Source organism: Actinomadura rudentiformis, assembly GCF_008923185.1.
In the GTDB taxonomy this organism is placed as follows: domain Bacteria; phylum Actinomycetota; class Actinomycetes; order Streptosporangiales; family Streptosporangiaceae; genus Spirillospora; species Spirillospora rudentiformis.
Window position 1 is genome coordinate 55,871 of the sequence record NZ_WBMT01000006.1, and the last position, 226,469, is coordinate 282,339.

Below are 226,469 nucleotides of genomic sequence, written 5' to 3' on the forward strand. Positions count from 1 at the left end.
GTCGGCGTGGTCATCGGCCGTCCGCCTGCTCCGGCGGGGCCGCCTTGGAGGCCGCCTTGGCACTGGACAGGTCCTTGGCGAACCGCGCCGCGGCCTCGTGGTAGGGCTCGTCCGGATCGAGCCGCCGCAGCTCCTCGGCCAGCAGCTCGGCCATCGGGCGGCGCATCAGCGACACCTGCCGGTCTGGCTGGTCGGGGCGCGACAGCGTGGCCACCCGCCCGTCGCAGCGCGACACCTCGAGGTCGCCGCTCGTCGTGGTCAGCCGGACGCCGGTGATGCCGGGGCCGTCGGAGACGACCCGGCTCACCGGCACCCCGAGCCGGATCGACAACCACGCCGCGAGCAGCTCGGCGCTGGGGCTGTCGGGCTCCGCGGACACCTCGCCGGAGACGATCTCGTCGTGGTCCTGGTCGAGCGCGGCGGCGAGCAGCGACCGCCACGAGGTGAGCCGCGTCCAGGTGAAGTCGGTGTCGCCCGGCCGGTAACCCTCGGCCAGCTTGGCCAGGGTGCCGAGCCGGTCACGGGCCGCATAGGAATCGGTCACCCGGCGCTGGGCCAGCGCGCCCAGCGGGTCCTCGCTGGGGACCTTGGGGACCTTGCCGCCGGGCCACCACGTCACCACCGGCGTGTCCGGCATGAGCAGCGGCACCACGACCGAGTCGGCGTGCTCGGCGAGCGGCCCGTACATCCGGAGCAGCACGGTCTCGCCCGGGCCGGTCTCGCCCATCCGGATCTCCGCGTCCAGGCGCGAGGTGTTGCCGCGCGCCTCCCGGGAGATGACCGTCAGGACGCGGCACGGGTGCTCGCGGGACGCCTCGGTGCCGGCCCGGACGGCGTCGTACTGCGCCGACTCGTCGGTCACGATGATCAGTGTCAGCACCATGCCGACCGCGGGCCCGCCCATCAGGTGCCGTGCCTGGGTGAGCGCCTCCTGGATCCGGCGCGTGCTGGTGTCGGTGAGATCGATGTTCATCTCAGATTCGCCTCCAAGCGCGTCCGTCGCGGGCCATGAGCTCGTCGGCGCCGGCGGGGCCGTAGCCGCCGGACTTGTACTGCTCGACCTTGGGCTTGGACGCCCAGTACTCGGTCACGGGGTCGAGGATGTTCCAGGACAGCTCGACCTCCTCCTGGCGGGGGAACAGCGGCGGGTCGCCGATCAGCACGTCGAGCAGCAGGCGCTCGTAGGCCTCGGGGGAGGACTCGGTGAACGACTCGCCGTAGGCGAAGTCCATGTTCACGTCGCGGATCTCCATCGAGGTGCCGGGCACCTTGGAGCCGAACCGGACCGTGATGCCCTCGTCCGGCTGCACCCGCATCACCAGCGCGTTCTCACCGAGTTCCTCGGTGTCGGTCAGCGAGAAGGGCAGGTGCGGGGCCTGCTGGAAGATCATCGCGACCTCGGTGACGCGGCGGCTGAGCCGCTTGCCGGTCCGCAGGTAGAACGGCACGCCCGCCCACCGGCGGGTGTCGATCTCCATCTTGATGGCCGCGTACGTCTCGGTCCTGGAGTCGGGCGGGATGCCCTCCTCGTCCAGATAGCCGCCCACCTTGACGCCGCCCTGCCAGCCCGCCGAGTACTGCCCGCGGGCCGTGGCCAGGCCCAGGTCCTCGGGCAGCCGGACCGAGGAGAGGATCTTGGCCTTCTCGGCGCGGACCGCCTCGGCGCTGAAGGAGGTCGGCTCCTCCATGGCGGTGAGCGCGAGCAGCTGGAGCAGGTGGTTCTGGATGACGTCGCGGGCGGCGCCTATGCCGTCGTAGTAGCCCGCGCGGCCGCCGATGCCGATGTCCTCGGCCATGGTGATCTGCACGTGGTCGACGTAGGAGCGGTTCCAGATGGGCTCGAACATCGTGTTGGCGAACCGCAGCGCCAGGATGTTCTGCACCGTCTCCTTGCCGAGGTAGTGGTCGATCCGGAAGATCGACTCCTCGGGGAAGACACGGTGCACGGTGTCGTTCAGCTCGACCGCGCTGGTCAGGTCGTGCCCGAACGGCTTCTCCACGACCACCCGGCGCCAGGACTTCTCGTCGTGCTCGGCCAGCCCGCTGCGCTGCAGCTGCTCGACCACCTGGGGGAAGAACTTCGGGGGGATCGAGAGGTAGAACGCGTAGTTGCCACCCGTGCCGCGGGTGGTGTCCAGCTCCTTGACCGCCATGGCCAGGGCGTCGAAGGCGCCGGGGTCGCTGAACTCCCCGGGCACGAAGTGCATGCCCTCGGACAGGTGCTGCCAGACGTCCTCGCGGAACGGGGTCCGCGCGTGCTCCTTGACCGACTCGTAGGCGATCTGGCGGAAGTCCTGGTGGTCCCAGTCGCGGCGGGCGAAACCCACCAGCGAGAAGCCGGGGGGCAGGAGCCCGCGGTTGGCCAGGTCGTAGATGGCCGGCAGCAGCTTCTTGCGTGACAGGTCCCCCGTGACGCCGAACAGCACCAGCACGCAGGGCCCCGCCACCCGTGGCAGCCGCTTGTCCCGCGGATCCCGGAGCGGATTGTCTTTCGTGCTCACGTGGCGGCCCCCTCTGTCGGTGTATCTCCGGCTGTCACCGTGGTTCTCGCTGTCACTGTGGTTCTCGCTGTCATTGTCACTCTCGCCGTCACCGTGACTCTGACTGTGACTATCTCTCTGGCTGTCGCAGGTCTTGCCGACCTCATGCCTCTCCTCGGGCGGATTCGAGCAGCCGGGCGAGTCCCGCCCAGCGGTTCTGCAGGTGCAGCCGGACCACCGGGCAGCCGCCGGACCGAGCCGCGCGGGCCTCGCTGAGGGCCTGCGCCAGCTGGAGCCGGCTCAACCGGTAGTGCCGGTCGGGGACCGGCACGTCGTGAACGACGTTCCCGGTCAACACCAGGTATACGCCCCTCTCCCGGCGATCATTCCCGATTGCCGGGTAACGGTGACCCCAGCTGATCGTCACAGGGCGGGCGCACCGGGCGGCCAGCAGCGCGCCGAGCCGGCGCACCTGCGTGCCCTGCCCGCGGGCCCGGTCGGGATCCAGATGGGCGACGATCGCCAGGTGGCCGTCGGCGCCGACGCGTTCGGCCAGGGCGTCGAACAGCCCGGCCAGATCGGTGGCGCCGGCGAGCACCGGATCGTGGGTGTGCACTTCGACGGCCTGCCCAGGCTCGCCCTCGGTCAACACGGCGGACGCCATGGATTCCTCCGCGGGGGAGGGGGACGGCGCGGAGCCGGCGGGCGGGTCGTGCGGCGCGGGAGCGCCGGGCAGGGGTGCCAGGGGGTCCATGCCGAGCAGCTGAGCGGCCACGGCGGCGGCGTACTCCCAGACCACCAGCTGCGCAGACGGGGGAGCGGTGACGGTGGCGTCGTCCTGCCGCGGCCGTCCGTCCAGCGTCACGAGGAAGACGTCGTCGGACGGGACGACCGGCTGGCCGCCGTGCTGGACGAGCGGGAGCATCCGCCCGCCGGTCGCCTCGGCGAGCAGGACCGCCACCCAGTCGGCGAGCCCCGGCAGGGACGCGGGGTAGTCGCCGAGGACGACGGTCGTGCGGCCCGCCCGGGCGGCGCCGCCGAGGATGGCTCCCAGCACCAGGCCCGGGTTGTTCTCCGGGCGGGTGAGTGCGGGCAGGACCGTGGTCGCGTGGTCGAGGAGCCTGGCCACGTCGGTCCCGGCGAGCGCGGCCGGGACGAGCGCGTACGGGGAGAGCGCTCCGAACGGGGTGCGTCCCGGTGCCTCGATCAGCGGATGGCCCGCCTCGTCCGCCCGCTTCGCCGCGGGGCCACCGGGTTCGGCGACGGTGACGAAGCGCCGGGCGATCTGCGCCGGGGACAGGTCCAGGTCCTGGAACATCCGGACGAAGACGCGGCGCAGCGTCTCCGTGGCGGCGTCGTCCCCCGTCACCACGACCATCGTCTGGCGCAGCCGTTCGTGGTCGGCGCCGGTGCGCACCACCGGGCCCGGCTCGGCGCTCTCCAGCAGTGTCAGCGGCCGTGCCGCGGCGGAGTTGCGGACGATGAGGCCGGCGGCGCGGGCCGGAGCGCCCCGCCCGAGCAGCGCCAGCTCCGTCAGCCCCTCCGCGCGGGCCTTCGCACGCAGCTCACCGATCTGCGGGAGGATCGCGCGTGAGAAACCGGGCTGTCCCGGCCAGCACAACGCGCGGCCGTCATCGGCGGCCGTGGCGGCCGACGGCCACAGCGCCGGGTCCTCCGACGCCAGCCGGACCGGCACCTGGTCGATCCAGAGCCTGCCCAGCATGCGTTCGGCGGCGTCCCTGACAGGGCCGCGTGCGGTGACGGTCGTGTTGCCGGAGACGACCGCGGTGAAGCTCGGCACGGTCACGTCGAGCGGGCCGCCTCGGCGAGACGGCCGGCGGCCTCGACGGGGTTCCGCAGGTGCAGTCGCAGAACGGGCAGGCCGCGCTGACGCAGCGCCCGCACCTCGGCCAGGGCGCGGGCCAGCTGGAGCTTGCCGAGCGAGTACGGGCGGCCCGGGACCGGGTGGTCCTCGACCGCGTCACCGGTGATGATGAGGAACGCGCCGTTGCCCGGCCCCTCCTTGTGCACGGGCCCCGTCGCGTGCAGGTAGCCGGGGCCGGGGCCGTACGACACCGGGCGCCCGGTGCGTCGGGACAGGGCGGGTGCCAGATACCGGCCGGAGAAGTCACCCGACAGGTAGGTGACCACCGACAGGTATCCGTTGGCCGGGACGCGGCTCAGCAGGTCGCCGAGCGCGGCGTCCAGGCCGGTGCCGCCGGTGTGGGCCAGGTCGGTGTGGACCTCGATGTCGCCGTCGACGAACGCGGGCTCGCCGGACATCAGCGGGCCCTCACCCGCGGCCCGCAGGATGGTCGCCGCGTCGTCCTCGGCGTCCTGCACGACCGGGCCGCCGGGCTCGAACGGGTTGACGCCGAGGAGCCAGCCCGCCACCGTCGTCGCGTACTCCCAGACGAGGAACTGGCCGCCCAGCGGCGCCCACAGCGAGGTGTCGGCGTCGGCGCCGGTCGCCGCGGTGGGGTTGAGCGCCACGGCGTGCATGTCGGGGCGCGGGCCGGGACTGCCGGGTGGTTCGAACGCCAGCACGCCGCGGCCGCGCTTGCCGGTGCCGACGGCGAGGAGCTGGGAGATCCACGCGCTCAGGGCGCTGGGCCCGCCCGGCTCCCGCAGCACCACCTTGTCGCGGGCGGAGCCGCCCGGCCCCTGCTGCGCGCAGCCGCCGAGGACCGCGCCGAGCAGCAGCCCGGGGTTCTCGTCCTCCCGGGCCAGGGAGGGCACCAGCGCGGCGGCCTCGTCGAGCAGCTGGTAGACGTCGCCTCCCGCCAGCAACGCGGGGACCAGGCCGTACGCGGAGAGCGCACCGAAGTGCCCCGGCAGGTAGGGGTCGGTCAGCCCCACCCGGTAACCGCACTGGCGCGCGAAGTCGTGCAGCGGGCTGCCGTGGTCGGTGATGACGAGGAAACGTCCGGCGATCTCGCGTTCGGACAGCCCGTGCTCACGGAACGCCGCCGAGAAGATGCGCCGGTAGGCGTCGCCCTCCAGCGAGACGCCCGCCTTGCTGGAGAGCACGACGAGCGTCCGGTCGAGGCGTTCGAGGGCGGACCTGAGGGCGGCGATGTCCGCGCCGTCCAGCACCGTGAGCTCGCCGGGCCGTTCGGCGCCCCGGTCGTCGCCGGCACCCGGGTCATCGCCGGCGCCCAGGCCGGCGGCACCGCCCGCCGTCTGGACGGCGAGTGGGCGGGCCGCGGGCGAGTGGGCTTCGACGATCGCCTGCGCCGCCAGGGTCTCGGCGCCGATGCCGATGAGCACGATGTGGTCCAGGCCGGAGTAGCGGGCTTCGGCGACCAGGCCCTCGATCTGGTTGAGCAGACCATGGGAGGCGAACGGCAGGTCCAGCCAGCCGAGCCGGCTGTGGTCCACCGTGCGCCGCCCCCAGAGCCGGGGGTCCTTCGCGGCGAGCGCGCCGGGGACGCCGCAGCTCACGAGGTAGTCGCGAGCCTGCAGCGCCGCGTCGAGCGCGTCACCGCGGGTCAGTACGTCGAATCCGGACACCGTCCTCCAGCCCCCACCCACCACCATCAATCGTCAAGCGGTGCTTGGCAGTCTTTCTGCCAGCCCCCACCCACCACCATCAATCGTCAAGCGGTCCTTGGCAGTCCTCCCGCGTCCCATCGTTTCAGGAGAGAACGGGCAACAGCCACCAAATCGGCGATCTTCTGGATGACGATTTCGTGCAATCCGCACGACCGAAAGGTCAACGGGTCGGCACTCTGGTCAACCGGTCAGCACTTTGGTCAGCTGCGCGATGCCCTCGTCGCGGTCCCGCAGGTGGAGCCGGAACGCGGGACGGCCCAGCGACCGCAGCACCCGCTGGTCGCCGAACGCCTGGGCGAGCTGCAGCTGCCCCAGCGTGTAGGGCCGGTCCGGCACCTCGACGTCCTCCCGGACGGCACCTGTGATCTGCAGGAACGACCCGTTCGGCGGACCGCCCTTGTGGTATTGCCCGGTGGTGTGCAGCAGTTGCGGACCCCAGCCGAACGTGACCGGGACGGCGTGCTTGCGGAGCCGTTCGCCGCGTTCGGCCAGCAGGGACCGGAGCCCGGACGCCGAGGCGTCGCCGAACCGGTCCAGATAGGCCATCACGGCGAGATAGCCGCGATCGGGGGCCGCCGTCACGGCCGCCTCCAGCACCCCGGCGAGATCCTTGGCGCCCTTCAGGGACTCCGGCCGGGCGTGCACCTCCACGGCGCCCTCGACCAGCGCGGGAGCCGTGTGGACGACGGTCGGGGCGATGCCCTCCTCGGCCCGCAGCAGCGCCGCGGTGTTGTCCCTGGACTCCTGCACATCCGGCTCGTCGAACGGATCGACCCCGAGGACGCGGCACGCCACCGCGGTGGCGTATTCCCAGAGAAGGAACTGCGCGCCCAGCGGGCCCGCGACACCCAGCTCCGCGTCACGGCCGGCAACGGGCTCGTCGGGGCGGCTGCCCAACACGATCCGGCGCGTGTCGCCGGCCGGGTCGAAGCCGGGCGCGTCCACGCTCTCGACGACGACCGGCAGCAGGCCCCTGCCGTCCTTGCCGGTGGACTCGGCGACGAGGTGCTCGACCCATCCGTCGAGGCCCGGCAGGCCGGAGCCGTTGTCGGCGACCACCAGCTTGTCGCGGCCGCCGAGGGCCGAACTGCCGAGGACGGCGCCCAGTGCCAGCGCCGGGTTGTCGTACGGCTGCTGGAGCGCGGGGACCAGCGCCGCCGCCTCATCCAGGAGCCGCACCACGTCCACGCCCGCCACCGCGCAGGGGACCAGGCCGGACGCGGACAGCGCGCCGTAGCGGCCCCCCACGTTCGGATCGGCGAGCACGAGCCGGTAGCCGGCCGCGTCGGCGACGGCCTCCAGCGGCGAGCCGGGGTCGGTGACGATCACGAAACGGCGCCTCAGGTCGGCCCCGCCGATCCCGGCCTCGGCGAACGCCCGCTCGAAGACGCGGCGGTGCGCGTCGGCCTCGACCGTGTCGCCGCTCTTGCTGGACAGCACCACCAGGGTGCGGTCCAGACGGTCGGCCAGCACGTCGGCCACCTGGTGCGGATCGGTGGTGTCGAGGACGGTCAGCTCCGCGCCGCCGGCCCGGGCGATGACGTCGGGCGCGAGGGACGAGCCGCCCATGCCGGCGAGCACGATCCGGTCGAGCCCCGCGCCGCGCGCCTCGCCCACGAGCTCGGCGAGCCGGCCGAGCAGCCCTCGCGAGCGCTCCGGCAGGTCGAGCCAGCCCAGCCGCCGGGCGGCCGCACGCGCCGCGTCCGGCCCCCAGAGCCCGGCGTGCCCGGACGTCAGAGAGCCCGGGACGCCGTCGGAGACGAGCCGGTCCAGGACCGTCTCGGTCTCGTCCACGACGGCGCCCCGGATGGTGACCGACACCCCGCCGGCGGTCACCACCGAGGTCACGCGCCGGCCCCCTGCTTGTCGTCGAGCTCGCCGGAGATGGTGGCGAGGAGCTCGTTCCAGGAGACCTCGAACTTGTCGACGCCCTCGTCCTCCAGGACCTTGACGACGTCGTCGTAGTCGACGCCGGCCGTCTTGAGGGCCTCCATGTGGGCGCGGGCGTCGTCGTAGTTGCCCGTGACGGTGTCGCCCACGACGTCGCTGTGGTCGGCCGCGGCCTCCAGCGTGGCCTCGGGCATGGTGTTGACCGTGCCGGGGGCGACGAGCTGGTCGACGTAGAGCGTGTCGGGGAGGTCGGGGTCCTTCACACCGGTCGACGCCCACAGCGGCCGCTGGGGCCGCGCCCCGGCGTCCTTGAGCGCCTTCCACCGGTCGGTGCCGAACTTGTTCTCGTAGAGGGCGTACGCGAGCCGGGCGTTGGCGACGCCCGCCTGGGACCGCAGCGCCTTGGCCTCGTCCGTGCCGATCTTGTCGAGGCGCTTGTCGATCTCGGTGTCGACCCGGCTGACGAAGAACGACGCCACCGAGGCGATCTTGGACAGGTCGTGGCCGTTCTCGCGGGCCTTCTCCAGCCCCTCGAAGAACGCGTCGATGACCTTGCCGTACCGCTCCAGCGAGAAGATCAGCGTGACGTTCACGCTGATGCCCTCGGCCAGCGCCGCGGTGATCGCGGGCAGGCCCGGCTCGGTCGCCGGGATCTTGATGAACAGGTTGGGCCGGTCCACCAGCCACCACAGGGCCCGCGCCTCGGCGATCGTCTCGCCGGTCTTGCGGGCCAGCCGCGGGTCGACCTCGATCGAGACCCGGCCGTCGAGGCCGTCGGTGCGGTCGTAGACCGGCCGCAGCACGTCGCACCCCCAGCGGATGTCGTACGTGGTGATCGCGCGCGACGCCTCGTCGACGTTCACACCCCGCAGCACCAGGTCCTTGACCTGCTCGTCGTACGCCGAGCCCTTGCTCAGCGCCTTGGCGAAGATCGTGGGGTTGGAGGTCACGCCCACGACGTGCTTCTCCTTCACGAGCTTCTCGAGGTTGCCCGTGCGGAGCCGCTCCCGGCTGATGTCGTCGAGCCAGATCGACACACCCTGGTCGGAGAGCTTCTTCAGATTGTCACTCATCGATTCCTCCTGTTCGAGCCGTCGGCCGTCCTAGGCCAGGGCGGGTCAGTTGCCGGTGGTGTGGCCGCGGCCCGCGTGGTCGGTGCCGGCCTTGATCAGGCTGGAGTGGGCGGCGGCCACGACGCGCTCCGCCGTGATGCCGAACTGCTCGTACAGCGTCTTGTAGTCGGCCGAGGCACCGAAGTGCTCCAGGCCCACCGATTCCCCGGTGTCCCCGACATAGCCGCGCCAGCCGAAGGTGACTCCGGCCTCGACCGAGACGCGGGCCTTCACCGACGGCGGCAGGACCTGCTGCTTGTAGGCCTCGTCCTGCTCCTCGAACCACTCGACGCACGGCATCGAGACCACCCGCGTCGGGGTGCCCTCGGCCTCCAGCGTCTCGCGGGCCTGGAGGCCCAGCTGCACCTCGCTGCCGGTGGCGATGATGATCACTTCGGGCGAGCCGTTGGAGGCGTCGGCCAGGACGTAACCGCCCTTGGCCACGCCGTCGGCCGGGGCGATGCCGTTGCCGCGCTCGAAGGTCGGGATCTTCTGCCGGGTGAGCGCCAGGCCCGCCGGGCGGTCGGTGTGCTCCAGGATGGTGCGCCAGGCGACCGCGGTCTCGTTGGGGTCGCCGGGCCGGACCACGTCCAGGCCGGGGATGGCGCGCAGCGCCCACAGGTGCTCGACCGGCTGGTGGGTCGGGCCGTCCTCACCCAGGCCGATGGAGTCGTGCGTCCACACGTACGTCACCGGCAGCCCCATCAGGGCGGCGAGGCGCACGGCCGGGCGCATGTAGTCGCTGAAGACCAGGAACGTGCCGCCGTAGGGCCGGGTGCCGCCGTGCAGCGCGATGCCGTTGAGGATCGCGCCCATGGCGTGCTCGCGGATGCCGAAGTGCAGCGTGCGGCCGTACGGGCCGCCGGGGAACTCCTTGGTCTGGAACTCCTCGGGGATGAAGGACGGCTCGCCCTTCATCGTGGTGTTGTTGCTCTCGGCGAGGTCGGCGGACCCGCCCCACAGCTCGGGCAGCACCCCGGCCAGAGCGCCGAGCACCTCACCGGAGGCGGCGCGGGTGGCCAGGTCCTTGCCGGGCTCGAACTCGGGCAGCTTGGCCGTCCAGCCTTCGGGCAGGCGGCGCGCCGAGATGCGGTCGAACTCGGCGGCGCGCTCGGCGTCGCGCTCGCGCCAGGCGGCGAACGACGTGTCCCACTCGGCGCGCAGCTCGCGGCCGCGGTCGATGACACGGCGGGCGTGGGCCAGCACGTCCTCGGGCACGTCGAAGGACAGCTCCGGGTCGAGGCCCAGGATCTTCTTGGTGGCCGCGACCTCGTCTGCGCCGAGCGCGGAGCCGTGGATCTTGCCGGTGTTCTTCTTGTTCGGCGCGGGCCAGCCGATGATCGTGCGCAGCGAGATGAACGACGGGCGCGAGGTCTCGGCGCGCGCGGCGGCGTAGGCCTCGGCGAGCTTCTGGACGTTCTCCTCGTACTTGCCGTCGACGGCCCAGTCGACGCGCTGGACGTGCCAGCCGTACGCCTCGTAGCGGGCGCGGACGTCCTCGGAGAGGGCGATCCGGGTGTCGTCCTCGATGGAGATGTTGTTGTCGTCGTACAGCACCACCAGGTTGCCCAGCCGCTGGTGGGCGGCCAGGGCACTGGCCTCGTGGCTGATGCCCTCCTCGATGTCACCGTCGGACACGAAGGTCCAGATGGTGTGGTCGAAGGGGGACTCGCCCTGGTCGGTGTCCGGGTCGAACAGGCCGCGCTCGCGGCGCGCCGCCATCGCCATGCCGACCGCGTTGGCGAGCCCCTGGCCCAGCGGGCCGGTCGTCGTCTCCACACCCGCGGTGTGCCCGTGCTCGGGGTGACCCGGGGTGAGGCTGTCCCACTTGCGCAGCGACTTGATGTCGTCCAGCGTCAGCGGGTAACCCGACAGGTAGAGCTGGATGTAGAGGGTCAGGCTGGAGTGCCCGCAAGAGAGGACGAACCGGTCTCGGCCCGGCCAGGCGGGGTCGGTCGGGTCGTGCTTCAGGAACCGCTGGAAGAGCAGGTAGGCCGCCGGGGCCAGGCTCATCGCCGTGCCCGGGTGCCCTGAGCCCGCTTCCTCCACCGCGTCCATGGCGAGGGCGCGGATCGTGTCCACCGCCCGTCGGTCCAAGTCGGACCATTCAAACGTGCTGCTGTCCCTGCTCACGGAACGCCAGGCTCCTCTCGAACCGCTGTGCCGGATTCACACCACAGCTTCGACATCAATGTTTCGGATCGTCGTCAATCTGTACGTCCGCACGGCGCGCCGTCGTTCGCCGTCGCTCACCGAAACGTGGAACGTCCCGCAGATCTTCCCCAGGTGGACCGCATGGAGCGGCCGACTCGACGATCCGCACGGCGATGATCACGCCTTGCCCTCCGACCCTATCGAACCGTCGGACCGCAGCTCCTGACGTCGCGGTGAACGGCGGGCCACGGGGGGCTCGCGCCGCACTCACGACCCTTGCCCGATGGTCCTGCGGACTAACCACCCGCGGGAGTGAACCCGCGAGGGAGCCTCGGCCCCCACGAGCCGTGGCGGCCGAGGCCTCGCGAGCCGTGGTGGCCGAGGCCTCCCGAGCTGTGGTCCGGCCCGCCCGCCCGGCGCGTTCGGTGCCCCGGTGCTCGACCCTGGGAGGGGGCGCACTACAGTGATTGCGCGGTTGACGACAGCGGCCGCGGCAGTTTCATCAAGCCTTCATCAAAGCCGAGGTGCGGCCCATCACGGGGGGCACCGCCGAGGTCGTGAACGGCCTCTCATGCCTAAATGGACGTGGATCCGATTGTGACGGTGCTCAGTAACAAACCCGGCGTCGAGCTGACCGAGGAGATGCCGGCGGAGCTTCCGGCGCCGCCGCCGGAGCCGTGCCGCTCTGACCTGGCAGGCCGCAGGCCGGTGGGCGCGCTGGTGCGCGCCTATGTCGCGCTGACCAAGCCGCGCGTCATCGAGCTGCTCTTGATCACGACGCTGCCGGTGATGTTCCTGGCCGCCCGGGGGGTGCCGCCGCTCGGCGTCGCGCTGGCGACGCTGGTGTTCGGCACGATGTCGGCCGGCGCGGCCAACGCGATCAACTGCTACATCGACCGCGACATCGACGCCAAGATGCGCAGGACGCGGCGCCGGCCGCTGGCCCGGGCCCAGGTCTCGCCCGCCGAGGCGCTGATCTTCGGTGTGGTGCTGGGCGTGGGCTCCACGGCCGGGTTCGCGCTGACGGTGAACGTCCTCGCCGCCGCCCTCTCGGTCTTCGCGATCCTGTTCTACATCTTCGTGTACTCGCTGCTGCTCAAGCGCCGCACCTCGCAGAACGTCGTGTGGGGCGGCATCGCGGGCTGCATGCCGGTGCTGATCGGCTGGGCCGCGATCACCGAGAGCCTGAGCTGGACCCCGTTCGTGATGTTCGGCGTGGTCTTCCTGTGGACCCCGCCGCACACCTGGACGCTGGCGATGCGCTACCGCGAGGACTACAAGCTCGCCAACGTGCCGATGCTGCCCGTGGTCGCCACCGAGCGCCGGGTCGTCGTCGAGAGCCTGCTCTACACCTGGGCGACGGTGGCCTGCTCGCTGCTGCTGTGGCCGGTGGCCGGGATGGGACCGGTGTACGGGGCGGTCGCGCTCGTGCTCGGCGCGGTGTTCCTGCTCGAAGGGCACCGGCTGCTGCGGGCCGTAAGGGCGGGCGTGACCGGTGTCCACCTCCGGCCGATGCGGTTCTTCCACCTTTCGAACGTCTACCTGGCCCTGCTGTTCACCGCCGTGGCGATCGACCCGATGCTCTTCTGAGCACTGATCGGAACAACGATGTGAGGCTCCCGCCTCTACTCCGCGCTGACGGGCCGGTTACGCTCGCGACATGGCGCGCGTAGATCCCAAAGCGGTCCTCGAAGGGCGTGTTCCCGGACGGCCGTCGGTCGGCCTGATCATCGGCCTGGTGGTGTCCTCGTTGTGCGCCGTGATCGCCCTGGGCGTCGACGCCCTCTGGGGCGGCGCGGGCTTCTGGGTCGGCGTGATCCTCGCGATCATCCCGATCCCGCTGCTCATCGCGCTGGCGCTGATGCTCGACCGGCTGGAGCCCGAGCCGCCGCGCGCGCTGGCGTTCGCGTTCATGTGGGGCGCGGGGGTGGCGGTGCTGGGCGCGCTCATCCTCAACACGCTCGGCCTGCTGTACGTGACCGTGCCGATCTTCGGTGAGACCGAGGGGCACTTCGTCAGCGCGACCTTCGGGGCGCCGCTGGTCGAGGAGACGCTCAAGGGCGCGGTGCTGTTCGTGCTGCTATGGATCCGCCGCAACGAGATCGACGGCTTCGCCGACGGGATCATTTACGCGACCATGGTGGGCCTCGGGTTCGCCATGATGGAGAACATCACCTACTACATGCGGGCGTACGACGAGGGCGGCGCGCAGCAGCTCCAGGCCGTCTTCATCCTGCGCGGCCTCGTGGCCCCGCTGAGCCACCCGCTCTTCACCTCGATGATCGGGCTGGGCGTCGCGTACGCCGCCACCCATCGCGGCAGGCAGGTCCTGGCGCCGCTGCTGGGGCTCGCCGGCGCCATGGTCCTGCACGGCCTCTGGAACGGCGCCACCGCGTTCGGCCTGGGCGGTCTCGGCATCGTCTACCTGCTGGACTTCTGCGTCCTCATCACCCTGGTGGTCATCGTGGTGGTGGAGCGCCGGCGCACGGTCCGCCGGATCGAGGCGTACCTGCCCATGTACGCGGGCACCGGCCTCGTCACGCCCCAGGACGTCCGGATGTTGCGCACCATCCCGTCCCGCCGCGCCGCCCGCCGCTGGGCCCGCACGGTCGGCGGCCCGTCCGCCGCGCGTGCCATGCAGGACTACCAGCTGGCGGCGACCGAGCTCGCCCTCCTCCACAAACGGGCTGAACGAGGCGTCGCCGAACCCGTGTGGTTCGCCACTCGCCGCGACGCGCTGCTGGGCCTGATGGGGACCGCCCGGCAGGCCTTCCTCCGGACTCCGCCGCGGGTGCCGGCGCCCGCCGCCCCGCCCTGGGCTCCGCAAGGTCCCTCCGGCTTCATGCCGCCCCCGCCCGGACCCTATTGATCGCCCGAACCCTGTTGATCGCCGGTCCCCTGCGGCTGACCCGGGGCCGGGTCACGGTCACCGGAGGGCGGCCATACGATGAATGCCGTGGCTGAGCGATCCGATGTCGTCCCTTCCCCGCGCAATCCGCTGACCCGGGCGTGGGCCGCCGTATGGCACCCCACCCCCGCGTCGATGCGCTTCCTGGCGCTGCTCGGAGTGATCGGCAACGCGGGCATCATCGCGACCGGCGGTGCGGTCCGGGTCACCAAGTCCGGCCTGGGCTGCCCCGACTGGCCCAAGTGCACCGGCGACAGCCTCGTGCCGACCGCGCATCCCGACCACGCGGCGGTCAACATGGCGATCGAGTTCGGCAACCGGATGCTGACGTTCCTGGTGCTGGCGATCGGCGTCGCGGTCTTCGTCGCCGCGCTGCGGCTGCGGCCCCGCCGCCGCGACCTGGTGCTCCTCGCCACCGCCCAGCCGGCGAGCGTCTTCGCGCAGGCCATCATCGGCGGCATCGTGGTGCTCACCGAGCTCCACCCGGCCTCGGTCGGGCTGCACTTCCTGATCTCGCCCGCGCTCCTGATCTTCTGTGTGGCGCTCTGGGTGCGTGCCGGGGAGGGCGACGAGCCCGTCCGCCCCCTGGTGGCCGACGGCGTCCGGCGGCTCATCCTGGCCCTGATCGGCGTCACGGCGCTGCTCATGGTGGCCGGAGTCGTCGTCACCGGCACCGGCCCGCACGCGGGCGACGCGAAGTCGCAACGCTGGGGGTTCAACATCGAGGACGTCGCCCGGATCCACAGCGCCGTCGCCTGGCTCACCGTGGCGCTCACGGTCGTGCTCCTGGTGGTCCTGCGCCGGACCGGCCCTCCTCTGGGGGGGCGACCCCCCAGACCCCCCGGCAAAGGCCGCCTGACCGGCGGCCTGCACTCCGCTGCGCTCCGTTCCGGTCACCGGTCCGGCCCCACTCTGGAGGGGCGACCCCCCAGACCCCCCGGCAAAGGCCGCCTGACCGGCGGCCTGCACTCCGCTGCGCTCCGTTCCGGTCACCGGTCAGGCGCCCCCTCGGCCCTCCAGCGCCGCGCCGTCGAGCTGTTCGTCATCGAGATGGCCCAAGGCGTGATCGGCTACGTCCAGTACTTCACCGGCGTGCCCGCCGTCCTGGTGGTCCTGCACATGCTGGGCTCGGCGATCATGTGGATCGCCGTGCTGCGCCTGATCTTCGCCGCCCGCGACCGCGGCCCCCTGGCTCAGGACCCCGCCGTCCAGGAGACCCGCAAGACCCCTCAGCCCGCCTGAGCTCCCGTCGCCCTGTCTGATCTCTCGTCACACTGTCGGTGTCTCGTCACGCTGTCTGATCTCTCGTCACGCTGCCGAGCCCCACCGCCGGGTCAGGATGTGCCCAGGAAGGCGCGGAGGCGGTCCAGAGGCCAGGTGTTGATCACGTCGTCGGGGGTGAGCCAGCCGCGCTGGGCGGTGCCGACGCCGAAGCGGATGTTGCGGTGGTGGCCGAGCGCGTGGGCGTCGGTGTCGATGGAGAACTTGACGCCGAGGCGGACGGCGCGGCGGATCAGGTCGGCCGGCAGGTCCAGCCGGTCGGGGAACGAGTCGATCTCCAGCGCCGTGCCGGTGCGGGCGGCGGCGCGGAAGACCTCGTCCCAGTCGGCGTCCACGGGCGGGCGCTTGCCGATGAGGCGGGCGGTGGGGTGGCCGATCACGTGGACGTGGGGGTTTTCGCAGGCGCGGACGAAGCGGCGGGTCATCTCCGCCTTGTCCTGGGTGAACGCGGAGTGGACCGAGGCGACGCAGACGTCGAAGCCGGCGAGGAAGTCGGCGTCCCAGTCGACCTCGCCGTCGGGGTTGATGTTGAGCTCGGTGCCGTGCAGGAGGGTCAGGTCGGGGTATTTCGCCTGGAGGGCTCGGACCTGCTCGCGCTGGGCCAGCATCTTCTCGTCGGTCATGCGCTGCATGAACAGGTTGGGCGCGTGGTCGGTGATCGCGTAGTACTCCAGGCCGCGGGCCGCGGCGGCCTCGACCATCTCCTCCAGGGTGGCCAGGCCGTCGGTGAGGTCGGTGTGGCTGTGCAGGTCACCCTTGAGATCGTCGACGGTGACGAGGCGGGGAAGCTCGCCTCTGAGGGCCGCTTCGATCTCGCCGCCGTCCTCGCGCAGGGTCGGCGGGATCCAGGGGAGGCCCAGCCGGGCGTAGACCTCTTCTTCCGTCTCGGAGACGATCAGGGCACCCGACTCGGCGTCGAAGAGGCCGTATTCGGAGAGCTTGAGGCCCGCGCGGACCGCGATCTCACGGGTGCGGATGTTGTGCGCCTGCGAGCCGGTGAAGTATTGCAGGGCGGCGCCCCACGACTCCGGGGGGACGACGCGGAGGTCCACCTGGAGGCCCCTGGTGGTGCGGACCGAGGTCTTCTTGTCGCCGCTCGCGATCACGTCGGTGACGTAGGGGAGGGCGGTGAACGCCTCCATGATCGGATGGGGATCGGTGGAGGCTGCGAGGATGTCGATGTCGCCGATGGTCTCGCGCATGCGGCGCAGGGATCCGGCGTGGGCGCAGCGCTGCACGGCGGGGTGGGCGGTGAGCGCGGCCACGATCTCGTCGGCGAGGTCGGCGGCGGCGTCGATCAGGACCCGCTCGCCGGACTGCTGCATGAGCTCGATGCCGCGCAGGATGTTGTCCTCGGTCTTGGCGCCGAAGCCCTTGAGGTCGCGCAGGCGGCCCTCCTGGATGGCCTGCGCCAGCTCGGGAACGGACGAGATGCCCAGCTCCTCGTAGACGGCGAGCGCCTTCTTGGGGCCGAGGGTCGGGATCGTGGTCAGCGCGCGGACGCCCGCCGGGATCTGGGCGCGCAGCTCCTCCACTTGGCGGATCGTGCCGGTGATGGTGTAGTCGAGCACCTTCTTGGCGATCGCCTCGCCGACGGTCGGGATCTTCTTCAGCCCGGCCAGGTCGAGGCCCGAGACGTCCTCGGGATAGCCCGCGATCGCGCGGGCCGCCTTCTCGTACGCCCGGATCTTGAAGGCGTCGCCGCCGGTGATGGAGAGGAGGTCGGCGAGCTCCTGGATGAGCTCGGCGGCCTCGTCGTTCGCGCGTGCCATGGGCTCATCCTAGGGATCGGCACCGACAGTGATCGGCCGGCCGGTGACAGCCGGCCGGCGGTCACCGCAGCGGTGCCACCGGGCCGTCGGGGCGCTCGTGGCGGGCCTGGACGACCTGGTCGACGATGGCGGCCACCTGGTCCTCGGGGAGCCGGCGGTAGCCGTCGGCGGTGACCGACGCGATCACCGGATAGAGGCGGCGCGTCTGGTCGGGGCCGCCGGTGGCGGAGTCGTCGTCGGCGGCGTCGTAGAGGGCCTCGACGCAGACCCTGGCGGCATCGTCCTCCGACAGGTCGCGGCTGTAGAGCTTCTTGAGCGCGCCGTGCGCGTAGGGGGAGCCCGAGCCTTCGGCGTGGAAGTCGCGAGTCTCCTGCGGCGAGCCGATGATGTCGTAGGTGAAGATCCGGCCCGTGTCGGAGTCGAGGTCGTAGCCGGCGAAGAGCGGGACCACGGCCAGCCCCTGGAGTGCCTGCGCGAGGTTGGCCTGGATGACGGCGCCGAGGCGGCGGGCCTGGCCCGGCAGCGACAGCGTGACCGTCTCCATCTTCTCGTAGTGCTCCAGCTCGACCTGGAACAGCCGGACCATGTCGAGCGCCAGCCCGACCGTCCCGGCGAACGCGACCACCGAGTGCTCACCGGCCTTCTGGACCTTGTCCAGCTCGCGGTAGGCGATCTCGTTGCCCCGGGTGGCGCGCCGGTCGCCGGCCATCATCACGCCGCCGGGGAACGTCAGCGCCAGGATCGTGGTGCCGTGCGGGAGGTCCAGGACGTCCTTGCGCTCGCGGTTGACAGGCAGGAGCTCGGGCGCGCGGGTGCGCAGGAAGTCGACGAACGACGGTGAGCCCACCTCGAAGAACTCGGGCGGCAGCCCCTCTTCTTCTCGCCAGGCGGTCACGGCGGCCTCTTTTCTGTCGGGGTTCTCTGTCGGGGGGTGCTGTCGTGGCGTCCTCTCCGATGATCCTAGTCAGGCTTCGGGCGCCTCTGGCGGGTCCTTCTGGCCACGGGTGGCGCCGACGCAGGCCACGACGACGCAGCCGATCGCCAGCCACTGGCGGCCGGAGAGGATCTCACCGAGCAGGAGCACGCCGATCAGTGCGGCGACGGCGGGTTCGAGGCTCATCAGGATGCCGAAGACCCCGGCGGGCATGCGCCGCAGGGCCTCCAGCTCCAGGGAGTAGGGGATCAACGACGAGAGCAGGCCCACGCCGAGGCCGATGAGCAGGAGCTCCGGGCTGAGCAGGGCGGAGCCGCCCGAGGTGACTCCGATGGGCAGCATGGCGAACGTGCCGACGATGCTGGCCAGCGCCAGCCCGGTGGATCCCGCGAAACGTTTGCCGGTGGCGGCGCTGAGAAGGATGTAACCGGCCCAGCAGACGCCCGCCAGCAGTCCGAACGCGACGCCCACCATGTCCAGCTCGCCGCCGCGCGCGAGCATCACCACGCCGCCGAACGCCAGGAGCGCCCACACCACGTCGCGCAGGCGCCGGGAGGCCACGATGGCGACCGTCAGCGGGCCAAGGAACTCGATCGTCACGGCGACGCCAAGGGGGATCCGCGCGAACGACTGGTAGATCGAGAAGTTCATCAGGGCGAGTGTCAGCCCGAAGCCGGCGGCCACGGCGAGATCGCCCCTGGTGTGGTCGCGGAGCACGGTCCGCAGCACCTTGCGGCCGATGAAGCCCAGCACGATCGCCGACGTCGCCAGCCGCATGAGCACCACGGCGTCCGGCGAGATCCGGTCGAACATGTGCTTGGCCATTCCGGCACCGACCTGCACCGAGAGGATGCCGAGCAGGATCAGCGCGGGCGGCGGCACCGCCCCGAGCGACAACATCCGCACAGGGTGGGGGAACCCGCCGGTCGCACCGTCCGAGCCGGGGGCCTCAGCGAGTGCCACGGATCACTCCCATTTGAAGAAACGTGCGGCCAGCGCGAGGCCGGCCACGGCCCACGCCGCGAGAACGAGCAGCGGCTCGCCGGGCAGCGCGGCGCCGTGCTGCAGCACCTGCCGCAGCCCGTCGGCCAACGCCGAGATCGGCAGCAGCTCCAGGGCCGAGCGGACGCCGGAGGGGAACTCGTCGAGCGGGAAGACCACACCGCCGACCGCCAGGAGCAGGATGTAGACGAAGTTGGCCGCCGCCAGCGTGGCCTCGGCGCGCAACGTCCCGGCCATCAGGAGGCCGAAGCCGCTGAACGCGGCCGTGCCCAGCAGGATCAGCGCCACCACCGCCAGCGGGTTGCCGTGCGGCTGCCAGCCCAGTGCCAGCGCCACCGCGGAGATCACGACGGCCTGCAGCGCCTCCACCGCGATGACGGTGAGCGTCTTGGCGGCGATGAGGCCGGTGCGCGGCAGCGGGGTGGCCCCCAGCCGCTTGAGCACGCCGTACCGCCGTTCGAAGCCCGTGCCGATCGCCTGGCCGGTGAACGCGGTGGACATCACCGCCAGCGCCAGGATGCCGGGCGCGATGAAGTCGACCCGGCGGCCCGGCCCGAGGTCCAGCAGCGAGGTGGCGCTGAACAGCGTGAGCAGCACCACCGGGATGATCATCGTCAGCAGCAACTGCTCGCCGTTGCGGAGCATGGTCCGCAGCTCGTAGCCGGTCTGGGCCAGGATCATCCGCGGCAGCGGCACCGCCCCGGGCGCGGGCGTGAGGTCGAGCCTGGCCGCCGAGTCGGTGGTCATGAGCGCAGCTCCCGTCCGGTCAGCTCCAGGAAGACGTCCTCGAGCGTGCGCCGCTCGATCCGCAGATCTTCGGTGAGGACGCCGTGCGAGGCGCACCAGGCGGTCACCGTGGCCAGGAGCTCGGGCCGCACGTCTCCCTCGACCAGGTAGTGCCCGGCGGGCGACTCCTTCGCGGCGCTCCCCGCCGGCAGGGCCGCGAGCAGCTCGTCCAGTCCGAGCCCCGGCCGGGCGCGGAAGCGCAGCTGCCGTTCTGCGCCGGTGAGCTCGGCCGGGCTGCCCTGCGCCACGACCTGGCCGCGGTCGACGATGACGACCTGGTCGGCGAGGCGCTCGGCCTCCTCCATGTGGTGCGTCGTGAGGACGACCGAGACCCCGGCGGCGCGCAGCCCCTCGATCAGCTCCCAGGTGGCGTGGCGGGCCTGCGGGTCGAGCCCGGTGGTCGGCTCGTCGAGGAAGACCAGCTCGGGCCGGCCGACGATCGCCACGGCGAGCGAGAGCCGCTGCTGCTGGCCGCCGGACAGGCGGCGGAACGGCGTGCGCGCGTGCTCGGTGAGGCCGAGGCGCGCCAGCAGCGCGGCGGGATCGAGCGGGCGGGCGTGGAACGCGGCGACCAGCCGCAGGAACTCGGCCGCCCGCGCCGTGCCGGGCACGCCGCCCGACTGCGGCATCACGCCCACCCGGGGCTTGAGAGCCCGCGCGTCACGGTGCGGATCGAGCCCGAGGACCCGCACGGTGCCCGCGTCCGCGCGGCGGAAGCCCTCGCAGATCTCGATCGTCGTGGTCTTGCCCGCGCCGTTGGGGCCGAGCAGGGCCGTCACTGCGCCGAGTCCGGCCCGGAACGAGAGCCCGTTGACCGCGGTGGCCGCGCCGTAGCGCTTGACCAGGCCGTCCAGCTCGACGGCGCTCTCTTCCGGGGGTGCCATGGAGATGATTTTAGGCAGTCCCAACGACGGATCTGTGCGCGGAGTCGCCGGTAGCGGCGGGTGTCGGAGACCATCGGCGCCGAGACCCAGGGTGTGATCGGCTATTGGATTCTCCAGGCGCTGGACGTGGAGCGCGTCAGGCGCCTGCCCGCCGACCAGGCTCGGAAGGGGCATAGAGTGACCCCCGCGCGGCGTGAAAGCCCAGGTTAGGTAAGGCTTACCTGCGTGAGCGACGACATCAGGATTCGTTTGTTCCGCGGGAAGGAATTACGGCACACTGATGTTGTGAAAAACGTGAGCGAGACGACGAGCGTCGCCCGGGCCGCCTCCGCGCGGCCTTCCGGCGTGCCGTCGGGCGCTGGCCACGGCGAGCGCGACACGCGCGCGCGGGTGGCCCGGCTCATCCTCGAGCACGGTCCCATCACGGCCTCCGCTCTGGGGGAACGGATGGGGCTCACACCGGCAGCCATCCGCCGCCACCTGGACGCCCTCCTCGCGGAGGAGATGATCAAGATCGAGACCCGCCGGTCCCGGTCGCAGGGGCAGCGCGGGCGGGGACGTCCGGCCAAGTGGTTCGTGATCACCGACGCCGGGCGCAACGCCTTCGTGCACGCCTATGACGACCTGGCGACCAGCGCGCTGCGGTTCCTCGCCGACAAGGCGGGGGAGCACGCGGTGGCCGAGTTCGCCCGGCGCCAGATCGCCGATCTCGAACGGCGCTACACCCCCGTCGTCCAGGCGGCCCCGCCGCACCAGCGGGTACGCAAGCTGGCCGAGGCCCTGTCGGCCGACGGCTACGCCGCCGCGGCGGCCAAGGCCCCCCAGACCGTGTCCGGGGAGCCCGGTGGAGAGCAGCTCTGCCAGCACCACTGTCCGGTCGCGCACGTGGCGGAGGAGTTCCCGCAGCTGTGCGAAGCCGAGACGGAGGCCTTCAGCAGACTGCTGGGGACCCCGGTCCAGCGCCTGGCGACGATCGCCCACGGCGACGGGATCTGCACGACCCACGTCAGCCCCCGATCCCTCTGCGGAGGGGCGGATGCCGACGGCACTGACAATGCGAACGAGGAGTCCGGAGGGACCCTATGACTACGGCAGCCCACCCCGAGCTGGAAGGGCTTGACAAGTACAAGTTCGGCTGGGCCGACTCGGATGTGGCCGGCGCCTCCGCGCGCCGCGGCCTCAACGAGGATGTCGTCCGCGACATCTCGGCCAAGAAGGGCGAGCCGGACTGGATGCTCGACCTGCGCCTCAAGGGGCTGCGGCTGTTCGACAAGAAGCCGATGCCCTCCTGGGGCTCGGACCTGTCGGACATCGACTTCGACAACATCAAGTACTTCGTCCGCTCCACCGAGAAGCAGGCCGCTTCCTGGGAGGAGCTCCCCGAGGACATCAAGAACACCTACGACAAGCTGGGCATCCCCGAGGCGGAGAAGCAGCGCCTCGTCGCGGGCGTCGCAGCCCAGTACGAGTCCGAGGTGGTCTACCACAAGATCCGTGAGGACCTCGAGGAGAAGGGCGTCATCTTCCTCGACACCGACACCGGCCTCAAGGAGCACCCGGAGATCTTCCAGGAGTACTTCGGCTCCGTGATCCCGGTCGGCGACAACAAGTTCGCCGCGCTCAACACCGCCGTGTGGTCGGGCGGGTCGTTCATCTACGTGCCGCCGGGCGTGCACGTCGAGATCCCGCTGCAGGCCTACTTCCGGATCAACACCGAGAACATGGGCCAGTTCGAGCGGACCCTGATCATCGCGGACGAGGGCTCGTACGTGCACTACGTCGAGGGCTGTACCGCGCCGATCTACAAGTCCGACTCGCTGCACTCGGCGGTCGTCGAGATCGTCGTGAAGAAGGACGCCCGCGTCCGCTACACGACCATCCAGAACTGGTCCAACAACGTCTACAACCTGGTGACCAAGCGCGCCGTCGCCTACGAGGGCGCCACCATGGAGTGGGTCGACGGCAACATCGGCTCCAAGGTCACCATGAAGTACCCGGCCGTCTACCTGCTGGGCGAGCACGCCAAGGGCGAGACGCTGTCGATCGCGTTCGCCGGCGAGGGCCAGCACCAGGACGCCGGCGCCAAGATGGTGCACGCGGCCCCGCACACCTCCAGCAGCGTCATCTCCAAGTCGGTGGCACGCGGGGGCGGGCGCACGTCCTACCGCGGCCTGGTCCAGGTCCAGGAGGGCGCCGCGCACTCCAAGTCCACGGTCAAGTGCGACGCGCTGCTCGTCGACCAGATCTCCAGGTCCGACACCTACCCTTACGTCGACGTCCGCGAGGACGACGTGGAGATGGGCCACGAGGCCACCGTCTCCAAGGTGTCGGAGGACCAGCTGTTCTACCTGATGAGCCGCGGCATGACCGAGGACGAGGCGATGGCGATGATCGTGCGCGGCTTCGTCGAGCCGATCGCGCGCGAGCTGCCCATGGAGTACGCGCTCGAGCTCAACCGGCTCATCGAGCTTCAGATGGAAGGAGCCGTCGGCTGATGGGCTTGGACTCCAGGCCTCTCTCGACGCTGCACGAGAAGGCCTCCTACGAGGTCGCCGATTTCGAGGTGCCGTCGGGCCGTGAGGAGGAGTGGCGGTTCACCCCGCTGCGCCGCCTGCGCGGCCTGCACAACGGCACCGCGGAGCCGATCGGCAAGGTGATCGTCGAGGTCCAGGCGGCCCCTGAGGTCACCGTCGAGATCGTCGGCCGCGACGACGAGCGGCTCGGCACGGCCTACGTGCCCGCCGACCGGGTGAGCGCGCAGGCGTACGCCTCGTTCACCCAGGCCACGGTCGTCACCGTGCCCAAGGAGGCCGTCGCCTCCGCGCCCACGGTGATCCGCACCCGCGGAGAGGACGGCGCCTCTGGTGCCAGCTATGGCCACACCACGGTCATCCTGGAGCCGTTCGCCGAGGCCACGGTCGTGCTCAGCCACCGCGGCAGCGCCACCTACGCCGACAACGTCGAGTTCGTCGTCGGCGACGGCGCGCGGCTCTCGGTGATCAGCCTGCAGGACTGGGCCGACGACGCCGTGCACGTCTCGCACCAGCACGCCAAGCTGGCCCGTGACGCCCGGTTCGTCAGCCACAACATCAGCCTCGGCGGCGACGTGGTGCGGATCTCCCCGTCGGTCGTCTACGACGCGCCCGGCGGCGACGCCGAGCTCTACGGCGTCTACTTCGCCGACGGCGGCCAGCACCTGGAGCACCGCCTCCTGGTCGACCACGTCGTCCCGCACTGCCGGAGCCGGGTGGACTACCGCGGCGCGCTCCAGGACGACGACGCGCACGCCGTCTGGATCGGCGACGTGATCATCCGCGCCGAGGCCGAGGGCACCGACACCTACGAGCTCAACCGCAACCTGGTGCTCACCGACGGCACCCGGGTCGACTCGGTGCCCAACCTGGAGATCCTCACCGGTGAGGTCGCGGGGGCGGGCCACGCCTCGGCGTCCGGCCGGCTGGACGACGAGCACCTGTTCTACCTGCAGGCCCGCGGCATCCCGTTCGACGAGGCCCGCCGCATGGTCGTGCGCGGCTTCCTCGGCCAGCTCATCGAGCGCATCGAGGTCGACGAGGTCCGCGAGAAGGTGCAGGAGGCGATCGAGGCAGAGCTGGACCAGGGAGCGGCGAAGCGATGACGTTCGTGAAGGTGTGCCCGCTGGGCGAGATCCCCGCTGACGGGGCGATGGCCGTCGAGGTCGGCGACACCCCGGTCGCGCTGGTGCGCAGCGGCGAGGGCGTGTTCGCGCTCAACGACATCTGCTCGCACGCCGAGGTCTCCCTCTCCGAGGGGGAGGTCTACGACGGCACGATCGAGTGCTGGCTGCACGGGTCCTGCTTCGACATCCGCACCGGCAAGCCCACCAACCCGCCGGCCACGCAGCCGGTCGCCACCTACAAGGTCAAGGTCGAGGACGGCGACGTCTACGTCTCGCTCGGCTCCGACGACTGAACCAACGAGAGAGCTCAGATAGATATGGCCACGCTTGAGATTCGCGACCTCCACGTCTCCGTCGCCGACGGCGCCGACGGGACCAAGGAGATCCTGCGCGGGGTCGACCTGACCGTGAAGGCCGGCGAGACCCACGCGATCATGGGGCCGAACGGCTCCGGCAAGTCCACCCTCGCCTACGCCGTCGCCGGCCACCCCAAGTACGACGTGACCAGCGGCTCGGTGACGCTCGACGGCGAGGACGTCCTGGAGATGAGCGTCGACGAGCGCGCCCGCGCCGGGCTGTTCCTCGCGATGCAGTACCCGGTCGAGGTGCCCGGTGTCTCCGTCTCCAACTTCCTGCGCTCCGCCGTCACCGCCGTGCGCGGTGAGGCGCCCAAGCTGCGGGAGTTCTCCAAGGAGATGAAGCAGGCGCTCGAAAACCTCGCCATCGACCCGGCCTTCGCCCAGCGCAGCCTGAACGAGGGCTTCTCCGGCGGCGAGAAGAAGCGGCACGAGATCCTCCAGCTGGAGATGCTCAAGCCGAAGATCGCGGTCCTGGACGAGACCGACTCCGGCCTCGACGTCGACGCGCTCAAGGTCGTCTCCGAGGGCGTCAACCGGTTCTCGGCGGCGGGCGACACCGGCGTGCTGCTCATCACCCACTACACGCGCATCCTGCGCTACGTGAAGCCCGACTTCGTGCACGTCTTCGCCGGCGGCCGGATCGTCGAAGAGGGTGGCCCGGAGCTGGCCAACGTGCTGGAGAACGAGGGCTACGAGAAGTACGTGAAGGCGGGCGTGTCCTGATGAGCCTGCTCCCCGAGGAGTTGAAGAAGGACTTCCCCCTTCTGTCCCGTACCGTCCGGGGCGGCCGTGACCTGGTCTACCTCGACTCGGGGGCGACCTCGCAGAAGCCGGTCCAGGTGCTGGACGCCGAGCGCGAGTTCTACGAGCGCCACAACGCCGCTCCGCACCGCGGCGCGCACCTGCTCGCCGAGGAGGCCACCGAGGCCTACGAGAGCGCGCGCACCCGGATCGCCACGTTCATCGGCGGCGTGCCCGGTGAGATCGTGTTCACCAAGAACGCGACCGAGGGCATCAACCTGGTGGCGTACGCGCTGAGCAACGCCGCCACGTTCGGCGCCGAGGCAGAGCGGTTCAAGGTCGGTCCCGGTGATGAGATCGTCGTGACCGAGATGGAGCACCACGCCAACCTGGTGCCCTGGCAGCAGCTGTGCCAGCGGACCGGCGCCACGCTGCGCTGGTTCGGCCTCACCGACGAGGGCCGCCTCGACCTGGACGAGCTCGACACGATCATCAACGAGCGCACGAGGCTGGTCGCGCTGACGCACCAGTCCAACGTGCTCGGCACGGTGCCGCCCGTCCAGCGGATCGCCGCGCGTGCCCGCGAGGTCGGCGCGCTGGTGTTGCTGGACGCCGCCCAGTCGGTGCCGCACCAGCCGGTCGACGTGCGCGAGCTCGGCGCCGACTTCCTGGTGTTCTCCGGCCACAAGATGCTCGGCCCGACCGGCATCGGTGTGCTCTGGGGCCGCCGCGAGCTGCTGGAGGCCATGCCCCCGTTCATCACCGGCGGTTCGATGATCGAGGTCGTGCGCATGGAGGGCTCCACCTTCATGCCGCCGCCGCAGCGGTTCGAGGCGGGCGTGCCGATGACCGCCCAGGCGATCGGCCTCGGCGCGGCCTGCGACTACCTGTCCGAGCTCGGGATGGACCGGGTCGCCGCCCATGAGGAGGCGCTCACCGCCTACTCGCTGGAGCGGCTCGGCGAGATTCCCGGGGTGCGGATCATCGGCCCGCGCAGCACCGAGGCGCGCGGCGGGGCCGTGTCGTTCACCGTGGACGACATCCACCCGCACGACGTGGGCCAGGTGCTCGACGAGCTCGGCGTCGCCATCCGCGTGGGGCACCACTGCGCCTGGCCGATCTGCCGCCGGTTCGGCATTCCGGCCACCACCCGCGCGACCTTCTACGTCTACAACGACCTCGCCGACGTGGATGCGCTCGCCGAGGGGGTACGCAAGGCCCAGAAGTTCTTCGGAACAGCCTGAGCCGGCCGCCTGTTGTAGGAGAGAAGCCCCCCGGACGAGGAAAAGGACGACATGCAGCTCGAGGCGATGTACCAGGAGGTCATCCTGGATCATTACCGCAACCCCCACAACAAGGGGCTGCGGGAGCCGTACGAGGGCGAGGCCCACCACGTCAACCCGACTTGCGGTGACGAGGTGACGCTGCGGGTGCACCTCGACGGCGCAGGCCAGGACGCCACCGTCGCGGACGTCTCGTACGACGCCATGGGCTGCTCGATCAGCCAGGCCAGCGCGTCGGTGATGACCGAGCTCATCATCGGCAAGCCGGTCAAGGAGGCGATGGCGATCGGCGACGAGTTCCTCGCGCTCATGCAGTCGCGCGGCGAGGGCGAGCCCAACGAGGACGTCCTGGAGGACGCCGTCGCCTTCACCGGGGTCTCCAAGTACCCCGCCCGGATCAAATGCGCCCTGCTCGCCTGGATGGCGTGGAAGGACGCGACCGCCCGTGCTCTCGGAGAGGCATCATGACTGACACCACCGCCGCCGCGGACGCCGCGACGCCGGACGCTGAGGCGCCGAACGCTGGGACGCCGGACGCTGAGGCGCCGAACGCTGGGACGCCGGACGCTGAGGCGCCGGAGACCGCGGCCCCCGCGGACGGCCCCATCGACGCCATCGCCCCCGGCTCCGCCGAGGAGGAGATCCTCGAGGCGCTCAAGGACGTGGTCGACCCCGAGCTCGGCATCAACGTCGTCGACCTGGGCCTGATCTATGGCATCAACCTCGCGGACGAGGTGGCCACCCTGGACATGACGCTGACCAGCGCGGCCTGCCCGCTCACCGACGTGATCGAGGACCAGGCGCACAGCGCGCTGGACGGCCTGGTCAAGGACGTCAAGATCAACTGGGTCTGGCTGCCCCCGTGGGGCCCCGACAAGATCACCGACGAGGGCCGCGACCAGCTCCGCGCCCTCGGCTTCAACGTCTGACGCTCCCACGTCCGACACAGCTCGTCCATGTTCCGACACAGCTCGCCCATGTGAGGCAGGCTCCTGAAGGGGTCTGCCTCACGTGTGTCTCTGGTCCTACGAACGATGTACGCACGACCCTCACCCAGGCGGAGCCGGTGGGCGCTCCTGGGATGCTGAGATAGGGGCATGCGATTCACCACGCGCCAGGACCTGCTTCTGGCCGTCGCCGCGTTCGCGGGGGGCGTGGTGTTGCTGCTGGCGCGTGGCTACGGCACCTGGCCGGCGATCGACATCGCACCGGGGTGGCGGCTGCTGCCGCTGGCCGGGCTGTGCGTCGCGATGGTGTTCCGGCGCACGCGTCCGATCGTGGGCTTGCTGCTCTCCACCCCGTTCAACTTCACGGACGTGGTGATCGGGCCGAGCATCGCCACCCTGATGATCTACAGCGACGCGTTGTACGCGGCGAGCCTGTACGGTCCCAGGCGCGCGGCCGAATGGCTGCTCGGCATCACGACGGCGGCCACGCTGGCCGTGGCGGCGGCCTTCGGGATCGCCCTCACCACGATCAGCAGTGGGGTGATAGCGGGCTCGCTGGCGGGTGTGGCATGGGTCGGGCCGGTGCTCACCGCGATGGTCGTCCGGGAGCACCGGGACCGGGCGGACGCGGAGCGGCAGCGCGCGGCGCAGATGGCGCGGCTCGCCGAGATGGACCGCCGGGCGGCCGTGAACACCGAACGGGCGCGGATGGCACGGGAACTGCACGACGTCATCGCCAACCATCTCAGCGCGGTGGCCCTGCACTCCTCGGCCGTGCTCAAAGTCTCGGATCTGGACCGGGAGAGCATCAACCGGTCCATGGAGGTGATCCGGGAGAACAGCGTCCAGGGCCTCGCCGAGATGCGACGGATGATCGGCTTGCTCCGGGAGGGCGACGGCGAGGCCGATCCCGCGGCCGCGCCGAAGCTGGACGGCCTTGAGCGGCTGGTGGCGCACACGGCGCGCAGCGACCTCACGGCGGGCCTGAAGGTCCTCGGGGACGCGCCCGGGCTGCCCGCGCCGGTGGAGCACGCGGCGTACCGCATCGTGCAGGAATCGCTGACCAACGCGCTCAAGCACGCCGCGGCGGGCAGGGTCGAGGTGCTCCTGGAGTACCGCCCCGGCTGTGTCGTGGTCACCGTCGACAGTCCCCTCGGGGCCGGAGGGTCGCGGCTGCCCGGATCGGGCAGCGGCCTGATCGGCATGCGCGAGCGTGTGACCATGCTGGACGGGACGTTCGAGGCCGGGCCCGGGGACGGCCGCTGGCGGGTGTACGCCGAGCTTCCGCTCACCGACAGGGAGAGACCTTGATCAATGTGCTGGTGGCAGACGACCAGGCGGCGGTCCGCGCCGGCCTGGTGCTGATCCTGGGCGCCGCGCCCGGCATCGCCGTGGTGGGTGAGGCGGCCGACGGCGAGGAGGCGGTCGCGCAGGCCCGGCGTCTGCGGCCGGACGTGGTCCTGATGGACATCCGCATGCCCAAGCTGGACGGGATCTCCGCCACCCAGGAGCTCGCGGGCGTGGCCGACGTCCTGGTGCTGACCACGTTCGACATGGACGAGTACGTGTTCGGGGCCATGCGGGCAGGAGCGGCAGGGTTCCTGCTCAAGGACGTGGACGCCGATCATCTGGTGGAGGCGGTGCGGACGGTCGCGGCGGGGGAGGGGATCCTGGCGCCCCAGGTGACCCGGCGCCTGATCAGCGCGTTCGCGGGCCGGCAGGTGCCCGCCCGCGGCGAGGCGTCCGGCCTGGCCGAGCTGACCCCGCGCGAGCGCGAGGTCTTCGCGTGCCTCGGGGAGGGGCTGTCGAACGGGGAGATCGCGGCGCGCCTGGAGATGGCCGAGACCACGACCAAGACCCATGTCAGCCGGATCCTCTCCAAGCTGAATCTGCGCAGCCGAGTCCAGGCAGCCATCCTCGCGCAGGAGACGGCCGCTGGCGGCCTTTCCGGGTCGATCAGTGACACGGGGTCACCTTCGGGCTTCTGACGTCCCAGAGGCGATCTCAGGGCCTTCGAGTGATCACGCGTCCAGGTGGGCGTTCAGGCGGAGAGGCTGCGGATGAGGTCGCCCACGCGGACGATGCCCAGGCACCGGCCGACCTCGTCGGTGACGACGAGATCGTCGTAGACGCGGTCGTTCTCCCGGCCCGCCGCGCGCAGCGCCGCGATCGCCGGAACGGTGCGGGGAACGAGACGCGGCGCGTCGGCCAGGCGGGCGGCGGGCTTGTGCGCGTGGAGGGCGTGACCGTACGCGCCCGACAGCTTCAGCAGGAACCGCGTCCGGTCCACCATGGCCCGCGGGCGCTGGTGCTCGTCCACCAGGACGACGCTGGTCGTGCCCGTCTCCGCGGTGAGCGCGCCGAGCACGTCGTCCGCGGTCGCCGTGTGGGGCATGGTCACCGCCGGCAGCGTGAACTCCGAGACGCGCGGCCCCAGGTCGATGCCGCGCGGGGCGGGGTCGCGATCCTCCCTCGCGATCACCGGCACCGTGACCCGCATGCCGGGTCGCCACTCCGGTGGCGCGAGCGCCGGACCTTGGACGAGCCGTACGCCGAGCTCACGGAGGTGCAGCACGTGGGCCTCGGTCTCCAGTCCCGGCGCCAGCACGTGGGTGCCGATGCGGTGCGCCAGGTCGACGAGCGCCGTCACCAGCGCCGAGCGGCGCGGGTCCGACGAGGTCCGCCGGGCCAGGTCGGGATCGAGCCGGATGAGATAGGGCGCGATGTCGAGCAGGAGGTCCAGAGGGGCGTGGGCGACGCCCAGGCCGCCGAGCCCGACCGGGTATCCCGCACGCCGGAGTCTGTGCAGCGCCGAGGTCACGGCCTGGCGCAGGGCGGGAGGAAAGCTGCCGGTGACGCAGATGATGATCTCGCTGGGACGGCGGCCGGCGTCGGCGAGACCCTGGTGCAGTTCGCCCAGGGCCGTCTCGCCGTGCGCCAGCGTCTCCGCGCGCAATCCGATGGTCAGCGGCAGGTGCGTGCCCAGATCGGCGGCGGCCCGCGCGGCGCCGACGGCCCGCCGCAGGTCGTCCGCCGCCGTGTCGGGCCGGGTGGCGGACTGGGGCTCCGCCGACGAAGAGGTGTGCGGCTCCACGGCGATCACGTTGCCGGTGTCGAGGTCGACCACCGGATGGAACACCGCACGCGCCGGAACGAGCAGTTCAAGAGCTGACACAACCGCATCATGCCGTTGTGATCATGACAAAACGGATATTGTTAGGAGAAGTTAACGCATTATTCGCATGTCTTCGCTGTTCAGAGCCCGCGTCCGCCGAAGAGCGCGGACAGTGTGTAGACGACCCCGGCGAGTGCGGCCAGCCAGGCGTACGGCGTGATGTCGGCGCCGCGCAGCCCCTGCACGACCACGGCGGCGACGATGGCCCCGGTGAGCACGTCGCCGGTCATGGCCGCCGACTTCAGATGCGCGCGGGCCCGGTGCCCGGTGCCGAACGCCTCGCTGATGGGGAGCGCCGGCTCGTTGCGGCGGTAGCCGAGGTGGGCGGCGTAGCCGGCCAGCACGCCCAGGGCGATGAGCGCCGTCTCGCCGCGCCCGTCGGCGGCGAGGACGGAGGCGACCACCACGCCGGCGGCGAGGGCGAGTCCGGGAGCGATCCAGCGGCCGAGACCGCGGCGTTCGGGGGCGATCCACATGGCCGCCATCTTTCCCGATCCGGCGCGCCGCCGTCGCCGGATGCGCGCACCCGATGCGCACACCGGATGCGCGCACCCGATGCGGACTCCGGATCGGCGCGCCGGACGGGACAGGGACCCGCCTTGACGGCGGGTGCCCGGTATGTTGTGGCCTCGTGGCGCAATTCAGACTGAACGGCTCGAAGATGCTGGCCGTCGATCTGGTCGGCGAGACCATCCGGGCGTTGAACGGGTCGATGGTCGCCTACGACGGGCAGATGACGTTCAAGCGGCAGGGGATGACCGGCGGGGAGGGCCTGCGCGGCGCGCTGAAACGCCGCATCGCCGGCGAGGGCATGACGCTCATGGAGATCACCGGCCAGGGCACGGTCTTCCTGGCCAGCGAGGCGACGGAGGTGACCCTCGTCCCGCTGAACGGCGAGACGCTGTTCGTGGAGTCGGAGAGCCTGCTGGCGCTCGACGGGCGGCTCCAGACGGGCGTGCAGTTCACCGGGCTGCGCGGGATGGGCACCGGTCAGGGCCTGGCCACCACCAAGGTGGAGGGCCAGGGCATGGTCGCGATCCTCTCGGACGGCCCGGCGATCGCCCTCGAGGTGACGCCGGGGACGCCGCTGTGCGTCGACCCGCACGCCTACGTCGGGCACCGCGGCCAGCTCCAGCAGGACGTCGTGACCGACGTCAACTGGCGCACCGTGCTCGGCCAGGGGTCGGGGGAGAGCGTCCAGTTCCGCTACCAGGGGCACGGCCTCGTCTACGTTCAGCCCGCCGAGCGCGGCGGCGGAATTCTGGAGATCTGATGCCGGGATACACCTCGATCAACTCCAAGATGCTCCAGGTGGCGGTCGGCCCCGGGCAAGAGGTCTACAGCAAGCGCGGCGCCATGCTCGCCTATACGGGCCGGGTGAACTTCGCGCCCACCGCCACGGCGGGGCAGGGACTCGGGCAGACCCTGGGCCGCGCCATGGCCGGCGAACGCACCGTGATGATGCACGTGACGGGCCAAGGCAGCGCGATGTTCGGGCACGGCGGGCTGCACGTCCAGGTCATCGACCTCGCGGGCGACACCCTCTACGTCGAGGCCGACCGGCTGCTGGTGTACGACGGGAGCCTGCAGGCGGGGACGATGTTCATGGGTGAGCAGGGCGGCGTCAGCGGCGTGATCCGCGGCGCGGTCAGCGGCCAGGGCCTGTTCACCACCACGCTCACCGGGCACGGCTCGTGCGCGGTGCTGTCGCACGGCGGCGTGATGGAGCTGCCGATCACCCCGCAGCGGCCGGTCCACGTCGACCCGCAGGCGTACGTCGCGCACCGCGGCCAGGTGCAGAACAAGCTCACCACGGCGATGGGGCTGCGCGACCTGGTCGGCCGCGGCTCGGGCGAGGGCTTCTAGCTGCAGCTGAGCGGCCAGGGCGTCGTCTACGTGCAGGCCAGCGAGAGGAAGATCTGAGCGGTGTCCATCCCGACTTTCAACCCGATGACGCTGCCGGCCAACGACAACGTCAACCCGTACGCCTTCAGCGTGGACCTCAACGGGCAGTGGTTCACCCAGAAGGGCAAGATGATCGCCTACTACGGGCAGATCAAGTTCGAGGCGCTGTCGGCGGGACCGCTGGACGCGCTGGTGGCCGCGCACTTCCACTCGCCCCTGTACGCCCAGGACTGGGTCGTCGCGCAGGGACAGGGCAAGCTGCTGCTGGCCGACCGGGGCTTCGACGTCAACTCCTTCGACCTCGACGACGGCAACCTCACCGTCCGCGCCGGCAATCTGCTGGCCTTCGAGCCGGGCCTGGAGCTCAAGCAGTCGATCATCCCCGGGTTCCTGACCCTGATCGGCACCGGCCGCTTCGTGGCCGCCTCCAACGGCCCCGTGCACTTCGTGGAGCCGCCGATCCGGGTCGACCCGCAGGCCCTGCTCGGCTGGGCCGACTGCCCGTCGCCCTGCCACCATTACGACCACTCGTACATGCGCGGCGTGATGGGGATGGCCCGGCAGGTGTTCGGCGTCGGCGGCACCTCCGGCGAGGAGCACCAGTTCGACTTCACCGGGCAGGGCACGGTGCTCATGCAGTCGTCGGAGGTCGTGGCCAACGAGGACACGCTGCTCCGCGACCTCGAAGGCCAGGTCGGCATGCTCGGCGCCAACGGCCTGCAGCGCCTCCACCACACCATCGGCCAGCGCCTCGCCGCCGAGCGCGAACGCTAGCCCGGATTCGACGTCGGCTGAAGCAAGCACGGCGGAAGCGCGGCTCCCGGCGATCGAGCGCCGGGAGCCCCCCGGACGCCGCCCGGGCCGCCCCATCCGGGGGCGACCGCCTCCCCCCCCCCCCCGCCCCGCCCCCCCCCCCCCCCCGGCCCGCCCCCCCCCCCCCCCCCCCCCCCGCGGCCGGTCAGGCGCCTTCCTGGGGCGAGCGCATCACGCGGAACGCGACGCCGAAGGGGTCCCTGACGGTCGCGATGCGGCCGTAGGGGGTTTCCTGCGGCTCGGTGACCACCGTGCCGCCGGTGTCACGGACACGCCGGACGGTCTCGTCGGGATCGGCGGTCTCGAAGTAGGGCACCCACGCCGCGACCGGCTCGTCGGGCCGCCCCTCGACACCGCCGACGGCCTGGCCGTCCGGCCGGTTGAGGACCGTGTAGTCGAAGTCGCCCGGCATCTCTTCGAGCGTGTAGTCGAAGACCGCGCGGTAGAAGCCGCACGCCGCCCTGGGGTCGGCGGTGATCAGCTCGCTCCACACCAGCGAGCCCGGCTCGTCGCGGAACTGCGTGCCGATATGGGCACGGCCCTGCCAGAGCCCGAACTGCGCCCCGACCGGGTCGCGCAGGATCGCCATCCGGCCCTGGTCCATGACGTCGTCCGGCGGCATCACCACCGTGGCCCCGGCGTCGGACGCCCGCTTGACGGTGCCGTCGCAGTCGTCGGTGGCGAAGTACGTCTGCCACCAGTACTCGGCCGGGGCATCGTCCGGGTTCTTCATGATCCCGGCGACCGGCTCCCCCCGGAGCAGGCAGGCGTGGTAGTGGCCCGCCTCGGCGCCGTAGTCCTGGAACTCCCAGCCGAAGACGGTTCCGTAGAACTCCTTGGCCCGGTCCAGGTCCGGGATGCCGAGATCCAGCCAGTTCGGTGTGCCGCTGGGTGCGTTGCTCGTTACGTGGACCATCGGGACTCACACTCCCTCGTGCCGGGTCGGAGCGCCCGGCATGGCTCGCGTCACGCCCGTACTGCGCATCCTGGACCGCCCCCTGCGAGTCCTCCCCCGGTTCCCACACATCGGTATGGCCAGGAGCGGCACTCTTCTAACGTGCCGCCTCCGCTGGGCGGGAACTGCTTCCCCGTCACGTACACTGATCCGATGGTTTCGCTCCCGAGCTGACAGGCCCCCAGCGCGCGCGTCGCGGTCGACCGGACCGCCGACGCGCGTTTGTGTGCGTCCGCCTGTTTTTCCGTTGAGCCCCGTTTTCCGTTGAGCCCTGTTGTCCATTGACCCCGAAGCCGTTGAACCCTCCGTCAGGGGAGCCCTGCCACAGTGATCATTGCGAACGACATCGAGCTGCGCGCCGGGTCCCGGCTGCTGATCGAACGCGCCACCTTCCGGGTCAACCCCGGTGACCGGGTCGGCTTTGTGGGCCGCAACGGCGCCGGCAAGACCACCCTCACCAAGGTGCTGGCCGGGGAGGCACAGCCCGCCCAGGGCACCGTCACCCGGTCGGGGACGCTCGGGTACCTCCCCCAGGACCCGCGCGGCGTGGATCTGAACGAGCTGGCCCGCGACCGCATCCTGTCCGCGCGCGGGCTGGACGAGGTGATCCGCAAGCTGCGGCTCGCCGAGGAGCAGATGGCCACCGCCAGCGGCGCCGAGCGCGACAAGGCCGTCCGGCGGTACGGGCGCCTGGAGGAGCGGCTGCACGTCCTCGGCGGCTACTCGGCGGAGGCCGAGGCGGCCTCGATCGCCTCCAGCCTGGGCCTGCCCGACCGCGTGATGACCCAGCCGCTGGGCACCCTCTCCGGCGGCCAGCGGCGGCGGGTGGAGCTGGCGCGGATCCTGTTCTCCGACGCCGACTCGCTGCTGCTGGACGAGCCCACCAACCACCTGGACGCCGACTCGATCGTGTGGCTGCGCGACTTCCTGAAGTCCCACCAGGGCGGCCTCGTGGTGATCAGCCACGACGTGGAGCTGCTCGACGCCGTCGTCAACCGGGTCTTCCACCTCGACGCCAACCGCAGCGTCATCGACATCTACAACGTCGGCTGGAAGAAGTACCTCGACCAGCGTGAGACCGACGAGCGGCGCCGCAAGCGGGAGACGGCCAACGCCCAGCGCCAGGCGTCCACCCTGCTCGCCCAGGCCGACAAGATGCGCGCCAAGGCCACCAAGGCCAAGGCGGCCCAGCAGATGGACCGGCGGGCCCGGCAGCTGCTCGCCGGGGCCGAGGGGCAGCGGCAGGCCGACAAGGTCGCCAAGATCCGCTTCCCGGACCCGGCGCCGTGCGGCAAGACCCCCCTGACCGCCGAGGGTTTGTCGAAATCGTACGGATCTTTGGAGATTTTCACCGACGTGGACCTCGCGGTCGACCGGGGGAGCAGGGTGGTCATCCTCGGCCTCAACGGCGCCGGCAAGACCACGCTGTTGCGCCTGATGGCGGGGGTCGACAAGCCCGACACCGGCCAGGTGATCCCCGGGCACGGGCTGCGGATCGGCTACTACGCCCAGGAGCACGAGACGCTGGACGTCGAACGGTCCGTCCTGGAGAACATGCAGTCCTCCGCGCCAGGGCTGGCGCCGGTCGAGGTCCGCAAGATCCTCGGCTCGTTCCTGTTCTCCGGCGACGACGTCGAGAAGCCCGCCGGCGTCCTGTCGGGCGGGGAGAAGACCCGGCTGGCGCTGGCCATGCTCGTGGTGTCGAGCGCGAACGTCCTGCTGCTGGACGAGCCCACCAACAACCTCGATCCGGCGAGCCGCGAGGAGATCCTCGGGGCGCTGCGGACCTTCGCCGGAGCCATCGTGATGGTGACCCACGACGAGGGTGCGGTGGAGGCGCTCCGGCCGGAAAGAGTGATTTTGCTGCCGGATGGTGTCGAAGACATCTGGAGTGACGAGTTTGCCGATCTGGTGGCACTTGCGTGACCTGCACGGCAGCTATCGCAGATCTTTTCTGGCGGAGTGGGTAGCCGAACTCGCGGGAATGACTGATCATGGCGGGGGATAACGCAGCGGTCACCACATCACTACGGGAGGTACTCGTGGCCGAGACCCTTAAGAAGGGCACCCGCGTGACCGGTGCCGAGCGCGACAAGCTGGCGGCGGAGCTCAAGAAGAGGTACGACTCCGGCGAGAGCATCCGCGCCTTGGCAGCCGCCACCGGCCGCTCGTACGGGTTCATCCACCGGATTCTGACCGAATCCGGCGTCAACCTGCGGGGACGCGGTGGCGCCACCCGTGGCAAGAAGTCCTGAACGGACGACGACCCCCGGATGAGCACACCGCCTGACCCGCCGCCGCGGCCGGCCGAGTAAGGTTCGGTCGCGGCGGCGGGATCAGGTGCCGGCATGGCGCCGGTATCGCACGACGCCGGCCCGGACATGAGTCAAACGACTTACGTCCGGGCCTGAGTCATCTGACTTACGTCACTGCGGAGGGAGCGTCATGTCGGACGCGAGGGTCAACGAGCCGCGGCCGGATCCGGCCACGGGCCCGAACGAGGCCGAACTGGCCGAGGCAGGGTTGCGGCTCGACGTGGACGGCGCGATCGCGACGATCACGCTGAACCGGCCCGAGCGTCGCAACGCCATGACGTTCGCCACCTGGCGGGGACTGGCCCGGATCGGCGAGTCCCTGCCGGACGGCGTCCGCGTGGTCGTGCTGCGCGGCGCGGGGCCGTCCTTCTCGGCCGGGATCGACCTGGGCATGTTCTCGGGCGGCGCGGGCCCGGAGGACGCGGGCGCGGGCGGCGGGTTCCCCGACGGCGCCGACGAGGCCGCGTCCGACCGGTTCATCGCCGGGCTCCAGGCGGGCTACACCTGGCTGCGGCGCCCCGAGATCGTCTCCATCGCGGCCGTGCACGGGCACGCCATCGGCGGCGGCTTCCAGCTGGCCCTGGCGTGCGACATCCGCGTGATCGCGGACGACACCAAGTTCTGCATGAAGGAGCCCGCGCTCGGGCTCGTCCCGGACCTGACCGGCACCAAGCCGCTGGTGGAGATCGTGGGCGTCAACCGCGCGCTGGAGCTGTGCCTCACCGCGCGTACCGTCCTCGCCGACGAGGCGGCGCGGCTGGGCCTCGCCGAGCTCGTCGTGCCGCGCGACGCCCTCGACAAGACCGTCGCCGAGATCGTCACGGCGCTCCTCGCGGTCAACCCGGGCGCGGCGGTGGCCACCAAGCGCCTGCTGCTGGAGGCGCCCCACAACACCCTCGACGAGCAGTGCGCCGCCGAGCGCCGCGAGCAGATCGGCCGCATGCGCGATCTCTTCGGCGCTGAGAGCGCCTGATCCGGTCAACGGGAGAGGCCCGGACCCCCAAGGCGGGTCCGGGCCTCTTCGCGGCTCTCCGCGGCTGCTGGAGGGCCTCAGGTTGATCTAGCGCTGTTGCCTAGCGTAGGGCCTCACGGCCGCCGCGGGCCAGCGGGAGGAACACCTTGCTGGTCCCCGGCTGCAGGGTCAGCTTGGTGCCCGCCGGATAGCGCAGCGTGTAGTCGTAGTCGGTGGACAGGACGATCACTCCGAGCCGGTGGCCGGGCTTGACGACGTAGTCGGTCGGCTCGAAGTCCCAGCGGAAGTCGTACGCCTTGCCGGGCGTGATCGGCTCGGTGCGGCTCGGGCTGTGCCGGTTGCGCGCGTCCAGCCAGCCCCGGGTGACGATCTTGAACGGGGCGGTCTCGACGCGGTGCGCCTGCCGGGTGGTGCAGCCGTCGTCGCCCGGCACGCCCTGGCCGAAGCAGACCCGTTCACCGGTGTCGAGGCGGGCGCCGGTGGGCCGGGTGTCGGTGCCGTAGTCGACCAGCAGGGCCGTCAGGTACGGCGAACGACCGTCGAGAGAGGCCCGGAACGCCGCCTTGGGGATGCCGTTGAGACGGACCGGTTCGGTGAGCGGCGGAGTGAGGAAGGCCAGCCGGTTCGGGTCGGCCTGGTTCTCGTTCACCAGCAGCTGCTCGGCGGTCCGGGTGCGGCCCGCGTCGATCATCGACTGGGCGGGGCCGCGGCGCGGGCGCAGCGACAGCGTGCCGGGCTGGCCGGCGGGACCCGCGTTCAGGCTCACCGGCACGGTGCGCGTGCCGGGCACGGGCCAGTCGCTCGCGGTCTCCCACTGTCCGGGTGCCCGCTCGATGTCGACCCGCGGCTCCCTGGTGACGCCGTTGTCGATGTTGTAGAGGAACCGGTCGAACCAGGCGCCGGTCTGCCGCAGCCACTCTTCGAGCCGCCACCGGAACGGGGTGGCGTGGCTGGCCTGGTGCAGCCAGAGCTTGCGCGGCACGCCGCTCTGCTTGAGGGCGTTCCACCACTGGACGGAGTTCTTGACCTTCACGTTCCAGTCGTTCAGGCCGTGCACCACCATCACGGCCGCGCGCACCTTGCGGGCCTGGCCCACGTAGTCGCGGTCGGCCCAGACCTTGCTGTAGTCACCGGTCTCGCGGTCCTGCGTCGCGGTGAGCTCGTCGATGACCTGCTTGCAGACCTCGGGGTTCTTGCGGGTCAGCACGACCTTGGCCAGGACGTCGAGGTCCTCGCCCTGGAATCCGCCGGGCGCGAGGACGCCGCCGTTCGCACGGTAGTAGTCGTACCAGCTGGAGATCGCCGCGACCGGCACGATGGCCTTCAGGCCGACCACGCCGCTGGCGGCGGCCATGTTGGGCAGCGTGCCGTTGTACGACTGGCCGATCATGCCGACGTTGCCGGTGGACCAGCGCGCCTTCACCTCGCTGCCGTCGGCCGCCCAGCCCTTGGCGCGGCCGTTCAGCCAGTCCACGGCGGCCTTGGCGCCCGCCGCCTCCTGGCGGTCGCCCGAGGTCGGGCAGCCGGTCGAGCCTCCGGTGCCGATGCTGTCGAGGTGGGCGACGGCGTAGCCGCGGGGGATGTAGTAGTTGTCGAGATAGCCGGGGAAGATCTCGGCGAGGTTGCGCGGCACGGCGGCGAGCGAGCGGGTCTTCGCGCCGTCGATGTCGACGGGATGCATCGGGACGTCGTCGTGGGTGCCGGCCCAGTACGGGCTGGCCTCGACGATGGTCGGCACCTTGAGACCGGAGTCGGTCTCCTTGGGCCGCATGATGCGCATCTGCACGCGGTCCCGCACGCCGTCGCGGTCGCTGTCGACGGTGGTCTCGATGCTCACCGTCTGGGTGACCGCGTCGGCCCGGGAGAAGACCGGCTGTGTCGCGCCGTTCTCCACCTTGATCTGCGGGCGGGCCGGCGCACCGGGCGCGGTGGCGCCGGCCGGCGGTGCGGTCGTGGCGAGCAGCGCGGCCGTGAGGGTGAGCACGCCGGCGCCGCCACGCGTCAGTCTTCGGGTCACGAGGGACTCCTGAGGGGAGTTGAGCCTGGGTTAGGTGGCTCACATCTACTACCGGACCGCCACAAAGTCCACAAGATCGCCCAGAGGTGGCCAGAGTGCCAGGAAGACCTCCAGGCGAGCCGGCGGCGAACGCCGGTTTTCGCCAGGAGCTGAGCCGGGAAGCGGGCAGAGGAAAGGCGCGTTGTCGTGAGCGCACACTGGGATGCTTACTTGATTACCAACGAGTTGCTTACCTGATTACACGGAGGCCGACGTGTCGATGCCGGGTATGCCGGGCAGCGGCTGGCAAGTGATGGCGTCGTTCCGCCGGGACGGCTCGGTGACCCAGCAGAAGCTCAAGCCCGGCACGGTCAAGCGGATCGCGGGCTACGCCCGGCCGTACATCCGCGAGCTGGTGCTGTTCCTGCTGCTGAACTCGCTCGCCGCGGTGATCGTGGTCGCCAACCCGCTGCTGCTCAAGGCGATCATCGACCGGGGCATCGTGCCCGGCCGGCAGGACCTGGTGATCTGGCTCGCCGTCGCGGTGGCCGGGCTCGCCCTGGTCGAGGCCGTGCTCGGGCTGGCGCAGCGGTGGTACTCCGCACGCATCGGCGAGGGCCTCATCTACGACCTGCGCACGCAGGTCTTCGGCCACGTCCAGCGCCAGCCGGTCGCCTTCTTCATGCGCGCCCAGACCGGCTCGCTGGTCAGCCGCCTGAACGGCGACGTGATCGGCGCCCAGCGCGCCCTGACCACCACCCTGTCCTCGGTGGTCTCCAACGTGATCAGCCTGGTGCTGGTGCTGATCACCATGCTGATCCTGTCCTGGCAGGTCACGCTGATCGCGCTGCTGCTGTTGCCGATCTTCATCCTGCCGGCCAAGTGGGTGGGAAAGCGGCTGTCGAGCATCAGCCGTGAGCAGATGCAGTTGGACGCCGAGATGAGCTCGCTGATGACCGAGCGGTTCAACGTGGCGGGCGCCATGCTCGCCAAGCTGTACGGGCGCCCCTCCGAGGAGGAGGAGAACTTCTCCGCCCGCGCCGCCCGGGTCCGCGACATCGGGGTGGTGGCCGCGATGTACGGGCGGGTGTTCTTCACCGCGCTGACGCTCGTCGCCGCGCTCGCCACGGCCATGGTCTACGGCGTCGGCGGCGTGCTCGTCGCGGACGGCGGCTTCCAGCTCGGCACGCTGGTCGCGCTCGCCACCCTGCTGACCCGGATGTACGGCCCGCTCACCGCCCTGTCGAACGTGCACGTGGACGTGATGACGGCGCTGGTGAGCTTCGACCGGGTCTTCGAGGTGCTCGACCTCAAGCCCCTGATCCGCGACCGGAAGGGTGCGGAGCCGCTGCGGCGGCACCGCGCGGATGGAGACGCGGATGGCGACGGGGCCGGAGCCGCGGCGCCCGCGGTCGAGTTCGACGGGGTGCATTTCGCCTACCCGGCGGCCGAAGAGATCTCCCTTGCGTCGCTGGAATCCATCGCGCGCAACGACAACGCTCCGGGACGGCCCGTCCTGCACGGCATCACGTTCACGGCCCATCCGGGCGAGCTGGTGGCCCTCGTGGGGCCGTCCGGGGCGGGCAAGTCGACGATCACGCATCTGGTGTCCCGGCTGTACGACGCCGACGCCGGGGCCGTGCGCGTCGGCGGCCGCGACGTCCGGGAGGTGACCCTGGAGTCGCTGCGCGCACAGATCGGCGTCGTCACCCAGGACGCCCACCTCTTCCACGACTCGATCCGCGAGAACATGCGGTACGCCCGGCCCGGCGCCGACGACGAGGAGATCCTCGCCGCTCTGGAGGCAGCCCAGATCGGCGATCTGGTCGCGGACATGCCCGAGGGGCTCGACACCGTCGTCGGCGACCGTGGCTACCGGCTGTCCGGCGGGGAGAAGCAGCGCCTGGCGATCGCGCGGCTGCTGCTGAAGGCCCCGTCGGTCGTCGTCCTGGACGAGGCCACCGCGCATCTGGACTCCGAGTCCGAGGCCGCCGTGCAGCGCGCGCTGAAGACGGCGCTGGCGGGCCGCACGTCGCTGGTGATCGCGCACCGGCTCTCGACCATCCGGGAGGCGGACCAGATCCTGGTGATCGACGGCGGCCGGGTCGTGGAGCGCGGCCGGCACGAGGAGCTCCTGCTCGCTGGCGGTCTCTACGCCGAGCTCTACCGGACCCAGTTCGCTCGTCAGAACGGGCAGGAGCCCCGCACGGCGGAGCCGCTCGGAGCAGAGTGACCAGACCGATACCACGAAAGCGCCGGATCACCGCGATGCAGCGGATCTTCAGCCTGACCGTTGGCAGCTGGGGACACGGTTCAGAGGGCGCTGACCGGAGGGATGTCGCTGGGCTCGTCCCAGTGTGGGGCTCCGTCAACGGTCCCGCACCGCACACATGTGGTGGATGTGACTTCGGCACGGCGGCCAGCTGTGAACGAAGAGCATAAATCGGTGGAGACGGCCGAGTAACAAGCTCGGTCGTTCATGGCCGAGAAGTTGACCCCCTGATACGCCCCCCCGGCGCCTGGACTTTCTTTGATTGCGCAACGGTGGCAACCCGGCGGCCACCTGCTGTCGTCACAGTGATTGGAGGCGCGTGACCGCCATCGGGTGACAGCGAGCGTCCACGGAGAGGGGACCAGACGTGCGACCGACCATCAACACCGCGACGATCAACCCCGTGCGGGTCGTGAAGAGCGGGCCGGGACGCTACACCGTCCTGCTCGTCGGCCTGGGGGCGGCGGGCGTCGCGCTCGGCTGGCGCGGCCCCGACGTCGCGGCGTCCGCGACCGCGATCATGAAGCGCCGCTGAGGTCGTAGCCCAGCCTGCGCAGCTCGGGACCCGCGACCTTCTCCACCTGGATCAGCTGCCGGGTGGTCAGCCGGTCGCGCCACCCGCCCACCTGCCGCTCCCCGGCCTCCCGGTCCCCGGGCCGTACCAGCCCGGACAGGGCGACCTTGGAGATCGGCGTCCCCAGATAGCGCGACACCGTGTCGGCGACCTTTCTCGGCCGGGAGATCAGGTCCTCGTACCGCACCGTCATGAGCTGCTCGCCGGGCGTCTGCGCCCGCAGCCGGGCGCTGAGCCGCACCGAGCCGCGCCACCGCAGCGCGCACCGGACCGCCATCGCCGCCCGGGGCCAGCGGTCCCGCTCCAGGACGTCCTCCACGCCGAAGAACGGGTTGGGGAAGACCTCGTCCAGGTTGGCGAGCCCCGGCCGGAACCAGGCCAGGCAGCGTTCGTCGTCGAGCATGTCGGCCACCACGTCCCGGCCGTCCCTGATCACCTGGAGGAGTTGGGCGTCGGGAAAGGCGTCCAGCAGGACGTCGGCACTGTAGAGCAGGTCGGGGGAGGCGTCGGCGAACCGGGAGACCCCGCGCGGCTCGGTGCACGGCCCGGGGAGATCATCGTCGCCCGGCCGGGACGGCCGCAGGCCGGACAGCTCCCGGCACTCGTTCGGGCACTCGGCGCAGCCGCGCGCGGAGATCTGCCACGCCTCGGCGAACGCGTCGCGCAGCACGCGGGCGGCCCCGCGGCCGCGCTCCTCGGCGATCGACGGCCGCCGGGCGAAGGCGTAGGTGACGCGGAGCACACCGGGACGGCCGACGGTCAGATGGAAGCCGGCGGACCGCTTCACTGCGCGCGCGACAAGATCCGCACCGGAGTGGGGAGCGCCCAGAACGAAGACGGGGCGGCGGACCTTGGTGCCGTTGATCACCAGAATGTGCGGCGTCGACCTCATACGAAGGCCCAGTTTCTCACTTCCCGGGTAATGCCGAGGACCACGACCCGCCACGTTCGCTCCCCTGCGATCCAGGTCATCGAGGTAGACCCCCGTTCAGCCGCCGTCTTCCGAGGAGATCCCCCCTTCGCTTCCGGATAATCGGAACAGAATGGGGCGTTCCGGCCCTAGCCTGGAACCATGGACGCCCCCCAGACGCTCGCCGGCTGGCTGCCCACGGCCCGGTCGATCACGGTGCTGTCCGGGGCCGGGATCAGCACCGACAGCGGAATCCCCGACTTCCGGGGCCCGCAGGGAGTCTGGACCAAGGACCCGGCGGCCGCGGCCATGTCCACGATCGGCAGCTACCTCGCCGACCCCGAGGTGCGCCGCCGCGCCTGGCGGTCACGGTGCGACCACCCGGCGTGGTCGGCCAAGCCCAACGCCGGGCACGCCGCCCTGGTGACGCTCGAGCGGGCGGGCCGGTTGCGCGCCATCGTCACCCAGAACATCGACGGCCTGCACCAGAGCGCCGGATCGAGCCCCGAGCTCGTGATCGAGATCCACGGCACGATGCGGGAGGCCGAGTGCCTGAGCTGCGGCCTGCGCACCCCGATGCCCGAAATCCTCGCGCGGGTGGACGCGGGGGAGGAGGACCCGCCGTGCGCCGCCTGCGGCGGGATCCAGAAGTCGGCGACGATCTCGTTCGGCCAGGCGCTCAAGGAGGACGTGCTGGAGGCCGCGATCGCCGCGGCCCGGTCCTGCGACCTGTTCGTGGCCGTCGGCACCTCGCTGACCGTGCAGCCCGCGGCCGGCCTGTGCCTGGAGGCCGTCGAGCACGGCGCCCGGTTCGTGATCATCAATGCCCAGCCCACGCCCTACGACGGCCTGGCCGACGCCGTCCTGCGCAAGCCGATCGGCGAGGCGCTCCCGCACCTCGTGGAACTGACCTGCGGAGCCCAAGAGTGACGCCGAGCGAAGCTCGTCCAATGTTGGCGGCGGGTGGGGGCTGGAGGACGGTGCCGAGCGAAGCTCGTCCATTGTTGGTGGCGGGTGGGGGCTGGAGGACGGTGCCGAGCGAAGCTCGTCCATTGTTGGTGGCGGTCGGGATCTGTTGGCGGGTCGTGACCGCTCTGCCCTTCCGCTCACGTACTTCTCCTGACAAGCTCTATCCGTTGCGGTGCGAGGAGGGATCGGGTTGAGAAGCGGGGGCGCCCGGGGGTTCGCCAGGCTGCGGCCCGGTGACCGGGTGGCCGTGATCGCGCCCAGTGGCCCGGTGGATCCGGGTCGTCTGGAGTCCGGCTGCGGGGTGCTGCGCGATCTCGGTCTGGACGTCGTCGTGGCCAAGCACGCCCTTGACCGGGTCAATCTCGGCGGGGCGGGACAGGTCCGGGACGACTGGCAGCGGCTCGCCGGGACGGACGCCGACCGGGCGGCCGACCTGCAGGCCGCGTGGTGCGATCCGGAAGTGCGGGCTGTGGTGTGCGCCCGCGGTGGTTACGGGGCGACCCGGGTTCTCGATCACCTTGACTGGGCGGCGCTGGCGGAGGCGGCGGTCACCGACCGTGGCCCCAAGCTCCTGCACGGCTCCAGCGACATCACCGCGCTCCACACGGCCTTCGGCGAACGGTTCGGCATCACCACCGCGTTCGGGCCCATGCCGGCGGGCGCCGTCCTCGCGGACGGCACCGGGGACGATCACCAGGCCTCGCTGGCGAGCCTGCGCGCGGCGTGGTTCGGGAGCGCTCCCGAGGCCGTCAGAGGCACGCACGCCCTCAGCCCGGGGCGGGCCGAGGGCCCGCTCACCGGAGGCACCCTGGCGCTCCTCACGGCGATGCTCGGCACGCCCTGCGCACCGGCTCCGGCGGCCGGGCGCGTCGTCTTCCTGGAGGACGTGACCGAGGCGCCTTACCGCATCGATCGCATGCTCACGCAGTTGCTCCAGGCGGGCTGGTTCGACGGCGCCGCGGGCGTCGTCCTCGGCCCCTGGACCGACTGCGGTGATCCCGCCGAGGCGGACGCCGTGGTGGCGAGCCGGCTCGGCCCGCTCGGCATACCGATCCTCGCGGGCGTCCCCGCCGGGCACGGACCCCGCCAGCTCACCCTGGAACTCGGCGCCCGGGTCCTGCTGGACGCCGACGCCGGGGTTCTGACCCTGCAAGCTCCCGCAGGAGGTGTCTGATGAGCGGCAGGCACGCGCGTCCCGGCGACTGGGACGACGGCGCCCTCGACTCCCTTCTGGTGCTGGTGGCGGAGAGCCTCGGCTACTCCTGCCGCCAGGTGCCGGGTGACGTCATGCTGCTCGAGGGCGCCAACCGCCTCCACGTCAGCCTGCGCAACCTGCGGCAGCTGGCCCGCCTCGTGCCGCGGAACGACTGGCCCGCGCTGGTCTCCGACCACGTCACCACGATCGTCACCGCGATCGAGGAGCCGCTGGACCTCAGCGACTTCGAGCTCGCCCAGAACCTGCTGCGCACCCGCATCTACCCGGCCGAGGCCGACAACGGCGTGCTCGCGGCGCGCCCCTTCGCCCCGGGGCTCATCGAGGCCGTGGTGGTCGACACCCCCACCACGGTGCGCACCGTGACCACCGAGGAGATGAACGGCTGGCCGGTCTCCGGCGACGCGCTGTTCATGCTGGGCCGCGCCAACGTGCGGGCCGACGGGCCGTTGCAGCTGGACGAGCAGGAGCTCGGCGGAGTGCGGGTCTCGGTGCTGCACGGCTGGACGTTCTATGCCGTGACCCACCTGGCCTGGCTGGAGGAGTACCTGCCGATCGGCCCGTACGGCGCGCTGGTCGTCGCGCCCAACCGGAGTTTGATCATCGCGCACCCGATCCAGCCCCCGGTCGGCGGTATCCGCGCCGGTTACCGGGCGGCGGTGGCGGCGGCGCGCGAGCTCCAGGGACAGGCACACCAGGCGTACGAGGACGGCCCGGGTTCTCTCAGCCCGCATCTCTACTGGTGGCGCAACGGCGAGCTGACGCTCCTGGAGACCCGCTATGACGGCGACACGCTCGTGCTGCCCGAGGACTTCCGCTCGGTGCTGACCACGCTGGCCGCCGAGCCCTGAACGGGACCGGGCGGCGGCCCGGCGTGAGCCGGGCCGCCCCTGCGGCGGATCTACTGCGAGGTCACTGACCGGCGCCCACCAGCGGCTCCGGGGAAGGCTGGGGACCGGCTGAAGGGCCGGCCGAAGGATCGGCCGACGGCTTCTTGGTCTCCAGCAGCGGGATGAAGACGTGCGCGAGCGGGCCGATGGCGACGGCGTACAGCAGGGTGCCGATCCCCACGGTGCCGCCGAGCAGCCAGCCGACCGCGAGCACGCTCAGCTCGATCACGGTGCGGACGACCCTGATCGAGTGGCCCCGCGCCGCCAGGCCGGTCGTCAGGCCGTCCCGGGGACCCGCCCCGAACCCGGCACCGATGTAGAGACCGGTGGCGAAGCCGCCGACGACGATCGCCGCGATCAGGTAGGCCCAGCGCGCCGCTGGGGCGGACGGGTCGGGCAGCAGGTGGAGGAAGAGGTCGGCGAAGACGCCGACCAGGATCACGTTGCTGATCGTGCCCAGGCCGGGCTTCTGCCGCAGCGGGATCCAGGCCAGCATGACGACCGCCCCGATGATGATGATCCAGACGCCGATCGACAGCCCGAACTGCCGCGACAGGCCTTGGTGGAACACGTCCCAGGGATCGTTGCCCAGGGCGGAGTCCACCTGCAGGGCTATGCCCAAGCCGTACAAGGCCAATCCGGCGTACAGCTGAACCAATCGACGCATCATCAAAGCCACTGTTCGATTCCCTTTTATAGTGCCGCCACCTGGGGGGAGTGCGGCCGGCGTGCCCGGACGTGGTCAGCTTGGCCTGAAGTGGACTGGCATTTAAAGGGCCAATATGGAAAAGTGGACTGCATGAGTACCCGGTACGTGAGCGGATCTCAGCTGGCCCGGCTGCTCGGCGAGGTGCCGCACGAGCGTCCCTTCTACGCCGCGCTCGCCCACGCGGTGCGCGGGCTCGTCCTGGACGGGCGGCTGGCGCTCCGCACACGGCTGCCCGCCGAACGGGACCTGGCGGCCGCCCTCGGCGTCAGCCGCACCACCGTGACGGCGGCGTACGACCGGCTGCGCGACGAAGGGTTCATCGAGAGCAGGCAGGGCGCGGGCAGCTGGACGGCGCTCCCCCCGACCACCATGACGGCTCCGTCGACGCGCGCGGTGCCGTCGGTGTCGGTGCCCTTCGGCGCCGGCAAGTTCGGCATGGCGCACGCTCCGGACGGGCCGGGTTTCATCGATCTCGGCTGCGCGACGCCGGGCGCCCCGGAGATCTTCGACGAGGCCGTCGCCGCCGCGGTCGCCGAGCTGGGCCGCTACAGCGCCGGTCCCGGCTACGAGCCCGCCGGCCTGGCCGAGCTCCGCGAGGAGATCGCCGCGATGTACGCGGCGCGGGGCGTGCCGACCCGGCCGGACCAGATCGTCGTCACCACGGGCGCGCAGCACGCCTTCACCGTGCTGACCCAGGTCATGATCGATCCTGGTGACGCCGTCCTGGTCGAGCGGCCGACCTACCCGCACGCCCTCAGCGCGCTGCGGCGGCGCGGGGCGCGGCTGGTGCCGGTGGGCGTCAACGAGGGCTGGGACATGGAGCTGATCGCCGGCAGCATGCGGCAGGCCGCCGTGCGGCTGGCCTACATGATCCCCGACTTCCACAACCCCACCGGCCGCCTCATGGACGAGCGCGACCGGGCCGCGCTGGTCGACGCCGCGCGGCGCGCCGACGCCTTCCTGCTCGTCGACGAGACGTTCGCCGAGCTGGGGCACGACCTGGCCGCCCCCCGGATGGCGCCGCTGTCCTCGTACGACACCGGCGGGCGCGTCATCACGATCGGCTCGGCCTCCAAGCTGCTGTGGGGCGGGCTGCGCATCGGCTGGATCCGCACCACCGCGCCGCTGGCGCGGCGCCTGGTGTTGTCACGCGAGGCCATGGACATGGCGAGCCCGGTGCTCGACCAGCTCATCGTCCGGGAGCTGCTGCTGCGGCTCGACGAGGTGCGCGCCGAGCGGGCGGCGACGCTGCTGCGCAACCGGGACGCGCTGGCCGCGGCGCTGCGCGATCATCTGCCGGACTGGGAGTTCCAGCTGCCCGAGGGCGGCATGTCGGTGTGGGCGCGGCTCGGCGCCCCGGTGGCGACGCTGCTGGCCGAGGTCGCCGGGCGGTACGGCGTGCGCGTGGTGCCCGGCCCGGTCTTCGGCGTCGACGGCGTGCTCGAAGACTGCGTCCGGCTGCCGTACGTGCTGCCGCCGGAGACGTTGCGCGTGGCCGTCGAACGGCTGGCCACCGCCTACGGCGAGGTCGAGGCCGCCCCCGTCGCCCGGCCGCTGCCCGCCTACGTCTGACGCCGGTCAGGGCGCGCGCTGGATGTAGTCGACGAGGTGCTCGCGCTCGCTCTCGAGCTCGCCGATCGCGCTCTTGACGACGTCGCCGATGCTGACCAGTCCGGCCAGCCGGCCGTCGACCACCACGGGGATGTGCCGGATCCGGTGCTCGGTCATCGTCAGGCGCAGGTCGTGCACGTCGGCGCCGGGCTCGCAGGTGCGCACCTCGGCCGTCATGATGTCCGACACGGGCCGGTCGAGCAGCCGCGCGCCGTGCTCGTGCAGATGGCGCACGACATCGCGTTCGGACGCGATGCCCGCGATCGTCTCACCGTCCGGCGAGACCACCGCCGCGCCGATGTTGTGTTCGGCCAGGGTGGCCAGCAGTTCCCGGACGGTGGCGTCGGGTCGCACCGTGGCCACCGCGTTCCCTTTTCTCCGCAGGATGTCGCGAATGCGCATGATCAGCACTCCGGCGTCGGTTCGGTCGGCTGTCGCGGGCCCCGCCGCGTTCTTTACCTGCCAAGGTCCCATGTTCCGCCGCCCGCCGAAACCCCGCCGCGGTAAACGGTTGGCTCCGGCGGCAGGTGATCGTCCCGGGCCGGGCATGCGGAGAGTGGATCACGGGTAGGCCTGACCTGCTTGGTCTCGTTGGTGAACTCCAGGGCCGTGCGATCAAGGAGAGCGACGTGCCGGGACGTATCGAGGACTACGCCCTGATCGGCGACTGCCAGAGCGCCGCGCTGGTCTGCGACGACGGGTCCATCGACTGGATGTGCCTGCCGCGGTTCGACTCGGGGGCCTGTTTCGCCGCGCTGCTCGGCGACGAGGAGAACGGCCGCTGGCAGCTCGCGCCCGCCGGTGCCGGACGGGCCACCCGCCGCCGCTACCGGGGCGACACGCTGATCCTGGAGACCGAGTGGGAGACCGCGGACGGCGCCGTCCGGGTCATCGACTTCATGCCGCACCGCGGGGAGGCGCCCGACGTCGTGCGGATCGTGGAGGGGCTCTCGGGCGAGGTCGGCATGATGCTGGACCTGCGGCTGCGGTTCGACTACGGCCACCGCGTGCCCTGGATGCACCAGTCCTGCGGCCAGCTCGCCGGGATCGCCGGTCCGGACTCGATCTGGCTGCGAAGCCCGATCAAGGTGGCGGGCCACGATTTCACGCACACCGCGGAGTTCACCGTGCGTTCGGGGGAGCGGGTCCCGTTCGTGCTCACCTGGCACCCGTCCCACCTTCCGGCGCCCAGGCCGGTCGACGCGCTGCACGCGCTGGAGGAGACCGAGGAGGAGTGGAACTCGTGGGTCGGCAAGTTCTCCTACGAGGGCACCTACCGGGACGCCGTCATCCGCTCCCTGATCACGCTCAAGGCGCTCACCTACGCGCCCACCGGCGGCATCGTCGCGGCGCCCACCACCTCGCTCCCGGAGGCGATCGGCGGCGTCCGCAACTGGGACTACCGCTTCTGCTGGCTGCGTGACGCGACCATGACGCTGGACGCGCTCCTGCGCAGCGGCTGCACCGAGGAGGCCGACGCCTGGCGGCAGTGGCTGCTGCGGGCCGTCGCCGGCGCCCCCGAGGACGTCCAGATCATGTACGGGGTGGCGGGGGAGCGGAGGCTCCCCGAGTGGGAGGTCGGCTGGCTCGGCGGGTACGAGGGCTCACAGCCGGTGCGCGTGGGCAACGCCGCCGCGGGGCAGCTCCAGCTGGACGTCCCCGGCGAGGTGATCAGCACGCTGTACCTGGCGCGCCGGGCGGGCCTGCCGCCGGCGCCCGAGATCGCGGCGATGAAGGACTCGCTGCTCGCGTACGTGGAGGCGCGGTGGGAGGAGCCCGACGAGGGGCTCTGGGAGATCAGGGGTGAGCGGCGGCACTTCGTGCATTCCAAGATGATGTGCTGGGTCGCGTTCGACCGCGCCGTCAAGCTCTCGGAGGAGTTCGGGCGGCCCGGGCCGGTCGACCACTGGCGGCGGCTGCGCGACCGTATCCACCGGGACGTGTGCGACAAGGGCTTCGATCCCGTCCGCGGCACGTTCACCCAGTCGTACGGCTCCCAGGAGGTCGACGCGGCCCTGCTCCTGATGCCCCAGCTGGGCTTCCTCCCGGCGGATGATCCGCGCGTCGTCGGCACGATCGAGGCCGTTCAGCGGGAGCTCGCCCCCGACGGCTTCGTCCGGCGGTACCCGACCCGGGAAGGCGAGTCGTCCGACGGCCTCACGGGCGAAGAGGGTGCGTTCCTGGCGTGCTCGTTCTGGCTCGCCGACGGCCTGCGGCTCATCGGCCGGGAGGACGAGGCGCGGGAGCTCTTCGAGCGGCTGCTGTCACTCCGCAACGACGTGGGCCTGCTGGCGGAGGAGTACGACCCCAGGACCGGCCGTCAGGTGGGCAACTTCCCGCAGGCGTTCAGCCATGTGCCGCTGATCCACACCGCCCACGAGCTCGACGGCCACCGGGTCGCGTGGTGGACCTGAGGTGACCATCCGACGTCCATGGTCAGTACAGCTAGCCGACGTCGAACCGGGCCAGCAGGCGCATCATCTGCGGCGAGATGCGGGACGTGAGATGGCTCAGCCGTGCCTCCGGGGTGACGGGAACGACGGCGCGGTTCTTCTGCACCGCCGCCACGATCTCCTTAGCGACGCGCTCGGGGCCGAAGTTGCGCAAAGCGTAGGCGCGTGCGGCCCGTTCCTGACTCTTGCCCTGCTCCTCTTCCGACCGGCCGACGAACCGCGACGTACGCGTGATGTTGGTGTTGACGATGCCCGGGCAGATGGCGCTGACCCCGATGCCTTTGCCCGCCAGTTCGGAACGCAGGCACTCGGAGAGCATGAGCACCGCCGCCTTGCTGGTGGCGTACGCGGGGAGGGTGCGCGAGGGCGTGAACGCAGCGGCGGAAGCGGTGTTGACGATGTGCCCGCCCTGGCCTTGCCCCACCATCTGCGCTCCGAACAGCCGCGAACCGTGGATGACGCCCCACAGGTTGACGTCCAGGACCCGCCGCCAGTCCTCCACCGAGTGGTCAAGGAACCCGCCCGCCATGCCGATCCCGGCGTTGTTGACCACCACCTCGGGCACACCGTGCTCGTGCAGCACCGACTTGGCGAAGTCCTCCATCGCGGCCGGGTCAGAGACGTCGACCTGGAAGGCGTGCGCGTGCGGGCCGAGCAGCCCGGCCAGCTCGGCGGTGTGCTGCGCAGTGGCAAGGTCGAGGTCCGCAGCCACCACCTCGGCGCCCTGCTGGGCGAACGCCAGGGCGGTCGCGCGGCCGATGCCGCTTCCCGCGCCGGTGACGACGACGAGCGACCCGTCGAACGGGCGCCGCTCGCGGCTCACCCGGGCCCGGTGCAGCGCGCGTGACTCGGTCGCGGTGAGCGGGCCGCCCGACACCGCGGTGATGTGCTCGCTGATCCACCGGGCGATGACCTCGGGGTGGCTGCGCGGCAGCCAGTGCCCCGCCGCGATGGTGCGCAGCGACAGGTTGGGCACGCGGTCCTGCAGTCCCCCGACCAGGTGCGGCGAGACGAACAGGTCCTTGGTCGGCACGATCACCTGCGTCGGCACCTCCGTGCGCCGGTCGCGCGGCCTGCGGAGCCGCTGCAGCATGTTGGCCCGGTAGAGGCCGACGCCTGCGGCGCCGTCGCGGGCGAACGTGCGCGCCGGGTGCCCCTCGCGCGGCGCGACGCCCTCGCCGATCTCCAGGGCGCGCGTGAACGGCATGGTCAGCCCGGCCCGCCACATCATCTCGGGCACGACCGGGGTCTGGAAGAAGTAGATGTACCAGGACCGCACGCCCTGTCCCGCCGCGTGCCTGAGGTTGCGCGGCGTGGGCCGGCTCAGCTTGCCGCGCATCCAGTGCCCCACGTGATCGAGGCAGGGGCCGGACATCGAGGTGAACGAGGCGAACCGCTCAGGCATCGTGCAGGCGGCCTCCCACGCCTGGATGGAGCCCCAGTCATGACCGGCGAGGTGCACGGGCCGGTCTGGGCACGTCGCGTCCAGCACCGCGCGCATATCGGCCATCAGGTGGTCGAACGTGTAGCGCTTGCGGCCGAACGGGCGTGACGAGGCGCCCGCGCCCCGGACGTCGTAGCGGACCACGTGATAGCGCGCCGCCAGCCGGTCGGCCACCTCGTCCCAGACGGCGTGGGTGTCGGGGTAGCCGTGCATGAGGAGCACGGTCGGCCGGGAGCGGTCGCCCTGCTCGAAGACGGCGAGGTCGACCCCGTCGCCGCGGACCCGTCGCGCCGTTGTGCACGGGCTCGGCTTGTGTGGGCTCGTCTCGTGCGCGGTGGTCATGCGGTCTCCCTACGTGCGGCCCAGCGGTGTACGTGCGGCAGGTCGTCGAGCCGGTACGCGTTGCCGGTGCGGGCGAGCGCCACTCTATTGGACACATCGTTAATTAACCGCTGTTCCCGGACCACGGTCAAGGCGAGACGGTGTGGTGCCTGTCACGCATGCCGAAGCCCCGGCCGGGGAGGCGGTGGCCCGGCCGGGGCTCTGGCGTCTGTCCCGCACGCGGCGGGGAAGGGTGTGGATCAGTACGGGTCGTAACCCGCTGCGCGGGCTGCCGGCGACTTCAGAAGGTATTCCAGCGCCTGTGGGGTTGAGCAGATCTGCGAGGGGTGGTGCGACGGTTTGAGATACACCGGTGCCTCGCCGAGCAGCAGCTTGAGGATCCCCGGCATGTGGCCCTTGCGCACGGACCTGCGGTACGAGCGGTAGACGCGCGGGAACGTCACCTTGCGCTTGATGGTGGGGTCCTGCTTCAGCAGGTAGAAGCCGCCGCCCATCACGGCCCAGGTGAGGAAGAACAGGGAGACCGCCCAGGCGGCCACGCGCATCGGGTACTTGCCGCCCATCTGCTGGTAGACGTCGAACACCACGGAGCGATGTTCGACCTCCTCCGCGCCGTGCCAGCGCAGCAGATCCAGCATCGTCGGGTCCACGCCGGCCTCGTCCAGCCGGTCGTTGTCCATGATCCACTGGCCGAGCACCGCGGTGTAGTGCTCGATGGCGGCGACGGCGGCCAGTTCGAACTGCAGGCGCAGCCGCCACAGGCGCGGCGACTTCTCCTTGAGCGCCGCCATCTGGACCGGGCGTTCGGCGTTTCCCTGGGCCGCCGGTTCAGTGATCTTGGAAACGTCGATCCCGTTGACCTCCAGAAGATGCGTCAGCACGCCCTGGTGGGATCGTGCGTGCACCATCTCCTGGCCGATGAATCCCTTGATCTCCGCGAGGAGTTTCGGGTCCTTGATATGCGGAGTCGCGTCCTTGACGCACTGGATGAACCACTTCTCGCCCTCGGGCAGCACGATGTGGAAGGAATTGATCATGTGGGTCGCGACCGGGTCGCCGGGGATCCAGTGGAGCGGTGTCTTCTCCCAGTCGAACGAGACGCGTCTGGGCTGGATACGGGGGTGACGCTCGTCGATCTCGACCATCGGTCCCGCTTCGGGAGGCCCTGCCATTTCCGCTCCTCATACCGGCGCGCCTGGTCACTGGAGCAGCACAAGAACACCGAATCGACGCCATTCAAGATCGTCTTTCGGTGTCCCGGCGAGGAGATCGCCGAATGGACTGCTGGCACGCCAGTGAACTAGTACGACCGATGCGCTTTCTTGCCTTGCGGCCCACAAGTTACCGACCAGTCTTCATCGGCGGATGACAAAAACACCTCGCGAGCGGCGAGGATCGCGGCTGATGATCAGACGGTCACGCGCTGTGCGCCCGTGTAGACGTTCATGGTCTCGCCGCGCAGGAAGCCGATCAGGGTCATCCCGGCGTCCTCGGCCAGCTCGACCGCGAGCGAGGACGGCGCCGAGACGGCCGCCAGCACCGGGATCCCGGCCAGCATCGCCTTCTGCGTGAGCTCGAACGAGGCGCGGCCGCTCACCATGAGGATCCGGCCGGTCAGCGGGAGCAGGCCCGCGCGCAGCGCCCAGCCCACGACCTTGTCCACCGCGTTGTGCCGCCCGACGTCCTCCCGGACGGCCAGCAGGCCGCCCGCCGGGTCGAAGAGCCCGGCCGCGTGCAGGCCGCCGGTGCGGTCGAACACCCGCTGCGCCTCGCGCAGCCGGTCCGGCAGCCCGGCGAGCACCTTGGGGGTGAGCTCGACGTCGTCGGCCGCGACGTCGTACGGGCGGTCCGCGCGCAGCGCCTCGATGCTGGCCTTGCCGCAGACCCCGCACGCGCTCGTCGTGGTGAAGGCGCGTTCCAGCAGCGCGCCCGGCGGCCGGACACCGGCCGCGAGCACCACGTCGAGGGTGTTCTGCTCGTGGGTGTCGGCGCAGTAGCGCATGCCCGCGAGGTCGCCGGCCCCCGCGATGATCCCCTCGGCGGCAAGGAAGCCCGCCACCAGATCGAAGTCGTCGCCCGGCGTCCGCATCGTGATGGTGAGCGGGCGGCCGCCGATCCGGATCTCCAGTGGCTCCTCCACCGCCAGCGTGTCGGGCCGCTGCCCGCGCACCCCGGCGGTGCTCAGCCGCAGTACCGGCTTACGCACCGTGATCCGACCCATGTCGTGACCGTACTCCCGATGTCCCCGCGGCGCGAAGGGCGGGCACCGTCATCCGTGCCGGTCGACGTTCCAGTTGGCGACGACGGCGGCGAAGGGCGGGATCACCATCGCGACGACGGACATCGCGATCGCCGCGGGCGGTGAGAACAGCCGGACGACCGACCAGGCCAGCACGAACAGCGTCAGGCACGTGCCCATCATGATCGCGTAAGCCAGCTTCCGGCCTCTCATGAGTCCACCGTACGCCGCCTACCTGTAGAGATCCTCAATGGCGTCGCCGTACTTGCCGTGCACGACGCGGCGCTTGAGCTTGAGGGTCGGCGTCAGCTCCTCGCTCTCGGCGGTCCATTCGGCCGGCAGCAGCCGCCACTTCTTGACCTGCTGGACGCGGGCCAGGCGGGCGTTGGCGTCCTCGACCGCCCGGGCGACCTCCGCGACGACCAGCGGATGCTCGGCGAGAGCCGCCAGATCAGCCGTGTCGACGCCGTGCGCCGCCGCCCAGACGGGCGCGACCTCGCCGTCCAGGGTCACCAGCGCGACCACGTAGGGCCGCCGGTCGCCGTACGCGAGCGCCTGGCCGACCAGCGGATGCTCCTTGAGCATGTTCTCGATCATCGACGGGGCGATGTTCTCGCCGCCCGCGGTGATGATGAGCTCCTTCTTGCGGTCGACCACCGTGAGGAAGCCGTCCTCGTCCAGCACGCCGACGTCGCCGGTGTGCACCCACCCGTCCCCGTCGAGCAGCTGGGCGGTCGCCTCCGGCCGGTTGAGGTAGCCGGGGGTGCAGGTGGCGCCGCGCACGAGGATCTCGCCGTCCTCGGCCAGCCGCAGTTCCACGCCGTCGAACGCGCGGCCGACCGTGCCGAGCTTGAACGAGTCGCTGAGGTTGGCCGTGACGGCCCCGGTCGTCTCGGTCATGCCGTACGCGTCGAAGATCTTGAGGCCGAGCCCGGCGAAGAACCGCGCGACCTCCTCGGGCAGCGGGGCGGCGGCGCTGGAGGCCTGGGCGACCCGGTCGAGACCGAGCAGCGCGCGCATCGGGGTGAGCACGGCGGCGTCGGCGCGCTCGAACGCGGCGGCGAGCTCCGGCGGGGTGGTGTTGCCGTACTCCAGGCTGCTCACGTACCGGCGGCCGACGTCCAGCGCACCCTGGACCGCGGCCTTCTTCGCCTCGTCCCGCTCGCCCGCCAGCACCGCCTGGACGCCCGCCATGATCTTCTCCCAGACCCGGGGCACGCCGAAGAACGAGTGCGGCCGGACCTCGCGGAGCACGGTGGTGAGCTGTGCGGGGTCCGGGCAGAAGTACACGTGCGAGCCGCGTGCGACCGGCAGGTAGTAGCTGAGCACCCGGTCGGCGATGTGCGCGAACGGCAGGTAGGAGATGCCGACGCTCCGCTCGGGCAGGACCGAGCTGCGCTCGACCATCACGCACTCGTGCAACGCCATCGAGTGCGTGATGATCACACCCTTGGGGTCGCCGGTCGTGCCCGAGGTGTAGAGCAGGGTCGCGGTGCCGGAGGGCGAGACCGCCTGCCAGCGGCGGTCGACGTCCCCGGGGTCGGCCGCCAGCCGCTCGCGGCCGAGCTCGGTGAACGCCTGCCAGCTCACGAATCGCTCGTCGTCCGGGCAGGCCGCCGCGTCCACCACGATGACCTTGCGGAGCGCGGGCAGCTCGTCCAGGACCGGCAGCCACCGGGCGAGCTGGTCCTGGCCGTCCAGGACGGCGTATTTGGCCGAGCAGTCACGCGCGACGAAGCCGATCTGGTCGGGTGCCAGGGTCGCGTAGACGGTCGCCGGCACGCCGCCGGCGTGCATCGCCCCCAGATCGGCGAGGACGTGCTCGGAGCGGTTGGGCATCATCAGCGCCACGACGTCGCCGGGCTCCAGGCCCAGCGCGGCGAATCCGGCGGCCGTCTCCAGTGCCCGCCGCCGCGTCTCGCCCCAGCTCAGCGTCCGCCATCCGGTGCCGTCGCGATCGGAGTAGGCGGGCAGATCGCAGTGCTCTCGCGCGGTGGCGGCCAGCCTGGTGCAGACCGTCTGTCCCTCGATGATCCCGGCCTCGTCCATGTGCGCGCCCCTTCGGTGGAAGTAACTGGTTACTTGCAGAGCAGGATCGCATCATGCCGAACGGGGTTCGGGCAAGGGTCCGCGCGGCGGTGACACCGGCCTCGCGTGGGGGGCGGCGGTGCTGGTCGCGGCCGGAAGTGGTCCGTCCGTAGCCGGACCGGCACGGTCCGCTTCTTGATCATTTAGGTGGGTGGTGGGATAGGTTCCCGCTGTGGACTCCGTGCCGGCCGGCCTTCGCCTGACCCAGTACGCCCGCGGCGGGGGATGCGCCTGCAAGATCCCGCCGGGAGAGCTCGAGGACGCCGTCGCCGGGCTCTCCGGGGCGGCCGTTCCGGACGCCCTCCTGATGGGCGCGGCGGACGGGGACGACGCCGCCGTGCTCCGGATCGAGGGCGGCCGCGCGGTCGTCTCCACCGCCGACTTCTTCACCCCGGTGGTCGACGACGCCTACGACTGGGGCCGCATCGCGGCGGCCAACGCGCTCTCGGACGTCTACGCCGTGGGCGGCGAGCCCGTCATGGCGATCAACCTCCTGGGCTGGCCGCGGGACGCGCTGCCGTGGGAGGTGGCCAAGGAGGTGCTGCGCGGCGGCCGCGACGTCGCGGCTTCGGCGGGCTGCCCGATCGCGGGCGGCCACAGCATCGACGACCCGGAGCCCAAGTACGGCCTCGCCGTCACCGGGACCGCCGATCCCAGCCGGTTGCTCCGGCTGGACGCGGGCCGCCCGGGGACGCCGCTGTCGCTGACCAAACCGCTCGGCATCGGGGTGCTGAACGCCCGCCACAAGGCCACCGGAGAGGTGTTCGGCCAGGCCGTCGATGTCATGACCACGCTGAACGTCGTGGCGAGCCGGCTCGCCCTGGAACGCGACATCCGCTGCGCCACCGACGTCACCGGCTTCGGCCTGCTCGGGCACCTCTACAAGCTGGCACGCGCGAGCGGTGTCACGGCCGTGGTGAACGCGGCGGCCGTGCCCTATCTGGACGGCGCCCGCGACGCGGTGCGCGACGGCTTCATCCCGGGAGGCTCCCGGCGCAACCTCGCCTGGGTCGCGCCGCATACCGACTTCGGCCGGATCGCCGAGGCCGAACGGCTGCTGCTGGCCGACGCGCAGACCTCCGGCGGCCTCCTGGTCGCGGGCGAGATCCCCGGTGCACCGGTGGTGGGTGAGCTGGTCGGGCGGGGCAGGCACACCCTCGTGGTGCGCTAGCCGTACCGGCCGGGCAGGTCCCGGTGCGCCCCGTTCGTGTCAATGATCCCCACCTTGGGTATTCACCCGGTGGCGCTCCGCAGTCGAGCGGGGCGGTCACCACACGACCGAGGGAGCGGAAATGACCATCGGGGGGATTATCACCGCCCTTGTCTTCGGGGCCATCATCGGCGCCATCGGGCGCCTGATCGTGCCGGGCAAGCAGAGCATGCCCGTCTGGCTCACCGTCGCCGTCGGCATCATCGCCGCGTTCGCCGGAACGGGCCTCGCGCACCTGTTCGACCTGAAGACCTCCGGCTGGAACTTCTGGGAGACGATCTTCCAGATCGCCTTCGCGGTGGTCGGCGTCTACCTGGTGGCGGCGTTCTGGCCCAGGAAGTCCGCGAACTACTGACCCGGCGGCCGTTACCGACCCCGGTGGCGGCCACCGCGACCCGGTGGCGGCTACCGACCCGGTGGCCGCAGGACGGGCCGGAGCTCGTCGAGCACGGCCGGGTCCTCGATCGTCGACGGCGCCGTCACGTCCTGGCCGTCGGCGATGCCGCGCATCGCGCCGCGCAGGATCTTGCCCGAGCGGGTCTTGGGCAGGGCCGGCACGACCGAGATCTCCTTGAGCGCGGCGACCGGTCCGACCTGCTCGCGGACCATCGCCACCAGTTCGCCGCGGAGGGTCTCACCGTCGACCTCGGCACCGCTCTTGAGCACGACCAGGCCGCGGGGCACCTGGCCCTTGAGCTCGTCGTGGACGCCGATCACGGCGCATTCGGCCACCGCCGGGTGGGCCGCGATGACCTCTTCCATCGTGCCGGTGGACAGCCGGTGCCCCGCCACGTTGATGACGTCGTCGGTGCGGCCCATGACCCAGACGTAGCCGTCCTCGTCCACGCGGCCGCCGTCGCCGGTCAGGTAGTGACCCGGGTAGCGGGTGAGGTAGGACTCGACGAAGCGCTCGTCGTCCTGCCACAACGTGGACAGGGTGCCCGGCGGCAGAGGCAGCCGGACCACGATGTCGCCGTCGGTGCCGGGGGCGGCGCCGGTGCCGTCCGGCGCCAGCACGCGGACGTCGTACCCGGGCACCGCCACGGTGGGGGAGCCGGGCTTCACCGGCATCGGCTCCAGGCCCCGCAGGTTCGCCACGATGGGCCAGCCGGTCTCGGTCTGCCACCAGTGGTCGATGACCGGCTTGTCCAGCACCCGTGCCGCCCAGTGGTAGGTGTCGGGGTCCAGCCGCTCTCCGGCCAGGAAGAGGGTGTCCATGGCCGACAGGTCGTACCCAGCGAGCAACGCCCCGTCCGGATCCTCCTTCTTGACGGCCCGGATGGCGGTGGGGGCGGTGAAGAGCGCCTTGACCCGGTGTTGCGAGGCGACCCGCCAGAAGGCCCCGGCGTCCGGCGTGCCCACGGGCTTGCCCTCGTACAGGACGGTCGCGCAGCCGGTGAGCAGCGGCGCGTACACGATGTAGGAGTGGCCGACGACCCAGCCGACGTCGGAGGCCGCCCAGAACACGTCCCCGGGGCCGACGCCGTAGATGTTCTCCATCGACCAGCGCAGCGCCACGGCGTGTCCGCCATTGTCACGGACCACGCCCTTCGGGCGGCCGGTGGTGCCCGACGTGTAGAGGATGTAGAGCGGGTCGGTGGCGGCGACCGGGACGCAGTCCGCGGGCACCGCCTGCGCGACCGCCTCGTCCCAGTCGATGTCGCGCGGCCGGACCAGATCGGCGTGCAGCTGCGGCCGCTGCCGGACGACGCACCGGTCGACCTTGTGCGTGGCCAGCTCCAGCGCCTTGTCCAGGAGCGGCTTGTACGCGACGATCCGGCCGCCCTCGATGCCGCAGGACGCCGACACCACGACCTTGGGCCGCGCATGGTCGATCCGTACCGCCAGCTCCTTGGCCGCGAACCCGCCGAACACCACTGAATGCACCGCGCCCAGCCGGGCGCAGGCGAGCATGGCGATGACCGCCTCCGGGATCATCGGCAGGTAGATGACCACTCGGTCGCCGCGGTCGACGCCGAGCTCGCGCAGGGCGCCGGCGAACCGCGCCACCAGGTCGGTCAGCTGGCGGAAGGTGTAGGTCGCGACGGTGCCGGTGACCGGGCTGTCGTAGATCAGCGCGGCCTGGTCGCCGCGGCCGTCCTCCACGTGCCGGTCCAGCGCGTTGTCGCAGGTGTTGAGCTCACCGCCGGTGAACCAGCGGTAGAACGGCGGCGCCCCGTCGTCGAGCACGCGGTCCGGCGGCACCAGCCACCGGATGTCGCGCGCGGCGAGCCCCCAGAACCGGGTGGGGTCGGCGATGCTGCGTTCGTACGCGGCCGCGTAGGCGCCCATGACAACCTCCGGTTCAGGTGCCCTGCTTCTCTTCTCCACAGAGTCCCGCAGCCCCAATTGCCCATTCGGGGCGTCCCCCTATTGGGTCGGGCCGGAGGCCGGTTCGTCAAGAGGTCCGAGGTCGGTGGCGGAGGCCGTGCACGACGGCGACCGCGGCGGCCAGGGCCGCGCCGGCGGCGACGATGAGGAAGCACAGCTCGTAGGCGCCGAGCGTCGGGACGGACGTTCCGGCGATCGTGCGGCCGCTGAGGACCGCCGCGGTCACGGCGCCCGCGACGCTGCCGCCGGCGGTGCGCACCAGCGAGTTGATCCCGCTGGCGATGCCGCTCTGGTCCATAGGCACGTGCTGGACGGCGAGCGTGCCGAGCGCCGCGTACGCGATGCCGAAACCGACGCCCTGCAGCGCGCTGAAGGCGAGCATGTCGTAGCCGTGCGCGTTCGACAGCGCCAGCCACAGGTAGCTGAGCCCGGCGAAGAACGAGCCGGTCGCCAGCGTGAACGCCGGGCCCACGCGGGCCGCGACGCGCCCGGCCAGCGCGGAGAAGACCAGCATCGTGACGGTGCTCGGCAGCATGTAGAGGCCGACGTCCAGGACCGAGCCGCTGAGGCCGTACCCGACCTCGTCCTTGGGGGACTGGACGAAGTTGGAGATCAGCGTGAACGCGGCGAACATCGAGAAGCCGAGCAGGATCGAGGCGAGGTTGGCCGACAGGGACTTGGGCCCGATGAGCAGGCCCAGCCGGACGAGCGGCTCCCGTACGCGGAGCTCGACCAGCACCCACAGCGCGCACAGGACCGCCGCGCCCCCGAACAGGCCCAGCACCCCGGCCGACGACCAGCCCCAGGCGTTGCCCTCGCTGATGCCCATCAGCAGGCAGACCAGCCAGCCCGCGAGCACCGCCGCGCCGAGCAGGTCGGGTCGTCCGCCGGTGCGCCCGCCGACGTCCGGCGCGCTGAACGCGATCAGCACCAGCCCGGCGCCGGCCAGGCCGGCCGCGATCCAGAACATCGGCTGGTGGCCGGTCACGCGGTCGGCGACGAGACCGGTGACGATCATCCCGATCGTCCCGCCCACGCCCATGGTGGCGCTGACGACCCCGATCGCGGTGGTCACCCGCTCCGGTGGGAAGGTGTCCCGGATCATCCCGATGGCCAGCGGGATCATCGCCGCCGAGGTGCCCTGCAGCGCCCGTCCCGCGACGAGGACGCCGAGCGAGCCCGACAGCGCGCAGATGACCGAGCCCGCCAGCAGCAGGCCCATCGCCACGAGGATCATCTTCTTCTTGCCGTACATGTCGCCGAAGCGCGACAGCAGCGGCGTGGCCACCGCCCCGGCGAGCAGGGAGGCGGTGAACACCCACGTGACCGAGGTGACCGACGCGTCGAACTGCGCCATGAGGCGCGGCAACAGCGGGATGACCAGGGTCTGCTGCACCGACACGACGGCCCCAGCCGTGGCCAGTGCGAGGAGGGTGAGCCCGGCGTGCGCGGTCTGGCCGGAGGGCCCGTTGAGCACGGAGGCCGCGGCAGGGGGAGCGGACGACATGATCGCGATTGTACTTACTTAAGTTAAGTAAATAGACAGTAGGCTTGATCACATGCCCTCACGCCAGGCGCGCGACGACGTTCCCGCGGACCTTCCCGCGGACCTTCCCGCGGACCTTCCCGCGGACCTTCCCGCAGACATCGCGGAGATCGAGCGAGCCCTCACCCGCATCTCCCATCTGCTCACCCGCGCCAAGCAGCACGACCGGACCGTCGCCGCCGCGGGCGTGCCGGTCGACCGTGCCGCGGTGCCGCTGCTGCGCCTGCTCGCGGACGCGGACGGGCCCATGCGCCCGGGAGAGCTGGCGACCCGGCTGGCGGTGGAGGCGCCGCACGTCACCCGCCAGCTGCAACGCCTGGAGAAGGCCGGCTACGTCGAGCGGGTGCCCGATCCCGACGACCGGCGCGCCCAGCGGATCCGTCTCCGCGATTCGGGCCGCGACGCCGTCGAGTGCCTGCGCGCCGTCGGGCGGCGCTGGATGGCCGAGGCGCTGTCGGAATGGTCGGGGGAGGAGCGCCGTCTGCTCGCCGCGCTGGTGCACCGGATGGTGGACGATTTCGTGGCGCACGCGGCCGAACAAGACCATTTCGGCATAGCCCCAAATAGTCCACCTAAGTAGTGCCTACGACGCTTACTGTGACACTTTCCGTGTTTCGGGCGCTGATCTCAGAGTGTGAGCACGATCGGCTTTCACCGGAGGCCCCGGCGTCCATAAGGTGGCTTGGCGTGGACCCACGGAGACAGGTTCCCCGTACCGACGTCGTCATGGCCGACCCCCGGCTGGCGGACGCCGCCGGACGGCTCGGCCGGGCGATCGTGAAGTCCGCGGTCGGTGCGGCCCAGCAGCGGGCCCGCGACGGCGAGATCCCGCCCGGCGCGGTCGCCGAGGCCGCGCTGGCGGAGCTGCCCGAGCACGCGACGACGCTGCGGCCGGTCATCAACGCCACCGGCGTCCTGCTGCACACCAACCTCGGCCGGGCTCCGCTCTCCGACGCGGCCCGCGCGGCCCTCACCGCCGCCGCAGGCTGCGCCGACGTCGAATACGACCTGGCCACCGGCCGGCGCGGCCCGCGCGGCAGCGGCACCCTGGCCGCCCTCCACGAGGCCTGCCCCGCGGCCGAGGCGGTCCAGGTCGTCAACAACAACGCCGGCGCGCTCGTCCTGGCCGCCACGGCCCTGGCAGCGGACCGCGAAATCATCATCAGCCGCGGCGAGATGGTCGAGATCGGTGATGGCTTCCGCCTGCCCGACCTTCTCACCGCGACCGGTGCCCGCCTCCGTGAGGTCGGCACCACCAACCGCACCACGGCCGGCGACTACGCCGCCGCGATCGGGCCCGCCACCGGCTTCATCCTCAAGGTCCACCCGTCGAACTTCCGGATCGAGGGCTTCACCGCGGCCGCCCCGATCGACGCCCTGGCCGCCCTCGACGTCCCCCTGGTCGTCGACATCGGCTCCGGCCTTCTAACGCCCGACCAGGCGCTGCCAGACGAACCCGACGCGACCACCATGCTCAACGCCGGAGCCGACCTGGTCACCGCCAGCGCCGACAAGCTGCTCGGCGGACCCCAAGGCGGCCTGATCCTCGGCAGACGCGACCTCGTCAACCACCTCCGCCGCCACCCGCTCTACCGCGCGCTCAGGGTCGACAAGCTGACGCTCGCCGCGCTCGAAGCCACCCTCCGCGGGCCGCGCCCACCCGCCTCCCGCATGCTCCACACCCCGGTACGGGCTCTGCGTGCCCGCGCCGAACGCCTCGCCAAGGACCTGGCCGGCCACGACATCGACGCCCTCGCAGCCGACACGACCGCCACGGTCGGCGGCGGAGGCGCGCCCGGCGTGGACCTGCCCAGCGCCGCCATCTCGCTCCCCGCCACGTTCGAAGCCCCGCTTCGCGCCCGGAGGGTCATCGGCCGTATCGAGAACGGCCGGCTCCTGCTCGACCTTCGTTCCACCGGCCCCGCCGACGACGGCCCCCTTCAGGCCGCCGTCCTCGCGTCCAAGGAAGCAGAGGTCTGATGCAGGTCGTCGCCACCGCCGGTCATGTCGACCACGGCAAGTCGACCCTCGTCCGCGCGCTCACCGGCATGGAGCCCGACCGGCTCGCCGAGGAACGCCGCCGCGGCCTGACCCTCGACCTGGGCTTCGCGTGGACGACCCTCCCCTCCGGGGAGCAACTCGCCTTCGTCGACGTCCCGGGCCACGAGAAGTTCGTCACCACCATGCTCGCCGGGGTCGGACCCGTCCCGGCGGTCCTCCTGGCCGTGGCCGCCGACGAGGGCTGGATGCCTCAAACAGAGGAGCATCTGGCGGCCATCGACGCCCTCGGCGTCAGCCACGGAGTGCTCGTCATCACCCGTTCAGACGTGGCGGATCCCAAGCTCGCACTGCGCCAAGCCCGCGAACGCCTGGCCAAGACGACCCTGCGGGCCTGTGAGGCGGTCACCGTCAGCGCCACCACCGGCGCCGGGCTGCCCGAGCTGACCTCCGCGCTCGACCGCCTCGCGACCCGCCTCCCGGTGCCCGACCCCGAAGCCCCCGTACGGCTCTGGATCGACCGGGCGTTCACCATCGCCGGCAGCGGCACCGTCGTCACCGGCACGCTCGCCGCAGGCACCGTCACCGTGGGAGACGAGCTCCTCCTCATGCCCGCCGGTGAACGTGTCCGCGTCCGTGCACTGGAATCGGCCAAGGAACCCCAGGACTCCGTCCACGGAGTCGCCCGCGTCGCCCTCAACCTCCGCGGGGTGGACCGCGACCGCGTCGAGCGTGGAATGGCCCTGGTCAGCCCCGGCAAGTGGACGTTCACCACCTGCATCGACGTGCGCGTCTCCTCCGAGGAACCCTCCGGCCGGCTCGCCCGCCAGATGATCCTTCACCTCGGCTCGTCCGCGACGCCCGTCCGCCTGCGCCCCCTCGGCCCCGACACCGCGCGCCTCACCCTGAACGCCCGCCTGCCCCTCCACGTCGGCGACGTCGCCCTCCTCCGCGACCCCGGCCGCCGCGCCGTCGCGGGGGTGGGCATCCTGGACGTCCGCCCGCCCACCCTCGTCCGCCGCGGCGCGGGGGCCGCGCGCGCCCGCGAGCTCGCGTCATGGCCCAACCGCCCCGGCGGCAAGCTCGTGTTGCGCCGCCACGGTGTCCTGCGCCGTGAGGACCTCAGCATCATGGGCTGCACCCCGCCCCCGGACGCCGTCCCCCTCGGCTCGGAGTGGCTGGCGGACCCGGCGTACTGGGAGGAGCTCCACCACAAGCTCACCGCGGAATTGGCCGAGCGCGCCGCCGCACACCCCCTGGCCCCGGGAATCCCCGTCGAAGCCCTCCGCCTCCGCCTGGGCCTCCCCTCCCGCCAGCTGGTCGCCTCCCTGGTCCGCCCACCCCTCCGCCTGGTCGAAGGCCGCGTCTACGGCCCCGATACAGGCCTCCCGCCCCAGGTCGCCGACGCCGTCAAACGCCTGACCGCCGACCTGGCCTCAGCGCCCTTCGACGCCCCCACCGCCGACCGCCTCACCGACCTGGGCCTCACCTCGCACGTCATGGCGGCGGCCGAACGAACCGGCGCCATCCTCCGCCTCCCCGACGGCATCGTCCTCCTCCCGGGCGCCGACGACGAGGCCCTCAGAATCCTCAAGACCCTCCCGCAGCCCTTCACCGTCAGCCAGGCCCGCCAAGCCCTCAACACCACCCGCCGCGTGGCCATGGCCCTCCTCCACCACCTGGACTCCCGAGGCCTCACCCACCGAACCGGCGAAACCCGCACCGTCCCCCCGGCCGAGGGAAAATGAGTTGAACCGAATATGCCGTTTCTGGCGTCATAGATCACGGTTCGGATCCCTCGTGCAACGGAGAGGAGCAGGTGATGCCGTACCAGACGCTCAAGGGCGGCCGTGTTCCAATCCGCCTCTGGACTGACCCGGCCACCGTTGAGGACCAGGCGCTCGACCAGCTCAAGAACGTGTCGAGCCTGCCCTGGATCGAAGGCCTCGCGGTCATGCCCGACGTGCACTACGGCAAGGGTGCGACCGTTGGGTCTGTCATCGCGATGCGTGACGCGGTCTCGCCAGCCGCGGTGGGCGTCGACATCGGCTGCGGCATGACCGCGGTCAAGTCGAGCCTCACGGTCGACGACATGCCCGACGACCTCGCGGGCCTGCGCAGCCGCCTCGAAAAGGCGATCCCGGTCGGCCGTTACTCCCACAAGGAGCCCGTGGACCCCTCGGTGCTCCCCGGCCTCAAGGAACGCGGCTGGTACGACTTCTGGAAGGATTTCGACGACCTTCACCCCGGAGTGCGTGCCCGTTTTGGCCGAGCACGTGCCCAGATGGGTAGTTTGGGGGGTGGAAATCACTTTGTTGAATTGTGTGCGGATAATTCGGGAGCGATCTGGCTCGTTCTGCATTCCGGGTCGCGGAACATCGGCAAGGAGCTCGCGGAGCACCACGTCGAGGCCGCTCGAAAGCTGCCGCACAACCAGGACCTGCCGGACAAGGACCTTGCGGTCTTCCTGACCGGCACGCGCAAGATGGACGAGTACCGCCGGGACCTGTTCTGGGCGCAGGAGTACGCGCGGCGCAACCGCGCGGTCATGATCGCGCTCGCGCAGAACGTGATCACGCGCCGCTTCGGCGAGAAGCACTGCCGGTGGGGCGAGGTCATCTCCTGCCACCACAACTACGTGGCGGAAGAGGTCTACGACGGCGTCGAACTCCTGGTCACCCGCAAGGGCGCGATCCGCGCGGGTAGGGGAGACCTCGGGATCATCCCGGGCTCGATGGCGACCGGTACCTACATCGTGCGTGGCCTGGGCAACGAGGATTCGTTCAACTCCGCGTCGCACGGTGCGGGCCGCAAGATGAGCCGCAACAAGGCGCGCAAGTCGTTCACCGTCGAGGACCTGGTGGAGCAGACCAAGGGCGTCGAGTGCCGCAAGGACGGCGGCGTGCTCGACGAGATCCCGGGTGCCTACAAGGACCTGGAAACGGTGATCGAAGCGCAGTCCGACCTCGTCGAGGTCGTGGCGCACCTGCGCCAGCTCATCTGCATCAAGGGCTGACAAGGGCCCCTGTGACCGGGAAGTCAGGACACTGACCGGCTCAGGGGCCTTTGTGGTCTATGAGCGGATTCCGATGAGTTTGGTGAGGAATCGTGCGATTTGATCTTCTAGCGGTGGCCAGGGATGGCCGGGCTGGTGGAGGCGCATCGAGACGGCTCCATGAACGGCCGCTCGCAGATCGAGTGCGACAGTGGCGGCCTCGTCGGCCGGGGCGAGGCCGGCATCCATGCATCGTTGGACCGCGGCGGTGGTGCGGTCGGCCAACTGCTGCTTGAACGGCATGTCCGTTCGGCGGTTGAGAGAGCTCTCGTGCAGCACCTTGTACAGGCCTGGGTGCTGGTACGCCCACTCTCCGAGAACGAGAGTCCGTGCGCGGAGCTGGGCCACTGGATCGTCCGATGCCGCTTCGGCGTCGTCGACGGCCTGCGTCAGCTGGTCATGACAGCGGTTGAGGACGGCGAGCACGAGGGCGTCACGGTCGGCGAAGTGGAGATAGACCGACGTTGCGGCGCTGCCCACCTCACGGGCTACGGCGCGCATCGACAGAGCCTGGTCGTCACCAAGCTCGTCGAGCAGCCTGGTGGCCGCCTCGATGATGTCCTCGCGCAGGCGTTCGCCCTGGCCTCGCCGGTTGCGGCCGCGCGGCCGGCGGTCGGTCGACGCAGCGGTGTCCATGAGCGCATTGTATCCCGACATTTGTAGCGCTACAGTCGTAGCGCTACAGCCGTTCAGTTAGGGAGGCCGCATGTCCGCCGACTCGACGATCGCGTCGAACAAGCAGACCGTCCTGGACTTCTACGAGGCCGCGTTCAACGCCAAGGACTTCGATGCCGTCTCCAGGGTCGTCGGCGATCGCTACATTCAGCACAATCCGCTGATCGCCGATGGCGTCGACGGTCTGCAGGCACGCCTGCGCGACCTCAAGGACGCGTACCCGGCACTGCGTGTCTCCGTCCAACGTCTCGTCGCCGAGGACGACCACGTTGTCGCGCATGTGCACGCAGTACGCGTGCCCGGACAGCGCGGCACAGCGATCATCGACATCTTCAAGCTCGAGGACGGAAAACTTGTCGAGCACTGGGACGTGCTGCAGGAGATCCCGGAGGAGGCGTTGAACCAGAACGGGATGTTCTGACCGGCGCTCCTCGTCTCCGGAGGCGGGCCCTGGTTCTGGTCGCCCGCCAGGGTCGCGCTGGCCCCGGCGGACGACGTGGAACGGATCGGGATTCTGCTGGGGCCTTATCTGGCGGACTTGTAGAGGATCTCTACTTCGGTGGGCGAGAGGGCGCGGTCGTAGAGGCGGATCTCGTCCAGGGTGCCGGGCCAGAAGTCGACCTCGTTTCCGCCGTACTGGGCGCGCCCGATCACGGTGTGGCCGGTGGACGGGTCGCCCAGGCAGGCGCTGGCCGTGGCGGTCTTCTGGCCGTCCACGTAGAGGGTGAGCGTGCCGTTGGCGGCGTCACGGACGCCGGTCAGGTGGTACCAGCGGTTGGGTTCGGGCGCGGTGGGTGCCAGGGCGCGGAGACCGGCGAAGCTGAACGCGAAGCGGTTGTCGGCCCCTGAGTATTGGAGGAAGAACGCGCTGTTGGTGCCGCCGTCCTGACTCACGGCGGTGGCGAACGAGCCCAGGCGGTCCAGCTTCACCCATGCGGCGACCGTGTAGTTGCCGGTGGTGTCGAGGATCGCCGCGCCTGTGTCGGCGTACTGGTTGGTGCCGTTGAACTGCAGGGCGGAGCCGGAGTGGCCGGTGGTCCAGGTCGGATCGTTGATGAGGGTGGCGTCGTGGTCGCCGGCTGTGTCTTCGGTCGTTGAGCCGGTGCCTTCGTTGAACGGGTAGACGCTGACGGCGTTCGGGCTGCCGGGTAGGAGGGGTGGGATCTCGCCGCCTGTGGAGGTGATGAGTTTCCGGTTGGCCGCGCGGACGGTGGCGGCGTCCATCTTGAGGACTCTGCGGTCGTAGGTGTAGAGGCCGTTGAGCTCGTTCTCGACGTCGCTGATCTGCGTGTAGACCGAGCCTGAGACGGCGCAGCGTTGCTTTACGGTGAGCATGCGGTCCTGGAGTTCGGTGAAGCGGCGGGTGAGGGTGGCCGAGTCGGGTGTCATCTCGTAGGCGAAGCCGCGTTCGGGGTCGTACATGTGACCGTCCACTCGGAGACCGAGGCCGCCGTACTCGCCGTCGACGACCGCGCGTTGGGTAGAGGGGGCGGGAGCGCCGGGGCCGACGTAGGTGTGATCGTCGTAGATGTCGCCCTCGCCGCCGTCGGGCAGCGAGTCGCAGCAGTTGACGCCGCTGTTGGCATTGACCAGGCGGCTGGGGTCCCACGACTTGACGGTGTCGGCGATGCGGCGGGGCTCGTATTCACCCCAGCCTTCGTTGAACGGCACCCACATGACGATCGAGGGATGGTTGCGCAGCTGGTCGACCATCGCGCGCATCTCGGTCTCGTACTGCGTTTTGACGGCGGCGGGCGGATCGTGCCCGGCGAACGTGGCGGGCATGTCCTGCCAGACCAGCAGGCCGAGCCGGTCGGCCCAGTAGTACCAGCGGTCGGGCTCGACTTTGATGTGCTTGCGCACCATGTTGAATCCGAGCCGCTTGTGCGCGTCGAGGTCGAAGCGCAGGGCGGCGTCGGTCGGGGCGGTGTGGAGGCCGTCGGGCCAGAAGCCCTGGTCGAGCGTGCCGACGTGCATCACAGGTTTGCCGTTGAGCAGCATGCGGACCTTGCCGTCCGTTCCCGGGCCCTTGGCGATCGAACGCATCCCGAAGTACGACCCGATCTCGTCGACGACGCGGGCGCCCTCGCGCAGCCGGACGCGCAGCGTGTAGAGGTACGGGTCGTCGGGCGTCCAGAGCCGGGCTCGGGGGACGGGCACGTGCAGTTGTTTCCCGGGGGCGCCGGAGACGCGGCCCACCTCGCGGCGTCCGGCGTAGGCGATCGCTTCGACCGAACTGCCGCCCGTGGCGCGGGCGGTGAGGCGGAGAGTGCCGGACGCCAGGTCGGGCGTTGTTTCCAGCCGCTGAACGTGGGCGGGGGCGACCGGCTCCATCCAGACCGTCTGCCAGATGCCGGACGAGGGGGTGTAGAAGATGCCGTCGCCGGGTTTGCGCTGTTTGCCCACCGCCTGGGAGTCGATGTCGGTGGTGTCGGTGACGCCGACGATGAGTTCCTGCGGACCGGTGCCGCGCAGCGCGCCGGTGATGTCGGCGCTGAACGCGTCGTAGCCGCCGGTGTGGGTGGCGACGCGCGTTCCGTTCACGTAGACGGCGGCCTGATAGTCGACGGCCTGGAAATGCAGGAGCAGGCGGTCGCCGCGCCAGGACGGTGGCACGGTGAACGTGCGGCGATACCACATGTGGTCGACGTGCCGCCGGATGCCGGACAGCAGGGATTCGACCGGGTAGGGGACGAGGACGCGTTCGCCGAGCTTGGTGCCGATGGGCGGCGCCTGGCCGGGAGTCGCCTCGGCGAACTGCCACGTCCCGTTGAGGTTGCGCCAGCGGTCGCGGGTGAGCTGGGGGCGGGGGTAGTCGGGGAGCGCGTTGGAGGGGGATACCTGGTCGGTCCACGGGGTGGTCAGCTGGGTCGGGGCTTGTGCGGCGCGCGCGGTGGGGGCGAGCGCCGCTGCGACCAGGGCCGCGAGGCCGACGGTCGCCAGGTGTGATCTGTGCACGGGGTGGGCTCCCTCCCGATGGGGATCGAGCCTCATGATGAGCGCCTCTGATCGACGACGCCATCGCGGATCTGACCGGCACCGCGACCGGTGCCGGTCAGATCGTTGACGGCGTTCTCGCCAGACCTGTAATCACGTAATCGTGGTTACGATCTTGGATCATGCCGGGGGCGAGGACGCCCTCCGCCGGTTCGTCGACGTCTTCTACGGCCACTGCCTGACGGATCCGGTGCTGAAGCCGCTCTTCGGCGAGGGCAAGGCAGAGCACGTCCCCCACCTGACGGCGTTCGAGGTCGAGGCCTTCGGCGGCGAGGACCGCTTCACCCGCGAGCACGGCGGCATGCCCGCGCTGATCGACGTGCACCGCGGGCTGAAGATCACAGAGGAGCAGCGGCAGCGGTTCGTGGACCTCTACATGGCGTCGGCGGACGAGGCGGGCCTGCCCTCGGACGCGCCGTTCCGCGAGGCCCTGCGCAGCCATGTCGAGTTCGGCACGCAGGTCGCCAGGCAGAACTCACACGCCGAGACGGATGAGGAACTGCATCCGCTGCGGACGGTCCCGGTGTGGGACTGGCCCTGACCTACTTGTGCACGCGGAGCAGGACTGGCCAGGTGGAGGGGCCGACGACGCCGTCGTCCAGGACGCCGCCCCAGCGCTGGACGGCGCGGACGGCCTTCTCGGTCGACGCGCCGAACACTCCGTCGATCTTCACCTCGGAGTGGCTGCGAGCGTGCAGGAGGCCCTGCAGCGACTGGACGTCCTCGCCCTTGGCGCCGCGCTTGAGGGTGGGGAGCTTCTTCACCATGGTCTCCGTCCAGTTGGGGGCTGTGCCGCCTGACGAGGGGCTGTAGGCGGGGCGGCCGTATCCGGCGATCGAGGAGGCGGAACGGACGCGGCGGCGGCAGGAGTCGCTGGTATTGCCTTCGATGGTCTGGACGCGTCCGCCGCCGAGGACCTTCTCGACGATGCCGACGTGGTCGATCGCGCCGACGCTGTTGGAGGAGCCCCAGTCGAAGAAGACGATGTCGCCCGGCTTGGCCTTGTCGATGTTGGCGGCGGTGCCGGTGTACCAGCGCTTGATCTTCTGGAAGTCCTGCGCGTGCCAGACCGTGTACGCGCGGTCTCCGGCGGGCAGCACCGCCTTCGCGTTGCCCGAGCGGCGGGCCCATTCGGTCACCGCGATGTCGCACCACGGCGCGCGGAGGAAGCCGTCGCCGTGGCGGGAGGCGTACGCGCGGGTGAGGGCGTTCGGGCGGCCCGAGGTGCCCAGCCATTTGCGGGCCTCGGCGATCATCGCGGCGGCCGTGGCCATCAGGCGTCCTCCCCGTCGGCGCGGAAGACCCCGTCCTCGTCCGGCTCCCCGTAGAGATCCCGGAGCACCTGCTCCTCGTCGGGCTCGGTCGCCCGGTGAACGTCGGGGTGGACGTCCACGAGGTCCATGTAGTCGACTTCCGCGACCCTGGCGGACTGGTTCGCTTCGTTCATCGTCGCTCCCGGTGGATGCTCGCGATATGGCGGGCAAATCAACACGAAGGGTGACAGTAACCGTACAAAGGATCTTCTGTCCCGTGTTTCGCAATGCCCGGAGCTATCCGAAATATCCGGAATGCAGCTGCCGCGTGCCTACCGGGCGGGCAGGGCGCGGTCGAGGAAGGCGGTCACCTCGCTGAGGATCTCGTCCCGGTTGGTCTCGTTGAAGACCTCGTGCCGGGCCCCGAAGAAGATCCGCTCGGTGAGGTCGGTGCCGCGGATCTGCTCGATGCCCGTACGGGTGCCGTCGAGGGGAACGAGCTGGTCGTCCTCGCCGTGGATCCAGAGGGTGGGCAGGTCGCCCAGCGAGCCGTGCTCACCGATCTGACGCATGCACGCGTCGGTCGCCAGCAACAGGGCGCGCTTGAACGGGCCGTGCCAGACGAGCGGATCTTCGGTGTAGGCCTTGCCGATCGCCGGGTCGCGGGACAGGGTGTCCGGGTCGATGGGGATGTCGGGGATCTCATCGAGGCCGAGCAGGGCGCTGAGGGCGTCCCAGCGGCCGAGCACCGGGCCGGAGAGGACCAGGGCGGTCAGGTCCCGCCCGTGGAGCTGGGCGTAGCGAGTGGCGATCATGCCGCCCATGGAGTGGCCGATCAGGACCACGGGCAGGTCCGGGTGGTCGGAGCGGGCCGATTCCACGACCGTGTGGAGGTCGGCGACGACGTCGGCGAAGTCCTCGATCAGGACCGGCTCCCCGGCGGAGCGGCCGTGGCCCAGATGATCCGGGCCGCAGACCACGGCGCCGTGCCGGACCAGGGTCTCGGCGACGTGCTCGTAGCGGCCGAGGTGCTCGCCGTATCCGTGGGTGAGAATCGCGATGTAGCGGGGGTCCTCGCGGTGCCAGGCATGGGCGGTGATCGCCCCTCGGACGCCGGCGAACTCCCACAGTCGTGCCGTAGCCACGTACGCCTCCCGTGTCCAGAGCAGTGAACGCTTGTACGATCCGCCAAAGGACGGAGCCGTTGGCGTGCCCGATACCGTCTCTCGCGATGCGACGGATCGTCAACTACCGGAATAGGCTGGGGAAATCCACCCACATCACCGGCGGTCCGATGACAGGCCGCCGTAGGCAGCAGGAAAGGGGCGCCCGTGCTGGTCGACACCTTCGGCCGTACCGCGACCGATCTGCGGGTCTCTCTCACAGACCGGTGCAACCTGCGGTGCACCTACTGCATGCCGCCTGAGGGGCTCGACTGGCTGCCCAAGCCCGAACTGCTCACCGACGACGAGGTGGTACGCCTGGTCCGGCTGGGCGTGGAGGAGCTGGGCATCACCGAGGTCCGCTACACGGGCGGGGAGCCCCTGCTGCGCCGCGGGATCGCCGACATCGTGCGGCGTACGGCCGAGTTGACGCCGCAGCCGCAGGTCTCGCTGACCACCAACGGGATCGGCCTGGACCGGCTTGCCGCGCCGTTGGCGGACGCCGGCCTGGACCGGGTGAACGTCTCGCTCGACACGCTGGACCGGGAGGTCTTCAAACGGCTGGCCCACCGTGACAGGCTCGACGACGTGCTCAAGGGGCTCGCGGCGGCCGCCGGCGCCGGGCTGACCCCGGTGAAGATCAACGCCGTGCTGATGCGCGGGATCAACGATCATGAGGCGGTCGACCTGCTGCGCTTCTGCCTGGAACACGGTTACCGGCTGCGGTTCATCGAGCAGATGCCGCTGGACGCCCAGCACGGCTGGACCCGCGACAACATGATCACCGCGGACGAGATCCTGGCGCTGCTGGGCGAGGCGTTCGAGCTGACCCCCGAGGGGGCGGAGGAGCGCGGCAGCGCCCCCGCCGAGTCGTTCCACGTCGACGGCGGGCCGGCCACGGTCGGCGTCATCGGCTCGGTCACCCGGCCGTTCTGCGGTGCCTGCGACCGTGTCCGGCTCACCGCGGACGGGCAGATCCGCAACTGCCTGTTCGCCACCGAGGAGTCCAACCTGCGCGACGCGATGCGGGCGGGCGCCTCCGACGACGAGCTCGCCGACCGCTGGCGCAAGGCGGTCTGGGCCAAGCGCGCGGGCCACGGCATCGACGACCCGTCGTTCCTCCAGCCCGCCCGGCCCATGTCGGCGATCGGCGGGTAACCCGCAAGTGATATTGCTGCCCGTTCCACATGGGACGATGGCAGGGTGACGGACCAGCCACTGGAACATCGCGTCGAGATCGCCGTACCGCCCGAGAACGAGGTCGGCGCCTACGCAGGGTTCGCCTCTGTGTGGCGCACGCAGGACTGTTTCGTGCTGGACTTCGCGACCGAGACCCGGCCGCCCGAGGTCTCGGAGGACCCGGCGTCCGGAGAGCGGTTCGTGCACGTGCCGGCCCGGGTCGTGGCGCGGGTGCGGATCCCGCCGGGCCAGATCTGGGAGCTGATGAAGGCCCTCGAGCAGAACCTCAGCGCCTACGAGCGCGAGACCGGTGGCACCCGGGGCAATGGCGACGGCTGAGCCCTTCGACGGGGAGCCTTTCGACGCGGTGGTGCTCGCGGGCGGGCAGGCCCGGCGCATGGGCGGCGCGGACAAGCCCGGCGAGCGGGTCGGCGGACGGGCCTTGATCGCCCGCGTCGCGGACGCGGCCGGGGCGGCCCGCCGGCTGGTGATCGTCGGCCCGCCGCGCCCGGAGCCCGAGCGCGCCGTGTTCGTACGGGAGGAGCCGCCCGGCGCCGGACCGGTCCCGGCGTTGCGGGCGGGCCTGTCCGAGGTCTCCGCGCCGTGGGTGGCGTTGCTCGCGGGTGATCTCCCGTTCCTGCGTACGGACGATGTGGCCTTGTTGCTGGCGGCCGCGCGGGACGCGAACGCGGACGGGGCCGTGCTGCTGGACGACGGCGGACGCGAGCAGTGGCTCGCCGGGTGCTGGCGGACCGAGGGCCTGCGCAGGGCGCTCGACGCCTACGAGGGGGCCTCGCTGCGCGGCCTGCTGGGCCCGCTCGGCCCCGTCAGGGTGACCGTCCGGGCGGGGGAGCGGCCGCCCTGGTACGACTGCGACACTCCCGGCGAGCTGGGACACGCCGACCGCCTTGCCGGACCCGCCGGCCCCTGATCGTGCGAGAGTGGAGATCGCACGTACGCCAAGGGGGAGGATGACGGTGCTGGAGGAATGGATCGATGCGGTCTGCCTCGAACTCGGGATCGACCGCGACGAGGTCGACCGGGATCTGATCCTTGACCTCGCCCGCGACGTCGCGCACGGGGTGGCGCGGCCGGGCGCCCCGCTCACCGCCTACCTGCTGGGCCTGGCGGTCGGGCGCGGCACTCCGGCGCGGGACGGCGCCGCCCGGCTCACCGCGATGGCCGAGGGCTGGAAGCCCGGCTCCGGCTCTGAGGGCGGCAGCGCCTAGGCAGGCGGCGTCAGGCAGGCAGGTCGCGTTCCGCCACCGGCACGACGTCGCGCAGGAAGTCGCGGCGGTCCAGGAACGCCGACAGGCTCTCGCGGTGGTCGTCGCAGGCCAGCCAGATCTTGCGCCGGTCCGGCGTATGGATCTTCGGGTTGTTCCAGCGCAGCGCCCACACGGCGTCCGCGCGGCATCCCTTGGCCGAGCACTGCAGTTCGTCGATGGATTCTTCGGTCACGCCCCAACCCTGGCACAGGGTCGGCGGGCCTCCCCGCAGGGGGCACGGGAAGGCCCGCCGACGTCACACCCTGCTCGTCAGGCTTTGAGCGTCATGCCCATGAGCGTCATGCCTTGGCCTGGCCGCGGTAGCCGACCGGTCCCTCACCCTTGAACTGCGCCGAGCCCGAGAACCGGGCGCCGTTGTCATAGAAGGTGACCTGGGCGTTGCCGCGCGGGCTCGCCCACGAGACCTGCGTCCCGGTCTCGGGCATCTGGTCGGCGGGCACGACCGCCTCGCGGTTCCTGATCGTGATGATCAGATCGGCGTCGTCGTGCCAGTCGGCGTTCGGGCCACCCCACTGGATCTGGGTCTTGTACGTGGCCATGTTCGCTCCTTCCAACTGCCGCGCCTTCGGGGCGGTTTCCCCTCCTGCCTACGCCCGCCTTCGCCCGCCGACAACAGTCCTGACCGTCTTCGGTCAAACACAGGCAGTGTTCCTGTCAAGGTCTATGGGCGTCGGCGGCGCAGCCGCCGGGTTGCGAGCCCGGCCAGCAGCGCGACAGCGAGCACACCGGCCGCGACCACCTGGTTCTGCCGCCGGATCCGCCGCGGGATCTGGGCGTACGGCATCGTGCTGAACGAGACGAGCTCGTACCGGGAGACGTAGCGGCCCGCCGAGCGTCGTTCGATAGCGTGCTGGGCGGCCTGTTTCAGCCGGTAGACCGGGGAGCTCACCCGGTCGCGCATCTCGATGAAGTTGTCGAGGGCCATCTCGGCGATCGCGTCGGTGTTGGCCTTGCGCCGCTCCTGGTAGAGCGAGAGAGCGCGCGCCCAGTCGCCCTCCGTCTCGCTCAGCAGCCGGTCGATCTCGATGCAGTCCTCGAACGCGCAGTTGGCGCCCTGCCCGAAGAACGGCACGATCGCGTGGGCTGCGTCGCCGAGCAGCGCGACGACGCTGCCCTGCCCGTACCGCACCCAGGGCCAGCAGCGGACGGTCACCAGCGAGCCCACCGGATTGTGCGCGAAGTCGTCGGTGAGCGCCGGCATCAGGCGGGCGGCGTCGGGATAGTGCGTCTCGAAGTGGGCCCGCACCTTGGCGGCCGTGTCGAGGGCCTCGAAGTCGGTCTTCGGCCAGAACAGCGTGCAGGTGAATGAGCGGTCGAGGTTCGGCAGCGCGATCATCATGGCGGTCCCGCGCGGCCAGATGTGCAGCGCGTCCGGGTCCAGCGCGAAGTCGCCGTCGCGCGGCGGGATGGTCAGCTCCTTGTAGCCGTGCTCGAGGAAGTCCTGGCGGTCGTCCAGAACACCGTCGGAGGCCAGAGACCGCCGCACGGCGCTGTACGCGCCGTCTCCGGCGAGCACGACGCCGGCGTGTTCGGTCACGGGCCCGTCCGGGCCCTGCATCTGGAGCAGGCCGGCATCGACGTCGACGCCCGTGACCCGCTGGGAGAACCGCACGGTCACGCCCGGCGTGGCCTCCGCCGCGTCCAGGAGCGCCTGGTTGAGCTCGGCACGGCTGATCGAGTTGATCGCCCGTTCGCCGTCGGCGCTGTAGGGCTGGAAGTTCTGCCCTGCCCCGAGCGGGTGGACCATCCGCCCGTGCATGGGGAGTGCCCGCTTGAGGGCCTGGTCGCGCAGCCCCACGGCGTCGAGGGCCGCCAGCCCGCGGGCCGAGATGGCGAGGTTGATGGACCGGCCGCGCTCCGGCCCGGCGACCCGCGGATCGGGCCGGCGCTCGTACAGCGTCACCTCGATGCCGCGCCGGCCCAGCAACGTCGCCAGCAGGCATCCGGCGAGGCCGCCGCCGACGATCGCGACCCGCTCGCCGTCACCTGCCTGGAAATCCCGGGCCACAGATTCACGCGCCATGGACGGGGGCCTCCTCGATCTGCGAGCGGACCTCCCAGAGATCCGGGAAGGCGGGTCTGAACAGGGTCGAGCGCAGGTAGTCGGCGCCCGCCGAGCCGCCCGTGCCCACCTTGGCCCCGATGGTGCGTTCCACCATCTTGACGTGCCGGTAGCGCCACTCCTGGATGCCCTCGTCCACGTCCACCAGGGCCTCGCACACCTCGGCGGCCGGCCCGTTCTCGTCGGCGTAGACCTTGAGCAGCGCGCGCTGCACGTCCTCGTCCGGCAGCCACGGCGCGCGCGGGTCCCGGCTGAGCGCGGCGTCCGGCACATCGAAGCCCTGGAGCCGCAGATAGCGCAGCAGCGAGTCGAACAGCGAACGCCGCGAAACGGCGGCCTGCAGCCGCTCGTCGCCCCGCAGATCCGACGCGGGGAACTCGCGGCGCCCCAGCACGGCCTCCAGCTCGCGGAACTGTGCGGACTGGAAGCCGCTGGAGGAGCCCAGCGCGTCCCGGAACGACGCGAACTGGCGGGGCGTCATCGTCTCGAGGACGTCCAGCTGACCGACGACCGTCTTGAGGATCTTGGCGATCCGCCGGGCCGTGTGCAGCGCACCCGCGCTGTTGTCCTCCTCCAGCCGCCGTTGCAGCAGCGCCGCCTCGTGCAGGAGCTGCTTGAACCACAGCTCGTAGACCTGATGGATGATCACGAACAGCAGCTCGTCGTGCGCGCCGGTGCGCGGCTCCTGACACGACAGCAAGCGGTCGAGCCGCAGATAACCGCCGTAGGTGACGTCCTCGGCCTGGTCGCCCATCGCCGTACCTCCCCGTCCCTGGCGCGGCCACGACACTGTGACCGAATCATCACCATAGGACCGGCACAAAGGTACATACCCGGGGCGGGGGAGGCTCAGCGAGGCCTGCTCCCGGGCCGTTCGACGCCGGGGAGTGTCGCTGCGGCCACTGAACGGGGGAAATACGGACCGGCTCACTCTTCCTCTGAAGTGGAAGACGGGCAGAATACGGAGAAGGGTCGGCTGTTCGTGGGAGGGGCGCGCGATGGCCTCACACTTGGATTTCACGGCCATCCGGAAGGACTTCGACGCTTTCTCGAGGCGCATCAACGCGTCCCGGACGGCGCCGACGCTCGAAATGGCGTTGATCGAGCTGGAGAACGCCGAAGAGGAGCTCCGGGTCTGCACGGAGGAGATCGAACGGCTGGCGTACTCCAAGGGCGACACCGACCTGCAGCGGGAGTTCATGAGCCGCGCGTTCCAGGAATTGCCGTCGCCCGCCTTCGTGCTCGACGACTCCGGTGTGATCCGCGGGCTCAACCGCCGGGGCGCCGAATTCCTCGGCGTCACCGCCGTCCACGCCGTGGGCAAGCCCTTCGCGGTCTTCGTCGAGTCGCCGTGGCGGGCGACGTTCCGCTGCGAGCTCGCCGACGTGCTGCGCGAGGGCCGCCCGGGGTCGCTCGTCGGCCGGGTGGGTCCGCGGAACTGCGGCACGCCGCCCCTCGAACTGCGGCTGGCGCGGATCTCCCTGGACGACGAGCGGCCGGTCGTCCTGATCACGCTGGACATCTTCGCGAGCCAGGCCAGCCACCATGACATCGTGGCGGAGGCGGCCCAGTTGCGCCGGCTCGACATCATGGGGCGGATGACCCGGCTCCTCCTCGGCGCGCCGGCGGTCTCCGGGCCGGCCCTGCTGGGCGACGCCGTGGCTCTGCTGGCCGACGAGTGCTGCGACTTCGCCGTGATCGACCTGGCCCGCGGAGGGGTGCTCCGCAGGGCCGTCGTGGCCGGTCCGGTGGGCACGCCGGATGAACCGGACGGCGTGGTGACCTGCCGCGCCCTGGAGCGGCTGGATCCCGACGGCTCCCCGGTCGCGCGGACCATCGTCGAGACCGGTGAGTCCATGCTGCACATCCCGGTGTGGGAGGAAGGGGTGCTCGGAGGGGGCCACAACGGTCACGCCGTGCCCAAGGAGCTGAACGCGGCGTTCGCAGCCGGCGTCGCGCTGCGCGACGAGACGGCCGGTCAGCTCGGCGTGCTTCTCCTGATCAGGAAGCCGGACCGGCCGGCCTTCACGCTCACCGACCTCGCCCTGTACGAGGAACTCGGCGTGCACATCGGACTGGCGCTCAAACGCTGAGCCCGGCGGGGCCGGCCACGGCGCCGGCGCTAGCCTTCGAACAGAATTCGGTTCGATGCTGGGAGGCCGGGATGACCGGAGTCGTCAGGGAGTTCGTGGGTTTGCCGTCGCCGCTCATCGGCAGGGCGGGCGCGGGCGGCCACCCGTGCCAGGGCGTCTATCACCGGCCTGCGGGGGCGCCCCCGCGGACCGCGTTCATCGCCACGCACTACAACATCGACTTCTCGGAGCATTACCTCGCTTCCTACCTGGCCGAACGCGGGCACGGCTTCCTCGGCTGGAACACCCGGTTCCGCGGCGCGGAGGCGTACTTCCTGCTCGATCACGCGCTGGCCGAGATCGGCGTCGGCGTGCGGTGGCTCCGGGAGCAGGCCGGCGCCGAACGCGTGGTGCTGCTCGGCAACTCCGGGGGCGGCTCGCTCATGGCCGCCTACCAGTCCCAGGCGGTCGAGCCGAACGTGACGCCGGTCGCCGGGATGCGGCCCGTACCCGCGATCGAGGACCTGCCCGCCGGGGACCTGTTCGTCGCCCTGGCCGCGCACTCGGGCCGGCCCGAGGTCCTCACCGCCTGGATGGACCCCTCGATCACCGATGAGACCGACGCGCTCTCAGTGGATCCGGCGCTCGACCCGTTCAATCCGGAGAACGGCCCGCCCTACAGTGCCGGGTTCCAGGAGCGCTACCGCGCCGCACAGCGCGCTCGCAACGAGCGGATCACCGACTGGGCACTCGAACGCCTTGCCGCGCTCAAGGGCACCCGCGCCCGCGACCAGCTCTTCAACCTCCACCGCACCTGGGCCGACCTGCGCATGATCGACCCCTCCATCGAGCCGTCGGACCGCAGGCCGAACTGGTGCTACCAGGGCGAACCTGTCAAGGCCAACTACGGTGTCTTCGGCATCGGCGCGCTGTGCACGCTGCGCACCTGGCTGTCGATGTGGAGCCTGCGCACGTCCCAGTGCGTCGCGGCGCCGCACCTCCGGCGCATCACCGTCCCGTCGCTGGTGATCCACGCGACCGCGGACGAGTGCGTGTACGGCAGCGACGCCCAGGCCGTCCACGGAGCCCTGGCGGCCCAGGACAAGAGCCTGGAGTTCATCAAGGACGAGCACTACTTCCGTGAGTCCCGTCCCCAGGTCGCCGATCTCATCGACGCCTGGGTGCGCGAACGCTGAGCCATCAGCCTCCTTAGCCTTGTCAGCCTCCTCAGGACCGCCAGGCTCGTCAGCCTCCTCAGGCAGGCGAATCCTCAGGCTGCGGCTCGACCTCGCCCACGGCGACGCGGACCGCGCGCAGGGCCGCGGTGAGGCCGGTGGCCTGCTCGGAGGTCACGTCCGGAAGCCCGAACGACGCCTCGTGGAGGGCCTCCGTCGCCTCCTCCGCGAGCTCGCGCCCGGCGGGGGTGATCTCGGCGAGCACGATCCGGCGGTCGTCGGGGGAGGGGCTGCGCCGCACGAGCCCGCGCTGCTCCAGCCGGCCGATCACGTTGGTCACCGAGGCCGGATGCACCATCAGGCGGACCCCCATCTTCCCCATGGGCAGGGCGCCCGACCGGGTGAAGGCGAGCAGCCGCAGGGCCTCGTACGCCGCGAAGGTGAGGCCGTGCGGCTTGAGGACCGCCTCGATCCGGCTCAGCAGCAGCTGCTGGACGCGCATGACCGAGGTGACGGCGGCCATGCGGTCGGCGTGCTCGGGCCAGCGGGCGCTCCACTGGTGGTGGGCTTCGGCGATGGGATCGAGGGAATTGACTGAGTCGGCCACGACGAATTACTTTAGCTTCCAAATATTGGAAGTCCAAGGGTGGGGTTCTGATGCATGTCCCGGTGAATCCGGTGCGGTTCGTGACGGCGGCCGCGCTGTTCGACGGCCACGACGCGGCCATCAACATCATGCGGCGCATCCTGCAGTCCCAGGGCGCCGAGGTGGTGCATCTGGGGCATGACCGCTCGGTCCAGGCCGTCGTCGACGCGGTCCTGGAGGAGGACGCCCAGGGTGTGGCGATCAGCTCCTACCAGGGCGGTCACGTCGAGTACTTCGAGTACCTGGCCAAGTCCCTGGCCGAGGCCGGGGCGGGGCAGGTCCAGATCTTCGGCGGGGGCGGCGGCGTGATCGTGGCCGAGGAGATCGCCCGGCTCGCGGCGGCCGGGGTCCGGATCTTCTCGCCGGAGGACGGCCAGCGGCTCGGCCTGCCCGGCATGATCAACGAACTGGTCCGCGACTGCGATGTCGATCTTGCGGCAGAGCCGGTCCCCTCCGACGCGGTGCTGGCGGGCGACCGGCGCGCGCTCGCCCGTGCCATCACCTGCCTCCAGGCGGGCAGGCTGCCCGAGGCCGACCGGCAGGCGATCGCCGAGGCGGCCGGGCGGCGGCGCATCCCGGTGCTCGGCATCACCGGCACCGGCGGTTCCGGCAAGTCGTCCCTCACCGACGAGCTGGTGCGGCGGCTGCGCGTGGACCAGCAGGACAAGCTGCGCGTCGCGGTGCTCGCGGTCGACCCGACCCGCCGCCGTGGCGGCGGCGCGCTGCTGGGCGACCGCATCCGCATGAACGCGCTTGACGGGGACCACGTCTTCTTCCGCTCGATGGCCACCCGCGGCGCCCGCGAGCTGCCCGACAACATCGAGTCGGTGATCGAGGCCTGCAAGGCCGCCGGCTACGACCTGGTGATCCTGGAGACGCCCGGGATCGGCCAGGGCGACGCGGCGATCGTCTCGCTCGCCGACGTCTCGCTGTACGTCATGACGCCCGAGTTCGGCGCCGCCTCCCAGCTCGAGAAGATCGACATGCTCGACTTCGCCGACGTGGTGGCGATCAACAAGTTCGAGCGGCGGGGCGCGGCGGACGCGCTGCGGGACGTGTCCAGGCAGCTCATCCGCAACCGCGAGGCGTTCGGCGCCAAGCCCGAGGACATGCCGGTCTTCGGCACGAGTGCCGCCACGTTCAACGACGACGGCGTGACCGCGCTCTACCAGCACCTGATCGGCCTGCTGGGCATCGAGCCGGGGGTGCTGCCCGAGACCACGACCAAGGTCTCCACCGGCGCGGCCCAGATCATCCCGCCCGCGCGCGTGCGCTACCTGTCCGGCATCGCCGAGACCGTGCGGGGCTACCACGCCGAGACGCAGAAGCAGATCGAGGCGGTCCGGCGCGTACAGCGCCTGGCCGAGGTCCGCGCCGAGCTGACCGAGACGGCCGAGGTCGACGGCCTGCTGGAGGCGGCACGCCGGGATGTGACCCCGGAGAACGCCGACCTGGTCGAGGGCTGGCCCGCCGTCGTCGAGTCCTACTCCGGTGACGAGCAGGTCGTGAAGATCCGCGACCGGGAGTTGCGCACCGCGCTCACCCGCGAGTCGCTGTCCGGCAGCCGCATCCCGCGCGTCGCGCTGCCCCGCTACACCGACCACGGCGAGCTGCTGCGCTTCCTGCGCGCGGAGAACCTGCCCGGCCGCTTCCCGTTCACCGCGGGCGTCTTCCCGTTCAAGCGCGACAACGAGGACCCGGCGCGCATGTTCGCGGGCGAGGGCGACCCGTTCCGCACCAACCGCCGCTTCAAGCTGCTGTCGGAGGGGCAGCCCGCGACCCGGCTGTCCACCGCGTTCGACTCGGTAACGCTCTACGGCCGCGACCCCGACGAGCGGCCCGACGTCTACGGCAAGGTCGGCACGTCGGGCGTCTCGATCGCGACGCTCGACGACATGAAGGCGCTGTACGACGGGTTCGACCTGGCGAGCCCCACCACCTCCGTGTCGATGACGATCAACGGCCCCGCGCCGACGATCCTGGCGTTCTTCCTCAACACCGCCATGGACCAGGGCCTCGACGCCTTCCGGGAGGACAAGGGCCGGGAGCCCACCGCCGAGGAGGCCGCCGAGATCCGTGCGCGCGTGCTCTCCACCGTGCGCGGCACCGTCCAGGCCGACATCCTCAAGGAGGACCAGGGGCAGAACACCTGCATCTTCTCCACCGAGTTCTCGCTGCGGATGATGGGCGACATCCAGGAGTGGTTCATCGCCAACAAGGTCCGCAACTTCTACTCGGTCTCGATCTCCGGCTACCACATCGCCGAGGCCGGGGCGAACCCCATCAGCCAGCTCGCGTTCACGCTGGCCAACGGGTTCACCTACGTCGAGTCCTACCTGGCCCGCGGCATGGACATCGACGACTTCGCGCCCAACCTCTCGTTCTTCTTCTCCAACGGCATGGACCCCGAATACAGCGTGCTCGGCCGCGTGGCCAGGCGCATCTGGGCCGTGGCGATGCGGGAGCGGTACGGGGCCAACGAGCGCAGCCAGAAGCTGAAGTACCACGTGCAGACGTCCGGGCGGTCGCTGCACGCGCAGGAGATGAACTTCAACGACATCCGCACCACGCTGCAGGCCCTGATCGCCATCTACGACAACTGCAACAGCCTGCACACCAACGCCTTCGACGAGGCGGTCACCACGCCCACCGCCGAGTCGGTTCGCCGCGCGCTGGCCATCCAGCTCATCATCAACCGCGAGTGGGGCCTCGCGATGAACGAGAACCCGCTGCAGGGGTCGTTCATCATCGACGAGCTGACCGACCTGGTCGAGGAGGCGGTGCTCACCGAGTTCGACCGGATCAGCGAGCGCGGGGGAGTGCTGGGCGCGATGGAGACCGGCTACCAGCGCGGCCGGATCCAGGACGAGTCGATGTTGTACGAGCAGCGCAAGCACGACGGGGCGCTGCCCATCATCGGCGTCAACACCTTCCGCAACCCGAACGGCGACGAGGAGGCGGGCAAACCGCTGGAGCTCGCCCGGGCCACCGAGGACGAGAAGCGCTCGCAGCTCGACCGGGTGCGAGGCTTCCAGCAGCGGCACCGCGACGACGCCGAGAGCGCCCTCGCCGCGCTGAAGGAGGCGGCGCGCTCGGGCGACAACGTGTTCGCCGTCCTGCTGGACGCGGCGCGGGTCTGCAGCCTCCAGCAGATCACCGACGCGTTCTTCGAGGTCGGCGGGCAGTACCGGCGGAACGTATGACGGGTGCCCGGCGGTGACGAGGGTGAGCAGGGTCGTCTCGATCGTGCCGTCCCTGACGGAGACGGTCGCCGAGACGGCCCCCGGCCTGCTGGTGGGGGCGACGGACTGGTGCACCCACCCGGCCGGTCTCGACGTGGAGCGGGTCCGCGGCACCAAGAACCCCGACATCGAACGGATCGTGGCGCTGAAGCCGGACGTCGTCCTCGGCAACACCGAGGAGAACCGCGCCGTCGACATCGAGGCCCTGCGTGCGGCGGGCATCCGGGTCTGGATGACCGAGATCCGGACCGTTGACGAGGCGCTGGTGTCGCTCCGCCGGATGCTCACCGAGGCCTGCGGGCTGGACGCCCCGGGCTGGCTGGACGACGCCGCCCGCGCCTGGGACTTCCCGCCGCCCGCCCGGCGGGTGCGAGCCGCCGTTCCGATCTGGCGGCGACCCTGGATGGTCGTGGGCCGCGACACGTTCACCGGGGACGTGCTCTCCCGCCTGGGTGTCGACAACGTCCACGCGGATCATCCGGAGCGGTACCCGAAGATCCCCCTGAACGAGATCGTGGCGTCGAAGCCCGACCTGGTCGTTCTGCCGGACGAGCCCTACCGGTTCACAGCGGACGACGGGCCGGAGTGTTTTCCCGGGACTCCGTGCGCCCTCGTCGACGGCCGCCTGCTCACCTGGTACGGGCCGTCACTGGTGGCGGCGCCGCGGGCGCTGGCCACCGCACTCGACGTGCTGTGATACCAAGGAGTACATGATCGGCTTCGCTCGCCCCCTCGCCCGGCGCTGGGAAGTGATCGTTCCGGTGCTGGCGATGGTGGCGCTGGTGCCGACCTGGGGCCGGGACCTGCCCGGGCCGGTGGTGGCCGTGGTGGCGCTGCTGCTGGCGGGCTCGGTCCTGGCGGCCGTGCACCACGCCGAGGTCGTGGCCCACCGGGTGGGCGAGCCCTTCGGCTCCCTCGTGCTCGCCGTGGCCGTCACCGTCATCGAGGTGGCGCTCATCGTCAGCCTCATGGTCTCGGCGGACGGCAAGTCCGCCACGCTGGCGCGCGACACCGTGTTCGCCGCGGTGATGATCACCTGTAACGGCATCGTCGGGCTGTCCTTGCTGGTGGCGACCCTGCGGCACCGGGTGGCGGTCTTCAACGCGGAGGGCACCGGCGGCGCGCTCGCCACCGTCGCCACGCTGGCCACGGTGTGCCTGGTCTTGCCGACCTTCACCACCAGCGCGGGCGGGCCGGTCTTCTCGCCCGGCCAGCTGGCGTTCGCGGCCGTCGCCTCACTCGCGCTCTACGGCCTGTTCGTGCTGTCGCAGACGGTCCGGCACCGCGACTACTTCCTGCCGGTCGACAAGGCGGGCGACGTCCTCCACCCCGCCGGCGCCGAGGAACACGCGGCGGCGCCGTCCAACCGCGAGACCGTCGTCAGCCTGTCCCTGCTCCTGCTGGCGCTGGTGACCGTGGTCGGGCTGGCCAAGGTGGAGTCCCCGGTCATCGAGCGCGGCGTCGCCGACGCCGGGCTCCCGCACGCCGTCGTCGGCGTCGTCATCGCCCTGCTGGTGCTGCTGCCCGAGACGCTCGCCGCCGTACGGGCCGCCCGCCGTGACCGCGTGCAGACCAGCCTCAACCTGGCGCTGGGCTCCTCGATGGCCAGCATCGGGCTCACCATCCCGTCCATCGCGGTCGCCTCGATCTGGCTGAGCGGCCCGCTGGAGCTCGGGCTCGGCGCCACGCACATGGTGCTGCTGGCCCTGACCGTCGTCGTGTCGACGCTGACCGTCGTCCCGGGCCGCGCCACGCTGCTCCAGGCGGGAGTGCACCTCGGCATCTTCGCCTCGTTCCTCTTCCTGGCGATCAGTCCTTAGCGGTGAACCCCTTAGTGGTGAACTCCTTGGTGGTGAACAGGGCCTGCACGCACCGGTCCACGCGGGCGTCGAGCTCGTCGACCGGCAGGCCGATCTCTCGGGCGAGCTGCTCGCGGAAGAGCGTGTAGCCGTAGATCGTCGAGGCCAGCGCGGCCTGGACCGCTTCGACGTCGCCGGTCGCCAGCTCGCCGCGGGCGGCGCTCTCGGCCAGCCGGGCCCGGCTCTCCCCGCGGTCGGGCAGGACGCGGGCCCGGTCGTCGCCGTCCAGCACCAGCAGCGTGGTGAGCACGATCGGCTCGGGACGGCGCAGGTTGGTCCAGAAGAGCCTCGACAGCCGTTCGCGCAGCGGCAGCCTGGCGGCCTCCCCGGCGTCGTCGGCGTTGGCCTTGGCGCGGTGGAACAGCGCCGACCGCAGCAGCCCGCGGCGCGAGCCGAAGTACTGGTAGACCAGCCCGCGGTTGACACCTGCCTTGTCGGCGACCTCACGCAGGTTGAGACCCGCCAGGATGCCCTCGCGGCGCAGCAGGCCGATCGCGGCGACGCGCAGCGCCTCCTCGGTCACCTCCCGGCCGCGCGGGGCACCCGGCTCGCGGGCCGGTTCGTGGGCGGGCCGGGTCACGCTCGCGGGCCGCCCGCCACATAGATCACCTGGCCGGTCACGAACGAGGCGTCGTCGCTCACCAGGAACGCGACCGTGCCGGCGATGTCCGCGGGAACGCCGACCCGGCGCACCGGGATCTGCTCGGCCGCGGCGCGCTTGAACTCCTCGAAGTCCACGCCCATCCGCGCCGCGGTCGCGGCCGTCATCTCGGTGGCGATGAAGCCGGGGGCGATCGCGTTGGCGGTCACCCCGAACTTCCCGAGCTCGATCGCGAGGGTCTTGGTGAACCCCTGCAGACCGGCCTTGGCCGCCGAATAGTTGGCCTGGCCGCGGTTGCCGAGCGCCGACACCGAGGACAGGTTGACGATGCGGCCCCAGCCCGCGTTCGTCATGTGGGCCTGGACCGCCCGGCTCATGAGGAACGCGCCGCGCAGGTGGACGGACATGACCGAGTCCCAGTCGTCGTCGGTCATCTTGAACAACATGTTGTCGCGGATGATCCCGGCGTTGTTCACCAGCACCAGCGGCGGACCGAGCTCGTCGGCGACACGGGCGACCGCCGCCTCGACGCGCGTCGAGTCCGCGACGTCCACGCCCACCGCGATGGCGCGCCCCCCGGCCGCCGCGATGTCTTCGAGGGTGCCCGCGCAGGCGGCCTCGTCGAGATCGCAGACGGCGACGGCGAAGCCTTCCCGCGCGAGCCGTACCGCCGTGGCGGCGCCGATCCCGCGCGCCGCTCCGGTGACGATGGCGACCTTGGACCCGGTCATGTCGGTTCCTCCCTGAGGGCTTCGCGACCGGCGTCAGACGCCGAGCTGCTTGGCGATGATGGTCTTCAGCACTTCGCTCGTGCCGCCGTAGATGCGGCTGACGCGGGCGTCGGTGTAGAGCCGGGCGATGGGGTACTCGAGGATGTAGCCGTAGCCGCCGTGCAGCTGCAGGCACTTGTCGACGACCCGGGCCTGGACCTCGGTGCAGAACAGCTTGGTCTTGGCCGCGTCGGCGGGGGTGAGCTCGCCGAGGTCGTGCGCGTCCATGGCGCGGTCGACCAGCGAACGGGCCGCCTCCACCTCGGTGTCGCACTCGGCCAGCACGAACTTGGTGTTCTGGAACGAGGCGACGGACTTGCCGAACACCGTGCGGTCCTTCACGTAGGCCATGGCGAACTCGACCGCGGCGGCCGCCGACGCGTACGACTGCACCGCGATGGCCAGCCGCTCCTCGGCCAGGTTGTGCGCGAGGTACTCGAAACCGCGGCCCTCCTCGCCGAGGAGGTTCTCCACCGGCACCCGCACGTCGGTGAACGACAGCTCGGCGGTGTCGGAGGTGCGCAGGCCGATCTTCTCGAGCTTGCGGCCGACCGAGTAACCCTCGCTCTTGGTGTCCACGCACAGGATCGACAGGCCGGCGCGGCGGTTCTCCGGGGTGGCGGGGGAGGTGCGCGCCACGACCAGGCACATGTCCGCGAGCACGCCGCCGGTGATGAAGGTCTTCGCGCCGTTGAGGATGTAGTGGTCGCCGTCGCGCTTGGCGGTGGTCTGCATGCCCGCGAGGTCGGAGCCGGTGCCGGGCTCGGTCATCGCGATCGCGGTCATCATGTCGCCGGAGACGAAGCCGGGCAGCCAGCGCTTCTTCTGCTCCTCGGTGCCGTACGCGAGCAGGTACGGCAGGACGAGGTTGACGTGCACGGTGGTGGCGCCGAAGTTCACGCCCTGGCGAGCGCACTCCTCGGAGATGACGGCGGCGTACTTGAAGCTGGTCTCGCCCGCGCCGCCGTACTCCTCGGGCACAGTGATGCCGAAGACGCCCAGCTCGCCCAGCTTGTTGTAGAACTCCCGGGGCGGGTGGCCGGCCTCCTCCCACTCGGGGAAGACGGGCACGACCTCGGCCTCGATGAAGTCCCGGATGGTCTCCCGGAACGCCTCATGGTCCTCGTTGAACACCGTACGGCGCATGGCGCGCCCCTTTCATCCACGTCATCGGCGATCTAGCGGAACGCTAAGTTTCCTCGAATCTGATTCTAGTTTCAACTCCGCCGATGAAGAACTCCGCCGATGAAGAACCGCTGACCGTGCTGAGTGGCCGGGTGCTCAGCAGTCCGGGGCGCAGACCCTCCGCGCGACGGCCTGGAGGAACTTCTGCTGGACCTCGTCGGGCGTATCGGCGATGAGGACGTCGCCCCGGGTCGCCTCGGCGATCTGCCGGAGCGCGCCCGCGTCCACACCCTTGCCGTACCCGTACATGAACACCAGGACCGGCCTCTCCGGATCGACCTCCCGGCGCAGCGCGTCCAGGGTCGCCCGCAGCGACGGGCCGCCCGGGTCGTCGTTCTTGCCGTCGGTCCAGAGCAGCACCGAGTTGACGAACTCGGGTTTGTAGGACCGCTTCATCGTCCGGTACGCCGCAAGGATCGTGTCGTACAGACCGGTGTCGCCGTTCTCCTTGGGGCGTATCTGGGCGAACGCGCTCAGGATGAGCTGGCGGCGGGTGGCCGAGCCGAGCCGTTCGCCGAGCGGGCCCACGCCGACCAGCTCGCGCCAGTCCTGGCCGTTCTGCAGGTCCGTGGAGAACACCCATTGGCCGAGTTCGGTGTCGTCTGGCAGCAGCGCCAGTCCCTGCTGCGCAGTCCGCACGGTCGACTGCAGGCGGGTGATGCCGGGTGCGACCTCGTCCTCCATCGAGCCGGAGACGTCGATGATGCTCAGCATGCGGATGCTGAGCGACAGCCGGGCCCAGGCCTGCATGGTCCTCTGCACCTCGGTGGGCGCCGGCGGCGGGAGCACGCGGGGCGGACGTGGATCGAGGCCGGTCTTCTCGCTGAACGAGCCGGGGGCCACGCCGCCGGGCGTGCGGAATCCGCGTTCACGGAGATCGTCTTGCGTGGGCCTGGCGGTGAGCGCCGAGGTGAGCAGGCGGCTCGCCCGCTCCCGCACGCCGTCCTGGCCGAGGACGAGAACCGGGTGGTCCATCGTGAGCGTGCCCTCGGACGGATAGAGCGCGACCGCGGGCTCGCCGGGACCGCGCACGTTGTACTCGTGCACGGCCTGCTCGGGCGCCAGGGCGACCGGATACCGGCCCTGCCGGTCACGGCGGAACGAGGCGAATCCGGCCTTGACCGACGGTGACACGCCCTCCCGGACCGCCCGGGCGACTCCGGTGAACGAGGCGGTCCCCTTGGGTGAGCGGGCCTGCAGTGCGTTGGCCAGCAGGAGGGTGGCCATTCCCGGACCCGTGCGGTTCGGATCAGGGACCTGGAGTTTCACCAGCCCTGCCGGGATCGCGGCATTGCCTGGGGCCGCCGCGCTTCCGGAAGCGGCCTTGAGGAGGTCGGCCCACGATGGCTGAGTGCCCTGGCCCTTGAGCTGCGCCGCGAGCGTGCGTGGCGCGGCCACGACGAGCGGGCTGGCGGCCAGCGAACCCAGCGGGGTGATCCGGGTCTGCCCGGTCGACCTGGACGCGGCCTGGGCCGGGCCGATCCACAGCGAGGAGTCGGGGATCCAGACGTCGGGGCGCCGGGTGACCCCGGCGACGCCCCGGCCGGACAGCAGCGTGGCGACCGCGACCGGCTCGGTGACCGTGACCTCCGCCCGGACGCACCTCCCGCTGACCGTGTCGTTCGCGTCGTTGAGGCGGCCCGCGGCGGCGGTGACGGCCGGGGCGACGCCGGGCTCCGCGGCCACGTTCAGCGTGACGGCGTCATCCCCGCCGCATCCGCTGCCGGAGGCGAACGCGTACACCCCGAAGGCCGCCAGGAGCGTGAGCCCGATCGCGCCTGCCAGCGGGCCGATCAGCAGGCCGCGTCCCCGCCGGGGCCTTGGCGGGAGAGCGTGGCTCCCGCCGCCGCTGTCACGCCCGTGCCGCGGTGATCTCGTCGCCTCCGGTGCTGGGGAATCCTGTGGACGCCAGGACGGCGGGGGCGGCTGGAGAGCCGGCCCTCTCGCCTGCCGTGGGGAGTCCCTGGGCAACCATTCGGGCACATCACCGCGTTCGCTCATGACCCCTTCTCCGATTCAGGCCGGCATGACAGCCGCCAATGCCGACGGTGAGACAGATCAACAATCTGTCTCAGGGATGCGTGCGTGTGATGTTCGCCTCACCCCCCGCAGCCGTCAAGCGGTATGTGGCAAATGACGTGAACCACCGGATCGGCCCCAGAAGAGGTGGATTTCGGTCCGTGGCCGGACCAGGCCAGCGCCGGGGACTTGCCATGAAGGTGCGAAAATGCGGGTCCCGTGGCGCCGCCCAGTGATCCGCGGATGGAAAGCCTGGTCCGCGAGTCATGCCGGGGTCTCGGGAGGGTCTGTCAGAGTCAAAGCCAAGCTCTGCGGTCAGTCATCACGGCAATGTGCCTGTACGACGGCTCAGCGGCGGTCAGAGGGCCTCAGGGGGCAGGAGAAGCCGGAGATGGACCACGGAGGGGAGCTCGCACAGCTGGCGTCAGAGGGACCAAGGCGCCCGTCGTCGGCGGGCCGGATTCCGCCTACCGGACGGCAATCATGCCTGGTCAGAGGCCAGATTGAAGGTCAGGGAAAATGAAAGCGACGCCGGGTGGATACGGGGGCAATCCACCCGGCGTCGCATCATCGGTGTTCCGACGGGGGCCCGGAACACCGGCACGGGCGCTCCGACGGGGGACCAGAGCGCCGGTACAAATCGTACACCGAAACCCCCTGCTGTTAGTCAAGAGAAAGTCACGACCCGATTTCTGGTCGTTGTCCGGAAATCTGCTTGTGGTGCGGGCTCTCCGGATCGGAATATCGTGCCGTCTCCGTGGGCTCGCGGCCGCCGTTGGCGAAGATCACGCTGATGTAGGGGAGGAACAGCGCGCCGATCACCATGAGTCCCACGACCCACAGCGGGGCACCGGCCATCGCCGCGATGACCGACCCCACGAAGCAGCCCGTGCGGATTCCCATGGAAATGAGGTAGCGGCGCTGGCGGTATCCGATGTCCTCCGACATCGGGCGCGGCGCGTTGGTGACCGTGTAGACCTCGGCCTGCCGGCGGGGAATGACCTTCACGATTCCACGGTAAGCCCACGGGGGCTGACAGGCGACACCAGGAGGGCACATGACCGATCGCACGTACCGGGTGACCGAGATCGTCGGCACGTCACCGGACTCCGTCGAGGCCGCGGTCCGCAACGGGATCAGGCGAGCCTCACAGACGCTGCGCCATCTGGACTGGTTCGAAGTGACCGAGGTCCGCGGCCAGATCGTGGACGGGGAGGTGGCCCATTTCCAGGTCGGCATGAAGGTCGGTTTCCGCCTGGAAGACGCCTAGAACGCGGCGGACACGTCCGGCCGGGGCTCCGGTGAGGGAGAGACCCGGCCGGACGTTCCGTTCCGCTCAGGACGCCCTGTCGCTCAGGACGCCTGGGAGACCGTCGACATGTTGAAGTCGGGCACGCGGACAGGCGCCATGGCGGCGCGCGTGAAGTAGTCCGACCATTCGCGGGGGAGCGTCGGCTCCGTGGCGCCGACCTCGGTCAGCCGGGACAGCAGGTCCACCGGGCTCTCGTTGAACCGGAAGTTGTTGACCTCGCCGACGACCTCGCCGTTCTCGACGAGGTAGACGCCGTCCCGGGTGAGGCCCGTGAGCAGCAGCCTCTGGGGATCCACCTCGCGGATGTACCAGAGGCAGGTCAGCAGCAGGCCGCGCTCGGTGCGCGCGACCATGTCCTCCAGCGACGCCGAGGAGCTCTCGGGCCCGGCGAGCATCAGGTTGTCGATGCCCGGCGTCACCGGCAGGCCGGTCACCTCGGCCGACCGGCGCGTCTGCGTGAGCGCCTTGAGCGTGCCGTCGGCGATCCAGTCGGTGGCGGTCAGCTCCAGTCCGTTGTCGAACACCGACGACTCCCGGCTGGAGGCGTGCGCGACGACGAACGGGGCGCTCTCCATCCCGGCGGCACGCGGGTCGCTCCACAGCCGGACCGGCAGGCTCGCCAGCTTGTCGCCGACGCGGGTGCCGCCGCCCGGCGCGCTGAAGACCGTCCGGCCGTCGTGCGCGTCCTGGGCGCCCGCCGACCAGTAGAGGTAGATCATCAGGTCGGCCACCGCGCTCGGCGGCAGGATGGTCTCGTACCGCCCGGCCGGCAGCTCCACGCGCCGCCGCCCCCAGTCGAGGCGGCGCGCCAGGTCGCCGGTCAGCCGCGGCACGTCCACGTCGGTGAAGTCGCGCGTGCCGACCCCCGCCCAGGCCGAGCTGCCGCCGCCCTTGGCGTTGACCTCCAGCAGCCCGGTCGGCTGGTCGTGGCGCAGTCGCAGCCCGGCCGACGTGCCGAGGAACGAGGAGGTGAGCATGTGGTTGGCGAACCCGTACAGCTTGCGGTCCGCGCTCTCGGCGGCGGCGAACGCCTCGCCGAGCGCGGGCGCGAAGCCGGCGAAGACGCCGATGCCGGTCTCGGTCGGCTCGTCGTCCCAGCCGCCGCCCGCCGCGCTCCGGGTGATGAGCGGCGCGGCGTCCTCGGCGGGCTCGTTGCCCTCGGCCACCTTCTCGGCGGCCCGGACGAGGTCCTCGATGGCGTCGGCGCCGACCGCCGCGCGCGAGACCACGCCCGTGGCGATCCCGCCCTCGGTGGCGCGCAACGCGATGACCGTCAGCCGGTTGGAGCGGGTGACGCCGTTGGTGGTCAGGGTGTTGCCGGCCCAGCGCAGGTTGGCGGTGCTGGACTCGTCGGCGATGACGATGCAGTCGTCGGTGCGGGACAGCGCCAGCGCCCGTTCGACGGCCTCCTGCGGCCTGATGACGCTCACTGGCCGGCCTCCTTCAGGGCGTTGAGGATGTTGACACCGCGGAACAGGGCCGACGGGCAGCCGTGGCTGACCGGGGCGACCTGGCCGGGCTGGCCCTTGCCGCAGTTGAACGCGCCGCCCAGCACGTAGGTCTGGGGCCCGCCGACGGCCTCCATCGAGTTCCAGAAGTCGGTGGTGGTGGCCTGGTAGGCCACGTCGCGCAGCTGGCCCGCCAGTCGGCCGTTCTCGATCTTGTAGAAGCGCTGGCCGGTGAACTGGAAGTTGTAGCGCTGCATGTCGATCGACCAGCTCTTGTCGCCGACGATGTAGACGCCGCGCTCGACGCCGGAGATGAGCTCGTCGGTGCTCGGCCCGTCCAGCGCCGGCTGCAGCGACACGTTCGCCATCCGCTGCAGGGGCATGCTGGAGGCGGCGTCGGCGAACGCGCAGCCGTTCGAGCGCTCCTGGCCGGTGAGGCGGGCGATGCGCCGGTCGAGCTGGTAGCCGGTGAACAGCCCGCCGGTGACGATGTCGAACGACTGCCCCTCGACGCCCTCGTCGTCGTAGCCGATCGTGGCCAGTCCGTGTTCGGCTGTCCGGTCGCCGGTCACGTTCATGACGGCCGAGCCGTACTGGAGCTTCCCGAGCTTGTCGGGCGTGGCGAACGAGGTGCCCGCGTAGGCGGCCTCGTAGCCCAGTGCCCGGTCGAGCTCGGTGGCGTGACCGATCGACTCGTGGATGGTCAGCCAGAGGTTCGACGGGTCGATGACCACGTCGTAGGCGCCCGCCTTCACCGACGGCGCCGCCAGCTTCTCGGCGAGCAGCTCGGGGATCGCGGCCAGCTCGCCGTCCCAGTCCCAGTGCGGTCCGTTCAGCCACTCCCAGCCGCGCCCGACCGGCGGGGCGAGCGTGCGCATGGTGTCGAACGTGCCGTCGGCGATGCCCACGGCCGTGACGGCCGGATGCAGCCGCACCCGCTGCTGGGTGGTGACCGTGCCCCTCAGGTCGGCGAAGAACTTGTTCTCCTTGACCTGGAGCAACGAGACGTCCACATGGTCCACGTGGTCGCTGGCCAGCAACCTGCGGGTCCAGTCGGTCAGCAGCGCGACCTTGTCGCCGGTCGGCACCTCGAACGGGTCGATCTCGTAGGAGGAGATCCAGGTCCGTTCCCCGTGGACGGGCTCGGCGGCCAGCTCGATCGGCTCGCGGTTGACCGGCTGGGCCACCGCGGCCACCTCGACGGCCTGGGAGGCCACCCGGGCGGCGCCCTCGGGGGTGAGGTCGATGCCTGCGGCGAAGCCCCAGGTGCCGTCCTTGACCACGCGTACCGACAGGCCGACGTCGTCGGCGTCGAGCGCGGTCTCGAGCGCGGCGTCGTGGAGCCGCAGGGTCTGGCTTCGGATGCGTTCCAGCCGGAAGTCGGCGTGCTCGGCGCCCAGCTCCCGGGCCCGGCTCAGGGCCGCGTCGGCGAGCGCGCGCAGCGGCAGCGCCGCGAATTCGGGATCGATGTCATGCACCCTGGAGAACCTATCGCGTCAAAAACATGTCGCGCGGGTCCGGGCGGACGGCCTGAACAAAGCCGGGAGACCGGATCTTGTCGGGAAGCCACATCTCCTCGCGAGGCCTCTCCCGATACGCTCACTTGCGTTGTGACGCAGCTAACGAGAGGTACGACATGAGTCGCTCTGTCCTCGTGACCGGCGGTAACCGGGGCATCGGCCTCGCGATCGCCCGCGAGCTCGCCGCCGGCGGTGACGCGGTCGCGGTCACCTACCGGTCCGGGGAGCCGCCCGAGGGCCTGTTCGGCGTCAAGTGCGACGTGACGAGCATGGAGGACGTGGACGCGGCGTTCGCCAAGGTCGAGGCGGAGCAGGGTCCGGTCGAGGTCGTGGTGGCGAACGCCGGGATCACCAAGGACACGCTCCTGGCGATCATGAGCGAGGAGGCCTTCACCTCCGTGCTGGACACCAACCTGACCGGCGCGTTCCGGGTCGCCAAGCGCGGCGTCAAGGGCATGATGCGCAAGCGCAACGGCAGGATCATCCTCGTCTCCTCCGTCGTCGGGCTGCTCGGCTCGGCCGGCCAGGCCAACTACGCCGCCTCCAAGGCGGGCATGGTGGGCTTCGCCCGGTCGCTGGCCCGGGAGCTCGGCTCCCGCAACATCACCGTCAACGTCGTCGCCCCCGGCTTCGTCGACACCGACATGACCGCGGTACTGAGCGAGGACCAGCACAAGGCGATCAAGAGCGTGATCCCGCTCGGCCGGGTGGCCGATCCGGTGGAGATCGCCAAGACCGTGCGGTTCCTGGCCAGCGAGGACGCCGCCTACATCACCGGGGCCGTGATCCCCGTCGACGGCGGCCTGGGAATGGGGCACTGAGCATGGGAATCCTCGAAGGCAAGCGCATCCTGGTCACCGGTGTCCTCACCGACGCCTCGATCGGCTTCCACGTCGCGCGGGTCGCGCAGGAGCAGGGCGCGGAGGTCGTCCTCACCGCCTACCCGCGCCCGACGCTGACCCAGCGCACCGCCAAGCGGCTGCCGTCCGGCCCGGACTCGCCGCCGCCGGTGATCGAGCTCGACGTGATGAACACCGAGCAGCTCGACGCCCTCGCCGGCAACCTCCAGGAGGTCGGCTTCGACCGCCTGGACGGTGTCGTGCACGCGATCGGGTTCGCCCCGCAGTCCGCCCTCGGCGGCAACTTCCTGGAGACGCCGTGGGAGGACGTGGCGACCGCGGTGCACGCCTCCACGTTCTCGCTCAAGGCGCTGACCATGGCCTGCCTGCCGCTGATGAAGGAGGGCGGCTCGGTGGTCGGCCTGGACTTCGACGCCACCAAGGCCTGGCCCGTGTACGACTGGATGGGCGTCGCCAAGGCGGGCCTGGAGTCGTGCGCCCGCTACCTCGCCAAGTACCTCGGGCCGCAGGGCGTCCGCGTCAACCTGGTCGCCGCCGGGCCGCTGGCCACGATGGCCGCCAAGAGCATCCCGGGCTTCGAGGGCATGGTCGAGATGTGGCCCCAGGCCGCGCCCCTCGGCTGGGACGTCAAGAACAGCGACCCCACGGCGCGCGCCTGCGTCGCGCTGCTGTCGGACTGGTTCCCGGCGACCACCGCCGAGATCGTGCACGTCGACGGCGGCCTGCACGCCATCGGCGCACCCGGCTAGGGCGGGCGGGTTACGCGAACGCATCGACGGGCCCCGTTCCTCTCCACAGGGAGGGAACGGGGCCCGTCGTCGTGTCCGGGTCCGCCCGGGGTCAGGCTCCTGACTCGGCGCGGCGCCGCAGGCGGCGGCCGAGGACACTGAGGTTGAGCGCGCCCACGGCGCCCGCGGCGCCGGCGGCCGCGGCGACCCACATCACCTCGCCGTCCTGGCGCTCCGAGGCCGCCACAGGCGAAATGAGCCGGGTCTGGGGAGTGCCGGGCTGCTGCATGTAGGCACGCGGGTCCGCGGCGACCTCAGGGGTCGGCAGCACGCCCGGCAGGTTGGGCGTGGTGTTCGCCGAGGGCGTGTAGGGCCGGACGCTGCCGGGCTGGCTGAGCGTCGCAGGGCCGGAGCCCTGCTGGCCCTGACCGCTGTTGCCGCTGTCGCCGCCCGACTTCCCCGGCGAGCCGGAGCCCTTGGAGGACTTGCCGCCCTTCCCGCTGGAGTCCGGCTTCAGCGGGGGCTTCTTCGAGGGCGAAGGCTTCGGCGTGGTCTGCGGCTTCTTGGGCGTGAGGCTCTCGCGCCAGTTTCCGAGCTGGCATTTCCAATTCTCGATGGTGCTCTTCGGGTCGGTGCCCTTCTTACAGGTCTTCGGCGCCGCCGCCGTGCCCGCGTACGCCGCCGGTGCCCCCAGGAACACCAGCACCAGAGCGCCCGCCGACACCGCGGTGGTGGTCGAGCCGAACCGTCTGAAGCGCCGCCGCCCCTGCGCCATGCCACTCCCCATGCCGCGTCACTCCCCATGCCGCCGGTGATGCAGTTGTTGACCCCGGCACTTGTTGACACATTGTCCAACGAGTGCGGGCCCCACGATAACGGGTCCGGGTGTTCCCGTCACGGGGGTGCCATTGGATGCGATCGTGCCCCAAACGGCCCCGGTAGTAAACACCGACTTATTCCACCCCGCTCAGTGCACCCGCCTCACTGCGTGAGGAGCTTCGCCAGCCTGGTGCGCCGGGCGGGAGCGCCCGTCTCGCGGACGGCACGGGCCAGCGCCGGGCCGGCGGCCTGGACGACCGAGAGATGCCGCCGCGCCAGTCCGAAGACGGTGGCCACGAGCGGACGCGAGAGCCCCGCGCCGTCGGACATGACGGCCACCACGGCGGGACGCCGCGTTCCCCGGCCCTGGGCCACCGTGACCGCCCAGCCGTGCCGCAGCCGCCCGGTCAGCGCGGCAGGGACGGCGGCGGTGCCTCCGGCGAAGGCGATCTGGAGGGCGCCGTCCGCGGCGCCGGTGACCGTCCCGGTCTCGCCCACGGCGGCCTGCGGGAGGGGCGCCACCACGACGACACGGTCACCCGGGTCGAAGCCTCCGTACGCGCCGGGCCCAGGGTTGACGCGCGCCTTCAGCGCGGCGTTGAGCGCGGTGGTGCCCGCCTCGCCGCCGGTCGCGGGCGCCACGACCTGCACGTCGTCGAGGGGGATGCCCAGAGCGCGAGGGATCGAGTCGGTGACGAGCTGGACCGTCCGGTGCACGGCCTCGGAGGCGCCGGCGGCCGGGACGATCACGACCTCCTTGCCAGGCGCGTCGACCGGCACGAGCTCTCCCGCGCGCACGGCCGCGGTGAGCGTGGCGAGCGGATCGGCGGCCTGCGCCGGTTCGAGGTCGATGACCGGCACGGTCTCCGACGCCGCCAGATCGCCGAGGACCTGCCCGGGCCCGCTGGGCGGCAGCGCTCCGGGCTCACCGCCCAAGACCAGGTGCGTCCCGTCCGCGCACGCCTCCACCAGCACGGCGGCCAGCTCGACATCCAGGCCCGCCGCGTCCGGCAGCACCACGAGGTCAAGCTCGAACGGCCGCTGCTCGCCGCGCCCGAACACCACGGCCCCGGGCGCCGCCGGAGCGTCCTCCACCGGCTCCAGCAGCCGGTGCAACCCCACGACCGCGAAGTCCTCGTCGCCGCCCTTCCTCCCTTCGCCGCGGAGGTAGGCGGCAGCGCTTTCGGTCGCGGTCACCACGGCCGCGCGCAGGCCGTTCGCCGTCGCCGCCCCGGCGAGGAGGAGCGCGGTCTCGGCGAGATCGTCCGGTGTGCCCCGCAGCAGGCAGACGCCCGTGCGCAGCGAAGCGGTGAGGGCGAGGGAACGGTCTTCGGGAAGGCCTGCGCGGGCCTCCTTGACGGCGACGTCGTCCATGAGCGGACTCGCGGTCGCGTTGAGCCGCTGGAAGCCCTCGGCCGCCGCCTCCTCGGGAAGCGCCCACCGGGCCAGCCCGAGCGTCTCCTCGGGCTCGGGCAGGTCCGCCTCGTCGTCGTCGAACGCGGCCTCGTCGAATTCGGGTTCCTCGGTGAGCGAGAGGACCTCGGCTTCGTCCAGTGCGTCGTCGATCGCCTTGCGGGAATCGGGAATGCGGAGCTTGGCCAGTACCGACTCGACGTCGGCGGCGGGCGTCACGGTGTGGCCCTGCCGCGCGGCCTCGGTGAGCAGATGCTCGACCAGCGCACGGCCCCGGCGCGGATCGTCGGGTCTGGCCGCGTCGCCGAGCACCTGGCGGGCGAAGTGGTCGGCCTGCTGCGGCCGGACGCCCGGCACGCGCAGCAGCCGCCAGGGGTCGTCGCGCAGGCGCGCGGCGGCGTCGCCACCGAGCCGCGCGGCGGCACGGGCGGCGAACGCGGCGGGCACGCCGGTGGCGGTGAAGAGTTCGGTGAGGTCGGAATCGGTCACGGGTTCCCCGTAGCGAGATCGGAAACGTCGTCCAGCGCGGACCGGATCGAGTGGGGGAGGGTGAGTCCCTCACTCTCCAGCGCCACCGCGAGTTGCGCCGCCGTCCGCGCGCCGACGATCGGCGCGATCACGCCGGGGCGGTCGCGGACCCAGCTGAGCGCCACGCTCAGCGGCGAGACGCCGAGCCCCTCGGCGGCGGTCACCACCGACTCCACGATCCGGGCGCACTCCTCGTCGAGGTACGGCTGCACGAACTCGGTGAAGTGCGGTGCGGCCGCCCGCGAATCGGCCGGGATGCCGGTGCGGTACTTGCCGGTGAGCACCCCGCGGCCCAGCGGGGACCACGGCAGCAGGCCGGTCCCGGCGTCGACGGCGGCCGGCACGACCTCGCGCTCGATGTCCCGGCGCAGCAGCGAGTACTCCAGCTGCGCGGACACGATGGGGGCGCGGCCGGGCCAGGCCTTCTGCCAGGCGGCGGCCTTGGCCAGCTGCCAGCCGGTGTAGTTCGACACCCCGACGTAGCGGGTCCGGCCGGAGACGATCGCCTCGTCGAGGGCCGACAGCGTCTCCTCGATCGGGGTCGCCGGGTCGTACACGTGCAGCTGCCACAGGTCCACGTACTCCAGGCCCAGCCGGTCCAGCGAGGCGTCCAGAGCGCCGAGCAGGTGGCGCCGGGAGGCGTCGTAGCGTCCGTTCGGGCGGATCGCGGCCTTGGTCGCGACGACCATCTCGTCGCGGTCCACCAGCTCGCGCAGGAGGTGCCCGAGGATCCGCTCGCTGTCGCCCTCGCTGTAGACGTCGGCGGTGTCCACGAGGGTGCCCCCGGCTTCGACGAACGCGGCGAGCTGCGCCGCCGCCTCGTCCGGGTCGGTGTCCTGGCCCCACGTCATGGTGCCCAGACCCAGCCGGGACACCAGCAGTCCGCTCCGGCCGAGGTGACGCTGTTCCATAGGGCGTCAATGTATCGGGGAACGGGAGCGGTCCACCGTGGGTGCGGCACGCGCGCCGCCTGGTGACCGCTACGCTTCCGTTCGGAACATGCGCCGGCGCCCGATTCGCGCTTGAGGGGAATCTCACCTAGTGAACGTCGTGGAAGCGACCGTGCTCGGAATCGTCCAGGGACTCACCGAGTTCCTGCCGATCTCCAGCTCGGGTCACCTGCTCTTCGTCCCCAAGTTCATGGGGTGGGACGATCCGGGAGCGCCCTTCACCGCTGTGATCCAGCTCGGCACGATGGCGGCCGTCATCATCTACTTCTGGCGCGACCTGGTGAAGATCGCCACCACCTGGACCAAGAGCCTGTGGACCCCGGACCTGCGGCGTCACCAGGACGCCCGGATGGGCTGGTACATCGGCCTCGGCACGATCCCGATCAGCGTCTGCGGCCTGGCGTTCAGCGACTTCATCGAGGGCCCGTCGCGGAATCTGTGGATCAACTCGACCACGCTGATCCTGATGGGCCTGCTGCTGATGGTGTCCGAATGGGCCGGGAACCGCAAGCGCGAGGTCGCCGATCTGAACCTGCGGGACGGCCTGATCATCGGCGCGTTCCAGTGCCTGTCGCTGATCCCCGGCTCCTCGCGCTCGGGCTCCACGATGACCGGTGCGCTCTTCCTCGGCTACACGCGTGAGGCCGCGGCGCGCTACTCGTTCCTGCTCTCGGTGCCCGCGGTGGTGCTGTCGGGCGCCTTCGAGATGCGGCACGCGTTCGAGGGCGGCCTGCAGCTCGTGCCGACGATCGTCGCCACGGTGGTGTCGTTCGTGGTCGGGTACGCCTGCATCGCCTGGCTGCTGAAATACCTCACCCGGCACTCGATGATGGTCTTCGTCTACTACCGGGTGGCGCTCGGCGGCATCATCATGGGCCTGCTGGCCGCCGGGACGATCACGGCGACCTGACCTCCGCAAGGCTCCCGATCAGCCCGGTATCGGGTTAGAGTTCGCCACCATGGCGCCCCCGCAGTTTCCGATGTACTCGCCATCGCCCTTCCCGGGCGACGGCGGGCGGATCGCCGAGCCGGTGTTCGGGGCGAGCCGTGCCGACGACCCGGGATTCGCCGCGTCGATGCGGTCGGGGACGCTGCTCGGGCGGTTGCGGACGATGATGCTCGTCCTGCTCGTCGCGCCGGTGCTGATCGCCGCCATCACCCCGCTGATCGTCCAGGACGGCAAGGGGAGGCTGGGCGACGCGCCATGGTGGTTCTACCTGCCGCTGGCCGCGGGCGTGCTGCTGGCCGTGCTGGTAGGGCCGCGCGTACCGCGCCCCATGGAGCCGGGGCAGGAGCGGATGGCGGCGGTGGAGACGGCCATGCTGCAGTTCCGCCAGGCCCTGCTCCTGCGTTTCGCGCTCACTGAGGGCATCATCCTGCTGGGCCTGCCGCTCGCCATGATCGGCCACAGCGAGCTGCTGTTCGCCGTCGGCTTCGTGCTCGGCTACCCCTTGATGATCTGGCTGGCGCTGCCCACCACCGGGACCATCGAGGGCATTCGCCGCCGCCTGGAGTCCGGGGGAGCCGAGGCCCACCTCTGGGCCGGTTTCCTGGCTCGTGCCTCTCGCGGCAAGCCCCCGCAGTCCTAGAGCCAGCCGTTCTTGCGCAGCTTGCGGTAGACGATGCGGCAGGCCACCGCCATCACGATGAGGGCCAGCGGGTATCCGATGATCCAGTTCAGCTCGGGCATGTGCTTGAAGTTCATGCCGTAGATCCCGGCGATGGCGGTCGGGACGGCGATGATGGCGGCCCACGAGGAGATCTTGCGCATGTCCTCGTTCTGCTGCCTGCCCAGCAGGGCCAGGTGCGCGGTGAGCGCGCTGTTGAGCAGCTCGTTGTGGGCGTCGACCATGCCGTCCACGCGCAGCAGGTGGTCCAGGACGTCGCGGAAGTACTCGCGGGTCGTGCCGCACTCGGCGACGCGGCCTCTGACGATGTCCTGGAGCACGGGGATCAGCGGGTCCTCCGCGCCGCGGAACTCCAGCACCTCGCGCTTGAGGGAGTAGATGTCCTCGGTGACGTCGGCGGCGTGCGGATCGAACACCGCACGTTCCAGGTTGATGATGTCCTGCTCCACCTCGTGCGCGACGACGCCGTAGTGGTCGACGACCTCGTCGCAGACGGCGTACAGGACGGCAGCGGCGCCGTGCCTGAGGAGCTCGGGGTCGTTCTCCAGCCGCTTGCGCACCTTGCCGAGCGGGTTGCCGGGGCCGTGCCGGACCGTCACCACGAAGTCCTTGCCGAGGAACATCTGGATCTCGCCGAGCTCGATGTCGGACGTCTCGTCGTGGTAGGCGAGTGACTTGAGCACGATGAAGAGCGTGTCGTCGTAGCGCTCCAGCTTGGGCCGCTGGTGGGCGGAGACCGCGTCCTCGGCGGCCAGCGGGTGGAGCTTGAGCTCCTCGCGGATGAGCTCGAACTCGTCCTCGGTCGGCTCGAACATGCCGATCCACGCGAAGCAGTCGCCCTTCGTCCTGGCGAGGTCGAAGGCGTCGCTGATGTCGCCGTCGATCTCCTGGCGTGCTCCGGCGGTGTAGATCGCCTTGTCCACAATCACCCTCGGCATTGTTCCTGATAAGTCAAAGAACGCGTAATGATCACTCCTGGACGGCGGGTCTCGTAGAGTGCGTGCTGTGACGACGCTCTTGCTGGTGCGGCACGGCCTCACCGCGCTGACGGGCCCCGTGCTCGCCGGCTGGACCCCCGACCTGCACCTCGACGAGCGCGGCCGTACCCAGGTCCGGGACCTGGGCGCGCGGATCGCCGGTCTGCCGCTGCGGGCGGTCGTGTCCAGCCCGCTCGACCGGTGCCTGGAGACCGCCGAGGCGATCGCCGCCGGGCACGGCGACCCGATCGAGAAGATCGAGGTGGACGAGCGGTTCGGCGAGGTGCGGTACGGCGACTGGACCGGGCGGCCCCTGGAGGAGCTGGCCAAGGAGCCGCTGTGGCGGGTCGTGCAGGCGCATCCGAGCGCCGCGCGCTTCCCGGGTGAGGACGGCGAGTCCCTGGCCGCCGCGCAGCATCGCGCCGTCGAGGGTGTCAGGGACTGGAACGAGCGCGTGGCGGCCGAGCACGGGCCGGACGCGATGTACGCGGTCTGCAGCCACGGCGACATCATCAAGGCGATCGTGGCCGACGCGCTCGGCCTGCACCTTGACCAGTTCCAGCGGATCCAGGCCGACCCCGCCTCGCTCACCGTGATCCGCTACACCGAGCTGCGGCCGTTCGTGGTCCGGCTGAACGACACCGGCGGCGGCGTGGCGGACCTGATCCCCAAGCCCGCCGCGAACGGCGGGAGCCCAGGCGGAGGGGACGGTGACGCGCCCGTCGGCGGCGGCGCGTAGGGTCGTGGTCATGCCGGTCATCTCCTATGAACTGCCGGACAGGTTCGTCGCCGGCGCCGTCGGGCAGCCGGGGGAGCGCGCCTTCTTCCTGCAGGCCCGCTCCGGTCCGCGGGTCACCAGCGTCGCCCTGGAGAAGTTCCAGGTGACGCTGCTCGCCGAACGCCTGGAGGAGCTGCTGGACGAGGTGCTGCGGCGCAGCGGCGGCAGCGCCGCGGTGCCCGCGGTCGCCCCGTCGGAGCTGCGCGACGACGAGCCGCTCGACCAGCCGGTGGAGGAGGAGTTCAAGGTCGGCACCATGGCGCTCGCCTGGGACCCGGAGGACGAGCGCGTCATCATCGAGGCCCAGGAGGTCACCGAGGAGGCCGAGGAGCCCGAGGTCGGCGAGGACGATCCGGCCATCGTCGTGCTGCGGGTCCGCATCACCGCCGCCCAGGCGCGCGCCTTTGCGGAGCGGGCCCTCAAGGTGGTGGCCGCGGGCCGTCCACCCTGTCCCCTGTGCGGCCTTCCGCTCGACGCGGCCGGCCACATCTGCCCACGCCAAAACGGGCATCTCGGTTGAGATGGCCCTGTGCTGGATCATGACCGTGGTGCCCTGGAGAATGAACGCATGACGCAGTCCTCCCGGGATCGCACCCCCACCGGGGGCAAGTCCGTCTCGCCGCACGACGTCGAGGGCGCCGAGCGGCTTCTGCTGCGGGGCCGGCTCAACGTCGAGGGCCGCCTCGTCCAGGCCTCCAACGCCACCCTCTACTGCTCGGTGGAATGGGACGGGACGCAGGCCGCCTGCGTCTACAAGCCGGTCGCCGGCGAGCGGCCGCTGTGGGACTTCCCCGACGGGACGCTGGCCGACCGCGAGGTCGCCGCCTACGCGGTGTCGGAGGCGATGGGCTGGCACCTGGTGCCGCCGACGGTCCACCGCGACGGCCCGTACGGGCCCGGGATGGTGCAGCTGTGGGTCGAGCCCGACCCCGACATCGACCTGGTCGGGCTGTCGCGGTCGAACGACGACACGATCCGCCGGATGTCGGTGTTCGACGCGGTCGTCAACAACGCCGACCGCAAGATAGGGCATCTCCTGCCGCCGGGCGACGGGCATGTCTACGGCTGCGACCACGGCGTCTGCTTCTCGGTGGAGTACAAGCTGCGCACGGTGCTGTGGCAGTGGCGCGGCAAGCCGCTGACCGCTGAGGCGCTGGAGGCGCTGGGCCGGGTCGAGTCGGCCCTCCGCACGGGCCCGCTGGGCGACAGGCTCGCCGAGCTGCTCACCGCGGAGGAGGTGGACGCGACGCGCCGCAGGGTGGAGCTGATGCTCAAGCACCGCATCCACCCCTACCCACCGGAGGACTGGCCTGCCATCCCCTGGCCGCCCCTGTAGACGCTCTGCCTCTGACGATTCGCGCCTGCCTCTGACAATTCGCGCCGCGCGGGACCCGCGCGCAGACGGGTTTGCCCGCAATGCTCCAATGGTCGCCATGTGCACGGCGATCGTCAGCGTTGACCCCTCATCCCCCGTCCCGGTGCTCCTGGTAGGTGTCCGGGACGAGTTCGTCGCCCGGCCCTGGGAGCCGCCCGGTCCGCACTGGCCCGGCCGGCCAGGCCTGATCGGCGGGCGTGATCTGCGCGCCGGCGGCACCTGGTGCGCCGTCGACCCTGACTCCCCACGTGCCTCCTGCGTGCTCAACGGCCGAGGCCGGATGGCCCCGGAGAACGTGCGCGCCTCCCGGGGCGAGCTGCCGCTGCTCGTCGCGGCCGGCGGCGGGCCGGGCGACCTCGACCTGCCGCGCTTCGACCCGTTCCACCTCATCGGGGCCGGGCCCGGCGCGGTGCGGATGTGGAGCTGGGACGGCGTCGAGCTCACCGAACGGCCCCTCGGCCCGGGCCTGCACCTGGTGGTGAACCGGGGTCTCGAAGGTGAGGGCCCCGAGACGGGCGACTCCGAGGACTCGTTCATGTCGGAACGCATCGCACACTTCCGGCCCAGGCTGGCGGCCGCGGCCCGGCCCGAGCCGGGCTTCGGCGGCGCCGCCGCCGAAGCGTGGGGCGAGTGGCTCCCCTTGGTGGACGGTGACGGCCTCCCGCGCAACGACAAGCGGGCGCTGCTGCCTCTCCTCGACCTCGGCGGCGGGAGGGTGTGGGGCACCACGTCGGTGAGCCTCGTCGCCCTGGCCCGGGACGGCCTCCGCTACGACTTCTCCGCCGCGCCGGGCGACCCGCGCGCTTGGAGCCGCGTGCGCTGAGAGATCCCGGCCGCTGCCCGAAGGCCCGGGAGCGCCATCGAGCAGCAGCCCCCCGTGCCGGTTTGTAACGTGTAGGACGCAGATAAGCTTTTCCGTATGCGATCGTGGCCTGCACCCGAAGTGCCCAGCCTTCCCGCCATCGGACTGCCGGCTCCGGCGCTCCAGCTGCACCTGCACGACACCGGGACAGGGTCGGTCAAGCCCACCCAGCCGGGCGAGACGGCACGGATGTACGTCTGCGGGATCACCCCCTACGACGCCACTCATCTCGGGCACGCCAACACCTACCTCGCGTTCGACCTGGTGAACCGCGTGTGGCGAGACCTTGGTCACACCGTGCACTACGTGCAGAACGCCACGGACGTGGACGACCCGCTGCTGGAGCGGGCACAGCAGACCGGCCAGGACTGGCGGGACCTGGCCGAGCGTGAGATCGAGCTGTTCCGCGAGGACATGACCGCGCTGCGCGTGCTGCCGCCGGACCAGTACGTCGGCGCCGTCGAGGCGATCCCGCTGATCGTGGAGATGATCGAGAAGCTGCGGGCCAAGGACGCCGCGTACGAGGTGGACGGCGACATCTACTTCCCGGTGGCGGCCGACCCGGACTTCGGCCAGGTCAGCCGGCTGGACCGCGCCGGGATGATGCCGCTGTTCGCCGAGCGCGGCGGCGACCCGGACCGGCCCGGCAAGAAGGACCCGCTGGACGCGCTGCTGTGGTTGGCGCAGCGGCCGGGTGAGCCCGGCTGGGAATCGCCGTTCGGCATGGGCCGCCCCGGCTGGCATGTCGAGTGCTCGGCGATCTCGATCGAGCAGCTGGGCATGGCGTTCGACGTCGAGGGCGGCGGGTCGGACCTGGCGTTCCCCCACCACGAGATGGGCGCCTCGCACGCGCAGGTCGCCACCGGCGAACGGCCGCACGCCAAGGCCTACGTGCACGCGGGGATGGTGGCCCTGGACGGCGAGAAGATGTCCAAGTCCAAGGGCAACCTGGTGTTCGTCTCCAAGCTGCGGCGCTCCGGGGCGGACCCGATGGCCATCCGGCTGGGCCTGCTCGCCCACCACTACCGTTCCGACTGGGAATGGACCGCCGGCCAGCTCGACGCCGCGCAGGGCCGCTTGGACCGGTGGCGCGAAGCCGTGCGGCTCCCCGCCGGACCGCCCGCGGCCGAGACGGCCGACGCGGTCCGCCGCCACCTGGCCGACGACCTGGACGCGCCCGCCGCGCTGCTCGCGGTGGACCGGTGGGCCGAGCGCGCCACGGCGGGGGAGGGCGCCGACGAGGCCGCGCCCGGGCAGATCACAGCCCTCGTGGACGCACTGCTCGGCGTCTCCCTCTGATCACGTCCCTCTGATCACTTGGCGGCCGCGTACGTGCGGGCCCGGCGGGCGACACGCCGCCGCGAGGCCCACACCATGAGCGGGATGCCCGCTCGGCGCAGCCGTCCCGGCACCAGGCGGTAGCAGAACGCGCCTGACCGCAGCAGCAACCACAGCACCCGGTCCCTGCGGTCGCTCCAGGGCAGGCCGTACTGCGCCCGGAACCGCTCTGGCAGCAGGCCGGTGGTGACGAACCGGTTGAACCACAGCGCGGGCCAGAGCCAGCGCAGCTTGCGCGACCACAGGACCGCCCGCATGACCTCCCGGCCGGTATCGGTCACCTCGAGCGACGTGGTCATCTCCTCCATGTAGCGGCGGAACGCGCCGATGTCGGCGGGTTGCGCGCCGGGCGGGCAGCCGAGCACGTCGGCGACGTAGCGCGCCTGGTCGATGTAGGCCGCGGCCAGGTCGCCGCTGGGCGAACGCAGGATGTCCTCGTACACGTAAAGGGCCGCGTCGATCAGCGTGGCGTTGACCCACACCTGCAGGTCGGGGTCGTTGCCGGAGTAGCCGGGACCGATGATCCGCTCGTGCATCCTGCGGATCGCCCGGCCCATCCTCTCGGCCTCCTCCTCGGTGCCGAACGCGACGATGGTCAGGAAGTCCAGGGTCCCGAAGAGCCGGTCAAGGGGACGGTTGCGCAGATCGCTGTGGTCGGCCACACCCTGGGCGATCTTGGGGTGCGCGACCTGGAGCAGCAGCGCCCGGCCCGCCGCGAGCATGACCGCCGGCTCAGCGGCCAGGAGCTGGAGAACGGAGCGGTCGCGGGTGGGTGAAGTCAACGGGATCCCTCACTCGATGACGTAGCACTCCCAGTCGCCGGGAGTGTCCGCGTCGCCCGCCAGCCTGGCCTCGGCGTACGGGCTCCACTGCGACCGGCAGACCTGGGTCATGGTGATCACCGTGTCGACCCCGATGCCCGTGTCGTGGACGCAGTACCACTGGCCGCTCCGGAAGACGGCGGACTTGTCCGGGTCTCCCGCCTTGCAGTACCGGTCCGGATCGGGGGAGCCGAGCCTGACCGGTCTCGGCTTGGGCATCGGCGGCTTGGAGGGGCCGCCGGACGGCTTGGGACGCCTGGTGGTCCTGGCCTTCGGCGTGCCGGACGGCGTCGTGGAGACCGTGCCCCGTGAATCGCTCTCTGCGTTCTGCTTCGCGCGTTTCCTGGCCTTCACCTCAGGCGAGACGGTCGGCGCGGCGACACCGCCACCCTGCGCCGCCACACCCGGCTCCCGCCTGCCCCGTTCCCTCTCCTCGGGCCAGGACGCGAACGTGAACCCGCCGGCTCCCACCAGCGCGGCGGCACCCACCACGGCCACCGTGCCCACCAGCCTGCCCCTCGGGCGGCGCGGGACGATGGGGGAGGTCTCCTGCGGATCGGCCGTGCGCTGCGGATCATCGATGCGGGGCGGTGGCACGAGCGGCCCGTCGTCGACCCGGACCCCGGCCGGCTGAAAAGCCTCATCGTGCCCGACCATGCGGAGCATGAGCTGCGCCGCGGTGGGCCTGGCCGCCGGCTCCTTGGCCATCGCCGCCGCCACCAGCTCGCGCAGGCGGCCGTCCAGCGCGCCGAGGTCCGGCTCGTTGTGCAGCACGCGATGGATCACCGCGTGGATCGAGTCCGCGCCGAACGGGGGACGCCCGGTCGCCGCGAACGTCATCGTGGCGCCCCACGCGAACACGTCCGCCGCCGCGCCCACGTCCTCGCCGGTGATCTGCTCCGGCGCCATGTACGCGGGCGTGCCGAAGGCCTTGCTGCTCGCCGCGGTCGCCACGTCCAGCATCCGGGAGAGGCCGAAGTCGATGACCCGCGGCCCGTCCGGGCCGAGCAGCACGTTGGGGGGCTTGAGGTCCCGGTGCACGATGCCGGCACGGTGGATCGCGGCCAGCGCGCTGGCGGTGCTGACCGCCAGCCGGTCCAGCGCCCCGCCGGACAGCGGGCCGGCGCGCTCCACCTGGGTGCTGAGCGCGGGCCCCGCCACGTACTCGCTGACCAGGTACGGGCTGTCGCCTATCGTGTCGGCGTCGAGGATCTGGGCGGTGCAGAAGCGGGCCACCTGCTTGGCGACCTCGGCCTCCCGGATGAACCGGGTCCGCGCGCTGCCGTCCTCGTCGAACTGCACGCGCAGCAGCTTGACCGCGACCAGCTGGCCGTCCGGGCCCCTGCCGAGGTAGACCGTGCCCTGGCCACCCGACCCCAGCCGGCCCACCAGCTCGTACGACCCCAGCCCCCTGGGATCGTGCGGCAGCAGCGGCTGAGCCTCCGGCACGACGCTCCCTCTCGGTCCGTTAATTGGACCTGTCGCATAATGCCACCTAAACCACCTGCATGGCGATCGATCACGGCAGACCGGCAAGCTCGGCCCGCGTCGACCGCGTCGCAGATGCGAAGCCGAGCGCCGAGGCCGGCGCCATGCCCGGTCCGGCGATCTAGTTCGCGTCGCGGCGGCGGAGGTAGCGTTCGAACTCTCGGGCGATGGCGTCGCCGCTGGCCTCGGGCAGCTCGGCGGCGTCCTTCTGCTCCTCCAGGGTCCGGACGTACTCGGCGACCTCGGAGTCCTCCTCGGCCAGCTCGTTGACGCCGTTCTCCCAGGCGCGAGCCTCTTCGGGCAGCTCGCCCAGGGGGATCGTGACGTCCAGGAGGTCCTCGACCCGGCGGAGCAGCGCGAGAGTGGCCTTGGGGGAGGGCGGCTGCGCGACGTAGTGCGGCACCGCCGCCCAGAGCGACACGGTGCTCAGATCGGCCTTGGCGCAGGCGTCCTGCAGCACGCCGAGGATGCCGGTCGGGCCCTCGTAGCGGGCGGGCTCCAGGTGCAGCGTGGTGACCAGTCCGGCCTCGGAGGCGGCCCCGGTGACGGGGACGGGACGGGTGTGCGGGGCGTCGGCGAGCAGCGCGCCCAGCAGGACGACGTTCTCCACGCCGAGCTGCATCATGAGGCCCACCAGCTCGCGGCAGAACGAGCGCCAGCGCATGTTGGGCTCGATGCCGTGCACGAGGACCACGTCCCGGCCGGTCGGGTGGCGGGCCCAGGAGATCCGGGTGGTCGGCCAGGTGATGCCGCGGCTCTCGCCGTCGCTCATCTCGATGATCGGCCGGGTCACCTGGAAGTCGTAGTAGTCGTCCGGATCGAGCTCGGCGATGGGGACCGCGTCCCAGATGTTCTCCAGATGCTGGATGACCCCGCTGGCCGCCTCCCCGGCGTCGTTCCACCCTTCAAAAGCGGCCACGAGCACCGGGTCGACGAGTTCCGGCACGCTTTCGAGCTCGACCACGCGCTGCCTCCTTCCGACGTCGGGTACAGCGTCACCGAGGGGGGCGGCATTCCCGGGGGGTTCCGGGGCCCGCTCATGATCGGTGGCTGTCAGCCTACGTCCTGAGGGGACCTACCCCACCGCCCCGCCGCCCAGACCTCCGGGGTCCCCGGTGGCCGGGCGGAACCGATTACAGTTCGGTCACTTGCCGTCCGTGGTGTGGACGATGAGGACGTCGCAGGGCGAACGGTGCGAAAGGTTCGCCGGGACCGAACCCAGGAGCCGTCCCGCCAGGCTGTTGAGGCCGCGGTTGCCGACGACCACGAGATCCGCCGCGCGGTCCTTGGCGATCTTGGCGATGACGTCGACGGCGTCGCCCTCGACCGCGAGCTCGTCGATGTCCTTGGCGCCGGCCGCGATCGCCCGCTCCCGGGCGGCGCGCAGGGCGTCCTCCGCCGGCGTGGAGCCCTGCACCTTGTAGGCGAGGTCGCCCAGACGGTCAGAGGCCGTGAGGCGCTCCCGCGTGGGCATGGGGTGGTAGGCGGAGGCGAGCAGCAGCGTGGCGCCGGTGGCGGCGGCAAGCTGGGCGGCCCTGTCGACCGCGCGGAACGAGGTGTCCGAGCCGTCGGTGCCGACGAGGATGGTGCGGTACGCGCTCATGCCGCTCCTTACCGGGGAGTAGTTTCAGGTGGGCACGTTATCGGTCTGATGACCCCCGCGTCACGGGTCAATCTCGTTCCGTGCGTGACCTGTGTCGCAGTGTTCCCAGCATGTGGACGCTGTCGAGAGAGACGCGAGCGGCCCCGGATAAGGTGGGGCACCATGAGCTCTCCCAACCCACAGTCCTTGCGTCAGGCCCTCCAGAAGCGCGTCGTCGTGGCCGACGGAGGCATGGGGACGATGCTCCAGGACCGCAACCCCACCCTGGACGACTTCGAGGGGCACGAGGGCTGCAACGAGATCCTGAACGTCACCCGGCCCGACATCGTCCGGTCGGTCCACGAGGCCTACTTCGACGCCGGCGTCGACTGCGTCGAGACCAACACCTTCGGCGCCAACCTCGGCAACCTCGGCGAGTACGACATCACCGAGCGGATCGAGGAGCTGTCGGAGGCCGGGGCGCGCATCGCCCGCGAGGTCGCCGACGCCTACTCCACGCCTGACCGCCCACGCTGGGTGATCGGGTCGGTCGGGCCCGGCACCAAGCTGCCCACCCTCGGGCACGTGCCGTTCGCCACGCTGCGCGACGCCTACCAGCGCAACGTCGAGGGACTGATCACCGGCGGCGCCGACGCCATCCTGGTGGAGACCTGCCAGGACCTCCTCCAGGCCAAGGCCGCGCTGATCGGGGCCAAGCGCGCGATCAAGGCGGCCGGCGCCGACACGGTGCTGATCGGCCAGGTCACGATCGAGCAGAACGGCGCCATGCTGATGGGTTCGGAGATCGGCGCCGCGCTGACCGCGCTGGAGCCGCTGGAGCTCGACCTGATGGGTCTCAACTGCGCCACGGGCCCGGCCGAGATGAGCGAGCACCTGCGTTACCTGGCCCGGCACGCCCGGATCGGCCTGTCCTGCATGCCCAACGCGGGCCTGCCCGAGCTGACCGCCGACGGCGCGTACTATCCGCTCACCCCGGGCGAGCTGGCCGACGCGCACGACATGTTCACCCGCGACTTCGGGCTGTCGCTGGTCGGCGGCTGCTGCGGCACCACCCCCGAGCACCTCCGCCAGGTCGTGGAGCGGGTGCGCGGCCGCGAGGTGGCCGACCGCCGGCCCCGTCCCGAGGCGGGCGCCGCCTCGCTCTACCAGCATGTCCCCTTCCGCCAGGACACCTCCTACCTGGCGATCGGCGAGCGGACCAACGCCAACGGCTCCAAGGCCTTCCGCGAGGCGATGCTGGAGCAGCGCTGGGACGACTGCGTCAGGATCGCTCGTGACCAGGCGCGCGACGGCGCGCACATGATCGACCTGTGCGTCGACTACGTCGGCCGTGACGGCGTCGCCGACATGAAGGAGCTGGCGTTCCGGTTCGCCACCGCGGCCACCCTGCCGATCGTCCTCGACTCCACCGAGACGCCGGTGCTGGAGGCCGGGCTGGAGATGCTCGGCGGCCGCGCCGTGGTCAACTCGGTCAGCCTGGAGGACGGCACCGGACCCGACTCCAAGATGGCGCGGCTGATGCCGGTGGTGCGCGAGCACGGCGCCGCGGTCGTGGTCATGTGCATCGACGAGCAGGGCCAGGCCCGCACCGCCGACTGGAAGGTCGACGTCGCCGCCCGCACCATCGAGGAGCTGACCGGCACCTGGGGCATGCGGGTCGAGGACATCATCGTCGACTGCCTCACGTTCACGATCGGCACCGGCCAGGAGGAGTCGCGCCGCGACGCCCTGGAGACCATCGACGCGATCCGCGAGCTCAAGCGCCGCTACCCGACGGTGCAGACGACGCTCGGCCTGTCGAACGTGTCGTTCGGCCTCAACCCGGCCGCCCGCATCGTGCTCAACTCGGTGTTCCTGGCCGAGTGCGTGGACGCCGGCCTGGACTCGGCGATCGTGCACGCCTCCAAGATCCTGCCGACGGCGCGGATCCCCGAGGAGCAGCGCAAGGTCGCGCTGGATCTCGTTTACGACAGACGTGCGGGCGACTACGACCCGCTGATCACGTTCATGGAGCTGTTCGAGGGCGTCGACACCGCGGCCATGAAGGGCGCACGCGCCGCCGAGCTGCTCTCGCTCCCGCTGTGGGAGCGGCTCAAGCGGCGCATCATCGACGGCGAGCTCGACGGGCTCAACGCCGACCTGGACGAGGCCCTGACCCAGCGGCCCGCCCTGGAGATCGTCAACGACGTGCTGCTGGACGGCATGAAGACCGTCGGTGAGCTGTTCGGCTCCGGCCAGATGCAGCTGCCGTTCGTGCTCCAGAGCGCCGAGGTCATGAAGACCGCGGTCGCCTACCTCGAGCCGCACATGGAGAAGACCGAGGACGGCGGCAAGGGCCGCATCGTGCTCGCCACCGTCAAGGGCGACGTCCACGACATCGGCAAGAACCTCGTCGACATCATCCTGTCCAACAACGGCTACGAGGTCGTCAACCTCGGCATCAAGCAGCCGATGTCGTCGATCCTGGAGGCCGCCAAGAACGAGCGCGCCGACGTGATCGGCATGTCCGGCCTGCTGGTGAAGTCGACCGTGATCATGAAGGAGAACCTGGAGGAGCTCAACTCCCGCGGGCTCGCCTCGGAGTGGCCGGTGCTGCTCGGCGGCGCGGCGCTGACGCGGGCGTACGTGGAGCAGGACCTCGCGGGACTCTACGACGGCGAGGTCCGCTACGCGCGCGACGCGTTCGAGGGGCTGCGGCTCATGGACGCGTTCATGGCCGTCAAGCGCGGCGAGGACGGCGCCTCACTGCCGCCGCTGCGCGAGCGGCGCGTCAAGAAGGGCGCCACCCTCAAGGTCACCGAGCCCGAGGACATGCCCGCGCGGTCCGACGTCGCGGCCGACAACAAGGTGCCGTCGCCGCCGTTCTGGGGCGACCGCATCGTCAAGGGCATCCCGCTGGCCGACTACACGTCCTTCCTCGACGAACGCGCCACGTTCATGGGGCAGTGGGGCCTCAAGCCCGCGCGCGGCGGCGAGGGCCCGTCCTACGAGGAGCTCGTCGAGACCGAGGGCCGCCCTCGGCTGCGCATGTGGCTGGATCGCGTCCAGACCGACGGCCTCATCGAGGCAGCGGTCGTCTACGGCTACTTCCCCGCCGTGAGCGAGGGCAATGACCTGGTGATCCTCAATGAGGACGGGTCGGACCGCGAGCGGTTCACCTTCCCGCGCCAGCGCCGCGACCGGCACCTGTGCCTCGCGGACTTCTTCCGCTCGCGCGAGTCGGGCGAGACCGACGTGGTCGCCTTCCAGCTGGTCACCGTCGGGTCGAAGGTCGCCGAGGCGACCGCCGAGCTGTTCGCCAAGGACGCCTACCGCGACTACCTGGAGCTGCACGGCCTGTCGGTCCAGCTCACCGAGGCGCTGATGGAGTACTGGCACGCGCGCGTCCGGTCGGAGATCGGCTTCGGCGCCGAGGACGCCGACGACGTCAACGACTTCTTCAAGCTCGGCTACCGCGGCGCCCGCTACTCCTTCGGCTACCCGGCCTGCCCCGACCTGGAGGACCGCGCCACCCTCGTGCGGCTGCTCAAGCCGGAGCGGATCGGCGTGTCGCTGTCGGAGGAGCTCCAGCTCGTCCCCGAGCAGTCCGCCGACGCGATGGTGGTCCACCACCCCGAGGCCAAGTACTTCAACACCTGAGCACGTCCCATCAAAGGAGAGGAGCTGCGTGAACCCGGCGGGGGGACTGCAGGCCGTACTGGCCGACATGGACGGGACACTGATCGACTCCGAACGGCTCTGGCTCGAGGTCGAGACCGACGTGGTGGCGCGCCTGGGCGGCACCTGGAGCGAGGCCGACCAGCGACATCTGGTCGGCGGCTCGCTCGCGGTCGCCGCCGCCTACATGGTCGCCAAGACCGGCACCGGCGTCTCCGAGGAGCAGGTGGGCCGGTGGATGCTGGACGGCATGATCGAGCTGCTCTCGACGCACGTCCCGCTGCTGCCCGGCGCCAAGGAGCTGCTGTGCGGTCTGCGGGAGGCCGACATCCCGGTCGCGCTGGTCACCTCCAGCCACCGGGCGCTGACCGAGCCGGTCCTCGACGCCATCGGCCGTGACCTCTTCGCGGTCACGGTGGTGGGCGACGAGGTGACGCACACCAAGCCGCATCCTGAGCCCTACCTGACGGCCGCGGAGCTGCTCGGCGCCGACCCCGTGCGGTGCGTGGCCATCGAGGACTCGCCCAACGGGCTGGCCTCGGCGCAGGCCGCCGGGTGCGCGACGGTGGCCGTTCCGGGAGTGCTGCCCCCGCCGCCCGCCCCGCGCCGCACGGTGGTGGGCTCGCTGCAGGAGGTCGACGTGCCGTTCCTGGCCTCGCTCGTCTCCGCCGGGCGCTGAGCGGCTCGTACCCGGCCGTCGCTGAGCGGCCTTCTGGCGGCTCCTGATACCTGCCGGGGTGATCATGCTGGTTGGCTCACGCCTGAGCCCTAGGGGACAGATCACGCTTCCGGATGACACCGCAGGTCCGACAACCGTCCGCTCGGAGGAGTGGCCTTGCGTTCCGGACGTGTGACGATGGGGGAGAGCACTATCGCACGGATTGAGGGGCCCGCATGATCGAGCTGATCAGTTATGGCGTCACCCTGCTGGGGCTGGTCATCAGCTGGGGTGTCTACAAGCGCCGGGGGGCGGCCTCGGGCATGCGCGGCGCCGCCCTGTCCCTGGTGCCCGCCGCGGCGGCGATGACCGGCGTGACCGAGTTCGTGACGGAGCTGGTCTTCAGCCCCGTGAAGTGGGCCGGCGTGGTCCTCGCGGGCCTCGCCGTCATGCTCTACCTGACCTCGGGCGTGATGCTGAGCCGCCGGGCCGAGGCCGGTGGCGCCGTGGACGAGGGCAAGGGGGCCAAGCGCAGCAAGGCACCCAAGGCCGCCAAGCAGCGCAAGCCGGACAAGGCCGTCGAGCAGTCCAGTGGCGGCGCACCCGCCGCCATGGATCCCGACCTCGCCGAGATCGAGGAGATCCTCCGCAACCGCGGCATCAAATGACGTCTCCGTGAATGACGTTCCGTAACCGCGGGACCGGATGAGCACCGGGCCGCCGAGACACCAGTGTCCCCGTGAGTCACACCTGTCCCGGCGGCCCGCTCACCCCTGCTCGCCCGAGCGACCCCGACGCGGGCCGTCCGGCCGCCCTCCATGCGGCCGGACGGCCTTTCTGCTGTGCGGATTCTGCGCCCACCGCCGTTGACCTGCGGACGATCGATCTCAGATCGGACTCAGAACGGTAAAGCTTCCCTGTGCCGACGGCGTTTCAACATCGCGCACGCCGCCCGGCTACGTAATATCTGGGCGGTTTGTCCTGCGTGTTGTCCAGGCCACGTGTGCCCAAGATGACGACGAGATCACAAGTCAGATACGGGTACTAGCAGAGGCCGCCGCACGCGATGGACAGTCGTGCCCGAAGGACTAGGTTTCCCTCCAGCAAACACGGCGTAACGGGCACGGGCAACGGATGATCTCCGCGGCCGCATGACGTTGGGTCGGCGGCGGAGTGGCCAACAGGCCGAACGGCAGGAGGTACGGAGCGTGACCGCACCGATCGAGACGACCGGGTCTGAGGCCGAGGCCCAGCCCGAGGCCGTCCTTGCGGGCGTCGAACGCAAGGCGATCCAGGGCCGCTCGCTCGGTCAGATCGCCTGGTTGCGGCTCAAGCGCGACAAGGTCGCGATGGCCGGCGGCATCCTGGTGGTGCTGCTGATCCTGATGGCGATCGTCGGACCGTTCCTGGTGGGCGACCCCAACGAGCCGCACAACAACCTGATCGACCCGACGCTGTCGCGCCCTAAGACGGGCATCATGCACTCGGGCATCAGCGCCGACCACTGGTTCGGCGTGGACCTGCCGGCCGGCCGGGACATGTTCAGCCGCATCGTCAACGGCGCCAAGTACTCGCTGCTGATCTCGTTCCTGGCGACGATGCTCGCGGTGGTGCTCGGTGTCTTCTTCGGCGTCATCGCCGGTTACTTCGGCGGCTGGGTCGACACCCTCATCGCCCGCGCCATGGACATCTTCCTGGCCTTCCCGCTGCTGCTCTTCGCGATCGCCCTCGTCGGCGTCTTCCCCAACAGCGCGTTCGGGCTGGAGGGCAACGGGCTGCGGGTGGCGTTCCTGATCTTCGTGATCGGGTTCTTCAGCTGGCCCTATATCGGCCGCATCATCCGCGGCCAGACCCTGTCGCTGCGGGAGCGCGAGTTCGTGGACGCCGCCCGCAGCATGGGAGCGCGCGCCCCGTACATCCTCTTCCGCGAACTGCTGCCCAACCTGTGGGCGCCGATCCTCGTCTACGCGACGCTGATGATCCCCACCAACATCATCTTCGAGGCGTCGCTGTCCTTCCTCGGCGTCGGCATCATCCCGCCCACTCCCAGCTGGGGCGGCATGCTGAACGAGGCCAAGGAGGTCTACGAGATCGCGCCGCACTTCATGTTCTTCCCGGGCATGGCGATCTTCATCACCGTGCTGGCCTTCAACCTCTTCGGCGACGGCCTCCGGGACGCGCTGGACCCGCGGTCCTCGCGCTGACCCTCATCCACTGTCCCTCGAGAAACCTCGACCGATCCCAAAGGGAGAGCGAACACAATGAGAAGAACGACACGGAGGGGCACCGCCGTTCTGGCGGTCGGCGTCAGCGCCGCCCTCGTGCTCGCCGCCTGCGGCGGCGGGGATGAGGAAGGCGGCGGCAGCGGCGTCTTCGACCAGGGCAGCAAGGCGATCGTCAACCCGAGCGACGCCAAGGGCGGCACCTTGCAGATGCTCCGGACGGGCGACTTCGACTCGACCGACCCGGGCAACATGTACTACGCCACGGCCTGGAACTTCAGCCGCCTCTACGCCCGCACGCTGGTGACCTTCAAGTCGGTCGGCGGCCAGGGCAACCTGGAGATCACGCCGGACCTCGCGACCGGCCTCGGCCAGCCGAGCGCCGACCTGAAGACCTGGACCTACAAGCTGCGTCCGGGCATCAAGTTCTCCGACGGCACGCCGGTCACGTCCAAGGACGTGAAGTACGCGGTCGCGCGGAGCAACTACTCGCCCGAGGTCATGGAGAAGGGCCCGGTCTACTTCCGGCAGTACCTGGCCAACCCCAACGGCTACAAGGGCCCGTACAAGGACCCGAACCTCGACAACTTCAAGGGCGTCGAGACCCCTGACGACCAGACCGTGGTCTTCAAGCTGGCCGCCCCGTTCGCCGAGTTCGACTACCTGGCCACGATCCCGCAGACCGCTCCGGTCCCCAAGGCCGCCGACGCCGGCGCCAAGGGCGGCGTCAACTACGCCAAGGGCGTCGTGTCCACCGGCCCGTACAAGCTCGACAGCTACGAGCCCGGTAAGTCGATCAAGCTGAGCAAGAACCCGAACTGGGACACCAGCGACCCCAACCGCAAGCAGCTCCTCGACAACATCGAGGTTCAGCTGGGCGTCGCGGCCGACGAGGTCGACAACCGCCAGATGGACGGCAGCGCCCACATGGACGTCCAGGGCAACGGCGTCAACGCCGCCGCCCGGTCGAAGATCCTCTCCGACCCGGAGCTGAAGAAGAACGCCGACAACCCGACCTCGGGCTTCCTCTGGTACACGGCCATCAGCCGCCAGGTCGAGCCGTTCACCAACAAGGACTGCCGCATCGCGGTCCAGTACGCCGTCGACAAGACCGGCTACCAGGCGGCCTACGGTGGCACCACCGGCGGTGACATCGCCTCCACGTTGATGCCGCCGAGCCTGAAGGCGCACCAGAAGTTCGACCTGTACCCGAACAACAACGGCAAGGGCGACCCGGTCAAGGCCAAGGAGCACCTGGCCAAGTGCGGTAAGCCCAACGGCTTCACCACCAACATCTCCTACCGCACCGAGCGGCCCAAGGAGAAGGCGGCAGCCGAGTCCGTGAAGGCCTCGCTGGCCAAGGTCGGCATCACCGTCAACATCAAGAACTACCCGGAGGACGGCTACACCGGCGGTGTGGTCGGCGACCCGAACTTCGTCAAGAAGAACCAGCTCGGCCTGATGGTCTACGGCTGGGCGGCCGACTTCCCGAGCGGTTTCGGCTTCCTGCAGCAGATCACCGACCCGGGCGCGCTCAAGGGCACCGGTAGCTCCAACATCTCGCACATCGACCTCCCTGCCATCGCGAAGCAGTTCAAGGACGTCGTGCAGCTGAAGGACGAGGCCGCGCGCAACAAGGTCTACCAGGAGATCGACAAGGCCGTCATGGAGGACGCGTCGATCATCCCGATGTTGTACGCGAAGAACCTCTACTACCGGAACCCGAAGGTGACGAACGTGTTCATCAACTACGGGTACTCCGGCATGATCGACTACGCCAACCTCGGGCTCGCCAAGTAATTCTGAGAGAGGTGAAGGCAGCGGTGACCGGCGCGGCGGCGTCCCACAGGACCCGCCGCGCCGGCCGCCACCGCCGCTCGAAGTGATCCGATACATCATCCGGCGTCTCTTGGTCGCCGTTCTTCTGCTGGCGATCATCAGCCTGGTGACGTTCGGCATCTTCTTCCTGCTGCCGAAGCTCGCGGGTCAGTCGACCGACGACCTCGCGGCGCGCTATCTGGGCCGGGAGGTCACCCCCGAAGGCCTGGCCGGCGTCAAGGCGAAGCTGGGGCTCGACGACCCCTTCCTGGTCCGCTACTGGGAGTTCGTCCAGGGAATGTTCGTCGGCCAGGAGTACAAGTTCGGCACGAGCATCACCGAGTGCCCCGCGCCCTGCCTCGGCTACTCCTACCGCACCAACGAGCCGGTCTTCGACCTGCTGCTCGACCGTGCGCCGGTGACCTTCTCCATCGCGCTCGGCGCCGCCGTGCTGTGGCTGCTGGCCGGCGTCACCATCGGCGTCATCTCGGCGCTGAAGCGGGGGAGCGTCTTCGACCGCGCGTCCATGTCGGCCGCGCTGGCGGGCGTGTCCCTCCCCATGTTCTTCACCGGCCTGGTCTCGATCTGGCTGATCTGCCGGCAGCTGAAGCTGCTGCCGACGCCGCGGTACCACGAGTTCCTCGACAACCCGGCGACCTGGGCGCAGGCGCTGATCCTGCCCTGGATCACGCTGGCGTTCCTGTACGCGGCGATGTACGCGCGGCTCACCCGGGCGGGCATGCTGGAGACGATGGGCGAGGACTACATCCGCACCGCCCGCGCCAAGGGCCTTCCGGAACGGACGGTCATCACCAGGCACGGGCTGCGGTCCGCGCTGACCCCCATCATCACGATCTTCGGCCTGGACATCGGCCTGCTGCTCGGCGGCGCCGTGATCACCGAGACCACGTTCTCGTTCGCCGGCCTCGGCCAGCTGATGCTGCAGGGCATCACGCGCAGCGACCTGCCCGTCGCCCTCGGCGTCACGATGGCCACCGGCCTGTTCGTGATCGTCGCCAACCTGGTGGTGGACATCCTGTACGCGGTCGCCGACCCGAGAGTGAGGCTGGCCTGATGGCGCGTAAGAACGACAAGCGGGACGACGAGATGCGCGACGGCACGTCCACGGCGCCCGCCGGGCCCGCGGACTCCCGGCCGCCGTCCTCCTTCCTCGAAGTGCGCGACCTGCGGATCCACTTCCCCACCGACGACGGGCTGGTCAAGTCCGTGGACGGGCTGAGCTTCCAGCTCGAACGCGGCAAGACGCTGGGCATCGTGGGCGAGTCGGGCTCCGGCAAGAGCGTGACCAGCCTCGGCATCCTCGGCCTGCACAACCGGCGCAACGCCAGGGTCTCGGGCGAGATCTGGCTGGACGGGCAGGAGCTCGTCGGCGCGAGCGAGGAGCAGGTGCGGCGGCTGCGCGGCCGCGACATGGCGATGATCTTCCAGGACCCGCTGTCCTCGATGCACCCCTTCTACACGGTGGGGCACCAGATCATCGAGGCCTACCGGATCCACAACGACGTCACCAGGAAGGTCGCCCGCAAGCACGCGATCGACATGCTCGGCCGGGTCGGCATCCCCAGGCCGGACCGGCGCGTGGACGACTACCCGCACCAGTTCTCCGGCGGCATGCGGCAGCGCGCGATGATCGCGATGGCGCTGTCCTGCGACCCGGAGCTGCTGATCGCCGACGAGCCGACCACCGCGCTGGACGTGACGGTGCAGGCGCAGATCCTGGACCTGCTCCGGGACCTGCAGCGCGAGTTCAACTCCGCCATCATCATGATCACCCACGATCTCGGGGTGGTCGCCGAGCTGTCGGACGACATCCTGGTGATGTACGGCGGCCGTTGCGTGGAGTACGGCACCGTGGACGATGTGTTCCACGCGCCCGAGCACCCCTACACGTGGGGGCTGCTGGGCTCGATGCCGCGGCTGGACCGGGAGCGCTCGGAGCGGCTGCTGCCCATCAAGGGCACGCCGCCGAGCCTCATCAACCTGCCGTCCGGTTGTGCCTTCAACCCGCGCTGCGCCTACGCTGAGCTGAACGGCGGCAAGAGCACCGAGGAGCGTCCCGACCTGCGGGACGCGGCCCCCGGCCACCGGGTCGCCTGCCACCTGCCCGCCGAGAAGCGCCGGCAGATCTGGAACGACGAGATCGCGCCCAAGCTGTGATGGGGGACAACGTGAGCACATCCGACAACCCGGCGCCGGGGCCCGAGGAGACCCCGCCGGACGCTGCCGCCTCAGAGAAAGCCGCGTCCGAGGGCGCCGCCGGAGCGGCCGCGGCCGCCGCGCCGGTCAAGGGCACCGGGCGCCGGGGGGAGACGCTGCTGGAGGTCGAGGACCTCGGCAAGCACTTCCCGGTCACGCAGGGCATCGTCTTCAAACGCCAGGTCGGCGCGGTGAAGGCCGTGGACGGCGTGTCCTTCTCCGTGCGCAAGGGCGAGACGCTCGGCCTGGTGGGCGAGTCCGGCTGCGGCAAGACCACCACCGGCCGCATGATCATGCGGCTGCTGGAACCCAGCTTCGGGAAGATCACCTTTGAGGGGCACGACATCACCCACATGTCCCAGCGGGACATGCGGCCGCTCCGCCGTGACATCCAGATGATCTTCCAGGACCCGTACTCGTCGCTGAACCCGCGGCAGACCGTCGGCAGCATCGTCGGCGCCGCGTTCCGGCTGCAGGGCGAGCAGCCGCGCCAGGGGGTCCGGGCGGCGGTGCAGGAGCTGCTGGAGATGGTCGGGCTCAGCCCCGAGCACTACAACCGCTACCCGCACGAGTTCTCCGGCGGCCAGCGGCAGCGCATCGGCATCGCCCGCACGCTCGCGCTGCGGCCCAAGCTGATCGTCGCCGACGAGCCGGTGTCGGCCCTGGACGTGTCGGTCCAGGCGCAGGTCGTCAACCTGCTGGAGGACCTGCAGGACGAGCTCGACCTCACCTACGTCGTGATCGCGCACGACCTGTCGGTGGTGCGGCACATCTCCGACCGGGTCGCGGTCATGTACCTCGGCAAGCTCGTCGAGATCGCCGACCGGGCGGACCTGTACGAGCGGCCGATGCACCCGTACACCAACGCGCTGCTGTCGGCGGTGCCGATCCCCGACCCGAGCAAGCGCGAGGGCCGGGACCGGATCCGGCTGCAGGGCGACGTGCCGAGCCCGCTCGACCCGCCGCCCGCCTGCCGCTTCCACACCCGTTGCTGGAAGGCGCAGGAGATCTGCAAGCAGGTCGAGCCGCCGCTGCAGGAGCTCAGCCCGGGCCACATGGCGGCGTGCCACTTCCCGGAGAACACCACGGTCAGCGCCACCGACCTGGTGGCCAAGGCCGCGGTCGCCCCGGGCCCGGCCCCCGGCCCGGCGGACTCACCCGTCGGCAAGGACTGACGGCCAGCACACCCGACGCCTCCCGGCGGCAGGTGACCGGCCCGTGCGGAGTCGCTCCGCACGGGCCGGTCTTGCTTTCCGGTATACCTTACGTCATGCTCCGGTCACAATCTGTACAGGACGGAGCGGCGCGGGGCCGAGCCCTGCAAGGTCGGCTGTGGGTACGACTCGCGGTCATACAGGAGGCGCGTGGTGCGGGGTTACGAGATGGCCGCGCGGGAATGTCCGGCAGCCGTGACGATCGTGCTGGCAACGCTGCTGGCGGGGGCGCTCGCCGCCTGTGACGGCGAGGCGGGCGGCGACGGGGCCGGCGGTGGCGGCACGCTGAGGATCGTGGGCGCCGCGGACCCGGACCATATCGATCCGGCGAGCGGCTACACCTTCGCCTCGCTCTCGCTGAGCCGGATGTTCGCCCGGCCGCTGTTCCACACCAGGTCGTCCAACACGTTCGAGGAGACGATCCCCCTCCAGCCCGACGTCGCGCGCGAGCTGCCGACGCGGCGGAACGGCGGGATCAGCCCCGACGGCAGGACCTACACCATCACCTTGCGCGACGGCGTCACATGGAACACGCGGCCGCCGCGCGAAGTGACCGCCGGCGACTACGTCCGTGGCCTGAAGCGGCTCTGCAACCCCGCGTCACCGTCGGGAGGGCAGGGGTACTACCGATCGACCATCACGGGCATGGCGGCCTACTGCGACGCCTACGCGAAGGTCGACGGCAGGAACGCCAAGGCGATGGCCGACTTCCAGAACAGACACGACATCGCGGGCCTGAAGGCCAAGGACGCCAAGACCCTCGTTGTCCGCCTCGACCGCCCGGCCGGCGACATGCTCGACCTGTTGGGCCTGCAGTTCGCGACGGCCGCGCCGCGGGAGTACGACCGCTACGTGCCCGACGGGGCCGAATTCCGCCGCAACACCATCTCGAACGGCCCGTACCAGATCACCCGGTACACGCCCAACACGACGATCGTCCTGGACCGCAACCCGGCCTGGCGGGCCGACTCCGACCCGCTCCGCCCCGCCCACGTGGACCGGATCCAGATCACCCTCGGGCAGGACACCCCGGACGGCGTGCAGCAGCAGCTCGAACAGGGCACCGCCGATCTGGCATGGGACTCGCCGGTGCCGGTCGCGGCGATCAACCGGCTCAAGGCGGCCGGCGACCCGCGCTTCGCCATCCGGCGTTCCCCGAGCCTCAGCCCGTTCCTCGTCTTCAACCTGCAAAGCCCCAACAACGACCGGGCCCTGGCGGACCGGCGGGTACGGCAGGCGATCGCGTACGCCGTCGACAAGTCGGCGCTGGTGAAGATCTACGGTGGCCCCGACGTGGCCGAGCCGTTGAACCAGGTGATCCCGCCGGGCAACGCCGGCCACCGCAGGCACGACTCGTACCCGACGCCCGGCAGCCGGGGAGATCCGGCCAGGTGCCGGAGCCTGCTCGCCGCCGCGGGCCACGCCGGCGGGCTGACTCTGCGCTTCCCCTACCGGGTGAGCGGCAACAACCCGAAGGTCGCCCAGTCGGTGCAGGCCAACCTGGCCGCGTGCGGCATCACCGCGCATCTCATCGCCGACGGCAACGGCACCTTCTACAGCAGCACCCTGGTGACACCGTCCGCGGCCCGCGAGGGGCGGTGGGACGTCGCCGTGCCGAACTGGAGCCCCGACTGGTACGGCAACAACGGCCGGTCGGTGATCCAGCCGCTCTTCGACGGCAGGACCTACGGGCCGAACTCCACCAACTACGGCGGCTACAACAACGCCGAGGTCAACGAGCTCATCGACGAGGCGCTCCAGACCGAGCAGCCGGCGAGGGCCGCGGAACTGTGGCACGACGCCGACCGGCTCATCATGGCCGACGCGGCGGTGGTGCCGTTCCTCAGCGCGAACTTCCCCATCTTCCGCTCCGACCGCGTTCGCAACGCGCACTTCATCCCGACCATCCAGGCCTATGATTACTCTAAGGTCCGACTAGCCTCCTGAGAGTCACGTCTCACCTGCCGATGGACACCTCACCCCCCGCCCGCGAGATCCAGGGCCGCAGCCCGTGGACACTGGCGTTCGCGCGGCTCCGCGCGGACCGGCTCGCCATGATCTCCCTCGGCGTCATCGTGCTGGTGACGCTGTTCGCGCTGACCGCGCCGTTGTGGGCGGCGTGGACCGGCCACACCCATCACTCCGCCCATCCGAGGACGGGACTGGACGAGAGCGGACTGCCCGCCGGGCCGTCGGGGGAGTTCTGGCTGGGGGCCGACTCGATCGGCCGGGACGTGCTGGTGCGGGCCGCCTACGGTGCTCGGATCTCGTTGCTGGTGGGGCTCGCCGCGACCGCGCTGGCGACCCTCTTCGGCGTGGTGATCGGAGTGCTGTCGGGATTCCTCGGCGGCTGGGCCGACGCCGTGCTCGCGCGCGGCATGGACGTGGTGCTGTCGTTCCCCTACCTCCTGGTCGCCATCGTGGTCGCGGTGACGTTCGGCGCGAGCGTGCCGCTGACCATCGTCGTGATCGCATTCTTCATGTTCGCCGCCATGGCGCGGGTCGTCCGCGGCCAGGTGCTGTCCATCAAGGAGAAGGAGTACATCGAGGCCGCCCGGGCGCTCGGCGCGAGCACGCCGCGGATCATGCTCGTGGAGGTCCTGCCCAACCTGGTCGCGCCGGTGACCGTGCTCGCCTCGCTCCTGGTCCCGCAGGCCATCACGTTCGAGGCGACGCTGTCGTTCCTGGGCGCCGGCGTCGACCCGTCCACACCCAGCTGGGGCAGCATGCTCAACGAGGCGCAGGAGTACTACCAGGCCGCCTGGTGGTACCTGTGCGTCCCGGCCGGGCTGCTGCTGGCGACCACGTTCGCGTTCAACATCCTCGGCGACGGCATCCGTGACGCGTTCGATCCGCGCACCGAACGGCTGGTGCGCGGGCGGGCACGGCGGCGGCGCGGGAAGGCGGCGAAACGATGATCCGGTTCGTCGTCCGGCGGCTGGCGTTCGGGGTCGTCGTGCTGTGGGTGGTGTCCACCGCCGTGTTCTTCCTCGTCTTCGTCGCGGCCGGCAAGCCCGAACGAGTGATCGGCGGCCCGCGCGCGACGACGGAGACGCTGCGGCTCATCCGCAGGAACCTCGGGCTCGACGAACCGCTCATCGTGCAGTACGCCAGGTTCCTCGGGCGGTTGCTGCAGGGCGACCTCGGCCAGTCCTACATCAACGGTGCTCCGGTCGCCTCGATGATCGGCGGCCGGCTGCAGACGACGGTCGTGCTCGTGCTGGGCGCGTCGGTGCTGTGGTTCGCGGGCGGCGTCCTCACCGGCGTGCTGAGCGCCACCCGGGCCCGGTCGTTCTTCGACCGGCTGGCCACCTTGTTCGTGCTGGCCGGGTTGTCGATGCCCGCGTTCGTGGTGGCACTGCTGATGTTGTACGTGCTGTTCAGCAAGGCGGGCGACGCGGGGATCCACCTGTTCGAGCCGGGACCGCCGCTGCAGGAGAACTTCTGGAAGCGGATGACCCTGCCCTGGCTCGCGCTGGCCTTCCTGCTGATGGCGGGCTACACGCGGCTGACCCGCGGCGCGATGCTGGACGTGCTCGGCGAGGACTACATCCGGACGGCCCGCTCCAAGGGCCTGCCGGAACGGCGGGTCGTCTACAGGCACGCCCTCCGGGCGGCGCTGACCCCGGTGGTGACGCAGTTCGGCGTCGACGTCGGCGTCCTCATCGGCTCGACCATCGTCACCGAGAAGGTGTTCGGCCTGCAGGGCGTCGGCCAGCTCGTCGTCCAGTCCATCACGGTGGGGGACGCGCCGGTCATCCTCGGGGTCGTGCTCGCCGTCGCGCTCTGCGTGGTGGTGGCGAACCTCCTGGTCGACATCGCCTACTCGTACCTGGATCCGCGTGTACGGCTCTCCTGAGTCCACCTGAAAGGAACAAGCGCCCCGCACGGCCGGGTCTGCCGTGCGGGGCGCTTCGTGCCCCCGGATGGGGCGTTCCGCAGTGCTGCGGTGTCATTCAGTGGAGTGCGGTGTTATTCGGTGGAGATGGCCTTCAGGACGTCCATCCGGCCGGCCCGCCACGCGGGCCACAGCGCGGCCAGCACCCCGATGATCGCGGCCACCACGACGTACACGCCGAGCGTGACCACCGGGATGGAGAGCACGGTGAGCCCCTGGTCCTCCAGTGCGCTCTGCAACGCGGCACCGAACGCGATGCCGATGCCGATGCCGAGCGCCGCGCCGAAGATGGCGATGACGATCGACTCGACCCGGATCATGCGGCGCAGCTGGCGGCGGCTGATGCCGATCGCCCGCAGCAGGCCGATCTCGCGGGTGCGTTCGATCACCGACAGGGCCAGCGTGTTGATGACCCCGACGGCCGCGATGATGACCGACATGACCAGCAGGATCGTGATGAGGGTGATGAACTGGTCGACCTGCTTGCGCGCGTCCTTCTTGAGGGCCGTCTGGTCGGAGACCTTCAGGTTCGGGTAGTCCTGTACCGACCGCTCGATGGCCTGCTTGGTCGCGGCGTCGGTGTTCTTGGTGTTGACGACGATGCCGTCGACGGCCGGCTTGGCCGTGTGGGCCATGTAGACCGGCTGGGCGATGACGCGCGGCCCGAGCATCTCGTTCTTCTCGTAGATGCCCGCGACGCGGAGCTGCTGCGTCTTGCCGTCGGGGAACGCCGTCGCGATCGTCGAGCCCACCGCCCACTTGTTGTCCTTGGCGGTGTCCTCGTCGATGAGCATGCCGTCCTGGCCGAGCGCGGTGCTGCCGGTCACCATCTTCAGCCGCACGCCTTCGGAGAGGGCCTTGATGTCACCCGCGACGTAGAACGCGCGCTTGCCCTTGATCTTGGCGTTGCCCGAGTAGAACGGCGAGGCGTTGTCGACGCCCGGGGCAGCGGCGATCTTGGCGACGGCGGAGGTGTCCGTGCCGCCCGCGCCGGTCGGCTCGACCACGTAGTCGGCGCCGAACTGCTTGTCGACCTGCGACTCCACCGAGGCGCTCATGGAGGCGCCCATGACGTTCACCGCGGTGATGAGGGCCAGGCCGATCATCAGCGCGGCGGCGGTCGCGGCGGTGCGGCGCGGGTTGCGCAGCGCGTTCTGCTGGGCGAGGCGGCCCGGCATGCCCATGACGCGGGCGAACGGCGCGCCGAGCACCCGCACCACCGGCTTGCTGATCACCGGAGCGAGCATCGCCACGCCGATGAACACCAGCAGGACGCCGGCCCCGACCGGGGCCACCGGGTTGCTCCCGCCGCCGAACAGGCCGAGCGCGATCAGCGCCGCGCCGAGCAGGGTCAGCGTGGAGCCCAGCGCGATCCGGATTCGCAGCGAGCGCTGCGGCAGCGCCACGTCGTCGCGCATAGCGGCGACCGGCGGGATCTTCGCCGCGCGGCGGGCCGGGAAGTACGCCGAGACGACCGTGACGACGATGCCCACGACGTACGACCAGAGGACCGGCCGCCAGGTGAACACCAGCCCGGACGCGCTGTCCTGCATCATGAAGCCCTGCAGCATCAGCGCCAGTCCGGCACCGGCCACCAGGCCGATCGTGGACCCGATGACGCCGACCGCGATCGCCTCGCCGATGACGGCCCGGGTCACCTGGGTCCGTGCCGCGCCGATGGCGCGCAGCAGCGCCAGTTCCCTGGTGCGCTGGGCGACCAGCATGGAGAAGGTGTTGAAGATGATGAACGCGCCGACGAAGATCGAGATGAAGGCGAACACGAGCAGGAACGTCCGGAAGAAGTTCATGATCGTGGCGACGTCGCTCTTGGCGTCCTCGCGGAGCTTGGTCCCGGTGATCGCCTCCAGGTTGGCAGGCAGGACCTTGGCGACGCTGTCGCGCAGCTCGGTCTCGCTCGGGCCCGACGAGGCCATCTGAATGTCGTTGTAGAACCCCGGCTTGAGCAGCAGCCGCTGCGCGGTCGCGGTGTCGAACGCGGTGACCGTGGCGCCCATCAGGTTGCCGGTGTCGATCAGGCCGACGACCGTCAGCTGCTGCGGCGGCCCCTGGACCACGACCTTGACGGAGTCACCGATCTTCAGCTTGCCCTTCTCGGCCGTCTTGGCGTCGATGGCGACCTCGGTCGGACCGCCCGGCGCGCGGCCCTCCTTCAGGTCGTAGTCGCCGCCCGGAGTCCAGTTGACGCCGAACTGCGGCGGCCCCTGCTGCTCCGTGCCGACGATCTTGCCGTTCTTCCCGACGACCGCCGCGTAGCCGGTGACGTTGCCCTTGACGTCCTTGACGCCGGGGATCGCGCGGATCCTCTCCATGACCGACGCCGGGACGGGCTGTGCCGACAGCCCGTCGTCCTCGATGTCGTCGGTGAGCTTCTTGGCGCGAACATCGACGGCCACGCCCTTGCCGACCTGGCTGAAGAGATCGTCGAACTGCTTGTTCATCGTGTCGGTGAAGATGAGCGTGCCCGACACGAACGCCACGCCGAGGATCACCGCGACCGCGGTGAGGACGAGGCGGATCTTGTGCGCCGCGAGATTGCGGAGCGTCACCTTGGCCATCATCAGGCCTTGACCCCCGGCTGATCGAAGCCCTTCATGCGCTCCAGCACGCGCTCGGCCGTCGGGTCGGCCATCGTGTCGACGATCTGGCCGTCGGTCAGGAACAGCACCTGGTCGGCGTAGGCGGCCGCGTTCGGGTCGTGCGTGACCATGACGATGGTCTGGCCCATCTTCCGCACCGAGTCGCGCAGGAAGCCCAGCACCTCGGCGCCCGAACGCGAGTCCAGGTTGCCGGTCGGCTCGTCGGCGAAGATGATCTCGGGACGCGAGGCGAGGGCGCGGGCGCAGGCGACGCGCTGCTGCTGGCCGCCCGACAGCTCGCTCGGGCGGTGCTTGAGGCGCGGCCGCAGGCCGACGGTGTCGATGACCGCGTCCAGCCACTGCTGGTCGGGCTTGCGGCCGGCGATGTCCATGGGCAGCGTGATGTTCTCCAGCGCCGTCAGCGTCGGCACCAGGTTGAACGCCTGGAAGATGAAGCCGATCTTGTCGCGGCGCAGCCGGGTCAGCTGCTTGTCGCGCAGCCGGGTCAGGTCGGTGTCGCCGATGAAGACCTGGCCCGAGTCCACCGAGTCCAGCCCCGCCATGCAGTGCATGAGCGTCGACTTGCCGGACCCCGAGGGGCCCATGATCGCGGTGAAGCGGCCGCGGGGGATGCCGACGGTCACGCTGTCGAGGGCGATGACCTGGGCGTCGCCGGAGCCGTACACCTTGGCGATCTGATGTGCCCGTGCGGCGAAATCGCCCGCCCCGGGCGCGGAGTGCGCGTCAGCGGTGGATGGGGCGGTGTTCGTCACGTGAACTCCCCTGTCTGCGGAATCTGAGTGCGGATGAAACCTGGAACGGAACGGTTCGCAGGACCGCGCTTCCCCCGGTGCGATCCATGACACAGAACAGTAGGGGCCTGCGAGGCTTCTGAGATGCACCCAGGGAAGGGACTTCGCACTCCACCCTTGGACGGAGGGGTACGCCCACCCTCGTCCTCGCGGGGGAGGGGTGGATCATCTTCCGTCAAGGGCCAAGGGCCACGCCGCACCCGGGCGGCCGGGCGGCCGCGAAGTCAGCTTTGGCGCGAAGTCAGCTCTGGCCGGGCCGGCTCATCCCCGTCTCGTAGGCGTACACCACGGCCTGCACCCGGTCGCGCAGCCCCAGCTTGGCCAGGACGTTGCCCACGTGCGTCTTCACCGTCGTCTCGCTGACCACCAGCTCCGCGGCGATCTCGGCGTTGGACAGCCCACGCGCGACGTGCGACAGCACCTCGCGCTCGCGTTCGGTCAGCGTGTCGAGACCGGGCGGGGGAGCGGAGTCACGGACCGCCGGGAGCCGGGTGGCGAACTTGTCCAGCAGCCGGCGGGTCACGCTCGGCGCCACGATGGCGTCGCCGGCCGCCACGATGCGGATGGCCTGCACCAGATCCTCCGGCGGCGAGTCCTTGAGCAGGAACCCGCTCGCCCCGGCCCGCACCGCCTCGATCACGTACTCGTCCAGGTCGAACGTGGTGAGGATCAGCACCTTCGGGTCGTGTGACGCGGCGCCCTCGCGGATGATCCGCCGGGTCGCCTCGATGCCGTCCACGCCCGGCATGCGGATGTCCATCAGCACCACGTCCGGCAGCAGCGACCGGGTCATCTCAACCGCCGCCGCGCCGTCGCCGGCCTCACCGACCACCGCGAGATCGGCCTCCGCCTCCAGGATGAGCCGGAATCCGGTCCGCAGCAGCGGCTGGTCGTCCACGAGCAGAACCCGCACCGTACTCATCTGTCTGCTCCGCTCGTTCTCAACTCATGCCTCCAGGGGGAACCGGGCCCGTACGCCGAAACCGCCGCCGACCCGTGGCCCGATCCGCAGCTCGCCGCCGTACAGCGCGACGCGCTCGTACATGCCGACCAGGCCATGCCCGGGATTGTCCCCGTTCTCGGCAATGATCGTCGCGGTGCCACGCCCGTCGTCCTCGATCTCCACGGTCAGGTCGTCGTCGGTGTAGTAGAGCCGGACCCAGGCGCGCGCCTGCGGACCGGCATGCTTGAGCGTATTGGTGAGCGCCTCCTGAATCAGCCGGAAGGCGGCGACGTCCACGCCGGGCGAGGGAGTGCGCGCCTCGCCCTCGATCCACAGCTGCACGGACAGGCCGGTCTCCCGGACGTGGTCGAGCAGCTCGCCGAGGTCGCCCAGACCCGGCTGGGGCGCGAGCTCACCGCCCGCCCGCTCGGGATCGCGGTCGGTCCGCAGCACGCCCACGATGCGGCGCATCTCGCTCAGCGCGGTGCGGCCGACCTCCTCGATGGTGGTCATGGCCTCACGGGCGCTGCCCGGGTTGCGGTCGAGGATGCGCCGCGCGGCACCCGCCTGGACCGTCATCACGCTGACATGGTGGGCGACGACGTCGTGCAGCTCGCGCGCGATCCTGGAGCGTTCCTCGACCCTGGCCGCCCGCGCGTCGGTGCCGCGCGCCCGTTCGAGCCGGGCGGCGCGGTCCTCCAACTCGGCGAAGTAGGCGCGCCGGAGCCGCAGGTTGCGGCCGAGCACCCAGACGCCCATGACCAGCGCGTTGTCCATCATGAAGGTGATGATGCCGACCTCGATCGGCATCATCACCAGCATCGTGTTGAACGAGACCAGGGCCAGAAGCCCGCCGAGGGCGCTGTGCGCCAGCCCCCGGTGCGCCGCCACGCTGTAGGTCGCCAGCAGGAACGCGACCACGTCCGGGATCGTCGCCGGATAGTGCTCGACCGAGATCCAGATCTCCCCGACCACGATGAAGCACAACACCGTCATCGGGTAGCGCTGCCGGAACGTGATCGACATCGTGATGGCGATGATCAGCGCCACGTGGGTGGCGTCCGAGACCCCGTAGTACCGCTTCAGCTCCGGTGGGACGTCCTCGATGTAGAGCTGGAGGAACCCCATGAGCACCAGGGCCACCGCCAGCACGGCGTCAGCCGCCTGCGGGCGTGACTGAAGCCAGGCGCGGAAGGCCGCGAGGCCGTGGATACGGGGTGACACGATTCTCACCCTAGGAGGTCGTTCCAGGTGGTGAGCCCTCCTGGACGCGGATCTCAGCTCATCCGCAAGGAGGAGTAGGACATCGGCGCAGCTCGAGCAGCAGGTGAAACGGCAGGTCGGGCAGCAGGCGACGTCACAGGTCGTCGCCGCGCCCGTACGCCGAAACCTCCAGATCGGCGGGGGAGGGGCGGTCGACCGGGGCCGCCGGCAGCGGCGGAGGCGTGCCGCCCCAGCCCGGGCAGCGCTCCTTGTGGTCGCACCAGTCGCAGAGGCGGCTGGTGCGGTGGCGCCACTCGCCCGTCTCCATCGCCCGCCGGATCGCCGCCCACAGCGCCTCGACCTTGCGCTCGGTCGCCCGCAGGTCGGCCTCGTCGGGCTCGTAGCGCAGGACCTCGCCGTTGCCGAGGTACATCAGCTGGAGGAGCCGCGGCACCTTGCCCTGCAACCGCCACAACACCAGCGCGTAGAACTTCATCTGGAACAGCGCCCGCGCCTCGAAGTCGGCGCGCGGCGCGGTGCCGGTCTTGTAGTCGACGATCCGTATCTCGCCGCTCGGGGCGACGTCGACCCGGTCGATGTAGCCGCGCAGCTTGAGCCCGGAGGCCAGCACGGTCTCCACGAACAGCTCCCGCTCGGCCGGCTCCAGGCGGCGCGGGTCTTCGAGCGTGAAGTAGCGCTCGACCATCTGCCGGGCCTGCTCGAACCACTCCCGCTCGACCGCCGCGCCGTCCAGGCCGCCGGTGTCACCCTGGGCACCCGCGTCACCTTCGCCTCGGTCGCCTGTGTCACCTTCGCCTGTGTGACCTTCGCCCTGGTCGCCTGTGTCACCGGCGCCGTCCTCGCCCGCCGCGGCGAAGAGGCGCGCCAGCTCCGGCTCCTCGGCCTGCAGGCGCTCCCACTGCGGGGCCAGCAGCTCCAGGGCGGCGGGCGGAGTGCGCTGCTCCCTGGGCAGGTCGTAGAGCCGTTCGAGCACCGCGTGCACCAGCGTGCCGCGCACCGCGGCCGGGCTCGGCTTCTCCGGGATCCGGTCGATCACCCGGAAGCGGTAGAGCAGCGGGCAGGTCATGAAATCGCCCGCCCGCGAAGGGGACAGGGAGCCGATCACCTGCGGGCCTTCGGTCGCCCCAGTCTCCGGTGCGGTGTCCGGCGAGCCTGCGGCCTCGGTGGTCGTCATGTCCAGCACCCTAGGGGACACCACCGACGAATTCCCGTAGCCGCGTAGCATCGGGGTCGTGGCAGAGAGCGCACCCCCGACCGAAGGCAAGACCGCACCCGGCGGGGATCCGGCCGGCGCCGGTCCCGGGCGGGCCGGGCAGGGCCTTTTCATGGGACGCCCGTTCGGCGTCCCCGTGTACGTGTCCCCCAGCTGGTTCCTGGTCGCGGTGGTCGTCACCGTCATGTTCGAGAACCAGGTGCTGAAGACCGAGGTGATCGGCCGTCCCGGGAGCTTCGTGGTCGCGTTCGCCTACGCGCTGCTGCTGTACGCGTCGGTGTTCGTCCACGAGCTGAGCCACGCCGTGACCGCCCGCGCGCTCGGCCTGCCCGTGCGTTCGGTCACCCTGCACATCCTCGGCGGCGAGACCTCCATCGAACGCGAGGCGCCCACGCCCGGCCGGGAGTTCCTGATCGCGTTCGCCGGGCCGCTGGTCAACCTCGTGCTCGCCGGGCTCGGTCTGCTGGCGCACCTGGTGCTGCCGCTCCCCGGCGTGGCCGTGCTGCTCGTCGACGCCCTCACGTTCGCCAACCTGCTGGTCGGCGTGTTCAACCTGCTGCCGGGCCTGCCGCTGGACGGCGGCCGGCTGGTACGGGCCGCGGTCTGGAAGGCCACCGGGCAGAGCCGCAACGGCGCGATCTTCGCCGGCTGGGTGGGGCGCGGGGTCGCGCTGTTCACCCTGCTCGTCGGCGCGGTCCTGGCCACCCGGCCCGCCTCGGGCGGCGGCGGCTTCGGCTGGCTGGCCCTGCTCTGGTCGGCCCTGGTCGCCTCGTTCATCTGGGTCGGCGCGACCCAGGCCATCCGGGCCGAGAAGGTCCGCGACCGCATCCCGCTGCTCGACGCCCGCCGCCTGGCCCGCCGCGCCACCCAGGTGACGGCGGACGTCCCGCTGGCGGAGGCGGTGCGCCGCGCCCAGGAGGACCGGTCCGGCGCCCTGGTGATCGTCGACCATGAGGGGCGGCCGCTCGGCCTGGTGAACGAGAAGGCCGTGACGGCCACGCCCGAGCACCGCCGTCCCTGGATCGAGGTGGGCGAGCTGTCGCGGGGACTGGACCCGGACCTGACCCTCTCCGCCGACCTCACCGGCGAGGAGCTGCTCGTCGCGCTCCGCCGCGCCCCCGCCTCGGAGTACCTGCTCGTCGAGCCGGACGGCCGGGTCTACGGGGTGCTCGCGGTGGCCGACGTCGACCGCGCCTTCGCCGGGATCTGAACCGCCCGGCCCGCCCGCCTGGGCGGCCGCTCCGGCCGCTCCGGGCGGTCTGAGCGGGGGCTTCCCGCCGATAGCCTTGAACGTTATGAGCGAACCCACGCCGACCCCCGACGCCGGCGGTCACGATCCCCACGCCCAGGACTCGTTCGTCCAGGACTCCCAGGCTCACGACTCCTACGGCCGCATCCCCCACGGCCCCTTCCGGGCCGGCGACCAGGTTCAGCTCACCGACCCCAAGGGCCGGATCAACACGATCACCCTCCAGCCCGGCAAGGTCTACCACTCCCACAAGGGCTCGATCCCGCACGAGGAGATCATCGGCAGCCCCGAGGGGTCGGTGTTCCGCTCCAGCGGCGGCACCGAATACCTCGCGTTCCGCCCCCTGCTGGCCGACTTCGCGGTCCGCATGCCGCGCGGCGCGGCCGTGGTCTATCCCAAGGACGCCGGCCAGATCGTCGCGATGGCCGACATCTTCCCCGGCGCCCGCGTCGTCGAGGCGGGCGCCGGATCGGGCGCGCTGACCTGCTTCCTGCTGCGCGCGGTGGGCGAGCGCGGCATGGTCTCGTCCTACGAGCGGCGCGCGGACTTCGCCGAGGTCGCCAAGGGCAACGTCGAGAAGTTCTTCGGCGGCCCCCACCCGGCGTGGAGGCTGACCGTCGGCTCCCTGGAGGACTCCCTCGCCGAGACCGAGGTCGACCGGGTCGTCCTGGACATGCTCGCCCCCTGGGAATGCCTGGACGCCGTCGCCAAGGCCCTGATCCCCGGCGGGATGATCTGTGTGTACGTCGCCACCACGACGCAGATGTCGCGGGTCGTGGAGGGGCTCCGCGAGCACGGCGCGTTCGCCGAGCCGTACGCGTTCGAGACGATGCTCCGCTCGTGGCACGTCGAGGGCCTGGCCGTGCGGCCCGACCACCGCATGGTGGGCCACACCGGCTTCCTGGTGACCGCCCGCAGGCTGGCCGACGGCGTCACCCCGCCGTTGCGCCGCCGCCGCCCCGCGAAGGGCGCCTACGCCGGGGCCGACGCGCCCGACGCCGCCGAGGCATAGATCACATTTTCGTGACGGCCGGATGGCCGGTCCGGCGGTCCCGGCGGAGGCCGGGGCCCATGTAACAGCGAATTCACAAACCGAGCCGTGGGGCCGAAGGGCCCCTTCCGGTGGGGCCGTAATCAGCAAACTTTGCTTGGCTGGGCCGGTGAAAGCCGGGAATTTCATGGTCTGCCGGACGTGTCGGTGGATTCTCTCCGGCGTTGGAACGGGCTATTCCGGGCCGCCCGCGGCGGGGGCGAAGGACAGGAGAACCGAAGCGGCAGGTTACGGATGCCCGCCAGATAGGTAGGGTCTCAGTAGGTCGTCGGCTCTCTTTTTGAGGAGGTGACGGGGCGTGGCCGCTCGTGACGATGCTGGGGCGCGCAGGGCGCAGCACGACAAGGAGGTTAGGGACCTCCAAACACAGGTGTCCTTCCTGGAGGAGGAGATCTCCGTGCTGCGCCGTAAGCTCGCGGAATCCCCGCGCCAAGTACGTGTTCTAGAGGAACGACTCCATGAGGCACAGGCCAACCTGGCTGCCGTAACGGGTCAGAACGAGCGTCTCGTAGCGACCCTCAAAGAGGCTCGCGAGCAGATCGTGGCGCTCAAGGAGGAGGTCGACAGGCTCGCGCAACCGCCATCGGGCTTCGGGGTCTTCCTGGAGGCCAGGGACGATGGCACGGTCGACATCTTCACCGGGGGCCGCAAACTGCGGGTCAACGTCAGCCCGGCCGTGGACGTCGACGAACTGCAGCGTGGCCAGGAGGTCATGCTCAACGAGGCGCTCAACGTCGTCGAGGCACTGGAGTTCGAGGAGCAGGGCGAGGTCGTCATGCTCAAGGAGCTCTTCGACGACGGCGAACGGGCCCTGGTGATCGCGCACGCCGACGAGGAGCGCGTGATCAAGCTGGCCGAGCCGCTGCGCGGCGTCCCCCTGCGGGCGGGCGACTCGCTGATGCTCGAGCCCAGGTCCGGATACGCCTACGAGAAGATCCACAAGGCCGAGGTCGAGGAGCTGGTCCTCGAAGAGGTCCCCGACATCTCCTACAACGAGATCGGCGGGCTCGGCTCGCAGATCGAGATGATCAGGGACGCGGTCGAGCTGCCGTACCTGCACGCGGACCTGTTCCGCGAGCACCAGCTGCGTCCCCCCAAGGGCGTGCTGCTGTACGGCCCGCCCGGCTGCGGCAAGACGCTCATCGCCAAGGCGGTCGCCAACTCGCTGGCCAAGCAGGTCGCCGAGAAGACCGGCCAGGAGGGCAAGAGCTTCTTCCTCAACATCAAGGGCCCCGAGCTGCTCAACAAGTACGTCGGTGAGACCGAGCGGCACATCCGCCTGGTCTTCCAGCGGGCCCGCGAGAAGGCCTCCGCAGGCACCCCGGTGATCGTGTTCTTCGACGAGATGGACTCGATCTTCCGGACCCGCGGCTCCGGCGTCTCCTCCGACGTCGAGAACACCATCGTCCCGCAGCTGCTGAGCGAGATCGACGGTGTCGAGGGCCTGGAGAACGTGATCGTCATCGGCGCCTCCAACCGGGAGGACATGATCGACCCGGCGATCCTGCGGCCCGGCCGGCTGGACGTCAAGATCAAGATCGAGCGTCCGGACGCCGAGGCGGCCAAGGACATCTTCTCCAAATACATCCTCGAAGGGCTGCCCCTGCACCCCGACGACGTGAAGGAGAACGGCGGTTCCGCGGACGCCACCGTGGACGCCATGATCCAGCGAGTGGTCGAGCGGATGTACACCGAGAGCGAGGAGAACCGCTTCCTGGAGGTCACCTACGCCAACGGTGACAAGGAGGTCCTGTACTTCAAGGACTTCAACTCCGGAGCGATGATCCAGAACATCGTCGACCGGGCCAAGAAGATGGCCATCAAACAGTTCCTCGACACGGGTCAGAAGGGCATGCGCGTGGCGCACCTGCTCGCCGCCTGCGTCGACGAGTTCAGCGAGAACGAGGACCTGCCCAACACCACCAACCCGGACGACTGGGCACGCATCTCCGGCAAGAAGGGCGAACGGATCGTCTACATCCGCACGCTCGTCTCCGGCACCAAGGGCGCCGAAGCCGGTCGTTCGATCGACACCGTGGCTAACACCGGCCAGTACCTGTAACGCCACCATCTGCAAGCAATCGCCCCACCATGGTTCGTGAGGAGCACGGCGGTCACCCCCGGGTGGCCGCCGTGTTCCGCTGCCCGGCTGCGTTGTGCTGGCGGTTTCGTTGCGCGACTGTGACGGTCATCATGGGTGACATTGGTCGCTGCGCGCGTACCGTTCAGGCACCTCGCCGGACGATCCAACGGGCCGACACGCCGTACACGAACGAATCGGAGGTACGGCCGCCACCGGCGACGACACCGCCGCAACGCGGAGTGGAGCCCCATGGCTCCACCCCCTCCGCCCCGATAGGCTCGACGATATGAGTGTTCGGCGGGTGATGGGCATCGAGACCGAGTACGGCATCTCCGTACCCGGTCAGCCAGGGGCCAACGCGATGGTGACCTCCTCCCAGGTCGTCAACGCCTACCTCGCGGCATCGGCGGCACGGGCGCGAAGGGCCCGCTGGGACTTCGAGGAGGAGAACCCGCTGCGCGACGCGCGCGGGTTCGACCTGGCCCGGGAGGTGGCGGACCCCACCCAGCTCACCGACGAAGACCTCGGCCTGGCCAACGTCATCCTCACCAACGGCGCCCGGCTCTACGTCGACCACGCGCATCCCGAGTACTCCGCGCCCGAGTGCACCAACCCCCTCGACGCGGTGATCTGGGACAAGGCGGGGGAACGGGTGATGGCCGACGCCGCCGCGCGCGCCGCGCTGGTGCCCGGCACGCACCCCATCCAGCTCTACAAGAACAACACCGACAACAAGGGCGCCTCGTACGGCTGCCACGAGAACTACCTCATGAAGCGGGAGACGCCGTTCGCCGACGTCGTCCGCCATCTGACCCCGTTCTTCGTGTCACGGCAGGTCGTCGCGGGCGCCGGACGGGTCGGCATCGGCGTGGACGGGCGCGGCGACGGGTTCCAGATCAGCCAGCGCGCCGACTTCTTCGAGGTCGAGGTCGGCCTGGAGACCACGCTCAAGCGCCCGATCATCAACACGCGCGACGAGCCGCACGCCGACCCCGAGAAGTACCGGCGGCTGCACGTGATCATCGGCGACGCCAACATGAGCGAGGTGTCGACCTACCTCAAGCTCGGCACCACCGCCCTGGTGCTGGCCATGATCGAGGACTCGTTCCTGACCGTGGACCTGTCGGTCGACATGCCGGTGGCCGGCCTCCGCGCGGTCTCGCACGACCCGACCTGCAAGCACCTTCTCACGCTGCGCGACGGCCGCAAGATGACCGCCGTCCAACTGCAGATGGAGTACCTGGAGCAGTCGCGCAAGTACGTCGAAGACCGCTTCGGCGCCGACGTCGACGAGATGACCAAGGACGTCCTCGACCGCTGGGAGTCGGTGCTGCACCGCCTCGGTGAGGACCCCATGCAGCTCTCCCGTGAGCTGGACTGGGTGGCCAAGCTGGAACTGCTGGAGGGCTACCGCAGCCGGGACGGCCTCGACTGGTCCCACCCGCGCCTGCAACTGGTCGACCTGCAGTACTCCGACGTCCGCGCCGACAAGGGGCTCTACAACCGCCTGGTGGCCCGCGACCGCATCGAGCGGATCGTCACCGAGCCACAGGTCGAGGCCGCCATCGAGGACCCGCCCGAGGACACCCGGGCCTACTTCCGCGGCCGGTGCCTGCGGCAGTACGCCGACTCGGTGGCCGCCGCCTCATGGGACTCAGTGATCTTCGACGTGCCCGGCCGGGAGTCGTTGCAGCGGGTGCCCACCCTGGAGCCCCTGCGCGGCACCAAGCAGCACGTGGGGCCGCTCCTGGACCGCTGCCGTACCGCCGCGGACCTCGTCGCCACTCTCACCGGCCAGAGCTGATTTCACCGACCAGAGTCGGCGCGGGGCGCCCGGGACGGGCGGGCGCGGGGCGCCCGCCCGTCCCGCGTTCGTGACTGGTTTGCCCGTTTCAGCGATTCCCGGACCGGCGATAACCCCAGCAGGCCCCCTCGCCGCACGTGCGGCGAAACGGACGGCGACATCCGCTCGCCGCCGGTGATCGGAGATAGGGTTGGGGGCACCGGCAGAGTGGAGGTACGGGATGGCCACGAAGGACAGCGGCGGTCAGAAGCAGACCACGCGGCGCACCGAAGAGACCGAGGAGACCCAGGCCGCGACCGAGAGCGAGGTCCAGGAACGCCAGGACAAGCTCACCGACGACGTAGACGCCATTCTGGACGAAATCGACGAAGTTCTCGAAGAGAACGCAGAGGAATTTGTCAGGTCGTATGTCCAAAAAGGCGGCCAATAATACGATAAATCGGACATGCGGTTCCCATGGTGAATGACCGGTGTCTCGTGACCACCTAACTTCATACGGTTAAACCAGATGAGGATGCACGGTAAAGTCACCGCCATGGCATCCAAGGAATGTCGGGACTGCGGCGAGGTCAAACCCGCCACGGAGTTCTGGAAGCGCAAGGCCTCTCCCGACGGCCTTGCGCTTTACTGCAGAGAATGTTTCGGGCGTCGTAACGCCGCCTCCTATCGAGGAGGCCAGGAGAAGCTGGGCAAGAAGACGAGGCCCTATCGCAGGTACTCGGCAGTGCCGGAGGGCATGAAGTACTGCCCCCAGTGCCGGGAGGTCAAGCCTCTCAAAGCATTCGGCCGCAATCGCGCGACCAAGTCGGGGCTCGCGGCCTACTGCCGACCATGCCACACGGCGACCATGGCAGAGATCAAACAGCGCACCCATGGCAGTGAGCGCAACTACCTGCTCAAGCTGCGCTACGGGATCACCGAACAGGAAGTGGCTCAGATGGCCGCCCGGCAGGGTGGTCTCTGTGCCATCTGCCTCAGTGGCGCCGCAAAGCATGTGGACCACGACCACAAGACGGGAAAGGTCCGTGGGCTTCTGTGTTTTAGCTGTAATGGCGCGCTCGGTCAATTCGGTGATGATCCACGCCGTATGCGTGCGGCCGCGGCCTATCTGGAACGGCACGCCAAGGGCTTCCAACGGGAGCCGGCCGATGAAGAATCGTTCCGTACTCTGCTGTTGTGGGGTTTCGGGGCTGATCGTCTCACGCCGCGAATGATCGCGCGGCATGGTCTCAGCCCCCGGGATGTGATCCGGCTCGTGCTGCAACGGGGGGATGAGTGCCCCCTCTGCCTGTCGGCACCTGCCGCTCACGTCGATCACTGTCATGAGACAGGGGCTGTGCGAGGGTTGCTCTGCCCGGAGTGCAACTCGGGGATGGGGCAGCTCAGGGATGATCCGGTCACGTTGCGCCGGGCTGCGGACTATCTGGAGGAACACGGGTCCGGCGGGGCGACGACGACGAGACATGTTCCCAATGCCACGCCCGACATCGGGGACACCGGGGACAGGCCTTTCGCCTGTTCGGACGGCTCTCTCAGCCCGCTCTCCAGGCCCGTCCTGTCATTCCGCCCGGTCAGTTCGTCGAGGCTTAAAGGCCGTCCAGGTGGGCGGCGAAGGCGTTCGCCACGGTGAATCCGTCCGGGGGCAGGGGGATGCCGCCGGCCAGCCGGGTCCACGCGATCGCGGTCGCGGCGGCGCCGCTCAGGGCCTCGATCGTGGCCGCCGTGCCGTCCGTGCTGTCCGTGCCGTCGGGCCCGAGAGCATCCGGGAGGCGGCCCTGCGCGGGCCATAGCCTGCGCAGTTCGTGGGCGGGGTCGTCGATGACCGCGCTGAGAAGCGCGCGCAGTTCCGGATCGAGCCAGCCGCCGACCGGGGTGGCGAGGTCCGGGCGGTAACCGGCCATGTCGGCGGCCAGGAGGGCCGTGGCGGCGTGGCGGGGTTCGAGGTGGGCAGGCTCCCCGGTGTCGCCGCACAGGGGCGTCAGGGCGGTCGCGAAGTCGTAGAAGGCCAGCTGGAAGCACTCCCCGGGGGCCGAGTCGGCGAAGAGCGACGCGGCCAGGGGCGCCGCGCACCGCCTGTGCCACTCGCGTTCCACGGCCTGGTCGCCGTACGGGAGGGCCCGATGGTCCAGGGCGGGATTGGCCTGGAGCGGTTCGATCATGGACAGCAGCGCGGCGGCCCTGATCCGGAAACGGGGATCGTCGCGGAGGGCCTGTGCCGTCATGACCATGCAGCGGACCAGTTGGTTCGCGGCGTCGGGGCGTCCGGCGCGGAGGCGTTCGGCGTACAGGCTCAGGATGGTGTGGAGCGGCGGGGGAGGGAGCCACCGGAGCCGTCCGGTGCCGAGCGGCTGGGCGAGGTGGGCTTCCCACAGTCCGAGCAGGCTGAGGTCGAGATCGGGGTCGAAGACCGGGACGGAGGCGCACCACAGCATGGAGCTCCAGGTGGCGGCGACCGTGCTGGGTGTGCCGTGCAGGAAGTGGCTCCAGCCCAGCGGGTAGTCGGCGGGCGGGGCCTGCGCGGCCTCGGCGACCACCGAGCGCAGCCGGAAGAGCAGCGCGCCGGAGACCGGGCTTCCGGTGACCGACAGCGGCAGCCCGTAGTCCTGGGCGAAGTCCGGCCCGGTGGGCAGGATCTCCGCCGCGATCATCGGCGCCGGCTGCCCCGGGCGCGCGGCCTCCCGGGTGGCGGCTGACCGCGGCGGGGGAGCGGGGAACCAGCGGCCGTCCGCCGGATGCCACCGGTACCAGCGGGCCCAGGCCCCGTAGAGCCACCAGCTGTGGTCGGGCAGCGACAGGAGCCGGGGGAGCAGCGCCTGCTGGCGCTGGACCGGCGTCGCCGCCCGCCACCAGGGCGCCGCGATCGTCGCCCGGACGGCGTGCTCGGCGCGTGTGAAGGGATCGGCGTCGGCGGGCGGCTCCGGCACCGCCGGCTCGGCGGGTGCCTGCGGCGGCACGTACGGGCGGCTCCAGGCGGTCTGTCCCGGGGCGCTCGGCCACGTCGGCTGCCCGAGCGGGCTCGGCCAGCCAGGCCGGCCGGGAGGCGGGCCCTGCGGGCCGTCATGGGGTCCCCACACCACGTCGTCATCGTAGTGCGGCGTCGTCGACATGGCGCGGGGGCGGGGTTCGCCCTCGGCTGACTACGGTAAGGATCACGAGGCATGCAGCGGCGGTCGTTGGAACAGTAGGGTCATAGGCGTCCGCGCCGGTGAGCTCGTCAGGGGGAGCCGGCGCCATGGTGGAGGGAAGGAGTCGCGTGGCGTCCCACGAATCGCACACCGGACGTCTGCCGGGGTTGTTCATGAATCCGGGCACGTCCTCGTTCACGGATTTCCTGGGGGCGTACTCCCCGGAGATGTTGCCCGGGCGGCGGACGCCTCCGGTGTCCCCGGTGGGGGACGATATCCCGCACGGCACGACGATCGTGGCCGTGAGCTTCCCCGGCGGGGTGGTGATGGCGGGAGACCGGCGCGCGACCGCGGGGAACGTGATCGCCCAGCGGGACATCGAGAAGGTGTTCCGGGCGGACGAGTTCTCGGCCATCGCGATCGCCGGCACGGCCGGGATCGGGATCGAGATCGTGCGGTTGTTCCAGGTCGAGCTGGAGCACTACGAGAAGATGGAGGGCCGGACGCTCTCCTTGGAAGGTAAGGCCAACCGGCTGGCCACCATGGTGCGGGGCAACCTGGCCATGGCGATGCAGGGCTTGGCGGTGGTGCCGCTGTTCGCCGGATATGACGAGGAGCGTGACACCGGGCGCATCTTCTCCTATGACCCGGCCGGGGGCCGGTACGAGGAGCGCGACTTCTACTCGATCGGATCGGGCTCGGTGTTCGCGCGCGGCGCGCTGAAGAAGCTCTACCGGCCCGAGCTGTCGCCGGAGGACGCGGCGCTGGCCTGTGTGCAGGCGTTGTACGACGCGGCCGATGACGACGCGGCGACCGGCGGGCCGGATCTGACGCGCCGGATCTTCCCGGTGGTCGCGACGGTGACGGCCGACGGGTACCGCAGGCTCGGTGAGGACGAGGTGGGCGCCATGGCGCAGGCCGTCGTCGACGGGCGTTACGACTCGCCGGGCGGGCCGACCGCCCCGCTGCGATAGAAGGGATCCAGACCGGTGTCCATGCCGTTCTACGTGTCGCCCGAACAGCAGATGAAGGACAAGGCGGACTATGCGCGCAAGGGGATCGCGCGTGGCCGCAGCGTGGTCGTGCTGCAGTACGACGACGGCATCCTGTTCGTGGCCGACAACCCGTCCCGGGCGCTGCACAAGATCAGCGAGATCTACGACCGCATCGCGTTCGCGGCGGTCGGCAAGTACAACGAGTTCGAGAACCTGCGGCTGGGCGGGGTGCGGTACGCCGACGTGAACGGCTACCAGTACGACCGGCGCGACGTGACGGCGCGGGGTCTGGCCAACGTGTACGCGCAGTCGCTGGGCACGATCTTCACCGAGACCAACAAGCCGTACGAGGTGGAGCTCGTGGTGGCCGAGGTGGGCGTGGAGGCGTCCTCCGACCAGATCTACCGGCTGACGTTCGACGGCTCGGTGGCCGACGAGCACGGCTATGTGGCGATGGGGGGCCAGGCCGAGGCCGTGGCGCAGGCGCTGAAGGATCGTTTCCAGGAGGGCATGTCGCTGGCGGAGGCGCTCAAGGCGGCGGTGCAGTCGCTGGAGGCGCAGGATTCCGACCGGCATCTGGAGGCCAAGTCCCTTGAGGTCGCGGTCCTGGACCGCAACCGCGAGCATCGGCTCTTCAGGCGGTTGCCGGCGGCCCGGATCGAGAGCCTGCTCGGCGAGGACGCCTCCTGACCTTGCCCTGATCCCGCGCGTGATCCGCGTGCCGGACCCGTCGTGACCCGCATCGTGCGCGGTCACGGCGGGTTCGCCGCGTCCCGCTAGTGATCTACATTGTAAAGGCGGCGGGCCGGGAAGCCGGATGGCCCTGCGAAACCAGGGGCTTCAGAGACTGCCAAGTCGGTGCCCGGCCGCATAGGGTCTGGGTGTGGACAGGCGCATCTTCGGGCTTGAGAACGAGTACGGCGTCACTTGTACCTTCCGCGGTCAGCGGCGGTTGTCACCCGATGAGGTGGCGCGCTATCTGTTCCGCAGGGTGGTTTCGTGGGGTCGCAGCAGCAATGTGTTCCTGCGCAACGGTGCGCGGCTGTACCTGGATGTGGGTAGCCATCCTGAGTACGCCACGCCCGAGTGTGACAGCGTCATCGATCTGGTGACGCATGACAAGGCGGGCGAGCGGATCCTGGAGGGGTTGCTGGTCGACGCCGAGCGCAGGCTGCGCGAGGAGGGCATCGCCGGCGACATCTACTTGTTCAAGAACAACACCGACTCGGCCGGCAACTCCTACGGCTGCCACGAGAACTACCTGGTCGGACGGCACGGCGAGTTCGGCCGGCTGGCCGACGTGCTGATCCCCTACCTCGTCACCCGGCAGATCATCTGCGGGGCCGGCAAGGTGCTGCAGACCCCCCGCGGCGCCGTCTACTGCGTGTCGCAGCGCGCCGAGCACATCTGGGAGGGCGTCTCCTCGGCCACCACCCGGTCCCGGCCGATCATCAACACCCGCGATGAGCCGCACGCCGACGCCGAGCGGTTCCGGCGGCTGCACGTGATCGTCGGCGACTCCAACATGAGCGAGACCACGATGTTGCTCAAGGTCGGCGCGACCGACCTGGTGCTGCGCATGATCGAGGCCGGCGTGGTCATGCGCGACCTGACGCTGGAGAACCCGATCCGCGCGATCCGTGAGGTGAGCCATGACATGACCGGGCGTCGCAAGGTGCGGCTGGCCAACGGCCGTGAGGCCAGCTCGCTGGATATCCAGAAGGAGTACTTCGGCAAGGCCAAGGACTTCGTCGACCGGCGCGGTGGCGACGAGGTCGCCATGCGGGTCCTGGACCTGTGGGAGCGGACGCTGCGCGCGGTGGAGACCGGCGACCTCGACCTGGTGTCCCGCGAGATCGACTGGGTGACCAAGTACCAGCTGATCGAGCGCTACCGGCGCAAGTACGATCTGCCGCTGTCCTCGCCGCGGGTGGCCCAGCTGGATCTGGCCTACCACGACGTGCACCGGGAGCGCGGCCTCTACTACCTGCTGGAGAAGCGCGGCTCGGTGGAGCGGGTGGCCAAGGATCTGGAGATCTTCGAGGCCAAGTCGGTGCCGCCGCAGACCACGCGGGCGCGGCTGCGCGGCGAGTTCATCCGCAAGGCGCAGGAGAAGCGCCGCGACTTCACCGTCGACTGGGTGCATCTCAAGCTCAACGACCAGGCCCAGCGCACCGTGCTGTGCAAGGACCCGTTCCGTTCCGTCGACGAGAGGGTGGACAAGCTCATCGCCGGGATGTGACGAGGCCGGGACATGACTGGGGCATGACAAGGCCGGGATGTAACAGAGCCGGGATGTGACCAGGGGGTAAGGTGAGCGCCTGTCGGGCTCACCACCCCCAGTCTCATCCTGAAGGACCCGTTACCTCCGAAGGACCTGCATGCGCCGTCGTCCCACCGGTCTCCGCCGCTCGGCGGCGGCCGTCCTGGTCATGCCCCTGCTGCTCACCGGCTGCTCGCTCTTCGGCGACGACGTCGGCGACCTCCAGGTCGCGGTCAAGGGCGACGTGGGGCAGCGGCCGGACGTCTCGTTCCCCAAGGACAAGCCGGGCGACGAGCTGGCGGTCAAGACCCTGGAGAAGGGCAAGGGCGCCGCTGCGCGCAAAGGCGACCTGGTGGTGGCCGACTACGTCGGCTACCGGTGGAGCGACGGCGGCTACAAGCTCCTCGCCAACACCTACATGGCCGGCCAGCCCGGGGCGTTCCCCGTGGGGCAGCTCGTGAAGGGCCTGGACAAGGCGCTGGAGGGCAGCCGGGCCGGCGGCCGCGTGGCGGCCAAGATCCCGCCGAAGGACGGCTACGGGACCAAGGGCGACGCCCAGCACCAGGTCGGCGCAGGGGACTCGCTGGTCTATGTTCTCGACGTCCGGGCGGTCTACCCCTCGACCGCCGGGGCGCAGGGCCGCGAGCAGCCGCTGAACGACCCGAAGCTGCCGAAGGTGCAGGGTGCGGCGGGCAAGGCCCCCACGGTGACCGTCCCGCGCGTCGCCGCGCCGAAGAAGCTGGCGATGAAGGTCCTCGTCGAAGGCACCGGGCCCGAGGTTCGCAAGGGACAGTTGCTGGCCCTGCAGTATGTGGGCCTGTTCTGGCGGGACGGCAAGGTCTTCGACTCCTCCTGGAGCGGCGGCCGCCCGTACGCCACCACCATCGGCACGGGCCAGGTCGTGAAGGGCTGGGACGACGGCCTGCTCGGCCGCAAGGTCGGCAGCCGGGTCCTGCTGGTCGTCCCGCCCGCGCTGGGGTACGGCGCGAAGGGCCTGCCGCAGGCCGGGATCAAGGGCGACGACACCCTGGTCTTCGTCGTCGACGTCCTCGGCGCCCACTAGCGGTTCTATCGCCTGGCGCGGTTGTTCTTAGAATGGCCGGGTGGAGGACATCGATGCGATCGCCGTGCTGCAGGACCCGGTCCGGCGGCGCCTGTACGAATACGTGGCAGCCCAGGACCACGAGGTGAGCCGTAACCAGGCGGCGGAGGGCACGGGGGTCCAGCGCACTCTCGCGGCGTTCCACCTGGACAAGCTCGCCGCCGCGGGCCTGCTGGAGACCGAGAGCAGGCGCCTGACCGGGCGGTCGGGGCCCGGGGCGGGGCGTCCGGCCAAGCTCTATCGCCGGGCCGCCGCCGAGCACGAGTTCTCGCTGCCCGCCCGGGACTACCGCACGGCCGCCGACCTCCTGGCCGAGGTCGCCGAGGCGGCCCGGCTGGACGCTGAGCTCCAGGAGGCCGCGCGCAGGCAGGGACGCGCCCTGCGCGGCGATGACCGGCCCGAGGGGGAGTTGGAGGGCGGTCTTGAGGCCGTCGCGGGACTGCTGGCAAGCCGCGGCTATGAGCCTCGGCTTGAGGAGGACGAGGGCGGCGCCGTGATCCGCATGCGCAACTGCCCGTTCCACGCCCTCTCTCAGCGCTTCCCGCCGCTGGTGTGCGGAATGAACCTGGCCCTGCTCGAAGGCCTTCTGGAGGGCGCTGAGGGCGTCCGGGTACGCATGGACGCCAGGCCGGGACTGTGCTGCACGGTGGTGGAAGAGTCTAAAAATAATGAAGATTGACATAGAAGCACGGGCATGGTGAGGTGAGCCGTATGACCGGACATCACCCTGCTCCCTTCGATGATCACGCGACCACCGTCGATGATCACGCAGCCCGGTTCCACCTGGCCCAGCTCAATCTCGCCAAACTCAAGTACCCCCTCGACGACCCCCGCGTCGCCGACTTCGTGGCCTGGCTCAAGCCGATCAACGAAATGGCCGAACGCTGGCCCGGCTTTGTCTGGCGCCTGGTCGACGAGTCAGGGGAGGACGCGACCTCGATCCAGCCGCTCGGTCCCGAAACGATCGTCAACATGACGGTGTGGGAGAGCCAGGACGCGCTGTGGGACTACACCTACCGCAGCGGCCACCTCGACGCGCTGCGGCGGCGCGGGGAGTGGTTCGAACGGCCCACGCGGCCGATGCAGGTGCTGTGGTGGATCCCCGCCGGGCACATCCCGACGGTCGACGAGGCACTGGAACGCCTGGAGCTGCTGCGGGCGGAGGGCCCCTCGCCGCGCGCCTTCACGTTCCGGGAGGCGTTCACCCCGGCGGACGTGGAGGTCCCGGCGGCCTGAAACCCCGCCGGGCAGGTCGGCGGCGGCCAGGCCTTTATCCATCGGCGGCGGCCAGGCCTTTATCCAGACGTCGATCCAGGCGTCTGTGCAGGCGTCTGTGTGCAGGCGTCAGGCCAGGCGGGCCGCGGTGTGGCGGCCCGCCGCCGCGGCGGTCAGGAAGTAGGCGAGATCCTCGTCGAGCCGCCGGCCCATCGTGGACATCCGTACGCCCCAGTCCTTCTCGGCGGTGCGCAGCACGTCCTCCAGGCCCTCCACGCCCACCGGGATCAGGTCGTGGCGCTCGCCCAGGGTCGCGGCCTGCGACGCGACCCTGGTGCCGAACTCGCCGCCGAGCTCCGGGACGACGATCTCGGCCCTGGCCAGCGCGACCCGCCCGTACGCGGTGAGGCTGTGGTGGGAGACGCCCTGGTGGCGTTCGCGCAGATCGCCCTCGCTGACCCGCAGTGACCCGACCGGGCGGCCCGACAGGACGGCCGCCGCGTTGACCGCCTCCCCGGCCGACACACCGGAGAATCCCCAGCGGGTGCCGGTGCCGAGGTTGCCCGGTCCCTGGGCCAGCACCACGGCGTCGGCGCCGAGGACCAGGCGGGCGCCCAGCAGGCCGGTGTGGACCGTGACGGCCTCCAGATCGCCGCCGAAGGCCTGGCCCGCGGTCACCACCCCGCTCAGGACCCCGGCGTCCCGGAGCCGCCCGATCGACATGGAGAACCAGGAGGGCAGCGCGCCGCCGTCGGGCATCACGTACACGACCTTGGCGCCCGGCCGGTCGGTCAGCAGGCCCGCCAGGATCGGCGGCAGCGCCGAATGCAGATCGGCGACGATCACGGGCATTCCGTCCAGCGAGTCGGCCTCGCGCAGCAGCTCGTGGTGCGGGGAGTCCTGCTCGTCGGCGCCGAGCACGGTGGCCTGGAGGGGCGTGTAGCGGGCCTTGACCAGGTGACCCGGCCCGGACGGGTCGGGCGGCAGCCGGTCGGGAATCGCGACGACCATGGCGTAGCCGCCGGTGCCCAATCCCATCGCCAAGGCCGTAGTGTTGAGCAGGACGGCGTCGCCCGGCTCCGGTCGTCCCACCAGCGCGGGATAGGCCAGCGCCCGGCGGATGCCGTCACCCTCGACAGTGACGTCAAGCTCGACCGCCCCGGGCCATTCGCGGCGGACGCCCTCTACTGTGCCTTTGCGCCATCGGATCACGCCGAAAACGGTAGCGTCCTGATCGGGAGAAGTGGCTCATTGCGGAGAGGGTGGTGGCGAAGTGTCGCGGCGCAAGACCGAGCGCCTGCTCAACCTGGTGGTCTGCCTGCTCGCCACCCGGCGCTTTCTGACAGCGGAGCAGATCCGCCGGGCGGTGCCCGGCTATCCCGATTCCGACGAGGCGTTCAAGCGAATGTTCGAACGCGACAAGGAGGAGCTGCGCGAGCTGGGAGTGCCCCTGGAGGTGGGCAGCGACCAGCAGGGCGGCGGCGGCGAGGAGATCGGCTACCGCATCCCCCCGCAGGCCTACGAGCTTCCCGACATCCATCTGACGCCGGACGAGGCCGCCGTGCTCGGCCTGGCCGCCCGGGTCTGGCAGCGGGCCAGCATGGCCGACGCCGCCTCGGGGGCGCTGCTGAAGCTGCGCGCGGCGGGCGTCGAGACCGACGGTTCGACCGGCCTCGGCATCGAGCCGCGGGTCGACACCGGCGATCCCGCCTTCCCGGCGCTGTGGGAGGCCGTCCGGGACGGCCGCCCCGTGGCGTTCGACTACCAGGGCATCGGCCGGACCTCGGTGGCGCGCCGGCACCTGGAGCCCTGGGGCGTGGTGAGCCGCCGCGGCCGCTGGTACGTCGTCGGCCATGACCGCGACCGCGAGGAGACGCGGGTGTTCAGGCTGAGCCGCATCACCGGCGAGGTCGCCGCCGACGGGCCCGCGGGCAGCGTCACCGTCCCCCCGGGTGTGGACGTGCGCAGCATCGCCTTCACCTGGGGCGACCCGGTGGCCGAGCCGCGCCCGGCCACCGTCCGGCTGCGGACCGGCGCCGCGCAGGGCCCCCGGCAGTGGGCCAAGAACGTGCACCCGGTGGGGAAGGGCTGGGACGAGGCCGTCCTCACGTTCCGGGACGTCGACCGGTTCGCGCCCTACCTGGCCCGGTTCGCCGACGACATCGTGGTCGTCGACCCGCCGGATCTGCGCGAGGCGGTCATCCAGCAGCTGAAGGCCGTCCTGGCGGGGAGCGACCAATGAGCAAGACGACGCAGAGCAAGACGACGCAGGGCAAAGGGAGCAGCACCACTTCCACCGACCGGCTGGGACGGCTGCTGGCCCTGGTGCCGTACGTGGTCAACCGCGATTCGGTGGCCCTCGACCAGGCCGCCGCCGCGTTCGGCGTCACCGAGAAGCAGCTGATCGACGATCTGAACCTGCTCTGGTGTGTGGAGTTGCGCGCGCCCGATCCGTACTGCCCGATCGACCTGTCCTACGAGGGCGGCGAGATCATCGTCACCGAGGCCGAGTCGATCGCCCGGCCGCTGCGGCTCAAGGTGGACGAGGCCAGCGCGCTGCTGGTGGCGCTGCGGATGCTGGCGGGCATCCCCGACCTGGAGGACCGCGACGCCCTCAGCCGCGTGATCGCCAAGCTGGAGAGCGCCGCCGGCGCCGCCGCCACGGTGAGCAGCCAGGTCTCGGTCGAGGTCGACGCCCGCGGCGACACGCTGGCCACCCTCCGTGAGGCCGTGTCACGCAAGCGCAGAGTGCACCTGAGCTACTACGTGCCCGCCCGCGACGAGAACACCGAGCGCGACGTCGACCCCATGCGGCTGCTGGTGGTGGAGGGCAACACCTACCTGGAGGGCTGGTGCCGTCGTGCCGAGGCGGTGCGGGTCTTCCGCCTCGACCGGATCCGCGATCTCACCGTGCTGGAGGTGCCCGCCCAGGTGCCCGACGACGCCGAGCCGATCGACGTCGACGCCGGGCTGTTCCGGCCGTCGCCGGGCGACGTGCGGGTCACGCTCGAGCTGACCCCGCAGGGCCGCTGGGTCGCCGACTACTACCCCTGCGAGAGCGTCGAGGAGCTGGGGGAGGGGCGGCTGCGCATCGTCCTCCGCACGCCCGACACGCGCTGGGTGCGGGGGCTCGCCCTGCGGCTGGGCGACCAGGGCAGGGTGGTGGCCCCGTCCGAGCTGGCCGCGGAGATCCGATCCGACGCGGTCCGCGCGCTCGCGCAGTACGACAAGGCGGCCCGGTACGACGCGGCCGTCCGATACGACAAGGCGTAGGGCCTTCCGCTACCGTGACGGACGTGGCGTGGGTTCCGGTGGCGGTGGCGATGGGCTTTGTCGGCATCGCCATCCTCGCCTACTGCAGTTTCAAGGTCTACCTGGGCGTTCGCCGGCTGGGACGTGAACTCGAACGGACCCGGCGGCGACTCGAGCCCAAACAGGCCACGCTGCAGGATGAACTTCACACACTCAGGGACGCACGAGAGACACAAGACCCCGAAGACGGCGTACGATCGACCTGAGTACCACCTGCTCTGAAAAGGATTGCGCATGCCGAACATCGGGACCCCCGAGCTGCTGATCATCTTGCTGGTCGTCGTTCTGATCTTCGGATCGGCGAAGTTGCCGCAGCTCGCGCGCTCCCTTGGCAAGTCGGCCCGGATTCTCAAGGCCGAGACCAAGGGCCTGCGTGAGGACGACGACGAGCAGTCCGAGGACAAGCAGGCCTCCCAGTCCAAGACCGCCGGCACGGCCGATGCCGCCGGGCAGGACGCCGCGCGCGACCGTGCCGCCCAGCTCCGCGCCGAGGCTGCCCGCCTGGAGCGCGAGGCCGCCGGGCAGGAGGCCGCGCCCCGGTCGCAGAGCGCCCTCCCCTCGGGTGAGCCGATCCAGGGCGTCCCCGTGGACCCGAGCCGCACGCGCAAGTCCTGACCTCACCCTCTAGCGCAAAGACGGGTCCGAGCCACCCCCCACGACGATGAAGACGATGAGCAATCAGGCCGCCAACCCCGAAGGCCGCATGCCGCTCATGGACCACCTCCGTGAGCTGCGCAACCGTCTGATCAAGGCGATCCTCGCCCTGCTCGTCGGCACGGTGATCGGGTGGATCTTCTTCACGCCGGTCTGGGACTTCCTCAAGGAGCCCTACTGCTCCCTGCCGCAGTCGAAGGACCTGAACGGCAGGACGTGCTCGCTGGTCGTCAACGGGATCTTCTCCTCGTTCTTCCTGCGGCTGAAGATCGCCTTCATCATCGGCATGGTGATCTCCTCGCCGGTCTGGCTGTTCCAGCTGTGGGCCTTCGTGGCGCCGGGCCTGTACCGGCGGGAGCGCCGGTGGACCTACGTGTTCATGGGCGTGGCGATCCCGCTGTTCTTCATCGGCACGGCGCTGGCCTACATCACCGTCGACAAGGGCCTGTCGATCTTCCTGGGCTTCGTGCCCGACGACGTCTCGGCGCTCATCACGGTCGACCACTACCTCGGCTACGTCCTGGCGATGTTGCTGGTCTTCGGCCTGACGTTCGAGCTGCCGCTGTTCGTGGTGATCCTCAACCTGGCCGGGGTGCTGAGCTCGTCGCGCATCCGCCGCTCACAGCGGATGATCATTTTTGGGATCTTCGTCTTCAGCGCGGTCGCCACGCCGAGCGCCGACCCGTTCACCATGCTGGCGCTGGCCCTGCCGACCGTGGTGCTGTTCGAGGTGTCGGCGGTCCTGGCGTTCCTCAACGACCGGCGCAAGGCCCGGCGGCCCGATCCCTACGAGGGCCTGTCGGACGACGAGATCTCCCCGCTCGAGCTGGAGGAGATCGACGCCGAGCTGGAACGGGAAGAGCAGGGCCGCGGAGACCGGCGGCGCTGAACGACGGGCCGGCGGCACCGAACGCACCCTGAATTGGGTATCGGGCCGGTCGAAACCGTAGGCTCGACATATGACCACCCCCGACGCGCCGTCGGCCGATGAAAGCCCCTCAGGACGGTACGCCGCCTTTCGCAAGCGCACCGAGGGCAACGGGCCGGCCCTCCTGGACTTCCAGACTCTCTACGACTTCGGGCTGGACCAGTTCCAGCTCGAGGCGTGCCGGGCCCTGGAGAGCGGCAGTGGGGTGCTGGTCGCGGCGCCCACCGGCTCGGGCAAGACCGTGGTCGGGGAGTTCGCCGTCCACCTCGCCCTGACCGGCAGGCAGAAGTGTTTCTACACCACCCCGATCAAGGCCCTGTCGAACCAGAAGTACGCCGACCTGGTCAAACGCTACGGCCCTGAGAAGGTGGGGCTCCTCACCGGCGACAACAGCGTCAACGGCGAGGCGCCGATCGTCGTGATGACGACCGAGGTGCTCCGCAACATGCTCTACGCCCAGTCGCCGACCCTGGCGGGGTTGGCGTTCGTGGTGATGGACGAGGTGCACTACCTCGCCGACCGCTTCCGCGGGGCCGTCTGGGAAGAAGTGATCATCCACGTGCCTGACTCGGTGCGGATCGTGGCCCTGTCGGCGACCGTCAGCAACGCCGAGGAGTTCGGCGAGTGGCTGCGCGAAGTGCGGGGCACGCAGACACCGGGCACGCAGACGCGGGACGGCAGGACGACGGGCGACACCGCGGTGATCGTCGACGAGCACCGGCCGGTGCCGCTGTTCCAGCACATGATGGTCGGCACCCGGCTCTACGACCTGTTCGTCGACACCGGCAAGGGCAAGGACCGGCAGGCCAAGGTCAACCCCGAGCTGCGCCGGATCTCGCTCGACGAGGTACGGCGGAACAAGGTCAACCAGGGCCGCCGGACGGGACGGCGCCGCACCGCCCGGCCGCAGCGGTACCGCCCGCCCGCGCGTCCCGACGTGATCGAACGGCTGGACCGCGCGGGGCTCCTGCCCGCCATCACGTTCATCTTCAGCCGGGCCGGGTGCGACGCCGCCGTCATGCAGTGCCTGTACGCGGGCACACGGCTGACCTCCAAGGAGGAGGCCGAGGAGATCCGCGCCCACGTCGAGCTGCGGACCGCCGACATCGCCCCCGACGACCTGGCCATCCTCGGCTACGACGACTTCCTCGCCGGCCTGGAACGCGGCATCGCCGCCCACCACGCCGGGATGCTCCCCACGTTCAAGGAGATCGTGGAGGAGCTGTTCACGCGCGGCCTGATCAGGGCGGTGTTCGCCACCGAGACGCTGGCGCTGGGCATCAACATGCCGGCCCGCACGGTGGTGATCGAGAAGCTCGACAAGTGGAACGGCGAGGCCCACGTCGACCTGACGCCGGGGGAGTACACGCAGCTCACCGGGCGCGCCGGCCGCCGCGGGATCGACGTCGAGGGCCACGCCGTGGTCCTGTGGAACCCCAGCGTCGAACCCGGCTCGGTGGCGGGCCTGGCCAGCACCCGTACCTACCCGCTCAACTCCAGCTTCCGGCCCTCGTACAACATGGCCGTCAACCTGGTCGGCGCGGTCGGCATCGAGCGTGCCCGCACGCTGCTGGAGGAGTCGTTCGCGCAGTTCCAGGCCGACCGCGCGGTCGTCGGGCTCGCCCGGCAGGTCCACAAGAACGAGGAGGCCTTGGAGGGCTACGCCAAGGCCGCCAAATGCCACCTGGGCGACTTCATGGAGTACGCGGCGCTGCGCCGCCGCCTGTCGGACCGCGAGGCCGAGCTCGCCCGCGAGCGGTCCTCAGAACGGCGGGCCGAGGCCGCCAGGTCCCTGGAGCACCTGCGGCCCGGCGACGTCGTCCTGGTGCCCAGCGGGCGCCGGTCGGGGATCGCGGTGGTCCTGGATCCCGGCGTCGGCAAACGGTCCGACGGCCCGGCGCCGCTGGTGCTGACCATCAGCGGGTCGGTTCAGCGGCTGTCGATCCTGGACTTCCCGCGCCCGGTCGAGCCGATCGAGCGCGTCCGCATCCCCAAGTCGTTCAGCCCGCGCAACCCGCAGGCCCGCCGCGACCTGGCGTCCACGCTGCGCAACAAGATCCCCGAGGACGCCCGGGAGCGCAGGCGCGGCGGCCGGGGCGAGTCCACGGCGGCCGACGACGCCGAGATCACGCGGCTGCGCGCCGAGCTGCGGCAGCACCCGGTGCACGGCTGCGACGAGCGCGAGGACCACGCGCGGTGGGCCGAGCGGTACTTCCGGCTGCAGCGCGAGACCGAGCAGCTGCGCCGCCGTGTCGAGGGCCGCTCGCAGGTCATCGCGCGGACGTTCGACCGGGTGTGCGCGGTGCTCCAGCAGCTCGGCTACCTCGACGGCGACGCCGTGACCGAGGAGGGCCGCCGCCTCGGCCGCATCTACAACGAGCTCGACCTGCTGACGGCCGAGAGCCTGCGCGCCGGGGTCTGGGAGAGGCTCGACCACGCCGAGCTGGCGGCCTGCGTGTCCGCCCTGGTGTACGAGTCGCGGCAGCCTGACGACGCCGCTCCGCCCAAGACGCCCGCCGGCGCGGCCCAGGAGGCCCTGGCCGCCATGGTGGGGCTCTGGGGCGAGCTCGACGCCATCGAGAAGGACAACCGGGTGTCGTTCCTGCGCGAGCCCGACCTCGGGTTCGCCTGGACCGCCTACCGGTGGGCCAAGGGCCACGACCTCGACGAGGTGCTGCTGGAGACCGACATGACGGCCGGTGACTTCGTCCGCGCGGTCAAGCAGCTCCTGGACCTGCTCGGGCAGGTCACCGACGCGGCGCCGGAGAACAGCCACATCCGCAAGACCGCCCGCCGGGCCATGGACGCCATGCGGCGCGGCGTCGTCGCCTACTCCTCGGTGACCTGACCCTCGTGTGACCTGACCCTCGCGGAGGCATGGGCGCGGCCGTTCTGGAAAGGGACGTCCACGAATGGTTCTCGACATGCCGAGGGGCCGAGGTGATGGAGATGGCCGACGGATCGACTGTGGTCGGCGTGCTCGTTCTGGTCGCGGGGCTGGCCATCCTGGTGCTGGCCGCCCTGTTCTACCTGGGCCGCCGCGACCCGCACCAGTGACGCGGCCCGGGTGGCGCGGGGAAGGTTAGGGTTGCCTTACCGCGGCCGGGTGCCGGCGCGGCACCGAGCGCGAGAGGCGGGATCGATGACCGAGGCCAACCCCTTCACCGAGGACGTGGTGGCGCAGATCATGCGGCACATGAACGAGGACCACGCCGGGGACTCGCGGATGATCGTCCAGGCGCTCGGCGGGCGGCCGGACGCCGAGTCGGCGCTGATGAGCGGGATGGACGCGGACGGCATCGACTTCGTCGCGGTGGTCGGGGGTGAGGACGTGCAGGTGCGGATCCCGTGGAGCCGGCGGCTGACCGAGCGCATCCAGGTGCGCCGTGAAGTGGTCCGGATGTCGGACGAGGCGCGCGACGTCCTCGGGCTGGCGCCGCGCGACGGCCGCTGAGGACGCTTCCTATTCCGACGCAGCGTCGGTAAAGTAGCCGACGTCACGTCGGAAACTTGCCGGACCGCCCTTCCGTTGTTAGTTAGGTGAGGCTAACCTAACTTGCATCGGGTCGTGCGGGCGAGCGAAGGGGATGTGCATGGGTACGGTCGAGCCGGACCAGGGGTTCTCGGCGGCGTTGCGGTCGGCGACCTGGAGCGACCACGGCGACAACGAAGGCTCGTCGTACATGAGCGCCCTGGTCGAGGGCCGGCTCGGTCAGGCGGAGTACGCGGTCCTGGTGGCGCAGCTGTACCACGTGTACGACGTGCTGGAGCAGGCCGCGGATCAGATGGCGGGCGATCCCGTGGCCGCCGCGTTCGACTTCGCGGACCTGCGCCGCCGTGCGGCCCTCCAAGCCGATCTCGCGTTCTTCTACGGGCCGGACTGGGCCGAGCGGATCGCTCTCAACGAGGCGACCAGGCGCTACTGCGACCGGTTGGGCGAGGTCTGCTTCGACTGGGCGGGCGGTTTCGTCGCCCATCACTACACCCGGTATCTCGGCGACCTGTCGGGCGGCCAGTACATCGCCCGGCAGGTCGAGCGTTCCCTCGGCATCGGCGCCGGGGACGACGGGGTGCGCTTCTACCGCTTCCCGGGCAAGCCCAAGGGCTACAAGGACCGTTACCGCGCCCTCCTCGACGCGGCGCCCTGGGACGAGCGGGAGAAGGACCGGATCATCTCCGAGGTGAAGCTGGCCTACAGGCTGAACGCCGAGGTCACGGCCGAGCTGAGCCGCGAGCTGCACATCGAGCCCGCCGCCTGAACGGGACGGCCGCGCCTCGTTCCAGCCGCCGGTCTCCGAATCCCACGGCCATGAGCGGTTGACCGGAATCCGACCCGGGTTTGAAAGGGCGTTTTCCGGACATCCCGCCTATGCGTCGGGGGATACGCCCTACACGCACCGGAGGTCACCATGCTCGCGATCGTCGCAGCGATCGTTTTCGGTATCGCCCTGCTGCTCGACCTGGCCGACTACGCGTCGGACGCCCTCAACTACCAGACCCTGATCGTGGTGGGCCTGCTGCTGCTCGCCCTCCACATGGCGGGATTCGGCACGTCCACCAACTGGCGCGGCCGCTCCTGGAGCCGCACCCGCAGGCGGTGACGCCGCCCTGCTTGAGAGAGACCTGCTTGTGAGAGACCCGCTGGTGGGAGACCGTCAGACCGTCCGGGTGAACCGGACCTGACGGCGAACGGGGCCGGACTCCGTCAGGCGTACCTTGACCGGGCCGCCGAGCGGCAGTCCGTCCCCGTCACAGCGGGCCAGCACGGCAGGGCTGAGCAACTGGACGAGCCCGCCCGAGCCGTTGCCCGAGACGTCCACCACCACCGCGTCGAACACCTCGCCGACGTGGTCACGTAGCAACAGCGCCTCGACGAGGTCGACGCAGGCCCGGTCGACCGACGCGCTCCGCTGCAGGCTCCGCCTCATGATGTCGGGCAGCCCGTGGAGCGCGGACCGCACCCAATCGGGGATGTCACCGCCCGCCGTCAGCGCCAGGCAGATCTCGGCCGCGTAGCGGTCGGCGAGACGGCGCAGCGGCGCGGTCACGTGCGCGTAGGACGCGGCGACGGCCGCGTGCCCGAGCGCGGCCGGGTCATCCGGTGTGATCCCCTCGAAGGCGGTGTAGCCGGCACCGCGCATCAGGCCCACGGCCTCGTGCAGGAACGCCGCGTGCCGGGAGTCGGAGGGGTCGAGGCCGCGGACGACCTCGCCGTACGACCGGTCCTCGGGCCAGCCGATGCCGAGCGCCGTCGCGGACCTGCGCAGCCGGGAGACCGCCTCGGCCGGTGGCGGCGGCATCGTGCGCAGCAACCCGATCCCGCCGTCCAGCATCAGCCCCGCGGCGGCCCTTCCGGTGAGCAGCGAGATCTGCGCGTTCCACGCCTCGCTCGGCAGCCCGCCGCGGAACGCCAGTTCCCAGCCGTCGTCGCCGCGGACGACCTCCTGCTCGGGCACCGGGAGGCTGACACCGCCGCGTTCCGCCTCCGCCTCGAGCAGCAGGGTGCCGATCTCGGCCAGCAGCGCGAGGCGCGGGTCGGCGGTCGCCGCACGCTGGGCACTGTCGTAGTCGAGGCGCTCGCGGCTGGTCACCAGCCGCCGCCGGACGTCCACGCCGGTGATCGTGCCGTCGCCGCCCAGGTCGATCGTCCAGACGACCGCGGGCCGCTGTTGGCCGGGCAGGAGGCTGGCCGCCGCCTCCGAGAGCTGCGGCGGATGCAGCGGCGCCTTCACGTCGGGCAGGTAGAGCGTCACGCCACGGGCGTGCGACTCGGCGTCGATGGCGCCGCCCGGCTGGACGAACGAGGCGACGTCGGCGATCGCGTAGTGCACGCGGTAGCCCGATCCGCGCCGTTCCAGATGCATGGCCTGGTCGAGATCCATCGACCCCGGCGGGTCCAGGGTGAAGAACGGCAGATCCGATGTCTCGGGCACCGGGCTGGGGACCTGCCGCGCGGCCTGGACCGCCTCGGCCATGACGGCGGCCGGGAACGCACCGGGGACCGCCAGCTCCTGGCGGATGCGGTCGAGGCCGGCGCGGACCTCGCTGTCGGCCTCCTCGGAACGGAGGCGTATCGGCCGTTGGGGCACTCCACGAGCGTAGGGGAGCGGCCCGGCAACGCCGGGCAAAGGCCGGTGATCGGCCGGGCAAACCCGGCCGGCGTCCTCCCCGGTAGCCGTCAATGCGTGCCCGAAGTGGCCGGGGTGTGCGCGAACTCCCGGAGCCCGGAGAGGTCGACCACGGTGATGCGGCGCCAGCCGGTGCGGACCAGCCCGTGCGCGCGCAGATCGCTCAGGGCGCGGGCGACGGTCTCCCGGGAGGCGTCCATCCAGCTGCCCAGTTCCTCCTGTGAGAGCGGGGGTGCGATGTCGATGCTGCCGTCGCGGCTGGGCGGGCATCGTTTGGCCGAGAGCTCGGCGAGGTCGGCCAGCAGCAGCGCGAGCCGCTGGGTGCCCTTGGCGGAGACATGGGCCTGCAGGCGGCGGTCGGCGTCGTCCTGGCGCCGGACCAGGGTGCTGCTGACCAGCATCCACACCCGGGGGTGGGCGTCCAGGAACGCGGTGAAGCGGGCGGCCGGGATCACCAGCGCCGACAGCGGGCTCAGCGCGGTGACGGTCGCCGACCGGCGGCGGCTGCCCAGCACCGCGCTCTCGCAGACCAGATCGCCCGGGCCGCGGACCGCCAGGACGACGTCGTGGCCGTCCTCGGTGGTCGAGGTGACCTTGGCCCAGCCGTCTTTGATGATGATGATGTGGTCGGATTCTTCGCCCTGGTAGCACAGCGGTGCGCGGGAGGCGTAGCCGCGCGGGCGGGCCACCTCGCGCAGCGCGGTGCGCTGCGTGTCGTCCAGAGCGTTCCAGAAGCCGTCCCAGGAGGAATCGGCAGCGGTGTGGTCATGCGGGGCGGCGGCGGGCGGGGTACCGCGCGGCGGAGAGTTCCTTTCGGTCACCGGGGGTCCGTTTTCTGAGAGCTCCGGGGGCGGAGGCTCGCGGGTCGGGGTGGCGTCCACTCCAGTGGACAATCGGGCCATGGGGTATGGCAAGGCCGCGCGCCGCTTTGGGCGGCGTCTGGTCTGTCACACCCGGGGTGCCTTCTTGCCCGGATGCCTTGAACCGGGATCCGGGCGTTCACCGAAACCGGCACCCGCGGCAGTTGGGGGGAGTGGGGCGGTGAGGCCCAGTGCCGCGGGTACCGGCCGTTCACGAGACGGCCCCGCGGACGCCGATCGGCAGCATGTCCATGGCCCTCCAGCGGCGGGGCGGTCGTCCTGCTCACCCGTCCAGCAAAACCCACCACTGATCACGATGTTGCGCCCAAGGGGACACCTAGTCTGCGTCACCTGACACAGTGGACAGGCCCGGCTTGCCGCCAGTATCGGCCTGTTGTCCCCGGTGGTCAGGGGCTGAGGGCGTTGAGCAGGCGGTTCACCGGGCTCTCCAGGCCCCAGCGGTCGGCGAGCCCGATGAGCGCCTCGGGGTCGCGCGGTGTGCGGGGCAGCGCGTCGTCGAGGTCGCGCAGCTCGGGCGAGTCGATGTCGGTGACGACCCGGACCACGGTCTCGGCGGCGGTGAGATAGTCGCGGGCGCCCTCCAGACGCCGCCGGGCACCGGCCGGGAACCCCTCGAGGGTGCCGGCCTCCAGGGCGGCGACGATGCCGTCGATCGAGCCGAAGCGGGTGATGAGCGCGGCGGCGGTCTTGTCGCCGATGCCCGGCACGCCCGGGAGCCCGTCGCTGGGGTCGCCGCGCAGCGTCGCGTAGTCGCCGTAGCCGCGGCCGGGGATGCCGTACTTCTCGGCGACCTCCTTCTCGCCCATGACCTGGAGGTTGCGGATGCCGCGGGCGGTGTAGAGCACCAGGACCGGCCCGCGCTCGTCGACGAGCTGGAACAGGTCCCGGTCGCCGGTCACGATGTCGACGGGGCCCTGGAGGGCCCCGCGCACGGCCAGCGTGCCGATGACGTCGTCGGCCTCGTAGCCCGCCACGCCCACCCGGGCCAGCCCGACCGCGTCGAGCACCGCGTCGATGATGGGCAGCTGGACCTCGAGGGGGTCGGGGGTCTGGTCGCCGCCGTCCTCGGCCACCCGGTGCGCCTTGTAGGAGGGCAGCGCCTCGACGCGGAACGCGGGCCGCCAGTCGGCGTCCATGCAGCAGACCAGGCGATCGGGGGACCGGTCCTGCACCAGCCGGGCGATCATGTCGATCAGCCCCCGGACCGCGTTGACGGGCGTCCCGTCCGGCGCCTTGATCGATTCGGGCACCCCGAAGAAGGCGCGGAAGTACAACGACGGCGTGTCCAGCAGCATCAGCCCGCTCATGGGGCTCATCGTGCCATGTCGCGGCACTGTGTTGCGGCCCCATGTCGCGGTGCTGTCGTGTCCCGTTGGCTGCCGTCGCCGAGCTCGGGCCCCGCGTGGGGGAGCGCGACGGCGCTTGCCATGCTGGTCCCTGGGACCCTTGTTCGTATCCGAAGCGGAATGGAGACGGATGTGACGACGGAGTTGTATCCGCGTGAGCGGCTTTCACAGGTGCAGCAGGCGACGGCCGAGGCGGGGCTGGGTGCGCTGCTGCTGACGCCGGGCCCCGATCTGCGGTACGTGACGGGCTACAACGCGCTGCCCCTGGAACGGCTCACCTGCCTCGTGGTGCCGTCGTCGGGCGACCCGTTCCTGGTGGTGCCCAGGCTGGAGCTGCCCGCCGCGAAGGAGTCGCCCGCCGGTGACCTGGGCGTGGAACTGGTGCCCTGGGACGAGACCGACGACCCCTACGCGCTGGTGGCGGGACGGCTGCCGGGCCAGGTGGGCACGGTGGGGCTGGCAGACCGGATGTGGGCGATGATGGTGCTCCGCTTCCGGGACGCGATGCCCGGCGCCGAGCAGGTCCTCGCCGGGACGGTGCTGCGGGAGCTGCGCATGCGCAAGAGCGCCGCCGAGGTCGCGGCGCTGCGCGAGGCGGGCGCCGCGATCGACCGGGTGCACCGACGCGTGCCGGACTTCCTCAAGCCCGGCCGTACCGAACGCGAGGTGGGCCGCGACATCGCCGACGCCATCATCGCCGAGGGCCACGAGACGGTGGACTTCGTCATCGTCGGCTCCGGCCCCAACGGCGCCAACCCGCACGCGGAGCTGTCGGACCGGGTGATCCGGCCGGGCGAGCCGGTCGTGGTCGACATCGGCGGGACCATGCCCAGCGGCTACTGCTCCGACTCCACCCGCAACTACTGCGTCGGGACGCCGCCGGACGACTACCTGGCGTACTACCGGGTGCTCCAGGAGGCGCAGCAGGCGTCCTGCGACGCGGTGAAGCCGGGCGTGACACCCGAGGCGGTCGACGCCGCCGGGCGCGAGGTGATCGCGGCGGCCGGGTACGGCGAGTACTTCATCCACCGCACCGGGCACGGCATCGGGCTGGAGTCGCACGAGGAGCCCTACATCGTCGCGGGCAACACCGAGCCGCTCGAAGCCGGGATGGCGTTCTCGATCGAGCCGGGCATCTACCCGGGGGCGCACGGCGCCCGGATCGAGGACATCGTGGTGTGCACCGAGAACGGCGCCGACCGGATGAACACCACCGACCGGAGTGTGATCATCGTCGGCTGACGACGGACGCGCGGTGAACGAGGGCGGATCGGCGCTGATCCGCCCTCGTTCAGGGAGATAACGATCTCTGCACCAAATGTCTCAGTACGTGGTGTGCCGGTTGCGGCCCGGCTGCGCCGCGGGGTACGTAAGTCCTTGTTCCGCCGGGGTTACGGACACATGTCCCCCAGGTTGCCGGACAAAGAGGAGACGCCGTGGCAGAGGTGGCCCTGACGGGCGTCGGGAAGGTCTATCCCGACGGGACCCGGGCCGTGACCGACCTGAATCTGGCCATCGCCGACGGGGAGTTCCTCGTCCTGGTCGGGCCGTCCGGATGCGGGAAGACGACCGCGCTGCGGATGGTCGCCGGCCTGGAGGAGATCTCCGAGGGCGAGGTCACGATCGGCAACCGGGTGGTGAACCGGATTCCCTCCCGCGACCGCGACGTGGCGATGGTCTTCCAGAGCTACGCGCTCTACCCGCACCTGTCGGTGCGCGACAACATCGGGTTCGGCCTGTCGCTGCGCAAGCTGCCCAAGGCCGAGATCCGCGCCAAGGTCGACCAGGCCGCGGAGATCCTCGGCCTCACCGACCACCTGAACCGCAAGCCCCGCAACCTGTCGGGCGGCCAGCGGCAGCGCGTGGCGATGGGCCGCGCGATCGTGCGCGAGCCCCAGGCGTTCCTGATGGACGAGCCGCTGTCCAACCTGGACGCCAAGCTCCGCGTCCAGATGCGCGCCGAGATCGCCCGCATCCAGCGCGACCTCGGCGTCACCACGATCTACGTCACCCACGACCAGACCGAGGCGATGACGCTCGGCGACCGGGTCGCGGTGATGAAGAAGGGCGAGCTCCAGCAGGTGGCACCGCCACAGGAGCTCTACGACCGGCCGGCGAACCTGTTCGTCGCCGGCTTCATCGGCTCACCCGCCATGAACCTGCTTCAGGGCACGCTGACCGGGGACGCGGCGAACCCGCGCATCGAGGTCGGCGGCCAGACGCTGACCCTGCCCGGGGAGGTGCTGGCTGACCGCGAGGGGCTGCGCGCCTACCTCGGCAAGTCCGTCGTCGTCGGCATCCGCCCTGAGGACATGGAGGACGCCGAGCTCATCGACGCCGCTGACGGCGCGCGGCTCACCTCCACCGCGGAACTGGTGGAGGCGATGGGCTCGGACGTGCTCGTGCACTTCGCGGTCGAGGCCGCTCAGGTCGTCACCGAGGACACCAAGGAGCTGGCCCGGGACGCGGGCACCGACGTGCTCGGTTCCCTGGACGCGCCGCGCACCGACATGGTCGCGCGGTTCAGCCCCCGGACCCGCGTGAAGGTCGGCGACCCGCTCGACATCCACGTGGACACCGGCCGACTGCATTTCTTCGACCCCGAGAGCGGTGCGTCGATCTGGTGATCGGCCGCACCCTCGTCCAGGAAGGAAACGAATGCGCAGCAACCGTTTTGCCGTGATGCGGGGCACCGCCCTCGCGACCGGCCTGCTCCTCGCCCTCGCCGCCTGCAGCGGCGACGACTCCGGTGACAAGGGCGGTGACTCCGGCGGCCAGACGCTCAAGGGCGTCAAGCTCGAGGTGGCCGCGGTGTGGACCGGCGCCGAGGGCAACGGCTTCAAGAAGGTGCTGGAGGGCTTCCAGAAGAAGACCGGGGCGACCGTCACGCTCACCCCGACCGGCGACAACACCGCCACGTTCCTGCAGACCAAGATCCAGGGCGGTGCGCCGCCGGACGTGGCGATGCTGCCCCAGCAGGGCGTCATCGCCGAGTTCGCCAAGAAGGGCTGGATCAAGCCGCTGAGCCCCGAGGTCCAGACGCTGGTCAAGCAGAACTACGCCAAGGTGTGGCAGGACTTCGGCACCGCCGACGGCAAGCTCTACGGCCTGTACTTCAAGGCCGGCAACAAGTCGCTGGTCTGGTACCGCACCAAGGCGTTCCAGGACGCCGGCGTGCAGCCGCCCGCCGACTGGGCGAGCTTCGTGAAGGCCGCGCAGACCCTCTCCGACGCCGGCACCACCCCGCTGGCGATCGCGGGCGGCGACGGCTGGACGCTGACCGACTGGTTCGAGAACGTCTACGCCTCGCAGGCCGGCGTGGAGAAGTACCGCCAGCTGTCCAAGCACGAGATCAAGTGGACCGACCCGTCGGTCAAGCAGGCGCTGAAGACGCTCGCCGAGATCTGGAGCAAGCCCACCTTCATGTCCGGCGGCGTGGCCGGGGCCAACAGCCTGCTCATGGACCAGGCGGTCACCACCGTCTTCGGCGACCAGCCCAAGGCCGCCATGCTCTCCGGCGCCGACGTCGTCTCGGCGAACATCACCGAGACCAAGTCCAAGGTCGGCACCGACGCGCTGGTCTTCCCGTTCCCCAAGACCGGGGAGAAGCCGCCGCTGGTCGGCGCGGGCGACGCCGCGGTCATGCTCAAGGACAACAAGGGCAGCCAGGAGTTCATGAAGTACCTGGCCTCGCCTGAGGCGGCCGCGCAGTGGGCGAAGGTCGGCGGCTACATCTCGCCGAACAAGGGCCTCGACATGTCGAACTACCCCGACGAGGTCCAGCGCACCAGCGCCAAGGCCGTCATCGACGCGGGTGACGACTTCCTGTTCGACATGTCCGACCTCTACCCGGCGGCCTTCGGCGGCACCAAGGGCTCGGGCGAATGGAAGCGCCTCCAGGACTTCCTGAAGAACCCGAACAGCGTGGACGCGACGGCGGCGGGCCTGGAGTCCGACGCCGCCAAGGCCATGAAGAGCTGACCACCCATCACACTGACGGGACAACGGAGAAGCACATGACCGACTCCCCCGAGAGTCCGGCCGCGCCCGAGCCCTCGGGGGACGGGTCCGAGAAGAAGGCAGTCTCTGGGAAGGCCCGGACCGAGCCGCCCGCTGAGGGCGGGCGGCTGGGGCCGGCGCCGTGGATGTCCGGCGGGTTCCTGCTACCGGCGCTCCTGGTGCTGGGCCTGCTGGTCGTCTACCCGATCCTCTACACGTTCTGGCGGAGCCTGTACGACGGCTCTGGCGAGAAGCTGGTGTGGTTCGGCAACTACACCGACATGTTCACCGACGACGTCACGGTCAGCTGGGGCCCGACGGCGGGCAAGCTGACCGTGACCCTGTTGGTGCTGCTGGTCGCGGCGGGCACGGTCTTCGCCGCGTACCTCGGCATCACCGACTGGCGGCGAGCCGGGATCACCCTCGTGGCGCTGCCGCTGGCCCTGCTCCTGATGTGGGCGCTGCTGTCGGCCAAGTCGCCGATGTACACCGCGTTCCGCAACAACCTGATCTGGGTCATCGCGGCGCCGTCCATCATCGTCGCGCTCGGGCTCATCTTCGCGGTGGTGACCGAGCGCATCCGGTGGGCGGCGGCGTTCAAGCTCATCGTCTTCATGCCGATGGCGATCTCGATGCTGGCCGCCGGCGTCATCTTCACGCTGGTGTACGACCGGGCGCCCGAACGCGGCGTGCTGAACGCGGTCGCCGTCGGAGTGCACGACACGTTCAAGGAGTCCTCCGCCTTCCCGGGCGTCCGTCCCAGGGAGAGCGGCGGCCCGCTGAAGTCGGAGAAGACCTCCGGCGGCACCGCCTACGTCACCCGCGAGGCGGTGCAGCCCGGCGCGACCGTGCTGCTGCCGCTCGTCGCGGTCAAGCCCGAGGTGCAGCGGACGCTGGCGCCCGCCAAGGCGAACACGCCGCGGCCCGGCACCATCACCGGCACGGTGTGGTCGGACTTCACGCCGGGCGCCACGGCCAAGCCCAACCAGGTCGACCCGCCCGAGAAGGGGCTCGGGAAGATCAAGGTCGAGGCCGTCTCGGGCGGCAAGGTCGCCGCGACCGCCACCTCCGCAGCGGACGGCACGTTCGCCTTCAAGGACCTGCCCGCCGGGGCATACACGATCCGCCTGGCGGCCTCGAACTTCGCCGAGCCCTACAACGGCATCGACTGGCTCGGCTCCAGCCTGGTCACCGCGTCCATCATCGGCGCGTACATCTGGATGTGGGCGGGCTTCGCGATGGTCCTCATCGGCGCCGGGCTGGCCGCGATCCCGCGCGACGCCCTGGAGGCGGCGCGCGTCGACGGCGCGACCGAGCTCCAGGTGTTCTGGCGGGTGACGATGCCGCTGCTGGCGCCGGTGCTGGTGGTCGTGCTCGTCACCCTGGTCATCAACGTGCTGAAGGTGTTCGACCTCGTCTACATCATCGCGCCGGGCTCGACCCAGCAGGACGCCAACGTGCTCGCCCTGCAGATGTACCTCAAGTCGTTCACCGGTGAGGGCGCCGACCAGGGCATGGGCAGCGCGATCGCGATCGTGCTCTTCCTGCTTGTGCTGCCCGCGATGATCTTCAACATCCGCCGATTCCGCCGGGAGCAGGGATGACCGAGAGCACCGAGTCCGACAGCGCCGGGTCCGTGGACGCGGCGGGCACGGGCGTGGCCACCGGCGGCGCGGCGGCGAAGGTCCCGGCGGCCGCCGATCCGGAGGGGCGTGCCGCGCGGGGCGTGTCGGGGGCGCCGCGGCGGAGCGTCGCGTCCCGGATCGTGAACCGGTTGGGCGGCGGGGCCGTGCAGATCGCCCTGATCCTGATCGCGGTCGTCTGGCTGGTGCCGACGATCGGGTTGTTCATCGCCTCGCTGCGCGGCCAGGCCGACAACACCGAGAGCGGCTGGTGGAAGGTCTTCACCAAGCCCACCGAGCTGACCCTCAAGAACTACACCGACGTCATGTCGAACGACGACATGACCACCGGGTTCGTGAACACCGTCCTCATCACGGTGCCGACGACGGTGCTGGTCGTGGTCATCGCGTCGCTGGCGGCGTACGCGTTCGCCTGGATCGAGTTCCCGGGGCGCGACTGGCTGTTCCTGGGCGTGGTGGGCCTGCTGGTGGTGCCGATCCAGGTCGGCCTCATCCCGATCGCCAAGCTCTACGGCGGGATCGAGATCGGCGGGTTCAAGATGTTCGGGTCGATCGCGGGCGTGGTGCTGTTCCACGTCGCGTACGGCCTGCCGTTCGCCATCTTCCTGCTGCGCAACTACTTCGCCGGGATCCCGCGGGCCCTGCTGGAGGCGGCGCGGATGGACGGCGGCACCGAGTGGACCATCTTCCGCCGGGTGATCTTCCCGCTGGGCGGCCCGGCGATCGCGTCGCTGAGCATCTTCCAGTTCCTGTGGGTGTGGAACGACATGCTGATCGCGCTGATCTTCGCCAACCGGGACTCCCAGCCCCTGACGGTGGCGATCCAGCAGCAGGTCCGGCAGTTCGGCTCCAACATCGACATCATCGCGCCCGGGGCGTTCCTGTCGCTGGTGGTGCCGCTGGCCGTGTTCTTCGCCTTCCAGCGGTACTTCGTGCAGGGGGTGCTCGCCGGCTCGGTGAAGTGAGAGAGATGAAGCGCCGCATACCGTGATCTGAACGGCATGCGGCGCACATCTGAAGAATGTGACGCATATCACGTTCCCCACAGCCTGTGGACGAGGCTGTGGGAAACGTGATGCGTTCGTTAGGCCGGGACCTCGTCGTCGGCGGGCTCGACCGCGGGCGCGCCGGCGTGGCCGATCGCCAGGCCGCTGGCCGGGTCGAAGAAGTGCAGGCGGCGGGTGTCGACGGCCAGTTCGATGTCCTGGCCGGGGCGCACGTGGGAGCGCGCGTTGACACGCGCGGTCCACAGCGCCTTGTTCTCGATCAGCGGGATCGCCATGTCGGCCGCCTCGCCCTCGGCCGCGTCCTCGGCCAGGTCGGCGGTGTCCTTGTGCTCGACCGGCGGCGCGTCGATGGTGAAGATGACGTTGATCTCGCTGCCCAGCTCCTCGGTGACGCTGCTCTTGGCGGCCAGCGGCGCCCACTCGGGCTTGGCGTGCGCGGCGTCCTCGAAGTCCGACGGCCGGATACCGAGGATGATCTTCTTGCCGAGGTAGCCGTCCAGCCCGGGCTTGTCGGCCAGCAGCGCGTCCGGCACCGGCAGCGTGTAGCCGGCGAACGAGACCTGCGCGCCGCCGTCGCCGCGGCTGAGCTCGGCGTTCACGAAGTTCATGGCGGGGGAGCCGATGAAGCCCGCGACGAACAGGTTGACCGGGTTGTCGAACAGGCGCTGCGGGGTGTCGACCTGCTGCAGCCTGCCCTCGCGCAGCACGCAGACCCGGTCGCCCAGCGTCATGGCCTCGACCTGGTCGTGCGTGACGTACACGGTGGTGACGCCGAGGCGCTCGTGCAGCTGGCTCAGCGAGGCGCGCATCGACACGCGCAGCTTGGCGTCCAGGTTGGACAGCGGCTCGTCCATGAGGAACGCCTGGGGCTGGCGCACGATGGCGCGGCCCATCGCCACGCGCTGGCGCTGGCCGCCCGACAGCGCGGCGGGCTTGCGCGCCAGGAACTGCTCGAGGCCGAGCATCTTGGCCGCCTCAAGGACCTTCTGCTTGATCTCGGACTTGGGCGTGCCGCGCAGCTTCAGGCCGAACGCCAGGTTCTGCTCGACCGTCATGTGCGGGTAGAGGGCGTAGTTCTGGAAGACCATCGCGATGTCGCGGTCCTTGGGCGCGAGATCGTTCACGATCTGGTCGCCGATCGAGATCTTGCCGTCGCTGATCTCCTCCAGCCCGGCGATCATCCGCAGCGCGGTCGACTTGCCGCAGCCGGACGGGCCGACCAGCACCATGAACTCACCGTCGCGGATCTCCAGGTCCAGGGAGTCCACGGCCTTGACGCCGCCCGAATAGATCTTGTCGACCTTGTCCAGCACGATCTTGGCCATCGTCTGCCTTTCGCCTCACCCGCACGCCGTCGCACGGGCCCCCCGATCACCGGCCGGTGCCGGCATCGGATGGAAACGTTTCCAACCCACTCGGATAAGCAGGCCCTTTACTTGTTCATCGGATTAAACCTCATGGAAACGTTTCCACAACACGCAAGATCATGAAAAAATGCGGTGGACGGCCGCCGAACAGATGGCGGTCATGGCCGGCAGGGGTGGTCAGTGGCAGGTGTGGGCGACCGGGGCGGGTCCGGCAGGCCTGCGGCGCGGCCTGCGACGATCAAGGACGTCGCGGCGGCGGCGGGGGTCGGGATCGCCACGGTCTCGCGGGTGTTCTCGGGCGGCTCGGTCAGCGCGGCGACGCGGGAACGGGTCCTCGCCGCCGCCGGGGATCTCGACTATCGGCCGAGCGCGGTGGGCCGCAGCCTCAAACTCCAGCGGACGGGCGGGATCGGGCTGATCGTCCCCGACGTGACCGACCCGTTCTGCGCGGACCTGATCGCGGGTGTGCTGGAGTGCGCGCGGACGTTCGGCGAGCACGTCCTCCTGGACGCCGCGCACGGCGACGCCGGGCGGGAGGCCGCCATCGCCGACCGGATGATGGAGCAGCGCGTCGACGGGATCATCGTCGTGCCGGAGGGGGACCCGGCCGCGTGGCACTCGGTGGTCGGGGCCGGCGGCTGGGTCGTCTCCGTCGACCGCGTGCTCCCCGGGCCGCCGGACGTCCTCACCGTGCTCATCGACGACCGTGCCGGGGTGCGGGCCCTCGTGGAGTATCTGGTGGGTCTCGGGCACCGGCGGATCGCGTTCCTCGGGGCCGCGTCACCGGGCGCGCCGACGGGCGTACGGGAGGCCGCGTTCCGCGACACGCTCGCCCAGCTGGGCGTCGCGGTGGACGAGGACCTGGTGGTCGCGGCCAGGCCCGAGCGCGACAGCGCCTACGCGGCGGCGGCCGGGCTGCTGCAGCGGCGGGCCGGCGCGTCGGCCGTGCTGGCCGCCGGGCACCTGATCGGCGAGGCGGCCGTGCTGGTGGCGCGCGAGCTGGACCTGCGGGTGCCCGCGGACGTGTCGATCGCGATGGTCGGGGACGTGTCCTGGGCCGAGCTGTGCGACCCGCCGCTGACCGCGGTGGCGCGCCCCGGCCATGACGCCGGATACCGGGCCTGCGAGCTGCTGCTGCGAGACCGCACGCGGGCCCGGGGCGGGCCGGTGCTGCTGCCCACCGAGCTGGTGATCCGCGGCAGCTGCGGGCCGCCGCGCCGGGCCTGACCGATCTGTGACCGTAACCGGGTCGGCACCGGCCTCCCGCGCAGGCTAGATTTTCCGCGTGGAGGAGATCGATCGTCAGATCATGACACTGCTGGCCGACGACGGGCGGATGAGCTTCACCGACCTCGCCAAGGAGACCGGGCTGTCAGTGTCCGCCGTGCACCAGCGGGTGCGCAGGCTGCAGAAACGCGGCATCGTCAAGGGCTTCACCGCGCAACTCGATCATGAGCAGATCGGGTTGCCGATGACCGCGTTCGTGTCGATCAAGCCGATCGACCCGTCCGCTCCTGACGACGCCCCCCATCGGCTCAGGGATCTGACCGCGATCGAGGCCTGTCACTCGGTGGCGGGCGAGGAGAGCTACATCCTCAAGGTGCGGGTCGCGACGCCGAACGAGCTTGAGGACCTGCTCCAGAAGATCCGGGCCGCGGCCAACGTGGCCACCCGGACCACGGTCGTCCTCAGCACGCCGTGGGAGGGCCGCCGCCCGCCGATTTAGAACGGTGCAAAGGCGTCCAGCGCCTCGCTTGCGAGGCGCATCGCCTCGTGCGGTTCCGCGACGCGCGGATCGAAGTTCACGTCGACGAACAGCTCCGTGACGCCCTGCCGCGCGATGGCGGCGAAGTCGTCGCGGATCTCGTCGTACGTGCCGGTGAGCGGCCGACGGCGTGGGCCGGGCCGGACGGCGGCGCGGCACACGAAGCGCAGCGCGTCCGCGTCGCGCCCGGCCTTCGCGGCGGCCTCCCGGACGATGCCGATCGACCGGCCGAGGGCCAGCGGATCGGCCCGGCTAGAGCTCACCCAACCGGCCGCCAGGCGGCCGGCGCGGCGCAGCGCCGGCTCTGACGCGCCGCCGAGCAGGATCGGCACTTCGGACTGGAGCGGCGCGGGGTCCATCCGCACCGGCGGGAAGTCGTAGAACTCGCCGTGGAACTCGCTCACCTCGTCGTGCCACAGCGTGCGCAGCGCCGCGAGGAACTCCTCGGCGCGGGCGCCGCGCCGCTCGTACGGCGCACCCGCCGCGGCGAACTCCTCACGCATCCAGCCCAGCCCGAGGCCGAGATCGAGGCGCCCGCCGGTGACATGGTCGAGTGTCGCGGCCTGCTTGGCCAGCAGCGCGGGGGAGAAGTACGGCAGGTTGACGACGGCCACCCCGAGCCTGGCCGTGCGAGTGAATCCGGCGAGGTAGGCGAGCGTGACGAAGGGGTCGGGCACGTTGCGGTACGTGTCGTCCTCGGACCCGGCCGGATTGACCAGCCGCTGCAGCGTCCACAGCGAGTGGTAGCCGAGCTCCTCGGCTCGCTGGGCGACCTGGACCTGGTGGGCGGGTGTGGCCCACGCCCCCGATACCGGCACGGCGAACCCGATGTGCACGATGTTCCTTCCGTTGCGGACCCCTCGGCCTGAACCTTACAACGTCAAGGCCCGTGGCTGGAGATCGGCGGCCGCCAGGGCGAGTTGAACGCGGCGCGAGCCGTTTCGTGAGCGGCAGCGGGCGCTCCTAGGAGGTCCAGGCCCAGCAAGACGGCGCCCAGCACCGGGGGACGGTCCGCGACGATGAGGCGTGCCCGTGGCGCCCGCGCCGCGTAGCGCCATTCGATGGTGTCCATGAGCACCGGGCGGCGGGAGGTGAGCACTCCGCCGCCGAGCACGACCTCGGCGGGGGAGCCGAGAAGGTCGAGCCTGCGGAGCGCCGTGACCCCGAGGAGCATGATCTCCTCGGCCAGCCGGTCGGCGAGCCCGCGTGCCACCGGGTCGCCTGCCTCGGCCGTGTCGAGGAGAACGGGAGCGAGGGACGTCAGCCGCGCCCGAGGGATGTCGCCCCGGTGCACGCCGACGCCCACGTCCTCCGCGCGGGTCAGGCCGAAGTGCGCCGCGACGGCGGCCGTGAGCGCCGTCTGCGGTCCGCGCCCGTCCTCGCCGCGCACGGCGTGCCACAACGCCTCGGCGCCGAGGTCGGCGCCGCCGCCCCAGTCGCCGGTGATCCGCCCGAGTGAGGGGAACCGGGCGGTGCGCCCGTCCGGGCCGACCCCCAGGCAGTTGATGCCCGCGCCGCAGACGATCGCGACGCCCCATCCCATCGTGGAGCCGGTGCGGAGGAGGGCGAACGTGTCGTTGCCGACCCGGACACGCCGGGCGAGCTCCCGGGCGGCCAGCGCCTTCTCCAGCTGTTCCTCCTCCTCGGGGAAGTCCGCCCCGGCCAGGAAGGCGGCGAGCTGGTCGGCCGTGCCGCGGCCGGCGCGTGCGAGGGCGTCGGTGATGAGGCCGCTCAGCATCGCGACGGCGGCGTCCACGCCGTGCGCCTGTGGCTGGAACCCCGGGCCGCGCGCGGCGGCGAGCAGTTCGCCGGTGTCCGACACCACGGCGACGTCGGTCTTGCTGTTGCCGCCGTCGACCGCCACCAGCGTGCGGCTCATCCGTTCGCCGCCCAGGGGAGGTGGGCCCGGCCTTCGCTGATGAGTTCGCGTGCCAGCCGCTCGGCCGCGTCCGCCTGGCCGACCAGCGGGTGGGCCAGGAGCGCGTCGGTCACCCGGTCGGCGCCGCCGTGGAGGGCGGCGGCGACGGCGATTTCCTCGTACGCGGAGACGTGGGCGATCAGGCCCGCCAGCAGCGGTTCGACCGGCGGGACGGGGAGCGGCGCCGCGCCGGCGGCGGTGATCCGGGTGGGGACCTCGATGACGGCCTCGGGCGGCAGGAAGGGCAGGGTCCCCTCGTTGCGCACGTTCACCACCTGTGTGCCCGGCGCCTCGCCGAGGAGCGCGGCGAGCAGATCGGCGGCGGCCTCGGAGTAGTGCGCCCCGCCGCGTTCGCCCAGCAGCGCCGGTTTGGTGTCGAGCGCGGGGTCGGCGTACATCTCCATCAGGCGGCGCTCGATCTCCGCCACCTTCGCGGCGCGTGCCGGCGTGGCGCGCTGCTCGCCGACGACGCGGTCGTGTTCGTAGTAGTAGCGCAGGTAGTACGAGGGGACGGCGCCGAGCCTCCGGATCAGTCCGGCGGGCAGGCCGGTCTCCTCGGCGAGCACGCCGAGGTGCTCGTCCAGGAGCCGGGGGAGGACGTCGGCGCCGTCGAGCCGGACGGCGCGTTCCCAGGTGAGGTGGTTGAGGCCGACGTGCCCGAGGCTCAGCCGCCCGGGCTCCACCCCGAGCAGGCCGGCGAAGCGGCGCTGGAACGTGATCGCGACGTTGCAGAGTCCGATGGCGCGATGGCCTGCGTCCAGCAGCGCGCGCGTGATGATGCCGACCGGATTGGTGAAGTCGACGATCCATGCGCCCGGCGCGCGTTCGCGCACCCGTTCGGCCAGCTCCAGCACGACCGGGACGGTGCGCAGCGCCTTGGCCAGCCCGCCCGCCCCGGTGGTCTCCTGGCCGACGCACCCGCAGGCCAGCGGGAACGTCTCGTCGCTCAGCCGCGCGGCCTGCCCACCGACCCGCAGCTGGACGAGCACGGCGGCGGCGCCGTCGAGCGCGCCGTCCAGGCCCGCGCCCATGTCACAGGTCGTGCGCACGGTCACCGGGCTGCCCACGCGGGCGAGCATCCGGGTCGCCAGCCCGCCGACGACCGCGAGCCGGTCCGCGGCGGGGTCGACGAGCACGAGTTCCCCGACCGGCAGCGTCCCGGCACGCCGCGCGATCCCTTCGACGAGCTCGGGGGTGTAGCTCGACCCCCCGCCGATCACGGCCAGCTTCACCCTTTCACTCCCGTCAGCGTCACGCCCTGGATGAACACCCGCTGGGCGAGGAAGAACACCACGATCACCGGCAGCACGGTCAGCAGGGTCGCCGCCATCGTCAGGTTCCACTCCACGTTGTGCGCGGCGCGGAACGTGGCGATGCCGACGGCCAGCGGGCGGTGGTCGGGGTCGGCGTACACCAGTGGCCCGAAGTAATCGTTCCAGCAGTAGAAGAACTGGAACAGCGCCACGGCGGCGATCGCGGGCCGGGCCATCGGGAGCACGACGCGGATCATCGCGGCGAACTCCCCGCAGCCGTCCACCCGGGCCGCGTCGGCGTAGTCCTTGGGGATCGTCACCAGGAACTGCCGGAGCAGGAAGATGGAGTACGCGTCGCCGAACAGCAACGGGATGATCAGCGGCCACAGCGAGCCGGTCAGCTCGAACCGCGCCCACACGATGTACATCGGGACGACCACGACCTGCGGCGGCAACATCATCGTCGTGATGACCAGCACGAGCGCGAGCTTGCGGCCGCGGAACCTGAACCGCGCGAGCGCGTACGCCACCGGCACGCTCGACACGAGCATGAACGCCGTCCCGAGCCCGGCGTACAGCAGCGTGTTGCCGAGCCACCGCAGCATCTCCGCCGACATCACCTCGGCGAAGTTGCCCCACGCCCACTCCGACGGCCATAGCGTGCCGCTCAGCGCCTGCTCGTCGGTCATCACCGCGGTGAGGAACATGAACGTCACCGGCGCCATGAACATGATGCCCAGGGCGATCGCGATCGCGTGCGTGGCGATCCAGTAGAGGACCCGCCGCCCGCGTGTCCCGCCCGCGGCGCGGCGCCGTGCGGGCGACGGCGCCTGGCCGGTACCGGCGGACGGGCGCAAGCTCACTGCCGTTTCGGTCATCCGGACACCTCCTCGTCGGCGAAGGCGTGGAACTGCCGGAGCAGGACCAGCGTGAAGGCCATCGAGACCGCCAGCAGGACCAGCGCCAGCACGCACGCGTAGCCCATGTTGAACTGCCGGAATCCCTCGTCGTACAGCCATTGCGGGAACGTCAGCGTCGACCCGTCCGGGTAGCCCGGTGCGGTGGTGGTGCCGGGCTGGTCGGCCTGCCCGGCGGCGACCTTGGCCGCCACCATCGCCTGGGTGAAGTACTGGAGGGTCTGGATGACGCCGGTGACCGCGGCGAACAGAAGCACCGGTGAGATGGTGGGCAGCGTGATGTGCCGGAAGCGCTGCCAGGGCCCGGCGCCGTCGATGGCCGACGCCTCGTACAGCTGCCGCGGCACGTCCAGCAGCGCCGCCAGCAGGATGATCATGACGTCGCCGACCGCCCACAGGCCGAGCAGGGTGAGCCCGGGCTTGCTCCACTGCGGCTCGTTGAACCAGTCGGGCAGCGGGATCCCCACGCTGCCCGCGAGCTGCTCGACCGGCCCGGTACCGGGGTTGAGCAGGAACACGAACGCCACCGTCGCGGCCACCGGCGGCACCAGGTACGGCAGGTAGATGATCGACCGCAGCACGTTCCCGCCCGTCTTGAGCTGGGTGAGCAGCTGCGCGGTGCCGAGGGCGAACAGCACCCGCAGCGGCACCATGACCACGACGAGCCACATGGTGTTGCGCATCGACCGCCAGGCGTTCTCGTCCTGGAGGAGGAAGCGGTAGTTGGTCAGCCCGACGTACTCCAGCGAGAACAGGTCGTACCGGGTGAACGAGAAGTACACGGTGGCCAGCAGCGGGTAGGCGAAGAAGACGCCGAAGCCGATCAGCCAGGGCGACAGGAACGCCAGCACCCGGAGCCGGTGGCGGCGGCGCGCGCGGGGCGCCGCCACCGGCCGGCGTGCCCGCCGAGCGGACAGGACGGTCATGTCAGCCGCCGGAGAGCTGGAGAGCCTTGTCGATCTTCACGTCGAGGTCGCGCAGGCCCTTGTCGAGATCGGAGACCTTGCCGGGCTCCCACTGGTCCTGGACGAACTCCTGGAACTGCACGAGGTAGTCCCCGCCGTTCGGGCTGGACGGGCTGGTGCTGGTGCCGGGATGCCGGAAGACGTCCATGAACGTCTTGAACTGCGGCGGCAGCTTCAGGTCGGGTGAGGCGAGCGCGTCGCGCGTGCTCGGCACGTTGCCCAGCGCGTTGGCCAGCGTCACCACGGCCTGCGTGTCGGTCGTGAGGTACTTGACCAGCGCCCAGGCGGCCTCGGGGTGCTTGGCACCGCGCGGGATGCCCATGATGGTGCCGAGCGTGAAGCCGCTGCCGTACTGGTCCCTGCGGTCGTCGGCGACGGGTGGCGGGGCCGTCCCGTAGTCCAGCGTGGGCGCCTCCTTCTCGATGAACTTGGTACGCCACTCGCCGTCGATGGCCATGGCGACCTTGCCTTTCTGGAAGGGGTTGGACGCCTCGAACTCCTGGCCCATCGATCGCATGAACTTGCGCGCGTTCTGCAGGCCGTACCAGTCGAGCAGTTCCTTGGACCACCGCAGGTACGCCTTGAACCCCGGGTCCTTGGAGAAGTTGGCCTGGCCGTCGGCGCCCAGCCACTTCACCCCGAAGCTGGGGGCGATGTGCTGCGGCGTGTGCTCGTAGTACTGGACCGAGGGCATGAACCCGGCGACCTTGATGGTGCCGTCGGGATCGCGGACGGTCAGCTTCTTGGCCAGCGCGGCGAGCTCGCTCATCGTCGTCGGCGGCTTCTCGCCCTTCATCAGCTTCTTGTTGTAGTAGAGGCCGTAGGCGTCGGCCAGCAGCGGCAGCGCGCACCGCTTGCCCTTGAACTGCGTGTAGTCCTGGACGGCCTTCGGGAAGATGCCGAGGTCGACCTTGTCCTTCTGCAGCCGCGGGGTCAGCTCCTGCCACGCGCCGCTCTGGCAGAACTGGCCGAGGTTGTCGGTGGTGAAGGAGGAGACGACATCGGGCGGGTTGCCGCCGCGGATGGCGTTGGTGATCTGGTCGTCGAGCTGGTTGCCGGTGATCTTTACGGTGATGTTCGGATGGGCGCGGCGGAATCCGGCGACGGCGTCCTCGAACGCCTTGACCTCGTGGTCGGCGCTCCAGCCGTGCCAGACCTGGATCGTCTGCGGGGCGTCCGCCGCCGGCCCGCCGTCCTTGTCCTTGCCGCCGCCCGCCGTGCAGGCCGAGGCGAGGACGAGGGCGGCGGCCAGGGCCACGGTGCGGTACAAGGGGCGGTACGCGGGGCGGGGTGGGGGTTGGATGCGCACTCCGGTTCCTCCTTCAGGGAGTGGTGCTGGAGAAGACCTCGTCGCGGGCGTCGCCGAGCGCCAGATGCAGGGCGCCCGCCAGGACGGGGTTGCCTTCGACCGAGCTGAGCCGGACCGGAGGCCTGGGGATGGTCATGGTGTGCAGTTCGCGCTCGACGAGCGCGCGCAGCGGCTCGCCGCCCGACCGGAGCACGTCGCCGGTGAGGACGATGAGCTGGGGGTCCAGGACGGCGACGACGGTCGCGAGGGTGGCGCCGAGCCGGGTGGCCAGTTCGGTGAGCGCGGCCTCGCCGGAGTCCGCGGCGGCCGCGCGGCTGAGGGCCGTCGCGGCGTCGCGTCCCCGGAAGCCGTGGGCCCGCATGAGCTTGAGCACGGCGGCACCTCCCGTCAGGCTGTGCACCCCGCCCGTGTGCGTGCGCCTGACGTCGCGCCTGAGCGGCGCACCCGCGACGGGCATGTAGCCGATCTCGCCCGCGCCGCCCGTGGCCCCGCGGTGCAGCACGCCGCCGAGCACGACCGCCATGCCGACGCCCTCGGCGACCCACAACAGCACGAAGTCCCGAGCGTCACCCGCCTCCCCGCCTGACAGCTCGGCCAGGGCGGACAGGTTGACGTCGTTCTCGATCGACACCGGCGTGCCGAGCGCGCCGGTCAGGCGCTTGCCGAGGTCGGGGACGTGCCAGCCGGGGATGTGCGCGGCGTAGCCGAGCCTGCCCGTGGTGGGATCGACCGCGCCGCCGATGCCGATGACCACGCGGCGGAGCCGGTCGCGCGCTATCCCCGCGGAGGCGTCCTCGAGTGCGGCCCGGACCCGTGCCACCGCGTCCACGCCCGAACGCGCCGGTGTGGGCAGGGTGTGCTCGCCCGCCACGGCCCCCGTCAGGTCGGCCACGACGGCGTGGATCCGCGCCGGGGTCACATCGAGGCCGGCGACGTACGCCGCGGCCGGATTGACGCGGTAGAGCTCGGCCGTGCGGCCCGGCAGCCCCTCCCGTATCCCGTCCTGGAGAACGAGCCCTGCCTCTTCCAGCCGGGCCAGCAGCTGCGACGCGGTGGGCTTGGAGATGCCGGTGAGCTCCGACAGCTGCGGCCGGGTGAGCGGCCCGCGTTCCAGCAGCACCTCGAGCGCCGCCCGGTCGTTGATCGCCCGCATCAGGCTCGGCCTGCCGGGGACAGGTGCAGCCAAAAGATCGCCTCCGCCCACGCAGGACGCCGCCCAAGTTAGGAAAGTTTCCTAACGTGGATGTGAAAGTAAGGAACCCTGCCGAATTCGTCAAGACCCCGATTTCAGGAAGCGGGTGTGCCGGGCGCGTCCGCGATCAGCGAGACGATGGTTCCCTCGCCGCGCTTGGCGGCCAGTCGCAGCGCCGCTTGCAGGCAGGCTCCGCTGGAGGGACCGGCGGGGATGCCGGTCGTCTCGTGCAGGTGGCGGGTGAGCGCGAGGCTCGTCTCGTCCGGCACCGGGATCACCACGTCGACGACCGAGGCGTCGAACGCCGGCTCGACGCGCGGCCGGCCGATCCCGTCGATGCGCGATGGCATCCCGGTGCCGTAGTCGCGGACGTCATAGGCCCATGCAGGGAAATAGGCCGAGTTCTCCGGGTCGGCCACCGCGAGGCGCGTGGCCAGGCCGCCGTCCCTGATGTGGCGCCCGAGCGCCGCGCTGGTGACGCCGCTGCCCGCCCCCGCCACCACCCAGGCGGGCGGCTCGGCGAGCTGACCGAACAATTCGGTGGCGAGAGAGCGGTCGTCGACCGGGAGGAAGGGGTCGAGCACGTAGCCGCCGATCTCGTCCGCGAGCCGTCCGGCCTCCTCGTAGACCGCGAGCGGCGGGTCGTGGCGGCGGCACTCGCCGCCGAGCCGCTCGATGCGGGCCGTCTTGTCCGGCCGGGTCCGGCCAGGGACCACGGCGACCATCGGCAAGTCCAGGAGGCGCGCGAACCAGGCGGCGGCGACCGCGGTGTTGCCGCTCGTCGGCGTCACGATCGCCTGTCCCTCACGCAGGGCGCCGGACGCGATCGCGGCGCGCAGCAGTGCGCGGACGGGCCGGTGCTTGAGGCTGCCGGAGGGCTGCGCCGACTCGTCCTTGAGCAGGATCCGGGAGTCGGCGGGGTAGGGCCGCAGGGGAGTGGCCGGGGCGCCCGCGGCGTCCTCGTCGAGCCGCCGGAGCGCCGCGGCGGTCCAGCTCAGGGGGCCGCCACGATGAAGCTGGAGTTGCCGAAGCCGACCTCGTCGCCGGGACGGACCCGGACGGGTCCGGTCAGCCGCCAGCCGTTGACGCGGGTGCCGTTCATGGACCCCAGATCGGAGATCATCCAGCCCTCGTCACCGCGGTAGATCTCGGCGTGAAAGCGGGAGACGGTGAGGTCGGTGAGGATGAACTGGCAGCCCGGCGCGCGCCCGACGACGATGCGGGTGAGATCGGACGGCGGGAGCATGAACCGCGGCAGCCGGGGAGCGCGCCAGGCCGCCTCGATGCGCGCGGTGACCTGCGAGACCGACGTGATGATCCCGGTCAGCCGGTTGACGACGCGATTGGTGGACGGCAGGTCGTGCACGATGTCGGCGAGCTCGGCCTGGCTCTGCGCCCGCAGCACCTGGTCGACCCGCCGCTCGAACGTCTCGTGGGACATCCGGCCTTCGGCCACGCGATCGCTGAGCACGCGCAACACTCGGTCGCGCTCCATATCGGACGCTCTCACCGGATATGAGGGCTGACCGTCCATGCTGTGAGTATCCAGATCCCGTCGTCGCCTGTCCAGGAAAGCCCGCATCCCCAGGATAAGTGATCATCCTTGCTGATCCCTTACCCTCAGGGGTTGTTCCGTTGTGGCCGTGCAGTCTGTTGGACGCCCGGCGGTCACCCGGAGTTCGGGTGGACGCTGATCTTTCGGCGTCAGCGGGAGAGGAGATCCCGGGCGATGTGGGTCACCTGGATCTCGTCGGTGCCCGCGTAGATCTGGAACGACTTGGCGTCGCGGGCGAGCTGCTCCACGCGGTACTCGCTCATGTAGCCGTTGCCGCCGAACAGCTGCACGGCCTCCATCGCGACCTCGCTGGCGGCCTGCGCCGAGTAGAGCTTCATCGCCGACGCCTCGGCCAGCGTCGGGGCGCGCCCGGCGCGCTGCATCTCGATGTGCCGGAAGACGAGGTTCTGCACGTTGATGCGCGCGACCTCCATCTTCGCCAGCTTCAGCTGGATGAGCTGGAAGTCGCCGATCGGCCGGCCCCACAGCTCCCGGTTCTTGGCGTAGTCGACCGACAGTTTCAGGCACTCCTCGATGACGCCGAGGGACATCGCCGCGACGCCGGCGCGTTCGGTGACGAAGTTCTGCTTCGCCGACTCCTTGCCGTCGCCCGAGCCGCCGGTCAGCAGCCGGTCCGCGCCCGCCCGCACGTCGTTGAGGAACAGCTCGCCGGTCGGGGAGGAGTGCAGGCCCATCTTGCGCAGCGGCTTGCTCTGGTCGAGGCCGGGCATGCCGCGGTCGAGCACGAACGTGAGGATCTCGCGATCGCGCGGGTCCCGCCCGTTATCGAGCTTGCAGTAGAAGACGATCGTGTCGGCGTAGGGGCCGTTGGTGATGAAGGTCTTGCTGCCGTTGAGGACGTACTCGTCGCCGACCTTGCGCGCGGTCGCCTGCATGCCGCCGAACGCGTCCGAGCCCGAGCCGGGCTCGGTGATCGCCCAGGCGCCGACCTTGTCCATGGTGAGCAGGTCCAGACCCCAGCGCTCCTTCTGCTCGACCGTGCCGCGCCTCATGATCGTGCCGGCGGCGAGGCCCAGGCTGACGCCCATCGCGGTGACCAGGCCGGGGGAGACCTTGCACAGCTCGATGATGGGCAGCATGTTCATTGCGGCGTTCCCGCCGCCGGGCCGGTCCTCGCCGGAGCCGCCGCCGTCGCGTTCCTTCTGGATGCGGGAGGCGAACGAGGACCGGGCCAGCTCGTCCAGGCCGAAGGCCTTGAACAGGCTCCGGATCAGGTCGTACGGCGGCAGCTCCCCGGCGTCCAGCGCGTCCAGGTGCGGCCGGACCTCCGCGTCGATCCAGCCGCGCACGGCGTCCCGGATCATCACGTCCTCGTCGGACCACTCGATCATGCCTGCCCGCCTTTCGACTCCCGCTCGGTTGCAGGTCCCATCCAAGCAGAGGTCGAAAGTAAGCGCTTATTTAGGGCAGTGTCATTTCTCGAAGGAGACGACGTCGGCGAGGATCCCGCCGTCCGCGGTCTGCCGTTCGGCCGACGGGCTGTCGTAGACCACCAGGAGCTTGGGCCCGACGGCGTCGGACTCCTCCAGGACCGCGATGCCCTCGGCGTGGTCGTCGCCGTCCCCGTACGGGAGCTCGCCGACGGTCTGCAGCTCGTCGGCGGGCACGATGTCGGCGGCGGCGACCTTGGCGGCGCCGGGCCAGCGCACCACGCGCACCGGGCCGTCCAGGTCCATCGTCGGTCCCGTGAGGATGAGCAGGTCGTCGCCGTGCGGGCACAGGTCGCGGATGCCGAGGCCGCCCAGGTCCAGGAAGTGGGTCCGGTACAGCGCCTTGCCCTCCCCGATGGGGCGCAGCCGGAGGCGGTGCGGGTCGTCGGGGTGCGTCTCGGGGTGGATCTCGATCAGCGCCGCCCAGCCGCGCAGCACCGGCCCGCGCAGGCCGATGTAGAGGCGGTCGCCCTGGGCGGCGATCCCCTCGATGTCGATGCCGTTGTCCTTGCTCGGGATCGGCAGGAAGGGGCCGAGGTGCGGGTCGTCGGCGAGCAGGTCGGTGATGGAGTCCCCGTGCCCGCCCAGGACGGCGGCGGTGTGCTCGCCGTGCCGCTTGACCACCTCGGGCAGGCCGTCGTCGCCGGTCACCAGGGGGAGTCTGGCGAGGATGAACCGGTTCTCCTCTCGGACGACCGAGGCGAGCCGCTTGCGCGACTTGGCGTCGGACTGCCCGGCCTTGATCTTCTTGCGCTTGAGGCTGTGCGAGCCGATCGCCCACAGCCAGCCGTTGGCGCGGGCGAGGCCCTCGATGTCGGCCTCCTCGTCCGGTCCGGCCGGGAGATCGACCAGGTCGGCGAGGGCGACCGTGCGGTGGTCGTCGTAGGCGGCGACCCGCCCGAGCCCGTCGGTGGTCGCGGTCAGCCGCTCGATGGTGGCGGTCTCGTCGCCCGCCAGCCACAGGCAGGAGCCGTCCTGGCGGACGGCGGAGAGGTTGGTGTGGGTCTCGGCTTCACGGCTCTCGTGCCCGAAGCGGAGCTCGACCCGGCGTTCCACGATCATGCGCCGATGTTCCCACACAACCTGGACCGAAATCGCCGGTATCGGCCCAGGTCATTTGTGATCTACATTGTAAAGGCCGCGTCCCAGTGCACCGGCAGCCGCACCGGTTTCCGGAAGACCAGACCACGCGCCCGCACCGCGGCGGCGGGATCGAGCCGGAGCCCGGGCAGCCGGTCGAGCAGCGCCGCCAGGGCGGTGCGGGTCTCCAGGCGGGCCAGGTGCGCGCCGAAGCAGAAGTGCGGTCCGTGGGCGAACGCGAGATGCTCGGCGGCGTTCACGCGGCGGACGTCGAACCGGTCGGGGTCGGGGAAGACCGCCGGATCGCGGTTGGCGCCGGCGATGGACACGCGCACCAGGTCGCCCTTGCGGATCTCCGCTCCGCCGAGGGTCATGTCCCGGGTGGCGTAGCGGTCCACGACCGAGGCCGACGGCTCGAACCGGAGCGACTCCTCGATCGCGGCGTCCAGCAGGGCCGGGTCGGCCCGTACCAGCGCGAGCTGTTCCGGGTGCCCGAGCAGGTGCAGCGCCGCGTTGGAGATCATGCCCTCGGTCGTGTCGATGCCGCCGAACATCAGCACCGCCGCGTTCGAGGTCACCTCCTCGGCGGTGAGGCCCTCCTCCTGGTGCGCCGCCTCGGCGAGCAGCGAGGCGGACCCGGGGACGCCGATCGCCTCGTGGACGGCCGCGCTCAGCCGGGCGTAGGCGTCGCCTGCGTGGCCCGGACGCCCGGCCGTGATGTCGGAGACCGCCACCACGAACGCCTCGTACCAGGACCGCACGGTGACGGCGTCGACGCCCTCCAGCCCGAGCGCCTCGGCCACGACGGCGACGGAGAGCGGGCCCGCCAGGTCGCCGCGCAGCTCCGCCTGCCCGGCGGGCGCGATGCCGGTGACGAGACGGTCCACCTCCGCCTGGACGAACGAGGTGAAGCGGGCGCGGGTCCGGGCCGGGCGGAACGGGCGGGCGAACGGCTCGCGGTGGCGCGTGTGCGTCCGCCCGTCCAGCGACAACATGCTGGGCCCGACGACCTGCGCGGTGGAGAAGCGCGGGTCGTCGACCGTGAACGCGGCCGCGTCGCGCATCACCCGTACGGCCAGCTCGTGGGAGGTGACGAGCCAGCCGTCGAAGGCGGGCAGCCACGAGACCGGCTCGCCGGCGCGCAGCCGGGCCAGGAGCGGATGCGGATCGTCCTCCAGCTCCTCGACCGTGGCCGCCGCGCCGACAGGGAACGTTCCTGGTGGAGGCGTCACCCTTGCGAGCGTAGCCCCGGTGGCCCTGCGGCGATCACGCGGCGGTGGCGCGCTCCTCCCACCAGGTGCGGCCGGGCTCGGGCAGGGTGTGGATCGGGTCGTAGTACTCGTACCGGCGGTTGAGCGCCTCGGGGTCGGTGGCCTCCAGGGCGGTGCGGTAGTTCTTGGTCCAGTACGAGATGCCGCGCTCGCGGTCGTAGTCGGCGAGCTGGTGCACCCAGCGCTTCCCGACGTACGGCACGTCGCAGACGATGCGCGGGGTGGCGAACCCGGGCAGGTAGCCCATGATCGCGTGCTGGAGCTCCTGCGCCTCCCACACCGCGATCCGCCAGTGCTCGCTGTAGGGGATCATGTCGCACATGTAGAGGTAGTACGGCAGGATCGCGGCCTCGTCGAGCAGCGCGAACGACAGGTCCAGCAGCTGCTCGGGCGTGGTGTTGACGCCGCGCAGCAGGACGCCCTGGTTGCGGACGTCGCGGATGCCGGTGTCGAGCATCGCCTTGGCCGCGCGGGCGACGAGCGGCGTGACCGACTGGGCGGCGTTGACGTGGGTGTGGATGGCGATCTGCACGCCGCGTTCCTGCGCCTTGGCCGCCAGGCGCTCCATCCCGGCCCGGACCTCGTCCTGTAGCCAGTGCTGCGGCAACCCCATCAGCGCCTTGGTGGCCAGCCGGATGTCGCGGATGTTCTCGATGTCCAGGAGGGCGTCCACGAACGACTCCAGGCGCGGCCAGGGAAGGTTGGCCACGTCGCCGCCGGAGACGACCACGTCGCGGACTCCGGGGGTGCGGCGCAGGTAGTCGAGCATGGCGCCGTGCCGGTCGGGCGCCTTGATCGTGAACTTGTGCTTGTCGACGGCCGGGGTGGAGGTGCCGACCAGGTCCATGCGGGTGCAGTGCCCGCAGTACTGCGGGCAGGTCGGCAGCAGCTCGGCCAGCACCTTGGTGGGGTAGCGGTGGGTGAGTCCCTCGACCGCCCACATCTCCGCCTCGTGCAGGGAGTCACGCGCCGCGTAGGGGTGGGACGGCCAGTCGCTCCTGCGGTCGCCGAGGATCGGGATCATGTACCGGCGCACCGGGTCGGCGAGGAAGGCCTCGGTGGAGGTCACGTCCATCGTGTTGAGCATCTGCGGCGTGACCAGCATCGACATGGTGGCGCGTTCGGCTTGGTCGCGTTCCAGGTCGGCGTAGAACGACTCGTCCAGCAGGTCGCCCATCAGGGCGCGCAGCTGCCGGATGTTCTTGACGCAATGCGCCCGCTGCCACTGCGCGGACTCCCACTGCTCGGCCGTGACGTCGTGCCAGCCCGGGAAGCGCCGCCAGTCGGGCTCCTCCAACGGCCGGCGACGGTACACATACGGCTGGTCCGAAATCCCGGCATCGTTCCCCGTGGGCAGGGCTTCGGGATGCAGAGCAGTGGTCATCGTTGACCCCCTCGTGCGGCGCGGCTTAACTAAATCTTGTCTGGGACGGACGTTACGGGAAGAATTCCGTATAAACCAGTGGTACCCCGGATATCCTCCGGGATGCCAAATCGGACAGGAGAGGCGAGGCAGGCGGATATATGGGTGATCCACGCATGAGCACGTCCCCCGTGGGGCTCCACCGCGTCCTGGAGCCGCCGGGAGTGCTGCCCCAGGCGGCCGCGCGGCTCGACACCGATCCCCGGATCCGCCCGGACGAGGTGCGCGTACGGGTGGAGCGGCTCAATCTGGACGCCGCCTCCTACCGGCAACTGCACACCGCGCACGGCGGCGATCCCGACGCCGTCCGCCGCGAGGTACTGGCGATCATCGGCGAGCGCGGCAAGATGCAGAACCCGGTGACCGGCTCGGGCGGCATGCTGGTCGGCGTCGTCGACGAGGCGGGGCCGGACTCGCCGCTGGGCCTTGAACCGGGGGACCGGATCGCGACGCTGGTCTCGCTCACCCTCACCCCGCTCGCCGTCACCGACGGGCTGGCCCGCTGGGACGGGCGGTCCGAACAGGTCCCGGCCGAGGGCCACGCGATCCTCTTCGCACGTTCCATCGCCGCCGTCCTCCCCGCCGACCTGCCCGTGCCGCTCGCACTGTCGGTGATGGACGTGTGCGGCGCGCCCGCCCTCACCCACCGCGTTGTCCGCCGGCACGAGGGGCCTGGCGGACCTGTGGTGGCGGTGCTGGGCGCGGCGGGCAAGAGCGGGTCGCTCTCGCTGGCCGCCGCCCGCCGCGCCGGCGCGGCCCGCACCATCGGGCTGGTGCCCACCGAAGAGGAGGAGCGCCGGCTGGCTGCCAGTGGCCTGGCCGACAAGGTCGTGCGGGCCGACGCGCGCGACCCGGTCGCGGTGGCGGCGGCACTCGGCGAGCCCGCCGACGTGACCGTGGTCTGCGTGGACGTGCCGGGCTGCGAGCACGGCGCGATCCTGGCCACCGCGCCCGGCGGCACGGTGATCTTCTTCTCGATGGCCACCTCGTTCGCCTCCGCCGCGCTGGGCGCCGAGGGACTGGCGGCCGACGTCACGATGCTCATCGGGAACGGCTATGTCCCCGGGCACGTCGATCTGGCATTGGACTTGTTCAGGTCGGAACCGGCGATTCGCACGTTGTTCACCGCCCGGGAAGCCGGGAAGTGACGAGAATGACCGGGACGACCCACCGGATCATCGAGGAGCACTGTGATGGCGAGCATCACCCGGTCACTGCGCGAGCGTGACCCCAAACAACGCCAGGCCCAGATCGTGGAGGTCCTGGTCGACGCCTTCTCCGACTTGATGGAGCGCAGTCCCGCCGAGTTCCGCCGCCGCTTCCGCAAGATGGCCACCGACCCGTTCGCGTTCTACCGGGGGAGCGCCTGCCTGTTCTACGCCGACATCATCGACGACGAGGACCCGTGGGCCGACGAGCGCACCGGCCGCGTCTGGATCCAGGGCGACCTGCACGCGCAGAACTTCGGCACCTACATGAACGACGACGGCATCTTCATCTTCGACGTCAACGACTTCGACGAGGCCTACGTCGGGCACTTCACCTGGGACGTGAAGCGCCTGGTGGCCAGCCTGGCGCTGATGGCGTGGAGCAAGGCCATCTCCGACTCCGACATACAGCGCCTGATCGAGACCTACGTCCGCGCCTACGTGGACCAGGTCCGGCACTTCGCCGAGCACGACGACGACCACGAGTTCGCGCTCACCCTCGACAACACCGACGGCTACATCCGCGCCGTGCTGGTGGCGGCGCTGGCCAACACCCGCATCGAGCTGCTCGACGAGATGACGCTCGTGGAGCAGCAGGAGCGCCGGTTCCGCAACCGGCCCGGCGTGCGCCGCCTCGGCGAGGCCGAGCGGGCCAAGGTGGAGCGGGCGTACGAGGCGTACCTGCAGACGATCCCCGTCGACAAGCGCCTGCGTCCCATCACCTACAAGGTGAAGGACATCGTGGGCGCCTCCGGATTCGGCATCGGCTCGGCCGGGCTGTCGGCGTACAACATCCTGGTGGAGGGCAACAGCCAGGCCCTGGAGAACGACGTCGTGCTGTCGATGAAGCAGGGCAACGTCGCCGCGCCCAGCCGCGTCGTCGACGACCCCCACATACGCGACTACTTCCACCACCACGGCCACCGCACCGCGGTCTCACGGCGCGCGTTGCAGGCCAACACCGACCCGTGGCTCGGCCACACCGAGCTGGACGGGGTCGGCTACGTCGTGCAGGAGCTCTCGCCCTACGAGGAGGACCTGGACTGGTCGTCCCTCACCGAGCCCGAGGAGATGCTCTCGGTGCTCGACGACCTGGGCCGCGCCACCGCCAAGATCCACTGTGTGTCCGACACCGACTCCGACCACACCCTGGTCGGCTTCCAGGTGGAGGACGCCATCAACGCGGCGATCGGCCCGGACGAGAAGGCGTTCGTCGAGGCGATGGTGGCGTTCGGCATGGAGTACGCCGCGGTCGTCCGCGACGACCACAGGCTCTTCGTGGACGCCTTCAGGAACGGCCAGATTCCCGGCCTGTAGGAAAGCGGGCAGCGGCGCGGTGCGTCGCCGGCCTCCTCAGCCGGTTCGGTTGGGACAGTTGAGGTTCTTGCGGATCGGGGGCTGTTTACCGGAGGATCTTCCGTAAGAAGCCCATCAATACGGACAATTGTTCGAGGGGGTCGGCAATGACGCCGCAGCGAAAACTCGATCTCGACCCGGCGGTGGTGGGGCGCGCCAGACGGCTGGCCGCCCGCGCCGCCGAGCCGATCATCGAGATGGCCCGGACCCATACGACGGTCTCGGTGGAACGGGCACTGCTGCGGCTGGCGGGCCTCGCCGGCGCCGACAGCGACGGCCGCCCCTGGGCCAACCATCTCGCCGACGCCGTCCGCGACCAGGTCGGGCTGGAGCACGGCGTGGCGCTCCCGGTCTGGGACGCGCTGGTGAACGGGCCGCACGGCTCCCTGGTGGAGCTCGCCGAGGCCGCCGCGCGGGGACGGGTGTCCTTCCGGCTCCCCGCCGGGACCGACGAGGCGAACGCGCGGGAGGCGGCCCGGCGGGCCGCCCGGGCCGGGATCACCGCGATCGACCGGCGGCGCGCCGAACGCGACCGGGTGCTGGCGGAGGTCGGCGATCCGGCGCAGCCCTGGATCTACCTGATCGTGGCCACGGGCGACATCTACGAGGACATCCCGCAGGCACAGGCCGCGGCGCGGGAGGGCGCCGACGTGGTGGCGGTGATCCGCTCGACCGGGCAGTCGCTGCTGGACTTCGTGCCGGAGGGGGCGACGCGGGAGGGCTACGCCGGCACCTACGCCACGCAGGAGAACTTCCGGCTGATGCGTTCGGCCCTGGACGACGTGTCCCGCGAGCTCGGCCGTTACGTGCGGCTCACCAACTACGCCTCGGGGCTGTGCATGCCCGAGATCGCGACGCTGGCCGGGCTCGAACGCCTGGACATGATGCTCAACGACTGCATGTACGGGATCATCTTCCGTGACATCAACCCGCGCCGCACGTTCATCGACCAGCGCTTCTCACGGCAGATCCACGCACGGGCCGGGATCGTCATCAACACCGGCGAGGACAACTACCTCACCACGGCCGACGCGGTCGACGCGGCGCACACCGTCATCGTCAGCCAGCTGCTGAACGAGCGGTTCGGGCACGAGGCGGGGCTCGCCGACGCCCAGCTCGGCCTCGGCCACGCCTTCGAGATCAACCCCGCGATCCCCGAGTCGTTCCGGCTGGAGCTGGCGCACGCGCAGCTCGTCCGCGAGCTGTTCCCGGACGCGCCGCTGAAGTACATGCCGCCGACCAAGCACATGACCGGCAACATCTTCGCCGGCTACCTGCTGGACGCGTTCTTCAACCTCGCCGGCGTCATGACCGGGCAGTCGATCATCCTCATCGGGATGATGACCGAGGGGATCCACACACCCTGGCTGTCGGACCGCGACCTGGCGCTGGAGAACGTGCGGTACGTCCGCGACGCCTGCGGAGGACTCGCCGACGACTTCGTGCCCCGCCCGGGCGGATTCGTCGCGCAGCGGGCCCGGCAGGTGCTGTCGGAGTCCATCGACCTGCTCGAGGAGATCTGCGACGACGGGCTCCTCAACGCGATCGCCGACGGCACGTTCGGCATCACCCGCCGGCCCGCCGACCGCGGCAAGGGCCTGGACGGCGTCGCCGAACGCGCCGACGGCTACTTCAACCCCGCGATCGAGATCCTCGACGCGGAGGATCCGCATGCCCGCCACGGCGTTCCCACAGAGGAGGTGCCGGCATGACCCCGCCGCCAGGAAGCACGCACTCCGCAGGCAGCACCGACACCCAGGCCCCGGCCGAGCCCGCCGACACCCGGCAGGTCATCCGGCCCTACGGCGACACCACCGGCGACGGCATGGTGCAGGTCTCGTTCACCCTGCCCGTCCCGGCGGGCAAGCGCGCCGACGCGGCCGCGCTCCAGCTCGCCGGGAAGATGGGGCTGGACCCGGCCAGCGTGGTGCACGCCAAGCCGATGGGCCCCGACTTCACGTTCTTCATCGTGTACGGCCGGGTCAACCACCTGATCGACTACGCCTCCATCCCGGTGCCGGAAGGCCGGGAGTACCCCCTGCTGAGCGCCGGCGAGGTCAACCTGGCGATCCGCGCCACCCTGGGCCGGCGGCTGGTGATCGTCGGCGCCTGCATCGGCACCGACGCCCACACCGTCGGGATCGACGCGATCCTCAACGTCAAGGGCTTCGCGGGGGAGAAGGGCCTGGAGTACTACCGCGAGATCCAGGTGGTCAACATGGGCGCCCAGGTCACCGTCGAAGAGCTGGTCGAACGCGCCAAGGCCGAGAACGTCGACGCCGTGCTGGTCTCCCAGGTCGTCACGCAGAGGAACGCCCACCTGCACAACACCAAGCAGATGGCGGGCGCCTTCCACGCCGAGTACCCCACGGCCGTCGCCGCCGGGATGGGCCGCCCGCTGCTGGTGGTGGGCGGGCCCCGCTTCGACACCGTCACGCCCGAGGACCTCGGCGTCGACCGCATCTTCGGCAAGGGCACCACGCCCGCCGAGGTCGCCAGCTATCTCGTCCACGCGCTGCTGCCCGGGGAGGCGACCCAGTGACCCGTCCGAGCCATGAGGGGCTGAGTTCCGAGAGCCGGAGCCTTGAGGGCCTGACGGTCACGCACCGCCGGTACGTGCCGTACGCCCACGCCCACTACGCCGGTGATCTCGTGGACGGCGCCTACGTCCTCGGGCTGTTCGGCGACGTCGCCACCGAGGTCTGCATCCGCACCGACAACGACGAGGGATTGTTCGCGTCCTACTCCGACGTGCAGTTCCGCGCGCCGCTGCGGGCCGGCGACGTGGTCGAGGCCACCGCCACCGTCGTCCGCGTGGGCCGCCGCAGCCGGACGCTGGAGTTCCAGGCGCGGGTGGTGTGCCGTCGCAGCCCGGGTGCAGGCACGCCGGGCAAGGGGGAGTCCGCGGCCGAAGTGCTCAGCGAACCGATCATCGTGGTCACCGCGACCGGCACGGTGGTGGTGCCCGAACCGGTGCCGCCGCAGTTGTGACCCTTGTGACCATCATGATTTGCGAACCTGCGCCGATCATGGTTTTCACCTTGTGAAACAAGGGGTCCGCGCAGAACGTGAAGCGGTTGACAAGGGCCCGGAAGCCGGTAGTTTTGCTGCAGTCCAGCACGGGACTCACCGATCGGCCGCCCGAGGCGCCACCGGACACCGCGCCGCGACGGGCACGAGTGCGGATTCGCTCCCGATCCCGTCCGAGCCAGGTGCAGGTGACCGGCAGCCGCGTCACGGCGGAGCCGCCCGATCGGGCGGGGGCTTGGACCCGGGAAAGGGCCCGGACATCCAGTAGAAAACGGAGCATCATCGTTCTCACCGCCTGTGAGACGACTCCGGCCCGATGGATGTCACGGGCCCTCTTCCGTGCCCGTGCCCCTCCCTTGCCACCTCGTGGTCGTGTCAGGCGCGCGCGAGCGGTAGCGTTCCCGCCAGTGGTGTTTTTCGACCAGTGGTGTTTCGACAGGAGCCATGGTGGCGCAGGAGACCCTCCCGGACCGGACACCGGCGGCGGCCGGTCCTGCCGGCGAGCCCGATTCCGCCGGCGGGCGTGGGCCCGGCGCCGGTGCCCCCCGCGGGCGCGCGGCGCGCCTGGTGGCGTTCGGGCGGACGAACGGCCGCGCCGGGTGGCCGCGGACGCTGCTGGCGATCGCCTCGGGCCTGGTCATGTGGCTGGCGTTCCCGCCGATCGACCTGTGGCCGCTCACGCCCGTGGGCGTGGCGATGTTCACCTTCGCGCTGCGCGGCCTGCGCCCCCGGACCGCCTCCTGGCTCGCCTTCGTCGGCGGCGCCGCGTTCTTCCTGCCCGTCCTCACCGGCATCGTCAAGATCGGTCCTGATGGCTGGATCATCCTGAGCCTGGTCCAGGCGCTGTACTTCATCCCGCTGGGCGCCGGGATCGCGCTGGTGACCCGGCTGCCCGCCTGGCCGGTATGGGCCGCAGCCCTGTGGGTCGCCGAGGAGCTGCTGCGCGGCAACGTGCCGTTCGGCGGCTTCCCCTGGGCCCGGCTGGCGTTCAGCCAGACCGCGACCCCGCTCACCCCCTACGCCTCGCTCGGCGGCGCGCCGCTGGTCACCTTCCTGACGGCCCTGATCGGCGGCCTCCTGGCGTACGCCGCGGTGATCGTGCTCGACCACAGGAAGGGGTCGATGAAGGCGGCCGCACGGCCACTGGCAGTGGCGCTGGGCGCCGCCGCCGCGATCGTCGGGGGCGGGCTCGCCATCCCGACGCCCACCGCGGGCGACCCGGTCACCGTCGCCGTCATCCAGGGCAACGTGCCAAGGCTCGGCCTGGACTTCCTCGGGCAGCGCAAGGCCGTGCTCGACAACCACGTACGGCAGACCCGCGAGCTGGCCCGTCAGGTCCGCGCCGGGCAGGTCGCGCGGCCCGAGCTGGTGGTGTGGCCGGAGAACGCCAGCGACCTGGACCCCTACGCCGAGCCCGACGCCTACACCGCGATCGACGGCGCCGTCCGCGACATCGGCGTCCCGGTGCTCGTCGGCGCCCTCGTCGACACCCCCGACGGCGAGCGCGTGGAGAACCGCGGCATCGTCTGGGACCCGCGCAGCGGCCCCGGGAACTACTACGTCAAGCGGCATCCCGTGCCGTTCGGGGAGTACCTGCCGTTCCGCGACGTCCTCACCAAGCTGATCACCCGTTTCGAGCGCATCCCGCGCGACTTCGCCAAGGGCACCCGTTCGGGCGTCATGCGGATGGGGCCGGTCACGGTCGGAGACGTGATCTGCTTCGAGGTCGCCTATGACAAGGAGGTCCGCGACGTCGCCGCGGGCAACCTCCTGGTCGTGCAGACCAACAACGCCACCTACGGCAAGACCAGCCTGCCGCCGCAGCAGATCGCCATGTCCCGGCTGCGCGCGGTCGAGCATGGCCGTACGATCTTGGTTGCGGCGACGAGCGGCATCAGCGCGATCGTGGCGCCGGACGGGACGATGATCGACCGGTCCCGGGAGTTCACCCCCGACATCCAGGTGGCGAGCGTGCCGGCGCGCACCTCGCGTACGCTGTCGGACCGGCTCGGGGCCAAGCCGGAGTGGGCGCTGGCGTTGCTCGCCGCCGGCGCGGCCGGAGTGGCCGTGGCGACCACTCGCAGGAAGAACGAGGGGAAGTAGACACCGATGGAGATCCCAGCCGAGCTCGGCAGGGTGCTCGTGATCATCCCGACCTACAACGAGCGGGACAACATCAAGAGCATCGTCGGGCGAGTGCGAGACGCCGCGCCGTCGGTGGACCTGCTCGTGGTCGACGACGCCAGCCCGGACGGCACCGGCGACCTCGCCGACGCCCTCGCCGAGACCGACGAGCACGTCAAGGTGCTGCACCGGACCGGCAAGGAGGGCCTCGGCCCCGCCTACATCGCGGGCTTCCGATGGGCCCTGGAACGCGGCTACGACGTCATGGTCGAGATGGACGCCGACGGCTCCCACCAGCCCGAGGAGCTGCCGCGCCTGCTCGCGGCGCTCGTCGACGCCGACCTGGTGATCGGAGCGCGCTGGGTGCCGGGCGGCAAGGTCCTCAACTGGCCCAAGAGCCGGGAGGCGCTGTCGCGCGGCGCCAACACCTACACCCGGCTCATGCTCGGCGTGCCGCTGCACGACGCGACCGGCGGCTACCGCGCGTTCCGCGCCGCGACCCTGCAGAAGATCGGCCTGGAGGGGGTCGACTCGCGCGGCTACTGCTTCCAGATCGACCTGGCGCTGCGCGCCCTGCGGCAGGGCCTGAAGGTCGTCGAGGTGCCGATCACCTTCGTGGAACGCACCCACGGCAGCAGCAAGATGAGCCGCGACATCATGGCCGAGGCGATGCTGCGCATCACCCGGTGGGGCGTGGAGGCCCGGACCGCCAAGCTGCGCTCGCGGCGCTGAGTGTTTCGCCCTGCGCATACTCGCGCGCCGGGGGAAACGATCGGCTGACCCCCGGCGTTGACAGGGGCAGAGACATCCCTCCTACGCGAAGATGGAACCATGCTGGCGCTCGTGATGGTCCTGGCCTTCCTGGTGATGCCGATCCTGGAGATCTACGTGATCATCCAGGTGGGGCAGGTGATCGGCGGCTGGTGGACCGTGGCGCTGCTGCTGGCCGAGAGCCTGCTGGGCGGCTGGATCGTCCGGCGTGAGGGCAGGCGGGCGTGGCGGGCGCTGCAGGACACGCTGCAGCGCGGCGTCATGCCCGACCGGGAGCTGGCCGACGCGGCGCTGGTCCTGGTCGGCGGCGTGCTGCTGCTGACACCGGGGTTCGTGACCGACTTCTTCGGCTTCCTGTTCGTGCTGCCGTTCACCCGGCCGGTGGTCCGGCGGCTGCTGGTCGCCTACGCGGGACGGCGCGTGAAGATCGCGCAGACGCGGGTGGGCCCGATGTTCCCCGGGCCGGGCTTCGACCCGTTCGGCGCCGCCCCCGGTGGCTCTCAGAGCGCCGGGACGCCGCGCGGGCCGGTGGTCCGGGGCGAAGTCGTCGACGAGGACGACAAGCGCCCCTGAGACTCCCTCAGCGCCGGGCGGCCCAGGCTGGACCCGGCCTCGGGAGCGGCGCCGACACAGCAGCAGGGCCGACACAGCAGCAGGGCCCGTACCGTCCGGGGACGGTACGGGCCCTTTCAGCTGATCACGCGGTCGGGCTGATCATGTCAGGTCGATCATGCGGTCTTCCTGCGCCCTGCTCGCAGGATCGCCAGGCGCTCGGCGAGGACCTCCTCCAGGTCTTCGAGTGTCCTGCGCTCCATGAGCATGTCCCAGTGGGTGCGCGGTGGCTTGCCCTTCTTGGCTTGGGGCAGTTCTCCGTCCACCCGCAGCGCGGTGGCGCCGCAGTTGCGGCATTCCCAGGTCATCGGCACCTCGGCCTCGGCTGCGAGCGTCACGGTGAACCGGTGGCCCTTTGTGCAGGTGTAGTCCACCTCTTGCCGAGGGGCCAGATCGGTGTTGCGATCGTTCTCGTAGCTCGTCGCTCCGAGTCGGGTGCCGCGAAGTGCGCGCTCGGCCATCGTCACGTGCCTCCCAGACGGCTTGCGGTCTTGTAGTCCCCAACGCTCTATGCCGAGACAAGATTCCCGCCGGAGGGGCGATCCAACCCTGTAGTTTCGGCCGTACTGCGCCGCCCGGGAGAAAGTTTCGGCGGCGTCACCTCTTGCGGGAACTCAGCACGTCGTCTATCAGGCCGTACTCCAGCGCCTCGGCCGCGGTGAAGAACCGGTCACGGTCGATGTCGGCCGCGACCTCGGCCAGGTCCCGCCCGGTCGCCTCGGCGAGGATCTGCTCCATCCGCTCCCGCATCCGGATGATCTCCCGTGCCTGGATCTCCAGGTCGCTGGACTGGCCGCGCTGGACGTCGGTGGCCGGCTGCTGGAGCAGGATCCGGGAGTTGACCAGCGCGGCCCGCCGGCCGGGGGTGCCCGCGGCCAGCAGGATCGCCGCGGCCGAGCTCGCCTGCCCGACGCAGGTGGTCTCGATCTCCGGCCGGATGTACTGCATGGTGTCGTGCACGGCCAGCATCGAGGTCAGGGAGCCGCCGGGGGAGTTGATGTAGAGGCTGATGGGCCGGTCGGGGTCGATGCCCTCCAGCGCCAGCATCTGGGCGGTGACGTCGTTGGCGGCGGTGTCGTCGACGGGTGTGCCGAGGAAGATGATGCGGTCCTCGAACAGCTTGTTGTACGGGTTCATCTCCTTGATCCCGTACGACGTGCGCTCGACGAACGACGGCAGTACGTAGCGTCCTTCTGCCGACATGGGGCGTCCTTCTGCCCTCACGGGGCGTCCCTGTGTCATGACGCCACCTGCTCGGTGCTCTCGATGACGTGGTCGATGAACCCGTAATCGCGGGCCTGCTCGGCGGTGAACCAGCGGTCCCGGTCGGCGTCGGCCTCGATCCTCTCCAGCGGCTGCCCGGTGTGGAACGCCGTCCGCTCGGCCAGGGTCCGCTTCAGGTACAGCAACTGCTCGGCCTGGATCCTGATGTCGGAGGCGGTGCCGCCGACCCCGCCGTGCGGCTGGTGCATCATGATTCGCGCGTGCTTGAGCGCGTACCGCTTGCCCGCGGTGCCCGCGCACAGCAGCGACTGCCCCATCGAGGCCGCCATGCCCAGCGCGACGGTCGAGACGTCGTTGGGCACGAACTGCATCATGTCGTAGATCGCCATCCCGGCGTCCACCACGCCGCCGGGGGAGTTGATGTAGAGCGTGATGTCGCGCCGCCCGTCCTGCGCCGACAGCAGGAGCAGCTGCCCGCAGACCCGGTTGGCGAGCTGGTCGTCGACCTCCTGCCCCACGAAGATGATCCGCTCGGCGAGCAGCCGCTCGTACAGCGCCGCCTCCGCGAGCATGGGCGCCTCCGCCACCGTGGCCCTCACCCGCGGTGCGAACACCTCCGCTCTTTCGCCGCCCAGACCCCGCATCGCCTCGCGCATGAGTGCCCTTCCCCTCGTTCTGTACAGTAGGTACGAGATGTCCGAAGCGTACATTTGGTACTTACGGGAGGCCAAGGGAGTTCGCTATACGATGAATCCTGTGGATGTGCCGGTTACGGAAGCGCGAGCGAACTTTGCAGATCTGGTCAACCGGGTCTCGTACACGGGCGAGCCGATCGCGCTGACGCGCCGTGGCAGGGTGATGGCCGCCATCGTCTCGGCGGAGGACCTCGAGCTGCTCCGGCTGCTCAAGGAAGGCCGGATCGACCTGACGCAGTCCGGCCCCGCCCCGGAGGAGACCGAGCAGCACCCGGTGACCAGGCCGCAGCCGATGCGTATCGCCGCCCAGTACCGTCCAGGCGGCCCGCCGCGCCCACCGCGGCCGCCGGGGTTCACCCGGTGACGCTGAGCGGCGCACAGAGCGCCTGAAGCGCCTGAAGCGTCCGGAGGCCGCTGCGGGCCTTGTCCCGCCGGAGCCGGTCTGCTGGCCGGGGGCGCTAGAGCTGGGGCGCCTGGGGCTGTGGCTGGGCGGTGGCGCTGGGCCACAGGTCGCGCGCGGTCATGACCTGGCGGAGGGTGATGAGCTCGTCGGTCATGATGCCGTCGATGCCCAGGTCGAGGAGCCGGTCCATGTCGGGGGCGTCGTTGACGGTCCAGGCGTGGACCTTGAGGCCGAGCTCGTGGGCCTTGGCGACGAACGACCCGGTGACGAACGGGACACGGCCGAGGCTGTGCGGGACCTGGGCGCAGGCGATGCCGGTGGCGGCGAGGCGGACGAGCTTGTCGGTGGCGCCGCCGTAGGACTTGGCGCGCAGGGCCATCACGCCGCGCGGGCCGAGGGACATGCACACGTCGCGGTCGGTGAACAGCGGCAGGCGGGCGCGCATCTGGGCGAGGCGGCGGGTCGAGAACGAGGTGATGCAGATCCGGTCCCAAGCCTGGGTGCGGTGCAGGGCCTGGGCGAGGGGGCCGATGACGGGGGCGTCCTTGAGGTCGATGTTGACGCGCGCTTCGGGCCAGGAGCCGAGAATGTCCTCAAGGCGGGGGATCGGCTCGGTGCCGCCGATGCGCGCCTTGGCGACCCGGGAGTAGGGGAGGCGGGCGATGGCGCCGGAGCTGTCGGTCACCCGGTCCAGCGTGCGGTCGTGGAAGGCGACCACGACACCGTCTGCGGTGGCGTGCGCGTCGGTCTCCAGGTAGCGGTAGCCGAGGTCGATGGCGCGCTGGAAGGCGGCCATGGAGTTTTCGGGACGGCCCCCGGCGCCGCCCCGGTGGGCGAACGGGATCGGGCCGGCGTGGTCCAGGAATGCATAGCTGCGCGGCACTCACCCGAGTATGGCGGGCACCGCGGCCTTGTGCGACCTTACTTTGTCAAGGCGGCGGGCTGCGCTACCGTCCTGGGGCTGGAAGATCCGTGATGAGAGGTGTGCCCGGTGGCTGACGTGAACGACTACAGAGCGGCGTTCGAGATGGTCGACGCCGACGGTGACGGTTACATCTCGACGGCCGAGCTGCAGAACCTCATGCGCGCGCTGGGGGAGGACGTCACCAGCACGCGGGCGGTGGAGGTCGTGGTCCAGGCCGACGCCAACGGCGACGGCAAGATCTCGCTGGAGGAGTTCGCGGCACTGCTGGGCGGCTAGCCGGCCCATTCGCGGCGGCGGGCCTCGCCGAGGGCGATCGCGGTGGCCACCGCGACGTTGAGCGAGCCGACGCGGCCGATCTGCGGGATGTAGGCGACCGCGTCGGCGGCGGCGAGCAGCGCGGGGGAGCAGCCGTGGTCCTCACCGCCGACGGCCAGGCACACGTCGCCGTCCAGCGGTGCCTCGTGCAGCGGGACGGCGTCGGTGGTGAGCTCGATCGCCACGAGGCGCATGCCCTCCTTGCGCACGGCGGCGGCGGCCTCGGCGGGCGTGCCGGCGTGTTCCCAGGGGACGAGGCGTTCGGTGCCGAGGGCGGTCTTGGCGACGTTGCGGTGGGTCAGGGGAGTGGCGTTGCCGGCCAGCCAGAGATGGTCGACGCCGAACACCGCGGCGCTGCGGACGATCGACCCGATGTTGAACGGCTGGGTGACCGATTCCACCAGCAGGCCGAGCCGTGCCTCGGTGCGCCGGCGCCAGTCGCGGTTGAGGCGTTTGACGTCGGTGGGGCGCAGCTGCTTGCGCTCGGCGGGCGTGCTCATGAGATCTGGCCTTCTGTACGGGCGGACACGGCGAGGATGCGGTAGGCGGAGCGGGAGGCGAGCCGCCGGGTGGGGAAGCCCTGGTCGTTCAGCCAGCGCTGCAGGGAGTCAGAGCCGAGGTGTTTCTGGACGACGAGGTGGGCGGTCCCGGCAGGGGTGAGGCGGGGGAGCCAGGTGAGCAGGAGGTCGTGCAGGGCGGCCTTGCCGATGCGGATCGGCGGGTTGGACCAGATGGCCTCGAAGCGCAGCCCGGGATCGGCTTCGCCCGCCAGACAGAACCTTACATTGTCAAGGCCGGCGGCGGTGGCATTACGTGTTGCTGCGGCAAGAGCTCGTTCGTTGACGTCCACGCCCAGAACGCTCGCCTGCGGCGAGCGCGTCGCCATGGTGAGCGCGATCGGGCCGTACCCGCAGCCCAGATCGAGCAGAGTGCCGGTGGCGGGCGGCGGGGGGACGGTTTCGAGCAGGATGCGGGTGCCGAGGTCGATCCGGTCGGGCGAGAACATCCCGCGGTCGGTCTCCAGCCGCAGGTGCAGGTCGGGCAGGACGAGATCGACGCTGCGCGGTTTGCTGGCGGTCTCTGGGCGGTTCGCGAAGTAATGTTCCCCCACGTCGGCCGACCGTACCAGCGCCGGGCGCGTCGCGCGCCGTCCAGGGTGAGTGCCGTCCAGGGTGCCCGGTGTTCGGGGTGCCCGGTGTTCAGGGGAGGCGGGAGAACCAGGCGAGGGAGGCGCCGCCGGCGGCGATGGCGAAGAGCAGGGCGATGCCGGTGTAGCGGGCGGAGACGTCGCGGTGCTCGGTCTTCCAGCCGAGGGAGCTGCCGATGTTGGCGTAGACCTCTGACAGCTGGTTGCCGTCGGCGGCTTCGTAGGCCTTGCCGGTGGTGCCCTCGGCGAGGGTGCGGAGGGTCTCCTTGTTGACCGAGACGCTGGTGGTCTCACCTTCGATGTCGACGGTGCCGTAGGGCGTGCCGAAGGCGATGGTGGAGACGGGGACGTGCGCGGCGCGGCTGGCGTCGATGGCTTCCTGGACGGTGCGGCCGGTGGTGTTGTCACCGTCGGACAGCAGCACGATGTGGGCGGGCGGCGGGTCGTTGTTGGCCTGTGCGTCGAAGGACCGGATGCCCTGCAGGGAGGTGAAGACGGCTTCGCCGATGGCGGTGCGCTTGGCCAGCGCGAGCCGGTCGATGGAGTTGATGGCGGCTTCGCGGTCGGCGGAGGGGGCGGCGACGAGGTTGGCGCTGCCGGCGAACGAGACGACGCCGACGTTGAACCGGCGGGGCAGGTCCTGGATGAACTTCTTGGCGGCTTCCTTGGCGGCGCCGAAGCGGTCGGGGGCCACGTCCTTGGCCATCATCGACAGGGAGACGTCGACGGCGACCATGATGGTGGCGCGGTCGCGGGGGACCTTGACCGCGGTGGCCGGCCGCGCGAACCCGATGATCATCAGGAGCAGCATGGTGAGGAAGAGCCCCGCGGCGACGTGCCGGCGCCAGCCCGGCCGTTTGGGCGCGACCTGGGAGAGCAGGGCGAGGTTGGTGAAGCGGACGGCGTAGTGGCTGCGCCGCAGCTGCAGGACGACGTAGACGCCGATCAGGATCGGGAGCAGGCCGAGCAGGAAGAGCCGTTCGGGTGACAGGAACGTCATGGGCGCACCCCCGGCGCGACGGTGCGGCCGGCGGCGCGGCGCTGGCGGAGCGCGAAGCGGGCGACGTCGGCGATCCAGTCGCGGTCGGTGCGCAGGACGAGGTGGTGGGCGCCGCTGCGGCGGAGCGCGGCGCGAGTGTGCTCGCGTTGGGCGGCGGCGGCCGCGGCGTAGCGGGCGCGGACCTTCTTGTTGAGGACGATCTCGTGGACGGCGCCGGTCTCGGGGTCGGTCATCTCGACCAGGCCGATGTCGGGCAGGTCGAGTTCACGGGGGTCGATGATCTCCACGGCGAGGACCTGGTGGCGGGCGGCGAGGCGGCGCAGGGGCCGTTCCCAGGGTGGGGCGGCGGCCGGGTCGGCCGGGTGTGTGAGGTCGGCGGGTGCGGCGTCGTGCGGCGGGAGGAAGTCGGAGATGATCACCCGGAGGCCGCGGCGGGTCTGGCCGCGGTCCAGGGCGGTGATCCCGGCGGCGAGGTCGGGGGCGCCGGCGGCGCGGGGGCCGGGTTCGGCATCGAGGACGGCCTGCAGCATGGAGTACATGGCGGCTTTGCCGGTGCGGGCGGGGCGGCGGCGGAGCCCGTCGGGCTGCAGCAGGTAGGAGCCGACGCGGTCGCCGAGCTTGATGGTGAGGAACCCGATGGCGGCGAGCGCGGCGACGGCGAGGTCGCGTTTGACCATGGTGCCGGTGCCGAAGTCCATGCTGGGGGTGAGGTCGACCAGCGCCCAGGCTTCGAGTTCGTGGTCGGCGATGAGGTCGCGGACGTGGGGTGTGGTGGTGCGGGCGGTGACGGCCCAGTCCATGTGGCGGATGTCGTCCTCGCCGGGCTGGTAGAGGCGGGCTTCGGCGAGTTCGGTGCCGGGGCCGGGGATCAGGCCCATGTGCTCGCCGTGCAGGAGCCCGTCGAGGCGGCGGGTGACGGTCAGCTCCAGCCGTTTGAGGGTGCGTTCGGGAGCCAGGGCCGCCAGTTTCGGGCCCTGGCGGGACCGCCTGAGCGAGATCATTGTGCCGCCACCGCGACGCCGTGGTTCCACACCACGCGGGGCGGCGGGACGGCGGCGAGGATCTGGTTGATGACGTCGGCGGTCTCGACGCCGTCGGCGAGGGCGTCGAAGGTGAGCACGACGCGGTGCGACATGACGTCGCGTGCGACGGCGCGGACGTCGTCGGGCAGGACGTAGTCGCGGCCGTTGAGCAGGGCGAGGCCGCGGGCGGCGGCGACCAGGCCGAGGGTCGCGCGGGGGCTGGCGCCGATCTCGATGACGCGCCGCAGGTCGGGCAGGCGGTACTGCTCGGGTTCGCGGGTGGCCATGACGAGCCGGACGATGTAGTCGGCGACCAGCTCGTGCACCGAGACCTCTTCGGCGGCGCGCTGGAGGGTGGTGAGCTGCTCGGTGTCGAGCACCTCGGTGGCCTCGGGCGGGTCGACGCTCATGCGCTGCAGGATCTGGAGCTCCTCGTGGGCACCCGGGTAGTGCACGTCGATCTTCATGAGGAAGCGGTCGCGCTGCGCCTCGGGCAGGGGGTAGACGCCCTCGGACTCGATGGGGTTCTGGGTGGCCAGGACGATGAACGGCTTGGGCAGGGGGTAGGTGTTGCCGCCGAGGGAGACCTGCCGTTCGGCCATGACCTCCAGCAGCGCCGACTGGACTTTGGCGGGCGCGCGGTTGATCTCGTCGGCGAGGACGAAGTTGACGAAGACGGGGCCGAGCTCGACGTCGAACTGCTCGGTGGAGGGGTGGTAGATCCGGGTGCCGACGATGTCGGAGGGCACCAGGTCGGGGGTGAACTGCAGGCGGGCGAACGTGCCGCCGACGACCTGGGCGAGGGTGCCGACGGCGAGGGTCTTGGCGACGCCGGGCACGCCTTCGACGAGGCAGTGGCCCTTGGCGAGCAGGGCCACGACCATCCGTTCGACCATGTGCTCCTGCCCGACGATGACCTTCTTGACCTCGGCCACGGTGTGCTGCAGCAGCGCAGCGGCCTGGTCGACATCGTGGGCGGCCACGGTCATCTGCGAGTCCTCGTCGTCAGGGAGGCCGTCTGGGAGTCCACACGGTGCTCCGGGTGCGGGCGGGCGCCTTTCGACCCTACGCGATCATCTGTACCCAATCGTGCAGTATCCCCACGTCCTCGGTGATCTGTGTGGGCGCCACGGTTGTTAGTCTGACGCCCATGTCGAGGCCGTTGCCACCGGGAGACCCCGCCCAGCTGGGGCCGTACCGGCTCTCGGCGCGGCTGTCGGAGACCTCCGCCGGGATCGTGTTCCTGGGCGAGGACCCTGAGGGCCGCCGGGCCAGCGTGGCGGTGCTGACGCGGGGTGCGGCGGGTGACGCGGCCGCGCGGGACCGGTTCCGTGCGGCGATCACCGCGGCGCTGCCGGGGCCGGGGCGGCCGCCGCAGTACGGGCCGGACGGGCCGGCGCCGGTGGTGGCCGCGCAGCCGGACGGCCCGGCGCCGTGGGTGGCGACGCGGTACGACGCGGACCAGCCCGCTCGGGTGGGTGCGGAGCGTTTCCTGGATTCGGTGCTGCTGGAGGGTGCGTTCCGCGGCCGCTGGGGTGGCGGACGCCGCCGGGGGCCGCAGTTCCAGCCGTACTGGCAGGGGGCGAGCGTCCCGGCGCTGCAACGGCCGCCCGAGCCGCCGCCGCCGGTCGTGGTGGAACGGACCGAACGCGGCCTGGTGTCTGCGATCTTGACGTTGGCGGCGGTGCTGGTGGTGCTGGCGCTGCTCATGCTGGTGCTGTTCGCGTGCCAGCCGACGGCGAAGAGTCCGCCGCCGCCTCCGCCCGAGCCGACGTTGCAGACGCCGACTCCGTCGCCGTCGCCGACCACCGAGACCCCCTCGCCGTCCCCGACTCCCACCCCGACTCCGTCCCCCAGGAACACCGACGACGGCGGCGGCCCGGTCTGAGCGGTGCCTGCCGGTCGCCGTATCTGCCGGTCGCTGTACCTGCTGGTGCAGTACCTGTCGCCCTGGCGGGATATGCGTTGCGCTCACCGCCGCCGCGCCGCGATCATGGATGGATGCTGGAGAGCCTTCTCGCCTTCACAGGCGCCGCGTTCCTGATCGCCATGGCCCCGGGCCCGAGCACGGTCGTCATCATGCGGCAGTCGATGCGGTCGCGCCGCGCCGGGTTCCTGACGACGCTGGGGAACGAGGCGGGTGTGGTGGTATGGGGCGTGGCCGCCGCGCTGGGCCTGTCGGCGCTGCTGGCGGCGTCGCAGCTCGCCTACGACGCGCTTCGGATCGCAGGCGCGGCCGTCCTGGTCTATTTCGGCGCCAAGGCGCTGTGGCAGGCGCGCCGCGGGAACCTGGCTGCGCAGGCGCCGGAGTTCGAGGCGGCGGACGCGCCGGTGGCGGGGTGGCGGTCGTTCCGGCTCGGCCTGATCACCAACTTCGCGAACCCGAAGGCCGGGGTGTTCGCGGTGTCGTTCCTGCCGCAGTTCGTGCCGGAGGGCGCCCCGGTGCTGGTGACGCTGATCGCGTTCTCGGTGTTGTGGGCACTGATCGACCTGGTCTGGTACTCGGGGGTCGTGTGGCTGGTGGCGGCGGCGCGGCGGCTGTTCGAGCGGCCGGGTGTGCGGCGCCGGCTGGAGCAGGTCTCGGGCGTGGTGCTGGTGGGCCTGGGCATCCGGCTGGCGGCCGAGTCACGGTGACCGGCGCTCCGGTCGTAGCCTGACGTCATGATCACTTTGGACGACCTCGCCGACCGGTACGTGGACGACTTCGCCGCCTTGGACCCGTGCCGCGCGGCGATGATGGGGATCGCCGGACAGGAGGCGAACCTCACCGACTACAGCCCGGAGGGTTTCGCCGCGCGCGCCGACCTGTCGCGCCGGACCCTGGCCGAGCTGAACGCGCTGACGGCCGGCGGGCGCACCGGGGGCGCCGGGCAGGTCGCGGCCGGGGTGCTGCGTGAGCGCCTGGAGGTCGAGCTCGCGCTGGAGGATGCGAAGGTCAACGACAGCTTCCTGGACACCACCGACGGTCCGCTGCAGCGGCTGCGGCAGTCGTTCGAGTTGCTGGACGACGGCCCGCGCACGCCGTGGGAGGCGATGGCGTCGCGGCTGCGGGCGCTGCCGGGCACGCTTGAGGGGCTGCGGACGAGCCTGTCGCTGGCGCGGCGGGACGGCCGGGTGGCGGCGCGGCGGCAGGTGCTGCGGAACGCGCGTGCCTGCGCGCAGATGGAGGGCTACCTCGCGGGTCTGGGCGCCGGGTACGGCGATGGGCCGCTGCGTGGTGAGCTCGACGAGGCGGCGCGTGCCGCCGCTCGGGCCACGGCCGGGTTCGCGGCGTTCCTGACCGGTGAGCTCGCGCCTGCCGCGCCTGACCGTGACGCGCTCGGCCGGGAACGCTATGAACTGGGTGTACGGGACTTCCTGGGAACGCGGCTGGATCTGGAAGAGACCTATGCGTGGGGGTGGGAGGAACTCGCCCGGATCGGCACGGAGATCGACAACGCGGCGGAGCGGATCGTGCCGGCTGAGCCGCTGCGGGTGGTGCTGGCGGCCCTGGAATCCGACCCGGCGTACCGCGTCCGCGGTGCGGATCGGTTCCGCGCGTGGCTGCAGGAGCTCGCCGACCAGGCCATCGACGATCTCGACGGGACGCATTTCGACATTCCCGCGCCGCTGCGCCGGATCGAGTGCCGGATCCCGAACGAGGAGGGGATCTACTACCTGGCGCCGGCCGAGGATCTGTCGCGTCCCGGCACGGTGTGGTGGGGCGTCGCCGACCCGGACCAGGACATCGTGACCTGGGGCGTGCCGGCGACGATGTTCCACGAGAGCGTGCCCGGCCATCACCTGCAGCTGGGGATCACGACGCTCAACACCACGACGCTCAACCGGTTCCAGCGGCTGGCCAGCGAGTTGTTCCCCGGCCACTGCGAGGGCTGGGGCCTGTACGCCGAGCGGCTCATGGACGAGCTGGGCTATTTCACCGACCCGGCGTACCGGCTGGGCATGTGGGCGGGCGGCCAGCGGCTGCGCGCGGCGCGGATCGTGCTGGACATCGGCCTGCACCTGGAGCTGGAGATCCCCAAGGGCGTGCGGTTCCATCCGGGGGAGCGGTGGACGCCGGAGCTGGCGCTGTCGTTCTTGCGCGGCCACACCACGCCCGACATCCCGGTGGAGTTCGAGATCGACCGGTATCTGGGGCGGCCGGGGCAGGCGATCGCCTACAAGCTGGGAGAGAAGGTGTGGCTGGAGGCGCGCGAGGCCGCCCGGCGCCGCGAGGGCGCGGCGTTCGACCTCAAGGCCTTCCACCGGCGTGCGCTGGACCTGGGCCCGATGGGGCTGGACATGCTGCGCGCCGAGCTCGCCGCCGCCTGACCGCAGGGCGGACGGCCGGCGAGGCCATCCGCCCGTGGACGGCCCTCAAGACCTGTCACGGTCTTGTTCCGGTTCGCCGGCGCGGATGGTGAGGAAGTCGCGTTCGACGGGGTTGCGGGCGGCTTCGGCGGCGCGGCGGTACGCGGCGCGCGCCTCGGTGTGCCGGCCGAGGCGCTCCAGCATCTGGGCGCGGGCGGCGTCGAGGCGGTGGTAGTGCGCGAACCGGGGGTCTTCGGCGATCCGGTCGAGCTCGCCGAGGCCCGCCGCGGGGCCGACCGCCATCGAGACCGCCACGGCGCGGCCGAGCGCGGCGACCGGGGAGGGGTGCACCCGCAGCAGCACGTCGTAGAGCGCCACGATCTGGGGCCAGTCGGTGTCGGCGGCGGTGGGCGCCTCGGCGTGCAGCGCCGCGATCGCGGCCTGCACGGTGTACGGCCCGGCGCCGGCGGGACGGGCCGTGCGCAGCGCGCGTTCGACCAGGGCGCGGCCCTCGGCGATCGCTTCGGTGTTCCAGCGGGAGCGGTCCTGGTCGGCCAGCAGGATCAGGTCGCCGCCGGAGCCGACGCGGGTGGCGCGCCGGGAGTCCAGCAGGAGCAGCAGCGCCAGGAGTCCGGTGACCTCGCTTTCGCCGGGCAGGAGCTCGGCTAGGAGCCGGGCGAGCCGGATCGCCTGGTCGAGCAGCTCGGGCCGGGTGAGGGTGGTGCCCTGGCTGCCGGTGTGCCCTTCGGTGAACAGCAGCGAGATCACAGCCAGGACGGCCGGGAGGCGTTCGGTGAGCTCGTCGCCGGTAGGGGAGCGGTAGGGGATGCCGGCTTCGTGGATCTTCTTCTTGGCGCGGGTGAGGCGGGCGGCCATGGTCGGCTCGCTCACCAGGAACAGCCGGGCGATCTCGGGGACGCGCAGGCCGCACACCAGCCGCAGGGTGAGGGCGACCGCCGCCTGCGGCGCGATCGCCGGATGGCAGCAGGTGAAGATGAGCCGCAACGTGTCGTCCTGTGGTCCCGCCGCGGTGGCTTCGCCGCCGCTGTCGCCGCCGCTGTCGCCGCCGGTGCCGCCGGAGCCGTCGGGGACGATGAGCAGCGGGAGCTTGCGGGCGAGCGTGGCGCGGCGCCGCATCCGGTCCAGGGCTTTGCGGCGGGCGGTGGTGATGATCCACGCGACGGGGTTGCGGGGCACGCCGGTGCGCGGCCAGGTGGCGAGGGCGGAGACGAACGCCTCCTGCACGGCGTCCTCGGCCTCGTCCAGGTCGCGGGTGAGGCGCACCACGGTGGCGAGCGTCTCCGCCCACCCCCGCCGGTGCGCCTCCGCCACGGCGGCGTCGACGCCGGTCACGCGTTCTGCGCCTCCTGTTCCACGGTGTCGATGTCCCAGATCGGGCGTACCTCGATGCCGGTGGCAATGGGGCAGCGCCGGGCGATGTCCAGGGCGTCGTCCAGGTCGCGGGCCTCGATGACGTAGAAGCCACCGAGGTGCTCGGTCAGCTCGACGTAGGGGCCGTCGGTGACGGCCAGCCCGTCGGCGCCGGGCCGCAGTGTGGTCGCCGACGTCGAGGGCCGCAGTGCCTCCCCCGACCAGGCGACGCCGCGTCCGTCCAGGTACTGCGTGAACGCGATGTGCTCGTTCATGGACTCCTGGATCTCCTGCTCGGGCGCGCCGACCCAGTCCTTGTCGACCTCGTACATCATCAACATGTACTTCACGTGCTCGTCCTTCCCGCTGGTGGATCGTGTCGCTCATACGACGATCGGGTTCCGCCGGAATCGACAACCGTTGAGATCAGATGCGGGCGACGAGAGCGCGGACTTCGGCGCCGATGCGGGCGATGCCTTCGGCGGGCCTGCGGGCGAACGACCCCCAGCCAAGGAAGCCGTGGTCGAGACCGGTGCCGGTGAGGAGGGTGACGTCGACGCCCGCGCCGGCGAGCCGCGCGGCGTACTGCTCGGCCTGGGGGCGCAGCCGGTCGTGTTCGGCGGTGGCGACGATGCTCGGCGGCATCCCAGTCAGGTCGGGGGCGAGCAGCGGTGACACGTCGGGGAGGGTGCGGTCGGCGTCGCGCAGGTACAGCTCCAGGATCCGGTCGATGCCCGACCGGGGGAACCGCAGCCCGTCGGGATCGGGCAGGTCGGGCGGTACGTCGCGCAGGTCGACGGCCGGATAGACCAGGAGCTGCAGGGCGGGCCGCAGGTCTGTGCCGCGCAGGCGCCAGGCGGCCGCGGCGGCGATCTGGCCGCCCGCGCTGTCGCCGGCGATGCCGAGGCGCGCGGGATCCAGGCCGTGGGCGGGAGCGTTGGCGGCGGTCCAGCGTACGGCTGCGACGGCGTCGTCCACCGGGGCGGGGAAGGGGTGCTCGGGTGGGCGCCGGTAGTCCACGGAGAGCAGGGCGACGTCGCAGGCGAGGGTGAGGGCGCGGGCGACGGGGTCGTAGGACTCCACGTCGCCGAGGACCCAGCCGCCGCCGTGGAAGTACACCAGGCAGGGGGAGAGGCCGTCGCGGGCGGGACGGTAGAGGCGGGCGTGCAGCGCCCCGGCGGGTCCGTCGACGGTGATGTCCTTGACGAGGCCGACCGCGGGGCGGGGGAGGGCGGCGAGATCGGCGGCGTGTTCCCGGCGGAGCCCGGCAAGGGACATGCGGTCGGCAGGTGGCCCGGTCGCCAGGCGCTGCCGCAGGTAGGCCAGGTAGTCAGGGTCGCGGCCCATCGCTCTCCCGGAAGTTCGTCCGCCAGATCAAACCTTACATTGTCAAGCAGGCGGGTTGGTGCAAGCCAAGAACTTAGGACGTCATTCAAAAAGCACTGCGAGCAGCACCACGCAGTGCGTGGTTGCCGTCGCAGAACGGTTTGAGGGCGGACAGGCCGCACCGGCAGAGCGCGATGGTCTCCCGTCCGGGGTCGATCTCCTTGCGGTCTCTGTCCTGGAGCTTGTAGGCGCCCCGCACGATGGCCGGTCCGTTCTCGTAGACGGTGATCTCGACCGGTGGCTGCTCGTCCGACATGAACTGCTCCTGCTCTCTCAGACCGCGGCGAGCTCGCGCAGTGACGTGACGTCCGCCGCCCACGCCTCGACGACCGTGCCGGCGAACAGGCCCCGGATGTTGAGCGTGGCCAGTGCGCCGATGACGACGCGGTCCCATTCGGCCGGGTAGTCGGCCACGAACGTGCCGCACATGTCGTGGGCGGCCAGCTGCTCGTGCACGGCGTCGGCGAGGACGTGCTCGTCGTAGAACCAGCGCGCCTTCTTCGACGCGCCGACCCGGGCCAGGCCTTCGCTGAAGCGGCGGTTGATGAACGACGAGCCGATCTCGGTCGCTGCGAGGTTGCCGAGAATCCCCCCGCGCCAGCGGTGGTGCAGGCCGAACATCGACCTGAGGGTGTGGATGCTGAGCGCGACGGCCGGGATCTGGTCGATGTACGCCCCGTACCCGGGGTCGAGGTCCAGTTCGGACATCAGGATCGCGTACAGCTCGGCGTGGCTGCGGCCTGGCATTCCGCCGCCGTACTCGTCGGCCTGGATCTCGATCAGCGCGCTCTTGGCGCGGCCGGTCACCCGCGGGATGGCCCAGGTGTGGGCGTCGGCTTCGTGCAGGCCGTCGATCGACCGGTGGATCACCAGTTCCTTGAACTGGTCGAGGGTCGCGTTCTGGTGCATGAACTTCAGCAGTCCAGCCGGGGTCGCGGGGCCGCAGATGTCCATCAGGAACGCCGGCACCCGCTCGGGAGTCAGGTTCTCGGGCAGCCGCACCTCGGCGAGGACGTCCCGCTCGAACACGGCCTCCAGGGCGCCGCGCACGGCCAGCAGCGACGGCTGCCACTCCCACCGTTCGTCGACGCCGTGGAAGCCGTCGTAGGTGAGCCCATAGCAGGTCCACAGGCTGATCTGGACGTCCTCATCGGACCTGGCGTCGGCAGTGGTCTCCGGGAGCGCGTCGGCCAGCTCGGTGAGCTGGGGCGGCACCGGTCCGGGTTCGCCGAGCAGGCAGGCGAACAGCGCGGTGCTGACGGGTCCTCGGGGAGCGGGCAGCCGCATGGCGTTCTCCGATCTGATGGGTCGGCGCGGTGGCGCAGACCGGCGCGGCGTGTCGTCGCGGATGACCTCGCGTGCCGCGTGACGTTCAGCCTCGATCGTCATGAGGTTCAATATGCCAACCGTGCTTGACATGTGGCTGGCCGAACGCTGACGGGTGGCACCGGTCAGCGGACGTTCGGCTTCCCGGGTGGAGGGCCATCTGCATCGCCCAGGCCTGAGTCGCGGAGAGTGATGTTGAGGCGGCCACCGTCCAGGCCGATGCCGCGCGGTCCGGTGCCGGGGAGGATCTTGGTGACGCCGTGGTAGGCCAGGCGGGAGGGCCCGCCGAACACCAGCAGGTCGCCTGACTCCAGTTCCAGGTCGGTCCAGGGGCGTCCGCGGTTCTCGGTGTTGCCCAAACGGAAGACGCCGGTGTCACCGAGGCTGAACGACACGACCGGCGCGGGGCTGCGTTCGTCGCGGTCTTGGTGCAGGCCCATCTTGGCCGCGGCGTCGTAGAAGTTCACCAAGGCGACATCGGGCCGGTAGCCGCCGTCGTCGCCGTAGGCGTCGGCGACGGCGGCGTCGGCGACGGCGCGTCTGCCCAGGTCAGCAAGCCAGCGGGGGAAGGGTTTGACCGCCTGGCCGTCGACGTGGCGGACGTAGCGGTAGGGCTCCCAGTGCCAGCCCAGGCAGACGGTCTGCACGGACATGACGCCGCCGCCGGGCAGCCGGGTGTGGCGCATGCCCGCCGGTGGCCGCGCCCACGCGCGGCACGCCTCGACGAGGAGCCGTTGCGCGGCGATGTCGAGCCAGCCGGGGACGTGCACGGCGCCGGGCGCGGGTTCGGACCGTGGCCGGGGGATGAGCGCCGTCATGGCCTCACCGTACGGCCGCTAGGTCAGGGCGGGGGGACGAGGTGCGCCTGCGCGGGAGAGGGGCGCGGGTGCGTCGTCTACGCCTGAGCAGTGAGGTCTACGCCTGAGCCGTGAGGACGAGCCGTCCGCGCAGCCCGCCTTCGTCGAGTTTGCGGTGGGCGAGCGCGGCCTCCTTCAGAGGAAGGGTGTCCGCGACGCGGAGTGTGAGGTGGCCGCCGGCGGCGAGCGCGGACAGTTCGGCCAGCTGCGCGCCGTCGGCGGTGATCCATACGTTGGAGACGCGGGTGCCGCGCAGGGGGACGGGTGCGGCTCCCGCGACGACTGCGACGAACGCGCCGCGGTTGCGGACGGCTTCCAGCGCGCGGGGGCCGATGACGGCGGCGTCCACTGCTGCGTCGACGCCACCGGCGACGACGGCGCGCACCTCGGCGGGCAGGTCGGCGGCGGTACGGGGAACGAACCATTCGGCGCCCAGGTCGCGGACGAGGCGTTCGTCGCCGGGTCCCGCGACCGCCACGACGCGCAGACCGCGGTGGGCGGCCAGTTCGACGGTGAAGCCGCCGACGGCACCGGCGGCGCCGGTGACGAGCAGCGTCGCGCCGCGGGGGAGATCCAGCAGGTCGAGTGCCTGGGCGGCGGTGAGGCCGTTGAGCGGCAGCGTCGCCGCGTGGGTGGCGGGGATGCCGGCGGGGGCGGGTGCGACGGCGTCGGCGTCCAGCACCACGTAGTCGGCGTGGGTGCCGAGGGGGACGTCGAGCCGGTCCGACAGGCCGATCACGGCGTCGCCGGTGGTGAAGGTGGTGACGCCGGGTCCGGTGGCGTCGATGGTCCCGGCGGCGTCCCAGCCGATCCCGATGGTGTCGCGGGGCGCCATCAGGCCGCTTTCGGCGAGGAGACCGGCGCGGGTGGCGGCGTCGACGGGGTTGACGGTTGCGGCCTGGACGCGGATGCGGACCTGTCCCGGCCCGGGGGTGGGCACGGGCACATCGATGATCTCCAGAACGTCAGGTCCGCCGAAGGCCCGGGCAACGACTGCGCGCATGGTCCATCTCCAAAATGTCGGTCAGTGGATTCGCCACAAACCTACGGAGAGGTACTCTCTCTCAGGTAGTAGGCACCTGGCAGTGCGTATCGGATGTGGAGGAGAGCGATGGCGACGCGAACTGCGGCGCAGCGGCGCGCGGAGGCGGCGGCCGCCTATGACGCCTACATCGCCGAGTGCCCGACGCGGCAGTTGCTGGACCGCATCAGCGACAAGTGGGTGAGCCTGGTGGTGAACGCGCTGGCCGGCGGGCCGCTGCGGTACGGCGAGCTGGCGCGCGTGGTCGCCAGCATCAGCCAGAAGATGCTGACGCAGACGCTCCGCAACCTGGAGCGCGACGGCCTGGTGTCGCGCACGGTCACGCCGTCGGTGCCGGTGCGGGTGGACTACGAGCTGACTCCGCTGGGCGTCGGCCTGCTGCCGGTGATGCAGGCGCTGAAGACCTGGGCCGAGGCGAACATGGACGACGTCCTGGCGGCCCGCGCCACCTACGACTCCGGCATCAATTGAAAGACCCGCCGCCCGCGGCGGTTCGCGCACGGGGAGCAGGTCCTTTTCGGGCGATGGTCACCGGGTGGTGGATTCCCAGGTGGGGGCGTCGATGCGGTAGAGGACGTGGCGTTGCAGGCGGTGGCCGCGGGGGAGTACGGGGTGGTCGAAGTCGCCGTCGGGGTCGCGGGTCATGCCGATGCGGCGCATGACGGCCTGGGAGCGGTGGTTGGTGGTCGTGGTGAACGAGACGATCTCTTTGAGGCCGGCGTCCTGGAACCCGTACGCCAGGGCGCGACGGGCGGCCTCGGTGGCGTAACCGTGGCCTTGGGCGGTGGCCGCCAGCCGCCATCCGATCTCCACGCCGGGCAGGAAGGGCGCGTCGAAAGCGGGGACCGACAGGCCGGTGAAGCCGATGAACGTTCCAGTGCGGGTGATTTCAAGGGCCCACAGGCCAAAGCCGTGGCGTTCGAAGCCGGCGGTGATGTGGTCGATGACGGCGTCGCTTTGGGCGTGGGTGAGCGGGGCGGGGAAGTGTTCCATGACGACGGGGTCGGCGTTCATGTGGGCGAACGGTGCGCGGTCGGTGTCGCGCCAGCCTCGCAGGGTGAGCCGTTCGGTGGTGAGGACGGGTGCCGCGGTCATTCCGGCGACTCTACAACGCGGGAAAATCCGTTGAAACCGGTGCGGTGCGGCGGTCACTCTGATGGTCGAGGAACGGCGGCTTTTGCCTTTCTCCCCGTAGCTCAGAGGACAGAGCTCCGGTCTCCGAAGCCGGGTGCCGCAGGTTCGATTCCTGCCGGGGAGGCAGTGGTCAGGGGACGGTGAGCAGCGCGATGGCGGCGCCGGCGCCGCACAGGCCGAGGGCCTGCTTGCGGGTGACCCGTTCCCGCAGGAAGACCAGCGCGAGCACGACCGGGATGACGGGGTAGAGCGCGGCGAGCACGGACGCGACGGCGAGCAGTTCGCGGTGCGCGGCGATCCAGAACAGTGCGATCGCGGAGCTGCCGACGGTGCCGACGGCCAGCGCCGGCAGTGCGTGCCGGGCGGGGATGCGCAGGGGAACGCCGGCGGCGGCGAGCACCCACGGGAGGGTGACCGCGACGGACGCGATGCGGCTGGCGGCGATGGGCCACAGCCCGGCGTCCAGGGGGACGGGTTTGAGGGCGAGGAACTGGACAGCGAAGCCCGTTCCGGCCAGCAGCGCGTCGCCGACGCCAGGTGCGAGCCAGCGGCGGCCAGTTGTGTGCGCGGCCGTGTGCGCGGCGGGGGTGGCGGGGGTGGCGGGGGTGGCGGGGCCGGTGGCGGCCAGCCAGATGGCGGGGATCGTGATGGCGATCCCGGCGAAGCCGAGGAGGGAGGGCCGGTCGCCGAGCACGGCGAGGCCGACCAGCACCGGGATCGCGACCGCGCCGACGTCGCTGAGCGGCACCACCACCGACAGGGAGCCGCGGCCCATCGCGCGGTAGAGGAACGCCACGCCGATGCCCGACCCGGCGCCCGACAGCGCACCCCAGGCGAGGTCGGCCGGGCTGGGCGTGCCGAACGTCCACACGAACGCGGCGGCGACCGCGATCACGGTGCCGCCGAGCTGGGTGTAGAGCGCGACCGTCACGCCGGGGACGCGGCGTGCGAGCAGCCCCGCTGCGAAGTGGGTGATTCCGAACCCGGCGGCGGCCGCCAGCGCCAGCAGTTCTCCCGGCATCATCGTGTTCCTCGCATGTTCCTTTGCATAACCGTCGCCACAGCGGTAAACGTGCGTGGCGCGGAGACCGGTCCGTTCCGCGTGCTCGCGCGGGCGCATGTTTGCCGGTGGGGGGCCGGGTAGGGCGCTGGGTGACTCCCGTGACATCCGGTACCTGTAGGAGGAGCGAACGATGACACAGGTCTCCGACTACGTCCTTTCCCGGCTGCGGGAGTGGGGCGTGCACCGGGTGTACGGCTATCCAGGGGACGGCATCAACGGTTTCCTCGGCGCGTTCGAGCGTGCCAAGAACGACCCGGAGTTCCTGCAGCCGCGGCATGAGGAGATGGCGGCGTTCATGGCGTGCGGTCACGCCAAGTTCACCGACGAGGTCGGGGTGTGCATGGCCACGTCCGGGCCGGGTGCGATCCATCTGCTGAACGGGCTGTACGACGCCAAGCTGGACCACGCGCCGGTCGTGGCGCTGGTGGGGCAGCAGCGGCGTACCTCGCTGGGCGCCGACTACCAGCAGGAAGTGGATCTGGCGACGTTGTTCAAGGACGTGTCGGAGTACGTGCAGGTGTGCATGACGGCGGCGCAGGCGCGGCACCTGGTGGACCAGGCGATGCGCACGGCCGCCGCCACCCGCGGCGTCGCGACTTTGATCTTCCCCGAGGACGTGCAGGAGGAGGACGCCGTGACCACGCCGGGGCGGGCGCACGGCAGTGTGTTCTCCGGCGTCGGCTCCTACCGCGGGCAGGTGATCCCGCCGGTCCACGACGTGCGGCACGCCGCTGAGATCCTCAACGACGGGGAGAGGGTCGCGATCCTGGCGGGGCAGGGCGCCCGCGGCGCGGCCGTCGAGCTGACCGAGGTCGCCGAGCTGCTGGGCGCCGGGGTCGCCAAGGCGCTGCTGGGCCGTGACGTGCTGCCCGACGACCTGCCGTTCGTCACCGGGCCGGTGGGCCTACTCGGATCCCGCGCCAGCGACGACATGATCATGAAGTGTGACACGCTGCTGATGGTCGGCACCGGGTTCCCCTACGCCGAGTGGCTGCCCGAGGAGGGCAAGACACGGGTCGTGCAGATCGACCAGGACGCGCGCCGGATCGGCCGCCGCGTCCCGGTCGACGCGGGCCTGGCGGGGGACGCGCGGGAGGCGCTGCGGCTGCTGATCCCCTATCTGGAGCGCAAGGACGACCGGACGTGGCGGCAGGGCATCGAGGCCGACGTGGGGGAGTGGTGGCGGATCATGGAACGCCAGGCCCGCCAGCGGTTCGACGCGATCAACCCGCAGCTGGTGGCGTGGGAGCTGAGCGACCGGCTGCCCGGCGGCGCGATCCTCACCGCCGACTCCGGGTCGGGCACCACCTGGTGGGCGCGGCAGCTCAAGCTGCGCGCGGGGATGCGCGCGTCGCTGTCGGGCACGCTGGCGACGATGGGGCCGGGTGTGCCGTACGCGATCGCGGCGCGGTTCGCCCATCCCGACCGGCCGGTGGTGGCGTTCGTCGGGGACGGCGCGTTCCAGATGAACGGCATGAACGAGATGATCACGGTGGCGCGGTACGCCGGCCGGCTGTCTGGCCCGCCGCTGGTGTTCTGCGTGCTGAACAACCAGGACCTGAACATGGTGTCCTGGGAGCAGCGCGCCATGGGCGGCGACCCGAAGTTCCCGGCGTCGCAGGACCTGCCCGACGTGCCGTACGCGGCGTACGCCGAGCTGCTGGGCCTGATCGGCATCCGCTGCACCGATCCTGACGACGTCGGTGCCGCCTGGGACCGGGCGCTGGGCGCCGGCAGGCCCGTCGTGCTGGAGTTCGTCGTCGACCCCAACGTGGCGCCGCTGCCCCCGCACATCATGTTCGACCAGGCCAAGCATGCCGTCAGGGCGTTGCGGCACGACCCCGACCGGGTGGGGGTCGCCGCGGCGGCGTTCCGGCAGAAGCTCGCCGAGTTCTTCGAGATCCGCCGCCATGGCTGATCTTTGAGGGCCTCCGGTGACCCCCGTTCCCCCTGAACCGATCGCTCGTCAAGGCAAGGAGAAGACAGATGAAGACCCCGTCGGTCCCCGGCAAGGGAACCGAGCAGGTGACACAGCGCGCCGCCGGCGCCACGGACCGCGCGGCCGAGGCGGCCCGCGGCACCGCGGGATCGGCGTCGCAATCGGCGTCCGAGGGCGCCTCGAAGGGTGCCGGGCAGGTCCGGTCGGACGCCCGGGCGGTGGTGAAGGTGGCCGCCGTCCCGCAGAAGATGGCCAACCTCGCCCGGCTGCTGACGATGCACAAGCTGCTGCGGGCCGTACCCGCCGCCGCGGCGGCCGCCGTCGCCACCGGCGCCGCGGTGTGGGCGGTGCGCCGCGCGCGCAAGCGCTGACCACCGAGCGCGGCTGACTACCGGACGTCATCGACTCGACACCGAACGAACACACGGCAACGAACGAACACACGGCGAAATGACCGCGAATGACTGCGGAACGGCCGTGGGCCGGCGGTGGCCGGTTCACGGCCGTTCGCCATCCGGACGTGCGTTCGCGCTGGTGACGCGATGTTGGCGCGGTGTCGGCGTGGTGTTCGGGGTGGTGTTCGGGGTGAACCGGGCCGCCCGGCGTGGCCGGATCCGGATGTCCCGTTTAGGGAGAACAGGAGGGGTAGGGGTCGAACTGAACATCGAAAATCCCCGACCCCCTCGAGGAGTGATGACATGTCTGGGCCCATAGCCCAGCAGACGTCGGGCGCGACCTACACACAGGGCGGCGGCGGCCGGTCGGGTAGCGGCCTGGCCGACGTGGTCGACCTGATCCTGGAAAAGGGACTGGTCATCGACGTGTACGCCCGGGTCTCGCTGGTCGGTATCGAGATCCTCACCGTCGACGTGCGGATCGTCGTCGCCAGCGTCGACACCTATCTGCGGTTCGCCGAGGCGGTCAACCGCCTGGACATCGCCCACGACGGCACGTCCAAGGGCCTCCCGCAGATGATCGACACCATGACCGAGTCGGGCGCCAACAAGAAGACCAAGGGCGCCCTGGAAGGCGCCTCGGAGAAGCTGAAGGAGACCTTCGGCAGCTCCGACGAGGAGGAGGAAGAAAAGCAGGCGAGTTCACGGTCACGCCGCGGCGGCGGCCGGGGCAGCAAGAAGGAGGAAGAGTAAGCGATGACCACTCCCTCCTATGTCTATGGCGTGACGCGCGCCGGCACGCCCGTCCCCAAGGGGCTGACCGGGCTGGACGACAAGCCGGTCGAGCTCATCGAGGGCGACGGCGTCGGCGCGATCGTCAGTGACCTGCCGCAGGGCCGCCCGCTCGGTGAGCGCGCCGACCTGGTCGCCCACCAGAAGGTCCTCAACGAGTTCCTGGACGCCGCCGCGGTCGTCGTCCCGTTCCGTTTCGGCGCCGCGCTGAGCGGCCGTGAGGCGGTGGAGAAGGAACTGCTGGCCTCGAACGCCGAGCGGCTCGGCCAGGTCCTGGACAGCCTCGACGGCCGCCTGGAGCTGCGGCTCAAGGGCACCTACGTGGAAGACAGCGTCCTGCGTGAGGTGATGGAGCAGGAACCGGAGATCGCGCAGCTCAGCGAACGGATCCGGCAGGTGCCGGCCGACGCCGCCGACGCGGTCTACTACGACCGGGTCCGCCTCGGCGAGATGATCGCGCAGGCTCTGGAGCGCCGCCGTGACCACGACGGCCGTGCGCTGCTGGACCCGCTCGCGCCGGTCGCCGAATCGGTGGTCAACAAGCCGCCGGCGCGTGAGGAGGACGTGCTGGACGCCGCGTTCCTCATCGACCGTGCCAAGCGCGAGGAGTTCGAGGCCGCGGTCGACAAGCTCGGCCAGGCCCACGGCGACCGCATCAAGCTGCGGCTGGTCGGGCCGCTGCCGCCCTACGACTTCGTCCCGGAGGCCTGACATGGGCCTTTTCACCGGGCTGGTGACCCTTCCGCTCGCTCCCGTCCGCGGGGTCGTGTGGCTCGCCGAGGTGCTCAAGGAACAGGCCGAGGCGCAGCTGTACGACCCCGGCAAGATCGCCGCGGAGATGCAGTACATCGCGGACGCGGTCGCCGCCGGTGAGATGAGCGAGGAGGAGGCCGCCGAGCGTGAGGAGGAACTCATCGCCCGGCTGATCCAGAACCGGTCCCAGGGGGGCTGATCACGATGATCTCCGCGTCGGAGGCCGCCAAGCACGCCGTCGACCATGTCACCCGGCTCACCGGCCGGGACGCCGAGGGCGTCGTGGGCGTCGAACGCGCCGACGACGGCTGGCACGTCGCGGTGGAGATCGTGGAGACCCACCGCATCCCCGACTCGGCCGACATCCTCGCCGTCTACCAGACCGCGCTGGACGACGAGGGCGACCTGGTGTCGTACCGGCGCAAGCGCCGCTACCTGCGCGGCCAGGTGGACAGGTGCGGAAGGGACTGAGGAGGAAGGTGCTGCAGAAGTGAGCGATGATCTGTCCTGGTCCGGTGCCCGCTCACCGGCCCGCTCGATGGGCATGGAACAGCGGCCCACGGCCAACCTCGCCGACCTGCTGGAACGCATCCTCGACAAGGGGATCGTCATCGTCGGCGACATCCGGGTGAACCTCCTGGACATCGAGCTGCTCACCATCAAGCTGCGGCTGCTCGTCGCCTCCGTCGACCGCGCCAAGGAGATGGGCATCGACTGGTGGGAACACGACCCTTCCCTGTCGTCCCGCGCGAACAAACCCGCCACCGGCGACCCCTCCGAAGCCGAGCTCGAACGGCAACAGCAGATCCTGGAAGAGAACGAGCGGCTACGGGAACGCATCGCGGCGCTGGAAGCCGGACAGCACAACGGACCCGCCGGCGACACGACCACCGGCAAGGACACGACCACCGGCGACACGACGACCGGCAAGAGCGCCAAGACCGGCGAAGGCGGTGACGGACAGTGACCGAACCTGCCGGCACCGCCGTCTACCTGTACGGGGTGTCGCGTGGCCTGGACCCCGCGGCGCTCCCGGACACACCCGGCGTCGGCGGCGCTCCCGTCCGCGCCGTCACCGCCGGGGACCTCACCGCGCTGGTCAGCACCGTGCGCGAAGCCGACTACGGGGAGGAGGCGCTGCGCGTCAACCTGGAGGACCTGTCGTTCCTGGAGGCCACCGCACGCGCCCATCACGACGTGGTCGACCAGGCGGCCCGCACCGCACCCACCGCGCCGGTACGGATCGCCACCCTCTACCGCGACGACGACCGCGTGGCCCGGCTGCTGACCGAGCAGCACGACACGTTCACCCGCGCGCTGGACCGCATCACCGGCCGCTCCGAATGGGGCGTGAAAGCCTACGCCTACGCCGAGGCCATGGCCGCCGCCCCCGCCGGTGCCGGCGAGGACACGACCGCGCCGGCCGGCGGCTCCGGTGCCGGCGCCGCGTACCTGCGTAACCGGCAGGCGCAGCGCAGGCAGCGCGAGGACGCCGGCCGCCGCATCACCGCGCAGGCACAAGCCATCCACGCCGAGCTCGCCGACCACGCCGTCGCCACCCGCCAGCACCCGCCGCAGGACCCGAAACTGTCAGGTCACGACGGCACCCAGATCCTCAACGTCGCCTACCTGCTGGACGACGACCAGGTCGAAGGGTTCCTCGCGGCGGTCAAGGACGTCGACGCGCGCCTGCCGGGCATCGGCGCCGAGGTCACCGGCCCGTGGCCGCCGTACTCGTTCATCGACACCGGCGACACCGAGGCGGGGGAGCGCCGATGACGGTCACCCTGGACACAGGCCACCCGCGGGTACCTGCCGAGCGGGTGGCGCTGGTGGACCTGCTGGACAGGCTGCTGGCCGGCGGCGTGGTCATCACCGGCGACCTGGTCATCTCCATCGCCGAGGTCGACCTGGTGCACATCTCCCTGCGCGCCCTCATCACCACCGTCCGCGACGAGCTCATGGGGGACGACCTCACGGGGGAGGAGGACCGGTGACCGGCGACCGCCTCCCCGACCACCGTCCCGACCACGTCCCCGCACGGCCTGTCACGCACGAGGACTCCGTCACCTACCCGCGCGTGCGCCGCGCGGCGCACGCGGAACCGCTGCGGTCGGCGCCGGCGCGCGCCGCACAGGGGTCGTCCGGTGTGATGCAGCGGCTGCGCTCTGACCCCGAGACCGTCGAACGCGACCTGGTGAAGCTCGTCCTCACCCTCGTCGAGCTGATCCGGCAGCTGATGGAACGGCAGGCGCTGCGCCGCGTCGAGGGCGGCGGCCTCACCGACGACCAGATCGAGGACCTCGGGCTCGCGCTGATGCGGCTGGAACAGGCCATGGAACGGCTGAAGGACCACTTCCAACTGGAAGACCACGACCTCAACCTCGACCTGGGCCCGCTCGGCCCGCTGCTGCCCGAGCCATGACCCAGCAGTGATCAAGACCGGCAGTGATCAAGACCATGGGCCCGGTGGTGCGTGGACAGGGGCGCCACCGGGCCCTTTCCCTGCTCAGCTCTTCTCGGCCTCGCTGATCGCGTCGGCCAGCTGCTGCTTGCTCATCTTGGAACGGCCGGGGATGCCCAGCTCCCGGGCCCGCTCGTACAGGTCCCGCTTGGCCGGGCCGTCACCGTTGGCGTCGGCCGGTTCAGGAGGCGCGGGAGCGCTCGCGGCCGCCGGAGCCTTCTTGCCCGTGGCCTTCGCCGCGGATGTCTTCTTGGCCGGTGCACGCTTGGCGGGGGCCTTCTTCGCCGTGGCGGTCCGGGAACCCTCCGCGGCCTTCTTGGCCGGGGCCTTCTTCCTGGCAGGTGCCTTCTTGGGTGTGTCCGCCTTGCGCGGCCGGGGCGGCTCAGGACCCCGTGCCTCCTCCGGCTCCTCCAGCGGCGCGGGCCCCGGCTGCATGTTGCCCGGGCCGTTGGGCCGCAGGTTACGGCGCAGCGCGGGCCGCCACCGTTCACCGAGCCTGCCCAGGCGGTCCCTGGCCTTGCCCAGCAGTTCCTGAGCCGCCTGCGGAGTACGCCGGAAGGCCGACGGTACGTCGCGTGGTCGCGGCATCAAACGTTCGCCCCCTCCCGGGAGATTGCACGATTCGTCGGTGCGCGGCCTACCCGGTGCGGCGCCCTCCATGCGTGAACGCCCACCACCTGCGTGAACGCGCGTTCACGCGAACACGGCGGCGGGTTCAGGTGGTGAGGAGTTCCGACTCCCACAGGTCGCGGTAGGCGCCGGGGCGGCCGAGGAGGTTCTCGTGGCGGCCGCGCTGCACGACCTTCCCGCGGTCCAGCACGATCACCTCGTCGGCGGCGGCGAGCGCGGCCAGGCGGTGGGTGACCAGCAGCAGGGTGCCGCCACCCGGCAATGTCAGGAGCTCCCGGGTGATCTCATCGGCGGTGGCCGGGTCCAGCGCCTCGGCGGGTTCGTCCAGGACCAGCACGGGCGGGTCGGCCAGCAGCGCACGCGCCAGCAGCAGCCGCTGCCGCTGCCCGCCCGACAGGCCACGGCCGCCCTCACCCACGACGGTGTCCCACCCGCCGGGCAGCCCGTCGACGACCTCCAGCAGCCGCGCCCGCCGCGCCGCGGCCTCCAGCTGCGCCTGCGTGGCGTCCGGGCGGGCCAGCATCAGGTTGCCGCGGACGGTGGTGGCGAACACGTGCGCGTCCTGCGTGAGACCGCGCACCGCCGAACGCACCTCGCCCGGGTCGCAGAACGCCACGTCCTGGCCGCCGAGCCGCACCGTCCCCGACTCCGGCCGGACCTCACCCGATATCGCGGCGAGGAGAGTGCTCTTACCCGCGCCGCTGGCCCCCACGACCGCGACGCGCCGGCCGCGCTCCACCGTCAGATCCACGCCGTCCAGCGCGTACGTGCCGGAGGCGTCGTCGCGGGCGTCGTCGTAGGCGACGCGGACGCCGAGGAAGTCCACCGCGAGCGGGCCGCGCGGCAGCGGCCTGGGCCGTTCCGGACGCGGCGGCGGGGGAGCGGCCAGCAGCGCCGCCACCCGCCGCGACGCCGGCAGCACCTCACGCAGCCGCTGCGCCGCCGACGCCAGCGGCAGCACCGCCTCCACCGCCACCAGCGCGGTCAGCGCGACGACCGCCACGGCCACCTCGTCCGCGCCCGCGTTCACCGCCACCCACGCCGCCCCGGCCGCCGTCAGCCCCTGCAGCAGGAAACCGGCGGCCGTCACCCCGCCCGCGACGCGCGTGGTGACCCGTTCGGCATCTTCCAGCCGCGCCGCCGACTCCCGCGCCGCCGCGGCGAACCGGCCGGACGCGCCGAACACCGCCAGTTCCGCGCCGCCCTCCAGCAGGTCCAGCGCCCGCACCGCCAGCCGTTCACGCTCGGCCGCGGCACGCGCCGCGGCGCGGCCACCCGACGCCCACGCCACCCACGGCACCACCACCCCGGCGGCCAGCAACCCACCGGCGACCACGAACGCCGCACCCGGCGCCGCCACCGCGCACACCACGACCCCGGCCACACCGCACACCACGGCAGCGACAGCCGGAAGCAGGCACCGCAGCAGCAGATCCTGCACCGCGTCGACATCGGACACCATCCGCGTCAGCGCATCCCCGTCACGTGACGCCAGGTCCCGCCGCCGCGCCGCCAGCGCGTCGAACACCCGCCCGCGCAGCTCCGCCAGCGCCCGCAACGCCACATCGTGCCCCGCCAGCCGCTCGGCATACCGCAGCGACCCCTTGGCCACCGCGAAACCCCGCACCGCCACGATCGCCAGCGACAACGCCGCCAGCCCCGGCTGCTGCGCCGCCCGCGCGATCAGCCACGCCGCCGCAGCGACCAGCCCGAGCCCGCACAGCTCCGCCGCCACCCCGGCCAGCCCCGCCGCCAGCAGCCGCGCCGTGTACGGCCGCACCGCACTCCACATCCCGTTCACGCCGCGGCCTCCCTGCCGGTTTCCCCGCCGGTCTCCGCATCGGCTTCCGTGCCGCTTTCGACCAGGCGGCCGTTCCTCATCCGAACCACACGGCCCGCCAGCCCCAGCAACGCCGGCCGATGCGCCACGATCAGCGCCGTACGGCCCGCCAGCAGCCGCGACGCGCCTTCCACCAGCGCCCGCTCGCTCGCCAGATCCAGCCGCGCCGACGGTTCGTCCAGCACCATCAGCGGCGCACCCGTCAGATACGCGCGTGCCACCGCCAGCCGCTGCCGCTGACCCGCCGACAGGCCCGCGCCGCCTTCACCGAGCACCGTCTCGTACCCGTGCGGCAACGCCTCGATGAACCCGTCCGCCGCCGCGGCCCGCGCCGCCTCCACCACACGCTCATCCGGTGCGTCCGGCGCACCGAGCCGGATGTTGCCGGCCACCGACGCCGCGAACAGATGCGGCGACTGCGGCACCCACCCCACACGGCGCCGCCATTCCGCCAGATCCAGCTCCGCCAGCTCCACGCCGTCGACCAGCACCCGGCCCGACTCCGGCGTCACCAAACCCAGCAGCACCAGCAGCAACGTCGACTTACCCGCACCCGACGGACCCGCCACCGCGACCCGCTCACCCGGCGCGATCCGCAGCGACACCCCCTCAAGCGCCGCACGATCCGACCCCGGATACCGCACCGTGACGTCCTCCAGCACGATCTCCGGCGCCGCCGCCCGACCACGGGGGAGGACCCCGCCGACGCGTCCCACGGGTGCGTCCAGCGCCGCGAACGCCTGCTCCGCCGCCGCCACACCCTCCGCGCTCGCATGGAATCGTGCGCCGAGCGCCCGCAGCGGCAGATACGCCTCCGGCGTGAGGATCAGCACCAGCAGCCCCGTCGACAACGCCATGTCGCCGTCCAGCAGCCGCAGGCCCACCGGCACCGCGACCAGCGCCACCGACAGCGCGCACACCAGCTCCAGCACCAGCGACGACAGGAACGCCACCCGCAGCGCCCCCACCGTCGCGCGGCGGTGCTCACCCGCCAGCTCCCGCACCACCACCGACTGGTGACCGGTCCGCCCGAAAGCCCGCAACGTCGGCAACCCCGCCAGCACATCGCGGAAATGACCACCCAGCCGCTGCAGCAACCCCCACTGCCGGCCCGTCAGAGCCGCCGTCCGCATCCCCACCAGCGCACCGAACACCGGCACCAGCGGCACCGTCGCCGCCACCACCAGCGCCGACGCCCAATCGGCGGTGAACAGCCGCGCCAGCACCAGCACCGGCACCACGCACGCCGCCAGCAGCTGCGGCACGTACCCGGTGAAGAACGGATCCAGCGCGTCCAAGCCCCGCGTCAGCAACGTCACCCGCTCACCGGCACCGCCACCAGCACTAGAGGCACCGGCCGAGTTCCCGCCCGGTACCCCGGCCGGGGCCCCGCCTGGGGTACCGGTGGGGCGTGCCAGGAGGGCGTCGCGCAGCTCCCGCTTCGCCGCGGCCGCCGCGCGCCCCGCGACACCGCTGGTCACCCACGCCAGCGCCGCACGGCCCGCCACCACACCGGCCAGCGGCAGCAACGACCACGCGTCCAGACCGGCGATCGCACGCGCCAGCAGATCCGCCTGCGCGACCAGCAGCACTCCCTGCCCCGCCGCCAGCGCACCCAGCACCACCACCACGCGGCGGGGGAGACGGCGCAGCAGCCGCCGCTCGACCGGCTTCACCACGACCTCCCGACCATCGAACCCGGCATCACAGGTAGGAGGGGGAGTCGACCCGGCCGCGGAACGTCCACCACACCAGCGCCTGCGCGGCCACCAGCACCGGCAGCACCACCGCCGTCGTCACCGCCGTGACCGTCAGCCCCGCCCCCGCCCCCGCCGCGTCCGCCCACGGCAACCGCGTCCCCGCCACCAGCGCCACCGTCACCAGCGCCGCGCCCGTCAACGGATACGGCGCCGGGAACCGGTCGGCGCGCGCCGACAGCGCCCCCGTCAACCGCCACCGCGCCAGCCCCACACCATGCACCGCGAACAACGCCGCCAGCGGCAACCCCGCCACCGACCCCACGTTCAACCCCTCACCACCGGCCAGCAACGACCCCAGCACCGAAGCCCACGCCAGCGCCAGCGCCCAACTGCCCGCCACGATCGCGGCGTCGCACATCCGCCGCCACGCCGCCGCGTCCACCCGCCCCCGCAGCCACAACCCCATGTCACGCACCACCCACCCGAGCAGCAACACCACGAACAAAGGGAACAAGCCCTCCAGCAGGTGATGTTCAAGCCCGGGGAACGCACCGGCGACGATCC

At 71.1% G+C, this 226,469-nt stretch carries 215 protein-coding genes and 1 tRNA gene (2 of these 216 running past the window's edge); 118 read left to right on the forward strand and 98 right to left on the reverse strand.

Going from position 1 to position 226,469, the window contains the following annotated elements; genetic code table 11:
* The 8 genes from pgl to tkt all read right to left on the reverse strand — a co-directional run.
* On the reverse strand, positions 1 to 14 hold the 5' portion of the coding sequence (gene pgl / locus F8566_RS13830; protein ID WP_151560623.1) for a 6-phosphogluconolactonase. The gene continues 769 nt to the left of window position 1, outside the view; the window shows 14 of its 783 coding nt (coding positions 1-14); it begins with the start codon at positions 12 to 14; its stop codon lies beyond the left edge, outside the window.
* Complete coding sequence (locus tag F8566_RS13835) at positions 11 to 973, reverse strand: glucose-6-phosphate dehydrogenase assembly protein OpcA (protein WP_151560624.1); 963 nt, start codon at positions 971 to 973, stop codon at positions 11 to 13. Before F8566_RS13835 ends, pgl begins: the two co-directional genes overlap by 4 nt.
* Position 974: 1 nt before the next feature.
* Positions 975 to 2,501, reverse strand: a complete 1,527-nt coding sequence (gene zwf, locus F8566_RS13840; protein ID WP_151560625.1) for a glucose-6-phosphate dehydrogenase — start codon at positions 2,499 to 2,501, stop codon at positions 975 to 977.
* Positions 2,502 to 2,643: 142 nt separating this feature from the next.
* Positions 2,644 to 4,287, reverse strand: a complete 1,644-nt coding sequence (locus F8566_RS13845) for a glucose-6-phosphate isomerase (RefSeq protein WP_151560626.1) — start codon at positions 4,285 to 4,287, stop codon at positions 2,644 to 2,646.
* The gene (locus F8566_RS13850) at positions 4,284 to 5,993 is read right to left on the reverse strand and encodes a phosphoheptose isomerase (protein ID WP_151560627.1); all 1,710 of its coding nucleotides are present in this window, start codon (positions 5,991 to 5,993) and stop codon (positions 4,284 to 4,286) included. The genes F8566_RS13845 and F8566_RS13850 overlap by 4 nt, the downstream gene beginning before the upstream one ends.
* 222 nt (positions 5,994 to 6,215) lie before the next feature.
* Complete coding sequence (locus F8566_RS13855; RefSeq protein WP_151560628.1) at positions 6,216 to 7,883, reverse strand: glucose-6-phosphate isomerase; 1,668 nt, start codon at positions 7,881 to 7,883, stop codon at positions 6,216 to 6,218.
* Positions 7,880 to 8,998, reverse strand: coding sequence for a transaldolase (gene tal / locus F8566_RS13860; RefSeq protein ID WP_151560629.1), 1,119 nt, complete (start codon positions 8,996 to 8,998; stop codon positions 7,880 to 7,882). The genes F8566_RS13855 and tal overlap by 4 nt, the downstream gene beginning before the upstream one ends.
* Positions 8,999 to 9,043: 45 nt before the next feature.
* Entirely contained in the window at positions 9,044 to 11,170 is a 2,127-nt protein-coding gene (tkt, locus tag F8566_RS13865) for a transketolase (protein ID WP_151560630.1), read from the reverse strand.
* Between tkt and F8566_RS13870 the strand changes: the two genes are divergently transcribed.
* From F8566_RS13870 to F8566_RS51140, 4 genes are all read left to right on the forward strand, one after another.
* Positions 11,151 to 11,417 (forward strand): hypothetical protein, encoded by a 267-nt coding sequence (locus F8566_RS13870; RefSeq protein ID WP_151560631.1) that lies wholly within the window; start codon positions 11,151 to 11,153, stop codon positions 11,415 to 11,417. The genes tkt and F8566_RS13870 overlap by 20 nt on opposite strands.
* A gap of 416 nt (positions 11,418 to 11,833) precedes the next feature.
* Positions 11,834 to 12,781: a heme o synthase gene (locus F8566_RS13875; protein WP_151560938.1), complete on the forward strand. Its 948-nt coding sequence runs from the start codon at positions 11,834 to 11,836 to the stop codon at positions 12,779 to 12,781.
* A gap of 70 nt (positions 12,782 to 12,851) precedes the next feature.
* Positions 12,852 to 14,060 (forward strand): PrsW family intramembrane metalloprotease, encoded by a 1,209-nt coding sequence (locus F8566_RS13880; protein ID WP_151560632.1) that lies wholly within the window; start codon positions 12,852 to 12,854, stop codon positions 14,058 to 14,060.
* A gap of 87 nt (positions 14,061 to 14,147) precedes the next feature.
* Positions 14,148 to 15,341, forward strand: coding sequence for a COX15/CtaA family protein (locus F8566_RS51140; RefSeq protein ID WP_225993154.1), 1,194 nt, complete (start codon positions 14,148 to 14,150; stop codon positions 15,339 to 15,341).
* 92 nt (positions 15,342 to 15,433) lie between these two features.
* On the opposite strand, the gene polX is transcribed toward F8566_RS51140, so the two are convergent.
* From polX to F8566_RS13915, 5 genes are all read right to left on the reverse strand, one after another.
* Positions 15,434 to 17,152: a DNA polymerase/3'-5' exonuclease PolX gene (gene polX, locus F8566_RS13895; protein ID WP_151560633.1), complete on the reverse strand. Its 1,719-nt coding sequence runs from the start codon at positions 17,150 to 17,152 to the stop codon at positions 15,434 to 15,436.
* A gap of 61 nt (positions 17,153 to 17,213) precedes the next feature.
* Positions 17,214 to 18,047, reverse strand: coding sequence for a proteasome subunit beta (gene prcB, locus F8566_RS13900; protein ID WP_151560634.1), 834 nt, complete (start codon positions 18,045 to 18,047; stop codon positions 17,214 to 17,216).
* A 69-nt stretch (positions 18,048 to 18,116) separates the two neighbouring features.
* On the reverse strand, positions 18,117 to 19,049 hold the full coding sequence (locus F8566_RS13905; RefSeq protein ID WP_225993155.1) for an EamA family transporter: 933 nt from the start codon (positions 19,047 to 19,049) through the stop codon (positions 18,117 to 18,119).
* Positions 19,050 to 19,052: 3 nt separating this feature from the next.
* Positions 19,053 to 19,835 (reverse strand): ABC transporter permease, encoded by a 783-nt coding sequence (locus F8566_RS13910; RefSeq protein WP_151560635.1) that lies wholly within the window; start codon positions 19,833 to 19,835, stop codon positions 19,053 to 19,055.
* Positions 19,832 to 20,758 carry an ABC transporter ATP-binding protein gene (locus F8566_RS13915; protein WP_151560636.1) on the reverse strand — a complete coding sequence of 309 codons (927 nt, stop codon included), beginning with the start codon at positions 20,756 to 20,758 and terminating at the stop codon, positions 19,832 to 19,834. The genes F8566_RS13910 and F8566_RS13915 overlap by 4 nt, the downstream gene beginning before the upstream one ends.
* 294 nt (positions 20,759 to 21,052) lie before the next feature.
* Here F8566_RS13915 and F8566_RS13920 point away from each other — a divergent pair, with 294 nt between their 5' ends.
* The 10 genes from F8566_RS13920 to F8566_RS13970 all read left to right on the forward strand — a co-directional run bounded on the left by F8566_RS13920 (position 21,053) and on the right by F8566_RS13970 (position 29,734).
* Positions 21,053 to 21,844: a helix-turn-helix transcriptional regulator gene (locus tag F8566_RS13920; protein ID WP_151560637.1), complete on the forward strand. Its 792-nt coding sequence runs from the start codon at positions 21,053 to 21,055 to the stop codon at positions 21,842 to 21,844.
* Positions 21,841 to 23,253, forward strand: coding sequence for a Fe-S cluster assembly protein SufB (sufB, locus tag F8566_RS13925; protein ID WP_151560638.1), 1,413 nt, complete (start codon positions 21,841 to 21,843; stop codon positions 23,251 to 23,253). The genes F8566_RS13920 and sufB overlap by 4 nt, the downstream gene beginning before the upstream one ends.
* Positions 23,253 to 24,395, forward strand: a complete 1,143-nt coding sequence (sufD, locus tag F8566_RS13930; RefSeq protein WP_151560639.1) for a Fe-S cluster assembly protein SufD — start codon at positions 23,253 to 23,255, stop codon at positions 24,393 to 24,395. Before sufB ends, sufD begins: the two co-directional genes overlap by 1 nt.
* Positions 24,392 to 24,709: a non-heme iron oxygenase ferredoxin subunit gene (locus tag F8566_RS13935; protein WP_151560640.1), complete on the forward strand. Its 318-nt coding sequence runs from the start codon at positions 24,392 to 24,394 to the stop codon at positions 24,707 to 24,709. The genes sufD and F8566_RS13935 overlap by 4 nt, the downstream gene beginning before the upstream one ends.
* Positions 24,710 to 24,733: 24 nt before the next feature.
* Positions 24,734 to 25,498, forward strand: a complete 765-nt coding sequence (gene sufC, locus F8566_RS13940) for a Fe-S cluster assembly ATPase SufC (protein ID WP_151560641.1) — start codon at positions 24,734 to 24,736, stop codon at positions 25,496 to 25,498.
* Complete coding sequence (locus F8566_RS13945; RefSeq protein ID WP_151560642.1) at positions 25,498 to 26,760, forward strand: cysteine desulfurase; 1,263 nt, start codon at positions 25,498 to 25,500, stop codon at positions 26,758 to 26,760. Before sufC ends, F8566_RS13945 begins: the two co-directional genes overlap by 1 nt.
* A gap of 51 nt (positions 26,761 to 26,811) precedes the next feature.
* The gene (sufU, locus tag F8566_RS13950) at positions 26,812 to 27,267 is read left to right on the forward strand and encodes a Fe-S cluster assembly sulfur transfer protein SufU (RefSeq protein WP_151560643.1); all 456 of its coding nucleotides are present in this window, start codon (positions 26,812 to 26,814) and stop codon (positions 27,265 to 27,267) included.
* 137 nt (positions 27,268 to 27,404) lie between these two features.
* A complete protein-coding gene (locus tag F8566_RS13960; RefSeq protein WP_151560940.1) occupies positions 27,405 to 27,728 on the forward strand; it encodes a metal-sulfur cluster assembly factor in 324 nt (107 codons plus the stop codon).
* 168 nt (positions 27,729 to 27,896) lie between these two features.
* On the forward strand, positions 27,897 to 29,057 hold the full coding sequence (locus tag F8566_RS13965; RefSeq protein WP_151560644.1) for a sensor histidine kinase: 1,161 nt from the start codon (positions 27,897 to 27,899) through the stop codon (positions 29,055 to 29,057).
* Entirely contained in the window at positions 29,054 to 29,734 is a 681-nt protein-coding gene (locus F8566_RS13970) for a response regulator (RefSeq protein ID WP_151560645.1), read from the forward strand. The genes F8566_RS13965 and F8566_RS13970 overlap by 4 nt, the downstream gene beginning before the upstream one ends.
* A gap of 53 nt (positions 29,735 to 29,787) precedes the next feature.
* Here the strand turns inward: F8566_RS13970 and F8566_RS13975 are convergent, their stop codons facing one another.
* Positions 29,788 to 30,921, reverse strand: a complete 1,134-nt coding sequence (locus F8566_RS13975) for an EAL domain-containing protein (RefSeq protein ID WP_225993156.1) — start codon at positions 30,919 to 30,921, stop codon at positions 29,788 to 29,790.
* An 80-nt stretch (positions 30,922 to 31,001) separates the two neighbouring features.
* On the reverse strand, positions 31,002 to 31,397 hold the full coding sequence (locus F8566_RS13980) for an ABC transporter permease (RefSeq protein WP_151560646.1): 396 nt from the start codon (positions 31,395 to 31,397) through the stop codon (positions 31,002 to 31,004).
* 155 nt (positions 31,398 to 31,552) lie between these two features.
* On the opposite strand from F8566_RS13980, the gene F8566_RS13985 reads away from it, so the two are divergent.
* Genes F8566_RS13985 through F8566_RS13995 form a run of 3 tightly spaced genes read left to right on the forward strand, consistent with a single transcriptional unit; the run spans position 31,553 to position 33,600 of the window.
* Complete coding sequence (locus F8566_RS13985) at positions 31,553 to 32,194, forward strand: AIM24 family protein (RefSeq protein ID WP_225993157.1); 642 nt, start codon at positions 31,553 to 31,555, stop codon at positions 32,192 to 32,194.
* On the forward strand, positions 32,194 to 32,787 hold the full coding sequence (locus F8566_RS13990) for an AIM24 family protein (protein WP_151560647.1): 594 nt from the start codon (positions 32,194 to 32,196) through the stop codon (positions 32,785 to 32,787). Before F8566_RS13985 ends, F8566_RS13990 begins: the two co-directional genes overlap by 1 nt.
* A 60-nt stretch (positions 32,788 to 32,847) precedes the next feature.
* Positions 32,848 to 33,600 carry an AIM24 family protein gene (locus tag F8566_RS13995; RefSeq protein ID WP_225993158.1) on the forward strand — a complete coding sequence of 251 codons (753 nt, stop codon included), beginning with the start codon at positions 32,848 to 32,850 and terminating at the stop codon, positions 33,598 to 33,600.
* Positions 33,601 to 33,784: 184 nt separating this feature from the next.
* Here F8566_RS13995 and F8566_RS14000 read toward each other — a convergent pair whose 3' ends face one another.
* Complete coding sequence (locus F8566_RS14000; RefSeq protein WP_151560648.1) at positions 33,785 to 34,555, reverse strand: VOC family protein; 771 nt, start codon at positions 34,553 to 34,555, stop codon at positions 33,785 to 33,787.
* A gap of 366 nt (positions 34,556 to 34,921) precedes the next feature.
* On the opposite strand from F8566_RS14000, the gene F8566_RS14005 reads away from it, so the two are divergent.
* The 3 genes from F8566_RS14005 (at position 34,922) to F8566_RS14015 (ending at position 37,882) form a co-directional block, all read left to right on the forward strand.
* Entirely contained in the window at positions 34,922 to 36,520 is a 1,599-nt protein-coding gene (locus F8566_RS14005) for an ABC-F family ATP-binding cassette domain-containing protein (RefSeq protein WP_151560649.1), read from the forward strand.
* 116 nt (positions 36,521 to 36,636) lie between these two features.
* Entirely contained in the window at positions 36,637 to 36,849 is a 213-nt protein-coding gene (locus F8566_RS14010) for a helix-turn-helix domain-containing protein (protein ID WP_012852589.1), read from the forward strand.
* A 190-nt stretch (positions 36,850 to 37,039) separates the two neighbouring features.
* On the forward strand, positions 37,040 to 37,882 hold the full coding sequence (locus F8566_RS14015; protein WP_151560650.1) for an enoyl-CoA hydratase/isomerase family protein: 843 nt from the start codon (positions 37,040 to 37,042) through the stop codon (positions 37,880 to 37,882).
* A gap of 100 nt (positions 37,883 to 37,982) precedes the next feature.
* Here the strand turns inward: F8566_RS14015 and F8566_RS14020 are convergent, their stop codons facing one another.
* A complete protein-coding gene (locus F8566_RS14020) occupies positions 37,983 to 39,899 on the reverse strand; it encodes a Xaa-Pro dipeptidyl-peptidase (RefSeq protein WP_225993159.1) in 1,917 nt (638 codons plus the stop codon).
* A 259-nt stretch (positions 39,900 to 40,158) separates the two neighbouring features.
* On the opposite strand from F8566_RS14020, the gene F8566_RS14025 reads away from it, so the two are divergent.
* Both F8566_RS14025 and F8566_RS49840 read left to right on the forward strand, forming a co-directional pair.
* Complete coding sequence (locus tag F8566_RS14025) at positions 40,159 to 42,111, forward strand: ABC transporter ATP-binding protein (protein WP_225993208.1); 1,953 nt, start codon at positions 40,159 to 40,161, stop codon at positions 42,109 to 42,111.
* A gap of 406 nt (positions 42,112 to 42,517) precedes the next feature.
* Entirely contained in the window at positions 42,518 to 42,685 is a 168-nt protein-coding gene (locus F8566_RS49840; RefSeq protein ID WP_192809675.1) for a hypothetical protein, read from the forward strand.
* Here the strand turns inward: F8566_RS49840 and F8566_RS14030 are convergent.
* Positions 42,669 to 43,616, reverse strand: coding sequence for a sulfotransferase family protein (locus F8566_RS14030; protein ID WP_151560651.1), 948 nt, complete (start codon positions 43,614 to 43,616; stop codon positions 42,669 to 42,671). The two genes, F8566_RS49840 and F8566_RS14030, sit on opposite strands and share 17 nt — an antisense overlap.
* Before the next feature lie 180 nt (positions 43,617 to 43,796).
* On the opposite strand from F8566_RS14030, the gene F8566_RS14035 reads away from it, so the two are divergent.
* The 3 genes from F8566_RS14035 to F8566_RS14045 all read left to right on the forward strand — a co-directional run bounded on the left by F8566_RS14035 (position 43,797) and on the right by F8566_RS14045 (position 46,667).
* A complete protein-coding gene (locus F8566_RS14035) occupies positions 43,797 to 44,564 on the forward strand; it encodes an SIR2 family NAD-dependent protein deacylase (RefSeq protein ID WP_151560652.1) in 768 nt (255 codons plus the stop codon).
* A gap of 229 nt (positions 44,565 to 44,793) precedes the next feature.
* Complete coding sequence (locus F8566_RS14040; RefSeq protein ID WP_151560653.1) at positions 44,794 to 45,777, forward strand: S66 peptidase family protein; 984 nt, start codon at positions 44,794 to 44,796, stop codon at positions 45,775 to 45,777.
* Positions 45,777 to 46,667 (forward strand): hypothetical protein, encoded by an 891-nt coding sequence (locus F8566_RS14045; RefSeq protein WP_151560654.1) that lies wholly within the window; start codon positions 45,777 to 45,779, stop codon positions 46,665 to 46,667. The genes F8566_RS14040 and F8566_RS14045 overlap by 1 nt, the downstream gene beginning before the upstream one ends.
* Before the next feature lie 61 nt (positions 46,668 to 46,728).
* Here F8566_RS14045 and yczE read toward each other — a convergent pair whose 3' ends face one another.
* Complete coding sequence (yczE, locus tag F8566_RS14050) at positions 46,729 to 47,376, reverse strand: membrane protein YczE (RefSeq protein WP_225993160.1); 648 nt, start codon at positions 47,374 to 47,376, stop codon at positions 46,729 to 46,731.
* A gap of 129 nt (positions 47,377 to 47,505) precedes the next feature.
* On the opposite strand from yczE, the gene yczR reads away from it, so the two are divergent.
* Positions 47,506 to 48,987, forward strand: coding sequence for a MocR-like transcription factor YczR (gene yczR / locus F8566_RS14055; protein WP_151560655.1), 1,482 nt, complete (start codon positions 47,506 to 47,508; stop codon positions 48,985 to 48,987).
* Between the two features lie 6 nt (positions 48,988 to 48,993).
* On the opposite strand, the gene F8566_RS14060 is transcribed toward yczR, so the two are convergent.
* On the reverse strand, positions 48,994 to 49,428 hold the full coding sequence (locus tag F8566_RS14060; RefSeq protein ID WP_151560656.1) for a CBS domain-containing protein: 435 nt from the start codon (positions 49,426 to 49,428) through the stop codon (positions 48,994 to 48,996).
* Between the two features lie 212 nt (positions 49,429 to 49,640).
* Between F8566_RS14060 and F8566_RS14065 the strand changes: the two genes are divergently transcribed.
* Positions 49,641 to 51,440 carry a glycoside hydrolase family 15 protein gene (locus tag F8566_RS14065; RefSeq protein WP_151560946.1) on the forward strand — a complete coding sequence of 600 codons (1,800 nt, stop codon included), beginning with the start codon at positions 49,641 to 49,643 and terminating at the stop codon, positions 51,438 to 51,440.
* Positions 51,441 to 51,471: 31 nt separating this feature from the next.
* Here the strand turns inward: F8566_RS14065 and F8566_RS14070 are convergent, their stop codons facing one another.
* From F8566_RS14070 to F8566_RS14090, 5 genes are all read right to left on the reverse strand, one after another.
* Positions 51,472 to 53,265: an SDR family oxidoreductase gene (locus F8566_RS14070; RefSeq protein ID WP_151560657.1), complete on the reverse strand. Its 1,794-nt coding sequence runs from the start codon at positions 53,263 to 53,265 to the stop codon at positions 51,472 to 51,474.
* Between the two features lie 239 nt (positions 53,266 to 53,504).
* A complete protein-coding gene (locus F8566_RS14075) occupies positions 53,505 to 54,437 on the reverse strand; it encodes a metal-dependent hydrolase (RefSeq protein ID WP_151560658.1) in 933 nt (310 codons plus the stop codon).
* Positions 54,438 to 54,673: 236 nt separating this feature from the next.
* The gene (gene fdhD / locus F8566_RS14080) at positions 54,674 to 55,486 is read right to left on the reverse strand and encodes a formate dehydrogenase accessory sulfurtransferase FdhD (protein WP_151560659.1); all 813 of its coding nucleotides are present in this window, start codon (positions 55,484 to 55,486) and stop codon (positions 54,674 to 54,676) included.
* A 48-nt stretch (positions 55,487 to 55,534) separates the two neighbouring features.
* Positions 55,535 to 55,717: a DUF3099 domain-containing protein gene (locus F8566_RS14085; protein WP_151560660.1), complete on the reverse strand. Its 183-nt coding sequence runs from the start codon at positions 55,715 to 55,717 to the stop codon at positions 55,535 to 55,537.
* A gap of 18 nt (positions 55,718 to 55,735) precedes the next feature.
* Complete coding sequence (locus F8566_RS14090; RefSeq protein WP_151560661.1) at positions 55,736 to 57,553, reverse strand: AMP-dependent synthetase/ligase; 1,818 nt, start codon at positions 57,551 to 57,553, stop codon at positions 55,736 to 55,738.
* A gap of 220 nt (positions 57,554 to 57,773) precedes the next feature.
* On the opposite strand from F8566_RS14090, the gene selD reads away from it, so the two are divergent.
* Positions 57,774 to 58,763: a selenide, water dikinase SelD gene (selD, locus tag F8566_RS14095; protein ID WP_151560947.1), complete on the forward strand. Its 990-nt coding sequence runs from the start codon at positions 57,774 to 57,776 to the stop codon at positions 58,761 to 58,763.
* Between the two features lie 121 nt (positions 58,764 to 58,884).
* A complete protein-coding gene (locus F8566_RS14100; protein WP_151560662.1) occupies positions 58,885 to 59,157 on the forward strand; it encodes a GlsB/YeaQ/YmgE family stress response membrane protein in 273 nt (90 codons plus the stop codon).
* Positions 59,158 to 59,207: 50 nt separating this feature from the next.
* Here F8566_RS14100 and F8566_RS14105 read toward each other — a convergent pair whose 3' ends face one another.
* Both F8566_RS14105 and F8566_RS14110 read right to left on the reverse strand, forming a co-directional pair.
* Positions 59,208 to 61,094 (reverse strand): propionyl-CoA synthetase, encoded by a 1,887-nt coding sequence (locus F8566_RS14105; protein ID WP_151560663.1) that lies wholly within the window; start codon positions 61,092 to 61,094, stop codon positions 59,208 to 59,210.
* Positions 61,095 to 61,200: 106 nt separating this feature from the next.
* A complete protein-coding gene (locus tag F8566_RS14110) occupies positions 61,201 to 62,640 on the reverse strand; it encodes an MFS transporter (RefSeq protein WP_151560664.1) in 1,440 nt (479 codons plus the stop codon).
* A 52-nt stretch (positions 62,641 to 62,692) separates the two neighbouring features.
* Here F8566_RS14110 and F8566_RS14115 point away from each other — a divergent pair, with 52 nt between their 5' ends.
* The 4 genes from F8566_RS14115 to F8566_RS14130 all read left to right on the forward strand — a co-directional run bounded on the left by F8566_RS14115 (position 62,693) and on the right by F8566_RS14130 (position 67,693).
* Positions 62,693 to 63,259: a MarR family winged helix-turn-helix transcriptional regulator gene (locus F8566_RS14115; RefSeq protein ID WP_151560665.1), complete on the forward strand. Its 567-nt coding sequence runs from the start codon at positions 62,693 to 62,695 to the stop codon at positions 63,257 to 63,259.
* 107 nt (positions 63,260 to 63,366) lie between these two features.
* The gene (gene selA / locus F8566_RS14120) at positions 63,367 to 64,659 is read left to right on the forward strand and encodes an L-seryl-tRNA(Sec) selenium transferase (RefSeq protein WP_225993162.1); all 1,293 of its coding nucleotides are present in this window, start codon (positions 63,367 to 63,369) and stop codon (positions 64,657 to 64,659) included.
* A complete protein-coding gene (selB, locus tag F8566_RS14125) occupies positions 64,659 to 66,425 on the forward strand; it encodes a selenocysteine-specific translation elongation factor (protein WP_151560666.1) in 1,767 nt (588 codons plus the stop codon). Before selA ends, selB begins: the two co-directional genes overlap by 1 nt.
* Positions 66,426 to 66,499: 74 nt before the next feature.
* Entirely contained in the window at positions 66,500 to 67,693 is a 1,194-nt protein-coding gene (locus tag F8566_RS14130; RefSeq protein ID WP_151560667.1) for an RtcB family protein, read from the forward strand.
* Between the two features lie 57 nt (positions 67,694 to 67,750).
* Here F8566_RS14130 and F8566_RS14135 read toward each other — a convergent pair whose 3' ends face one another.
* On the reverse strand, positions 67,751 to 68,368 hold the full coding sequence (locus tag F8566_RS14135; protein ID WP_151560668.1) for a TetR/AcrR family transcriptional regulator: 618 nt from the start codon (positions 68,366 to 68,368) through the stop codon (positions 67,751 to 67,753).
* Positions 68,369 to 68,438: 70 nt separating this feature from the next.
* Here F8566_RS14135 and F8566_RS14140 point away from each other — a divergent pair, with 70 nt between their 5' ends.
* Positions 68,439 to 68,828: a nuclear transport factor 2 family protein gene (locus F8566_RS14140; RefSeq protein WP_151560669.1), complete on the forward strand. Its 390-nt coding sequence runs from the start codon at positions 68,439 to 68,441 to the stop codon at positions 68,826 to 68,828.
* Positions 68,829 to 68,932: 104 nt separating this feature from the next.
* Here F8566_RS14140 and F8566_RS14145 read toward each other — a convergent pair whose 3' ends face one another.
* Positions 68,933 to 71,365, reverse strand: a complete 2,433-nt coding sequence (locus F8566_RS14145) for a LamG-like jellyroll fold domain-containing protein (RefSeq protein WP_225993163.1) — start codon at positions 71,363 to 71,365, stop codon at positions 68,933 to 68,935.
* 142 nt (positions 71,366 to 71,507) lie between these two features.
* Between F8566_RS14145 and F8566_RS14150 the strand changes: the two genes are divergently transcribed.
* Positions 71,508 to 71,945, forward strand: coding sequence for a group II truncated hemoglobin (locus tag F8566_RS14150; RefSeq protein ID WP_151560671.1), 438 nt, complete (start codon positions 71,508 to 71,510; stop codon positions 71,943 to 71,945).
* A 1-nt stretch (position 71,946) separates the two neighbouring features.
* Here the strand turns inward: F8566_RS14150 and F8566_RS14155 are convergent, their stop codons facing one another.
* The 3 genes from F8566_RS14155 to F8566_RS14160 form a co-directional block, all read right to left on the reverse strand.
* On the reverse strand, positions 71,947 to 72,678 hold the full coding sequence (locus tag F8566_RS14155) for a peptidoglycan-binding protein (protein ID WP_151560672.1): 732 nt from the start codon (positions 72,676 to 72,678) through the stop codon (positions 71,947 to 71,949).
* Positions 72,678 to 72,851: a hypothetical protein gene (locus F8566_RS49845; protein ID WP_192809676.1), complete on the reverse strand. Its 174-nt coding sequence runs from the start codon at positions 72,849 to 72,851 to the stop codon at positions 72,678 to 72,680. Before F8566_RS49845 ends, F8566_RS14155 begins: the two co-directional genes overlap by 1 nt.
* A 138-nt stretch (positions 72,852 to 72,989) precedes the next feature.
* On the reverse strand, positions 72,990 to 73,802 hold the full coding sequence (locus F8566_RS14160; protein WP_151560673.1) for an alpha/beta hydrolase: 813 nt from the start codon (positions 73,800 to 73,802) through the stop codon (positions 72,990 to 72,992).
* Between the two features lie 186 nt (positions 73,803 to 73,988).
* Here F8566_RS14160 and moaA point away from each other — a divergent pair, with 186 nt between their 5' ends.
* The 4 genes from moaA to F8566_RS14180 are packed head-to-tail and all read left to right on the forward strand — an operon-like array spanning position 73,989 to position 76,228.
* Positions 73,989 to 74,978: a GTP 3',8-cyclase MoaA gene (moaA, locus tag F8566_RS14165; RefSeq protein ID WP_151560674.1), complete on the forward strand. Its 990-nt coding sequence runs from the start codon at positions 73,989 to 73,991 to the stop codon at positions 74,976 to 74,978.
* A gap of 45 nt (positions 74,979 to 75,023) precedes the next feature.
* Positions 75,024 to 75,338, forward strand: coding sequence for a DUF3467 domain-containing protein (locus F8566_RS14170; RefSeq protein ID WP_151560675.1), 315 nt, complete (start codon positions 75,024 to 75,026; stop codon positions 75,336 to 75,338).
* Positions 75,325 to 75,930, forward strand: a complete 606-nt coding sequence (gene mobA, locus F8566_RS14175; RefSeq protein ID WP_151560676.1) for a molybdenum cofactor guanylyltransferase — start codon at positions 75,325 to 75,327, stop codon at positions 75,928 to 75,930. Before F8566_RS14170 ends, mobA begins: the two co-directional genes overlap by 14 nt.
* Positions 75,931 to 75,970: 40 nt before the next feature.
* Positions 75,971 to 76,228, forward strand: coding sequence for a DUF6457 domain-containing protein (locus F8566_RS14180; protein WP_151560677.1), 258 nt, complete (start codon positions 75,971 to 75,973; stop codon positions 76,226 to 76,228).
* Between the two features lie 10 nt (positions 76,229 to 76,238).
* Here F8566_RS14180 and F8566_RS14185 read toward each other — a convergent pair whose 3' ends face one another.
* The 4 genes from F8566_RS14185 to F8566_RS14200 all read right to left on the reverse strand — a co-directional run bounded on the left by F8566_RS14185 (position 76,239) and on the right by F8566_RS14200 (position 79,104).
* Complete coding sequence (locus tag F8566_RS14185; protein WP_225993164.1) at positions 76,239 to 76,460, reverse strand: hypothetical protein; 222 nt, start codon at positions 76,458 to 76,460, stop codon at positions 76,239 to 76,241.
* 106 nt (positions 76,461 to 76,566) lie between these two features.
* Positions 76,567 to 76,827 carry a hypothetical protein gene (locus tag F8566_RS14190; RefSeq protein ID WP_151560679.1) on the reverse strand — a complete coding sequence of 87 codons (261 nt, stop codon included), beginning with the start codon at positions 76,825 to 76,827 and terminating at the stop codon, positions 76,567 to 76,569.
* Between the two features lie 122 nt (positions 76,828 to 76,949).
* Positions 76,950 to 78,311, reverse strand: coding sequence for an FAD-dependent oxidoreductase (locus tag F8566_RS14195; RefSeq protein ID WP_151560680.1), 1,362 nt, complete (start codon positions 78,309 to 78,311; stop codon positions 76,950 to 76,952).
* On the reverse strand, positions 78,301 to 79,104 hold the full coding sequence (locus F8566_RS14200) for a tryptophan 2,3-dioxygenase (RefSeq protein ID WP_151560681.1): 804 nt from the start codon (positions 79,102 to 79,104) through the stop codon (positions 78,301 to 78,303). Before F8566_RS14200 ends, F8566_RS14195 begins: the two co-directional genes overlap by 11 nt.
* A gap of 244 nt (positions 79,105 to 79,348) precedes the next feature.
* Between F8566_RS14200 and F8566_RS14205 the strand changes: the two genes are divergently transcribed.
* Together F8566_RS14205 and F8566_RS14210 are read left to right on the forward strand one after the other, a co-directional pair.
* Entirely contained in the window at positions 79,349 to 80,443 is a 1,095-nt protein-coding gene (locus F8566_RS14205) for a PAS domain-containing protein (protein ID WP_151560682.1), read from the forward strand.
* A gap of 71 nt (positions 80,444 to 80,514) precedes the next feature.
* On the forward strand, positions 80,515 to 81,618 hold the full coding sequence (locus F8566_RS14210) for an alpha/beta hydrolase (protein WP_151560683.1): 1,104 nt from the start codon (positions 80,515 to 80,517) through the stop codon (positions 81,616 to 81,618).
* A gap of 58 nt (positions 81,619 to 81,676) precedes the next feature.
* On the opposite strand, the gene F8566_RS14215 is transcribed toward F8566_RS14210, so the two are convergent.
* Positions 81,677 to 82,204 carry a MarR family transcriptional regulator gene (locus F8566_RS14215; RefSeq protein WP_151560684.1) on the reverse strand — a complete coding sequence of 176 codons (528 nt, stop codon included), beginning with the start codon at positions 82,202 to 82,204 and terminating at the stop codon, positions 81,677 to 81,679.
* Between the two features lie 50 nt (positions 82,205 to 82,254).
* Here F8566_RS14215 and icmF point away from each other — a divergent pair, with 50 nt between their 5' ends.
* Genes icmF through F8566_RS14230 form a run of 3 tightly spaced genes read left to right on the forward strand, consistent with a single transcriptional unit; the run spans position 82,255 to position 87,305 of the window.
* Entirely contained in the window at positions 82,255 to 85,446 is a 3,192-nt protein-coding gene (gene icmF, locus F8566_RS14220; RefSeq protein WP_151560685.1) for a fused isobutyryl-CoA mutase/GTPase IcmF, read from the forward strand.
* A 22-nt stretch (positions 85,447 to 85,468) separates the two neighbouring features.
* A complete protein-coding gene (locus F8566_RS14225) occupies positions 85,469 to 86,182 on the forward strand; it encodes a helical backbone metal receptor (protein ID WP_151560686.1) in 714 nt (237 codons plus the stop codon).
* 13 nt (positions 86,183 to 86,195) lie between these two features.
* On the forward strand, positions 86,196 to 87,305 hold the full coding sequence (locus F8566_RS14230; protein ID WP_151560687.1) for a calcium:proton antiporter: 1,110 nt from the start codon (positions 86,196 to 86,198) through the stop codon (positions 87,303 to 87,305).
* On the opposite strand, the gene F8566_RS14235 is transcribed toward F8566_RS14230, so the two are convergent.
* The 5 genes from F8566_RS14235 to F8566_RS14255 all read right to left on the reverse strand — a co-directional run bounded on the left by F8566_RS14235 (position 87,295) and on the right by F8566_RS14255 (position 92,927).
* Entirely contained in the window at positions 87,295 to 87,924 is a 630-nt protein-coding gene (locus F8566_RS14235; RefSeq protein WP_151560688.1) for a TetR/AcrR family transcriptional regulator, read from the reverse strand. The genes F8566_RS14230 and F8566_RS14235 overlap by 11 nt on opposite strands.
* Positions 87,921 to 88,676, reverse strand: coding sequence for a 3-oxoacyl-ACP reductase FabG (gene fabG, locus F8566_RS14240; RefSeq protein ID WP_151560689.1), 756 nt, complete (start codon positions 88,674 to 88,676; stop codon positions 87,921 to 87,923). Before fabG ends, F8566_RS14235 begins: the two co-directional genes overlap by 4 nt.
* Positions 88,677 to 88,709: 33 nt before the next feature.
* Positions 88,710 to 89,861: an acyl-CoA dehydrogenase family protein gene (locus F8566_RS14245; protein ID WP_151560690.1), complete on the reverse strand. Its 1,152-nt coding sequence runs from the start codon at positions 89,859 to 89,861 to the stop codon at positions 88,710 to 88,712.
* 135 nt (positions 89,862 to 89,996) lie between these two features.
* Positions 89,997 to 91,901: a substrate-binding domain-containing protein gene (locus F8566_RS14250; protein ID WP_151560691.1), complete on the reverse strand. Its 1,905-nt coding sequence runs from the start codon at positions 91,899 to 91,901 to the stop codon at positions 89,997 to 89,999.
* Between the two features lie 696 nt (positions 91,902 to 92,597).
* Positions 92,598 to 92,927 carry a DUF3099 domain-containing protein gene (locus F8566_RS14255; RefSeq protein WP_225993165.1) on the reverse strand — a complete coding sequence of 110 codons (330 nt, stop codon included), beginning with the start codon at positions 92,925 to 92,927 and terminating at the stop codon, positions 92,598 to 92,600.
* 49 nt (positions 92,928 to 92,976) lie between these two features.
* Between F8566_RS14255 and F8566_RS14260 the strand changes: the two genes are divergently transcribed.
* Positions 92,977 to 93,189, forward strand: a complete 213-nt coding sequence (locus F8566_RS14260) for a dodecin (RefSeq protein ID WP_151560693.1) — start codon at positions 92,977 to 92,979, stop codon at positions 93,187 to 93,189.
* Between the two features lie 83 nt (positions 93,190 to 93,272).
* Here the strand turns inward: F8566_RS14260 and F8566_RS14265 are convergent, their stop codons facing one another.
* Together F8566_RS14265 and F8566_RS14270 are read right to left on the reverse strand one after the other, a co-directional pair.
* Entirely contained in the window at positions 93,273 to 94,652 is a 1,380-nt protein-coding gene (locus F8566_RS14265; RefSeq protein ID WP_151560949.1) for a metallopeptidase TldD-related protein, read from the reverse strand.
* A gap of 5 nt (positions 94,653 to 94,657) precedes the next feature.
* Positions 94,658 to 96,157: a TldD/PmbA family protein gene (locus tag F8566_RS14270; RefSeq protein ID WP_151560694.1), complete on the reverse strand. Its 1,500-nt coding sequence runs from the start codon at positions 96,155 to 96,157 to the stop codon at positions 94,658 to 94,660.
* Positions 96,158 to 96,315: 158 nt separating this feature from the next.
* Here F8566_RS14270 and F8566_RS14275 point away from each other — a divergent pair, with 158 nt between their 5' ends.
* Together F8566_RS14275 and fabI are read left to right on the forward strand one after the other, a co-directional pair.
* A complete protein-coding gene (locus tag F8566_RS14275) occupies positions 96,316 to 97,020 on the forward strand; it encodes a beta-ketoacyl-ACP reductase (protein WP_151560695.1) in 705 nt (234 codons plus the stop codon).
* Between the two features lie 2 nt (positions 97,021 to 97,022).
* Entirely contained in the window at positions 97,023 to 97,808 is a 786-nt protein-coding gene (fabI, locus tag F8566_RS14280; protein ID WP_151560696.1) for an enoyl-ACP reductase FabI, read from the forward strand.
* Between the two features lie 91 nt (positions 97,809 to 97,899).
* Here fabI and F8566_RS14285 read toward each other — a convergent pair whose 3' ends face one another.
* The 3 genes from F8566_RS14285 to F8566_RS14295 form a co-directional block, all read right to left on the reverse strand.
* On the reverse strand, positions 97,900 to 98,574 hold the full coding sequence (locus F8566_RS14285; protein WP_151560697.1) for a hypothetical protein: 675 nt from the start codon (positions 98,572 to 98,574) through the stop codon (positions 97,900 to 97,902).
* 194 nt (positions 98,575 to 98,768) lie between these two features.
* The gene (locus F8566_RS14290) at positions 98,769 to 100,508 is read right to left on the reverse strand and encodes an ATP-dependent DNA helicase (protein ID WP_151560698.1); all 1,740 of its coding nucleotides are present in this window, start codon (positions 100,506 to 100,508) and stop codon (positions 98,769 to 98,771) included.
* On the reverse strand, positions 100,505 to 101,458 hold the full coding sequence (locus F8566_RS14295; protein WP_151560699.1) for an aldo/keto reductase: 954 nt from the start codon (positions 101,456 to 101,458) through the stop codon (positions 100,505 to 100,507). Before F8566_RS14295 ends, F8566_RS14290 begins: the two co-directional genes overlap by 4 nt.
* A 130-nt stretch (positions 101,459 to 101,588) precedes the next feature.
* Between F8566_RS14295 and F8566_RS14300 the strand changes: the two genes are divergently transcribed.
* Positions 101,589 to 102,407 (forward strand): undecaprenyl-diphosphate phosphatase, encoded by an 819-nt coding sequence (locus F8566_RS14300; protein ID WP_151560700.1) that lies wholly within the window; start codon positions 101,589 to 101,591, stop codon positions 102,405 to 102,407.
* Between the two features lie 49 nt (positions 102,408 to 102,456).
* The gene (locus tag F8566_RS14305; RefSeq protein WP_151560701.1) at positions 102,457 to 103,086 is read left to right on the forward strand and encodes a hypothetical protein; all 630 of its coding nucleotides are present in this window, start codon (positions 102,457 to 102,459) and stop codon (positions 103,084 to 103,086) included.
* Here the strand turns inward: F8566_RS14305 and corA are convergent.
* On the reverse strand, positions 103,083 to 104,054 hold the full coding sequence (corA, locus tag F8566_RS14310) for a magnesium/cobalt transporter CorA (protein ID WP_225993166.1): 972 nt from the start codon (positions 104,052 to 104,054) through the stop codon (positions 103,083 to 103,085). The two genes, F8566_RS14305 and corA, sit on opposite strands and share 4 nt — an antisense overlap.
* A 76-nt stretch (positions 104,055 to 104,130) precedes the next feature.
* Here corA and F8566_RS14315 point away from each other — a divergent pair, with 76 nt between their 5' ends.
* The 5 genes from F8566_RS14315 (at position 104,131) to mshC (ending at position 108,416) form a co-directional block, all read left to right on the forward strand.
* Positions 104,131 to 104,841: a histidine phosphatase family protein gene (locus F8566_RS14315; RefSeq protein ID WP_151560703.1), complete on the forward strand. Its 711-nt coding sequence runs from the start codon at positions 104,131 to 104,133 to the stop codon at positions 104,839 to 104,841.
* A 10-nt stretch (positions 104,842 to 104,851) separates the two neighbouring features.
* Positions 104,852 to 105,400 (forward strand): DUF3090 domain-containing protein, encoded by a 549-nt coding sequence (locus F8566_RS14320; protein ID WP_151560704.1) that lies wholly within the window; start codon positions 104,852 to 104,854, stop codon positions 105,398 to 105,400.
* A gap of 48 nt (positions 105,401 to 105,448) precedes the next feature.
* Positions 105,449 to 106,216, forward strand: a complete 768-nt coding sequence (locus tag F8566_RS14325; protein ID WP_151560705.1) for an SCO1664 family protein — start codon at positions 105,449 to 105,451, stop codon at positions 106,214 to 106,216.
* 97 nt (positions 106,217 to 106,313) lie between these two features.
* Positions 106,314 to 107,078 carry an NRDE family protein gene (locus F8566_RS14330; RefSeq protein WP_151560706.1) on the forward strand — a complete coding sequence of 255 codons (765 nt, stop codon included), beginning with the start codon at positions 106,314 to 106,316 and terminating at the stop codon, positions 107,076 to 107,078.
* A 96-nt stretch (positions 107,079 to 107,174) separates the two neighbouring features.
* A complete protein-coding gene (gene mshC / locus F8566_RS14335) occupies positions 107,175 to 108,416 on the forward strand; it encodes a cysteine--1-D-myo-inosityl 2-amino-2-deoxy-alpha-D-glucopyranoside ligase (RefSeq protein ID WP_151560707.1) in 1,242 nt (413 codons plus the stop codon).
* 14 nt (positions 108,417 to 108,430) lie between these two features.
* Here the strand turns inward: mshC and F8566_RS14340 are convergent, their stop codons facing one another.
* The 4 genes from F8566_RS14340 to F8566_RS14355 all read right to left on the reverse strand — a co-directional run bounded on the left by F8566_RS14340 (position 108,431) and on the right by F8566_RS14355 (position 112,367).
* Positions 108,431 to 109,237, reverse strand: a complete 807-nt coding sequence (locus F8566_RS14340; protein ID WP_225993167.1) for an oxygenase MpaB family protein — start codon at positions 109,235 to 109,237, stop codon at positions 108,431 to 108,433.
* Between the two features lie 9 nt (positions 109,238 to 109,246).
* Entirely contained in the window at positions 109,247 to 110,725 is a 1,479-nt protein-coding gene (locus tag F8566_RS14345) for a serine/threonine-protein kinase (RefSeq protein WP_225993168.1), read from the reverse strand.
* Positions 110,726 to 110,885: 160 nt separating this feature from the next.
* Complete coding sequence (locus tag F8566_RS14350; RefSeq protein ID WP_151560708.1) at positions 110,886 to 111,728, reverse strand: PAC2 family protein; 843 nt, start codon at positions 111,726 to 111,728, stop codon at positions 110,886 to 110,888.
* A gap of 180 nt (positions 111,729 to 111,908) precedes the next feature.
* Complete coding sequence (locus tag F8566_RS14355; RefSeq protein WP_151560709.1) at positions 111,909 to 112,367, reverse strand: universal stress protein; 459 nt, start codon at positions 112,365 to 112,367, stop codon at positions 111,909 to 111,911.
* Between the two features lie 162 nt (positions 112,368 to 112,529).
* Here F8566_RS14355 and metH point away from each other — a divergent pair, with 162 nt between their 5' ends.
* From metH to F8566_RS14410, 11 genes are all read left to right on the forward strand, one after another.
* Positions 112,530 to 116,006 carry a methionine synthase gene (metH, locus tag F8566_RS14360; protein WP_151560710.1) on the forward strand — a complete coding sequence of 1,159 codons (3,477 nt, stop codon included), beginning with the start codon at positions 112,530 to 112,532 and terminating at the stop codon, positions 116,004 to 116,006.
* A gap of 28 nt (positions 116,007 to 116,034) precedes the next feature.
* Positions 116,035 to 116,703 carry an HAD family hydrolase gene (locus tag F8566_RS14365; RefSeq protein WP_151560711.1) on the forward strand — a complete coding sequence of 223 codons (669 nt, stop codon included), beginning with the start codon at positions 116,035 to 116,037 and terminating at the stop codon, positions 116,701 to 116,703.
* Between the two features lie 215 nt (positions 116,704 to 116,918).
* Complete coding sequence (locus F8566_RS14370; protein WP_151560712.1) at positions 116,919 to 117,350, forward strand: hypothetical protein; 432 nt, start codon at positions 116,919 to 116,921, stop codon at positions 117,348 to 117,350.
* Positions 117,351 to 117,890: 540 nt separating this feature from the next.
* On the forward strand, positions 117,891 to 118,886 hold the full coding sequence (locus F8566_RS14375; protein WP_151560713.1) for an ABC transporter permease: 996 nt from the start codon (positions 117,891 to 117,893) through the stop codon (positions 118,884 to 118,886).
* Between the two features lie 57 nt (positions 118,887 to 118,943).
* A complete protein-coding gene (locus tag F8566_RS14380) occupies positions 118,944 to 120,704 on the forward strand; it encodes an ABC transporter substrate-binding protein (RefSeq protein ID WP_151560714.1) in 1,761 nt (586 codons plus the stop codon).
* Positions 120,705 to 120,786: 82 nt separating this feature from the next.
* Positions 120,787 to 121,797, forward strand: coding sequence for an ABC transporter permease (locus F8566_RS14385; protein WP_151560715.1), 1,011 nt, complete (start codon positions 120,787 to 120,789; stop codon positions 121,795 to 121,797).
* A gap of 32 nt (positions 121,798 to 121,829) precedes the next feature.
* Positions 121,830 to 122,900, forward strand: coding sequence for an ABC transporter ATP-binding protein (locus F8566_RS14390; RefSeq protein WP_151560952.1), 1,071 nt, complete (start codon positions 121,830 to 121,832; stop codon positions 122,898 to 122,900).
* 155 nt (positions 122,901 to 123,055) lie between these two features.
* Positions 123,056 to 124,114 carry an ABC transporter ATP-binding protein gene (locus F8566_RS14395; RefSeq protein WP_225993210.1) on the forward strand — a complete coding sequence of 353 codons (1,059 nt, stop codon included), beginning with the start codon at positions 123,056 to 123,058 and terminating at the stop codon, positions 124,112 to 124,114.
* Positions 124,115 to 124,306: 192 nt separating this feature from the next.
* Positions 124,307 to 126,100 (forward strand): ABC transporter substrate-binding protein, encoded by a 1,794-nt coding sequence (locus F8566_RS14400; RefSeq protein WP_225993169.1) that lies wholly within the window; start codon positions 124,307 to 124,309, stop codon positions 126,098 to 126,100.
* Between the two features lie 20 nt (positions 126,101 to 126,120).
* A complete protein-coding gene (locus tag F8566_RS14405) occupies positions 126,121 to 127,071 on the forward strand; it encodes an ABC transporter permease (protein WP_151560717.1) in 951 nt (316 codons plus the stop codon).
* On the forward strand, positions 127,068 to 128,012 hold the full coding sequence (locus F8566_RS14410; protein ID WP_151560718.1) for an ABC transporter permease: 945 nt from the start codon (positions 127,068 to 127,070) through the stop codon (positions 128,010 to 128,012). Before F8566_RS14405 ends, F8566_RS14410 begins: the two co-directional genes overlap by 4 nt.
* A gap of 113 nt (positions 128,013 to 128,125) precedes the next feature.
* On the opposite strand, the gene F8566_RS14415 is transcribed toward F8566_RS14410, so the two are convergent.
* From F8566_RS14415 to F8566_RS14435, 5 genes are all read right to left on the reverse strand, one after another.
* On the reverse strand, positions 128,126 to 130,627 hold the full coding sequence (locus tag F8566_RS14415) for an ABC transporter permease (RefSeq protein ID WP_151560954.1): 2,502 nt from the start codon (positions 130,625 to 130,627) through the stop codon (positions 128,126 to 128,128).
* A 2-nt stretch (positions 130,628 to 130,629) separates the two neighbouring features.
* Positions 130,630 to 131,421: an ABC transporter ATP-binding protein gene (locus tag F8566_RS14420; RefSeq protein ID WP_151560719.1), complete on the reverse strand. Its 792-nt coding sequence runs from the start codon at positions 131,419 to 131,421 to the stop codon at positions 130,630 to 130,632.
* 280 nt (positions 131,422 to 131,701) lie between these two features.
* Positions 131,702 to 132,382: a response regulator gene (locus tag F8566_RS14425; RefSeq protein WP_151560720.1), complete on the reverse strand. Its 681-nt coding sequence runs from the start codon at positions 132,380 to 132,382 to the stop codon at positions 131,702 to 131,704.
* A 24-nt stretch (positions 132,383 to 132,406) separates the two neighbouring features.
* Positions 132,407 to 133,627 carry a sensor histidine kinase gene (locus F8566_RS14430; protein WP_151560721.1) on the reverse strand — a complete coding sequence of 407 codons (1,221 nt, stop codon included), beginning with the start codon at positions 133,625 to 133,627 and terminating at the stop codon, positions 132,407 to 132,409.
* Positions 133,628 to 133,760: 133 nt separating this feature from the next.
* Positions 133,761 to 134,801 (reverse strand): RecB family exonuclease, encoded by a 1,041-nt coding sequence (locus tag F8566_RS14435; RefSeq protein WP_151560722.1) that lies wholly within the window; start codon positions 134,799 to 134,801, stop codon positions 133,761 to 133,763.
* 58 nt (positions 134,802 to 134,859) lie between these two features.
* Between F8566_RS14435 and F8566_RS14440 the strand changes: the two genes are divergently transcribed.
* The 6 genes from F8566_RS14440 (at position 134,860) to F8566_RS14465 (ending at position 142,657) form a co-directional block, all read left to right on the forward strand.
* Positions 134,860 to 136,050: a site-2 protease family protein gene (locus F8566_RS14440; RefSeq protein WP_318836407.1), complete on the forward strand. Its 1,191-nt coding sequence runs from the start codon at positions 134,860 to 134,862 to the stop codon at positions 136,048 to 136,050.
* A gap of 85 nt (positions 136,051 to 136,135) precedes the next feature.
* Positions 136,136 to 137,101: a tRNA (adenine-N1)-methyltransferase gene (locus F8566_RS14445; RefSeq protein WP_151560723.1), complete on the forward strand. Its 966-nt coding sequence runs from the start codon at positions 136,136 to 136,138 to the stop codon at positions 137,099 to 137,101.
* A 337-nt stretch (positions 137,102 to 137,438) separates the two neighbouring features.
* The gene (gene arc, locus F8566_RS14450) at positions 137,439 to 139,202 is read left to right on the forward strand and encodes a proteasome ATPase (protein ID WP_151560724.1); all 1,764 of its coding nucleotides are present in this window, start codon (positions 137,439 to 137,441) and stop codon (positions 139,200 to 139,202) included.
* 307 nt (positions 139,203 to 139,509) lie between these two features.
* Positions 139,510 to 141,027: a depupylase/deamidase Dop gene (dop, locus tag F8566_RS14455; protein ID WP_192809678.1), complete on the forward strand. Its 1,518-nt coding sequence runs from the start codon at positions 139,510 to 139,512 to the stop codon at positions 141,025 to 141,027.
* 220 nt (positions 141,028 to 141,247) lie between these two features.
* Positions 141,248 to 141,457, forward strand: a complete 210-nt coding sequence (locus F8566_RS14460; RefSeq protein ID WP_151560725.1) for a ubiquitin-like protein Pup — start codon at positions 141,248 to 141,250, stop codon at positions 141,455 to 141,457.
* 105 nt (positions 141,458 to 141,562) lie between these two features.
* Positions 141,563 to 142,657: an endonuclease VII domain-containing protein gene (locus tag F8566_RS14465; RefSeq protein ID WP_151560726.1), complete on the forward strand. Its 1,095-nt coding sequence runs from the start codon at positions 141,563 to 141,565 to the stop codon at positions 142,655 to 142,657.
* Here F8566_RS14465 and F8566_RS14470 read toward each other — a convergent pair.
* Positions 142,614 to 144,134, reverse strand: coding sequence for a hypothetical protein (locus F8566_RS14470; protein ID WP_151560727.1), 1,521 nt, complete (start codon positions 144,132 to 144,134; stop codon positions 142,614 to 142,616). The genes F8566_RS14465 and F8566_RS14470 overlap by 44 nt on opposite strands.
* A 125-nt stretch (positions 144,135 to 144,259) precedes the next feature.
* Here F8566_RS14470 and prcB (F8566_RS14475) point away from each other — a divergent pair, with 125 nt between their 5' ends.
* The 6 genes from prcB (F8566_RS14475) (at position 144,260) to F8566_RS14500 (ending at position 149,748) form a co-directional block, all read left to right on the forward strand.
* On the forward strand, positions 144,260 to 145,126 hold the full coding sequence (gene prcB, locus F8566_RS14475; protein WP_225993170.1) for a proteasome subunit beta: 867 nt from the start codon (positions 144,260 to 144,262) through the stop codon (positions 145,124 to 145,126).
* Positions 145,127 to 145,147: 21 nt separating this feature from the next.
* Positions 145,148 to 145,837 carry a proteasome subunit alpha gene (gene prcA / locus F8566_RS14480; protein ID WP_151560957.1) on the forward strand — a complete coding sequence of 230 codons (690 nt, stop codon included), beginning with the start codon at positions 145,148 to 145,150 and terminating at the stop codon, positions 145,835 to 145,837.
* A 193-nt stretch (positions 145,838 to 146,030) separates the two neighbouring features.
* Positions 146,031 to 147,389, forward strand: coding sequence for a Pup--protein ligase (pafA, locus tag F8566_RS14485; protein WP_151560729.1), 1,359 nt, complete (start codon positions 146,031 to 146,033; stop codon positions 147,387 to 147,389).
* A gap of 139 nt (positions 147,390 to 147,528) precedes the next feature.
* The gene (locus F8566_RS14490) at positions 147,529 to 148,473 is read left to right on the forward strand and encodes an FKBP-type peptidyl-prolyl cis-trans isomerase (RefSeq protein WP_151560730.1); all 945 of its coding nucleotides are present in this window, start codon (positions 147,529 to 147,531) and stop codon (positions 148,471 to 148,473) included.
* Positions 148,474 to 148,513: 40 nt separating this feature from the next.
* Positions 148,514 to 149,191, forward strand: coding sequence for a helix-turn-helix transcriptional regulator (locus F8566_RS14495; protein ID WP_151560731.1), 678 nt, complete (start codon positions 148,514 to 148,516; stop codon positions 149,189 to 149,191).
* Between the two features lie 32 nt (positions 149,192 to 149,223).
* Positions 149,224 to 149,748: a DUF3291 domain-containing protein gene (locus tag F8566_RS14500; protein WP_151560732.1), complete on the forward strand. Its 525-nt coding sequence runs from the start codon at positions 149,224 to 149,226 to the stop codon at positions 149,746 to 149,748.
* Positions 149,749 to 149,856: 108 nt separating this feature from the next.
* Here the strand turns inward: F8566_RS14500 and F8566_RS14505 are convergent, their stop codons facing one another.
* On the reverse strand, positions 149,857 to 150,939 hold the full coding sequence (locus F8566_RS14505) for a DUF3866 family protein (protein ID WP_151560733.1): 1,083 nt from the start codon (positions 150,937 to 150,939) through the stop codon (positions 149,857 to 149,859).
* A gap of 61 nt (positions 150,940 to 151,000) precedes the next feature.
* Between F8566_RS14505 and F8566_RS14510 the strand changes: the two genes are divergently transcribed.
* The 9 genes from F8566_RS14510 (at position 151,001) to F8566_RS14550 (ending at position 159,222) form a co-directional block, all read left to right on the forward strand.
* Complete coding sequence (locus tag F8566_RS14510) at positions 151,001 to 151,969, forward strand: helix-turn-helix transcriptional regulator (protein ID WP_151560734.1); 969 nt, start codon at positions 151,001 to 151,003, stop codon at positions 151,967 to 151,969.
* A complete protein-coding gene (locus tag F8566_RS14515) occupies positions 151,966 to 153,000 on the forward strand; it encodes a helix-turn-helix transcriptional regulator (RefSeq protein WP_151560735.1) in 1,035 nt (344 codons plus the stop codon). The genes F8566_RS14510 and F8566_RS14515 overlap by 4 nt, the downstream gene beginning before the upstream one ends.
* Before the next feature lie 23 nt (positions 153,001 to 153,023).
* Positions 153,024 to 153,245, forward strand: coding sequence for a hypothetical protein (locus F8566_RS14520; RefSeq protein WP_225993171.1), 222 nt, complete (start codon positions 153,024 to 153,026; stop codon positions 153,243 to 153,245).
* 28 nt (positions 153,246 to 153,273) lie between these two features.
* Entirely contained in the window at positions 153,274 to 153,654 is a 381-nt protein-coding gene (tatA, locus tag F8566_RS14525) for a Sec-independent protein translocase subunit TatA (protein ID WP_151560737.1), read from the forward strand.
* Positions 153,655 to 153,709: 55 nt separating this feature from the next.
* Positions 153,710 to 154,582 carry a twin-arginine translocase subunit TatC gene (tatC, locus tag F8566_RS14530; protein ID WP_225993172.1) on the forward strand — a complete coding sequence of 291 codons (873 nt, stop codon included), beginning with the start codon at positions 153,710 to 153,712 and terminating at the stop codon, positions 154,580 to 154,582.
* A gap of 70 nt (positions 154,583 to 154,652) precedes the next feature.
* Positions 154,653 to 157,469 (forward strand): DEAD/DEAH box helicase, encoded by a 2,817-nt coding sequence (locus tag F8566_RS14535; protein WP_151560739.1) that lies wholly within the window; start codon positions 154,653 to 154,655, stop codon positions 157,467 to 157,469.
* A gap of 294 nt (positions 157,470 to 157,763) precedes the next feature.
* Positions 157,764 to 158,075 carry a DUF2470 domain-containing protein gene (locus F8566_RS14540; protein WP_151560740.1) on the forward strand — a complete coding sequence of 104 codons (312 nt, stop codon included), beginning with the start codon at positions 157,764 to 157,766 and terminating at the stop codon, positions 158,073 to 158,075.
* A gap of 139 nt (positions 158,076 to 158,214) precedes the next feature.
* Positions 158,215 to 158,880 carry a biliverdin-producing heme oxygenase gene (locus tag F8566_RS14545; RefSeq protein ID WP_151560741.1) on the forward strand — a complete coding sequence of 222 codons (666 nt, stop codon included), beginning with the start codon at positions 158,215 to 158,217 and terminating at the stop codon, positions 158,878 to 158,880.
* 150 nt (positions 158,881 to 159,030) lie between these two features.
* Positions 159,031 to 159,222, forward strand: coding sequence for a hypothetical protein (locus tag F8566_RS14550; RefSeq protein WP_151560742.1), 192 nt, complete (start codon positions 159,031 to 159,033; stop codon positions 159,220 to 159,222).
* Between the two features lie 54 nt (positions 159,223 to 159,276).
* Here F8566_RS14550 and F8566_RS14555 read toward each other — a convergent pair whose 3' ends face one another.
* The 3 genes from F8566_RS14555 to F8566_RS14565 all read right to left on the reverse strand — a co-directional run bounded on the left by F8566_RS14555 (position 159,277) and on the right by F8566_RS14565 (position 162,937).
* On the reverse strand, positions 159,277 to 160,710 hold the full coding sequence (locus F8566_RS14555) for an RNB domain-containing ribonuclease (RefSeq protein WP_151560743.1): 1,434 nt from the start codon (positions 160,708 to 160,710) through the stop codon (positions 159,277 to 159,279).
* A gap of 89 nt (positions 160,711 to 160,799) precedes the next feature.
* Entirely contained in the window at positions 160,800 to 161,570 is a 771-nt protein-coding gene (locus F8566_RS14560) for a Crp/Fnr family transcriptional regulator (RefSeq protein WP_225993173.1), read from the reverse strand.
* Between the two features lie 446 nt (positions 161,571 to 162,016).
* Positions 162,017 to 162,937, reverse strand: coding sequence for a 5'-3' exonuclease (locus tag F8566_RS14565; protein ID WP_151560745.1), 921 nt, complete (start codon positions 162,935 to 162,937; stop codon positions 162,017 to 162,019).
* A 171-nt stretch (positions 162,938 to 163,108) separates the two neighbouring features.
* Here F8566_RS14565 and F8566_RS14570 point away from each other — a divergent pair, with 171 nt between their 5' ends.
* The 5 genes from F8566_RS14570 (at position 163,109) to F8566_RS14590 (ending at position 169,583) form a co-directional block, all read left to right on the forward strand.
* Positions 163,109 to 164,218 (forward strand): M24 family metallopeptidase, encoded by a 1,110-nt coding sequence (locus F8566_RS14570; RefSeq protein ID WP_225993174.1) that lies wholly within the window; start codon positions 163,109 to 163,111, stop codon positions 164,216 to 164,218.
* A 194-nt stretch (positions 164,219 to 164,412) separates the two neighbouring features.
* A complete protein-coding gene (locus F8566_RS14575) occupies positions 164,413 to 165,603 on the forward strand; it encodes an ABC transporter ATP-binding protein (protein ID WP_151560747.1) in 1,191 nt (396 codons plus the stop codon).
* A 31-nt stretch (positions 165,604 to 165,634) separates the two neighbouring features.
* On the forward strand, positions 165,635 to 166,957 hold the full coding sequence (locus F8566_RS14580; protein ID WP_151560748.1) for an ABC transporter substrate-binding protein: 1,323 nt from the start codon (positions 165,635 to 165,637) through the stop codon (positions 166,955 to 166,957).
* Positions 166,958 to 166,992: 35 nt separating this feature from the next.
* Positions 166,993 to 168,579 (forward strand): ABC transporter permease subunit, encoded by a 1,587-nt coding sequence (locus F8566_RS14585; RefSeq protein WP_225993175.1) that lies wholly within the window; start codon positions 166,993 to 166,995, stop codon positions 168,577 to 168,579.
* Positions 168,576 to 169,583: a carbohydrate ABC transporter permease gene (locus F8566_RS14590; protein WP_151560749.1), complete on the forward strand. Its 1,008-nt coding sequence runs from the start codon at positions 168,576 to 168,578 to the stop codon at positions 169,581 to 169,583. The genes F8566_RS14585 and F8566_RS14590 overlap by 4 nt, the downstream gene beginning before the upstream one ends.
* 119 nt (positions 169,584 to 169,702) lie before the next feature.
* On the opposite strand, the gene F8566_RS14595 is transcribed toward F8566_RS14590, so the two are convergent.
* Positions 169,703 to 170,950, reverse strand: a complete 1,248-nt coding sequence (locus F8566_RS14595) for an ABC transporter ATP-binding protein (protein WP_151560750.1) — start codon at positions 170,948 to 170,950, stop codon at positions 169,703 to 169,705.
* 222 nt (positions 170,951 to 171,172) lie between these two features.
* On the opposite strand from F8566_RS14595, the gene F8566_RS14600 reads away from it, so the two are divergent.
* Both F8566_RS14600 and F8566_RS14605 read left to right on the forward strand, forming a co-directional pair.
* Positions 171,173 to 172,219, forward strand: a complete 1,047-nt coding sequence (locus F8566_RS14600; protein ID WP_225993176.1) for a LacI family DNA-binding transcriptional regulator — start codon at positions 171,173 to 171,175, stop codon at positions 172,217 to 172,219.
* A 58-nt stretch (positions 172,220 to 172,277) separates the two neighbouring features.
* Complete coding sequence (locus F8566_RS14605) at positions 172,278 to 172,718, forward strand: Lrp/AsnC family transcriptional regulator (protein WP_151560751.1); 441 nt, start codon at positions 172,278 to 172,280, stop codon at positions 172,716 to 172,718.
* Here the strand turns inward: F8566_RS14605 and F8566_RS14610 are convergent.
* The 13 genes from F8566_RS14610 to F8566_RS14670 all read right to left on the reverse strand — a co-directional run bounded on the left by F8566_RS14610 (position 172,715) and on the right by F8566_RS14670 (position 187,052).
* Positions 172,715 to 173,593, reverse strand: coding sequence for a TIGR03619 family F420-dependent LLM class oxidoreductase (locus F8566_RS14610; RefSeq protein WP_151560752.1), 879 nt, complete (start codon positions 173,591 to 173,593; stop codon positions 172,715 to 172,717). The two genes, F8566_RS14605 and F8566_RS14610, sit on opposite strands and share 4 nt — an antisense overlap.
* A 44-nt stretch (positions 173,594 to 173,637) precedes the next feature.
* The gene (locus tag F8566_RS14615) at positions 173,638 to 174,636 is read right to left on the reverse strand and encodes an N-acetylglucosamine kinase (protein WP_151560753.1); all 999 of its coding nucleotides are present in this window, start codon (positions 174,634 to 174,636) and stop codon (positions 173,638 to 173,640) included.
* Positions 174,633 to 175,907 carry a family 4 glycosyl hydrolase gene (locus tag F8566_RS14620; protein WP_151560754.1) on the reverse strand — a complete coding sequence of 425 codons (1,275 nt, stop codon included), beginning with the start codon at positions 175,905 to 175,907 and terminating at the stop codon, positions 174,633 to 174,635. Before F8566_RS14620 ends, F8566_RS14615 begins: the two co-directional genes overlap by 4 nt.
* Positions 175,904 to 176,806, reverse strand: coding sequence for a carbohydrate ABC transporter permease (locus F8566_RS14625; RefSeq protein ID WP_151560755.1), 903 nt, complete (start codon positions 176,804 to 176,806; stop codon positions 175,904 to 175,906). The genes F8566_RS14620 and F8566_RS14625 overlap by 4 nt, the downstream gene beginning before the upstream one ends.
* Entirely contained in the window at positions 176,803 to 177,771 is a 969-nt protein-coding gene (locus F8566_RS14630) for a carbohydrate ABC transporter permease (RefSeq protein ID WP_151560756.1), read from the reverse strand. The genes F8566_RS14625 and F8566_RS14630 overlap by 4 nt, the downstream gene beginning before the upstream one ends.
* 1 nt (position 177,772) lies before the next feature.
* Complete coding sequence (locus tag F8566_RS14635) at positions 177,773 to 179,119, reverse strand: ABC transporter substrate-binding protein (RefSeq protein ID WP_225993177.1); 1,347 nt, start codon at positions 179,117 to 179,119, stop codon at positions 177,773 to 177,775.
* Between the two features lie 13 nt (positions 179,120 to 179,132).
* Positions 179,133 to 180,305 (reverse strand): ROK family transcriptional regulator, encoded by a 1,173-nt coding sequence (locus F8566_RS14640; RefSeq protein WP_225993178.1) that lies wholly within the window; start codon positions 180,303 to 180,305, stop codon positions 179,133 to 179,135.
* Between the two features lie 101 nt (positions 180,306 to 180,406).
* On the reverse strand, positions 180,407 to 181,390 hold the full coding sequence (locus tag F8566_RS14645; RefSeq protein ID WP_151560757.1) for a PLP-dependent cysteine synthase family protein: 984 nt from the start codon (positions 181,388 to 181,390) through the stop codon (positions 180,407 to 180,409).
* A complete protein-coding gene (locus F8566_RS14650; protein WP_318836408.1) occupies positions 181,306 to 181,893 on the reverse strand; it encodes a DUF1707 and FHA domain-containing protein in 588 nt (195 codons plus the stop codon). Before F8566_RS14650 ends, F8566_RS14645 begins: the two co-directional genes overlap by 85 nt.
* Positions 181,894 to 182,015: 122 nt before the next feature.
* Positions 182,016 to 183,218 (reverse strand): acyl-CoA dehydrogenase family protein, encoded by a 1,203-nt coding sequence (locus tag F8566_RS14655; RefSeq protein WP_151560759.1) that lies wholly within the window; start codon positions 183,216 to 183,218, stop codon positions 182,016 to 182,018.
* 81 nt (positions 183,219 to 183,299) lie between these two features.
* Complete coding sequence (locus F8566_RS14660; RefSeq protein ID WP_151560760.1) at positions 183,300 to 184,379, reverse strand: DUF3616 domain-containing protein; 1,080 nt, start codon at positions 184,377 to 184,379, stop codon at positions 183,300 to 183,302.
* A gap of 62 nt (positions 184,380 to 184,441) precedes the next feature.
* Positions 184,442 to 185,629 (reverse strand): cytochrome P450, encoded by a 1,188-nt coding sequence (locus F8566_RS14665; RefSeq protein ID WP_151560761.1) that lies wholly within the window; start codon positions 185,627 to 185,629, stop codon positions 184,442 to 184,444.
* A gap of 34 nt (positions 185,630 to 185,663) precedes the next feature.
* Entirely contained in the window at positions 185,664 to 187,052 is a 1,389-nt protein-coding gene (locus F8566_RS14670; RefSeq protein WP_151560762.1) for a KamA family radical SAM protein, read from the reverse strand.
* Between the two features lie 155 nt (positions 187,053 to 187,207).
* On the opposite strand from F8566_RS14670, the gene kdd reads away from it, so the two are divergent.
* The 8 genes from kdd to F8566_RS14710 all read left to right on the forward strand — a co-directional run bounded on the left by kdd (position 187,208) and on the right by F8566_RS14710 (position 196,153).
* A complete protein-coding gene (gene kdd / locus F8566_RS14675) occupies positions 187,208 to 188,239 on the forward strand; it encodes an L-erythro-3,5-diaminohexanoate dehydrogenase (protein ID WP_151560763.1) in 1,032 nt (343 codons plus the stop codon).
* A gap of 45 nt (positions 188,240 to 188,284) precedes the next feature.
* A complete protein-coding gene (locus F8566_RS14680) occupies positions 188,285 to 189,616 on the forward strand; it encodes a DUF2252 domain-containing protein (protein ID WP_151560764.1) in 1,332 nt (443 codons plus the stop codon).
* 146 nt (positions 189,617 to 189,762) lie between these two features.
* Positions 189,763 to 191,367, forward strand: coding sequence for a lysine 5,6-aminomutase subunit alpha (kamD, locus tag F8566_RS14685; RefSeq protein WP_151560765.1), 1,605 nt, complete (start codon positions 189,763 to 189,765; stop codon positions 191,365 to 191,367).
* Entirely contained in the window at positions 191,364 to 192,197 is an 834-nt protein-coding gene (gene kamE / locus F8566_RS14690; protein ID WP_151560766.1) for a lysine 5,6-aminomutase subunit beta, read from the forward strand. The genes kamD and kamE overlap by 4 nt, the downstream gene beginning before the upstream one ends.
* Complete coding sequence (gene kal, locus F8566_RS14695; protein ID WP_225993179.1) at positions 192,194 to 192,646, forward strand: 3-aminobutyryl-CoA ammonia lyase; 453 nt, start codon at positions 192,194 to 192,196, stop codon at positions 192,644 to 192,646. The genes kamE and kal overlap by 4 nt, the downstream gene beginning before the upstream one ends.
* 483 nt (positions 192,647 to 193,129) lie before the next feature.
* Positions 193,130 to 194,788 (forward strand): apolipoprotein N-acyltransferase, encoded by a 1,659-nt coding sequence (gene lnt, locus F8566_RS14700; protein ID WP_151560767.1) that lies wholly within the window; start codon positions 193,130 to 193,132, stop codon positions 194,786 to 194,788.
* 6 nt (positions 194,789 to 194,794) lie between these two features.
* Positions 194,795 to 195,541 (forward strand): polyprenol monophosphomannose synthase, encoded by a 747-nt coding sequence (locus F8566_RS14705; RefSeq protein ID WP_151560768.1) that lies wholly within the window; start codon positions 194,795 to 194,797, stop codon positions 195,539 to 195,541.
* Between the two features lie 99 nt (positions 195,542 to 195,640).
* Positions 195,641 to 196,153: an FxsA family protein gene (locus F8566_RS14710; RefSeq protein ID WP_151560769.1), complete on the forward strand. Its 513-nt coding sequence runs from the start codon at positions 195,641 to 195,643 to the stop codon at positions 196,151 to 196,153.
* A 155-nt stretch (positions 196,154 to 196,308) separates the two neighbouring features.
* Here F8566_RS14710 and F8566_RS14715 read toward each other — a convergent pair whose 3' ends face one another.
* The 3 genes from F8566_RS14715 to F8566_RS14725 form a co-directional block, all read right to left on the reverse strand.
* Positions 196,309 to 196,653, reverse strand: coding sequence for an RNA polymerase-binding protein RbpA (locus tag F8566_RS14715; protein WP_151560963.1), 345 nt, complete (start codon positions 196,651 to 196,653; stop codon positions 196,309 to 196,311).
* 136 nt (positions 196,654 to 196,789) lie between these two features.
* Positions 196,790 to 197,434 carry an ATP-dependent Clp protease proteolytic subunit gene (locus F8566_RS14720; RefSeq protein WP_151560770.1) on the reverse strand — a complete coding sequence of 215 codons (645 nt, stop codon included), beginning with the start codon at positions 197,432 to 197,434 and terminating at the stop codon, positions 196,790 to 196,792.
* Complete coding sequence (locus F8566_RS14725; RefSeq protein ID WP_151560964.1) at positions 197,431 to 197,988, reverse strand: ATP-dependent Clp protease proteolytic subunit; 558 nt, start codon at positions 197,986 to 197,988, stop codon at positions 197,431 to 197,433. The genes F8566_RS14720 and F8566_RS14725 overlap by 4 nt, the downstream gene beginning before the upstream one ends.
* 175 nt (positions 197,989 to 198,163) lie before the next feature.
* Between F8566_RS14725 and F8566_RS14730 the strand changes: the two genes are divergently transcribed.
* Positions 198,164 to 198,475, forward strand: a complete 312-nt coding sequence (locus tag F8566_RS14730) for a type II toxin-antitoxin system Phd/YefM family antitoxin (RefSeq protein ID WP_225993180.1) — start codon at positions 198,164 to 198,166, stop codon at positions 198,473 to 198,475.
* Positions 198,476 to 198,569: 94 nt separating this feature from the next.
* Here the strand turns inward: F8566_RS14730 and F8566_RS14735 are convergent, their stop codons facing one another.
* On the reverse strand, positions 198,570 to 199,397 hold the full coding sequence (locus F8566_RS14735; protein ID WP_151560772.1) for a glycerophosphodiester phosphodiesterase: 828 nt from the start codon (positions 199,395 to 199,397) through the stop codon (positions 198,570 to 198,572).
* 108 nt (positions 199,398 to 199,505) lie between these two features.
* Here F8566_RS14735 and F8566_RS14740 point away from each other — a divergent pair, with 108 nt between their 5' ends.
* Positions 199,506 to 199,715, forward strand: coding sequence for an EF-hand domain-containing protein (locus F8566_RS14740; protein WP_151560773.1), 210 nt, complete (start codon positions 199,506 to 199,508; stop codon positions 199,713 to 199,715).
* Here the strand turns inward: F8566_RS14740 and F8566_RS14745 are convergent.
* The 5 genes from F8566_RS14745 to F8566_RS14765 all read right to left on the reverse strand — a co-directional run bounded on the left by F8566_RS14745 (position 199,712) and on the right by F8566_RS14765 (position 203,912).
* The gene (locus tag F8566_RS14745; protein WP_151560774.1) at positions 199,712 to 200,254 is read right to left on the reverse strand and encodes a TrmH family RNA methyltransferase; all 543 of its coding nucleotides are present in this window, start codon (positions 200,252 to 200,254) and stop codon (positions 199,712 to 199,714) included. The two genes, F8566_RS14740 and F8566_RS14745, sit on opposite strands and share 4 nt — an antisense overlap.
* The gene (locus tag F8566_RS14750; protein ID WP_151560775.1) at positions 200,251 to 200,865 is read right to left on the reverse strand and encodes a class I SAM-dependent methyltransferase; all 615 of its coding nucleotides are present in this window, start codon (positions 200,863 to 200,865) and stop codon (positions 200,251 to 200,253) included. Before F8566_RS14750 ends, F8566_RS14745 begins: the two co-directional genes overlap by 4 nt.
* Positions 200,866 to 200,953: 88 nt before the next feature.
* Positions 200,954 to 201,901 carry a VWA domain-containing protein gene (locus F8566_RS14755; protein WP_151560776.1) on the reverse strand — a complete coding sequence of 316 codons (948 nt, stop codon included), beginning with the start codon at positions 201,899 to 201,901 and terminating at the stop codon, positions 200,954 to 200,956.
* Positions 201,898 to 202,902 (reverse strand): DUF58 domain-containing protein, encoded by a 1,005-nt coding sequence (locus tag F8566_RS14760; RefSeq protein ID WP_151560777.1) that lies wholly within the window; start codon positions 202,900 to 202,902, stop codon positions 201,898 to 201,900. Before F8566_RS14760 ends, F8566_RS14755 begins: the two co-directional genes overlap by 4 nt.
* The gene (locus F8566_RS14765) at positions 202,899 to 203,912 is read right to left on the reverse strand and encodes an AAA family ATPase (protein WP_151560778.1); all 1,014 of its coding nucleotides are present in this window, start codon (positions 203,910 to 203,912) and stop codon (positions 202,899 to 202,901) included. Before F8566_RS14765 ends, F8566_RS14760 begins: the two co-directional genes overlap by 4 nt.
* Before the next feature lie 161 nt (positions 203,913 to 204,073).
* Here F8566_RS14765 and F8566_RS14770 point away from each other — a divergent pair, with 161 nt between their 5' ends.
* The 3 genes from F8566_RS14770 to F8566_RS14780 all read left to right on the forward strand — a co-directional run bounded on the left by F8566_RS14770 (position 204,074) and on the right by F8566_RS14780 (position 207,234).
* Positions 204,074 to 204,811, forward strand: coding sequence for a hypothetical protein (locus F8566_RS14770; RefSeq protein WP_151560779.1), 738 nt, complete (start codon positions 204,074 to 204,076; stop codon positions 204,809 to 204,811).
* Positions 204,812 to 204,924: 113 nt separating this feature from the next.
* The gene (locus tag F8566_RS14775) at positions 204,925 to 205,557 is read left to right on the forward strand and encodes a LysE family translocator (protein WP_151560780.1); all 633 of its coding nucleotides are present in this window, start codon (positions 204,925 to 204,927) and stop codon (positions 205,555 to 205,557) included.
* A gap of 27 nt (positions 205,558 to 205,584) precedes the next feature.
* Complete coding sequence (locus F8566_RS14780; RefSeq protein WP_151560781.1) at positions 205,585 to 207,234, forward strand: DUF885 domain-containing protein; 1,650 nt, start codon at positions 205,585 to 205,587, stop codon at positions 207,232 to 207,234.
* Between the two features lie 45 nt (positions 207,235 to 207,279).
* On the opposite strand, the gene F8566_RS52250 is transcribed toward F8566_RS14780, so the two are convergent.
* The 7 genes from F8566_RS52250 to F8566_RS14815 all read right to left on the reverse strand — a co-directional run bounded on the left by F8566_RS52250 (position 207,280) and on the right by F8566_RS14815 (position 213,156).
* Complete coding sequence (locus F8566_RS52250) at positions 207,280 to 208,566, reverse strand: RNA polymerase sigma factor (RefSeq protein ID WP_192809679.1); 1,287 nt, start codon at positions 208,564 to 208,566, stop codon at positions 207,280 to 207,282.
* Complete coding sequence (locus F8566_RS14790) at positions 208,563 to 208,925, reverse strand: YciI family protein (protein ID WP_225993212.1); 363 nt, start codon at positions 208,923 to 208,925, stop codon at positions 208,563 to 208,565. Before F8566_RS14790 ends, F8566_RS52250 begins: the two co-directional genes overlap by 4 nt.
* A gap of 85 nt (positions 208,926 to 209,010) precedes the next feature.
* The gene (locus F8566_RS14795; protein ID WP_151560783.1) at positions 209,011 to 209,931 is read right to left on the reverse strand and encodes an alpha/beta hydrolase; all 921 of its coding nucleotides are present in this window, start codon (positions 209,929 to 209,931) and stop codon (positions 209,011 to 209,013) included.
* 85 nt (positions 209,932 to 210,016) lie between these two features.
* On the reverse strand, positions 210,017 to 210,226 hold the full coding sequence (locus F8566_RS14800) for a CDGSH iron-sulfur domain-containing protein (protein WP_151560784.1): 210 nt from the start codon (positions 210,224 to 210,226) through the stop codon (positions 210,017 to 210,019).
* Positions 210,227 to 210,243: 17 nt separating this feature from the next.
* Entirely contained in the window at positions 210,244 to 211,359 is a 1,116-nt protein-coding gene (locus F8566_RS14805) for an iron-containing redox enzyme family protein (protein ID WP_225993181.1), read from the reverse strand.
* Between the two features lie 62 nt (positions 211,360 to 211,421).
* Entirely contained in the window at positions 211,422 to 212,114 is a 693-nt protein-coding gene (locus F8566_RS14810) for an alpha-ketoglutarate-dependent dioxygenase AlkB family protein (protein ID WP_151560785.1), read from the reverse strand.
* A 97-nt stretch (positions 212,115 to 212,211) separates the two neighbouring features.
* Complete coding sequence (locus F8566_RS14815) at positions 212,212 to 213,156, reverse strand: NADP-dependent oxidoreductase (protein WP_151560786.1); 945 nt, start codon at positions 213,154 to 213,156, stop codon at positions 212,212 to 212,214.
* Positions 213,157 to 213,264: 108 nt separating this feature from the next.
* On the opposite strand from F8566_RS14815, the gene F8566_RS14820 reads away from it, so the two are divergent.
* On the forward strand, positions 213,265 to 213,666 hold the full coding sequence (locus F8566_RS14820) for a winged helix-turn-helix transcriptional regulator (protein WP_151560787.1): 402 nt from the start codon (positions 213,265 to 213,267) through the stop codon (positions 213,664 to 213,666).
* A 57-nt stretch (positions 213,667 to 213,723) separates the two neighbouring features.
* Here F8566_RS14820 and F8566_RS14825 read toward each other — a convergent pair whose 3' ends face one another.
* Complete coding sequence (locus F8566_RS14825; RefSeq protein ID WP_151560788.1) at positions 213,724 to 214,290, reverse strand: GNAT family N-acetyltransferase; 567 nt, start codon at positions 214,288 to 214,290, stop codon at positions 213,724 to 213,726.
* Between the two features lie 90 nt (positions 214,291 to 214,380).
* On the opposite strand from F8566_RS14825, the gene F8566_RS14830 reads away from it, so the two are divergent.
* Positions 214,381 to 214,453 (forward strand) — tRNA-Arg (locus F8566_RS14830).
* Between the two features lie 6 nt (positions 214,454 to 214,459).
* On the opposite strand, the gene F8566_RS14835 is transcribed toward F8566_RS14830, so the two are convergent.
* Positions 214,460 to 215,353 carry an EamA family transporter gene (locus tag F8566_RS14835; protein ID WP_225993182.1) on the reverse strand — a complete coding sequence of 298 codons (894 nt, stop codon included), beginning with the start codon at positions 215,351 to 215,353 and terminating at the stop codon, positions 214,460 to 214,462.
* 169 nt (positions 215,354 to 215,522) lie between these two features.
* On the opposite strand from F8566_RS14835, the gene F8566_RS14840 reads away from it, so the two are divergent.
* The 10 genes from F8566_RS14840 to F8566_RS51150 all read left to right on the forward strand — a co-directional run bounded on the left by F8566_RS14840 (position 215,523) and on the right by F8566_RS51150 (position 221,696).
* Positions 215,523 to 217,310, forward strand: a complete 1,788-nt coding sequence (locus F8566_RS14840; protein WP_151560789.1) for a thiamine pyrophosphate-requiring protein — start codon at positions 215,523 to 215,525, stop codon at positions 217,308 to 217,310.
* 68 nt (positions 217,311 to 217,378) lie between these two features.
* A complete protein-coding gene (locus F8566_RS14845) occupies positions 217,379 to 217,702 on the forward strand; it encodes a hypothetical protein (RefSeq protein WP_151560790.1) in 324 nt (107 codons plus the stop codon).
* A 327-nt stretch (positions 217,703 to 218,029) separates the two neighbouring features.
* A complete protein-coding gene (gvpJ, locus tag F8566_RS14850; RefSeq protein WP_151560791.1) occupies positions 218,030 to 218,479 on the forward strand; it encodes a gas vesicle protein GvpJ in 450 nt (149 codons plus the stop codon).
* A gap of 3 nt (positions 218,480 to 218,482) precedes the next feature.
* The gene (locus F8566_RS14855) at positions 218,483 to 219,229 is read left to right on the forward strand and encodes a GvpL/GvpF family gas vesicle protein (RefSeq protein ID WP_151560792.1); all 747 of its coding nucleotides are present in this window, start codon (positions 218,483 to 218,485) and stop codon (positions 219,227 to 219,229) included.
* Position 219,230: 1 nt separating this feature from the next.
* The gene (locus tag F8566_RS14860; RefSeq protein WP_151560793.1) at positions 219,231 to 219,470 is read left to right on the forward strand and encodes a gas vesicle protein GvpG; all 240 of its coding nucleotides are present in this window, start codon (positions 219,231 to 219,233) and stop codon (positions 219,468 to 219,470) included.
* A 5-nt stretch (positions 219,471 to 219,475) separates the two neighbouring features.
* The gene (locus tag F8566_RS14865; protein WP_151560794.1) at positions 219,476 to 219,742 is read left to right on the forward strand and encodes a gas vesicle protein GvpO; all 267 of its coding nucleotides are present in this window, start codon (positions 219,476 to 219,478) and stop codon (positions 219,740 to 219,742) included.
* 19 nt (positions 219,743 to 219,761) lie between these two features.
* Positions 219,762 to 220,238 carry a gas vesicle protein GvpJ gene (gene gvpJ, locus F8566_RS14870; RefSeq protein ID WP_404800302.1) on the forward strand — a complete coding sequence of 159 codons (477 nt, stop codon included), beginning with the start codon at positions 219,762 to 219,764 and terminating at the stop codon, positions 220,236 to 220,238.
* A complete protein-coding gene (locus F8566_RS14875) occupies positions 220,235 to 221,050 on the forward strand; it encodes a GvpL/GvpF family gas vesicle protein (RefSeq protein WP_151560795.1) in 816 nt (271 codons plus the stop codon). The genes gvpJ (F8566_RS14870) and F8566_RS14875 overlap by 4 nt, the downstream gene beginning before the upstream one ends.
* The gene (locus F8566_RS14880) at positions 221,047 to 221,268 is read left to right on the forward strand and encodes a gas vesicle protein (protein WP_151560796.1); all 222 of its coding nucleotides are present in this window, start codon (positions 221,047 to 221,049) and stop codon (positions 221,266 to 221,268) included. Before F8566_RS14875 ends, F8566_RS14880 begins: the two co-directional genes overlap by 4 nt.
* Entirely contained in the window at positions 221,265 to 221,696 is a 432-nt protein-coding gene (locus F8566_RS51150; RefSeq protein ID WP_225993183.1) for a gas vesicle protein K, read from the forward strand. Before F8566_RS14880 ends, F8566_RS51150 begins: the two co-directional genes overlap by 4 nt.
* Before the next feature lie 84 nt (positions 221,697 to 221,780).
* Here the strand turns inward: F8566_RS51150 and F8566_RS52255 are convergent, their stop codons facing one another.
* The 4 genes from F8566_RS52255 to F8566_RS14905 all read right to left on the reverse strand — a co-directional run.
* Entirely contained in the window at positions 221,781 to 222,323 is a 543-nt protein-coding gene (locus tag F8566_RS52255) for a Rho termination factor N-terminal domain-containing protein (protein ID WP_192809680.1), read from the reverse strand.
* A 127-nt stretch (positions 222,324 to 222,450) separates the two neighbouring features.
* Positions 222,451 to 224,157, reverse strand: coding sequence for a thiol reductant ABC exporter subunit CydC (gene cydC, locus F8566_RS14895; protein WP_151560970.1), 1,707 nt, complete (start codon positions 224,155 to 224,157; stop codon positions 222,451 to 222,453).
* 5 nt (positions 224,158 to 224,162) lie between these two features.
* The gene (gene cydD / locus F8566_RS14900) at positions 224,163 to 225,881 is read right to left on the reverse strand and encodes a thiol reductant ABC exporter subunit CydD (protein WP_225993184.1); all 1,719 of its coding nucleotides are present in this window, start codon (positions 225,879 to 225,881) and stop codon (positions 224,163 to 224,165) included.
* Positions 225,882 to 225,909: 28 nt separating this feature from the next.
* Positions 225,910 to 226,469 carry the 3' portion of a cytochrome d ubiquinol oxidase subunit II gene (locus tag F8566_RS14905; RefSeq protein WP_151560799.1) on the reverse strand. It continues 187 nt past the right edge of the window, so only the last 560 of its 747 coding nucleotides appear in the window; its start codon lies beyond the right edge, outside the window — the gene reads right to left on this strand; its stop codon occupies positions 225,910 to 225,912.

What these genes read in the sequence shown, in the direction of transcription:
- F8566_RS14820 (WP_151560787.1), top strand. Translation starts at nt 213,265, where the DNA reads ATGGCGACGCGAACTGCGGCGCAGCGGCGCGCGGAGGCGGCGGCCGCC.
- F8566_RS14515 (WP_151560735.1), top strand. Translation starts at nt 151,966, where the DNA reads ATGAGCAAGACGACGCAGAGCAAGACGACGCAGGGCAAAGGGAGCAGC.
- F8566_RS14725 (WP_151560964.1), bottom strand. Translation starts at nt 197,988, where the DNA reads ATGCTCGCGGAGGCGGCGCTGTACGAGCGGCTGCTCGCCGAGCGGATC.
- F8566_RS14795 (WP_151560783.1), bottom strand. Translation starts at nt 209,931, where the DNA reads ATGGGCCGCGACCCTGACTACCTGGCCTACCTGCGGCAGCGCCTGGCG.
- F8566_RS14720 (WP_151560770.1), bottom strand. Translation starts at nt 197,434, where the DNA reads ATGACACAGGGACGCCCCGTGAGGGCAGAAGGACGCCCCATGTCGGCA.
- F8566_RS14285 (WP_151560697.1), bottom strand. Translation starts at nt 98,574, where the DNA reads ATGGGGAGTGGCATGGCGCAGGGGCGGCGGCGCTTCAGACGGTTCGGC.
- F8566_RS14625 (WP_151560755.1), bottom strand. Translation starts at nt 176,806, where the DNA reads ATGACCGAAACGGCAGTGAGCTTGCGCCCGTCCGCCGGTACCGGCCAG.
- F8566_RS14595 (WP_151560750.1), bottom strand. Translation starts at nt 170,950, where the DNA reads ATGGCCAAGATCGTGCTGGACAAGGTCGACAAGATCTATTCGGGCGGC.
- F8566_RS14250 (WP_151560691.1), bottom strand. Translation starts at nt 91,901, where the DNA reads ATGAGCGAACGCGGTGATGTGCCCGAATGGTTGCCCAGGGACTCCCCA.
- lnt (WP_151560767.1), top strand. Translation starts at nt 193,130, where the DNA reads ATGGTGGCGCAGGAGACCCTCCCGGACCGGACACCGGCGGCGGCCGGT.
- F8566_RS14320 (WP_151560704.1), top strand. Translation starts at nt 104,852, where the DNA reads ATGCCGGTCATCTCCTATGAACTGCCGGACAGGTTCGTCGCCGGCGCC.
- F8566_RS14565 (WP_151560745.1), bottom strand. Translation starts at nt 162,937, where the DNA reads ATGAGCGGGCTGATGCTGCTGGACACGCCGTCGTTGTACTTCCGCGCC.
- F8566_RS14245 (WP_151560690.1), bottom strand. Translation starts at nt 89,861, where the DNA reads ATGCGCCGTACGGTGTTCAACGAGGACCATGAGGCGTTCCGGGAGACC.
- F8566_RS14200 (WP_151560681.1), bottom strand. Translation starts at nt 79,104, where the DNA reads ATGGGCGACCAGGCCGAGGACGTCACCTACGGCGGTTATCTGCGGCTC.
- prcB (WP_225993170.1), top strand. Translation starts at nt 144,260, where the DNA reads ATGGTGGAGGGAAGGAGTCGCGTGGCGTCCCACGAATCGCACACCGGA.
- F8566_RS14115 (WP_151560665.1), top strand. Translation starts at nt 62,693, where the DNA reads ATGCCCTCACGCCAGGCGCGCGACGACGTTCCCGCGGACCTTCCCGCG.
- F8566_RS14715 (WP_151560963.1), bottom strand. Translation starts at nt 196,653, where the DNA reads ATGGCCGAGCGCGCACTTCGCGGCACCCGACTCGGAGCGACGAGCTAC.
- F8566_RS14070 (WP_151560657.1), bottom strand. Translation starts at nt 53,265, where the DNA reads ATGACCACCGCGCACGAGACGAGCCCACACAAGCCGAGCCCGTGCACA.
- F8566_RS14500 (WP_151560732.1), top strand. Translation starts at nt 149,224, where the DNA reads ATGACCGGACATCACCCTGCTCCCTTCGATGATCACGCGACCACCGTC.
- F8566_RS14780 (WP_151560781.1), top strand. Translation starts at nt 205,585, where the DNA reads ATGATCACTTTGGACGACCTCGCCGACCGGTACGTGGACGACTTCGCC.
- F8566_RS14190 (WP_151560679.1), bottom strand. Translation starts at nt 76,827, where the DNA reads ATGGCCACGTACAAGACCCAGATCCAGTGGGGTGGCCCGAACGCCGAC.
- F8566_RS14655 (WP_151560759.1), bottom strand. Translation starts at nt 183,218, where the DNA reads ATGATCGAGTGGTCCGACGAGGACGTGATGATCCGGGACGCCGTGCGC.
- F8566_RS14090 (WP_151560661.1), bottom strand. Translation starts at nt 57,553, where the DNA reads ATGGACGAGGCCGGGATCATCGAGGGACAGACGGTCTGCACCAGGCTG.
- F8566_RS14730 (WP_225993180.1), top strand. Translation starts at nt 198,164, where the DNA reads ATGAATCCTGTGGATGTGCCGGTTACGGAAGCGCGAGCGAACTTTGCA.
- F8566_RS14805 (WP_225993181.1), bottom strand. Translation starts at nt 211,359, where the DNA reads ATGACGATCGAGGCTGAACGTCACGCGGCACGCGAGGTCATCCGCGAC.
- F8566_RS14330 (WP_151560706.1), top strand. Translation starts at nt 106,314, where the DNA reads ATGTGCACGGCGATCGTCAGCGTTGACCCCTCATCCCCCGTCCCGGTG.
- F8566_RS14075 (WP_151560658.1), bottom strand. Translation starts at nt 54,437, where the DNA reads ATGGCAGGGCCTCCCGAAGCGGGACCGATGGTCGAGATCGACGAGCGT.
- F8566_RS14155 (WP_151560672.1), bottom strand. Translation starts at nt 72,678, where the DNA reads ATGGCCACGGCCGCCGCGATGATCGCCGAGGCCCGCAAATGGCTGGGC.
- F8566_RS14465 (WP_151560726.1), top strand. Translation starts at nt 141,563, where the DNA reads ATGGCATCCAAGGAATGTCGGGACTGCGGCGAGGTCAAACCCGCCACG.
- F8566_RS14370 (WP_151560712.1), top strand. Translation starts at nt 116,919, where the DNA reads ATGATCGAGCTGATCAGTTATGGCGTCACCCTGCTGGGGCTGGTCATC.
- F8566_RS13915 (WP_151560636.1), bottom strand. Translation starts at nt 20,758, where the DNA reads ATGGCACCCCCGGAAGAGAGCGCCGTCGAGCTGGACGGCCTGGTCAAG.
- F8566_RS14195 (WP_151560680.1), bottom strand. Translation starts at nt 78,311, where the DNA reads ATGGCGCGTGAATCTGTGGCCCGGGATTTCCAGGCAGGTGACGGCGAG.
- F8566_RS14855 (WP_151560792.1), top strand. Translation starts at nt 218,483, where the DNA reads ATGACCACTCCCTCCTATGTCTATGGCGTGACGCGCGCCGGCACGCCC.
- F8566_RS14670 (WP_151560762.1), bottom strand. Translation starts at nt 187,052, where the DNA reads ATGACCACTGCTCTGCATCCCGAAGCCCTGCCCACGGGGAACGATGCC.
- F8566_RS14770 (WP_151560779.1), top strand. Translation starts at nt 204,074, where the DNA reads ATGTCGAGGCCGTTGCCACCGGGAGACCCCGCCCAGCTGGGGCCGTAC.
- F8566_RS13910 (WP_151560635.1), bottom strand. Translation starts at nt 19,835, where the DNA reads ATGACCACCGACTCGGCGGCCAGGCTCGACCTCACGCCCGCGCCCGGG.
- F8566_RS14110 (WP_151560664.1), bottom strand. Translation starts at nt 62,640, where the DNA reads ATGTCGTCCGCTCCCCCTGCCGCGGCCTCCGTGCTCAACGGGCCCTCC.
- F8566_RS14470 (WP_151560727.1), bottom strand. Translation starts at nt 144,134, where the DNA reads ATGTCGACGACGCCGCACTACGATGACGACGTGGTGTGGGGACCCCAT.
- F8566_RS14130 (WP_151560667.1), top strand. Translation starts at nt 66,500, where the DNA reads ATGCCGTACCAGACGCTCAAGGGCGGCCGTGTTCCAATCCGCCTCTGG.
- prcA (WP_151560957.1), top strand. Translation starts at nt 145,148, where the DNA reads ATGCCGTTCTACGTGTCGCCCGAACAGCAGATGAAGGACAAGGCGGAC.
- F8566_RS13875 (WP_151560938.1), top strand. Translation starts at nt 11,834, where the DNA reads ATGCCGGCGGAGCTTCCGGCGCCGCCGCCGGAGCCGTGCCGCTCTGAC.
- F8566_RS14355 (WP_151560709.1), bottom strand. Translation starts at nt 112,367, where the DNA reads ATGAGCGCGTACCGCACCATCCTCGTCGGCACCGACGGCTCGGACACC.
- F8566_RS14260 (WP_151560693.1), top strand. Translation starts at nt 92,977, where the DNA reads ATGACCGATCGCACGTACCGGGTGACCGAGATCGTCGGCACGTCACCG.
- F8566_RS14025 (WP_225993208.1), top strand. Translation starts at nt 40,159, where the DNA reads ATGCCGGGTATGCCGGGCAGCGGCTGGCAAGTGATGGCGTCGTTCCGC.
- F8566_RS13990 (WP_151560647.1), top strand. Translation starts at nt 32,194, where the DNA reads ATGCCGGGATACACCTCGATCAACTCCAAGATGCTCCAGGTGGCGGTC.
- F8566_RS14585 (WP_225993175.1), top strand. Translation starts at nt 166,993, where the DNA reads ATGACCGACTCCCCCGAGAGTCCGGCCGCGCCCGAGCCCTCGGGGGAC.
- F8566_RS14405 (WP_151560717.1), top strand. Translation starts at nt 126,121, where the DNA reads ATGGACACCTCACCCCCCGCCCGCGAGATCCAGGGCCGCAGCCCGTGG.
- F8566_RS14845 (WP_151560790.1), top strand. Translation starts at nt 217,379, where the DNA reads ATGAAGACCCCGTCGGTCCCCGGCAAGGGAACCGAGCAGGTGACACAG.
- metH (WP_151560710.1), top strand. Translation starts at nt 112,530, where the DNA reads ATGAGCTCTCCCAACCCACAGTCCTTGCGTCAGGCCCTCCAGAAGCGC.
- tatC (WP_225993172.1), top strand. Translation starts at nt 153,710, where the DNA reads ATGAGCAATCAGGCCGCCAACCCCGAAGGCCGCATGCCGCTCATGGAC.
- F8566_RS14135 (WP_151560668.1), bottom strand. Translation starts at nt 68,368, where the DNA reads ATGGACACCGCTGCGTCGACCGACCGCCGGCCGCGCGGCCGCAACCGG.
- tatA (WP_151560737.1), top strand. Translation starts at nt 153,274, where the DNA reads ATGCCGAACATCGGGACCCCCGAGCTGCTGATCATCTTGCTGGTCGTC.
- F8566_RS14275 (WP_151560695.1), top strand. Translation starts at nt 96,316, where the DNA reads ATGAGTCGCTCTGTCCTCGTGACCGGCGGTAACCGGGGCATCGGCCTC.
- F8566_RS14540 (WP_151560740.1), top strand. Translation starts at nt 157,764, where the DNA reads ATGACCGAGGCCAACCCCTTCACCGAGGACGTGGTGGCGCAGATCATG.
- F8566_RS14760 (WP_151560777.1), bottom strand. Translation starts at nt 202,902, where the DNA reads ATGATCTCGCTCAGGCGGTCCCGCCAGGGCCCGAAACTGGCGGCCCTG.
- F8566_RS14085 (WP_151560660.1), bottom strand. Translation starts at nt 55,717, where the DNA reads ATGAGAGGCCGGAAGCTGGCTTACGCGATCATGATGGGCACGTGCCTG.
- F8566_RS14295 (WP_151560699.1), bottom strand. Translation starts at nt 101,458, where the DNA reads ATGGAACAGCGTCACCTCGGCCGGAGCGGACTGCTGGTGTCCCGGCTG.
- F8566_RS13965 (WP_151560644.1), top strand. Translation starts at nt 27,897, where the DNA reads ATGCGATTCACCACGCGCCAGGACCTGCTTCTGGCCGTCGCCGCGTTC.
- mshC (WP_151560707.1), top strand. Translation starts at nt 107,175, where the DNA reads ATGCGATCGTGGCCTGCACCCGAAGTGCCCAGCCTTCCCGCCATCGGA.
- F8566_RS14035 (WP_151560652.1), top strand. Translation starts at nt 43,797, where the DNA reads ATGGACGCCCCCCAGACGCTCGCCGGCTGGCTGCCCACGGCCCGGTCG.
- selB (WP_151560666.1), top strand. Translation starts at nt 64,659, where the DNA reads ATGCAGGTCGTCGCCACCGCCGGTCATGTCGACCACGGCAAGTCGACC.
- F8566_RS14630 (WP_151560756.1), bottom strand. Translation starts at nt 177,771, where the DNA reads ATGACCGTCCTGTCCGCTCGGCGGGCACGCCGGCCGGTGGCGGCGCCC.
- F8566_RS14580 (WP_151560748.1), top strand. Translation starts at nt 165,635, where the DNA reads ATGCGCAGCAACCGTTTTGCCGTGATGCGGGGCACCGCCCTCGCGACC.
- fabI (WP_151560696.1), top strand. Translation starts at nt 97,023, where the DNA reads ATGGGAATCCTCGAAGGCAAGCGCATCCTGGTCACCGGTGTCCTCACC.
- F8566_RS14550 (WP_151560742.1), top strand. Translation starts at nt 159,031, where the DNA reads ATGCTCGCGATCGTCGCAGCGATCGTTTTCGGTATCGCCCTGCTGCTC.
- F8566_RS13980 (WP_151560646.1), bottom strand. Translation starts at nt 31,397, where the DNA reads ATGTGGATCGCCCCCGAACGCCGCGGTCTCGGCCGCTGGATCGCTCCC.
- F8566_RS14060 (WP_151560656.1), bottom strand. Translation starts at nt 49,428, where the DNA reads ATGCGCATTCGCGACATCCTGCGGAGAAAAGGGAACGCGGTGGCCACG.
- F8566_RS14825 (WP_151560788.1), bottom strand. Translation starts at nt 214,290, where the DNA reads ATGACCGCGGCACCCGTCCTCACCACCGAACGGCTCACCCTGCGAGGC.
- F8566_RS14705 (WP_151560768.1), top strand. Translation starts at nt 194,795, where the DNA reads ATGGAGATCCCAGCCGAGCTCGGCAGGGTGCTCGTGATCATCCCGACC.
- F8566_RS49845 (WP_192809676.1), bottom strand. Translation starts at nt 72,851, where the DNA reads ATGAACGAAGCGAACCAGTCCGCCAGGGTCGCGGAAGTCGACTACATG.
- F8566_RS14105 (WP_151560663.1), bottom strand. Translation starts at nt 61,094, where the DNA reads ATGGGCGCCTACGCGGCCGCGTACGAACGCAGCATCGCCGACCCCACC.
- kamE (WP_151560766.1), top strand. Translation starts at nt 191,364, where the DNA reads ATGACCCCGCCGCCAGGAAGCACGCACTCCGCAGGCAGCACCGACACC.
- F8566_RS14790 (WP_225993212.1), bottom strand. Translation starts at nt 208,925, where the DNA reads ATGTTGATGATGTACGAGGTCGACAAGGACTGGGTCGGCGCGCCCGAG.
- F8566_RS14545 (WP_151560741.1), top strand. Translation starts at nt 158,215, where the DNA reads ATGGGTACGGTCGAGCCGGACCAGGGGTTCTCGGCGGCGTTGCGGTCG.
- F8566_RS14835 (WP_225993182.1), bottom strand. Translation starts at nt 215,353, where the DNA reads ATGATGCCGGGAGAACTGCTGGCGCTGGCGGCCGCCGCCGGGTTCGGA.
- F8566_RS14415 (WP_151560954.1), bottom strand. Translation starts at nt 130,627, where the DNA reads ATGGCCAAGGTGACGCTCCGCAATCTCGCGGCGCACAAGATCCGCCTC.
- F8566_RS14710 (WP_151560769.1), top strand. Translation starts at nt 195,641, where the DNA reads ATGCTGGCGCTCGTGATGGTCCTGGCCTTCCTGGTGATGCCGATCCTG.
- F8566_RS14030 (WP_151560651.1), bottom strand. Translation starts at nt 43,616, where the DNA reads ATGAGGTCGACGCCGCACATTCTGGTGATCAACGGCACCAAGGTCCGC.
- F8566_RS14815 (WP_151560786.1), bottom strand. Translation starts at nt 213,156, where the DNA reads ATGCGCGCAGTCGTTGCCCGGGCCTTCGGCGGACCTGACGTTCTGGAG.
- mobA (WP_151560676.1), top strand. Translation starts at nt 75,325, where the DNA reads ATGGCGACGGCTGAGCCCTTCGACGGGGAGCCTTTCGACGCGGTGGTG.
- dop (WP_192809678.1), top strand. Translation starts at nt 139,510, where the DNA reads ATGAGTGTTCGGCGGGTGATGGGCATCGAGACCGAGTACGGCATCTCC.
- sufU (WP_151560643.1), top strand. Translation starts at nt 26,812, where the DNA reads ATGCAGCTCGAGGCGATGTACCAGGAGGTCATCCTGGATCATTACCGC.
- F8566_RS13835 (WP_151560624.1), bottom strand. Translation starts at nt 973, where the DNA reads ATGAACATCGATCTCACCGACACCAGCACGCGCCGGATCCAGGAGGCG.
- F8566_RS14650 (WP_318836408.1), bottom strand. Translation starts at nt 181,893, where the DNA reads ATGCGGGCTTTCCTGGACAGGCGACGACGGGATCTGGATACTCACAGC.
- F8566_RS14305 (WP_151560701.1), top strand. Translation starts at nt 102,457, where the DNA reads ATGGCGCCCCCGCAGTTTCCGATGTACTCGCCATCGCCCTTCCCGGGC.
- F8566_RS14590 (WP_151560749.1), top strand. Translation starts at nt 168,576, where the DNA reads ATGACCGAGAGCACCGAGTCCGACAGCGCCGGGTCCGTGGACGCGGCG.
- F8566_RS14880 (WP_151560796.1), top strand. Translation starts at nt 221,047, where the DNA reads ATGACGGTCACCCTGGACACAGGCCACCCGCGGGTACCTGCCGAGCGG.
- yczE (WP_225993160.1), bottom strand. Translation starts at nt 47,376, where the DNA reads ATGATGCGTCGATTGGTTCAGCTGTACGCCGGATTGGCCTTGTACGGC.
- F8566_RS14015 (WP_151560650.1), top strand. Translation starts at nt 37,040, where the DNA reads ATGTCGGACGCGAGGGTCAACGAGCCGCGGCCGGATCCGGCCACGGGC.
- fabG (WP_151560689.1), bottom strand. Translation starts at nt 88,676, where the DNA reads ATGACCGGGTCCAAGGTCGCCATCGTCACCGGAGCGGCGCGCGGGATC.
- F8566_RS14045 (WP_151560654.1), top strand. Translation starts at nt 45,777, where the DNA reads ATGAGCGGCAGGCACGCGCGTCCCGGCGACTGGGACGACGGCGCCCTC.
- F8566_RS14810 (WP_151560785.1), bottom strand. Translation starts at nt 212,114, where the DNA reads ATGACGGCGCTCATCCCCCGGCCACGGTCCGAACCCGCGCCCGGCGCC.
- F8566_RS14490 (WP_151560730.1), top strand. Translation starts at nt 147,529, where the DNA reads ATGCGCCGTCGTCCCACCGGTCTCCGCCGCTCGGCGGCGGCCGTCCTG.
- F8566_RS14680 (WP_151560764.1), top strand. Translation starts at nt 188,285, where the DNA reads ATGGCGAGCATCACCCGGTCACTGCGCGAGCGTGACCCCAAACAACGC.
- F8566_RS14425 (WP_151560720.1), bottom strand. Translation starts at nt 132,382, where the DNA reads ATGAGTACGGTGCGGGTTCTGCTCGTGGACGACCAGCCGCTGCTGCGG.
- F8566_RS14860 (WP_151560793.1), top strand. Translation starts at nt 219,231, where the DNA reads ATGGGCCTTTTCACCGGGCTGGTGACCCTTCCGCTCGCTCCCGTCCGC.
- tal (WP_151560629.1), bottom strand. Translation starts at nt 8,998, where the DNA reads ATGAGTGACAATCTGAAGAAGCTCTCCGACCAGGGTGTGTCGATCTGG.
- F8566_RS14775 (WP_151560780.1), top strand. Translation starts at nt 204,925, where the DNA reads ATGCTGGAGAGCCTTCTCGCCTTCACAGGCGCCGCGTTCCTGATCGCC.
- F8566_RS14535 (WP_151560739.1), top strand. Translation starts at nt 154,653, where the DNA reads ATGACCACCCCCGACGCGCCGTCGGCCGATGAAAGCCCCTCAGGACGG.
- F8566_RS14180 (WP_151560677.1), top strand. Translation starts at nt 75,971, where the DNA reads ATGACGGTGCTGGAGGAATGGATCGATGCGGTCTGCCTCGAACTCGGG.
- F8566_RS14410 (WP_151560718.1), top strand. Translation starts at nt 127,068, where the DNA reads ATGATCCGGTTCGTCGTCCGGCGGCTGGCGTTCGGGGTCGTCGTGCTG.
- yczR (WP_151560655.1), top strand. Translation starts at nt 47,506, where the DNA reads ATGAGTACCCGGTACGTGAGCGGATCTCAGCTGGCCCGGCTGCTCGGC.
- F8566_RS13880 (WP_151560632.1), top strand. Translation starts at nt 12,852, where the DNA reads ATGGCGCGCGTAGATCCCAAAGCGGTCCTCGAAGGGCGTGTTCCCGGA.
- F8566_RS14800 (WP_151560784.1), bottom strand. Translation starts at nt 210,226, where the DNA reads ATGTCGGACGAGCAGCCACCGGTCGAGATCACCGTCTACGAGAACGGA.
- F8566_RS13935 (WP_151560640.1), top strand. Translation starts at nt 24,392, where the DNA reads ATGACGTTCGTGAAGGTGTGCCCGCTGGGCGAGATCCCCGCTGACGGG.
- icmF (WP_151560685.1), top strand. Translation starts at nt 82,255, where the DNA reads ATGCATGTCCCGGTGAATCCGGTGCGGTTCGTGACGGCGGCCGCGCTG.
- F8566_RS14000 (WP_151560648.1), bottom strand. Translation starts at nt 34,555, where the DNA reads ATGGTCCACGTAACGAGCAACGCACCCAGCGGCACACCGAACTGGCTG.
- F8566_RS52255 (WP_192809680.1), bottom strand. Translation starts at nt 222,323, where the DNA reads ATGCCGCGACCACGCGACGTACCGTCGGCCTTCCGGCGTACTCCGCAG.
- F8566_RS14435 (WP_151560722.1), bottom strand. Translation starts at nt 134,801, where the DNA reads ATGACGACCACCGAGGCCGCAGGCTCGCCGGACACCGCACCGGAGACT.
- kamD (WP_151560765.1), top strand. Translation starts at nt 189,763, where the DNA reads ATGACGCCGCAGCGAAAACTCGATCTCGACCCGGCGGTGGTGGGGCGC.
- F8566_RS14745 (WP_151560774.1), bottom strand. Translation starts at nt 200,254, where the DNA reads ATGAGCACGCCCGCCGAGCGCAAGCAGCTGCGCCCCACCGACGTCAAA.
- F8566_RS14765 (WP_151560778.1), bottom strand. Translation starts at nt 203,912, where the DNA reads ATGACCGTGGCCGCCCACGATGTCGACCAGGCCGCTGCGCTGCTGCAG.
- F8566_RS14380 (WP_151560714.1), top strand. Translation starts at nt 118,944, where the DNA reads ATGAGAAGAACGACACGGAGGGGCACCGCCGTTCTGGCGGTCGGCGTC.
- F8566_RS13945 (WP_151560642.1), top strand. Translation starts at nt 25,498, where the DNA reads ATGAGCCTGCTCCCCGAGGAGTTGAAGAAGGACTTCCCCCTTCTGTCC.
- kdd (WP_151560763.1), top strand. Translation starts at nt 187,208, where the DNA reads ATGAGCACGTCCCCCGTGGGGCTCCACCGCGTCCTGGAGCCGCCGGGA.
- polX (WP_151560633.1), bottom strand. Translation starts at nt 17,152, where the DNA reads ATGGCACGCGCGAACGACGAGGCCGCCGAGCTCATCCAGGAGCTCGCC.
- F8566_RS14660 (WP_151560760.1), bottom strand. Translation starts at nt 184,379, where the DNA reads ATGATCGTGGAACGCCGGGTCGAGCTCCGCTTCGGGCACGAGAGCCGT.
- fdhD (WP_151560659.1), bottom strand. Translation starts at nt 55,486, where the DNA reads ATGGGTCGGATCACGGTGCGTAAGCCGGTACTGCGGCTGAGCACCGCC.
- F8566_RS14840 (WP_151560789.1), top strand. Translation starts at nt 215,523, where the DNA reads ATGACACAGGTCTCCGACTACGTCCTTTCCCGGCTGCGGGAGTGGGGC.
- F8566_RS14445 (WP_151560723.1), top strand. Translation starts at nt 136,136, where the DNA reads ATGAGCGAACCCACGCCGACCCCCGACGCCGGCGGTCACGATCCCCAC.
- sufB (WP_151560638.1), top strand. Translation starts at nt 21,841, where the DNA reads ATGACTACGGCAGCCCACCCCGAGCTGGAAGGGCTTGACAAGTACAAG.
- F8566_RS14755 (WP_151560776.1), bottom strand. Translation starts at nt 201,901, where the DNA reads ATGACGTTCCTGTCACCCGAACGGCTCTTCCTGCTCGGCCTGCTCCCG.
- F8566_RS14140 (WP_151560669.1), top strand. Translation starts at nt 68,439, where the DNA reads ATGTCCGCCGACTCGACGATCGCGTCGAACAAGCAGACCGTCCTGGAC.
- F8566_RS14460 (WP_151560725.1), top strand. Translation starts at nt 141,248, where the DNA reads ATGGCCACGAAGGACAGCGGCGGTCAGAAGCAGACCACGCGGCGCACC.
- F8566_RS14865 (WP_151560794.1), top strand. Translation starts at nt 219,476, where the DNA reads ATGATCTCCGCGTCGGAGGCCGCCAAGCACGCCGTCGACCATGTCACC.
- F8566_RS14230 (WP_151560687.1), top strand. Translation starts at nt 86,196, where the DNA reads ATGATCGGCTTCGCTCGCCCCCTCGCCCGGCGCTGGGAAGTGATCGTT.
- F8566_RS14205 (WP_151560682.1), top strand. Translation starts at nt 79,349, where the DNA reads ATGGCCTCACACTTGGATTTCACGGCCATCCGGAAGGACTTCGACGCT.
- F8566_RS14100 (WP_151560662.1), top strand. Translation starts at nt 58,885, where the DNA reads ATGACCATCGGGGGGATTATCACCGCCCTTGTCTTCGGGGCCATCATC.
- F8566_RS14615 (WP_151560753.1), bottom strand. Translation starts at nt 174,636, where the DNA reads ATGAGCCGCACGCTGGTGGCGGTCGACGGCGGCAACAGCAAGACCGAC.
- F8566_RS14390 (WP_151560952.1), top strand. Translation starts at nt 121,830, where the DNA reads ATGCGCGACGGCACGTCCACGGCGCCCGCCGGGCCCGCGGACTCCCGG.
- sufD (WP_151560639.1), top strand. Translation starts at nt 23,253, where the DNA reads ATGGGCTTGGACTCCAGGCCTCTCTCGACGCTGCACGAGAAGGCCTCC.
- cydC (WP_151560970.1), bottom strand. Translation starts at nt 224,157, where the DNA reads ATGTGGAGTGCGGTGCGGCCGTACACGGCGCGGCTGCTGGCGGCGGGG.
- gvpJ (WP_151560791.1), top strand. Translation starts at nt 218,030, where the DNA reads ATGTCTGGGCCCATAGCCCAGCAGACGTCGGGCGCGACCTACACACAG.
- sufC (WP_151560641.1), top strand. Translation starts at nt 24,734, where the DNA reads ATGGCCACGCTTGAGATTCGCGACCTCCACGTCTCCGTCGCCGACGGC.
- F8566_RS14210 (WP_151560683.1), top strand. Translation starts at nt 80,515, where the DNA reads ATGACCGGAGTCGTCAGGGAGTTCGTGGGTTTGCCGTCGCCGCTCATC.
- F8566_RS14325 (WP_151560705.1), top strand. Translation starts at nt 105,449, where the DNA reads ATGACGCAGTCCTCCCGGGATCGCACCCCCACCGGGGGCAAGTCCGTC.